Below are 222,750 nucleotides of genomic sequence, written 5' to 3'. Positions count from 1 at the left end.
ACGTGCTTTTCGTTCTTGTCGATCACGTCGTAGTGCATGGCGAAGCCGTTGTCCGGATCGACCGCGCCTTCCTTCGGGATCAGATCGCGCACGTGCCCATACGAGGCCAGGACGGTGTAGTCCTTGCCGAGGTATTTGTTGATCGTCTTGGCCTTGGCCGGCGATTCGACGATGAGCAGGTGCTTGGGCATGGCAGCAGTGTCTGTGGGGCGAGCCGCAGGGGAGGGGCCGCTAGGGTGGAGCAAACGGCCGCATTAGTGAAGCGGCCACGGGCAAATCCATAAACTGAACGCCCGGTTGGGTGCCGGGCGTTCAGGTTTCCTTATTAGAGGAATCACGCCCGGACGCTCCATGTCAAGCGCCCAGGCGTGAGGATGGCCGGTCAGGAGGCCATCTTGGCGATGAATCCGATGGCCGCCACCATCAGGACCAGGCCGGCCAGGGCCAGCAGGGCGGTGATGACCAGGACGGCGATGGTGACCACGCCCAGCTCGCGGCGTTGCAGCTGCGGCTGGTCGGTGAAGGCCCAGCGGTCCACCACCAGGGTGTCGCACATCATGTCGTGCAGGCCCTGCTTGCGCTCGGTGAACGCGGCCATCAGGTAGCCGATGCACAGGATCAGGCCGCTCAGCACGGCGGCCCAGTAGCGTCCGAAGGCACGTCCCACGGTCAGCCGGTCACCGTTGCTGCGCACGACCTTGATGCCGACGGCCATCTTGCCCAGGGTGGCACCGCCGCGCGAGGCGTGGAACCAGGTGTAGTACACCATGGAGATCACCAGGTTGAGCAGGCCGCTGACCAGCTGGCCCATGATCTCGATGGCCGACTCGCCGCTGCCGGCGGCCCCCATGCCCGCACCCAGTGCCAGGGCGGAAATGACGCCGATGATCGTGCCGGGGATGAGCAGCACGAAGTAGTCGATCACATAGGCAGCCACGCGCTTCCAGAAGCCTGCGTACACCACTTCGCCGCCCATCACCGGCTGTGCGTGGCCGGCCATGGCTGCGGTGCCCGGCGCGCTGTAGGGCGAACTGCTGAGCGCGCCGGTGCCGGGCAGCGGCGCCGTGCCGTTGTCGATGGCCTGGTAGTCGCTGCGCAGGTCGAAGCCGCCACTGTCAGCGGCCGTGGTGGCGCTGGCCAGGGTCTGCAGGCCGAGCTCGTCGACCACCTGCCGCAGCGCGGCCCATTGCGCCATGCCCTCGCGCCAGACCAGCGTATCCAGTGTCAGCTGGCCGCGCTGGAAGCGCTGGCGGATGTCCTCGACCGGCAGCGGTCCCTGGCGTTGCTGTCCTTCGGCGAAATACCACTCAGTCATTGTGTGTCCCTCCTGGGTCGTCCTTGCTTGGGGTGTAGTGCCGATGGCTCAGCCGCGGCACTGCTGCGGCAGATACTTGTCGTTGCTTTCGCCGCTGCATTCCCAGCGGCCGCTGTCGCGGTCGTATTCCAGCCACAGCAGATCGCCATCGATGGTCTTGCCGGGCGCGGCCAGCGTGGCTTCGATACCGCAATGACCGTTGTTGAAGCGGCCGATGTGGACCGCTGACAGGCCTGCGGCGGAGAAGTCCCCCGGCGCCGGGAAACCGGCATCGTTGGCCCCCGGGCAGCGTCCTTCCTCGTCGGCGAAATGCTGCACCTGGTCCTTCAGTGGTTGCAGTGCGGTCAGCGACGTGGCGACCTTGGAGCGCAGCGTGTAGTCGTTGTAGGCAGGCAGCGCGATGGCCGCCAGGATCGCCACGATGGGTACCACCACCAGCAGCAGTGCCCCGCCGATGATGGCGGTCAGGGCGCAGCCGGACAGGCCCTTCTTTGGTGGCGGCAACGCGGCCGCGGGCGCACTGTGGGCATAGGGGGTTGCCGCCGGCAGTACCGGAGGCTGCGGGGCAGGGGGCTGCAGCCCGGGGTCGTCGCGGGCGGCATCGACGGCCGGCACGATCAGGCCGAGCTCATCCACCACGCTGCGCAATGGCTGCCATTGCGGCAGCCCATCGCGCCACACCAGGGTGTCCAGGCTGATCTGATTGTTGCGGAACAGCTCGACAAGCTGTTCTGCCGGCAGTGGGCCTTGCTGCCGGTTGCCTTCTGCATGGAACCACTCGCTCACGGGGCACGCTCCTGAATGCGCTATGCCCCAAGTGTAAGGTCAGTGCAGGGGTTCTGGCTCGTCCATGAACATCTGCGTTTCCATCCAGGCGTAAGCCGCCTCGGCGCCGGGCTGGTTGAACAGCACCATCAGCACGACCCATTTCAGATCGTCCAGGTCCAGTTCGTCCTGGTCCAACGCCATCGCCCGGTCCAGCACCAGCTCGCGCTGGTCGGCATCGAGGATGCCGTGCTGCTCCAGGTACAGCAGGAAACCGCGGCATTCCACGTCCAGCTTGTCCAGCTCGGGCCCGTGATAGATGCGCACCGGGCCATCGACCCGCGCCTGGGCCACACTCGGACGCTGTGCCGCCAGGGCATCGAGCCAGTCGAATGCCTTGTTGATCTCGGTAGGGCTGAATCCGGCCTGGATCAGGCCGTTCTGGAGCGAATCGCGGTCACGGATCAGGTCCGCATCTTCGCTGAAATAGTGTTCAAACAGGTACAGCAGTACATCCAGGATGCTCTCTTTCATTGCCCCTCGGCCTGCGTCGCGCGACGCTGTGGAGGTGAAGAAACTAGGGAGTTCGACAGTAGCGGCCGTGTACGCAGACCACGATTCCCGCAAGTTCCATGGCCAGCAGCATGGAGGACACCTGCGGCGCCGTCAATCCACAGCGCGTGATCAGTGAATCCATACTGATTGGGTCAAGGTCCAGGGCCTGCCACAACCGCTGGTAGTCAAGGTCGCCGACCCAGCGTGCCGGCAGGTCGGCTGGCACTGCCTGTTCAGTGGGGGTGGCCAGCCGCGATTGCAAGGCCGGCAGCTGCTGGCGCAGGGCCGGGGCCAGCAGCTCCAGCACGTCCTCGGGCCGTTCCACCAGGGCAGCTCCCTCGCGGATCAGGCGGTGGCAGCCGGCCGCCCGCGGATTGAGCACCGAGCCGGGCACGGCGCATACCTCGCGACCGGCCTCGGCGGCCAGACGCGCCGTGATCAGGGCACCGGAGCGGTGCGCCGCCTCGATCACCACGGTGGCCAGGGCCAGCCCGGCCACCAGCCGGTTGCGCGCGGGGAAGTGGCCGGGACGGGCAGCCGTACCGGGCAGGTACTCGCTGAGCACGGCACCCTCGGCGCCGATCCGGGCCTGCAGTGGCGCATGGTGGTCCGGATAGGCACGGTCGGGGCCCGTTCCGATGACGGCAACGGTACTGCCGCCGGCGTCCAGCACCGCAAGGTGGGCGGCCGCATCGATACCGGCCGCCAGCCCACTGGCGACCGCCAGTCCGGCTTCGGCGAAGCTGCCGGCAAAACGCGCCGCCAGTGCCCGACCGGCCGGTGTGGGTGAGCGGCTGCCAACCACCGCCACCGCCGGGCGCCAGGCCTGGCCGGGGTCGCCGGCCACGAACAGCGCCAGCGGCGGGTTGGGGACCTCCGGCAGCAGGGGCGGGAAGGCCGGGTCGGTAACGGCCAGCAGGTGATGGTGGTCGTCCTGCAGCCAGTGCAGGGCGGCTTTCGACCGCTGCGCATCGGGGCGTTCCAGTGCTGCGCACTGCTCCGGGGTGCAGCCATGGGCGCGCCAGCCGGCCACGCCCAGCGCAAGGGCCGCTTCGGCGCTGCCCGCGCCCTGCAGCAGTGCCCGCCGCGGCGCCAGCGCGCCTCCCGCCATCACCAGGCGCACCAGCGCCTCATCTGCCTGCTTGGTCATCCCCCCACTATCGACCGCAGACAACAAAGGCGCCCTAGGGCGCCTTCGCGTGCGGCTGTCAGGGATGTTCCCGGCAACCCTACTTCGTGTCCGGATGCAGCGCGCTGTAGCCCACTCGTACAGGCTTCACGCCCTGCATCACCAGCGCATAGCTGACGTTGTCGAAGGTGCGGAACACCATCGCATGCGCGGCGTACTCGTCGGGCAGCGAGACCCGGCCGGCGCCGGTACTGAGCGAATCATCCATGCGCGAGGACCCCGGGTACTTCATCCGGTGCGCGACGTGGCGGCCCGGCCGCCACAGCGAGAACACGGTGCCGTTGTCCACGCCCTGCGCGCGGCCCGCCGAAATGGCGATCACATCGCGTGGCCCGCCAACGCTGAACATGTCGGTCACCGCGAGCACGCGCACGTCCACGCCCTCGACGCCCGCCGCCGGCACATGCGGGACGAACTGCAGGTCGTAGGGCCTTGCCTCGACCGGCACCAGCCGGTCGCCGGCGCGGACTTCACGCCCGCCGCTGTTCTTGTCCAGCACCAGGGTGGACGCTTCGACCTTGCCGCCGGCAACCTGGGTGATGGTGCCCGTGCCGACCTGCATCAGCTCGTAGCCCAGCATCTGGTGCGCACGTCGCGTCGGCGCGTTGTAGGCCCGCCACAGGTTGCCGCTGCCGGGGGTGACCTCGCCATTGGCGGTCAGGTCCTCGGTGGGCTTGGGCACGCCATAGCGCACGGTCGGGCGGACCACGGCCCAGCGCTGCCCGACCTGGGCATCGGCCAGGCGCACGTACACGGCTTCGCCACTGCTGGCGCGCAGGCGGTCTTCTTCCAGGCCCGCCACGTAGGGCAGGTGGTCGATGCGGTCGACCACGCTCAGCTGCTTCAGGAACGGCTCGACCTGGGCCAGCGGAATGGCATCGATCGGGGCCTCCTGGCGGGGCCCGGGCTGGGCCGTCACACGGTCCAGGTAGGCCAGGCTCAGCACGTCACCCGGATAGATCAGGTGCGGATTGGAGATCTGCGGGTTGGCCTGCCAGATCTCCGGCCACAGCCAGGGCTTCTGCAGGAAACGCGCGGCGATATCCCACAGCGTGTCCCCTTTTCGGACCACATAGGTATCCGGGTGCCCGCCATTCACTTCCACGGCGGTAGCATAGGCAGCCACGGTCAGCATCGCCGCGGCGACGACCGTACGAAAACGAAGCAACATAGGTGTGAAGCCCTGATTCCCCAACAGGTCCGCGCACTATAGTCCAGAAACCGGGGCGCAAGGCAAGCGTTGCAGCTAGAATCTGCGACGTATGCCGGCGTGCCGGCCCCCTATCCGGAAACTGCCATGGCCCTCCTCCCGATTCTTGAGTTCCCCGATCCGCGCCTGCGTACCAAGGCCGCGTTGATCGACGCCGCCGAAGTGACCACGCCGGCCTTCCAGGAACTGGTCGACAACATGTTCCAGACCATGTACGACGCGCCGGGCATCGGCTTGGCCGCTACCCAGGTGGACGTGCACAAGCGCTTCATGGTCATTGATGTCAGCGAAGAGAAGAACCAGCCGCTGGTGTTCATCAACCCGGAGATCGTCGCCAAGGACGGGGGCCGGGTGTACCAGGAAGGGTGCCTGTCGGTGCCGGGCATCTTCGCCGACGTGACCCGTGCCGACACCATCACCGTGAAGTTCCTTGACCGCAATGGCCAGGAACAGCAGATGGAGGCTGGCGAAGTGCTGGCCACCTGCATCCAGCACGAGATGGATCACCTGGACGGCAAGCTGTTCATCGATTACCTGTCGCCGCTCAAGCGCGAGATGGTCCGCAAGAAGCTGGCCAAGCAGCGCAAGCACGTGGCGTGATCGCCGCTCCGGGCCGCCCGCAGGGGTGGCCCGTGCCCGCGCGCAGCGCGCGGGCTGTACGGCGCCGGCCGACGGCGCCGTTTTCTTTCCTGCACGAATCCATCCTGCAAGTGGGGTAGCCATGAGGATTGTCTTTGCCGGTACGCCGGAATTCGCGGTGTCATCGCTGCGCGCAGCGGCGCGCCACCACGAGGTCGTGGCCGTCTACACCCAGCCTGACCGTCCGTCAGGTCGTGGTCGCGGCCTGGCCCCCTCGCCGGTGAAGCTTGAGGCGGTGGCCCGCGGCATTCCGGTGTACCAGCCCGAATCGCTGAAGGACGAAGCGGCCCAGCAGCAGCTGCGTGACCTGAAGCCGGACCTGATGGTGGTGGTGGCCTACGGCCTGATCCTGCCCAAGGCCGTGCTGGCCATCCCGACCTACGGGTGCTGGAACGTGCACGCTTCGCTGCTGCCGCGCTGGCGCGGTGCGGCGCCGATCCAGCGCGCGATCCAGGCGGGTGACGAGACCACGGGCGTGTGCCTGATGCAGATGGAAGCCGGACTGGATACCGGCCCGGTGCTGCTGCACCAGGCGCTGCCGATCGCGGCCACCGATACCGGTGGCCAGCTGCACGACAAGCTGGCCGAGCTGGGTGCGCAGGTGTTGTCCGATGGCCTGGGACTGCTGCGCGCCGGCATCAAGCCGATCGCGCGGCCGCAGCCGGAGCAGGGCGTGACCTACGCACACAAGCTGGACAAGGCCGAGGCGAAGCTGGACTGGGCGCAGGATGCAGCGGTGCTGGCGCGGACCGTGCGTGCGTTCAACCCGTGGCCTGTCGCCGAAGCAACGCTGGCCGGTGAGCGCGTGCGCATCCATGGCGCCGTGGCGCAGGCGATGGAGCACGGCCAGGCACCGGGAACGGTACTTGCTGCCGGCCGCGAAGGCATCGACATTGCCTGCGGCCAGGGCGCGCTGCGCCTGCGCGTGCTGCAGCGCGAAGGTGGCAAGGCGATCACTGCCGCCGATTACCTCAACGCCCGTCGCGACCTGCGCGTGGGAGCGTAAGCGGTGACGAAACAGAATGACTTCTCCATCGCCAGGGCGGCGCCGGGTGCAGCCACCCGCATGCTGGCCGCGCGCGTGCTGGCCCAGGTGTTCACCCGTGGCCGTTCGCTGAAGGCGGAACTGGCGTGGGCCCTGCCGAAGCTGGCCGACAGCCGTGATCGGGCGTTGCTGGAAGCGCTGTGTTTTGCCGTGCTGCGCCGTCGCAGTACCTATGACGCGGCATTGCAGGCGTGGATGCAGAAGCCGCTCTCGGCGCGCGATGCAGACCTGCGCACGCTGCTGATGGTCGGCTTCGCCCAGCTGGACGTACTGGAACTGCCGGCGCACGCGGCCCTGTCGGCCACCGTCGACGCAGCGCGGGCGCTGGGCCGTGAGCGCCAGGCGGGCCTGGTCAATGCCATCCTGCGCCGCGCCCAGCGTGAGGGATTCCCGGAACAGCCGGCCCGAGATGCGTTTCCGGACTGGCTGGCCGAGGCCATCGAGCGCGACTGGCCGACGCAGGCCGAGGCGATCTTCAGCGCCAGCCTGCAGCCTGCGCCGCTGTGGCTGCGCGCCAACCGCCAGCACGGTGGCCGCGAGAAGGTCCTGGCCGTGCTGGCCGAGGCCGGTATCGTCGCCGAGCCAAGTCCGCTCAGTGCGGACGCGTTGCGGCTGGCGACGCCGGTCGCTGTCAACCAGCTGCCCGGCTTCGCCGAGGGCGCGCTCTCGGTGCAGGATCTGTCGGCGCAGTGCGCGGCCGATGCGCTGGCGCCGGCCGCCGGGGCGCGGGTACTGGATGCCTGCGCCGCACCGGGCGGCAAGTCGGCGCACCTGCTGGAGCGTGATCCCAGCCTGCGCCTGCTGGCGCTGGACATCGACGCCCGTCGCTTGGCGCGTGCCCGTGACACGTACGCGCGCACGGGTGTCGGTGAGGGCGCACAGACCCTGGCGGCAGACGCCAGCGATCCTGGCGCGTGGTGGGATGGCACGCCGTTCGATGCGATCCTGCTCGATGCGCCCTGTTCGGCCACGGGCGTGATCCGCCGCCAGCCGGATGTGATGTTCCACCGCCGCGCCGAGGACATCGATGCGCTGGTCGGCGTTCAGGCCCGGCTGCTGGAGGCATGCTGGTCGATGCTGCGCCCCGGTGGCGTCCTGCTGTATGCCACGTGCTCGATCCTGCGTGCGGAGAACATCGAGCAGATCCGCGCGTTCCTGAAGTGGCACCCGGATGCGGTGGCGCAGCCGTTGGACGAGGCGTTCGGGCTGGATTGCGAAGGCATTGCACGCCAACGACTGCCCGGTGACAGCGATGCTGACGGATTCTTCTACGCGCGTCTGCTAAAAGCGGTGTGAATCCGCTGCCGTTCAAGTCCTCATGCTGAAAACCCGCGCGTCGCGAGAGACGTGGTTGTTCGTGGTGATGGCCCTGCTGGTGCTGGGGGCTGGACTCGGCCTGCGCGATCCCTGGCCGTCGGATGAGCCGCGCTTCGCGCTCGTCGCCAAGCAGATGGTGGACAGCGGTCACTGGTTGTTCCCGCATCGCGGCCTGGAGCTGTACTCGGACAAGCCGCCGATGCTGATGTGGTGGCAGGCCACGCTCTATCACCTGATCGGCGATTGGCGGCTGGCGTTCCTGCTGCCCTCGCTGATCGCCGCGCTGGGCACGTTGTGGTGCGTGGTCGATCTCGGCGGTCGGCTGTGGACGCGACGCGTCGGCCTGTACGCAGGCTGGGCACTGCTGTTCGCACTGCAGTTCACCTTCCAGGCGAAGAAGGCACAGATCGATCCGCTGGTGGTGCTGTTCATCACCCTGGCCAATTACGGGCTGCTGCGCCACCTGCTGCTGGGCCCGGCATGGCGCTGGTGGTGGCTGGGCTGGTTCTTCGCCGGGATCGGCGTCATCACCAAGGGCGTGGGCGTGATCGCCCTGCTGATGCTCGTTCCGGCCGTGATCGGCTCGGCGCTGCGGTGGAACGGTGTGCGCCTGCATGCGCGCGACCTGCGCTTCTGGCTGGCGCCGCTGGCGTTCCTGCTGGCCGTGGCGCTGTGGCTGCTGCCGATGGTGCTGGCGGCGCTGGCGACCGGGCTGGACGAGTACCGCGCCTACATGGACGACATCCTGTTCCAGCAGACCGCAGGGCGTTATGCCCAGTCCTGGGACCATCACCAGCCGTGGTGGTACTTCCTGGCGATCATGCCGTCGATGTGGATTCCCGCGTTCCTGGCACTGCCGTGGGCGATTCCGGCCTGGCGCCGCCGGCTGCAGCGACGCGACGCGCGCTACCTGCTTCTGCTGGGGTGGTGGTTGCTGATCGTGCTGTTCTTCTCGATTCCCGAGGGCAAGCGCGATGTGTACATTCTCCCTGCGCTGCCGATGTTCTGCCTGGCCCTGGCGCCGCTGCTGCCCGGCCTTCTGCGCCGTCGCGACGTGCAGGCACTGCTGGGGCTGTTCACGCTGGCCCTGGCGCTCGGCACGCTGCTGGCAGGCGCACTGGCATTGCTGGGCGAGCCGGGATTTGAGTCGAGGCTGGAGCACGAACGTGGTCTGGCACCGGGCGTGATGGATGCGTTGGCCTGGGCGGCGCTGGCGATGGGCGCCTGCGGTGTGGCCAGCCTGTTGCTGTCTGGCCGTGGCCGGCGTCATCTGGCCATGGTGTCGACCCTGGCCACGGTGTGGGTGCTGTACAGCCTGGTGGGCTACCCGCTGTTGAACGATTCGGGTTCGGCGCGGGGCCTGATGCGCCATGTGGGGGAGCGCATCGGTCCGCAGGCCGAGTTGGGCCTGGTGGCCTGGAAGGAACAGAACCTGCTGATGGCCGATCGACCGGCGGCCACGTTCGGCTTCAACACCCCCTGGGATGAACAACTGCAGGCGGCGACGCGCTGGCAGCGGCTGGTGCCGGCGCGGCGCTGGCTGCTGGTGCAGGAGGACGCCCTGTTGCCGTGCGTGGACCGCGACCGGGCCGAACCGGCGGGCGTGGCCAATCGTCGACGCTGGTGGCTGGTGCCGGCGGAGGCGGTGGTCGCGCCCTGCCGGGCCAGCGATCGCGAGCGCGAACGTGAACGGCGTTTGCAGGAACGGGGATAACGACCTGTGTCCACGCTTGTCCAGACTGCCCAACAGGCGACAAAGGCAGTAAAACAGCACACTGGGAGTGGCCGTTGTGGCCGCCCCCGTTCTTCCCGCACACCCGCAGCGAAACTTCCGACGTGCCAGCTCCACCGGACAACCTGAACCCCGCGGCCGGCGACCTGCCGGGTGCCCCCGTCGGCGGTCGGCAGCGCACGGCGCACTGGCTGGCGCAGATCGGTCTGTTCTGCCTTCCGGCGCTGGTGCTTACCGTGCCGATCAACCTGCTTCCGTATGGCCTGTTGCTGCTGGCCAGCACGCTGCTGGCGCCGGAACTGCTGTGGCGCGCCCGGCACATGGGCGGGCAGCCGGTGAAGGTGCTGACCTGGCTGATGCTCGCGGTGCTGGCGCTGGGCCTGCTGTCGGTGCTGATGTTCGAGCAGGGGCTGCGCGATGTCGACAACCGCTCGCGCTTCGTGGTGATCCCCTGGATCGCCCTGTGGGTCTGCGCGTTGCGCCCGGACCTGCGCTGGCTCTGGCGTGGCGCGCTGGCCGGGCTGCTGGTCACCTTCGCGATGTCGCTGTGGCAGGTACTGCAGGGGGCTCCGCGTGCGGAGCTCTTCACCAATGCCATCGTGCTGGCCGACATCGTGATGGTGCTGATGGTGCTGCTGGTGTTCTGCCGACCTTCGCGACGCTGGTCGCTGGTGATCGTCGGCATGGCGGCCGGCTGTGGAACCATCGTGTTGACCGGCAGCCGTGGCGTGTTCGCGGCGTTGCTGGCTCTGCTGGTGGTGCTGGCGCTGAGCCTGCGCTGGCGGACCGGCACCGCCCGCCTGTCGGTGCTGGCAGGCATGTTGGCGATTGGCGCCACCCTGCTGCTGTCGGTGCCCGAGCTGCGTCACCAGGTGCGGCTGAGCGAGCTGCACAGCGACATGCAGCGCATGGAGCAGGGCGACAGCGACTCTTCCGCCGGTGCCCGCGTGGAGCGTCTGCAGGTTGCCTGGGATACCTTCCTGGACCACCCGCTGGTCGGTGTCGGAATCGGCCACTTCGATGACGCGATGCAGCGTGTGCCGGTCTGCCGCGAGAACCCGGACGAACAGCGCTGCCACCTTGGCCATGCCCATAACGACGTAGCCGAATGGGCCGCCACCCAGGGCATGCCCGGCCTGCTGCTGCTGCTGGCGGTGTATGGCGTTCCGCTGTGGGTGTTCGTGCGCCTGCATCGGCGCAGCGGGCGCAGTACGTTCCGCGGGCCTGCCGCGGCCGGGATCATGATCGTGACCACGTACGTGCTGTGCGGGCTGACCCAGTCGATGTTCGCGCACCAGATGACGGCCAGCTTCTACGTCACCATCGTCGGCCTGCTGGCCGGGTTGTCGATCCTGGAAGGTGCCCGCCACCGCGGGGCCAACGCGGGTTGACACCCCGCCGCCGGGCATGGCCCGGCGCTACCCCTGCACCGCCATGCCCGGCGCACGCAGGTGCACGGGAGCGGTCGCGCCGGCCATGCCCGGCGGATGCAGGTGCGCGGGAGCGGTAGCGCCGGGCCATGCCCGGCGGATCAGGGCTGCGGCGGGTCGGCCACCGCCTGACCGTTGCCGAGCATCCACAGCATGATGGTCTTCTGCCGCACGTAGTTGGCACGCACGTAGGCATAGACCAGGCCGTGCCAACCATCGCGGAAACCGCCGCGGAAAATGAATCCCCGCCAGAAGCGCCAGGCCGGTGCCAGCACCAGCTTGCCCAGGGTGGCGCGCTTGCCGCGTGCGAACTCGTGCTCGGCCATCATCCGCGCGTACTTCTCGGTCTTGGTCAGTTGCTGCTGCAGCGAGCGGTAGGGGTAGTGGATGAGGTCGCCGCGCAGGGTGCCGACGCTGCCATCGACGCTGGCGGCCTCGTGGATCTCACGGGTGCCGCGCCAGCCGCCGCGGCGGCGGTCGAACAGGCGCATCACCCGGTCCGGATAGGCGTTGCCGTGGCGCAGGAAGCGGCCGAAATACTCTGAAAGGCGGGCGAAGCGGTAGCCCGCGTGGCCGCTGAATCCCCCCTCGCGGGCCTGTTCGATGGAGGCGCGCAGTTCCGGGCTGATGCGCTCGTCGGCATCCAGGCACACCACCCAGTCATGTGCTGCCTGCTCGACGCAGAACGCCTTCTGGCTGCGGAAGCCATCGAACGGCCGCTGCAGCACGCGGGCACCGGCAGCCTCGGCGATGGCCACGGTGGCGTCGCTGGAATACGAGTCCACCACGATGATCTCGTCGCAGAAGGCCAGCGAGGCCAGGCAGTCGCCGATGCGGCCGGCCTCGTTGAACGCGATAATGCACGCCGAGATGCGAGGCCGTTCGATGGGAGCGGTCGTGGAGGACATGATGGCCGGGTACCTGTTGTTTGCGACGGAGCGCTATGCGCTGCCTATTCTCGCCCCGTTGGCGCAGGCCTTGCACGCGTCCGGGCAGGAGGTGGCTGCCTGGTTCGAAGGTGGCGCCGCCGGCAGCCAGTTGCCGGGCGTGCCCGTGATCGGCCTGAAGCAGGCCTTGGCGATGCGCCCGCGCGCGGTGTACAGCGCGGCCAACTGGGTGCCGACGTTCCTGTCCGGTGCCAAGGTGCAGCTGTTCCATGGCTTCAACGTGGAGAAGCGCGACAGCGCACGTGGCCATTTCCGGGTACGCGGGATGTTCGACCTGTACTGCACCCAGGGCCCGGCCACCACCGCGCCGTTCCGCGACATCGCCGCCCTGCAGGGCCACTTCGCGGTGGCCGAGACCGGCTGGCCGAAGCTGGACCCGCTGTTCCGCGACGATGGTGGCGAAAGCGCCGCGCTGCGCGCAGCGGCGGGCGGTCGTCCGGTGATCCTGTTCGGCTCGACCTTCACCGAGCGGCTCAGCGCCGCCCCGCACCTGCATGCGCAGATCGCCGCCGACATCGCGGCCGGGGAACGCTACTGGCTGCTGACCCTGCACCCGAAGTGCCCGCCGGAGCTGTTCGAGCGTTACCGTGCGCTGGCCGGCGCCAATGCCCGCTTCATCGAACCGGAGCAGGTCATGGCCGCACAGCGCGCCGCTGATGTGCTGGTGTCCGATACGTCTTCGATCGTTTCGGAGTTCATCGTCCAGCACAAGCCGGTGGTGACCTTCCGCAACCGCGTCCCGAAACCGCACATGATCGATTTCGACGTGCCGGCGCAGCTGCCCGTCATGCTGCAGCGCGCGCTGCACCCGGATGCCGCCCTGCAGGCGGAGATCGTGCGCTATGCCGACGCGATCCATCCGTACCGTGACGGCCGCTCCAGTGAGCGGGTGATTGCCGCAACCGAGGATTTCCTGTCCGGCGAGATGGGCGCGCTGCGCCGCAAACCCTTCGGCAGCTGGATGCGTGACCTGCAGATCCGCAGGGATCTGGGCTACTGGGGGCCATCACAGCGGTGATCGGGGGATGTAGAGCCACGCCCACGCTCGGCTGTGGCAAGCCGAGCATGGGCTCGGCTCTACAGTAGATCCACGCCAGGCGCGGAAGGGCGGCAACGGATCACCAGCGCAGCTTGCGGCGCGGCAGCGCGGCGGCCAGCTGCGCCATCAGCGCCCGTGCCTGTGCGTGCGGCAGGTAATGCAGCGCCAGGGCCACATCACCATGCGCGCCTGCGGTGTCCAACTGCAGGCTGGCCGTGCCCAGCAGCCTGTCCAGCGGTGAGCGCTGCAGGCGCAGGCCCTGCAGCTTGTCCAGTTCCGCCCAGCGCCACCAGCGCCTCCACCATCCGCCGCGCACCGCGACGTAGCGATCATCCAGATGCCAGCCCATGCGGCCCATCTGCCGATGGGCGACCCAAAGCGCGACCGGCAGCCAGCCCAGCACCAGCAGGCCGGGTGTTCCCCAGCGCCAGTACATCGCGGCGGCCAGCAACGGCACCAGCAGTACGCTGCCCAGGCACAACCGCCACCAGCCGCGCTGCGGCACCGGCTGCCAGTGCGCGGGCGGCCACTGCAGCTGAGGCAGCAGGCGCTGCACCAGATGATCGCAGTCGGCGGCCGGTGCCAGCGGCGCGAGTTCGCGCAGCGCCCGATCTTCCTCGCGGGTGGGGCCGCCGGCAGCGCTGTCGATCTGCAGCTGGCGCCGCCCAAACCAGCGTTGCAGGGTGCCTTCGCGCAGGGTCCAGGCCTGGATGCGCCGGCGCGCCACGCTGCTGCGCGTGCGGCTGAGCAGGCCTGCCGCGACCGTCAGCCGGTGTTCCTGCTCGGTCAGGGTGAAGCCGGCATAGCGCAGCAGGGCCAGCACCACCGACAGCAGGCGCATCAGCAGCCAGCCTGCGACCAGCACCAGCGCGGCCAGGATCAGCAGGCCGGCAAGGCCCTCGTGCAGCTGGCTGGCGTAGCCGAACGCCTCGCGTCCTCCGCTGGAGATCACGCCGTCCAGCGAACGGCGCGGGATCACCTGCAGCAGCGCACCGATGGCGGCGGCGAACAGCACCCAGCCGCGGTTGGACAGCAGGCCAAGCCGGATCACTTCGGCAGTGGACATGCGCAGCAGCACTTCATCGGTCGGGTCGGCGGTGGCAGCCGGTGCGTTGCCAGGCGCCCTTCCGCGCTGCTTCACCAGCTGCTCCAGTGCCAATGCCTGGTCCAACCGCAGCACCCGCATCTCTGCCTCCGGGCGCACGCCGCCGGCCGACTCCAGGCGCAGCTCGGCCACGCCGAACAGCCGGTGCAACGGGTTCTGCCGCACTTCCACGTTGTGGATGCGGGCGAAGGGAATTTCCCGGCGGTTGCGCGCAAGCAGCCCGCTGCGCACGGTGATCGCATCACTGCCGATGCGGTAGCGGTAGCTCAGGTACTGCAGCACCGAGACCACCACCAGCGCGGCGATGGCCAGCAGCGGCATCAGCTGCGCCCACAGCGGGTCGCGGTCGCCGCGCTGGCCGAACACCAGCAGCGCGACCAACGGCAGGAAGTAGTGCCGCAGCTGCATCAGCAGCACGAACAGCCATGACCAGGGGTGCAGGCGCTGTTCGTCGCCGCCGCGTGGCAGCGGGGGCGGCAGGGGCGGTGGCTGGCTCACAGGGCGTCGGCGTCCTGGTCGAGCTGGTGGGCCAGGGTGTCGCGCAGGCGTTCGGCGTCGGCATCATCCAGGCCGCTGACAGTCACGGCACTGAGGCGGGTGCCTGCGGTGTGCACGATCAGGGTCGCCAGGCCGGCACGCCGCTCCAGCGGACCACGGCGCAGATCCAGGTGCTGCACGCGCGAGACCGGTACCTGCGTTTCGGTCTGCCACATCAGGTCCCTGCGCAGGCCCAGGCCCTGTGCGTCCAGGCGCCAGCGTGTGCGGGTCAGGCGGCGATGGCCCAGCCACGCGCCGAACAGGGCGCCGACCAGCAGGCCCGACGCTGCACCCCACAGCCCGGCAGGCAGATCGAAGAACCACCACGCGGCTGCCAGCGGTGCGCCTGGCACGAACAGTCCACCGAATGCGCCTTCCAGCGCGGCCAGGCGTGCGGCGCGGGCCGGCAGCGGCTGCCAGTCGTTGATGGGCACAGCAGAAAGAGGCTGGTCGGTCACACGGGCTCCGTCGGGCGGCAGGGCAGGCGGGGCGGCCGCAGCCGCACCGCGCAGACGGTAGCAGGTCGGGCGCGCTACTGCGCCGCCTGGATCAGTGCATCGACATCGAGCAGATGGCCGGCACGGTCGGCCTTGGTGCGCAGGTAGTGTTCGTTCTCGGCCGTGATCTCGCCAGTGACCGGAATGCAGTCCAGCACTTCGATGCCGGCATTGCGCAGGCGCTGTGCCTTGGTCGGATTGTTGCTGAGCAGGGCCACGCGGCTGATGCCCAGGCCGCGCAGCATCGCCACGGCGCTGCCATAGCGTCGCTCATCGGCGCCGAAGCCCAGTTGTGCATCGGCGTCGATCGTGTCCAGCCCGTCGTGCTGGTAGCCATAGGCGCGCATCTTTGCAGCGATGCCCGTTCCCCGGCCTTCCTGGTCCAGATACAGCAGCACGCCGCCGCCCAGTTCCTTCAGTTTGCGCAGACCGCGTCGCAGCTGGTCCCCGCAGTCGCACTTGAGCGAACCGAACAGGTCGCCGGTCAGGCACGAGGAGTGCACGCGTACCGGCACCACGGCAGACAGGTCCGGGTCGCCGACGATGATCGCCACCTGGTCGCGTTGTGCAACGCCGCCGCGGAACACCGCGAAGGTGGTCATGCCGACATCGCGCAGCGGTACCGGCGAACGGGCGACCAGCTCATAGTCGTGGGCGGCGTGCGCCGCACCTTCGGCCAGGTCGCACAGGGCGACGTCGGCGGCGCCGTCGAAGGTCGCATCATCCACATCCAGGCGCACCGCGACCATAGCCGGCAGCAGCAGGCCCAGGCGGGCCAGTTCAACCGCGCCGGCATCGAAGGCATCGCCTGCGGTCCAGTGAGCCGGCATCGGCCCGGGCTCGCGCAGGTAGCCCAGCGTCGGCAGGGCGTCGAAGGCGATACCGGCCAGCGGCAGGCGCACACCGTCAGGTGCCTCCACCCCCAGCACGCGGGCGCGGGTCGCCGTCAGGAACAGGTAATGACGCTCGCGCGCTGCGCTGGCAAAGGCGGCAAAGCTGCTGGCGGTGGCGCTGTCCAGCGCGATCACGGCCAGGCGTTGGCCCTGGCCGTCGTGAAGCAGGACCGGGCGACCGGCGCGCAGTTCCGCGACCGCGCGCTCGCAGCGGATCGCGGCCGGGTCGCCGAACAGGGAGGAGGCAGCAGGCATGGCAGGACCGGGGGAGGCGGACATCGCAGTCTCTATGGGGGCGCCGGCGTCGTATTCAACGTGCTGCGGCCGCCGGTCGCAGGGCGGCACGGTGGGACTCAGTGCGGGTGTTCCTCGGTCGCGTAGGGATCATCCTCGCCGCTGCCCGGTGGCCGCAGCGTATAGCGCTTGTAGGTCCACTGGTACTGCGCCGGATCGCGGCGGGCGATGCGTTCGATCCCGGCGTTGAGGGCGGTGGCCGCAGTCTGCGGGTCCGGGTCGGCCACTGCGGGGTCGGCCGGCTCGACGTGCAGGGCGAATTCCATGTCCGGCCCAATGCGCTCGCACCAGCCATACAGGACGATGGCGCCGGTGCGTTCGGCCAGGCGGTTGACCAGGGTCATGGTCAGCGCCGGCACACCGAAGAACGGAACGAACACGCCGTCACCGGCCTTCGGCTGCTGGTCCGGCAGGATGCCGGTGGCGCCACCGTCCTTGAGTACCTTGAACAACTGGCGCACCGCCGGGCCCTCGGCGCGCACCTGCTGCACGTTCTGGCCACCCCGCACCAGCTGCAGGAACGCGTCGCTGGCTTCATCCTCCGGCGGCTTGTAGACGATGGCGATCTGTCCGCGCGAGGCCAGCCACTGGTTCAGCAGCTCCCAGTTGCCGAAGTGCGGCGCGGCCACGATCACGCCCCTGCCGCTGGCCAGCGCCGCGTCATACAGCGCTTCACCTTGACGCTGCTTCAGGTGCAGGCGCAGGTTCTCGGCCGGCGGGCGGCTCCACAGGCGCAGGGTCTCGATGGCCTGCAGGGCGGTGGAGCGCAGCAGATCGCGATGCAGGCGCTCGCGCGCAACGGGGTCCAGATCCGGGTAGGCCAGCTCCAGGTTGCGGCGGGTGACGCGACTCTCACGGGCGTTGAGACGGATCCAGGCCCAGGCCAGGGCCTGCGCGACGCCGCGCAGCAGCGGCCAGGGCAGGCGCGTGAACAGGGTGGTGGCGCGATAGGCCAGCCGGGCTTTGCGTTGCGGGTTCATCCACGCAAGTTTAGCCAAGGGCGCTGCTATCGTGGCCGGCCCCCCGACCGGAAACCCACAGATGCTCGTCCTGATCCAACGCGTCAGCCAGGCCGCCGTCCACGTCGATGGCGAGGCCGTCGGCCAGATCGGCCCTGGCCTGCTGGCCCTGGTGGGGATGGAGCCGGGCGACACCGAGCCGCAGCTGCAGCGCATGGCCGAGCGCCTGCTGGGCTACCGGGTGTTTGCCGATGAAGCCGGGAAGATGAACCGCTCGCTGCGCGATACCGGCGGCGGCCTGCTGCTGGTCAGTCAGTTCACCCTGGCGGCCGACACCCGGTCGGGCATGCGCCCCAGCTTCACCACTGCGGCACCGCCGGCCGAGGCTGAACGCGGGTTCAATCGATTTGTCGACATCTGCCGTGAAAATCACGCGCCAGGGGTGGAAACGGGCCGCTTTGGTGCCCATATGATCGTCAGCCTGGTCAATGATGGTCCCGTGACCTTCCTTCTCAGGCCCTGAAGCCGCCGGGACCACCGCCCGGCAGGCGGGGCCCCGGGCTGGTATAATGCTACGTTCCCTATTTCCTACCCAGCCGGTGGCGCGAGCACTACATGGCCAACGAACGTCCTGCCCAATCCGAAATCAAGCAACTGATCAGCAAGGGCCTGGAACAGGGCTACCTGACCTACGCCGAAGTCAATGACCATCTGCCGGACGACATGGTCGATCCGGAACAGATCGAAGACATCATCGGCATGATCAACGGCATGGGCATTGATGTCCATGAAGTTGCGCCGGATGTGGAGACTCTCCTCCTCAACGACGGCAACACCGGCAACCGCGAAGTCGACGACACCGCGGCCGAAGAAGCCGCTGCCGCGCTGAGCGCGCTCGACACCGAAGGTGGCCGTACCACCGACCCGGTGCGCATGTACATGCGCGAAATGGGTACCGTCGAGCTGCTGACCCGCGAAGGCGAAATCGCCATCGCCAAGCGCATCGAAGAAGGCCTGGGCCAGGTGCAGGCCGCACTGGGCCAGTTCCCGGTGTCGGTCGAATCGCTGCTGTCCGATTACGAAGCCCACAAGGAAGGCAAGAAGCGCCTGGCCGAAGTGATCGTCGGCTTCAACGACCTGACCGACGAAGAGCCGGCTCCGCCGGCGGCCGCCGCCGATGACAGCGACGATGCCGACGCCGAAGCCGACGAGGACGAGGACGATGATGTCGACGGCGCCGATGAGGAAGCCGCACCGACCGGTCCGGACCCGGAGGAAGTCGCCGCGCGCATGCAGGCGCTGAGCGATGCCTTCAATGCCTTCAAGAAGGCCGCCGGCAAGGGCGACAAGAAGAACCTGCCGCGCCTGCGCGAAGAGATGTCGGCCGTGTTCGTCACCCTGAAGCTGCCGCTGCCGCTGACCGACGTGCTGACCAAGCAGCTGCGCGACACCATGGCCGAGATCAAGAGCCATGAGCGCCGCGTGCTGAACCTGGCCACCGTCACCGCGCGCATGCCGCGCAAGGATTTCATCCGCTCCTGGGAAGGCAACCAGACCAACCTGGAGTGGGTGGAAGACGCACTGAAGCGCAAGCAGAAGTGGTCGTCGGCGCTGCGTGAGGTGAAGGACCAGATCATTGCCGAACAGCAGGCCACGATCGACATCGAGAAGCTGACCCAGCTGGACCTGGAAGAGCTGAAGGAAATCAGCCGTGCCATGGCCTACGGTGAAGCCAAGGCGCGCAAGGCCAAGAAGGAGATGGTCGAGGCCAACCTGCGCCTGGTGATCTCGATCGCCAAGAAGTACACCAACCGTGGCCTGCAGTTCCTCGACCTGATCCAGGAAGGCAACATCGGCCTGATGAAGGCCGTGGACAAGTTCGAGTACCGCCGCGGCTACAAGTTCTCCACGTATGCGACCTGGTGGATCCGCCAGGCCATCACCCGCTCGATCGCCGACCAGGCGCGCACCATCCGTATTCCGGTGCACATGATCGAGACGATCAACAAGTTGAACCGCATTTCCCGCCAGATGCTCCAGCAGTACGGCCGCGAGGCCACGCCGGAGGAGCTGGCCAAGGAAATGGACATGCCGGAAGACAAGATCCGCAAGGTGATGAAGATCGCCAAGGAGCCGATCTCGATGGAAACCCCGATCGGCGACGACGAGGATTCCCATCTGGGCGACTTCATCGAGGACACCAATGTGGAGTCCCCGATCGAGAACACCACCAACATCAATCTGTCTGAAACCGTGCGTGACGTGCTGGCCGGCCTCACCCCGAGGGAAGCCAAGGTGCTGCGCATGCGCTTCGGCATCGACATGAACACCGACCACACGCTGGAAGAGGTCGGCAAGCAGTTCGACGTGACCCGCGAGCGCATCCGCCAGATCGAAGCAAAGGCGCTGCGCAAGCTGCGTCACCCGAGCCGCTCGGAACAGCTGCGCAGCTTCCTGGATATCGATTGATTCCAGCGGTTGTGTCGTGAACTGGAAAACCCCGCTTCGGCGGGGTTTCCTTTTTTTTCGTAAATTAATTCGTAATTTAATTCGGATGGTGAAACCGCGCGACCCTATGGCAATCAATGGATTGCGTTGACCGGAGCCTTGCGCATCGCCTCACCATGTGGCAAGAATACGTAAATTAACTCGTAACGATATTGGTGCATGGCCCGTCCCCGCACTCACCTGGTCAACGACCTGCTGGAGCGCCTGCCCCCCGGGCAGGTGGTGCCGGCGGCCGATCTTCTGGCGGGCCTTGGGATCACTCGCCCGACCCTGGGGCGGCTGGTCGCCGACGCGGGAGGCGCGGTGGTGCGGCTGGGCCGCACCCGGGCCACTGCCTACGCCCAGCGCCAGGACACCCCCGCCGGCAGCGAATGGCCTCTCTTCCGCATGCGCGAAGATGGTCGTCTGGAAGAGCTGGGGCAGGTCGTGGCACTGCGCGGCGACACCTTCTACGTTCAGACGCAAGGGGATCGTCCGAATCTTGTCCGCCCGCCCGAGGGCGACATCATGGGTCACTTCCCGGGCCTGCCCTGGTATCTGGATGACCTGAGGCCACAGGGATTCCTGGGAAGAACTTTCGCCCACCGACGCGGACGTGAGCTTGGCCTCCCTGAGGACATCAACCGCTGGCAGCTTGGCGACACCCTTCAGGCGCTGGTGCGCGCAGGTGGTACCGATGTCGGCAATCTGCTGCTGGGCGGGGACGCGGTTTCGTCTGCTCTTGCGACGATGGACACACCGCCGGACCGCGTGCGCAGCGAGGATCGGCAGCAGCGCTATCCCGAATGGGCAACTGCTGCGCTGGAAGGCGAAGATGTCGGCTCCTCGCCCGGCGGCGAACAGCCCAAGTTCACCGCGACGGTCGAGCACGATGGCGGCCGCTATGCCGCGCTGGTGAAGTTCGCCCTGCCGGGCGCGGGGGAGGCTGCCGAGCGGTGGGCAGACCTGTTGGTCTGCGAGCATCTGGCGCTTGAGGTTCTGCGCGAGGCGGGTGTATCTGCAGCAGAATCGTCGCTCATCCAGACCGACAGCCACACCTTCCTGGAGGTGAAGCGGTTTGACCGCTCGCCGGGCACACTGGGACGGCGTGGATTCGTGTCGCTGTTGGCCCTGTCCTCGGCGTATGTGGGTGACGTAACCATGGATTGGGGGCAGGCGGGTGAGCAGTTGCTGGCGCAGCGGTGGATCCATCAGGAGACCGCAACCGCCCTGTCGCGGCTGCACGCCTTTGGGCAATTGATTGGCAATACCGATATGCATCAGGGCAACGTCGGCTTCCATCTGCTGGATCGCGGGGCGTTGCCGCTTGCCCCTGCCTACGACATGCTGCCGATGTCCCTGGCCCCCTCGCGAACCGGCGTTCTGCGGGCGACAACGCCGCTTCCCCCGGTCGCACCACGGCGCGCAGGCCAGTTGGATCACCTGCAATGGGCGGCTCCTCTGGCGGTAGATTTCTGGGAGCGGGTTGCAGCGTCTGGCCTGCTGCGCTCCAAGGTGCTGCTGGAAGTGGCCGGACAGAATGCGGCTCGGGTCCGGGCCATGGGGAATCGTTTCGGCTGAGGCACGCTTCTGCGGCCGGTCGGTGGCGAGAGAAGGCCTGACTCAACTACACTTTCACGTTGCACGGGCCTATAGCTCAACGGTTAGAGCAGAGGACTCATAATCCTTTGGTTCCAGGTTCGAATCCTGGTGGGCCCACCATAAAGAGCAGGCACTTAGGCTCCCGCCCAAGTGTCTTTTTTGTGCCGCCGGGAGAATTGTCGGGAAAATTCAGCGCCTGCGCGGTGGTTTCACGACCGGCATGCCGTGATCGTAGCGGCCTGTCGTTGTTGGCGACTTGTGCCCGGCAGCGTCCTGCTTGTCGCCAAGGTTGCCCGCGGTGTCGGTAACGCCCCGGTGCTTGAGGCCATGCATCGAAAACCGCTCGCTTTCCTCAATCACGCCCTCGCTTATTGCCATACGGATGAACCGTTGCCAGGCACTGGACGTTGAAGATCGTGCGATAGGATTTCCCGTTTGCTCCACAAGCAGAAAACGCTTCTCAGGTCGGATAGGTATGGCAAAGTTCCGGCCGTCGCGGTTCCATATCGCATCACGCCGCGTCACCAGCGTCTCCCACGCTTCGGTCATTTCGCTGTTCCATTCTGTGATCGATGCACGCGAGCCTTTCCGTCGTTCGCCGTGCACGCCCTGGTCGAGGCGGTGAACGTCAGTCAGCGTGCAGACCTCGATGCCCCGCAGACGTGCGCTGAATGCCAGCACCATCGCTGGGGCGATGTAGGCGGGGCAGCTACCCTTTGTGTGAGGCGACCTGGCACCGCGCTCGCGGGCGAAGGCTAGCACCTTGGCGAATGCTTCGGACGTGGGCATTCTGTGTTCACGGGCCTCCTTCGCCTGACGAACACCTTGTGCGGGGTTGTGCTTGTAGTAGCCGTGCCGCAGGCGCCAAGCCAACGTGCGGCGCAGGTAACGGAACTGATGGTTCGCCTTGCTAGGAAAGCGGCGACACTCGCCGCAGTGAGCGACGATATCGAGGCGATGCCAATGGGCTACAGAACTCTGGCAGGCGACATGGGCTCCAGCCTGTCTGGAGGGCAGAAGCAGCGAGTGATCCTCGCTCGGGCGCTGTATCGCCGCCCTCGTCTGCTGGTGCTGGATGAGGCAACCAGCCATCTGGACCTCGAGTGTGTGCGGCGCGTCAATGCGGCCGTGAAGATGTCGAGCATGACCCGGGTGGTGATCGCCCATCGGATGGAGACAATACAAAGTGCAGACGAACGGTTCGAGATAAACCACCGGGAGGGCTGAGTAATGCTGAGTCTGAGGCTTCAAGGAAGTGGCTGTGGACGGTGTGATATGCGCGAAACTGCCGGCAAGGCTTTCATTCGACTGGTGCCAATAGCTCCAAAGCCGTGGGCGCTGTTGGCAACCTTGCTCATGTGGGCACTGCTCACGGCAAACGCGTGGGCCGGGAAGCGTGATTGCCTCGCGTCCGGCCTTGAGGTCGACATAGCCATGTCAAAGGCGACTTTGCGAGTGACCTCGCGGGGTACGCCCAAACTCAACCTGCAGGAGTGGCAAGCGTCGAAGAGCGCCCGCTCGGACGAACACGCCTATACCCTGGATATCAGCAGGAGTCTGCTTCCCGAGGGAAGAAAGTATCCGCTAATCATCAGGTTGGCGCCCTCAACTGTCGCGATCAACCTCCGGCCCCTCATCAATCCTGAAGATCCGCAGTATGAACGCCTATGTGGCGATATCGATTCAGGAGCCTCACAGCACCCGGCAAACTCTCCGGTGACGGCGTTCGAAGGCTACGCATTCTTCAGCGATGGGCGGCCAGTACCCGTTCCAACGATGCTGGCGGATCAAGGCGTGCCACAGGCGTTCAGGAGCCAGTATCAGGATTGGCTGGAGAAGGCCCAGAAGTTCTATAGGCGCGCCCTCGGACCTGAGCGGCATAGCGTGAGCTCTGTAATCTTCTTGATTGAGCAGGGCGCCAATACCCAGCAGGGCTGCCACTTCAGCGGAAGCTCATTGCCCGGACTGCTGCTGATTGGCCTTCGCGCGGGTTGCCTGGACACCTCAAAAGGCTTTCCAAAAGACTTGTCTCACTTCATTGCTCATGAAGCATTTCATCAGTGGAATCAAGATGTGCAGATGATGGAGTCACTCCCGCAGGAAAGCAGAATCATGCTGCTCGAGGGCGGGGCAGAAATGGCAGCGAGCTTGTTTCTGTCGGAGGAGACTGGGAGCAAGGAGCAAGGGATCACGCGTGACGTAGGCGCAGCTGCAGAGTCATGTATCGACCAGGCAGAGCACAAGAAGCGACCATTGAACGACCTGATCAGTGAGGGCGAGTATCAACTCGCTTACTCCTGCGGGATGGTCTACACGTTCCTCAACCTCGTCCGGACAGATTCTGATCCAGCAGCTTCTCTGGGAACGTTCTGGAAAAGTACCCTGCAGGAGAACTCCTCGTCTCGTTTCAATGAACGCACCGACTTAAATGAGGCATTCGGTGCGCGATCGTCGGTGCAGAACGCCATGATCGAACTTCTAGCCCAGAATGGCTACGTGCTTCGCGAAACGATCAGCGGCTTGAGCAAGGACCAGCAGTTCCGCATTGCCGCCGAACTGATGCGAGAGGTTTCACGCAACGACTGCCAAGGGAACTACGGCCTGTTTACCGGTGGCGGAGTGATTGTGCTTGATCCCGAGGTGAAGACCTGTAGCTCTCTGACGCCTGGGGGAAAACCCGCGGCAATAGATGGGTTTGATTTTAAAGAGCATGTGTTGGACGCTCGATCTGCATGGATTTCAGCTTGCCGGAATGGAGGAGCAGTGAGCATCGACTACTCCGACAACTCTGCGAAACCGTCTATCGTGTCGTGCCAATCCCCCCCAAGATCCCTGTACACGCCGTTTCATCTTTCCCGAATCACGCCTATGGGGCAACCATGATCGACGTAGTCAACAGCAACGCATCTTCCCCGATTCAGAAGCTACATGAGCTGCAGGTCATCATCAAGATCGCCGAGCGCTGCAACCTCGCTTGCAGCTACTGTTAGTACTTCTTCATGGGCGATGATTCCTACAAGGACCGCGATCCAATCATGAAGCCTGGCAAATTCTCAGCCGTCGCTGATTACATCAAGCGTGGCGTCGAGGATCTAGGCATCAGGAATGTAAACATCGTCTTCCACGGCGGGGAGCCCACCCTAATGAGGGATCTCGATTTCAGGGGACTGGTTTCTGCTCTGTATGAGACGTTGGCCCCCATATGCGGGTTGAGTCTTGGCATACAGACAAATGGATATCACCTTACGGCCGAGTGGGAAGATCTGATTTCAGAGTTCAGTATTGCCGTGGGCATTAGTTTTGATGGTCCAGCCGAGTACAACGATAGATTCCGGGTAACCCATAAAGGGAAGGGATCGCATGAGAAGATCGCGCGCACGGTTGGGCGGCTTCACGAGCTGGAGACCGAGCGAAAGATCAGTGCTATCGGCGTACTGAGTGTGCTTGGACGCGACATCCCGATTGAAGAGACATTTGACCACTTTGTTGAGGAGCTCAAGTTCCGTCATATGGGGTTCCTATTGCCGGACAGGAGTCATGATGATCCATTCGTCGATGGAGAGACCCCAGGCGAGTACGGAGATCTGAATTTCGCCCGCATTCCCAGCATATCTACCTGATGACCGTGGTGCCCCGCGACCATGGCCAGACAGGCTGGCCCACATTCAGCGGTTTCTGCCTGCAGGATCAATGGCGTTTCGCGACCCCATCCAAAACGGAGTTCGGTCCGGACGTCCGCTCGCGAATGTCGATCGGGGCGCCTCTGCTCTGCAGATGCGGAGGCATCAGCCATTGGGATTTTCCTCAAGCACACGTCTCTGGATGCCAAAAAGCGGCTCAAACAACCATTCGAAAATCAAATACAACGACTGGCGGTTTTGAGTGCATTGGATTTGAGTCGCCGCGGTTCTGCGCTGGTTCTGGGAAGCATCGCGCGGGCAGATCTGATGGTTGCGGGCAGGCTTCTGGCAGCCCGTCTCAATGGGGAATGTGGCGGGAGCTGAGTGCATGCAACGGTCTCTTTCATCCCGACCCCGGTCAGATGGGCGGCCTCCCTTGAGCGGCCGCCCCCACTAATGACCTCGCCGGCGCGAAAGGGGGCATCGCGCCTTGGCATGAAGCTGGGGAGGCGTTGCGCGCTCCCTAGGAGCTAGCCCGGTACTGGCTCTCGCGCAGTGTCGGGCGAAACAGCGTTCTTTGCCTTCGATTTGGCATTCTTGGAGACGGCGCGGCGTATGCGCTGCTGGGCATCCTTCACCTTCTCTCCGTCCAGGACCTCGCGCTTCAGAATCTCATTGTTGAGAAGCTCGACAACTGCTTCCGACTCGATCTTCAGTTCCGGGAAAAGACGGCGAAGCTCCCGGCGGATGACAGAAACGACCGGCTCACCGAGAACAACCTGCGCAACCGTGAATTTGTTGAGTACGGAGATGTGCTGGTGATACAGGCCCATTGCGTCAGAGGTGATTCCTTCTCTGCAGAGCAGGAACAATTTTCGCTGGTCTTCTTCGTTCTTCAGGTTGACATCTGCTATGCAGAACGATGAGACGAGTTCGTACTCGATGGGTTGGCCGAACTTGATTCTGTAGAGGCGCCATTCCAGAGCGTTGGTGAGCACGATCCACTCGATGCCCTCGTGGGCACCATAGTTGATGGCCTGGCGTAGATGTGTCTCGTTCAGCGAGATTGCTGCTGCTTTCACTTCGATCAGAACTCTGATCTTGCCATCGATTTTTACCGCCAGGTCGCAGAACGTTCCCCTGATCTGCTGCTCGCTAGTCAGTTCGTTGTACTTGTCGTAACCGAAGATGTCGGCAAGCATGTCCTTGACCAGAGTCACCGTATCGGCTTCAGACACATCCTTGGTCTTGTGGGAAATGGCGACCGAGACCAGCGACCTTACCGTTGTGGGCCACCTGTCCGAGACCTTCTTTGGAATCTTCAGCACATCCATGCTCCTTCCCGTTGTCGTCTGCGGATACTGATGCTTTGACCAGTCCCGCGCAATGGATTGCAAGGGGCCTGGGTACATCTGCTGCCGCCCAGGATGATCCTGCACCGATTCAATAGCATCTTGAAGAACGGAGTCTGGAATAGGAGCCGGGCACTGCTTCAGGGGCCCCCGAGGATGACGAGATCGTTCTGACGCCTACGGAATGCATCTGCCTGATGAGGGACGATACGGCTGTGGCCATTAGTCCATTGGGCTTGGTTCGGAGGCAACTCACAGGCCTATTCAAAGCGAATCAAGATGTGAGTCAAAGATCAGGGAGGGGGCATATTTCTTTTAAATTCAATGAGATGGTCGGATTTTGTGAGTGCTGCGCCCACCCCATCCTCAGCGCAACCGCACCTCCGTCTGCTTCCCTTCATCGAATGGCCCTTGATCCAGAAGACAGTCGATGAAGGCGCCCAGCAGGGCGGGTCGATGCTGCCGGCTCGGGTAGTAGAGGAACAGCCCGGGACGCGAGATCGACCAGTCCGACAGGACCCGGACCAGCCGCCCCTGGGCCAGGAGTTCGCCTACGCCGTCCTGCTCGAAGTGATAGGCAATGCCGAGCCCACCCAGCGCAGCAGCAATGCCGACGTCAGCGTGATTGGTGATGACAGGGCCATCGACGGCTACATCGAGCCGATGCCCCTGCTTCTCGAACTCCCAGCGATAGTGCCTGCCATCCATCTCGAGTCGCCAGTTGATGCACGCGTGCTCGTGCAGCTCGGCCGGCGAGGTGGGGGTGCCTCGACGTGAGAGGTAGTCGGGGGATGCCACCGCCATCATCTTCATGTCGGGAGTAAGACGGACGGCCACCATGTCCTTTTCGAGCTGGCCGCCGACGCGGATGCCTGCATCAAAGCGGCCCCGGACGATATCGGCCAGCGCATCGTCGACCACGATGTCGAGCACGACATCAGGATGCGCGCGATGGAAGCGCGCAAGCCGTGGGGCGATGACCGTCCTTGCCGCGATGCCCAGCGTGTTGATGCGAAGCGTGCCGCTCATCCGCCCCGTCGCCTCACCGGCATCTGCCACTGCAGCAGCCATCTCCCGGAACAGCGGGGCGATGCGCCTGTAGAGCAGTTCGCCCGTTGCCGAGGGTGCGACGCTGCGCGTGGTTCGATTCAGAAGGCGGGCGCCGATGCGACCTTCGAGCTGGCGGATCGTCTGGCTCAGCGCCGAAGGCGACAGGCCAAGATGCTCTGCGGCTCGCGCAAAACTCTGACGCTCCACGACGGCAACAAAGGCCCTGAGTTCAGCAAAGTCGGATCCGCGCATTATGTACTCGTTTCTAAAGAGCCCATCCGGATTCTAGGATATTCAATAAATTAGCCTGGGTGAGCATCCTACGGGCCATCCACCCGAGGAGACAGAAACGTGAGCGCCTTGACCCTTCCCGAGCCCATTGCGGCGTACTTCGCGGCAGAGCAGAACCCGGACGCCTTGACGCAGTGCTTCACGGCACACGCGGTGATGAAGGACGACGGACATACCTACGTGGGCATCGATGCCATCAAGGCGTTCATGGCCGAGGCAACGGCCCGGTACCACGCGACGAGTGTGCCGTTTGTCATCGAGCGGCAGGACGACATCCACAGGGTGCAGGCCGACGTCACCGGTGACTTTCCCGGCAGCCCGACGGTTCTGACGTACCGCTTTCGACTGGAGCGTGGCCGGATCGCATCGCTGGAGATCACGGCATGAACTTCGACCTTCAACTGAAGGACCTGAGGGCAGTGGTCACAGGAGGAACGCTGGGACTGGGGGCTGCCGTTGTGAAAACCCTGACGGAGGCCGGAGCGCGCGTGACGACGTCCGCGCGTACTGTTCCCACCCAGACGCGCGAGGGCGTCACCTACGTCGCTGCCGACCTGTCGACCGCGGAAGGCACGGATCACCTTGCGCAGGCCGTCCTCCGGCAGTGGGGAGGTGTGGACATCGTGATCAATGTGCTCGGAGGCTCGAACACGCCCGGTGGTGGCTTCGCTGCCATTAGCGATGCGCACTGGTTCGCCGAGCTGAACCTGAATCTCATGTCGGCGGTGCGCCTGGACCGTGCACTGCTGCCTGCGATGCTGCACCAGGGGTCGGGCGTGGTGATCCATGTCAGCTCGATCCAGCGCGTGCTGCCGCTGCCGGAGTCCACCACTGCGTACGCTGCGGCAAAGGGCGCTCTCACCACGTACAGCAAGTCGCTTGCCAGAGAGGTGACACCCAAGGGAGTGCGCGTACTGAGCGTTGCGCCGGGCTGGATCGAGACCGAGGCGTCCGTGGCGTTCGCGGCGAGGATGGCCGCAGAGGCCGGAACGGATTACGAAGGTGGCAGGAAGATCGTGATGGATTGGCTGGGCGGGATTCCGGTGGGTCGACCTGCCAAGCCACAGGAGGTGGCCGACCTGATCGCTTTCCTGGCCTCCCCGCGCTCTGCGTCGATCGCAGGGACGGAGTATCGGATCGATGGGGGTACGGTCCCCACCGTGTGATGAACGGGCTTGGCGTCGGCCACCCTTATTGGATCGCTGATGCGCTCCGGCTAGCCGACCCGGAGGCTGCCGGCAGCCGCTCGAAGGCAACGATCCGGCGCGAGAGCCATGGCCAGAACATCCGCCTGCGCAACAGCAGGCCGCGCACCTCATCCAGGCTTGCATGGAGCAGGCCGATGCGGTGCGCCAGCTCCTCCAGCGTACTTTCGGGCAGGCGCGCAAAGCCCTCCTGCTCGATATGCCAGTTGTCGGCGTACTCGATCAGCTGCACGCAGCGCATCTCCAGATGGATACGTGCGTGGATCACATCCCAGTCGATCAGCTCGTGCGTTGGAATCTGACGCAGCGAGTTGAGCATGTCCATGCCGCAGGTGCGGTGGTAGCGATACAGCTGTGTGTCGCCGGATCGATCCGTGGCCAGCTTCGCCGCCTGCAGGAACTGGAAGAGGGTGATGCCGCACAGTGTCAGCGAGGTGGTGATGCGGCGCTGGGTCTGCGCGCGGGACATCTGCCAGGGCACATAGATGGCAGCGAAGCCGATCACCACTGCCACCAGCACCTGTGACCAGTCCGCCCATTCGCCGACCGGCAGGCAGGGACGGCCGATGATCCAGGGGCAGAAGGTATCCACCGTGTCGCTCATGCAGGACCTTGCGCGTTGCCGATCTGGAGCACCACGTAATCACAGGCTCGCCGATGCAGGCAAGGCAGGGGCCCGCAACCGGCGCGGTGTCGCGCGCCGGCGCAGATCGCGAAGGCGGGGGCGGGGTGAAAAACGACACGCGGCCACCCCCGTCAGCCACGGATGGACGAGGCTGCCCTCATCCGCGACGCCGGCGACCATCGATGCTGTAGCGGCCGGCGCCGGTGCAGGCCAGCAGAATGAAGCCACCGGCGATGCCCATGTTCTTCAGGAACATGATCTGCTGGGTGGGATCGTTGAACTGGTGATGGAAGATGAAGGCGGTCACCAGGCTGAAGGCGGCCAGGACCGCGGCGACCAGACGGGTCTGGAAGCCCAGCAGGATGCACAGGCCGGTAATGATCTCGAACGCGATGGTCGGCCACAGCAGGATGCCGGGCACGCCCATCGTCTCCATGTAGCTCTGTGTGCCGGCCAGGTTGCCGAGTTTGCCAAGGCCGGAGACCAGGAACAGCAGCATCAGCAGTACGCGTGCAACGAGGATGGCAAGGGGAGGCGATGAGTGGTTCACGTCGATATCTTCAGGCGGAGACAGGCAGGGTAGCCGTGCGCGAGGGCACAGGAGATGGGCCGATCGGACTCCAGAGCCGGTGAAGCCCGCGTTGAGAGCATTCCGCGCACCGGGCTGCGGGGTGGGGTCCTACGGCGCGTTTCACGCTACCCTGCGCGGGTCCGGAGACGAAGGAGGCACAGGATGGCAGACGATGGCGGCATGACGATTCCAGCGAAGATCCTGTACATCGCAGGCGCCGTGGCTGTGCTGGTGAGCCTGCTGGCGTGGTCGGTGGAGTGGAGCGGGCTGGCCTACGTCTGTCCCTATTGCCGTGTGCAGCGCACGGTCATCGGCGTGCTGGGGGTGCTGACCCTGTTCGCGCGGCCCGGCGGCATCGTCGTGCCCTGGCTCTCCTTCTCCGCGGGAGGCTTCGCGTTCGTGGTGGCGGCGATGCAGCACTTCAACGGCTGGAAGCGCATTTCCTCAGGCAGCTTCAGCTTCAACGCGCAGTGGTACATCGACCCGTGGTTGCTGTCGGGATGCGCGATGCTGATCCTGGTCGCGCAGTTGATGCTGGTGCAGGCGGCCTGCCGGCGCAGCGCGCGCTGAAGCCACCGCCGGCGTCTGCCGGCGGCGGCCTCCATTGCATTCCGTGCCTGCGCTAGGCTGGATTCATCAGTGCGAAGAGCGTGTCGTAGGTGCCATCGCGTTCGGCCCAGCGTCGTGCCTGGTCCGGCTCCAGCAGCAGCTCACCCCGCGGGTGGTCCCCGCGCTCGAGCTTCAGCAGAACCTGCTGCACGTACTCCTGCACGGGCATCGCGCGCGGGTCGGTCGCCTGCGCCTCACCCGTCAGTTCGGTCTGCACGTACGGGGGCGACAGTTCAAGCACCTCCACCGGCAGATGGCGAAGCTGATGACGCAGCGATACCAGCCACGAATGCAGGAACGCCTTGCTGGCGCAGTAGGTCGGGAAGCTGGCCAGTGGCAGGAAGGCGAGCGCAGAACCGGTGGCCATCAAGGTGGCGCTGCGTTGTTGTGTCAGCAACGGCAGGAACGTGGCCACGGTGCGGAGCACCCCCAGGATGTTGGTGTCGATGATGGCTTCGGCATCGAAGTCGTCCCAGTGTCCGCTGGCCAGGTTTTCCGGGCGGGAGATGCCCGCGTTGGCGATGAGCACGTTGAGGCCGGGGAAGCGGGCATGGACGATCTCGGCCAGGTCCGCCAGTGATGCAGGATCGCCCAGCTCCAGCGGCAGGGCGACGAGGCCCGGGCGCTGCTCGCCGATCGCCTGCAGCAGTGCCCGGTCGCGGCCGGTGATGATGACCTGGTTGCCGCGGTCGTGGAGCGCCTCGGCCAATGCACGGCCGATGCCGCGGCTGCCGCCGGTGATGAGGATGGTGTTGCCGGTGAGGTTCATGGGAGTGCCTTTCCAGAGGGTCTTGGGAAAGGCCACGGCGTGATGCATCCACTCCCGCAGGAGCGAAGGGCAGGGCAGTACCGTGGCGCCTGTCGCCCGGGTTTCCTCTGCTGAGGCCCTCCCGGCTGTGGGCGCGTTGGATGACGATAACGCCTGCGGCAGCGCCGTTGCGGGGCTGCGGCGCAGACTGTAGGCGCAGCCTGGTGAGGCGTCAACCGTGTCGGCGCATCGGGGTCCCGCCCGATGCAGGGCTACCGGCTCTGGAAGACCGCCCGCTGGGCGGCGAATGCGCGCTGGTAGGCAGGGCGTTCCGTGGCCCGCGCCAGGTAGGCGGCCAGCGTCGGATACCCGCCGATCATGCCGCTGCTTTGAAGACGCAGCAGCACCGCCACCATCATCAGGTCGCCAACGCTGAATTCGTCCTCCAGCCAGGTCCTGTCGCCCAACCATGCCGACAGCTGGGACAGCCGTGCGTGCACGCGCTCGTCCAGCATCACCTGCCGCTGCGCATACCAGGGCTGCTCGCGTTCCAGCAGCCATGCCATGGATCGCTCGACGATGGGCGGCTCGACGGTGTTCAGCGCAGCGAACATCCACATGATCGCGCGCATGCGGGCGCTGTCCCCGGCCGGCAGCAGGCCACGATGGCGCTCGGCCAGGTGCAGCAGGATCGCGCCGGATTCGAACAGCACCCGCTCGCCTTCCTGGTAGGTGGGGATCTGCCCGAAGGGGTGGCGCGCCAGATGGGCCGGCTGCTTCATCTCGGCAAAGGACAGCAGCTGGACGTCATAGGCCACGCCCAGTTCTTCCAGTGCCCAGCGCACGCGCATGTCGCGGGCCAGGCCCTGGCCGCGATCGGGCGAGGTGGCGAAGGCAGTGAGGATCGGGGTCATCGGAGGTGCTCCGGCCGGCGGGAGGCCTGCCTTCCCTGTTTCGACGAACGGCAGGACCGGAAATCGACGGTTGCTCAGCGCTGCGCTCGCCGCGGCGAGGACAGCAGCCCGGCAACCGTCTCGATCCGTGCGGCGCCTGAACGCTCCAGCGTCTGCAGTGCCACTCTCCTGCGTGCTGGCAGCGCCGCGGTGGCATCAGCCACCACGGTTACTTCGAACTCCCGCGCGTTGGCATCCAGCGCGGTCGCCAGCACGCAGGAATCGGTCGCCATGCCGGTGAGCCACAGGTGGCGGACCCCCAGTTTGGCCAGCAGGATCGGCAGGGGAGTGGCGAGGAACGCCGAGTGCTTCGGTTTGAGCACGAAATAGTGGTGAGGGGCCGGCGCCAACATGTCCGCGATGCGCGCGGCACTGCCACCGTCCCGCCTGCACTGCTCCACCTGCTGGCGGAAATCCCGTTGCCAGTCGGAGAAGTTGTCGTTGGCATGGATCACCGGCCAGCGGCGGGCATCGCAATGGTCACGCACCCTGCGGATGCGGGTCGCGGCCCGCTCCGCCAGGGGCGCCAGCGCGCCAGCGTCGGGAAAATCGAAGCGGCTGAACATGTCGATGACCAGCAGTGCGGTCGTGGCATTCCGGCGTGGCATGGCTCAGTCTCCGGTCTGCGCATGCGGCGCCTGCACGGGCTTGGACTGCGGGGAATCCTTCTGCCGCAGGAAGATGGTCAGCACGACCAGGGCCAGTACCGCCAGGAATTCGCTTTGCCAGTTCTGCATGGACTCGAACCAGAACGTGCTGCTGGTCAGATGCTGCAGGAAGGACGGAGGGGGCAGCCCCTGCAACTGCTGTTCCACCTGTTCTGCCTTCCAGCTGCCGACGGCGTGCAGACTGAAGCTGACCAGGAAGAGCAGTCCGAAGGCGATCGCCAGTGAATGTCCATAGAGCGTCTTCCATATACCGCCACGCAGCACCGGCCAGGGTGTCGGGCCGGGCTCGATCCGTGCGTGTTCCTGTGCAGGGTCAAGTGGGCGCGATTCCGCAGAGCCGCGCTGGCGCAGGCTGACGGTGAGCAGCACGTACATGCCCATCTGCAGGAACTCGCTTTCCCAGTTCTCGAAGGTGGCACTGATGAAGTGGCCGCTGGCCAGGTAATGCCACAGATCCAGCGGCGCGCGGCCGTGATGGACCAGCTCCTCGTTGTGCACCTGCAGTCCTGACAGTGCCTGGCCGGCAATGAACAGCACGGTCAGAGCCAGCAGAACCAGTGACAGACCGTTCCGCTTCCACATGCAGCACCTCGCCATGCAGATCCTATGGGGATGCGGTGAGCTTGCGTGGCCGGTCAAGAAACATCCGTGAATCCCGCGCATGCGGTCCGTGAGGCGGACTCAGCGATGGCGCTTTCCGGTGGGGTCCGGATCGAGCCGTTCATAGTCATCCGGGCGCGCCTTGGGGCCATCGCCATCGTCGGGCATGTCGTGCTCCTTCCATCTGGCGTTGTCGTTGCGGCGTTTGTCGGGTGTATGTGCCTTGGCCTGGTCATCGACGTCGACGGTGGGGTTGAACGGCAGCTTGTTGCTCATGGCAGTCTTTCCGTGGATGGTGGATGGAGGCTGCAGCGTGCGCGCGTGAGGGTTAACGCAATGGCGCAGTCGAATGAACATCCCGCACACCGTGCGGTCACTCTGCCCGCAGGGGGAGGGCTGCGATCCTGCAGGTCCGTTCCCTAGGAGAAGCACCATGCAGGCACTGACCTATCACGGCCGCAGGGATGTGCGCGTCGAGACAGTTCCCGATCCGGTGCTGGCGCAGGATGACGATCTCATCCTGCGCGTGACCGCGACAGCCATCTGTGGCTCGGACCTGCACCTGTATCGCGGCAAGATCCCGGACCTGCATGATGGCGATGTGCTCGGCCATGAATTCATGGGCATCGTGGAAGAGGTCGGCAGCGCCGTCACCCAGGTGCGCGCCGGTGACCGCGTGGTGATCCCGTTCGTGATTGCCTGCGGTGAGTGCTTCCATTGCCGCCTGGCCGAGTATGCCGCCTGCGAGACCACCAATCCCGGCAAGGGGGCGGCGCTCAACCAGAAAGGCCTGCTGCCTCCTGCAGCGCTGTTCGGCTACAGCCACCTGTACGGGGGCGTGGCCGGGGGGCAGGCTGAATTTGTCCGCGTGCCCAAGGCCAACATCGGCCCGCTGCGGATTCCGGACGGTGTGGCGGACGAGCAGGTCCTGTTCCTGTCCGACATCCTGCCCACCGGCTACCAGGCTGCACTCAACGCGGGCATCAGGCCGGGCTCGACCGTGGCCATCTTCGGAGCGGGTCCAGTCGGCCTGATGAGCGCAGCATGCTGCCGCCTGCTGGGTGCGGAAACCATCTTCATGGTCGACCATCTGTCCTACCGGCTGGACTATGCACGGGATGCCTACGGCGTCATTCCGATCGATTTCAGGGACATTCCGGATCCTGCCGATTACATCCTCAGCCAGACCAGTGGCCGGGGCGTGGATGCCTGCATCGAGGCCGTCGGATTCGAGGCCGAAGGCAGTGCACTGGAAACAGCGCTGACCACCGTCAAGCTGGAAGGCAGCAGTGGCGTGGCGATCCGGCAGTGCATCGCGGCCGCGCGAAGAGGCGGCGTGATCAGTATTCCCGGCGTCTATGCCGGTTTCATCCACGGCTTCCTGCTCGGCGATGCTTTTGACAAGGGCCTGACCTTCAAGATGGGACAGACGCATGTGCAGGGCCTGATGCCGGAACTGCTGGATGCCATCATGGAGGGCCGCCTCGACCCGGGCGACATCATCTCCCACCGCATGCGGCTGGCCGACGCCGCACAGGGCTACGCAATGTTCGATGCCAAGGACGATGACTGCCGCAAGATCGTGCTTACGCCGTGAGAGCAGCATGAGCGCCTCGGCCATGATGGTCCTGTACGTGCTGTGGCTTGCCGCAGGCACGCTGGACTTCCATTTTCATCGCCGCACCGATCTGCCCCACACCTCGGGCCTGCGCGAGAGCACGCTGCATGGGGTGCAGCTGGGGCTTGTGGGGACTGGTGTGCTGGCCTGGTTGCTGCTGGCCGATACGCGGGCGCTGGCGGTGTTGCTTGCCGTGCTGGCGGCCGCCCATGCGATCGCGGGGTATCTCGATACCGCCAGCGCGGATGGCCGGCGACGCATCAGTCCGGCCGAGCAGCATGTGCACAGCGTGCTGGATGTGGCACCGTGGCTGTTCGTGCTTTGGGTGGCCCATCACGCTGAACCGGCGTGGGCACTGCAATGGCGCCCGGCGCCGGCGCAGGACTGGGTGCTCACGCTGCTGCCGGCGATGGTGGTTGCGCTGTCATGGCTGTGGGAACTGCGGCACTGCCTGCGCGCAGACCGGTCTCTTTCGCGATGACCGCGTTGCGGCCGCCGACACGAGTATGAATGCAGCGGAGTGTGACCGGGTCACGGTACGTGTACACAGGCGCTGAACGGGAAGCACGATAGGCTCGATGTTTGTGGGAGCAGGAGCCGGATTGTGCCGAACAGAGCCATCGTCTACATCAGTGAAGCCAGTGAGGGTTTCACGGCCGGGAAGCTGGAATCCCTGATGGCCGACGCCGCGCGTTTCAATCGAGGCGCGGGTGTAACCGGTGTGCTGCTGTTTGATGGGCAGCGGTTCCTGCAGTACATGGAAGGCCCACCGGATGGACTGGAGGTGGCCTACTCACGGGTGACGGGTGCCAGCAGCCATGGTGGCATCATCGAGTTGGCCCACGGTCGAGTCGGTCAGCGCCGGTTGCCGTTCTGGCCAATGCGATGCCTGCATACAGAGTCTGACATCCTGCGGGACATCGCCCGGGCGGACTGGACCAGCTTCATCCTGCGCGCTGCCGACGGTCACGAGGATGCAACGGCGATGGAGCGGCTGCTTGCCCTGGTCGAGCCCTACGCCCGCGCGGCCTGAGCCGCCCTCGGCGGAGCGCGCTTCGCTGCTGCACGGTCTGGTTCAGCGCTGGCCTCCCGCCGCCGTATCGCTGCAGAGCGTCTGACGGACAGCGCGTTGCAGGCCCTCGATGTGGAACGGCTTGGCGACGAAGGGGGCACGCCGGTGGCGCGCAGGTACCAGCTGGTCGTACACCGCAGAGACGAACAGGTAGGGAATCTTCAGTTCGGCCAGGCGGTCGGCTACCGGAAACACCACGCCATCGCGCAGTTCCACATCCAGTACCGCGCCATCGAACCGTTGACGGTCCAGCAGGCCGAGGGCATCAAACACGCTGTAGGCATGGGTGACGTGGTCGCCACTGTCCTCAAGTGCCTGTTCCATCAGTGCCGCCAGATCGAACTGGTCCTCCACCAGAAGCAGATTGCAGGGAGGCTGGCCGGTCGTGCGAGGCATGAGGTGGGTCTATAGAGCCGTGGGAACGACAGTGTCCGCCGCAGGCCATCAAGGCGATGCGGAGATGATGTGGTGTCGACGCGAAGCCGCGCGGGCCGTGCAGGCGGCGTGCACGGAGGGGCCGGCAACGTTGACGATGCGTTGGCGATCACTGTGGATACTGCCGCCGTCCCCGCACGAGGAGTCGCCCAATGAACGCTTCCGGACCCCTGTCTGCGCCCCAGGTGCTGCGCGTGGAAAGCATGCCGCTCGCCTGCGGTGGGACGGCAGTCGTCGTCGAACTTGACGGGGTGCCCTCCCGCGCCTGGATGAAGTCGCTGAAGCGGGCACTGCTGTTGGCAGACGGTCTCGACGGCGCGCAGGCCAAGTTCGATGGCCGCTTCGTCTACGTGGTGGGCGTGGAGGCCGCGCAGCGCCGAGCGGAGCATCGGGTCATGCAGGTGCTGTCTGCCGCGGAGGGTCGCTCGGCCGGTGCTGCGCGCACGTACCCGATGCCGCCTGCGGCTCCCTCATCCGTGCTGCAGGCCTGAGCGCGGATCGGCGGCAACGGGCAGCACGACGCAAGAGTGTTAGCGCGGCATCGGCGTCATGTGGACGCGCCATTGGAAATCGCTCACCCATGACCACATGCGGCTGATCGACATGCCTTCAGCATGATCCTCGGTGGCATGTTGCCCCGCACCGGAGTGTCGTGATGTCCGAGAAGACTACGGCTCGCAGCGAGCGCCTGCTGAAGTGGCTGCAGGACGCGTACGCGATGGAGCAGGAAGCCGAGACCATGATGAAGGCCATGGCCTCGCGTATCGAGAACTATCCCGCGCTGGCTGCGCGTATCGCCCAGCACGTGCAGGAGACCCAGCAGCAGGCTGCATCGCTGCGCCAGTGCATTGAATCACTGGGTGGCAGCGTGCCCACGGCCAAGGGCGTGTTCGCCAGCCTGACGGCCGCCATCCACGCGGCCGGAAACAGCCTGATGGAGGATGAGGTCGTGAAGGGTCTCGGTCTGTCCTTTGGTTTCGAGAATACCGAGATCGCCACGTACCGCGCCCTGATCATCGCCGCCGAACGTGCCGGCGCTGCCGACATCGCTGCCGTGTGCGGGCAGATCCTGCAGGAGGAGGTTGCCATGGCGCGCTGGCTGGAAGATCACCAGGACGGCCTGGTCGGTGCCTTCCTCAACCGCGACGAGACCCCGGGCGCTGAAGCCAAGCGCTAGGACTCGGCGTGCCCGCTACTGGAGATTGCCATGTTTTTCCACCACAAGAAATTGATGTACACCGTACGCGTGCGTGCGTCGAACCCGCAGCTGGCCACGCTGATGCTGGAGCAGTTCGGCGGCCCGCAGGGCGAGCTGGCGGCGGCCATGCGCTACTTCACCCAGGGGCTGGCGGAGTGTGATCCCGGGCGCAAGGATCTGCTGATGGACATTGCCACGGAAGAGATCAGCCACCTGGAAATCATCGGCACCATCATCGCGCTGTTGAACCGCGGGCCCAAGGCGATACAGTCCGAGGCGCTGGCAGAGGCCGAGGACATGCGGCTGCTGGGGCAGAACAGCACCAGCCACACAGAGCAGATCCTCTACGGTGCCGGTCCTGCGCTGGTGAACTCCAGCGGGGTGCCGTGGACTGCCGCCTACATCGATACGATCGGTGACCCCAGTGCCGACCTGCGCTCCAACATTGCCGCCGAGGCCCGCGCCAAACTGGTCTATGAGCGCCTGATCAACGTCACCGACGATCCCGGCATCAAGGACGCACTGCGCTTCCTGATGACCCGCGAGGTGGCACATATGAAGTCATTCGAGAAGGCGCTGCACAGCATCCAGCCCAACTTCCCGCCCGGCAAGCTGCCCGGTGACCCGGCCTACACGGATCTGTACGTGGACCTGTCGCAGGGCGAAGGATCGGAGGGATTGCAGGGGAGCTGGAACAGCGGCGAGCTCTGGGAGCGCGTCGACGACCGCGATGCGCAGATGGCCCTGGATGGCGGCGACGGCAGCGCCTCGGTGGAACTGGACACACGTGAACAGGCTGCCGTGCAGGCGATGACGGTGCGCACGATGTCTGATCCAGAGGCGAGGCCGGCGACCGGTGCCGAGCTGGGTGCCGGTCCTGGCTCGGGTGCGCTGGATCTTCCGGCGCGCGAGCCATGATGCAGCGATGGGCGCGGCACCCTGTAACGGATACATGGCCGACAGAACGTACACAGCGAGGCCGCCGCCGCTTCACCCCCTGATCGCCATAAACGGTTCTCCGGAGGGAGACGAGTGACCATGAACGACCCGCGCCCACGCACCAGCCTGTGGCTGGAGATGATGCAGAGCCATCCCTGTCCGCCGGCACAGGGCGACCTGCGCACGCAGGTGCTGGTGGTGGGCGCGGGGATGACGGGCCTGCTGACTGCAGCCCGGCTTGCCGATTGCGGGTTGGACGTCGTGGTGGTGGACGCGGGACGCATTGCTTCGCGTAATACGGGTCTGTCGACGGGCAATCTGTATGCACCGGTTTCGAACATGGCGGATCTGGTCGCGCGCTGGGGAGGCGATGTCGTGTCCCGCGTGGTGCAGTGGCGCGCCCAGGCGATCCGTGCGATCGAACTGCTGGTCAGACGATACGACTTGCGTTGCGGTTTCGACCGGGTCCCGATGCAGTACGGAGTCCAGGGCCGGGACCGGCAGGCGACACTGCAGTTCGAGAGGGAGCTGCAGGCGTACACCTGCGCCGGCCTGCCGTGCCGGCATCGGCAGCACGGACTTCCGTTCACGCTGGGCCACGCCTTCACGCTCGAGGGGCAGGCGCAGTTCGACCCGGCTGCGTTCTGCGCTGGACTTGCCATGCGATTGTCAGGCCGCGTCCGGATCCATGAGCACACCGCGTTGACCGCGCTCGATCCCGAGGCGGGTATCGCCAGCACACGGCATGGCTCGATCCGCGCCGACCATTTCGTACTCGCTACCCACTCACCTGCGGGCTTCAATCTCGTACAGGCAGAGATGGAGTGCTATCGCGAATACGCGGTGGCCGCGCCCGTCTCCGGGCCGCCCGCCGCCGGTATTCACTGGATTGCGGACCGGCACCGCTCACTGCGGCGTGCGACCGGGCCGGACGGCGCGCCCTGGCTGGTGATGGTGGGTGAATCGCACCGCGTCGGAGAGACCCCCGCCACAGATCCCTGCGCAGCCCTCGAGGCGGATCTGCAGCACCATTTCGCTGTGTCAGGCCCATCCGTGAGCTGGTCGGCGCAGCAGTTCCGGCCGGCAGACCGGCTGCCCTTCATCGGCAACAGTGCCCACGACAACGTCTGGATAGCCTCCGGTTACGGTGCTGATGGCCTGACCTGGGCGGGTGTGGCGGCGCATGCCATCTGCGAGGGCATCCAGGGTGTGCAGACCGATGCGGCGCGATTGTTCAGTCCCATGCGGTTCACACCGCTGCGTTCGATTGCCGGATGGGCCCGCTGCAACGCGACCGTCGCCAAGCATATGATCGCGGACCGGATGCGGGCGACACACATGCGCACGGCGAACATCGCGCCAGGTGAGGGCGTGGTCGTCCAGGTGGGCGGCGATCATCTGGCCGTGCATCGCGACGACGCGGGCGATGTGCATGTGATGTCAGCGGTATGCCCGCATCTGAAGTGCCTGGTGCAGTGGAATGGGCTGGAGCGCAGCTGGGACTGCCCTTGTCACGGAAGCCGCTTCAGCGCGACCGGCGCATTGCTGGAAGGTCCGGCCCGGACGGGACTGGAGCCGCGCCGCTGATGTGAAGATGGGCGGGAACGTTGCCCGCCCATCCGCTGTTGCATCCGGTCACGACCGATCAGCGCTGCTGGCCGCCACGGTTATTGCCGCCGCGTTGCTGCTGTTGCTGTTGCTGACCGTCGCCCCGGTTTCCGCCGCCGCGGCTCGCCTGCCCGCCCTCGCGACCGATGTCGGCCATGTGCTGACGATCCTGGCTTACGGATTCGCCGCCCTTGCGGCCGGCTTCACGGGCTTCCTCCGGGCTGAACTCGTGTGCGTTGCCCGACTCATGCGCAGCGCGTCCGCCCTTGGCAGCGATGTCACGCTGCTTGTCCTCGTCCATCGAAGCGAAGCCTCGGTTGCTGTTGCCCTGGTTCTGATTCTGGTTGGCCATGGAATGTCTCCAGTGTTGAGCCGTCGTATTGACGGCACCGACCATCATCCACATCCGCCGCTAGCCGGCAGTGCTTCATGCGGCAACACGATGTCGTCCGCGCTTGCCGTATTCCTCATGCCATCACCACGAGCGCACAGCCGGCCCCGCACTTGAACGCGGCTTGCACGCCGGAATCACCGCACCTTCGGTAGCAAGGACTAAGGTAGAGACCCCTGCAATCACCGGTGCCCCCATGCCTCTGCGTGCCATTGCCTATGCGAGCGAAGCCGTTGCCTCATTGAGCGCGGAACGGCTGCGCGGTCTCGTCAACGACGCGGTGGCATTCAATGAAGCAGCGGACATCACCGGCGTGCTTCTGTTCGATGGTCATCGCTTCCTTCAGTATCTGGAGGGGCCACAGCAGGGCGTGGACGCCGCGTGGCGGCGCATCCTCGACAGCAGCAGCCATCACAGTGTGGTCGAGCTCAACCGCGGTCGTATCGGTCGCCGCCAGTTCTCGCACTGGCGGATGGGTTGGCTGCAGGTGGAGCACACGGCACTCGGCAGGGTGGCCCTGTCTGACTGGACCGGGTTCGTGCGCAGCACGGCCAGCGGAATTCCGACCAGCGCGCTGGACAGGCTGCAGCTGTTGACGGCGCCTCTCCTGCGAGCCGATCAGGGCGGACCGATGATGCAGGCTGCGCTTGCTGGTGGGAGCGGGTCATGAGCGCTGGGGTGGAACCGCACCCTGCCGGAACGCGGATACGCATCGGTTGCGCAGGATGGTCCCTGTCGGCGGCGGATCGCTCCAGTTTCGGTGGAGGTGATAGTCTGCTGCAGCGCTACGCCACGCGCCTTTCTCTGGTCGAGATCAACTCCTCGTTCTATCGCCCGCACCTGCCCCAGACCTATCGGCGCTGGGCCGCTTCCGTTCCGGACGATTTCCGCTTCACGGTGAAGATGCCGCGTTCCATCTCGCACGAGCAGCGGCTGCGCGGTGCCGGCCCGCTGCTCGACCCGTTCCTGGCTGCGGTGGAAGAACTCGGCAGCCGGTTGGGTGCGCTGCTGTTGCAGTTGCCTCCCAGCCTGGCGTACGAGCCGCAGCACGTCGAACCGTTTCTGCACGATCTGCGTCGGCGCACGCGCAGGCAGGTGGCGTGCGAGCCTCGACATCCGTCCTGGTTCAGTGCCGAGGTGGATGCGCTGCTGGCGGTCCATGACATCGCGCGCGTGGCGGCGGACCCGGCGCGGGTCGCGCAGGCGGGCGAGCCGGGCGGGGCCCGCGGCTGGAGCTATTGGCGATGGCACGGCCAGCCGGATATCTATCGCAGCGCTTATGACGAGACCACACTGGCACGGCTGGCCGGGCTGCTCAGGGACCGCGCGCGTGCCGGCCATTGCGCCTGGATGATCCTGGACAACACGGCGCAGGGCCATGCGGTCAGCAATGCACTGCGATTGCAGGCACTGCTCGGAGAACACGGCCATGCCTGAAGGCCCTTCCATCGTGCTGCTGCGCGAGGCCGCCGAGATGTTCACCGGCCAGATACTGCGACATGTCGGGGGCAACAGCCGGATTGACCTGTCCATGCTTGCAGGGCAGCGCGTGCGATCCGTGCGTAGTTGGGGGAAGCACTTCCTGCTGGAGTTCGGCACGCATACCTTGCGGATTCATCTGATGCTGTTCGGCAGCTGGCGTATCGATGAGCGCAAGCCTTCGCCTCCGCGCGTATCGCTGAGGTTCGATGCCGGCGAACTGAACCTCTATGCCTGTTCGGTCAAACTCATCGACGGCCCGTTGGAAGAAGCCTACGACTGGCGCACCGATGTGATGAGCGATGCGTGGGACCCCCGGCTCGCGCGCCGCCGCCTGAAAGCGATGGCTGACGTCCTGGTGTGCGACGCACTGCTGGACCAGAACGTTTTTGCCGGCGTTGGCAACATCATCAAGAACGAAGTGCTGTTCCGGATCGGCGTACACCCGGCCACGCGTGTGGGTGACCTGCCGCCGCGCAGGCTGGGATCACTGATCCGCGAAGCCAGGACCTACAGCTACGAGTTCCTGGAATGGAAGCGTCGCCACGAGCTCAAGAGGCACTGGCAGGTGCATGCCAAACGCAGCTGTCCGCGATGTGGCGGCCCCGTCAGCAAGCAGTATCTGGGCAGAACCCGGCGACGCAGCTTTTTCTGTCCCCGCGATCAGGTCCTGTTCGGCGATCCCGGGCCGCCCGGTATCCGCCAGCGGTGATCAACAGGGGGGAGGGAGGGGGGCCTGCCTCTGGCGATGCCGCGCCAACACCTGCCCAAGCAGAGCCGTCGCCAACAGAAGCAGATTGGTCACCACGAAGACGCTGCTGCCCAGCATCAGGCTGTAGAGGGTGAACAGCGCCGAGGCCACCATCTGGCCTGCGAACAACCATCGTGACAGTGTCTCGGGATGTGGCGAACGCCACTGCTTGACCATCTGCCTGAGCAAGGTGGCGACCAGCACAAGGGTCGCCATCCAGCCGATGATATCCGGATGCATCGGGATCTCCTGTTGCCGCCGCCGTCCCTGGCGGCGTATCGCAGTGGAACTCAGGCGGCCTGTGCTGCCTTGGCGTTGCCGCCCCCCTTGGCCAGTAGGGTCAACTTCTCGTCGGTCGACTTTTCTTCGGCCAGTGTTTCCAGCAGCAGGGGGAGCGCGTCCTTGTAGCCCAGCTGCTTGGCCAGCGCGGCGATGGTGCCGTACGACGCGATCTCGTAGTGCTCGACTTTCTGGGCGCCACCGATCAGTGCGGCATCACGCACCGGTCCCTTGTCGATGCTGTCGATGACTTCCTTGCCTTCCTCCACCAGCCCTTCCATCGCTGCACACTTGATGCGCTTGAGACGGATGCCCAGCGTCTCGACCACCTGGTCGATCCGCTCGATCTGGCCCTGGGTTTCCTCCAGATGGGTTTCGAAGGCGGCGGCGAGATCCGGATTCTCGGCCGCACGGGCAAGGCGGGGCAGGGCTTTGGTCAGCTGCTTCTCGGCGCTGTAGATGTCCGAAAGTTCGTGGATGAACAGGTCTTCGGCAGTCTTGATGGCCATGTGCGGCTCCAGTCGGGAAGGAACGATGACCGTAGCGGGCCCGGCGTTGATGCCCGGCGTACATGCGGTGAGCGCGATATCGCTGTCCACCGGCATGGTCCATGCAGGGCCCTCACATGTGCACGCGCGATGCACATGGCGTGCACGTGCCGACGCTGGCGTATGCATCAGGCTGCCAGCGTCCGCATCGACAGGAGAAAACACGATGAACACGCCAGGAAAACCGACGCCGAGCTGGCGACAAGGGAAGGTGCTGCTGGGAGTGCTGGCCGCCGTGCTGGTGATTACCGGGATCATCCTTTTCGTGCCCTGGTAGCGGCGGTCAGGCCGCGTTGAGCGACGTGATGCATGCATCAAACGACGCTCACCCCAGGGCCACAGCCCTTTGGCCAAGGTAGTGATGCAGGCAACGCACACCGTTGTCCGTTCCCAACGAATCTGAACTTCAGGAGCAGAACATGAGCACCCAGTCCACCATCGAACATCGTCTCAACGACCTGATCGAGATCGCACGCGACGGCAAGTCGTTCTACGAAGAGGCGGCCACGAAGGTGAAGGACGCCGAGCTGGCGGCACTGTTCACCCGCATTGCCGGCGTCAAGGGCCGCATCGTGTCCGCGCTCAGTGGCGCGGTTGCGGCCACCGGTGGCAAGCCCGCCGAACACGGCACCCTGGTCGGCTCGATGCAGCAGTTCTACGGCAAGGTGCGCGCAGCGTTCGGCGACACCAACTATGGCTACGTGGCCGAGCTGGAAGAATCGGAAGACCGCCTGTTGGCAGCTTTCAAGGACGCGCTGAAGGATGAGGGGCTGCCGCCGGCGGTACGCCAGGAAGTGACCCAGCTGCTGCCGGAAGTGCAGGAATGCCACAACGTGATGCGTGCGCGGAAGCACGCGATGAAGGCAGCCTGATCGCCCGGGCTGCATTCTCCGGAGAAAAAAAGGGGCGGCCCCAGGCCGCCCCAATGCTCTTCAGCAGGTAAGTTGAACGTGGATCAGAAGCGCACGGACCAGCGCGCCGTGGCGCCATGGTCACGGCTCTCGCTGCCGAACTGGCCGCTGTAGCCCAGCTCCAGCGACTGCCGCGGGGTCAGCCACGCGGACAGCCCCAGCTCGGCCACGACAGCGCTGTCGGCGATCGGCGCTCCGCTGACGGCGAACGCGCCGCCACCGTTGGCGAAGGCGAGGTTGGCCACCTGGCTGCGGTCGCCGGAGGCCCGGCGATAACCCACCGCGCCACGCAGGTGCAGCCAGCTGTCCTGCTGGAAGGATGCCTTCAGACCCTTGTCGAAGCGCAGCCCAGCGGTCGCCACGGTAGTACGGGTGTCTTCCACTTCGCCCTGCAGTGCGGCGGCGCCGCCCCGCTCGTTGATGCGCTTCAGGTCCACTTCGACGCGGGCAACCTGCAGGTAGGGCTCCAGGCCGCCTTCATCAGAGCCGAAACGGTAGCCGGCTTCGAGGAAAGCCTGGCGGGTACGCGCGTCATAACGGCCGGTGAGCGTGTCGCTGAATCCTGCGAACGCCAGCTCGCGGGTGCTCTCTGCCTCGTGCTTGCTCCAGGCCACGCCACCGCGCAGACCGAAGCCGCCCCAGCTGTGGCTGGCGTAGGCACCGACGTGGGTGTTGTCGATCTTCGACTTGGCACGGCGGTCGCGTTGCTTGACGTCGGTACGGCCGGTGCCGGCCAGCACGCCGGCCTGCCAGCCATCGAACTCGCGGTCGATACCGACCAGCAGGCCGTTGCTGTTGGCGTCGGTGCGCGCGGTTTCGACATCGCCATCGAGCTTGCCGTTGCCGCCGATCGCCTGTACCCACGCACCGGTCGCGTCGCCGGTGCTGCCCGGCGACGCATTGCCCGCACGCCGCGACAAGGCTGCATCACGCACGTAGCGGCTGCTCTCGACCAGCACCAGCGGCGTGGCGGCATGCAGCTCACCGCTCAGGCCGTCCAGCGCGGCGCCGACCTGGGCGGGGAACAGCTGGGTCAGCGGCCGGGGCAGCCCCTGGTTGATCGCCAGGCCATCGGCTACGCCAGCGACGGCGCGCTGGTTGCGCGTGGTGGCCGCGGTGGCCAGCAGCGCACCCCGGGCCACGTCGATGCGCGCACCATTGGCGCTGTAGGCCAGGCTGAACTGCAGGAACGGCGAGAATGCACTGAAGTCGGTACGGGCGAACTGACCGTTGATGCCACCGTCGGCGCGCAGGATGTTGAACTGCTCACCCAGGTAGTACACGCCCGGTTCGGGCAGCGCGACCAGCGTGCCGTCCAGCGTGGCGGTGCCGGTGACGTGCAGCTGGTCGCTGCGGCCTCCCGGCGCCAGTTCAGACGCGAACACACCGGTAGCGCCCTGCACGTAGTCACCGTTGACGGTCAGCGTGCCGATCGAATTGCCCGGCGCGATGATGCCGTCGACCCGGGTGGTGCCCAGGGTGCCGACACCCTTCAGCAGGCCATTGGCGCCTACGGTGGTATTACCGCCGGTCTGCGTACCGTTGAAGGAGATCACGCCGCCATCGACCACCAGGTTGCTGTGGTCCAGCACGCCGCCGGCGCTGACCGTGCTGACGCCGCCGGTGGTGTTCAGGGCGGTGGAGACCAGCGAGCCGTTGAGCAGGAACTGGCCGCCCTTCACCTCCACTGCCGAGGTGAGCGTGTTGGCGCCATTCAATTCCAGGACGCCATCGTTCACCACCGCACCGTTGAAGCTGTTGTCGCCGCTCAGGCGCAGCCAGCCGATGCCGGACTTGGTCAGCTTGCCGGGGCCACCGATGTCGTTGGTCCAGTCATCCCAGGCCTCGCCTTCCCAGACCTTCAGGCCACCGGCCTTCTGGTTCATCACCACATCGGTGTCCACGCGCAGCGAGCCGAAGCCTTCGATGGCCTTGCGCAGGTCGACCATGCCCCAGCCGTAGATCTCATCGATGCCCGGATCGCCCAGATCGCGGGCGGTCGTCAGCAGCACGTCGCGGACCTGTGCGCTGTCCAGGTAGGGGAAGCGCTCAAACAGCAGCCCGAGGGCGCCGGTGATGTGCGGCGCCGCCATCGAGGTGCCCGTCTTCAGGCCGTAGGTGTACTCGGTGTTCTCGCTGTCGATGATCAGCCGCAGGTACTCGCTGGTTTCCTCGATGCGCCCCTGGATCTCACCGGAGACGATGGTGCTGGCGATGTCGGTGCCCGGGGCGGAGATGCACCAGTTGGCGGCGGCACCGCAGATGCTGGAGCTGTCGTCGAGCACATAGTCGGTTTCGCCATCGTCGGCGACCGGCTGGCGCACGTTGGCCACGGCCAGCCAGTAGGGTTCGATCTCCGGCTTCCAGCGCGGCAGGGCCGCAGTGATGCCCGCGACGGCTCCGCTGCCGTTGCCGGCCGACCACACCTGGATCAGGGTCGACCCGGGGGCAGCGTCGCTGCCTGCGTAGATGCTGCCGTAGACGTCGTAATCCGCGCCAATCGCGGCGTACTGGCGGTCGAGCGCCGCGGCACTCATGTTGCGGGTCGAGATGCCCCAACTGTGGTTGATGGCGCGCACGCCCTGCGCCTGGACCTGCGCATACATGTCCAGTACGGCGTCGTCGTCCGGGTCGGTGCGGTACACCGCGCGGGGGCGATAGAAACCATCCGGATCCAGGCGCCACTCATAGTAGGTGTCACCGAACACGCGCGCTGCCGTCAGGTCGGCACCGAAGGCCACGCCATGCATGCCGGTGCCGTCGCGGTTGGCGCCGATGGTGCCCAGCACGTGGGTGCCATGATCGGCGTAGCTGAAGCCGTAGGGCAGGCCGGCCGCGATCAGGCGACCGGCGAGCGCCGCCGGCACCCCGGCACCGAGGCCGTAATAGTTGTAGCCGGGTTGTTCGCCGCGGGTCTGCGAGCAGGCCCCTTCGCCGGCGACGATCCCCGCCGTCGCGCAGTCCGGGCCGATGGTGATGCTGGTGGTGTTGCGGCCGGCGAATTCCGGGTGGGCCAGCGCCGAGCCGGAATCGAACAGCGCCAGGCGTACACCCTGGCCGGTCAGGCCGCGGGCATAGGCATGGTCGGCCCCCATCGCGGCCAGGCCCCAGTCGGCATTGAACTCGTCGCTGTGCCAACTGGCGGCGTCGCCCGCTTTGCCCAGGACCGGGGTGGACGTGGCCTGCGCCGAAGCACCAACGGTTGCGTCCGTCTGTGCATGGCCCGGCTGGGCCCACGCCGCCTGCAGCTGGCGCTGCTGCTGCCAGGCATCGAGTGAATCGGAGGCCATCGCCGGCAGGGCGGCTGCCAGTAGCAGGGAGCTGGCCACCGCGAGTGCCAGCGGGCGTTGCAAGGGGGAACGGGAGCGGGACGAACGGCCATGCAGCGGGTGATTCATCAGGCAAACTTCCTTGATTGACGGTCTACCCAGCCGCTAACTGTCCTGGATGCGTTTCACCCCCAGCGATGTGACGGGAATTTTGTTAACGCGTTAATGTTTCGTGACGAAAGCCACACTTTTCGCACCCTGCCGCATCAGTCTGTACACGCGTCCCTGAAGATTGACGGTGTGCCGGCCGGTCGCGCAGTTTCGTTTTTGCCCCTCATTGAACAGGAACGTCATGGCTGTCAGACGCATCGTCGCCAACATCGCCACGCCCGATCCGGCGCGCGCCGCCGCGTTCTACGGTGGCATCCTCGGCATGCCGGTGGTGATGGATCATGGCTGGATCGTCACCTGCGCCGGGCAGGACACTGCACCTGCGCAGCTCAGTTTCGCCAGCGAGGGCGGATCGGGTACGCCGGTGCCGGACCTGTCGATCGAGGTGGACGATCTGGATGACGTTCTGCAACGGATCCGCAGCGCTGGCATCGACGTCGTGTATGGCCCCGTCGAGGAGCCATGGGGCGTGCGCCGGTTCTATGTGCGGGACCCGTTCGGGCGCCTGCTGAACCTCCTCAGCCACGGCTGAGGCGCGTCGCTCAGTCCTGCTGACCCGGTTCGTCGCGGCCCTGTGGACCTTGATCGGACTGCTGGCGCTGCTGTTGTGCGCGGGCGTGGCGTGCATGCCCGCCTTCGCGACCGATCGCGGCCATGTGCTGGCGATCGCGGCTGATGGCTTCGCCTCCTTTGCGGCCGGCAATGCGCGCCTCGGCGGGACTGAATTCATGGGCGTTGCCGGAGGCATGGGCGGCGCGCCCACCCTTGGCGGCGATCGCGCGCTGCATGCGCTGGTCCATCGACGCGAACCCGCGGTTGCTGCTGGCCATAGGGGATCTCTCTCGGCGTGGCGGAGCCTCATGCTTGCCGACGGCAGGCTAACGGTACGTCCGCAGATGGCGCGTGGTCTTCACGTTCTGCCTGCCTGTCGTTGACGCTGCACTTGCGCAGCGCCGCTATCGCCCTGGACACAGGCCACGCCTAGAATCGGTTCATCCCGGTAGCTCCCGGGCGCTGTTGAGTGAATGGACTCAATGAAGATTCTGTTGACCGGAAGTTCCGGGCGGATCGGACGCGCGATCTTCGGCGCGTTGGCGGCCACCCATGAAGTCATCGGGCTGGACCGCAGCCCGTTCGCCACTACACGCATCATTGCCGATGTCACCAACACGAAGGCACTGGAGCGTGCCGTGCGCGGCGTGGATGCGGTGATCCACACCGCTGCGCTGCATGCACCGCATGTCGGGCTGGTGCCGGACACGGTGTTCCAGCAGATCAACGTGGAGGCGACCGCGCAGCTGCTGCGGCTGGCGCGTGACGCCGGCGTCGGACGCTTCGTGTTGACCAGCACCACCGCCCTGTATGGCCATGCCGTGGTGGCAGGCGGTTGTCGCTGGATCGACGAAGACACTGAACCCCTGCCCAGGACCATCTACCACCGCACCAAGCTGCAGGCCGAGGCGCTGGCCGAAGCCGCGGCATCGGAGGCGTTCGCCGTGCGCGTGCTGCGCATGGGCCGCTGCTTCCCCGAGCCTCCCGAGCGCATGGCGATGTTCCGCCTGCACCGGGGCCTGGATGCACGCGATGTGGCCAGCGCGCATGCCGCGCTGCTGCACAACGGGGGCGCACCGTTCCAGCGCTACATCGCCTGCGCGCCGACCCCCTTCCGGCGCGAGGACTGCCTGGAACTGGCCACCCAGCCACGCCGGGTGCTGGCGCGGCGCGCACCGCAGCTGCTGGCCGAGTTCGAGCGCCGCGGCTGGCCACTGCCGCTGAGCATCGACCGCGTGTACGACGGCAGCCGTGCGGTTGCGGTGCTGGGCTGGCAGCCGCGCTACGGTCCGGACGATGTACTGCAGCAGTACGCGGCAGGCAGCATCGAAGTGCTGCCACGCACGCAGTGGTTGAAGGACCGGGTGGTCGAGTAGGTTCGCCGCACGTATGAGCCATCCCAAACTGAGTGCATTCAGCTTGACGCAGGGCAACGACTCAACCCCGCCGCGGAACGGCCGCTAACCCGGTGCGCCCTTGCGGTGCCGGGCATCGCCCGGCTCAGACAGGTCGCCGCGCGAGGGATCGCGCACCAGCGCGGCGCCAACGCGGTGCCGGATGTCCTGACCTGCCTTGCGGACCCTCCCATGCCGTCTTCCCGCTCCGCCGCTGCCCGTCGTCCGGGCAGCATCGCCCACAAGCTGATGCTGGGCACCGCTGCCATCGCGCTGTTGTGCTTCGGCCTGACCGCCTTTCTGATCTACCGCCAGGCCAGTGCCAGCCTGATCAACGCGTCGCGGCAGACCATGGCCAGCGAGGCGCATGCCGAAGCGCGCCAGGTTGCGGCCGATCTGGGCACCGCCTTCGCCAGCAACGATGCCATGGTCGAGGCCGTCCTGGCCCAGCGCGCGCGGGGCGACCAGCCTGATCGTGCCAGCCTGGCGGCCGTGCTCGGCGAACAGCTGCGCGCGCACCCGGAGTGGCTGGGCAAGAGCACCATGTGGGAGGCCGATGCCTTCGATGGCAGGGACGCGGAGTTCGTCAACAGCGAGGCCCATGACGCCACCGGTCGCTACATGAGCTACTGGGCCTGGCAGGATGGCAAACCGCAGCAGTCGGTGATGACCGACTACACCGACACCGCCAGCGGTTCCGGTGACTGGTACATGGGGCCGAGCCGCGACAAGCTGCCCAAGGTGAGCGAGCCCTATGCCTATGAGATCGCCGGCCAGAAGGTGCTGATGAGCACCCTGAGCACGCCCATCGTGGAGAACGGCACGTTCCTCGGCGTGTTCACCGTCGATTTCTCGCTGGCGGCACTGCAGAAGCATCTGGCGACGCTTGCGCCGATGGGAGCAGGCCGCGTTGAACTGCTTTCGCCCAAGGGCGTAGTCCTGGCTTCGGCCGACGCCGCCGAGATCGGCAAGCCGCGCACCGATGCCTTCACCCGCGACATGCTGGCCGGAATCGCGGCCGACAGGACCGTCGAAGCGTTCGAGCCGGATGCCGCCGGCAATGTGCGCCTGTACGTGCCACTGCGGGTTGGCGATGCCCCGCAGCGCTTCGCGCTGGGTGTGGTGGTGCCGCATGCCGTTATCGTGGCCGAGGCTCGCCAGCTGCTGTGGCTGACGCTGCTGGTCGGCGTGCTGGCCGCGCTGACATTGAGCGCCGGTGTCTACCTGCTGCTGCGTCACCTGGCGATCCGGCCGCTGGCGCAGGCGGTACGCATTGCAGGTGACGTGGCGGCGGGCAAGCTGGACACCGCGCTGCCGGCGCGCGGCAACGATGAGGTCGGGCGCCTGCTCGAGGCGATGCAGGGCATGCGGGGACAGCTGCAGGCTGTGATGGCGGCGCAGGCGGAGATGGCACGCCGCCATGATGCGGGCGAGCTCAGTTACCGGATGGACGCGGCGGCCTTCCCGGGGGAGTACGGTCGCATGGTGGCCGACAGCAATCAGCTGGTGGCGTCCAGCAATGCGGTCACCCAGCGGCTGGTGGACGTGATGCAGCGCTACGCGGTGGGCGATCTGAGCGTGGACATGGAGCCGCTGCCGGGCGAGAAGGCGGTGTTCACCGCCGCCATGGCCACCACCAAGAGCAACCTGGCGGCGATCAACGAGCAGATCCAGCAGCTGGCCGCCGCTGCTGCCGCCGGCGACTTTGCCGTGCGTGGTGACAGTGAGCGGTTCGAGCACGATTTCCGCCGCATGGTGACCACGCTGAACGCGATGATGCAGGCCAGCGACCACAACCTCGCGGCGCTTTCCACGCTGCTGCGCGCCATCGCCGCCGGCGATCTCAGTGCACGCATGCAGGGCGACTTCCATGGTGTGTTCGCGGTGATGCGCGACGATGCCAACAGCACCGCGCAACAGCTGACCCATATCGTCGGCCAGATCCAGCAGTCAGCGGCGAGCATCCGCCTGGCGGCCGGCGAGATCGCCGCGGGCAACAGCGATCTGTCACGTCGCACAGAACTGCAGGCGGCCAACCTGGAAGAAACGGCAGCGTCGATGGAGGAGTTGACCTCCACCGTGCGCCAGAATGCCGATCATGCCCTGCAGGCGAACACGTTGGCCGCATCGGCGGCGGACGTGGCCAGCGAAGGCGGAAAGGTGGTCGGCCAAGTGGTACAGACCATGCAGCAGATCGAAACCTCATCGCAGCGCATCGCCGAGATCATCTCGGTGATCGACGGCATCGCCTTCCAGACCAACATCCTGGCCCTTAACGCCGCCGTTGAGGCCGCGCGTGCGGGCGAGCAGGGACGCGGCTTCGCCGTGGTGGCCAGCGAAGTGCGCGCGCTGGCCCAGCGCTCGGCCGCAGCGGCGAAGGAAATCAAGGGACTGATCGACGCATCGGTGGCCCAGGTCGGCAGTGGTGCGCAGCTGGTGCACCGCGCAGGCAACACCATGCAGGAGATCGTCGGCCAGGTCGGGCGGGTCAACGAGATCATGGCCGAGATCTCGGCCGCCTCACGCGAGCAGTCGGCCGGCATCGAGCAGGTCAACCAGACCGTGGTGCAGATGGATGAAACCACCCAGCAGAATGCGGCGCTGGTGGAAGAGGCCAGTGCTGCCGCGCGCGCGATGGAAGAGCAGGCCGAGCAGCTTGCGGTGGCGGTGTCCCGCTTCCGGCTGCAGTCGGCCACGGGCACGACGGCCACGCTGCGCGCGGCCTGACGCCGGAAACGAAGACGCCCGGCGGGGGCCGGGCGTCGGTTGCATCCTTGCCGCGCGTCCGTGCGCAGGTCTGAGTGGCTCAGAACATTCCTTCAAACGGGTTCCAGCGGATCCGGCCTTCCACCTTTTCCAGGTAATAGCTGTAGTTGGTGCTGGAGGCGACCAAGACATTGAAGGCGATGAACACCGCGCGGCCGACGATGTCGGGCAGGAACATCGTGATGGCCGCCAGGGCGATGGCGATGCCGATCACCACCAGCGCCTTGCGCCACATGCCCAGGATCAGCAGGTAGATGGGGCCGAAGAACAGGGCAAAGATGTTCAGGTTGATCTTCAGGCGGTCGCCGAAGGACAGGGCCCGCCAGGCCTGCTTGAAGCCGGGCTCCTTGGGCGCGCCGTGCTGGCGGTAGAAGTTGAAGCGGAATTGCCACTTGGGGCTGAAGTGGGTGAGGTCGACGGTATTCATGGGAGGAACTTCCCTGTGAGAAAACGTTTTCATGCTACCGGAAATGCCTATTCAGGATCCAGCGCTGCGTGCCTGGAACGTGATACATGTCCTTTGCAGGCGCAGGCCTCACCGGCTTGCACGTCACCCATCCGCCTTGTTTTTAGGATAGGGTGCGCAGTTCCGCTGCCGCCCGGTTGGACCCGCGCGGCAGCGGGGATGTCCACGGAGGTTGCATGACCACACCCGCTACACCGGAAAACGCACCGGGACCGGTGCTTCTGCCCACACCCGAAGTGGTGCAGGCCCAACAACTGCTCGCCCGCCAGCAACTGGCGGTGGCGATGGACCGTGCGCGCACCGCTGCCCTGCAGGACGCGGCCGGCGTCGTCCTGCAGGACGAGTAACGCGCGCTGCTGAAGTACGATCGATCGCGTTGGCCCCGCCGCCAGCGCGATCGCCGAGGGATGTGTCGCCGCCCGTTTTGCTCGATCCAATGGCGGTCGATCCGGCAGGCCGTCGGCAGCCTCGCCTGCTGTTTGCTGAATGGGGAGAAATCCCGGCGTAGGCCTTCGCACCCGGCTTACATGTAGCGGCCTAGACTGGGCCGCATTTTCGATTCCGCCCCGTTGGAGATCGTGTGGGTTCCGGTAGTGACAGACAGCGACTGCGCGGCCTCAGGCCGACGCAGCCAGGACAAGTGCGGGCGCCGGGAAGGCGCGCCGGGAACCTTCGTGCATGCAGCCTGGCCCGGACGGCCGGCCATGCCGACTGCGCGGAGTAGGCGCCGATGGGGGTGCAGACCATCCATGCGGAGGCGGAATCGCCCGGGCCTGACGCCGGCTGGGCGCTGCTGCCTGCCGAAGTGCCCTTGCCGATGCCCGAGCAGACCCTGCGCGAAGGGCAGCTCAGGGTGCGCCGGCACCGCACCTCGCCACGCCTGATCGGCCTGCGTCGGCTGTACATCCTGGGCGGCACGCTGGTGATGACCGCAGCGGCCACCCGGATGATGTGGCGGGTGTTGTCGGTCAACGGCATCAGCGTGCTCGAAGCCTGCCTGCTGGTGCTGTTCGTGGGCCTGTTCGCCTGGATCGCGCTGTCGTTCGCCAGCGCGGTGGCAGGCTTCCTCACCGCCGTGTTCGACCGTGGCTATCGCCTGGGCATTGATCCGGACAAGCCGCTGCCCACCGTGCACAGCCGCACGGCGCTGCTGATGCCGACCTACAACGAGGATCCGCGCCGGCTGCTGGCCGGCCTGCGTGCGATCTACGAATCGGTGGCGGCCACCGGCCAGCTGGAGCGTTTCGACTTCTTCGTGCTCAGTGACACCCGCCGTGACGATATCGCGCGGGCCGAAGAGCAGGTCTTCGCCGAGCTCCGCGAGCAGGTGCCCGACGGCCGCGTGCGGCTGTTCTACCGCCGTCGTGGCGACAACAGCGGCCGCAAGGCGGGCAACATCGCCGACTGGGTGCGCCGCTTCGGCGGGGCCTACCCGCAGATGCTGATCCTGGACGCCGACAGCCTGATGACCGGCGACAGCATCGTGCGCCTGGTGGCCGGCATGGAACACAACGCTGACGTCGGCCTGATCCAGACCCTGCCGTCGGTGATCGGCGGACGCACCCTGTTCGCCCGCATGCAGCAGTTCGGCGGCCGCGTCTACGGGCCGGTGATCGCCCGGGGCGTGGCCTGGTGGCACGGCGCTGAAAGCAACTACTGGGGCCACAACGCCATCATCCGCACCCGTGCCTTCGCCGACCATGCCGGCCTGCCATCGCTGCCTGGGCGCAAGCCGTTCGGCGGCCACGTGCTCAGCCACGACTTCGTCGAAGCCGCGCTGATGCGGCGTGGCGGCTGGGCCGCGCACATGGTGCCGTACCTGGGGGGCAGCTATGAGGAAGGCCCGCCGACCCTGACCGACCTGCTGGTGCGCGACCGTCGCTGGTGCCAGGGCAACCTGCAGCACGGCAAGGTGGTCGGCAGCCGCGGCCTGCACTGGATCAGCCGCATGCACATGCTGATCGGCATCGGCCATTACTTCACTGCGCCCATGTGGGCGATGCTGATGCTGATCGGCATCGCCATCCCGCTGTTCCAGGAAGGCATCGACTTCAATGCCGTGCTGCACCTGGCGCCCGGCGTGTACTGGCGCGCGCAGGACGAGCAGCAGGTGGTGCGCCTGTTCGCCGCCACCATGGCGGTACTGCTGATGCCCAAGGTGCTGGGCTACCTGGCGATGCTGCTGGACCCGGTGGATCGTCGTGGCTGCGGCGGTGCGTTCCGTGCCTTCGTGTCGATGCTGGTGGAGACCGTGCTGGCCGCACTGATGGCGCCGGTGGTCATGTATGTGCAGTCCCGCGGCGTGGCCGAAGTGCTGTCCGGACGCGACTCGGGGTGGGACGCCCAGCAGCGCGACGACGGTGGCATTTCCTGGATGGCGCTGGTGCGCGGTTACGGCGGCCTGGGCCTGTTCGGCGCCTTCATGGGCGTGCTGGCCTGGCTGGTCTCGCCGTCGCTGGCGGCATGGATGGCGCCGGTGGTGATCGGCATGGTGCTGGCCATTCCGGTGGTGGCACTGACCTCGTCGCGCGGTCCCGGTGCGTTCCTGCACCGGCTGGGCCTGCTCGACATCCCCGAGGAGAACATTCCGCCGCCGGTGCTGGTACGCGCCGCGCAGCTGCGCCGGGAAGCGGCCGAACAGCCACCGCTGTACTGATCGCCCCACACCGGCGGCATAATGCGGCTCGCATCTGAAGGAGCCGCAACATGCTGCAAACGGTGGAACAGGAAACCGGCGCCTCGCCGCAGTGGTCGGTGATCTGGCTGCACGGCCTCGGCGCCGATGGCCATGACTTCGCCCCGATCGTTCCGGAGCTGGTGCGTCCGCACTGGCCGGCGCTGCGCTTCGTGTTCCCGCACGCCCCGGTGCGGCCGATCACGATCAACAACGGCGTGCCGATGCGCGGCTGGTACGACATTGTCGGCATGGATTTCCGTTCCCGCGCCGACATGGCCGGCGTGCGCGAATCGGTGGCCCAGGTAGAGGCCCTGATCGCCCGCGAGATCGAGCGGGGCATCACGCCGGAGCAGATCTTCCTGGCCGGCTTCTCGCAGGGGGGCGCGATCATTCTTACCGCCGCGCTGTCGCGCACGGCGCCGCTGGCCGGGCTGATCGCGCTGTCCACCTACCTGCCAGACGCGGACAGCGCCGAGCGCGTGGCTACCGCAGTGGACGTGCCGGTGTTCATGGCCCACGGCAGCGGCGACCCGGTCATTCCGCAGGCGGTAGCCGCACACAGCGCGCAGGCGCTGCGCGTGTTGGGCCTGCAGGTGCAGTGGCACAGCTACCCGATGGCGCACCAGGTCTGTGCCGAGGAGATCGATGCCCTGGGTGACTGGCTGCAGGAACGCCTGGGCGTCGCCTGACCCATGTCACCGGCCAGCACGCCTCCCTGGATGCCGGAACTGTGCCGCCTGCGGCGGCTGGCGGCGATGCTCGGCCTGGCCGAGCTGGTGGTGGTGCTGCTGGCCCTGGCCCCCGATGGCAGCCGTCACTGGACGGTGGGCGAGCTGCTTTCGGCCAGCGGTTTCGCACTCTGGCTGGCGCTGGCGGTGACCGCCAGCCTGTGCATGCTGCGGCAGGCGCTGTCGAGGCTGCCACCGCTGCTGGGCGCCGCTGCGGCGATCGCACTGGCGGCGCTGATCGCCGTGGTCTGCGCGGGCATCATCCACGCGCTGTATGCCGTGCTGGGCGACAGCTTCGCCCGTGGCATCAGCTTCTGGCGCTTCACCCTTGGCAGTGCGGCCACCAGCGCACTGATCAGCGCGCTGGCCCTGCGCTACTTCTACGTGAGCGACCGCTGGGCCGCGCAGGTGCAGGCCAACGCACGTGCACAGGCCGATGCACTGCAGGCCCGGATCCGTCCGCATTTCCTGTTCAACAGCATGAATCTGATCGCCAGTCTGCTGCATCGTGATCCGGCGGTGGCCGAACGCGCCGTGCTGGACCTGTCCGATCTGTTCCGCGCGGCGCTGGGGGCGGGCGATGGAGACTCCACCCTGCAGGCCGAATGCGAGCTGGCCGAGCGTTACCTGTCGATCGAGTCGCTGCGCCTGGGAGAGCGCCTGCAGGTGCATTGGCAGCGTGACGAGCCGCTGCCGTGGGAGCAGCCGCTGCCGCGGCTGGTGTTGCAGCCACTGGTGGAAAACGCGGTGCTGCATGGCATTTCGCGGTTGCCGGAAGGTGGCACCGTCGAGCTGCACGTGGCGCGCGAAGGCAACGAGCTGCACATCCGCGTACGCAATCCCGCTCCCGATCCACAGACGCCGGGGCTGGCCCTGGCACGCGGCGCCGGGCATGCCCAGCACAGCATCGGTCATCGCCTGGCGTGGCGCTTCGGCAGTGCCGCACGGATGACGGCCGGCTGGAGCGAGGGCTACTATGCCTGCCAGGTGACGGTGCCGATCCAGTGAGGGAACGATCGTGAGGGTAGTCATCGCCGATGACGAACCGCTGGCGCGCGAGCGCCTGCGCAGCCTGCTGGCCGCGCAGGAGGGGGTGGACGTGGTGGCCGAGGCCGGTAACGGCGAGCAGGCCCTGCACGCCTGCGCGGAACTGCAGCCGGACCTGGTGCTGCTGGACATCGCGATGCCCGGACTGGATGGGCTGGAAGCGGCCCGTCACCTGGCCAGCTTCGAGCCACGCCCGGCGGTGGTGTTCTGTACGGCCTACGACGCGCATGCCTTGTCGGCATTCGAAGCGGCGGCCATCGACTACCTGATGAAGCCGGTGCGTGCCGAGCGGCTGGCAGCGGCCATCGCGCGCGCGCGGACCTTTCTGGCCGGGCGCGGGGGGCAGCCACAGCACGACGCGGGGCAACAGGCACGCAGCATGCTGTGCGCCCGGCTGCGGGGCAGCCTGCGGCTGATTCCACTGGATGACATCCATTACCTGCAGGCCGAGGAAAAGTACGTGGTGGTGCACCACGCGCGTGGTGAGGACCTGATCGAGGAGTCGCTGAAGTCGCTGGAGGAGGAATTCGCCAGCCGCTTCGTGCGCATCCACCGCAACTGTCTGGTGGCGCGGCACGAACTGGTGGAACTGCGTCGTGGCGTGGGCGGGCAGGTGCAGGCGGTGCTCCGGCATGGCAAGCAGCCGCTGGAGGTCAGCCGCCGCTGTGTGGCGACGCTGAAGCAGGAACTGCGGCATCTGTGAGTGTCCGGCGCGGCCTGCGGCCGCGACTGCTTGCGGGCAACGTCTGAAGCAAGAGCAACAGCAACAGCAACAGCAACTGCAGGTTGTGTTCGGCTCTGAGTTGTTGCGTGTTGGGTGAGTCGGGATGGGCGGGCGAGACACGCCGTAAACCCATCCATGGGGGCTCGATGGCGCCATCCATGGCGCCAACGGTCCCGCCCGCCCATCCCGACTCACCCTCGCGAATTTCCCGGTGACGGACGGCAAAAGCGTTGGTGATATCGGATGGGAGAGAGGGGTCTGACCCCGAGAGCCGCTGGCTGTTGCTTCTGCTTCTTTCTTTTGATCTTCCGTGGCTGGCGCACACGGAAACTGTCAGAGGCCGGGCGGGATGGGCTGCGCAGGGGCCGCTGCAAGTACGTCCATGTAAGCTCGGTCGCCGCATCCATGCGGCTCACGCCCCTGCGCAACCCACCCCGCCCGGCCAAGCACGGCTGTTGCTTCAGCCTTGTCCCCAGCCAGCCATGAGGGGCTCCGCCGTTGGCCGTATCCGCGCCGAAGGCGCGATAATGACCGGATGGAAACCGTCCGCATCGCCACCCGCAAGAGCCCGCTCGCCCTCTGGCAGAGCGAACACGTCGCCGACCGCCTCCGCCAGGCCCATCCCGGCCTGCACGTGGAGCTGGTCCCGATGAGCACGCGCGGCGATGAAGTGCTCGACCGCTCGCTGGCCGCCATCGGTGGCAAGGGCCTGTTCCTGAAGGAACTGGAGCTGGCCATCCTGCGCGGCGACGCCGACTGCGCCGTGCATTCGCTGAAGGATGTGCCGATGGAACTGGATGCGCCGTTCGTGCTGCCGGCCATGCTGCCCCGTCATGACCCGGCCGACGGCTTCGTCTCCAACCTCTATGCCTCGCTTGATGCGTTGCCCATCGGCGCGCGCGTCGGCACGTCCTCGCTGCGCCGCCAGGCCCAGCTGCGTGCGCTGCGCCCGGACCTGGAACTGCTGGACCTGCGTGGCAACGTCAATACGCGCCTGGCCAAGCTCGACAACGGGGGCTACGACGCCATCGTGCTGGCCGTCGCCGGGCTGGAGCGCCTGGGACTGGGCGATCGGATCGTGCTGCGCCTGCAGCCGCCGCACTGGCTGCCGGCGCCGGCGCAGGGCGCGGTGGCCGTGGAGTGCGATGGCAGCAATGCGCCGCTGATGGCCCTGTTCGCTGTGCTCGATGACGCCGCGACGCGCGCCTGCGTGGAAGCGGAGCGGGCAATGAACCGCGCGCTGCATGGCAGCTGCCATGTGCCGGTGGCGGCGATCGCGCAGTGGCAGGGGCAGGACCTGCACCTGCAGGGGCTGGTCGGCAGCGCCAGCGATGGCCGTGCGGTGCGCGCCGAAGGCGTGGGCCCGGCCAGCGACCCGGACGCGCTGGGCCAGCGCGTGGCGCAGAGGCTGCTCGATGGCGGGGCGGGTGAGCTGCTGAACGCCTGACCCGGCCGATTTCCTCGGCCAGGCGCTGCGGAACAGAAAAGAGAACGGGCGCCAGGCGCCCGTTTCGCTTATTTGAACTTGTAGACCACGTTCATGGTGGTCAGCGTATCGGTCTTGCGCTTGTCCACCGCGACGTCGCTGTTGTAGCGGGCCTGCCAGCCGGCCTTCAAGGCCAGGTGTTCATTCATGCTCACCGACAGGCCGAAATCGTTCTGGCCGAAGGTGTTGTACGACCCCGATTCGACCAGCAGCGTGTTGACCAGATCGGTGTTCTCGGTAAGCGAGTACTTCATGTCGAACAGGCCACGACCGATCAGCCCGGTACGGGTGCGATCATCCTCGGTGCTGTGGGTGCGGCGCACACCGGGGCCGACCTGGGCATCGAAATAGAAGCGCTCGGTACTCCACAGACGGGTGCCGTAACCCAGACCGAACGAGCTCTGGCGGTCGTAGGTGGCGAAGTCATCGCGCTCGGTACGCACCGTGGCGGTCAGCTGGCGGTGCTCGCCCAGCTGCAGCGCGCTGCCGGCGCTGCCGGTGTAGCGGTTGGCGGTGGTGTTGTTGCGGCGGGTGGTGGTGCCGTCGTCGTTGGTCTCGGTCACCTTGGAGCTGGAACGCAGGCCGAACAGGTCCATGCTGTGCACCCAGTCACCGTCGGTGTAGCGCAGGCGCAGGCGGCCGTTGAAGCTCTCGGTGCTGCTGTTGCCGCGTGCCGAGGCGAAGCCGAGCTCGCCGCCGCTGCCGCTCCAGGGCGAGGACATCGCCGCCAGTTCGGATGCATCCTGCGCGTACGCCAGCGGGGCGCAGAGCAGCAGGGGAATCAGCAGGGACACGCGCAGGGACATCGAGGCTTCTCCGAAGCGGTTAACAACCCGTGATGATACTGGAAGCGTGATGGCCGTCCGCCCCATGGCGCTGGCCGCTTCAGCAGGCGTTGTCACCGCTCCCCATTCAGGGCAGCTCGATGCGGAGGGAGGGGTCGTTGAAGCGCGAATAGCGCAGGCGCAGCTGGAACACCTTGCCGTTGCTGCTGCCGCTGCGCACGATCTGGCGTGGCAGGCCCTGCCCATCCACCCAGTACTCCAGGCGCTCGCCGGGGCCGGCGCCACGCAGCCGGTAGCGGCGGGTCTGGACCCCGTCCAGCGTCTGGCTGCCCAGATCCTCGGCCTGCAGCGCCGCGGGCGCGACGTCGGCCGGCAGCGGTGTCCGCCATTGCTCGAGCAGACCGGGCGGTGTCGGCACCTGGCGGATGGCCCCGTCGGCCTGCAGGAACATCGTGTCACCGATGATGGTCTGTGCACCGGCCGCCGTCTGTACCCGGAATCGGTCCGGGGCCACGAAGTCCATCGCACTGCGGACCGGCTGTGGCGTACCCAGCACTTCCAGTTCCGCGTGGAAGCTGCGCAGGGCGGCGAACCGTTGGCTGGCGGCCAGTACCGCCTGCGCCGGGTCGGCCTGCGGAACGACCGCGTCGCCGCCGGACGGCGCTGGGGGGCGACCACAGGCAGCCAGCAGCAGGCAGGCCAGCAGGGGCAGGGCGGGCAACCGGCGCATGGGAGGGCTTTCGCAGAGGGTGGGGCGCCCACGATAGCCCAAACCCCCCACACAAGACCCGCGACTCGGACATAATCGGGGGCATGGACCGATACGAACGCATCACCGCCCTGCATCGTCTGCTCAAGTCCGCGCGCTATCCGGTGACGGTGGCGACCCTGCAGGACAAGCTCGGTTGTTCCCGTGCCACCGTCTACCGCGACCTGGCGTTCCTGCGCGACGCGCTGATGGCGCCGATCGAGGGCGATGGTGAGGCCGGCTTCCGCTATCACGCCGACGAAAGCGACCGCTTCGAACTGCCCGGCCTCTGGCTCAGCTCGGAGGAGCTGCATGCCCTGCTGGCATCGCAGCACCTGCTGGCCCGTACCGGCGGGGGCGTGCTGTCTTCGGTGCTGGCACCGCTGCAGCAGCGCATCGAAAGCCTGCTGGCCGCGCAGGCGGGGGTCTCCAGCTGGCCGGTGGACCGGGTGCGGGTCATTCCGCATCGCGGCCGCAAATTCGACGAAGGCAGCTTCCGCAGCGTGGCTTCGGCCGTGCTCGAGCGGCGCCAGCTGGGCTTCGAGTACCGCGCCCGTTCCACCGACGAACCGACCAAGCGCACTGTTTCGCCGCAGCGCCTGACCCACTACCGCGACAACTGGTACCTCGATGCGTGGGACCACGACCGCGAGGCCCTCCGCAGCTTCGCGGTGGACCGGATCCACAAGGCGCGGGTGATCGACCACACGGCCCGTGACGTGGCCGACAGCGAACTGGACGAGCAACTGGGTGCCAGCTACGGCATTTTCTCCGGTGCGCCGAAGGGCTGGGCCACCATCCTGTTCAGCGCCAAGGCTGCGCGCTGGGTCGCCGATGAGCACTGGCATTCCAAGCAGCAGGGCCGTTTCCTGGCCGACGGCCGCTATGAACTGAAAGTGCCTTACAGCGTGTCACGCGAACTGCTGATGGATGTGCTGCATTACGGCTCGGATGCCGAGATCGTCGAACCGACGATGCTGCGCGAGCAGGCCAAGGCGCTGCTCGAGCTGGCCCTGAGCAACTACGATAGATCCTGACCTCCCCCCGAGAATCATTCCGCCCATGAAGAAGACCCTGTTGCTGCCCCTGCTCGCCGCTGCGCTGGCCCTGACCGCCTGCGGCAAGTCCGGCGAGCCTTCGCAGAAGCTGGTGGTGGCCGCCACGGCCGTGCCGCACGCCGAAATCCTCGAGGTGGTCAAGCCGATCCTCAAACAGGAAGGCGTGGAACTGGACGTGCGCGTGTTCAACGACTACGTGCAGCCCAACGACCAGCTGGTGCAGAAGCAGGTGGACGTGAACTACTTCCAGACCGAGCCGTACCTGGACGCCTACAACCGCGACCGCAAGACCGATCTGGTGACGGTGATCGGCGTGCACATCGAGCCGTTCGGCGCATACTCGCGCAAGATCAAGTCGCTGGCCGAACTGCGTGAAGGCGCGGATGTGGTCATCCCGAACGATCCGAGCAACAACAGCCGGGCGCTGATCCTGCTGCACAAGGCCGGCGTGATCGAGCTGAAGGATCCGACCAATGCGCTGGCCACCCAGCGCGACATCGTCTCCAATCCGAAGCAGCTGAAGTTCCGCGAGCTGGATTCGGCGATGCTGCCCCGCGTACTGGATCAGGTGGACCTGGCCCTGATCAACACCAACTATGCATTGGATGCGGGTCTGAACCCGACCCGGGATGCGCTGGCGATCGAAAGCAAGGACTCGCCGTACGTGAACTTCCTGGTGGCCCGGCCCGACAACAAGGATGATGCGCGCGTGCAGAAGCTGGCCAAGGCGCTCACCAGCGCACAGGTGAAGACGTTCATCGAGACCAAGTACAAGGGTGCCGTGCTGCCGGCGTTCTGATGTTGGGGTAGCGCCGGGCCATGCCCGGCGGATTGGGGATTGATTCGCCGGGCATGGCCCGGCGCTACCGCCCTCAATCGACGTGGAAGGCCAGGGTGGCGGCGACCGCCTGCTGCCACCCGGCATACAGCGTCTCGCGCCGTGCTGCCGGCATCTGCGGCTCGAAACGGCGGTCCAGTCCCCATTGCGCGGCGATCTGTTCGCGGCTTTCCCAGAATCCCACCGCCAGCCCGGCCAGGTAGGCCGCGCCCAGCGCCGTGGTCTCGGTCAGCCGTGGCCGCAGCAGCGGAACGCCCAGAATGTCGGCCTGGAAGCTGGCAAGGAAGTCGTTGCCGATCGCGCCGCCGTCGGCACGCAGCTCGCTCAGGCCGATACCTGCATCGGACTGCATGGCATCGAGTACATCGCGGGTCTGGTAAGCCATTGCTTCCAATGCTGCACGCACGAAGTGCGACCTGCTGGTGCCCCGGGTCAGGCCGAACATCGCTCCACGCACGTCGCTGCGCCAGTAAGGCGCACCCAGGCCCACGAACGCCGGCACCAGATAGACGCCAGCGCTGTCGCCGACCTTCGCGGCCAGCGCCTGGCTGTCGCTGGCCCGATCGATCATGCGCAGGCCGTCGCGCAGCCACTGCACCACCGAGCCGGCGATGAAGATCGACCCCTCCAGTGCGTACTCCACGCGCCCGTCCAGGCCCCAGGCGATGGTGGTCAGCAGGCCATTGTGCGAACGCACGGCCTGCGTTCCGGTGTGCATCAGCATGAAGCAGCCGGTGCCGTAGGTGTTCTTCACCATGCCCGGCTGGAAGCAGGCCTGGCCGAACAGCGCGGCCTGCTGGTCGCCAGCGATACCGGCGATCGGAATCGGGTGGTCGAAGAAGAACTGCGGCCGGGTGTGCGCGTACACCGCGCTGGAGTCACGCACCTGCGGCAGCATGGCGCGCGGAATGTCCAGCAGCGCGAGCAGCTCGTCGTCCCAGTCCAGGGTGTGGATGTTGAACAGCAGCGTGCGTGCGGCGTTGCTGTAGTCCGTCACGTGTGCCTGGCCGCCACTGAGATTCCAGACCAGCCAGCTGTCGATGGTGCCGAACAGCAGTTCGCCACGCTCCGCGCGCTGTTGTGCGCCTTCCACGTGATCGAGGATCCAGCGCACCTTGGTGGCCGAGAAGTAGGCATCGATCAGCAGGCCGGTGCGTTCACGGATCAGCGCTTCGTGCCCCTGCGAGCGCAACCGCTCGCAGATGGCCTGGCTTTGCCGGGACTGCCAGACGATGGCGTTGTGGATCGGCTGGCCTGTGGCGCGTTCCCAGACCACGGTGGTCTCGCGCTGGTTGGTGATGCCCAGTGCGGCGATGTGGCGCGGGTCGATCTGTTCGCGGCTGAGCAGCTCGGTCAGCGTGGCGTAGACGCTGGTGAGGATCTCGCGCGGGTCATGTTCCACCCAACCGGGCTGCGGGAAAATCTGGGCGAACTCACGTTGCGCGCTGCCGACGATGTCGCCGGCGTGATCGAACAGGATCGCGCGCGAACTGGTGGTGCCCTGATCGATGGCCAGCACGTAGCGGGGCGTCATGCGGCGTCTCCGGTAGCGATGGGGAAATCCTACTGCATCGGCAGCGACGGGCCATGCCGGGTGTCACCGCGATCGGCCGGGCATGGCCTGGTGCTGCTGTTCCTCCAACCAGTCCTGCAGGCGTGCCACCTGTGCGGTGTCCAGCCGCAGTCCCAGCTTGCTCCGCCGCCACAGTATGTCCTCGGCGGTATGCGCCCATTCGTGATCGCGCAGGAACACGACCTCATGGGCGTGCAGCCCACCGCCGAAGTGTTCGCCGAGATCGTCCATGCCCTGCACCCCGTGCAGCAGCTCGGTGCTGCGGCTGCCATAGGCCTCGGCCCAGCGCCGCGTAGTGTCCTCAGGCAACCACGGTGCGAGTCTCCGCAGGTGAGAGCGTGCCTGCACGGCATCGCCCCAGTCGCTGCCCGGCAGCGGCGTCCCGGATGCCGTCCATGCCGGCCCCATCTGCGGCAGGTGGGGCCGCAGCAGATCCAGCGCTTCTTCGGCCAGAACGCGGTAGGTGGTCAGCTTCCCCCCCAGCACGTGCACGGCGGGCGCGCCCTGCACCTGCAACTGCAGGCGATAGTCGCGGCTGAGTCGTGCCGCGCGCGGATCCGGGTCGGCCAGCAGCGGGCGCACGCCGGCAAACTGCCAGACCACCTCCGTCGCCGTGATCGGCTGGCGCAGATAGCGGTTGGCTGCCTCGCACAGGTATGTCACTTCCGAAGGCAGCACGTGGCAGCGCGCCGGATCGCCCTGATAGTCGGTGTCGGTGGTACCCACCAGCAGGTGGTCGTGGGTGAAGGGCAGCAGGAATACGACCCGTCCGTCGGGCTGCTGCAGCAGGCAGGCGCTGTCATCGGGCCAGGGCCGGCGCAGCACGATGTGGCTGCCCTGCACCAGGCGCAGGGCCGGTGTGCCGCTGCGCGCCTGCATGCGTTGCAGCAGGCCTCCGGCCCAGGGACCGGCCGCGTTGGCCACGGCATGTGCATGCACCGTCTGCTGCTGTCCCGCTGCATCGACCAGTACCGCCCGCCAGTGGCCCTGCTCGCCGTGCAGTTCGACGCAGCGGCTGCGGACCTGCACACGGGCACCGCGTTGCGCGGCATCCAGCGCGTTGAGCAGGACCAGGCGTGCATCGTCCACCTGCGCGTCGGCATAGCTGAAGGCCTGGTGCAACGATGGCGACAGCCACGTGCCCAACGGGTCGTGTGGCAGGTGCAGCGCGCGCGAAGCCGGAAACGCTGCGCCGCGATGGCCGAGGTGGTCATACAGCCACAGGCCGAGCCGCAGCATCCAGCGTGGCCGCAGGTGGGGTTCCCAGGGCAGCACGAAGCGCAGCGGCCGGACCAGGCAGGGCGCCTGCCTGCGGAGCACATCGCGTTCGCCGAGCGCCTTGCGCACCAGGCCGAACTCGCCCTGTTCCAGGTAGCGCAGCCCGCCATGGACCAGCTTGCTGCTGGCGCTGGAGGTATGTGACGCAAGATCGTGCTGCTCGCAGAGCAGCACGCGCAGGCCGCGGCCTGCGGCATCGCGCGCGATGCCGGCGCCGTTGATGCCACCTCCGATCACCAGCAGGTCGATGTTGTCCATCACGATCACCGGCCTTCCGTCCTTTGCAGAGTCAAGCCCTGCTCGACGTCCGGAGAAAAGCAGTCGAGCACGGCCCGACTCTACACAGAACGCGGGTGACGGAAACGACGACGGGCCCCGAAGAGCCCGTCGCGTACAGACAGTGAAGCAGGCGGTGCTTAGAAGCGGGCGCCGATACCCACGCCGACAGTCCACGGATCCAGCTTGGCTTCGCCGATCTTCTCGCCGCCTACCTTGACGTCCGGGCGGGCGCGCATGTAGCGGGCATCAGCACGGGCGAACCAGGTGGAGTTGATGTTCATGTCGACGCCGACGGTGCCGATCACGCCCTTGGCATCCTTCAGGCGGATGTCGGAGCTGCTGCCGTCAGCCAGCGATTCGTTGCTGAAGGCCGACTGGAAGTAGCCGACGCCCACGAACGGGCGGAACACGTTGTCGGCCTGGCCGAAGTGGTACTGGCCGCTCAGTGCGACCGGCTGCTGCTCGACGCTGCCCAGGCGGGTGTTGCCCGGACCCTTGACGCGGTGATCGAACTTGTCGGCAGCGCCCCACAGCTCAACGGCCCAGTTGTCGTTGACGTAGTAGCTGAAGCTGACGGTCGGCGCCGGGCCGCCATCGAGCTTCTTGACGCCGGTGATCGGGTCATTCTTCGGCTGCAGCAGCGTGACGCCGCCAACCACGGCAAAATGCTTGCCCGAGGCGGTGTCGGTGGTGCTGCTGTCCTGGGCGAAAGCGGCCGGCGCGAAGGCGGCGGAGGTCAGCAGGGCGAGACTCAGGATACGGATGGAGCGCATGGGGGTATCTCCTAATGTTTCTTGTTTTTGGGCCCCCGGTTGCGGGGCGAGCACACCGTAGTCGCCTCAACATGAATCGAATCCGACGCGCGTTAAAAAATAGTTCGCTCTGTTCAGCGATGAGTTCGAAAAGCCTGTTTTCATGGGGTTTTTGCTCTGGAGGAATGTTCATGCAGTTGCACAAACCGTGAGCGCGCCAACGCTCTGCACCGGCCTGCCCGCGCAGGTGAACACGCGATCGCGCGTGTTGCTGCTTGGTTCGATGCCGGGTGCTGCGTCGCTGCACGCTGGCCAGTACTACGCGCATCCACGCAATCGTTTCTGGCCGCTCATGTCCGATATCTGCGGCTTTGACGCTGGTTTGCCCTATCCGCAACGCATGCGCGCGCTGAACGCCGCCGGTGTCGGGGTGTGGGATGTGATCGGCCGATGCGAGCGCCGGGGCAGCCTGGATGCGGACATCGTGCGTGGCACGGAAGTGGCCAACGCGCTGCCGGAACTGATCGCCCTGCTGCCTGAGCTGCAGCTGATCGGCTGCAATGGTGCTGCGTCGATGCAGGCATTCCAGCGCTGGGTGCTGCCTGTCCTGGGGGCGCCACCGCGTGTGCTGGCGCTGCCCTCGACCAGCCCGGCCAATGCGGCCTGGTCGCTGCAGCGCCTGCGTCAGGCCTGGCAGCCGGTGGCCGATGCACTGGCGACATGAAGCGGACATCGTGCGGACAATACGCTACCCACTGGAGGTGCCTGCGCCCCATGGGCAACAGCGTGTCCCGGCTGCGTGCGTACTGAAAACACCTGTAACGGTTGGCGCTGGCCCCCGCTGGCCGCACAATAGACGTTTCCCTACACCAGATTGCCGGAGTTATCCCCATGGCCGAAATCAAGGAAGCACTTGTCCCCGATATCGGTGACTACAGCGATATCCCGGTAATCGAGGTGCTTGTCGCCGTTGGCGATACGGTCAGGAAGGACCAGGGCCTGGTGACGCTGGAAAGCGACAAGGCGACCATGGAAGTGCCGTCTTCGGTGGCCGGTGTGGTCAAGGAGATCAAGGTCAAGGTGGGTGACACCCTGTCCGAGGGCAAGGTCGTGGCGCTGATCGAAGTGGCGGCAGACGAGGCCGCAGCGCCGGCCGCTCCGGCCGCTCCGGCCCCGGCCAAGGCCGCTGCCCCGGCGGCTGCCACCCAGAGCGCCCCGGCCCCGGCGGCTGCCGCGCCGGCCGCCCCGGCTGCCGGTGGCGGTGCGGTTGAAGCCCGGGTGCCGGACATCGGCGATTACACCGACATCCCGGTCATCGAAGTGCTGGTCGTCGTGGGCGACACCGTCAAGAAGGATCAGGGCCTGGTCACGCTGGAAAGCGACAAGGCGACCATGGAAGTGCCGTCCTCGGTGGCCGGTGTGGTCAAGGAACTGAAGGTCAAGGTGGGGGACACCCTGTCGCAGGGCAATGTGGTGGCCATCATCGAAGCCGAGGGTGCTGCTGCGCCGGCGCCGACCCGCGAAGCGGCTGCGGCGGCCCCGGCCGCTGCCGAGACCGCCACCCAGGTCGAGCCGGTCGCTGTGCCCGCCCAGCCGGACAAGCTGGCGGCTCGTGAGATCGCGTCGGCCGGCGCTCCGTCCAGCCCGCCCGTACAGTTCAACGCCGATGGCGTGCTGCCGGCCAAGGTGCCGTATGCCACCCCGGCGGTGCGCGTGTTCGCCCGCGAGCTGGGCGTGGACCTGCTGCAGATCAGCGGTACCGAGAAGGGTGGGCGCATCACCAAGGGTGACGTGCAGAAATTCGTCAAGGCCGCGCTCAGTGGTGGCGTTCCGGCCGCGGGCGGCGCCGCTGCCGCCGCAGGCGGTGGGCTGAACCTGCTGCCGTGGCCGAAGGTCGATTTCAGCAAGTTCGGCGAGACCGAAGTGCAGCCGCTGTCGCGCATCAAGAAGATCTCCGGCGCGAACCTGGCCCGCAACTGGGCGATGATTCCGCACGTCACCCAGTTCGACCAGGCCGACATCACCGATCTGGAAGCACTGCGCGTGGCACTGAACAAGGAGAACGAGAAGGCCGGCATCAAGCTGACCATGCTCGCCTTCCTGATCAAGGCCAGCGCCGCAGCGCTGAAGAAGTTCCCGGAGTTCAACGCCTCGCTGGACGCCAGCGGCGAGAACCTGACCCTGAAGAAGTACTTCAACATCGGGTTCGCCGCCGATACGCCGAACGGCCTGGTCGTGCCGGTGATCCGCGACGTCGACAAGAAGGGCGTGGTGCAGATCGCGCAGGAAACCGGCGAGCTGGCCAAGAAGGCGCGCGACGGCAAGCTGGGCCCGGCCGACATGAGTGGCGGCTGCTTCTCGATCAGCTCGCTGGGCGGGATCGGTGGCACCGCGTTCACCCCGATCGTCAATGCCCCGGAAGTGGCCATCCTGGGCGTGTCCAAGTCCTCCATCCAGCCGGTCTGGAATGGCAAGGAATTCGCACCGAAGCTGCTGCTGCCGCTGTCGCTGAGCTACGACCACCGCGTCATCGATGGCGCTCTGGCCGCACGCTTCACCACGTACCTGTCGCAGGTACTGGCCGACATGCGTCGCGTGCTGCTGTAAGGCACCCGCTTCGCCCCCACCGTGTGGCCGTCGCCCTTGGCGCGGCCGCCTGACGAAACGCAGTGACAGCCCGCCGGCCACCCCGGCCGGGCATGAGGAAAACCACCATGGCCACGATTGAAGTCAAGGTTCCCGACATCGGCGATTACAGCGATGTGCCGGTGATCGAAGTGTTGGTCGCCGTCGGCGATACGGTGAAGAAGGACCAGGGCCTGGTGACCCTGGAATCGGACAAGGCCACGCTGGAAGTGCCGTCCTCGGCCGCCGGTGTGGTCAAGGAACTGAAGGTCAAGCTCGGCGATACGCTGTCCGAGGGGGCCGTGGTGGTCCTGCTGGACACCGAAGGAGCCGCCGAGGCCCCGGCCAAGGCAGCCGCACCTGCGCCTGCGGCCGCCGCCCCGGCCAGCAAGCCGCCGGTGACCCCGTCGCATCGTGCCCCGGCCGAACCGGCCGCACCGAAGCCGGCACTGGCCAGCGGCAAGCCGGCCGACATCGAATGCGAGATGGTCGTGCTGGGCTCCGGCCCGGGCGGCTACACCGCCGCGTTCCGCGCAGCCGATGTCGGCCTGGATACGGTACTGGTCGAGCGCTACGCCAGCCTCGGCGGCGTGTGCCTCAACGTCGGCTGCATTCCGTCCAAGGCACTGCTGCATGCGGCGGCGGTCATCGATGAAGTCGCCCATGCCGGCGATTTCGGCGTGGAGTTCGGCAAGCCGACGATCACGCTGGACAAGCTGCGCCAGTACAAGGAAAAGGTCGTCAACCAGCTGATCAAGGGTCTGGCTGGCATGGCCAAGCAGCGCAAGGTGCGCAACGTGCAGGGTGTCGGTCGGTTCCTGTCGGCCAACGAGCTGGAGATCACCGCCGCTGACGGCAGCACGCAGCTGCTGCGCTTCCAGAAGTGCATCATCGCCGCCGGTTCGCAGGCGGTGAAGCTGCCGAACTTCCCGTGGGACGACAAGCGTGTGATGGATTCCACCGACGCGCTGGAGCTGGCCGAAGTGCCGGGTTCGCTGCTGGTTGTCGGTGGCGGCATCATCGGCCTGGAAATGGCGACCGTGTACGGTGCGCTGGGCAGCAAGGTTACCGTGGTCGAATTCATGGACCAGCTGATGCCGGGCGCCGACAAGGACCTGGTCAAGCCGCTGGCCGACCGCCTGAAGAAGCAGGGCATCGACGTTCACCTGAAGACCAAGGCGTCGGGCGTCACCGCCGATGCCAAGGGCATCACCGTGACCTTCGAGGCGGCCGAGGAAGGGCAGTCGCCGGCGCTGGCGCAGGGGACCTTCGACCGCGTGCTGGTCGCCGTGGGTCGTTCGCCGAATGGCAAGAAGATCGATGCCGAGAAGGCTGGCGTGCAGGTCACCGAGCGTGGCTTCATCCCGGTTGACCGGCAGATGCGTACCAACGTGCCGCACATCTTCGCCATTGGTGACATCGTCGGCAACCCGATGCTGGCCCACAAGGCCACGCACGAGGGCAAGCTGGCGGCTGAGGTGGCGGCCGGCCACAAGAAGGAGTGGGTGGCCCGCGTGATTCCGTCGGTGGCCTACACCAATCCGGAGATCGCCTGGGTGGGCGTGACCGAGACCGAGGCCAAGGCCAAGGGCCTGAAGGTCGGCGTGGCCAAGTTCCCGTGGGCGGCCAGTGGCCGCGCGATCGGCATCGGTCGCACCGAGGGCTTCACCAAGCTGATCTTCGACGAAGAGACCCACCGCATCATCGGTGGCGCGATCGTCGGTGTGCATGCCGGTGACCTGCTGGCCGAGATCGGTCTGGCCATCGAGATGGGCGCGGAAGCCGAAGACATCGGCCACACCATCCATGCCCATCCGACGCTGAGTGAATCGGTGGCGATGGCTTCGGAAATCTACGACGGCACGATCACCGATCTGTACATGCCGAAGAAGAAGTAAGGCGCTTGCGCCGGGCCATGCCCGGTGAAACGGAAAGCCCGGCGAAAGCCGGGTTTTTTGTTGGTGGCTTCTGTGGCTTCGGTGACTGTGGTCGCGAGCTTCCGGGCCGCTGCGCGGGTGGCAGGCATTTGGACACATGTCCCCCGTCGCCCGCCTGCGGCGGTCGCCTCCTCCTTTACTGTGTCCAAATGCCTGCCACCCACGCAGCGGCTCGGCGTGCGGACGCTCCAGCAGAGCCAGTTCAACAGACGCGTGGAGGCCTGACACGCGGAGGGAGAGGGGGCTGCGTGCGAAGTAAAGGAGGAGGTGACGGCCACAGGCCGGCGCCGGGGGACATTCGCATGCAGCCTCCTCTCCCTCCAGCGCGCCGACCATGATCCCGCGATTGCGGCCTGTGTGATCGCGAGCGTCCGGGCCGCTGCACAGGCGGCAGGCATTTCGACACATGTCCCCCGTCGTCCGCCTGCGGCGGTCGCCTCCTCCTTTACTGTGTCCAAACGCCTGCCACCCACGCAGCGGCTCGGCGTGCGGACAGTCCAGCCACAGCGCCACTTCATCAGGCGCGCGAAGGCCTGATACGCGGAGGGAGAGGGGGCTGCGTGCGAAGTAAAGGAGGAGGTGACGGCCGCAGGCCGGTGCCGGGGGACATTCGCATGCAGCCTCCTCTCACTCCTGCGCGCCCGCGATCCTGCGAGTGCGGCCTATGTAATCGCGAGCGTCCGGGCCGCTGCACAGGCGGCAGGCATTTCGACACATGTCCCCCGTCGTCCGCCTGCGGCGGTCGCCTCCTCCTTTACTGTGTCGAAATGCCTGCCACCCGTGCAGCGGCTCGGCTTGCGGAGGGTCCAGCCGCAGAGCCACTTCAACAGACGCGTGGAGGCCTGACACTCGGAGGGAGAGGGGGCTGCGTGCGAAGTAAAGGAGGAGGTGACGGCCGCAGGCCGGCGCCGGGGGACATTCGCATGCAGCCCCCTCTCCCTCCAGCGCTTCGACCATGCCGCTTTTACCCCGACAGGACAAAGCAGCACAAAAAAACGCGGCCCCCGATGTTCCGGAGGCCGCGCCAGGAGAGAGTGCGATGGAAGGGGCAGGAATCAGAACACGAAGCTGACGCCGGCCACCGGGCCCTTGAATTCCTGCTTCAGACCGATGGTGCCGTCGCTGCCCTTCTTGTCCGCATCCAGCTTGAACCAGTCGTAGCCGGCGAACAGGCCGAAGTTCTTGGTCAGGCGGTAATCGACGATGGCATTGGCGCGGCTCAGGTCACCCTTGTAGTCGTCGAAGCTGCCCCAGCGGGTGTTGAGGTACTGACCCTGCAGGGTGATCATCCACTTCTCGGACGGGGTGAAGCTCAGGCGTGCACCGACCACCGGTGCCACACCGTCGGTCTTCTCGTCCAGGAACTGGCCTTCATACACGGTGCCCAGGTCCGCATAGCCCTTGGTGCTGACCTTGGCGTACTCCGCACCCAGCTGCAGGCCCAGATCGAAGGTGTCGGTGTCGACAACGGAGTAGTCGTAGACCAGGCTGGCCACCTGGTACTTCAGCTCGGCCTTGACGAAGCTGTCAGCCGGCACGTTGACGCCGCCGAAGGAGATGTCCTGGCCCAGCGTCTCGCGGCGGTCCTTGTCGTACTTGAAGTAGTTGAACAGGAAGCGCTGGCGGTCGCTGAGGCGGAACATACCGTCTACCCGCGGTTCCCATTCCTTGCCGCCGAGCTTGAAATCTTCCGAGAAACCGACGTCCTGGCCGGCGACAGTGGTGTTGCCGCGCAGCGTGTTGTCCGAATCGATGTTCATCGCACCCAGGCGCAGGGCGAAACGGTCATCGCCTTCGGCGGCATGGGCGGCGCTGGCGAACGATGCGCCGGCGGCAAGCAGGGAGAGGGCGAGCAGGGTGGGGACGGAGCGCATCGAAGAGTCCTTGCAGTGGTTCATCAGAATGAAGCCCACTGTGCAGGACGCGCTCGTCCACCATGCGTGAACGTATGGTCGATGGCGTGTGCACGGTTCAGCGCTGTCACGACCATGAAAAAGGATGGCCCCGGAGCCGGGCTTCGGGGCCATCGTGGACCTGCGGGGCGAAGCGTCGACGAGGTTGCTGCAGGCAGGTCGGAAGGTCGGACCGGCAAGGTCGCGGAAAGTTCCCAGGCGTGCGACCAAAGTTCAATACGCTGCACTGCAGCATCATGTGGACGTCATTGTCCCTTGGGCGGCACGCAAAAATGTAACCGTTACCGCAACTTGCGCCCTTCCGGGATGAACAGGCAGCGGTTGTCTCGCAAATTGTCCCATTGCTATAATTTGGCGGCTCGATGAGGCCCCCCTGCTGTAGCCGCCTCAACCCTCCACTTGCAACCACGCGGGACGTCCTGTGCTGAACTCCGTTGAAGCGGGTCGGCGACTGATGCTGCGCGCCGCGGTCTACCCGCTGGCCGCAGTGGCTGTCCTGGCCCTGGCCTTCCTGCTGGTAGGGCCGAAGTACGCGCTCGGTGCCCTGGCATCCGGCGTGGCGATCTCGGCCGGTGGCTGGGTCGCGGCACGGATGGCGCTGGGCGGGGGTGCCCTGGCTGCGGGGTCGGCAATGGCACGGCTGATCATTGCGATCGTGGCGAAGTGGGTAGTCGTTTTCGGCGTCCTGCTGGTGGGGTTCCTGGTCTTCAAGCTGCCTGCATTGGCGCTGTTGGCCGGTATCGCCGTCGGCTTGATGTTCCAGGTCCTGGCGATGGCCAGGCGTTGACAGAATTCAATTAACTAAGGTTCCGGACACATGGCGGGCGAGGCTCTAACCCCTACCAGCTACATCCAGCATCACCTGCAGAACCTGACCGCACCGGTCGGCAACGGCGACGGGATGTTCTGGCATATCCACGTCGATACCTTCCTCACCGCGGTCCTGATGGGCCTGGTGATCGTGGTCGCCTTCTGGCTGGGCACCCGCAAGGCCACGGCTGGCGTGCCGGGCAAGTGGCAGGCCTTCGTGGAGATCTGCCTGGAGTTCGTCGACCGCCAGGCCAAGGACACCTACCACGGCAAGAGCAAGCTGGTCACGCCGATCGCCATCACGATCTTCTTCTGGATCCTGATGATGAACCTCATCAAGATGATCCCGGCCGACTTCATCGCCAAGCCGCTGGAGCTGGCGGGCATCCATTACTGGAAGCCGGTGCCGACCGCCGACGTCAATGCCACCCTGGGCATGGCCATCAGCGTGTTCTTCCTGATGCTGTTCTTCGCGCTGAAGTCCAAGGGACTGGGCGGCTTCATCAAGGAGTTCCTGACGGCTCCGTTCGGCAAGTGGATGATGCCGTTCAACCTGATCCTCAACATCGTCGAGTGGCTGAGCAAGCCGATCTCCCTGGCGATGCGACTGTTCGGCAACATGTTCGGCGGCGAAATCGTGTTCCTGCTGATCTGGGTGCTGGGTGGTGCCGGTTTCTTCGGCGCCATTGCCGGTGGTGCGTTCGGCCTCGGCTGGATGCTGTTCCACCTGCTGGTGATCCCGCTGCAGGCCTTCATCTTCATGATGCTGTCGATCGTGTACCTGAGCCTGTCGGAAGACGCTCACTGAGTTTCAAGCTTCAACGCGTTTCAACCTTCATCCGTTTCATCACCCTTAGCAACTTAAGTTCCTGGAGATAACCATGTACTTCGCCGTCCTGACCAACTTCGCGCAGATTCAGAGCTCCACCGCCCTCGCCGTCGGCATCATGATCGGCCTGGCCGCGCTGGGCGCCGGTCTGGGTCTGGCCATCATGGCTGGTAAGTTCCTGGAGTCGGCCGCCCGCCAGCCGGAACTGATCCCGGTCCTGCAGGTCCGCATGTTCATCACCGCCGGCCTGATCGACGCCGCGTTCATCATCTCGGTCGCCGTCGGCCTGCTGCTGGCCTTCGCCAACCCGCTGTCGGCCGCCTTCGCCGGTGCCGTCACCAAGGCTCTGGCCGGCTGATACAGCGGTTTGAGACGACCGGGTGCTGATGCACCCGGTTTCGGATGAAGGCCGGATGCGCCGCCCCGGCGGCGCGTCCACCCCGAAACCAGCGATCGAGCTAACCATGAATATCAATTTCACCCTTCTTGCGCAGGCGCTCGCCTTCGCTGGTCTGATCTGGATCATCGCGACCAAGATCTGGCCGCCGCTGATGAACGCGATCGAAGAGCGCCAGCAGAAGATTGCTGAAGGCCTCGCTGCTGCCGACCGCAGCCAGAAAGATCTGGCCCAGGCGCAGGAGAAGGTCAACGAAGCGCTGAAGGAAGCCCGCACCAAGGCCAACGAGATCATCGACCAGGCCCACGCGCGCGCCAACCAGATCGTCGACGCAGCCCGTACCGAAGCGATCACCGAAGCCACCCGTCAGAAGGAACTGGCCCAGGCTGAGATCGACGCCGCCGCCAACCGTGCCCGTGAAGATCTGCGCAAGCAGGTGTCCGCGCTGGCCGTGACCGGTGCCGAAAAGCTGCTCAAGCGCGAAATCGACGCCAACGCCCACAAGGCGCTGCTCGACGAGCTGGCCTCGGAGATCTAAGGATGAGCCAGGCCCTCACGCTTGCCCGCCCGTACGCCCGCGCCGCGTTCGCGACCGCGCGCGACGAAGGCGCGTTCGCGCCGTGGTCGGACGCCCTGGCGTTCTCCGCCCACGTCGCCGCCGACCCGCGCGTGGCGGCCCTGCTCGCCAACCCGGAGCTCGGTCGTGACGACGCTGTCGCCCTGTTGGCGCCGGCGACCCACGGCGAAAGCTTCTCGCGCTTCCTGGCCATCCTGGCCGAATCGCATCGTCTGCCGCTGCTGCCGGAGATCTCCGGCATGTTCGACGCCCTGCGCGCCGAAGCCGAGCACGTGGTCAAGGCCACCGTGACCTCGGCCGCCGAACTGTCGGCCGGCGAGCTGGACGCGATCAAGGTCGCGCTGCGCAAGCGCTTCAACCGCGAGGTCGATGTGACCACTGCGGTCGATGCCTCGCTGATCGGCGGCGCCGTGATCGACGCCGGCGACGTGGTCATCGATGGTTCGCTGAAGGGCAAGCTGGCCCGCCTGCAGACCGCGCTCGCTAACTGAATTCATTTAACGTCCGGCCCCGCTGCCGGCACTAGGACTTGACGATGGCAACCACGCTCAACCCCTCCGAAATCAGCGAACTGATCAAGAACCGCATCGAGAAGGTCAAGCTGGCCGCGGAATCGCGCAACGAAGGCACCGTGACCAGCGTGTCCGACGGCATCGTGCGCATCTTCGGTCTGGCCGACGTGATGCAGGGCGAAATGATCGAACTGCCGAACAACACCTTCGCCCTGGCCCTGAACCTGGAGCGCGACTCGGTCGGCGCCGTGGTCCTGGGTGACTACGAGCACCTGCGCGAAGGCGACGTCGCCAAGACCACCGGCCGCATCCTGGAAGTGCCGGTCGGTCCGGAACTGCTGGGCCGCGTCGTCAACGCGCTCGGCGAGCCGATCGACGGCAAGGGCCCGCTGGGCACCGACGTGACCGCTCCGGTGGAGCGTGTTGCTCCGGGCGTGATCTGGCGCAAGTCGGTCGACCAGCCGGTGCAGACCGGTTACAAGTCGGTCGACTCGATGATCCCGATCGGCCGTGGCCAGCGCGAGCTGATCATCGGTGACCGCCAGACCGGCAAGACCGCCATGGCGATCGACGCGGTGATCAACCAGAAGGGCACCGGCATCAAGTGCGTGTACGTTGCGATCGGCCAGAAGGCATCGACCATCGCCAACATCGTGCGCAAGCTGGAAGAGAACGGCGCCCTGGCCCACACCATCGTCGTGGCCGCCACCGCGTCCGAATCGGCTGCGATGCAGTACATCAGCGCCTACTCGGGCTGCACCATGGGCGAGTACTTCATGGACCGCGGCGAAGACGCGCTGATCGTGTACGACGATCTGTCCAAGCAGGCCGTTGCCTACCGCCAGATCTCGCTGCTGCTGAAGCGCCCGCCGGGCCGTGAAGCCTACCCGGGCGACGTGTTCTACCTGCACTCGCGCCTGCTGGAACGCGCTGCCCGCGTGTCCGAGGAGTACGTCGAGAAGTTCACCGAAGGCAAGGTCACCGGCAAGACCGGTTCGCTGACCGCGCTGCCGATCATCGAAACCCAGGCCGGCGACGTGTCCGCCTTCGTTCCGACCAACGTGATCTCGATCACCGACGGCCAGATCTTCCTGGAAACCGACCTGTTCAACGCCGGCATCCGCCCGGCCGTGAACGCCGGTATCTCGGTGTCGCGCGTCGGTGGTTCGGCGCAGACCAAGATCATCAAGAAGCTGTCGGGCGGCATCCGCATCTCGCTTGCCCAGTACCGTGAGCTGGCTGCGTTCGCGCAGTTCGCTTCGGATCTGGACGAAGCCACCCGCAAGCAGCTGGAACGTGGCCAGCGCGTCACCGAGCTGATGAAGCAGAAGCAGTACGCGCCGATGTCGATCGCCAACCAGGCGCTGTCGATCTACGCCGTCAACGAGGGTTACCTCGACGACGTGCCGGTCAACAAGCTGCTGGCGTTCGAAGAGGGCCTGCACGCCCACTTCGCCAACACCCAGGGCGAGCTGATCAACAAGGTCAACGCCACCGGCGGCTGGGACAACGATATCGAAGGTGCCTTCAAGAAGGGCATCGCCGACTTCAAGACCACCGGCAGCTGGTAACAGCGCATGGGGAACGGGGCCTGGCCCCGTTCCACCGTTGAACAACGCGGGGCATCAGCCCCGCGCCACGGGAAACAAGAGATGGCAAGCGGACGCGAAATCAAAACCAAGATCAAGAGCGTGCAGAACACCCGCAAGGTGACGCGCGCCCTGGAGATGGTCTCGGCCTCCAAGATCCGCAAGGCGCAGGATCGGATGAAGACCTCGCGTCCGTACGCGCAGGCGATGAAGCAGGTGATCGGCCACCTGGCGCAGGCCAGCACCGATTACCAGCATCCGTTCCTGGTCGAGCGCGAGCAGGTCAAGCGGGTCGGTTTCATCGTGATCTCCTCCGATCGCGGCCTGGCCGGCGGCCTGAACAACAACCTGTTCCGCAAGATGCTGGGCGAAGCCAAGGCATGGCAGGACAAGGGTGCGGAAGTGGATCTGGTGACCATCGGCCAGAAGGCATCGACCTTCTTCCGCCGCGTCAAGGTCAACATGGTCGGCAGCGTGACCCACATCGGCGACGTGCCGAAGCTGGAATCGCTGATCGGTGTGATCAAGGTCATGCTCGACGCCTTCACTGAAGGCAAGGTCGACCGCGTGTACCTGGTCTACAACCGCTTCGTGAACACCATGACGCAGAAGGCCAGCTTCGATCAGCTGCTGCCGCTGCCGGCGGCCGAGAAGCAGGTCGCGCACCACGACTGGGATTACCTGTACGAACCCGATGCCGCGACCGTGCTCGAGCACGTGATGACGCGTTACATCGAGTCGCTGGTGTACCAGGCATTGCTGGAAAACGTCGCCTCCGAACATGCCGCACGCATGGTCGCGATGAAGGCGGCGAGCGACAACGCCAACAAGCTGATCGGTACGCTGCAGCTCGTCTACAACAAGGCGCGCCAGGCAGCGATCACCCAGGAAATCTCCGAAATCGTCGGCGGCGCGGCAGCAGTCTGACCGCGTTCGTTCAAAGCACACATTTAGAGGATGCAGCAATGAGTCAGGGCAAGATCGTTCAGATCATCGGCGCGGTCGTCGACGTCGAATTCCCGCGTGAGTCGGTGCCGAAGGTGTACGACGCGCTGAAGGTCGACAACACCGAAATCACCCTTGAAGTCCAGCAGCAGCTGGGCGACGGCGTGGTGCGTACCATCGCCCTCGGTTCCACCGATGGCCTGAAGCGCAACCTGGTCGCCACCAACACCGGTCGTGGCATCTCGGTGCCGGTCGGCGCCGGCACCCTGGGCCGCATCATGGACGTGCTGGGCCGTCCGATCGACGAAGCCGGCCCGGTCGCTGCCAGCGACAACTGGGAAATCCACCGTGCGGCACCGTCGTACGAAGACCAGTCCCCGGCCACCGAGCTGCTGGAAACCGGCATCAAGGTCATCGACCTGATGTGCCCGTTCGCCAAGGGCGGCAAGGTCGGCCTGTTCGGCGGCGCCGGCGTCGGCAAGACCGTCAACATGATGGAACTGATCAACAACATCGCCAAGGCGCACAGCGGTCTGTCCGTGTTCGCCGGCGTGGGTGAGCGTACCCGTGAGGGCAACGACTTCTACCACGAAATGAAGGACTCCAACGTCCTCGACAAGGTGGCGATGGTGTACGGCCAGATGAACGAGCCGCCGGGCAACCGCCTGCGCGTCGCGCTGACCGGCCTGACCATGGCCGAGTACTTCCGCGACGAGAAGGACGAGAACGGCAAGGGCAAGGACGTGCTGCTGTTCGTCGACAACATCTACCGCTACACCCTGGCCGGTACCGAAGTGTCGGCACTGCTGGGTCGTATGCCGTCCGCCGTGGGTTACCAGCCGACCCTGGCCGAGGAAATGGGCGTCCTGCAGGAGCGCATCACCTCGACCAAGAACGGTTCGATCACCTCGATCCAGGCCGTCTACGTTCCCGCGGACGACCTGACCGACCCGTCGCCGGCGACCACCTTCGCCCACCTGGACTCGACCGTGACCCTGTCGCGTTCGATCGCCTCGCTGGGTATCTACCCGGCCGTCGATCCGCTGGACTCCACCAGCCGCCAGATGGACCCGCTGGTCATCGGCCACGAGCACTACGACACCGCCCAGCGCGTCCAGCAGACCCTGCAGAAGTACAAGGAACTGAAGGACATCATCGCCATCCTGGGCATGGACGAACTGTCCGAAGAAGACAAGCAGGCCGTGTCGCGCGCCCGCAAGATCGAGCGCTTCTTCAGCCAGCCGTTCCACGTGGCCGAAGTGTTCACCGGTTCGCCGGGCAAGTACGTGCCGCTGAAGGACACCATCCGTGGCTTCAAGGCCATCGTCGATGGCGAGTACGACCACCTGCCGGAGCAGGCGTTCTACATGGTCGGCGGCATCGAAGAAGCGGTCGAGAAGGCCAAGAAGATGGCCGAGAAGGCCTGATCCGGGAGGGGCGGGAGCGATCCTGCCCGACCTGACGCCGGCGCCGGGCAGCCGCCCGGGCCGGTGGACCTCCACGGTGGCATCGCGCCACCGCGAACAGCGAAGAGATTTGCATGAGCACGATCCGTTGCGACATCGTCAGCGCCGAGCAGGAAATCTTCCGTGGCGAAGCGACCCTGGTCGTGGCCACCGGTGAGCTGGGCGAACTGGGCATCGCGCCCAAGCACGCACCGCTGATCACCCGCCTGAAGCCGGGCAAGGTGGTGGTGACCACGCCGAACGGCGAGCAGCTGGATTTCGCCATTTCCGGCGGCATCCTGGAGGTTCAGCCGCAGGTGGTGACCGTGCTGGCCGACACCGCGATCCGCGCGCAGGACATCGACGAAGCCTCGGTCCGCAAGGCCAAGGAAGAAGCCGAGCGCATCCTGGCCAACCGTGGTGAAGCCATGGAAGTGGCCGAAGCCCAGCAGAAGCTGGCCGAAGCCGTGGTCCAGCTGCAGGCGCTGGAGCGCCTGCGCAAGAACCTCAAGCACTGAGGCTCGCCACACCCACAGGAACGCCGGCCTCGTGCCGGCGTTTTTGTTTGTGCGCCATCACCGCCGGTCAGCGGTAGACCACGTGGCGCATCAGCAGGAACGACACCGCCGCCAGTCCGCCCTCGACCAGCGGCTTGGCCAGCCACGCGTAGCGCAGGCCCAGAGCCTGGTCGACCAGGCTGACCAGCAGCGTGCTGGCCGCCGTCAGCAGCAGCCACAGCGCGCAGAAGCGCGCAAAGCGCTTCCAGCCCAGCTTGTGCGTGCCCGGCTCGGCGAACGTGTAGCGACCGTTGAGCCAGAAGCCCAGCAGCATCCCCGCCAGCCGGCCCGTGACGTTGGCCGGTGCAACCGGCAACCCCAGTGCGGTGGCCGCCACGAAGACCACCCAGTCGACCAGCAGCTGCACGAGCCCGATGACGAGGTAGGTGCTTCCCTGGCGGATGAGGCTCATCGGCATGCTGAAGAAGGAGGGGCATCCATGTTAACGGGCCACGCTCTAGAATCGGTGTCATCGAACCACGGATTCCCCCCATGACCCAACCCCTGCACGTGATCATCCTGGCCGCAGGTGCCGGCAAGCGCATGAAGTCGGTGCTGCCGAAGGTGCTGCAGCCGATCGCCGGGCAGCCGATGCTCGCGCATGTCATCGCTGCCGCCCGCGAGCTCGACCCCGCTGCGATCCACGTGGTGTATGGCCATGGTGGCGAGGCAGTGCGGCGCCACTTCGCCGACCAGACCGACCTGCAATGGGCCGAGCAGGCACAGCAGCTGGGGACCGGCCACGCGGTCGCGCAGGCGATGCCGCAGGTGCCCGACGCCGCGCAGGTGCTGGTGCTGTACGGCGATGTGCCGTTGATCCGCGCGCAGACGCTGCGCGACCTGCTGGCGCAGCCGGGCCGGCTGGCCGTGCTTGTGGCCGATGTGGATGACCCGACCGGTTATGGCCGCGTGCTGCGCGACGCCGAGGGCCGGGTCGGCGCCATCGTCGAACAGAAGGACGCCAGCGATGACCAGCTGCGCGTGCGCACGATCAATACCGGCATCATCACCGCCGAATCGACCGCGCTGCGCCGGTGGCTCTCGCAGCTGTCCAACAGCAACGCGCAGGGCGAGTACTACCTGACCGACGTATTTGCCTTTGCAGCCCGTGAGTTCACCCCGGCCGAGATGGCACTGGTGGCCGATGTGCAGGAAGCAGAAGGGGCGAACGATCCCTGGCAGCTGGCGCAGCTCGAGCGCGCGTGGCAGCGCCGCGCAGTACGTGCGCTGTGCGCGCAGGGCGCGCGCGTGCTGGACCCGTCACGGCTGGATATCCGCGGCAGCGTGACGGTCGGCAGCGATGTGCTCATCGATGTCGATGTCATTCTTGAGGGCAAGGTGGTGCTGGAGGATGGCGTGACCATCGGCCCGTTCAATCGACTCAAGGACGTGACGCTCGGGCCGGGCACCGAAGTGCGCGCGCACTGCGACCTGGAAGGGGTGGTCACCGAAGGTGCCGCATCGGTCGGTCCGTTCGCCCGGTTGCGCCCGGGCACCGTGCTCGCCGATGGCGTCCACGTAGGCAACTTCGTGGAGACCAAGAAAGTGACCCTCGGCGTGGGCAGCAAGGCCAACCACCTGACCTATCTGGGCGATGCGGTGATCGGCAGCAAGGTGAACATCGGCGCCGGCACCATCACCTGCAACTACGACGGCGTCAACAAGTCGACCACGACCATCGGCGACAATGCCTTCATCGGTTCCAACAGCTCGCTGGTGGCACCGGTGCTGATCGGCGAGGGCGCCACCATCGCCGCCGGTTCGGTCATCACCCGCACCGCGCCGGACGGCAAGCTGACGCTGGCACGCGCACGGCAGGAAACCATCGATGGCTGGAAGCGGCCGGTCAAGAAATCCTGAGCCACGGGTTCCGCATGCCGACGAGCTCGGCGTGCTGCCGGCGATCGAACAGCGTGCCGGCGAACTGCTGAAGGGCCACGAAGCCTATCCGGTGTTCGCCGGCCACGGCCTGGATCTGCAGGCGCTGCGGGACGGCCTCCGGCGTGGGCAGCTGTGGGTGGTGGATGACGCCGACGGCGGCGGCATCGCCGGTTACCTGCTGGCAGGCGGGCTGTGCGGCGAATTCCATGTGCTGCAGATGGATGTGGACCCGGCGCATGCGCGTCGTGGCCATGGTCGTGCTTTGCTGCGGCACGCGTTGGCATTGGCCAGGACCCAGGGCTATCGCTCTGCGGTGCTGACCACGCTGGCAGACGTGCCGTGGAATGCGCCGTTCTATGCCGGCGAGGGATTCGTGGGGCTTGCGCAGGAGGAATGGGGTGACGGGCTGCAGGCCGTGATGGCGGAGGAAGCCGCATTGGGGTTTCCGATGCATCTACGGGTGGCGATGCGGCGTGTCCTGTCTTCGATGGATGGCTGAAGGTCGTTCCGGGGTGCCTTCGCCAATGATGTCGGGCAGCGCCGGGTCATGCCCGGCGGGCGGAGCGGCCGCTTCCGCTTCCCGGAGCGTCACCTCACCCCGCCGGCAGCAGGATCGAAACACACAACCCACCCTCACTGCGGTTCTGCAGCGACACCCGTCCACCGTGCGCCTCCACGATCTCCCGGGTCAGCGCCAGTCCCAGCCCGGTGCCGTTGCGCTTGGTCGAATAGAACGGCATCAACGCATTCTGCAGTACCTGCTCGTTCATGCCTTTGCCGCGATCAAGCACATCCAGACGCAGCCACTGGGGCAGGCGGGTCAACTGCACCTGCACGTCATCGTTGGGCGGATCGGCTTCCGCGCAGGCTTCGTGCGCGTTCTTCAGCAGGTTCAGCAGTGCCTGCCCGAACTGCGCGATATCGATGCGGCTGCTCATCTCCTCGTCCGGCTCCTGCTCCATGCCGAACGGAATCTGCTGGCGCAGGCTGGACAGGAACGGGGCCCAGTGCACGGTCTGCAGCTGGGGCTGTGGCAGCTTGGCGAAGCGTGCGTATCCGCGGATGAACCCCTCCAGGTGGCGGGCGCGATCTTCGATGGTGGTGAAGATCTCCGGCAGGCGGTCGAACCGCTCACGCTTGACCAGTTCCCCTCCGGAATGCGCCAGCGAGGCAATCGGTGCCAGCGAATTGTTCAGCTCGTGGCTGATCACCCGGATCACCTTCTTCCAGGTCTGGACTTCCTGCCTGCGCAGCTCGGCGGTGAGCAGACGCACCAGCAGCAGATCATGGGGCCGTCCATTGAGATGGAACGCGCGCCGCGACAGGTGGTAGACCTGCTCGTCATCCTCGTCGCCGTCCTCGCCTTCGGCCTGCACCGCGAACAGGCTGTCGCCGCCGCGGGCGATGGCGTCGCGCAGTTCCACCGGCACCTGCTCCAGCACCTCCTCCAGGCGCTGGCCCTCCAGCTTCCAGCCACCATGCAGCAGCTTGCGCGCAGCCAGGTTGGAGAACACCACACGGGCGATGCCATCACCGCCTGATGCGATCAGCAGCATCGCCACGGGCGTGTTCTGCACCATCGTGTCCAGCAGCAGTTCGCGTTGCACCAGACCCTGGCGCTGCTCGCGCAGCACGTCGCCCAGCTCGCGATGTGCCTTCACCAGGTCACCCAGTTCGTCGTTGCCTTCCCAGTGAACGCCGAAGTTGTACTCGCCATCGCGGTAGCTGCTGGTGGTGCCGGACAACGCACGCATCAGCGAGCGGACCGGTGCGGTGGCGCGGCGCAGCGCCCACCACATCAGGGCAAGCAGGATCACCGTGGATACGATGGCCACCGCCCAGCCGTGGTCGAGCCAGTAGGCCAGCAGCCAGGGCAGCGCGGCAGCCAGCGCCAGCACCGGCAGCAGGCGCAGGAACAGGCGGAAGGTGAACGAGCGTCGCTTCATTCGCGCGGAATGCCGTGGCGGTCCATGCGCCGGTACAGTGCCTGGCGGCTGAGACCGAGTTCGGCGGCCGCCTGCGCGATGACCCCATGATTGCGCGCCAGTACCTCCTCGATGCGCGTGCGGTCCGGATCGTTGCCGGCGCTCGGCGCCGGGCGTGGCGCAGCCGGAGCGCGTGGCAGGTTGAGATCGGTCACTTCGATGCGGTTGCCGGTGGCCAGCAGCTCGGCGCGCTGGATCACGTTGCGCAGTTCGCGCACGTTGCCCGGCCACGGGTGCCGTTGCAACGCGGCAGCGGCGGCGCTGGACAACGGCTTGCCGCCCGCCAGGAAGCGTTCGGCCAGCGGCAGGATGTCGCCGGGCCGCTCGGCCAGCGGCGGCAGCACCAGCTCCACGGTGTTGAGGCGGTAGTACAGGTCCTCGCGGAACGTGCCGTCGCGGATCATCGCCGGCAGGTCGGCATTGGTGGCGCTGACCACGCGTACCTTGACCTGGCGTTCGCGGTTGGAGCCCAGGCGCTCGAAGCGACCGGTCTCCAGCACGCGCAGTAGCTTCATCTGCCCGCCCAGCGACAGGTTGCCGATCTCATCCAGGAACAGGGTGCCTCCATCGGCCGCCTCGAACTTGCCTTCGCGCGCCTTGTTGGCACCGGTGTAGGCACCTGCCTCGGCGCCGAACAGCTCGGCTTCGATCAGCTCGGACGGCAGCGCACCACAGTTGACCGTGACGAACGGTCCCTTTGCCACCAGCGAATTGGCCTGGATGATCTGCGCGATCTTCTCCTTGCCGGCGCCATTGGGTCCGGTGATCAGGACCGGCAGTTCGGAGCGTGCGACCTGGCAGGCCAGGGCGATCACGCGTTCACTGGCGGGATCGGCGAAGACGGCACCACTGAGGTCGTACTTCTGTTCCAGCGCGGCGCGCTGACGCTGCTCGCGTTCGCGCCGACGGTCCAGTTCGCGACGTGCTTCGGACAGTTCCAGCAGGTTGTTGACCGTGGTCAGCAGCTTGCGGTCGTCCCAGGGCTTGGCCAGGTAATCGGCCGCGCCGGCCTTGACCAGGTCCACCGCGCTGCTCAGATGGGTCCAGGCGGTCAGCAGGATCACCGGCAGGTCGGGGTGGCGTGCGCGGATCTGCGCGAACAGGGCTTCGCCTTCCTCGCCGGAGGTGGTGTCCTCGCTGAAGTTCATGTCCTGGATCACCAGGTCCACCGGCTGCGATTCGAGCAGGGCCAGGCCTTCGGCCGGGCTCTGTGCCTGCAGCGTGTCGATGTCGTGCAGGGAGAACAGCACGTCCAGCGCGGTGCCCACGCTGGCGTTGTCGTCGATGATGAGGATCGCGGGCATGGACCGGTTCTGGAAAAAGGGATGGGCAGCGCCGGAGAGAGCTGTAGGTTCCAGGGCGCCGGCAGGAGCCGGCGCCACCCATCAAGCATAGCTAAAAGCTGCCGCCCTGCAGCCGGTGCCGGATCACCGTCGTGGCGGCGGCGGAGCCGGCGGCGGTGGTGGTGCGGTGGGCGGTGACAGCAGGGGCCGCCAGCCAGCCAGGGACACCGGCACGGTCAGCGTCTTTCCATCGCGCTGCAGCAGCAGCCGTACGCTGGATGCGTCGGTGGCCTGCATCGCGGCTGTCAGCTGGTCGACCTGCTGCACGGCGGTATCGTCCACGCGCAGGATGCGGTCGCCACGGCGCACGCCGAAGCGCGCCTCCGGATGCGCCGCATCGACCCGCACGTGGCCGCCCGAGGACGCCAGCGCCACATGGGCGCCGTCGTCCTGCCAGCTCATGGTCTGCTGGTTGCTGCTGCCGGCAAGGGCCGGCAGCGGCAGCATCAGCATCAGCATCATCGCCAGGAAAGGTGCGCGCATGTCAGGCCCCCCGCGTGGCGACGGCCGGAGGCACGGCGGCCGCCCGGCGCGCAGGGCCGAACACGGCGATCTGGCCCAGTGCCCACAGCAGCACCGCACCCAGCGGCAGGTACAGCAGCGGCATGCGAGGCAGCTCGTACATGTTCATCAACCACAGATTGATGGCGTAGGCCGCCAGCATGCCCAGCACGATGCCCAGCGAGGCCAGCAGGAAGTTCTCGGTCTGGAAGTAGCGCAGCACCTGGCCGCGGGTGGCACCGAGCGCACGGCGGATGCCGATCTGCTTGCTGCGCTGCTGCACCCAGAAGCTGGCCAGGCCGACGATGCCCAGCGCCGTCACCACCAGCAGGGCGATGCATACGGTGACCAGCAGCCCGACCATCGCCCGGTCGTTCTTGAAGTAGTCGTTGCGCTGGTCCTCATAGCTGAGCTTCTCGCGCACCAGGCGGTTGGGATCGTTGCGTTCAAGAGCCGCCAGGGCACCCTTCAGCACTTCATCGCGGCGTTCGGGCGTGGTGCGCAGCATGTACGGGCCGCCGCTGGCGAAGTCGGTGCGCACCGGCAGGATCATCGACAGGGTGGTGTTGTTGTTCCAGTCCGTCGGCGGCGCGAGGTGGGCAACCACGCCCACCACGTGCAGCGCCTGCCGACCCATGTAGAAGGTCTTGCCCAGCGGGTTCTGGCCCGGGAACATCTTCTCGGCCACGGCCTGGTTGAGGATCACTGCCGATGCCTTGTCCGGCGTGGTGCTGGCCGACTTGCGTGCGTCCTCGAAGTCGATGTACTCGCCGGGCAGGAAGTCACGGCCGGCCACCAGCTGCAGGCCCAGGGTGGACAACGCACCTTCGTTGAACATGTACAGCGTCGCCGAGGTCGTCGGCCGTTCCTGGTCGCGCTCGCGCGAGATGCTGGTATTGGACGAGCTGGGGCGGAACGGCAGCTGGTTGACCTTGGTCACGCTGGTCGCACCGGGAACGGCGCGCAGCGCGGCCAGGTCTTCCTGGGTACGCGCCATGGCATTGGTCTGGGTGCCGATGCCGCTGGTACGGACGATCACCAGTTCGTTCTCGGCCAGGCCGCTGGGCTGGGTGATCTTCTCCACGCGCTGGCTGACCAGGAACAACGCATTGCAGACGATGGCGCAGGTCAGCGCGATTTCCAGCACGATCAGGGCAGCGGCGGTCTTGTGCCGGCGCAGCGTGCTGAGGATGGGGCGGATATCCATGGCAGTGTCCTTGTGCTTACTGCGACTTGAGCTGGATGGCGGGGGTGACCTGCATGGCACGCCAGGCCGGAAGGAATCCGGCGGCCAGGCTGGCGAGCAGGGTCAGGCCGAGTGCGAGCAGCAGCATGCTGCCGTCCAGATGGGCCAGCTGGGCGTACTCCACCGGCTGCCTGCGCACTGCGGCCAGACCGATCAGGGCCAGGCCGATGCCGAGCACACCGCCGACCACGCCGATGGCACCGGCTTCGACCAGGCATTGCAGGAAGATCTGCCCACGGCTGGCACCCAGCGCACGCCGCACGCCGATCTCACCGCTGCGGCGCAGGAATTTGGCCAGCAGCAGACCGACCGTATTGACCAGGCACACGCCCAGGAAGCCCAGCGCCAGCCACATCTGCAGGCGCACGTCGCTGGGCACCGCACCGTTGAAGTCCAGCCACTCCATGACGCTGCGCACGCGCACATTGGCGGGACGCTCGAAGCGGCCTGCAGCGCGCTGCTGGTCGGAGTAGTTCACCAGATAGCGACGGTAGTCATCGACCTTGCCCGGCTCCAGCTCGACCCAGTACTGGATCCAGGTGCAGGCCGCACTGAGCGAGTGGCTGTCGCCGCCCGGGCCACCGTCGCGGAAGCAGTTCATGTTGCCGTTGTTGCCGAAATCCAGATCCATGGCGGTGGAGAACGGCACCAGCAGGTCCTCGTCCTTGCCGTAGGAACCGGTGGTCAGGTCGAAGAACTGCGGTTCGGGATTCCATTCCTTCATCACGCCGATCACGCGCAGCGACTGGCTGTTCACGCGGATCTCCCGGCCCACGCTGTTGGCGCCCTGGAACAGCTTTTCATTGATGGCCTTGGACAGCACCACCACGCGGCTGTGCGCATCGTCGTCGCTGGCAGACCAGGCGCGGCCGTACTGCATCGGCACGTTGAACATCGGGAAGAAGTCCGCCGAGGTCCAGCGCGTATCCACCGAGAACGGCTTGAGGGTGCTGCCCTCCGGCTCGACGATGGCACTGCCGCCACTCATCATCGCCTGGTGCACGGCGCGCTTCTCGCGCAGCAGGGCTTCGGCGTCGAACCGCGTCATCTGGCCTTCCGGCTCCTCGTCCGTCAGGTAGCCGGAGCGCGGCCGCGGATCGAGCTGCGCGTAGAACAGGCGGTCGCTCTTCTCCGGAATCGGATCGCCGGACAGGACATGGAACACGGTCAGGGTGGTCATCGAGGCACCGATGCCCAGTGCGATGGCCACCACCATCAGCGCGGTCAGTACCTTGTTGCGGCGGAAGCTGCGTACCGCCAGTCGAGCGTAGTAGGCGAACATGGGCATGCCCTCACTCGTTGACGGCGACGATGCGGCGCGGGGTGGCCAGCACCGGCTCGCGCACCAGGTCGGTGACCTGGCCATCGACGATGTGCACGTTGCGCTGCGCACGCGCGGCCAGTTCCGGATCATGGGTGACCATGACGATGGTGGTGCCGGCCGCGTTGATTTCCTCCAGCAGCTCCATCACGCCACGTGCCATCTGCGTATCCAGGTTGCCGGTCGGTTCGTCGGCCAGCAGCAGGCGCGGGCTGCCGGCGAGGGCACGGGCAATCGCCGCGCGCTGCTGCTGGCCGCCGGACAGTTCGTTCGGGTAGTGCTTCATGCGTGAGCCCAGGCCGACCTGGGTCAGCGCCTTCTCGATGCGCTCACGGCGCTCGCCGGCACTCATCTTGCGGTAGCGAAGCGGCACGTCGACGTTGTCGAACAGGTTCAGGTCCGGAATCAGGTTGAAGCCCTGGAAGATGAAGCCGATCTTCTGGTTGCGCAGGCGGCTGCGCGCATCATCACCGAGCTGGCTGACATCCTCGCCATCAAGCAGGTAGGTGCCGCTGGTGAAGGTCTCCAGCAGGCCGGCGATGTTGAGGAAGGTGGTCTTGCCGGAGCCGGAGGGACCGGTGACGGCGACGAACTCGCCCTCCTTGACCTGCAGTTCCAGCGAGCGCAGTGCATGGGTTTCCACCTGTTCAGTGCGGAAGACCTTGGCGACCGAACGCATTTCGAGCATGTACATGGGGTGTCCTCTCTCCAGGATGTATCAGTTGACGGAGACGCGTTCGGCGTCCTTGAACAGGTCGCTGCCGGAGACCACGATACGGTCGCCCGGCTGCACACCCGACTTGATTTCCACTTCGCCCAGGCTGCTGACGCCCAGTTCCACCGGACGGCGCACCGCCGTGCGGCCATCCATCACGTAGGCCACGCCGTTGCCCTGTTCGACGAACGGGCCGCGCTCGACCTTCAGCACGTTCTTGCGGGTATCCAGCAGCACCCGGACCGACATGCGCTGGCTCTGGCGCAGGCCTTCGGGCTGCTTGTCGGCGAAGCGCACGCGGGCATTGACCTCGCCGTTCACCACTTCCGGCGACACCGCGCTGATCTCGCCCGGGAACGGCTGGCCGTTGCCGCCGGTGAGCTGTGCGGGCATGCCGATGGCCAGATCACGAGCGAAGCTTTCCGGAACCTTGATCTCGACTTCGAACTTGGACAGGTCCACCACGCCCAGCACCGGCGCATTGGCCGCCAGATTGGTGGACTGGGTGGCCTGCACCTGGCCTACCTGGCCATCAAACGGCGCGCGCAGGGTCAGCGCATCGACCTGGCGCTGCACTTCGGCCACCACCGCCTTCTGGCGATCGGCCAGCAACCGCTTGTTGCGTGCATCCAGGTCGGCGCCCTGGCTCTGCAGGCGGGCATCGGTGGTGGCGTTGGCAAGGCTGATGTCGGCCTTCTTCAGGCTGTCCTGGGCCTTGGCCAGGTCGATCTGCGGCACCGCACCGCCGTCGAAGCCGCGCTGGTAGCGTTGCAGGTCGCGATCGGCAGCCTGGCGCTCGATGGTGGCCTGATCGGTTTCCTTGCGCGACTTGGCGCGGGCCAGCGTTGCGTCCAGCGCGGCGCGGCTGGCCTCGGCTTCCAGGCCAGCCAGGGTGGCCTGTTCCTGGGCCAGCTTGCTGCGCAGTTCCGGGCTGTCGATGATCGCCAGCTCCTGTCCCTTCTTGACCACGTCGCCGGCCACGACCTTCAGGTCCACGGTACCGGCGGAGATCGCATACAGCACCGGGCTGTTGGCGGCGATCACACGGCCGTCGGCAGCGATGTCACGCACCAGGTCGCCACGTTGCACTTCGGCGATGCGCACCCGGCTGCTGTCGAACGAGCGGCTGGCGTTTGCCCAGGCGTACACGGCCCAGCCGATGCCGGCGAGCAGGGCGATGCTGCCCAATGCCGGCCAACGGTAGCGATGCCAGGCGGCGGCGGTCGGGCGGGCCGGGGTGGAGGAAACGATCTGGTCCTGGGCGGAAGTGTCGCGGATCATCGGGTTCGTGCCTGACGGTGGTGATCCATACCAAGCACGTTGCGTGCCAACTTTATTTCCTTTCCTATCAATAAGTTGCAATTCGAGTGGCGGTGTCCGGGTGTCCGCGGACACCTGTGCGGACACATTCATTAAGCGGACAGGAGGGGGAAACCGGACACGCACGCTAGAATGCCGCGACCGTCTTCAAGGAAATGCGTGACATGTGTGGAATCGTGGGAGCGATCGCTGATCGCGACGTGGTGCCGGTGCTGATCGAAGGTCTGAAGCGACTGGAGTACCGCGGCTACGATTCTTCAGGCATCGCGGTGATCGACGCGACCGATCGCCCTGACGTGCACCGCGTCCGCCGCACCGGCCGGGTCGCCGAGATGGCCGCTGCCGCCGCCGCCGAGGGGTTCAATGCGCAGCTGGGTATCGGCCATACGCGTTGGGCCACCCATGGCGGCGTCACCGAGGCCAATGCGCATCCGCACATCAGCCAGGGCGTGGCCCTGGTCCACAACGGCATCATCGAGAACCATGAAGAACAGCGCGAGCGGCTGCGCGCGCTGGGCTACACCTTCGAGTCGCAGACCGACACCGAAGTGATCGCCCACCTGATCCATCATCATCTGCAGAGCGGTGACGATCTGCTGGTGGCGCTGCAGCGCACCGTGAAGGAACTGACCGGCGCCTATGCGCTGGCCGTGGTCAGCCGCGCCGAGCCGGAACGCTTCGTCTGCGCACGCATGGGCTGCCCGCTGCTGGTCGGCCTGGGCGAAGGCGAGAATTTCGTTGCCTCCGATGTCTCGGCGGTGATCTCGGCCACCCGCAAGGTGATCTTCCTGGAGGAGGGCGACACCGCCGAGGTGCGCCGCGAGGGTGTGCGCATCTTCGACGAGCACGATCATCCGGTACAGCGCGAGGTGCACCTGTCCGACGTGTCGCTGGCCTCGCTGGAACTTGGCCCTTACCGCCATTTCATGCAGAAGGAAATCCACGAGCAGCCGCGCGCGCTGGGTGACACCATCGAGGCGGCGATCGACGCCGGTGGCTTCCCGGCCGAGCTGTTCGGCAGGAATGCCGAGGCGGTGCTGGCGGGCATCGAAGGCGTGCAGATCCTGGCGTGTGGCACCAGCTACTACGCCGGCCTGACCGCGCGCTACTGGATCGAGTCCATCGCCGGCCTGCCGTGCAGCGTGGAGATCGCCAGCGAGTACCGCTACCGCGCGGCGTATGCGAACCCGAAGCACCTGGTGGTGACGATCTCCCAGTCCGGCGAAACGCTGGACACGATGGAGGCGCTGAAGTACGCCAAGTCGCTCGGCCACCAGCACACGCTGTCTATCTGCAACGTGCCGGAAAGCGCGATTCCACGCGCCAGTGAACTGGTCTGCTATACCCGTGCCGGGGCCGAGATCGGCGTGGCTTCGACCAAGGCGTTCACTACCCAGCTGGCCGCGCTGTTCCAGCTGACCGTGGTGCTGGGCAAGCTGCATGGGCGCGTCGATGCCGCACAGGAAGCCGACTATCTGGAGCAGCTGCGCTTCCTGCCGGGCAGCGTGCAGCACGCGTTGAACCTGGAGCCGCAGATCGCGGCCTGGGCCGAGCGCTTCGCGCGCAAATCCAACGCGCTGTTCCTGGGCCGTGGACTGCACTATCCGATCGCACTGGAAGGTTCGCTCAAGCTCAAGGAGATCTCCTATATCCATGCCGAGGCGTATCCGGCGGGCGAGCTCAAGCACGGTCCGCTGGCGCTGGTGGACGAGGACATGCCGGTGGTGGTGATCGCCCCCAACGACAGCCTGCTGGAGAAGGTGAAGTCCAACATGCAGGAAGTCCGCGCGCGGGGAGGCGAGCTGTTCGTGTTCGCCGACCAGGACAGCAACTTCTCCGAAAGCGAAGGTGTGCATGTGATCCGTACGCCGCGCCACGCGGGCGTGCTCAGTCCGGTGGTGCATACCATTCCGGTGCAGCTGCTGGCCTACCATACCGCACTGGCGCGTGGCACCGACGTGGACAAGCCGCGCAACCTGGCCAAGAGCGTGACGGTGGAGTAACCGCCATCGGCTGCATGGGATGCTTCAGGTGAAGGGGGCCACGTGGCCCCCTTTCGTTTGCGCCGCTCACAGCGCCAAGTGGGACACCCGCAGGGTGTTCTGTCCGCGTTCGGCAGCAGGCCATCAATCTTTAACGCGCGGCACCGCGCGTGTTCAGCGGCGGTTTCAGCCGCAGTGCCATTCTCTGGATCGTCGGCAGGTTCCCACGACGTACTGTCCTATCGATGCCGGTAGTGACCGAGGATCGCAGTCGTAGAATCGAGCCGACCGAGATACGGGTTGCGTTGCCGGACCCGCCTCGTTCGCGTTGCAGCACCTCGCCTTGCCGATGCATTCCCCATGGGCAGACCGGTGCGCCAGACGTGCGCTGAAAGGTCTGTTCCCGGGGAGGGGGCGAATCGGAAGAGCACACTTTTTTGACTTCAGTGACCTGCAACAGGAAACAAGAATGAACGTCCGCGAACTCCTGCAATCCAAGAAAGAAGCTGTCATCACCATCGATGCGGAAGACACCATCGGTGCCGCCGCCCACAAGATGAGCGCGAACAGGATCGCTGCCCTGGTGGTGATGAAGGATGATGCGCCGGTCGGCATCATCTCCGAGAAAGACATCGTGCGTACCCTGGCTGACGATGGCCCGCAGGCCGGCCGCCGGGTGATTTCCACCCTGCCGTCCACGGGACTGGAAGGCATCGCACCGGAGGCCACCCTGAAGCAGGCCATGTCGTTGATGACGTACTCGCGGCGCCGTCATCTGATGGTCACCGATGGCACGCGCCTGGTCGGCATCCTCAGCCTGGGCGACATCGTGAAGAATCTGCTGGGCGAGCTGGAGCTGGAAAAGGCCGTGCTGCAGGACATCTACATGGCCGCGCATTGACGCCGGCGCAGTAGAAGGAAAGAAGCCGGGCACTGCCCGGCTTCTTCGTTCACGGCATCGGTGGAATCAGAACGTCACCTTCACCGAATCGGCGCTGTAGCGCGCCGGGCCGTGATAGACCACCTCGATGTTGTTGCCATCCGGGTCAAGCACGAACGCGCCGTAGTAGCCCGGATGATAGGGGCGCTCGCCCGGTGCACCGTTGTCGGTGCCGCCAGCGGCGATGGCGGCAGCATGAAACGCATCGACGGTCGCCGCATCGCGCGCCTGGAATGCCAGGTGGTGGCGTCCGGTCAGCTGGCCGGCAGCGGCTTCGCTGCTGGCGGTGGAAATGAACAGCTCGTCAGCCCAGAAATAGTCCGGCCCTTCGCCGGCAACCGGAATGCCGATCGTGTCGAACACCGCCTGGTAGAAGCGGCGGCTGGCCGGCAGGTCGCGCACCACCAGCTGCAGGTGATCGATCAATCGACCGCGGTGCAGTTCCATAGTTTCCATGCGTACCTCTGCAGAAAAGGGGACAGTGTGGATAGCGCCGGGCCGCGCCCGGCGAGCGCGCAGCGCGGCCTGCTTCCCATGCGATGAATATCGGAGCAAGGCCGCCGGGCATGGCCTGGCGCCAGCGCAATTGTGCCCCTTTCCGGATCAGGCGTTGGCGATGATTTCCACCCAGTAGCCGTCAGGGTCCTTGATGAAGGCGATGTTCTTCATGCGACCGTCGGTCAGGCGCTTCTGGAACGGCACGCCCAGATCTTCGAAGCGCTGGCAGGCAGCTTCCAGCTCGGGCACCGAGACGCAGATGTGGCCGAAGCCGCGCGGATCGCTGTTGCCGTCGTGGTAGACCGGGCCATCCTGGGCTTCGGTGCCGTGGTTGTGGGTCAGCTCCAGCACGCCCGGCAGGCCGGCCATCCACAGGCGGCGCTCGGCATCGTCTTCCGGCACCACGGCGCCGGACGGCACGTAGGCCAGGAAATACAGGCTGAACTGCGCTTCGGCGAAGTCACGCTTGTCGATCAGCCGGTAGCCCAGCACGCGGGTGTAGAAGTCCAGCGAGGCGGTGATGTCCTTCACCCGCAGCATGGTGTGGTTGAACACGAAGCCGGTGGTTTCGGCCGGGGCCTGGGCGGCGACGCCGGGGACCTGTTGGAGGGAAGAAAGGCTCATGATTCGCGTCCTGTCAGCAATGGAGGGAAATGACCCGCGGAGAGTGGCTGGAAGTTGCATCTGAAACCGGCAGTTGCCGGAACCCGCACTTCGCTTGCATCCTCGCTGTCGATCTGGGATCGTCGGGTCATGTTGCAGCGCAGGATAATCGGTGTGCGTCCGCAATGGGATGAGCGCTTCCGCAACGCCGGGTGAAATGCCTGCAACCAGAGCAGTACGGCGCGGCAGTGGGACGCAGGGGAATCCGGCAGGGATGGCGAGACGCCCGCGCATCGTCGCGGGCGGTTGACAGCCCGTTGCCTGCCGCGCTAATGATTGTATGTATATACAAATAACCGAGGGTCTTCAGGGGTCCCATGCCTTACCGCCGATGGCTGCCGCTGCTGCTGATGGCCGTGCTCCTCTTCGAAGGTGTCTTCGGAGCGTGGGCGGGGACGCGCATGGCGCTGCCTGGCGGGGACGCTGCAGGCTCCGCGGGCCGGGCGATTGCGGGCTGCCAGGCAACACCGCGCAGCGCGGCACCGGCGTCGGGCCACACCCGCCATGATCAGGCGCCGGTGGCCGCCGGCGACGTGCACAAGGATCACTGCAGCTGTGTCGATGCGGCCGGCTGCGACTGCCGCTGCCTGTTGAGTCTCTACCCTCCGATGCCATCGCTGCTGCTGCCCAGCGCCCATCCGCGCATCGCGCTGGACATTGCGCTGCCGGCACTGATCCTGCCTGCCAGCAAACTTTCCCGCGTATTCCGACCTCCCATCGCCTGAGCGGCTGTCCCCGCGTCGACATGACGCCGTCGTGTCCCTTTGCCCGAATCGTGGCGGGGGCACCCAGAGACAGTATTCCTGCGGGAGAGAGAACATGTATCTGAAGTCCAATGCCATGGCTGCGGCCATCGGCAGTCTGCTGTGCGTCTCCGTTGTCCACTCCGTCGCCGCGCAGGATGCGCAGTCGCCCGATTCGAAGGCACGCACGCTGGATACCGTGCAGGTGACCGGCAGCCACATCAAGCGCGCGCAGCTGTCAGGCGTCGGCCCGGTGAGCGTGATCGATGCCGAGGCCATCGAACGTTCCGGCGCCACCTCGGTGGAAACCCTGCTGCAGCGCCTGCCGGCCTCGGCAGGGTTCGCGGGCAGCCAGAGCAATGCGTACTGGGCCGAGAACGGCTACGGCACCACCCAGGTCAATCTGCGCGGTCTCGGTATCAACCGGACCCTGGTCCTGCTCAACGGCCGGCGCATCGTCAATGGCGGCACCGGCGCCAACAGTTCGGTCGACCTCAATGTCATTCCGGTCTCACTGATCGAGCGCGTGGAGGTGCTCAAGGACGGTGCATCGGCAATCTATGGCGCCGATGCGGTGGCTGGCGTGGTCAACATCATCACCAAGCAGGGATTCGAGGGTGCCGAAGCGGTGGTGCGCTATGGCCAGACCAGCCAGGGCGACGGCGAGGAAACCTCCGTCGATGTCAGCTGGGGCGTCAGCAGCGAACGCGGCTCGCTGATGGCTGCGGTCAGCTACTTCGACAGCGGCGCGGTCAACATGGCCTCGCGCGCGCCCTGCGGCCTGATCGAATCCGATGGCCGGCTGGTCTGCTCCGGCAGTTCGTCCACCATCGGTGGTCGTGCACTGCTGGCGGATGGCCGACGGGTCAACTTCAACCAGGTGCCCGGAGGCGACGGCGATTTCTACGAGCCCTATTCGGCGGCCAAGCACAACTACAACGGCAATCCCACGCTCAACGCGGTCAACCCGATCGAGCGGCTCAGCCTGAGCGTGTTCGGCGACAGCCAGTTGAATGACAGCACACGCGCGTTCATCGAAGCGATGTACACCAACCGCCAGTCCAGGCAGCTGGCGACCTCGGGTGGGCTGGGCGTCTACCGGCCGATCAACATCGCCGCCGACCATCCGACCAATCCCACCGGGCAGGATCTGCTGCTGCAGCGCCGGCGCCTGGAAGAGGCCGGTCCCCGCCACTTCTTCCAGGAGACCGACACCTACCGGGTGGTAGCGGGCCTGAAAGGCCAGTTCGGCACCAGCTGGGACTGGTCGGTGGCCTTCAACTGGGGGCGCAACACCGGCGTGGATGGTTCGGACAATGTCGCCAACCTCGATCGCGTCGACCAGACGCTGGACCGGTCCCTGTGCAGTACCGCGCCCGGCGCAGCGATTCCCTGCGGCGACTATCTCGGCTACGGGGACCTGAGCCGTGACGTGCTGGATTACATCCTGTACACCTCGCGCGATACCGGCGGAAACGAGCAGAAGAGCTTCACCGCTAATCTCAGCGGGCAGATCTTCGAGCTGCCGGCAGGCTGGGTGGGATTCGCCGCGGGCGTGGAGGTGCGCAGGGAGCGCGGTTGGCGTGATCCGGATCCGTTGACCGTGCTCGGCATCGGCAACACCAACCAGCAGGATCCGATCGCCGGGCGATACACGGCCAAGGAAGCGTACATGGAGCTGGCGGTGCCGCTGCTGCAGGACGCGGTCATCGCAGATTCGCTGTACCTCAACCTGGCCGGCCGCGTGTCCGACTACGACCTGTTCGGGCGCGACTTCAACTACAAGGCCGGGCTGGACTGGCAGGTCAGCCCTTCGCTGAAGCTGCGCAGCACCTATGCTACGGCATTCCGCATTCCCAACATCCCCGAACTGTTCGGTGGCGTGTCCGAGGGCAACCTCACCACCACCGACCCCTGCAGTGGCTGGAGCGGACTGCCGGCCAGCTCGATCGTGCGTGCGAACTGCCAGGCCGATGGCGTGCCGGCTGGTTACGTGCAGCCGGGCAATACCATCCTGACCACGTCCGGCGGCAATGCGGATCTCGAGCCGGAAGATGCGACCTCGTTCACCGCCGGGGTGGTGTGGACACCCACGTTCGCACCCGGGCTGACGCTCACCCTGGACTACTACCGCATCCGCATCGAGAACGCGATCCAGCGTATCGCCGGCTCCACCAAGCTGGCCATCTGCTACAACACTCCGTCGCTGGCGCATCCGTTCTGCGACGCCAGCAACTTCACCCGCGACCCGCGCACCGGCGAAGTGAACTACCTCTCATCGCAGCCGGTGAACACGGCCGATGAGCAGGTCAGTGGCTACGACCTGGGCGCACTCTACGAGTTCAAGCCGTGGGGCATGGACGCCAGCATCAGTGCCGACATCTCCTACCTTCAGCGTTATGACGTGCGCCCGTATGCCGGAGCAGAGGTGATCACGTATGCCGGCAGGATCACCGGCGGCCGTGGCAGCTATGCCAAGTGGCGTGGACTGATGTCGATGAACGCGTCCCGTGGGCAATGGTCCGGTACCTGGACCACCCAGTACATCGGCCGGGCCGACGACATCAATGCCGCGCGTGGCGATATCGGTGATCATGCGCCATCGGTGTTCTATCACAATCTCCAGCTCAGGTACGCGGTCAGCAAGGCGCTGGATGTGGCGCTGGGCGTGGACAACGTCTTTGATCGCTCGGCGCCGTTCATCCAGAGCTATACCGACGCCAACACAGACACCATGACCTACGACCTGCTCGGTCGTCGCTGGTATGCACGCATCGGCTACCGCTGGTGATCGCACGCGCCCCCGTCGCCTGCGGCGGGGGTGCTCCGCAAGGGAGACAAGGTAGATGAAACCCGCATTCTGGGCGCGCCGCGCCCATAAATGGATCGGACTGGTGATCGGTGTGCAGGCGCTGTTGTGGATGCTCAGCGGGGTCTACATGACCGTGGTGCCGCTGCAGGTGATCCATGGCGACCACCTGGCCCATGTCCGTGGCGAACCGCTGGCGCCGGTGCATGATCGGGTCGGCGTCGATGTGCTGGCCGCGCGTTATCCCGGCCTGCAGTCGTTCCGCCTCAAGCGGCTGCTGGAGCGTGAGGTCTACGACGTGCAGCGCGGACCGGAACGCTTCCTGGTCGATGCCCGCAGTGGAGAGCGCCTGCCGCGGCTGGACCGGGATGGCGCCATCGCGCTGGCCACAGCGCTGTACCAGGGCGCAGGTGAGGTCGCGCGGGTGGAATGGGTGACCCGTGCGCCGTCGGAAGTGAAGACGCGACCGGTGCCGATGTGGGCCGTCCATTTCGCTGACCGCGGAAGCACCACGCTGTACCTGTCACCGGACAGCGGTGAACTGCTGGCGCGCCGGCACAGCCTGTGGCGCTGGTTCGATTTCCTGTGGATGTTCCACATCATGGACTACGAGCAGCGCACCGACGTCAACAATGGCCTGCTGCGCGTCGCATCGGTGATCGGACTGGCATTCGGCCTCAGTGGCGTGTGGCTGCTGTTCTACAGCTTCGGCCAGAGGAGGCGCGCATGACGCCGTGGCTGCGCCGGTTGCACAGGTGGATCGGGGTGCTGGTCGGACTGCAGTTCCTGGTTTGGCTCGGCAGTGGACTGGGCATGAGCCTGCTTGACCCGGACCGGATCGCTGGCACTTCGCAGCGGGCTGCGCCCCCGGCGCCCCCGGCATGGCCGGCAGACAGCGTCTCACCGGCCGATGCACTGCGAGCCGCACGATGGCCGGCCGCGACCCTGGACAGCGGCTGGCTGCTGCAGACGCCGGTGTATCGACTGCAGTCAGCGGAAGGCACCGAAGTGATCGATGCGCGTGATGGCAGGCGCATCACCATCGATCCGGTGATCGCGCTGCGCGTCGCGCAGGCCGCCTACCGTGGCCAGGGCGTGCCCGCAGTGCCGGTGCATCTGGCGCACAGTCTGGAGACGCGCAGCCATCCCGATCCGGTCTGGCGGGTGGACTTCGGTGATGCGCAGGACACCACCGTCTACGTCTCCGCCGACAGTGGACAGGTGCTCGAGCACCGCACCGCGACGTGGCGGCTGTTCGATGTGTTCTGGATGCTGCACATCATGGACTACGCGGCGCGGGCCAACTTCAACAATCCGCTGGTGGTGGGGATGGGGCTGGGGGGGCTGTGGATGGCCTTGACCGGCGCGTGGCTGCTGCTGGCAAGCGTCCGCCTGCATGAGTTCGTTCCACATCGATGGCGCAGCCGCCGGCAGTTGGCAGTGTTCGCCCCGGGAGGCACGCACCTGCGCACCGTGGCCGCGGCGCAGGGGGACAGTGTCTACCTGGCGCTGGCCCGCGAAGGCGTGAACCTGCCTTCCAACTGCGGCGGCGGGCAGAGCTGTGGATTGTGCGAAGTCCGGGTCCGTGGACAGGCTGGAACCCCTTCCGCCGCAGATCGGGCGCACCTGGCCGGATCGCGCCTGAAGGTCGGCTGCCGGCTCGCCTGCAACCTGCAGGTGGGGGCGGATATGGAGATCGAGGTATCCGGCGGTGCCAGCCTGTGGACCGAGCATGGGGCAACGGTCGAGCGGATCGAAGCGGTGACCCCGTTCCTGCGCGAGATCCACCTGCGTCCGGACCACGCCGCCGACGCACTCTATCAACCCGGCTGCTACCTGCAGCTGCATGTGCCCGAATACGAGCTGCCCCGTTCCGCGCTCTGGCATCCGGACGAACACCGGCAGGACTGGGCACCGTTGGCCCTGCCGGAAACCCTGCACAACAAGGCGGCGGTGCGTCGTTCGTACTCGCTGGCGATGCCGGTTGCCGCCGAAGCGGGGCGCCTGGTGCTGCTGGCCCGGTTCAGCCCTGGCTGGCAGCAGGGCAAGCGGCATCCGCCGGGCAAAGGGTCCAGCTATCTGTACGCGTTGCGCCCCGGCGATCGCGTCCGCTACAGCGGACCGTTCGGTGATTTCGCGCTCAGCGGCGTGTCCCGGGAAAAGATCTTCATCGGAGCCGGCGCCGGCATGGCGCCGCTGCGGGCGATGATCGAACATCGGCTTTCCGAGGGAGGGCAGGAGCGCATCCACTACTGGTACGGTGCCCGCAGCGACCGCGATTGCCCCTACATGGCGCAGATGCAGGCCCTGCAGGCAGCGCACGCGAACTTCAGCTGGCATCCCGTCTGGTCCGGGCAGGGAACTGGCCGGCGCGTGCATGACGCCATCCATGAGGATCTGCTGCAGCGGCATCCGGATCTTTCCGGCTGCGAGTTCTACCTGTGCGGGCCACCACCGATGCTGGCCGCGACCCGGCAGCTGCTGCAGCGGCTGGGGGTGACGGAAGAGCGGATCGCATACGACGATTTCAAGATCTGAAGTGGAGGCGCCGTGGCCGTGGCCGTGCAGGGCGGCCGCGGCGCCCGTTGCAGCGGTGCGGGCGGAGTAGAATGCGCAGCTGTACTCACCGAAGTGGCGTTCCATGTCCCAGCGCGCCTGGGTGGCTGCGGCCATCCGCAAGATCGAAGCCGATTTCAACCGGTCCGCCGATACCCACCTGATCCCGATGGCGCTGCCCGGGTTCGAAGGCATCGATGTCTACCTGAAGGATGAATCCAGCCACCCCACCGGCAGCCTGAAGCACCGCTTGGCGCGTTCGCTGTTCCTGTACGCGCTGGCCAACGGCTGGCTGCGCGAAGGGCGGCCGGTGATCGAGGCGTCGAGCGGCTCGACCGCGGTGTCCGAAGCGTATTTCGCACGCCTGCTGGGGTTGCCCTTCATCGCGGTGATTCCGGCCACGACCTCTCCGGAAAAGATCGCTGCCATCGAATTCCATGGTGGCCGCTGCCACCTGGTCGAGCGCGCCTGTGATCTCAACTGCGAATCGGAACGGCTGGCGCGCGAAACCGGCGGTCACTTCATGGACCAGTTCACCTACGCCGAACGGGCCACTGACTGGCGCGCCAACAACAACATCGCCGAGTCCATCTTCAAGCAGATGGCCGAAGAGCCCAGCCCGGTACCCGAGTGGATCGTTTGCAGCCCAGGCACCGGCGGCACTGCGGCCACGCTGGGCCGCTACGTCAGCTACCGGCGGCACGACACCCGCATCCTCTGCGCGGATCCGGAGATCTCGGTGTTCTTCGAGGGCTACCAGGCGGCGGTGGCGGGCGAGCAGCAGTGGCGTGACCTGACCTGCAGCGGTGGCTCCCGTGTGGAAGGCATCGGCCGACCGCGGGTGGAGCCGAGCTTCATTCCAACCAGCGTCGATGCGATGGTGAAGGTGCCGGATGCATTGAGCCTGGCAGCCATGCGCCACGTCAGCCGGCAGCTCGGTCGGCGCGTGGGAGGCTCCACCGGCACCAACTTCATCGGTGTGCTGCAGGCGGCGCAGTGGATGCGCGAAGCCGGCCGCCACGGCAGCATCGTCAGCATCCTGTGCGACAGTGGCGAGCGCTACGCGCAGAGCTATTACGACCCGGCGTGGTACGCACGACAGGGCATCGATGTGGACGGTGCCGATGCGCAGCTGGCCGCGGCCGTGGCGGGTCAGGGCCTGCCTGCGCTGCCGTGCTGCAGCCTGGAAGCGCTGTAAGCCTGCGGTGCCTCCGCCGGGCATGGCCCGGCGCTACCAGAGCCCGTCGATCCCGGTAGCGCCGGGCCACGCCCGGCGAGCGCAGCGGCGCATCAGAGCCCGTCGATCCCGGTAGCGCCGGGCCACGCCCGGCGAGCGCAGCGGCGTATCAGAGCCCGTCGGTCCCGGTAGCGCCGGGCCACGCCCGGCGAGCGCAGCGGCGCATCCCGATCAGTATCCCGCCGCAGTGAACGCGTCGAGCACCGCATCGCGCAGCACATCAGGCAGCGCCTCGATGTCCATCGCGCGATCATCCAGGTGCAGCCGTGGGTCCAGGCTGCTGATGCGGTCCTGGGCCAGCGCCTGCAGCCACAGCAGCACGCAGATCACGAACTCACGCTCGTGCCCCGGGTGCAGGTGGCGGGCACCGCGTTCGATCACCTCGAACGGGTACCACTCCTGCTCATCGTTGAGGATGCCGCCCTGCTGCATGAGCACCTGCAGCTGCTGCAGATGGCGCGGGGCATCATCGCCGGGATCGCACAATGTGGCGATCCAGGACAACTCCTCCGCGCTGGCAGACAGCGCCAGCGACCGGACCGGCAACGCGGTCGCAACCTGAGCCAGACCTTCCATGTGGGGCCTCTATCGGCATGTTCCGCTGCGGACTCCCCCGCACCCAGAGCTTCCGCGCGACCCCGTAAGGCCGACGTGAATGATCGGCGCGCCCCCCTTGTCTGCGGCTCCGGCCAGCGCCATATCGACTGGGCTGCCCGCTCCTCGGGCCCGTAACTGGAGATCTGCCGTGACCGCTGCCAACCCCCTGCTCGATTTCTCCGGCCTGCCGCGCTTCGAGGCGATCCGCCCCGAGCACGTGGCGCCGGCGCTGGACGTGCTGCTGGCCGAGGCCGAGGCCGCCGTCAACGCAGCCGAGCAGGTGCAGCCGGTCCGCTGGGACACCTTCGTGGTCCCGCTGGACGATGCCACCGAGCGGCTGTGGCGCGCCTGGGGCCTGGTCGGCCACCTGCAGGGCGTGGTCAACACGCCGGAACTGCGCGAGGCCTACAACAGCAACCTGCCGCGGGTGACCCGCTTCGCCAGTGCGCTGGGCCAGAACCTGGCGCTGTACCGCCAGTACCAGGCATTGGCCACCGGCCCGGAGGCGGGGTCGTTCGATGAGGCCCGGCGCAAGGTGCTGGACAATACGCTGCGCGACTTCCGCCTGGGGGGCGCGGAGCTGGCGCCGGACGCCCAGCAGCGGTTCGCCGCGATCAAGGAAGAACTGTCGGCGCTGTCCGCGAAGTTCTCGCAGAATGTGCTGGACGCCACCGATGCGTGGTCGTTGATCGTGGAAGACGAAGCACGCCTTGCTGGCGTGCCGGACGACGTGAAGGCTGCCGCGCGTGCGGCAGCGGCGAACGATGGCAGGGACGGTTGGAAGTTGACGCTGCAGATGCCGTGTTACCTGCCGGTACAGACCTGGGCCGAAGATCGTGACCTGCGCGAGATCCTGTACCGGGCCAGCGCGCAGCGCGCTTCCGAATTCGGCGATGACGCGTTGGACAACAGCGGCAACATCGACCGCATCCTGGCCCTGCGGGCTGAACTGGCCGCACTGCTCGGCTTTGATTCCTACGCCGACTACTCGGTGGCCACCAAGATGGCGCAGGACCCGGCCGAAGTGCTGGGCTTCCTGCGTGACCTGGCGTCGCGCGCCAAGCCGTTCGCGGCCAGGGACCGTGCCGAACTGGAGCAGTTCGCGCGTGACCACCTGGGCATCGACAGCCTGCAGGCCTGGGACCTGGCGTTCGCGGCCGACCGCCTGAAGCAGGCGCGCTACAGCTATTCCGAGCAGGAGGTGAAACAGTACTTCACCGAGCCGAAGGTGCTGGGTGGATTGTTCTCGGTGATCGAGCAGCTGTATGGACTGCGCGTGCAGGAGGACAGCGCACCGGTCTGGCACGAGGACGTACGCTTCTTCCGGCTGGTCGATGCGCGGGACGCGCTGGTAGGCCAGTTCTACCTGGATCTGTACGCCCGTGAGGGCAAGCGCGGCGGTGCGTGGATGGACGATTGCCGCAACCGGCGCGAGCGTGCCGATGGCAGCGTGCAGACGCCGCTGGTGTATCTGGTGTGCAACTTCGGTCGCGGTGCCAGCGGCAGGCCGGCTACGTTCAGCCACAATGAAGTGACCACGCTGTTCCATGAAATGGGCCATGGCCTGCACCAGCTGCTGACCCGCATTGGTGAGCTGGGCGTGGCCGGCATCAATGGCGTGGAATGGGATGCGGTGGAGCTCCCCAGCCAGTTCATGGAGAACTTCTGCTGGGAATGGGACCACCTGCAGCGCATGACTGCGCACGTGGAGACGGGTGAACCGCTGCCACGTGCGCTGTATGAGCGCATGCTGGCCGCGCGCAATTTCCACAGCGGCATGGCGACTGTCCGCCAGCTGGAGTTCGGTCTGTTCGACATGCTGCTGCACAGCCAGTTCGAGCCCACGCAGGACAGTGTGCTGGCACTGCTGGAGCGCGTGCGCGGCGAAGTGGCGGTGAATCATCCGCCAGCCTGGAACCGCTTCCCGCATCAGTTCAGCCACATCTTCGCCGGTGGCTATGCGGCCGGCTACTACAGTTACAAATGGGCCGAGGTGCTCAGTGCCGATGCCTATGCGGCGTTCGAGGAAGCACCGCAGGCGTTGGCCGCGACCGGTGCACGTTTCCGCGACGAGATCCTCTCGCGCGGGGGCAGCCGTCCAGCGGCCGAGAACTTCAAGGCCTTCCGTGGCCGTGCGCCGCAGATCGATGCGCTGCTGCGCCATTCGGGCATGGCGTAAGCCGCTCTGGTAGGTGCCAACCTTGGTTGGCACTTCCTGGCAATGGTGCGGACCAAGGTCCGCACCCACCGGAAAGCGGTGCTCTATTCGGCGTAGATCATCTTCCGGGTCATGCCGCCGTCGACGATGAAATCCTGGCCGGTGGTGAATCCGGACAGCGGCGACAGCAGGTACACCGCCAGCGCGCCGATGTCTTCCGGGCGGCCGACGCGGCCGACCGGATGCTGTGCGTGGTCGATGGCCGAATACTCGGGCGCATGGCGCCGGGAGGGCGCCTGCCACTCGCTGGTGCCGATCCAGCCCGGACTGATGCTGTTCACCCGTACAGCCGGTCCGGCGCTGATTGCCAGCGCGTGGGTGAATGCCACCAGTCCGCCCTTGGCCGCGGCATAGGCTTCGCTATGGGCTTCGGACTGCCGGGCGCGGGTCGAGGCGATGTTGATGATGGCGCCGGCGCCACCGGATGACAGTGCCGGCAGGGCATGCCGGCTGCACAGGAAAGCGCCATGCAGCGATGACAGGCGGCGCTGCCATTCGTCCCACGCCATGTCCTGCAGTGGCGTACCGTGCGCACCGGCGATGCCGGCATTGTTGACCAGGCCATCGATGCCGCCAAACCGCTGCACCGCCGTGGCGATGAACGCGCGCACGCTGGCTTCGTCGGTGATGTCCAGGGGCTGGAACGCCGCATCGTCATCGCGATGCCATTCGGCCAGGCAGGCGTGGCCGGCTTCCGTATCCAGATCACCGATCAGCACGCGGCCGCCGGCACCGAGCACGGCCTGGGCGATGCCGCGGCCGATGCCATTGGCGCCACCGGTGACCAGCACCACCTTGCCCGCCAGCGGCGCGGCAGGCCAGGCAGCGATCGGCGGAACCGCGCTCATGACAGGTCTTCGCCACGCAGGCGGCGATGCCAGCCGTCCACGCCGATGCGGTCCAGCGTCTGGATGTTGCGCTCGACGATCACGTCCGGATCGGGGAAGGCGTCCACCGCGCGTGCCACGCTGTCCTCGCGCAGCAGGTGCAGCGTGGGATAGGGCGCGCGGTTGGTGTAATTGCTGGCGTCGTTGGCGGCCACGCCTTCGAACTGGTAGTCCGGATGGAAGCTGGCCACCTGCAGGATGCCCTGCAGATCGAGCGCCTCGATCGCCGCGTCGGCGTTGTCGAGGAAGTCGTTGTAGTCCAGGAAATCCGTCAGCACCTGCGGGTGCACGATCAGGGTGGTGTCGATCTGCTCGGCCGGCGTGTCCCGCAGCAGCACCAGTTCCTCGGCCAGCTGTTCGACCAGTGCTTCGGGGGTGGTGGCATCACTGAGCACGAAGCGGACCTGGTCCTTCACATATACGGCCTTGGCGAACGGACACAGGTTCAGGCCGATGACGATGCGCTCCAGCCACAGGCGGGTGGCGGCGATCGGGTCGTCGGTGGGCAGGGCGATATCGGTCATGGCGGGCACATCGGCGGGCGAGGTCGCCATTGTAGGCAGTGTGCCGCCGCTGCGCTGTTCACTGTGCAGGAACTGGACAGTCGCCATGCTGCAAATCCCCGCCGATTCAAACCTTTGCAGGCCACCGGCAGATGGCCGATTGCCTGCTGCGGGCGGTAGGCGTGGAATGGACGCACGACACAGGAGGACACCCATGACTGCATCTTCTCCGTGGCTGCCGGACGCCCTTTGGGCCGGCGCCCTCTTCGATGGCCGGTGGCAGGCGGCCGCGCAACGGCAGCCGGTGATCGAGCCGGCCACCGGTAACACGCTCGGCCAGATCGGCCTGGCCGACGCGGCGCAGGTGGCGCGCTCGGCGGCGGCCGCTGCACAGGCGCAGCAGGCGTGGGCGGCGGCTCCGTACGAACAGCGCGCTGAAGTGCTGCGCAAAGCGGCACGCCTGGCCGAAGAACACATCGACACCCTGGTCGAATGGCTGGTACGCGAAAGCGGCTCCACCCGCCTGAAGGCAGGTTTTGAGGCCAAGGTGACCATCAAGGCACTGCACGAGGCTGCGGCGCTGCCGTCGCGCAGCACCGGCGAGATTCTGCCTTCCGAGCCGGGCCGACTGAATCTGGCGCGGCGCCGACCGCTGGGTGTGGTAGGGGTCATCTCGCCTTTCAACTTTCCGCTGTATCTGGCCATGCGCGCGGTGGCGCCGGCCATCGCGCTGGGCAACGCGGTGGTACTCAAACCTGACCCGCGCACAGCGGTGTGCGGCGGGGCGGTGATCGCACGCCTGTTCGAGCAGGCCGGCCTGCCGGCAGGCGTTCTGCACATGCTGCCCGGTGATGGCGCGGCCGGCGCTGCGCTGACCAGCGATCCGCACGTGGCGATGATCCAGTTCACCGGCTCCACCGCCGCCGGGCGCAAGGTCGGAGAAGCGGCGGGCAAGCATCTGAAGAAGGTCTCGTTGGAGCTGGGCGGCAAGAACTCGTTGATCATCCTCGATGATGCCGACCTCGACCTGGCGGTGGCCAACACCGCGTGGGGGGTCTACCTGCATCAGGGCCAGATCTGCATGGCGACCGGCCGCGTGCTGGTGCAGCGGAAGATCCACTCCGCGTTCCTGCAGAAGCTGGTGGCCAAGGCCAATTCATTGAAGGTGGGCGATCCGGCGCGCGAAGACGTGGCGATCGGTCCGCTGATCAATGCCGGCCAGCGCGACCACGCCACGCGCGTGGTCGAGCAGGCAGTGCAGGCCGGTGCCTCGCTGGAGGCCGGAGGTACCCATCGCGATCTGTTCTTCGCGCCGACCGTGCTTGGCAACGTCGCTGCTGACAATCCGGCGTTCAACGAAGAAATCTTCGCGCCGGTGGCGGTGGTGGTGCCGTTCGACGATGACGACGATGCAGTGCGCCTGGCCAACGACAGCGAGTACGGCCTGTCGATGGCCATCGTTTCCAGCAATGTCGGCCGCGCACTGAAGCTCGGTGAGCGCCTGCGCACCGGACTGCTGCACATAAACGATCAGACCGTGAACGACGAGGTGATCAATCCCTTTGGCGGTGTCGGAGCATCCGGCAATGGCACCAGTATCGGCGGCCCCGCCAACTGGGAGGAGTTCACGCAGTGGCAGTGGTTGACCGTCAAGGGCGAGGCGCCCGCTTATCCGATCTGATCGAAGGAGCCATCACGATGAACGACAATACGGCAACACGCGAGATCACCGCTGCAGTGGTCCGCGGCAAGGAACAACCCTTCGTCATCGAGCAGGCCCGGCTGCGCGGCCCGCAGGAGGATGAGGTCCTGGTGAAGGTGGTAGCCACCGGCCTGTGCCACACCGACCTGATCGTGCGCGATCAGTACTACCCGGTGCCGTTGCCCGCGGTGCTGGGTCACGAAGGCGCCGGCGTCGTGGAGGCGGTCGGCCCCAACGTAAAGGAACTGAAAGCAGGGGATCACGTGGTGCTGACCTATGGCGCCTGCGGCCACTGCAATCCGTGCCGGGGCGGTCATGGCGCCTACTGCAGGGATTTCTTCGCGCTGAACTTCGGGGGCGATGATGGCCACGGCCATACCGCCATCACCGATGCGCAGGGTCAGCCGTTGCACGACCATTTCTTCGCGCAGTCTTCGTTTGCCACCTATGCGCTGGCGCGCGAGATCAATGCGATCAAAGTGCCCGACGATGCGCCTCTGGAACTGCTGGGCCCGCTGGGCTGCGGCATCCAGACCGGTGCCGGCGCGGTACTCAATTCGCTGAAGGTACGCTCGGGCAGCAGTTTTGCCAGCTACGGTGCCGGCGCAGTCGGTCTGAGTGCGGTGATGGCGGCCAAGGTGGCCGGTGCCACGACCATCATCGCCATCGATGTGGTGCCGTCGCGCCTGGCACTCGCGCTGGAGCTGGGCGCCACCCACGTGGTCAACAGCCGCGAGACCGATGTGGTCGAGGCCGTGCGCGCCATCACCGGCGGTGGCGCCGATTTCGCGCTGGAATCGACCGGTCGCCCTGAAGTGCTCTCTGCGGGTATCGAGGCCTTGGGGGGCTTGGGCATGATGGGCGTGGTCGGTGCACCAAAGCTGGGCACGACCGCCAGTTTCGACGTGAACAACCTGCTGCTGGGTGGCCGCAGCATCCGTGGCATCGTGGAAGGCGACAGTGTGCCGCAGGTGTTCATTCCGCAGCTGGTCACGCTGTTCCAGCAGGGCCGCTTCCCGTTCGACAGGCTGGTGAAGTTCTACCCGCTGGAGCAGATCAACCAGGCGGCCGAGGACAGCACCCGGGGCATCACCCTGAAGCCGATCCTGCGCATCGCGGCGTGATCTGAAGGCAGGGCTGCAGGGCTTCGCCCTGCACCTGCCGGATGGGCGGCAACCGCAGGCCAATACCTCATCGGAGCGTAACGTGGCGTTGCCGCTGGCCGGTGTACGCTGCGCCCATGATCGCAACCTCCGTCGGGCAACAGCAGCTGGTAGCGGCACGCGCGGCCTTTGCCGAGGGCGACGCGCGTTCATTGAGCGTGTTGCCGCAGCCGTTGCAGCAGTCGTGGATGCGCTCGCGCGCGGCTGGCCTGCAGCCCGGGCAGGAACCGGTCTACCTGCCGCTGCAGAGCGATGGCCGGCATCTGCCACAGCGCGACGACCGTCGCCTGGCACGCTGCGTGCAACCGGAGCTGGAACAGCTGTGGGCCGCTTTCGGCGGACGTGGCTGGACGATGTTCTGCGCCAACCGCGAGGGCATGGTGATCGCGCAGCAGGCGCATGGCCTGGAAGACTCGCCCCTGCTGCGGCCGATCCAGGTCGGGCGGCGGCTGGGCGAAAGCGAGATCGGCACCACCGCGCCGGCGGTCAGCCTGGCCGACGACCTGCCAGCGCTGGTGCGCGGCAATGAACATTACCTGCAGCGTTTCGCTCCGGTGTTCTGCCTCAGTGAACCCCTGCACGATCTCGACGGGCGGGTATGCGGAGTGATCGATATCACCGGGCTGGGTGAGCGCGATCCTTCGCTGCTGCAGGGCTATTTCCGGCAGGCCGCACTGGCCAGCGAGAATCGCCTGTTCCACACGCTTGCCGATGTGCACCTGCTGGCGCTGCAGCATGATCCGCGCTGGCTGGCGTCACCCTTGCAGGGGCTGCTGGCGGTGCAGGAGGATGGCCAGCTGCGCGCCGCCAACCGTGTGGCCCGGCGTCTGTTGGGCCTGCCGCGGCGCGGGCCACTGCCGTTGCTGGATATTGCAGCGGTGTTTGCCGGCGCCAGTGCCGCACAGCGGCGGCGCCTGCTGCAGCCGGGGGCGCCGCATCGGGTCCGGTTGGGCGAGGGCAGTGCGGTCTACCTGCAGCATCTGCAGGCGCCGCGCAAGGTCGCTGGCAACAGCGTGCGACGGTCTTCACCGGCGACGATGGCGGCGCCGGCGCTGCGCGATCAGCAGCGTGAAGCGGCGCGCCGGGCGGCGCAGGCGGCGGACGGCAATCTCAGTCTGGCCGCACGCCAGCTGGGCATCTCGCGCACCACGCTGTACAAGCTGCTGCGTGATTGATCGAGCGCGGTGCCGGGCCACGCCCGGCGGAGCAGTCAGTCGCGGAAATTGTTGAACTGCAGCGGCAGCTCGAACTTGCCGGCCTTCAGTACTGCGATCGCGTCCTGCAGATCGTCGCGCTTCTTGCCCTGCACGCGCAGCTTGTCGCCATTGATCTGGCTTTCCACCTTCAGCTTGGCGTCCTTCAGTGCGGCGGCGATCTTCTTGGCCACCTTCTGCTCGATGCCCTGCTTGACGGTGATCTTCTGCCGCGCCTGCGCCAGATTGGTCTCGATGTCGCCGAACTCCAGGCTCAGCACGTCGATGCCGCGCGCTGCCAGACGCGCACGCAGGATGTCGTTCATCTGCTTGAGCTGGAACTCGGTCGGCGCGAACTGGTTGATGACATCGCCATCACGCTCGAACTTGGCTTCCACGCCCTTGAAATCGAAGCGGGTGCTCAGTTCGCGGTTGGCCTGGTCGATGGCGTTGGTCAGCTCGTGGGTGTCGACTTCGGAGACGACGTCGAAGGAAGGCATGGGCGATGCTCCAAAGAATTCAGTGCGGACATTCTATCGCGCCGGCCAGCCTGCCCGCTTTCCGTGGCGCTGGGCATCGCTGCAACGGCATCCCGCCGCCGGCTCGGCGATAATGGGCCATGAACGTGCAACGCTCCCCCTCGCGCGCGGTGGCCTGGATGGTCGCCGCGGTCGCCTGCTTCTCCCTGATGGACGCCGGCATGAAGCAGCTGGCGGCCAGCTATCCCACCCTGCAGGTGACCTTCCTGCGCGGCGCGGCGTCGTTGCCGTTCGTGCTGGTCTGGGTGCTGGTCAGCGCGGGCCCGCGTTCGCTGGTGCCACGTCGCTGGGGCCTGCATCTGCTGCGTGGCGCGCTGGGCATGGCGATGATCGGCTGCTTCGTGTTCGCGTTGCGCGATCTGCCACTGTCCACCGCCTACACCATCTACTTCGTCGCGCCGCTGCTGATCGCGGCCCTGTCGGTGCCGCTGCTGGGCGAACGGGTCGGACCGCGTCGCTGGGTGGCCATCGGCATCGGCCTGGTCGGCGTGCTGGTGGTGCTGCGGCCCGGCGTGGATGGGTTCATCTCGGTGCCGGGCCTGATGGTGCTGGCCGCGGCCACCGCCTACGCCGTTGCCGCGATCACGGTCAGCCTGCTGACCCGTACCGACACCTCGCAGTCGATGGTGGTCTGGTTCCTGGTCATCATGGCGATCGGCGCGGGCCTGCTGGCGATTCCCGGCTGGAGGCCGCTGCTGCTGGCGCACGCGCCGCTGATCGCGGGCATGGGGCTGGCCGGTGCGCTGGGTCAGATCGCCCTGACCAAGGCCTTCCAGCTGGGCGAGGCATCCATGATCGCGCCCCTGGAGTACAGCGGCCTGGTCTGGGTGATCGGATGGGATCTGGCTTTCTGGGGGCAGTTGCCGGATGGCTACACCTGGGTGGGGGCGGCGATCATCGTGGCGTCGGGCCTGTACCTGCTGCACCGCGAGCGGGTGAACCGCCAGCAGCCGCCGAAGCCGCTGGATCATCCCTGAACCGGTTTGGCCGGGGAGCGGGGTCAGATCCCCACAGGGGCTCTGACCCCGGAATCCGCGCCGGAGTAGGTGTCTTAGAACCAAAAGGAATAACATTCTGGCCCATGGCGCAGGCGCGCGACCGCCGGCGCTGGTAGGCTGCACGCCCCCTTCTGTCGCCTGCCGGTGAGCCGCTCCCGTGATCGAGTTCCAGCGCCTGCACAAATCCTATGCCGTTGCCGGCCGCGCGGTCAGCGCGCTGCAACCGCTGGACCTGACCATCGAGGCCGGCGAGGTCTTCGGCATCATCGGTCATTCCGGTGCCGGCAAATCGACGCTGATCCGCATGATCAACCGCCTGGAAGAGCCTTCCGGTGGCCGATTGCTGATCGGCGGCGAGGACATCACCGCGCTGGATGCCGACGGCCTGCGCTCGCTGCGCCGGCGAATCGGCATGATCTTCCAGCACTTCAACCTGCTGTCCTCGCGCACGGTGGCGGGCAACGTCGCCTTCCCGCTGGAGCTGGCCGGTACACCGAAGGCGGAGATCGACAGCCGGGTGGCCGAACTGCTGCAGACCGTCGGCCTGCAGGCACACGCACAGAAGTACCCGGCGCAGCTGTCCGGAGGCCAGAAGCAGCGCGTGGGCATCGCCCGTGCCCTGGCCACCCGCCCGCAGATCCTGCTGTGCGACGAGGCCACCAGTGCTCTCGACCCGCAGACCACCGCGTCGGTGCTGGCGCTGCTGTCGAAGATCAACCGCGAGCTGGGCCTGACCATCGTGCTGATCACCCACGAGATGGATGTGATCCGCCGCGTCTGCGACCGGGTGGCGGTGCTCGATGCCGGCCAGCTGGTGGAGACCGGTCCGGTCACCCAGGTGTTCCTGCATCCGCAGCATCCCACCACCCGCCGTTTCGTCAGCGAATCGGAGCATGTGGACGAAGGAACGCTGCACCGTGATTTCGACGCCGTGAGTGGGCGCATCGTGCGCTTGACCTTCCTCGGTGGCGATACCTACGAACCCCTGCTGGGCAGCATCGCGCGCCAGACCGGGGTCGATTACAACATCCTGTCCGGGCGTATCGACCGGATCAAGGACACACCATATGGCCAACTGGTCGTGGCCCTGGTCGGTGGCGATCACGCCGCCGCGCAGGCCGCGTTCGTGGCCGCTGGCGTGCATGTCGAGGAACTGCGTCGATGATCATTGCTGCTGCGGACGGATTCTTCCGCCACCTGGATGCCGGCAAGTGGGCCGATATCGGCCAGGCCACCATCGACACTCTGCTGATGCTGGCCGGTTCGCTGCCCTTGACCCTGGCCATCGGGCTGCCGCTGGGCGTGCTGCTGTACCTGTTCGGTGCGCCGCAGATGAAGCGTCGTCCGTTCGCCTATGGCGTGCTGGCGCTGGTGGTCAACCTGCTGCGCTCGGTGCCCTTCATCATCCTGATGATCGTGCTGATTCCGGTGACGCTGTTCATGATGGGGACGTCGCTGGGTGTTCGCGGTGCGATCGTGCCCCTGGTGATCGGCGCCGCACCGTTCTATGCGCGGCTTGTGGAAACCGCGCTGCGCGAAGTGGACCGCGGGGTGATCGAGGCGACCCAGGCGATGGGCGCAACCACCTGGCAGCTGGTCACCCGTGTGCTGCTGCCGGAAGCGCGGCCGGGCCTGATCGCAGGTGCCACGGTCACGACCGTTGCGCTGATCGGCTTCACCGCCATGGGCGGTGCGATCGGCTCGGGCGGCCTGGGCGATCTGGCGTTCCGTGATGGCTACCAGCGTTCGCACACCGACGTCGCCCTGGTGACCGTGGTGCTGCTGCTGGTGCTGGTGCAGCTGCTGCAGATGCTCGGCGACCGTCTGGTCGCACATTACACCCGCAGGTAACCGGCGCGTCCGCCGGGCATGGCCTGGCGCTACCCGGCCACGCGGACGTTGCGGTAGCGCCGGGCCATGCCCGGCGGCGGCGTCTCACCGCGCGTTGGGCACTTCATAGCCCAGTTTGCCGACCTGGTCCGGGCGCTGCGGCACCCGCTTGAGCTTGTCGGTATTCACTCCGTACTCGTCGCGCAGGCGCTCGGCCAGCTCCTTGTACAGCGTCTTGTCCATGTCAGGCCGACGGGCAAAGATCCACGCCATCTCGCGGCCCGGATAGCCGATCAGTGCCCAGGAGTAATCCGGCGCCACTTCCAGAACGCGCGAATGGGTCGGCACCACGCGGTAGAACCAGGTCCGCCAGCCATGGTTGCCGCTGTCCGGGTCGACGCTGGCACGGGCGCGGATCTCCTGTTGCGGTTCGCTGAAGCCGTTGCGGTAGCGGTAGGTGATGGCAACCTTGTGATCGTCGCGCAGCGCGTACTCGTTGACGCTGGCAACGTGACCGCGCTCGACGAAGTTCGGTACGCGGCCGATCACGTACCAGGTGCCCATGAAACGTTGCAGATCGATCGGCGCGTTCGGATCGGGGGCGCGGGGCGCCGCGGCACGCGGCGACGGCGGATCGCTGGCAGCCAGCGCCGGGCCCGCCAGGGACAGGGCCAGCAGCACGGCGCAGAGCGGGCGGATCGAAGTCATGCGGGAGCGGGCTCCAGTGGGCTTGCACGCGCATGGTCGACTGTGTGCACGCGGTCCGTCAATGGTGTCGCAGCGTATGAGAAGGCCCTTGCCCAAGCTGTGTTGCATTGTCCACCGGAGAAACCCGCATGAGCGCACGCCTCACACGCCGCCCCTCGACTGAACGCGTCAGCGAACGCGCCGATCCGCGCCTGCTGCGGGGTGTACAGCATCTGGCACTGGCCGGCGTCGCACTGGTCCTGGTGTGGCCGGCCGCCCGTGGCAGCAGTGCCTGGCTGGGTTGGCTGCCCCTGTGGCTGATCGGCATGCCGCTGGTGGCCTGGTGGGCGTTGCTGCGCTGCCCATTGCCGTCGCTGCGGCGGCGGTCGTCGCGTCGTACCGGTGGACAGGCGCGCCGCCGGAGGGCAGCCGGCGCGCGCGGCCGACGCGGCGCGACGGCGGCGGCCTGACCTTCGACACGGGGGCGGTGTCCGGATCCGTGCTAGCGTTCCACGGCTTATGACTGCCTGGAGCTGCAATGTCACGACTCGCTTCCGCCTGCCTGCTGGCTGGCATGATGACCGCTGCCTCGGTGGGGACCGCCGTGGCTGCTGAAGATACCGACCGTTATGCCTGGCTGGAGGACGTCACCGGCGACAAGCCGCTGTCCTGGGTCAAGGAACAGAACGCCAAGGCCGAGGCGCGCCTGGCGCAGACTCCGGCCTTCAGGCAGATGGAGGCCAGCATCCGTGAGGTGCTCGATTCGGATGCCAAGATTCCCGGCGTGCAGAAGATCGGCGACTACTACTACAACTTCTGGAAGGACAAGCAGCACGAACGTGGCCTGTGGCGGCGCACCACCCTGGCCGAGTACCGCAAGGCCTCGCCGCAGTGGGAAACCGTGCTTGACCTGGACGCACTGAACAAGGCCGAGGGCGAGAACTGGGTCTGGCACGGCGCCGACTGCCTGCGCCCGGACTACAGCCGCTGCCTGATCGCGCTGTCACGCGGCGGCGCGGATGCCGATGTCACCCGCGAGTTCGATCTGTCGACGAAGCGCTGGATCGAGGATGGCTTCTTCCGTCCCGAGTCGAAGGGCGGCCTGAACTGGATCGATCGCGATACCGTGTTCGTCTACACCGATTTCGGTGCCGGCACCATGACCACCTCCGGCTACCCTCGCGTGGCCAAGCTGTGGAAGCGTGGGACGCCGATGTCGTCGGCCAGCGTGGTGTACGAAGGCAAGCCGGAGGACATGTACATCGCGGCGATGCACGATGACACCCCGGGCTTCGAGCGCAACCTGGTCAGCCGCACGCTGGCGTTCTACAACAATGAGGTCTACCTGCGCGGCGACGATGGCACGCTGACCAAGATCGATGCGCCGAACTCCGCCGAGAAGGGCCTGCACAAGCAGTGGCTGACCCTGGAGCTGCGCGACGCCTGGACCGTGGGCGGCAAGACCTACGCGTCCGGCTCGCTGCTGGCGACCCGGCTCGATGACTTCCTGGCCGGCAAGCGTGACTTCGAGGTCCTGTTCACCCCGACCGCGACTACCTCGCTGGCCGGTGCGACCTGGACCAAGAACCACCTCGTCCTGAACGTGCTGGACGATGTGAAGAATCGCCTGTCCGTGCTGACCCCGGGCGCCAATGGCTGGCAGAAGAGCGCGTTTGTCGGCGCGCCGGCATTCGGCACTCTGGCCGTGGGCGCAGTGGACAGCGACGACAGCGATGCGGTCTGGCTGACTGCCACCGACTATCTGACGCCGACCACCCTGGCTTTGGCCGAGATCGGCAAGGCACCGGAAACGCTGAAGACCATGCCGGCCTTCTTCAATGCCGAGGGCAAGGTGATCGAGCAGCACTTCGCCACCAGCAAGGATGGCACCCGTGTGCCGTATTTCGTGGTGCATGCCAAGGACATGAAGCTGGACGGCTCCAATCCGACCCTGCTGTACGGCTACGGCGGTTTCGAGATTTCGCTGACACCCAGCTATTCCGGTGGCATGGGCCGCGCCTGGCTGGAGAAGGGCGGTGTGTACGTGGTCGCCAACATCCGTGGTGGCGGTGAGTACGGCCCACGCTGGCACCAGGCGGCGCTGAAGCAGAATCGTCACAAGGCCTACGAGGACATGGCCGCGGTGGCACAGGATCTGGTCAAGCGCAGGATCACCAGTGCCAGGCACCTGGGCGTGCAGGGCGGCAGCAACGGCGGCCTGCTGACCGGCAACATGCTGACGCAGTACCCGGAGCTGTTCGGTGCGGTGGTGGTGCAGGTTCCGCTGCTGGACATGAAGCGCTACAGCCACCTGCTGGCCGGCGCATCGTGGATGGCCGAGTACGGCAACCCCGATACCAGCGACTGGGAGTTCATCAAGACCTTCTCGCCGTACCACCTGTTCGACGCGAAGAAGAACTACCCGCCGGTGCTGTTCACCACCTCTACCCGTGATGACCGCGTGCACCCGGCCCATGCCCGCAAGATGGCGGCGAAGATGATCGACGCCGGCAAGGACGTGACCTACTACGAGAACATCGAAGGTGGCCATGGCGGCGCAGCCAACAACGCGCAGGCCGCGCACATGGCGGCCCTGGCCTACAGCTTCCTGTGGGAGCGCCTGGGCGGTAAATGACGAAATGAAAAACGCCGCCCCCGGGCGGCGTTTTTCATGGGCGGCGCTGCGCGCTCGCCGGACATGGCCCGGCGCTACCGGAAATGCTGCAGCCCGCGCGCGATGCGCTCCACCGCTTCCTGCAGCCGCGGGATCTCCTGGGTATAGGCCAGCCGCACATGCTGGTTGGCGCGGTGGAAGCCGAAATCCAGGCCCGGGGTGAAGGCCACATGCTCGGTTTCCAGGAAGTGCGCGCAGAACGCCTGGGCATCATCGGTGAACGCGCTGACATCGGCATACAGATAGAACGCGCCCTGCGGCTCCACCTCGATGCGGAAGCCCAGCTCGCGCAGCGCCGGCAACAGGAAATCGCGACGCTGGCGGAAGGCTTCCCGTCGCTGTTCGAAGATCGCCATCGATTCATCGGTGAAACAGGCCAGGGCTGCATGCTGGGCGACGCTCGACGCGCTGATGTAGAGGTTCTGCGCCAGCTTCTCCAGTTCGGGCACCGCTGCGGGCGGCGCCACCAGCCAGCCCAGGCGCCAGCCGGTCATGCCGAAGTACTTCGAGAAACTGTTCAGCACGAACGCACTGTCATCGACCTGCAATACGCTGGCGGCGTCCACGCCATAGGTCAGGCCGTGATAGATCTCGTCCACCACCAGGTGCCCGCCGCGTGCGTGCAGTGTGCGTGACAGCGCCGCAAGTTCATCGGCCGACAGCACCGTGCCGGTGGGGTTGGCCGGCGAGGCGACGAGTGCGCCGACGCTGTCCGTGTTCCAGTGCTGTTGCACCAGCGAGGGTGTGAGCTGGTAGGCGGTCTGTGGACCGACCGGGACCAGCTGTGCGGCACCTTCCACCAGGCGCAGGAAATGCCGGTTGCAGGGATAGCCGGGATCGGCCAGCAGCCAGTGCCGGCCCGGGTCGACCAGCAGGCTGCTGGCCAGCAGCAGCGCGCCGGAGCCGCCAGGAGTGACCAGGATGCGTTCCGGATCCACATCCAGCCGGTAACGGCTGCGATAGAAACCGCTGATCGCCTGGCGCAGCGCAGGCAGGCCGCGTGCGGCGGTGTAGCGCGTGTGCCCGGCGGTCAGGGCCGCCTGGCCGGCGCGCACCACCGGCCCGGCCGTGGTGAAGTCCGGTTCGCCGATCTCCAGGTGGATGACATCGTGGCCGGCCTGTTCCAGCGCCTGCGCGCGGGCCAGCAGGGACATCACGTGGAACGGAGCGATTTCATGGCTGCGCCGGCTGTAGACCGGCGGGTGGGGCAGGGTACTCATGCGCCCATGGTACGCCGACCGCTGCCGGCGGGTCCGCACCGTGACGACCTGCAGGGTTGTGGTGCCGACGGGATTGGGGTCAGATCGCTGTTCGGGGAAAGGGAACCGATCCCGTCGAAGACCATTGCATTGAAGCGCCTGGAGCCTTATCTCATGAAGTCCACCCTCTGCCTGTTGCTCGCCAGCCTGATGACCAGCACCGCTACCGCCGCCCCCCTGCCTGTTCCGCCGGACGCCGCCCGGCATCCGCACGAGGTCAAGGCCCCGTTCGGCGCGACCCGCAACGACGACTATTACTGGCTGCGTGACGACAAGCGCGCGAACAAGGACATGCTGGCCTACCTGCAGGCCGAGAACGCCTATGCCGACCAGGTGCTGGCGCCGTTGAAGCCGCTGGAAGACGCGCTGTACAAGGAGATCGTCGGCCGCATCAAGCAGGATGATTCCAGCGTGCCGGCGCGCGAGCGCGGCTACTGGTACTACAGCCGCTTCGAGAGCGGGCAGGACTACCCGATCCACGCACGCCGCAAGGGCAGCATGGATGCTGCCGAAGAAGTGCTGCTGGACGTCAACGCAATGGCCGCCGGCAAGGGCTACTTCAATGTCGGCTCGATGGAAGTCAGCCAGGACAACCAGCTGCTGGCCTGGGCCGACGATGACGTGGGCCGTCGCCAGTACACGATCCGCTTCAAGGACCTGCGGACCGGGCAGGTGCTGCCCGACGTGATCACCGGCAGTTCCGGCGACCTGGTCTGGGCCGACGACAACCGCACCGTGCTGTACGTCGAGAACGATCCGGAAACGCTGCTGACCGTGCGCGTGAAGAAGCACGTGCTGGGCACCCCGGCCAGCGCCGACACCGTCGTCTACGAAGAGAAGGACGACAGCTTCTACATGGGCATCGGCCGCACCCGCGACGACCACTTCATCACCATCGGCGTGCACAGCACGGTGTCGTCGGAAGAGCGCTACGCGCCGGCCAGCGACCCGACCACGTTCACCGTGCTGGCGCCACGCCAGCGCGACGTCGAGTACGACGCCGACCACTACGATGGCCGCTGGGTGATACGTACCAACGACAGTGCAAAGAACTTCAAACTGGTCACCGCACCGACCGATGCCACCTCGCGTGCGCAGTGGAAGGACTGGATCGCGCATGACGATGCGGTGTTCATCGAAGGCTTCGAGCTGTTTGATGGCTTCACCGCCATTGCCGAGCGCTCCGAAGGCCTGGAGCGCATCCGCCTGCTGTTCAAGGATGGCCGCAGCGACTACGTGAAGGCCGATGAGCCGGCGTACTCCATGGGCCTGGGCGACAACACCGAGGCCGATACGCCGTGGCTGCGCTACGTCTACACCTCGATGACCACCCCGACCACTGTGTTCGAGCTGAACACCGCCACCGGCGAGCGCCGCCAGCTGAAGGTGCAGCCGGTGATCGGCTATGACGCATCGAAGTACGAAACCGAACGCGTCTGGATCACCGCGCGCGATGGCGTGAAGGTGCCGGTGTCGCTGGTCTACCGCAAGGGCTACCAGAAGGACGGCAAGGGCGCGCTGTTCCAGTACGCCTACGGCAGCTACGGCATGTCGATGGACCCGTACTTCAACCAGACGGCAGTGAGCCTGCTCGATCGCGGCGTGGTGTATGCCATCGCCCACATCCGCGGTGGCCAGGAGATGGGCCGCGACTGGTACGAGAACGGCAAGCTGCTGCACAAGCAGAACACCTTCAACGACTTCATCGACGTTACCCGTGGACTGGTGGCGCAGGGCTGGGCGGCGAAGGATCGCGTGGCCGCGTCCGGTGGCAGTGCCGGTGGCCTGCTGATGGGGGCGGTGGCCAACCAGGCGCCGCAGGACTACCGGGTGATGGTGGCGCAGGTGCCGTTCGTGGACGTGGTCACCACCATGCTGGATCCGACCATCCCGCTGACCACCAACGAGTACGACGAGTGGGGCAACCCGGAGCAGAAGCAGTACTACGACTACATGCTCTCGTACTCGCCCTACGACAATGTCAGGAAGCAGGATTATCCGGCGCTGTTCGTCGGTACCGGCCTGTGGGATTCGCAGGTGCAGTACTGGGAACCGGCCAAGTGGGTGGCCAGGCTGCGCGACGACAACACTGGCCATTACCCGATCCTGTTCCGCACCAACATGGAGGCCGGCCATGGCGGCAAGTCGGGTCGCTTCCAGCGTTACCGCGAGCTGTCCGAATCGTATGCCTTCGTGCTGCAGCAGCTGGGTATCGCAGCACCGTGATTGCGGCGGGGTGCCGGGCGTTGCCGGGCACCCCGAACCGTTATCCTTGCGAGCATGAGCCTGCCTGAACCGCCTGCCGCCCAGGACGCAGCCCCGACCCGCCGGCCGGTGCGTTTCCGCTGGGCATGGTGGCTGCTCGCCTATGTCAGTCTCGGCACCGGCATTGTCGGCATCTTCGTGCCGGGGCTGCCGACAACCGTATTCATCCTGATCTCGGCATGGGCCGCCTCGCGCGGCTCCGAGCGGCTGCATGCCTGGCTGCTGCAGCATCCGCGCTTCGGGCCGGCCATCAGCAACTGGCAGGCGCATGGCGCGGTCAGCCGCTACGGCAAATGGATGGCCACGATCACCATGGCGGTCTGCGCCGGGATCATGCTGTGGTGCGTGCCGATCGCCTGGGTGAAGTGGTTCTCCATCGGCAGCATGACCGTGGTGGCGATCTGGCTGTGGACGCGGCCGCTGCCGCCGCAGGACTGACCCTTCCGCCGGGCATGGCCCGGCGCTGCCATGGAGGGCCGTACCCTCCACCAACCGCTCAGCCGGCAGTGGCTATACTCGGGGCATGAAGATTCCCCATCGAAACGCCATCCTGATTCCGCTGGCAGCGGCCTCGCTGCTGTTCCTGTCCGCCTGCGGCAACAAGGGCCCGCTGGTGCTGCCGCAGAAGCCGGTGCCGGTGGAAGAGACCGTCGAGCCGGCCACCGATGCCGACGGCGAAGCCACCCCGCCTGCCACCCAGGACACGGGTGACGGCAGTCCGTCGGTGACCCCGGACCCGGTGAAGAAGGTGGACGACGGGAATGAGTAAGACCGGTTCCACCGCGCTGCGTTTCAGCAAGATGCACGGCGCGGGTAACGATTTCGTAGTGATCGACCTGCGCGACGGCACCGCGCCGCCCACGCCACAGCTGGCCGCGCGCCTGGCCGACCGCCACACCGGCGTGGGCTGCGACCAGATCCTGACCATCGAGGCCCCGCGCGTCGAAGGCTCGGTCGCCTCGTACCGGATCTGGAACGCCGATGGCTCCAATTCCGAGCAGTGCGGCAACGGCGCGCGCTGCATCGCGGCCTGGCTGGTGCGCGAGGGCAGTGCCCAGGGCGATGCATTCGTCATCGACAGCCCACTGGCCAGCCATACGGTGCAGGTGCTGGGCCAGGGCCAGTATGCGGTGACCATGGGCGTACCCGCATTCGAACCTGCCAGCGTGCCGCTGGTCGGCTTTGCCCACCCGCGCGAGGAGTATCTGCTGCCGCTGCAGGGCGAGAGCGTGCGGTTTGCTGCGGTGTCGATGGGCAATCCGCATGCCGTGATCGAGGTGGGCCTGATCGATGCGGCGCCGGTCGAGCGGGTCGGCGCGCTGCTGCAGCAGCATGCCTCGTTCCCGAAGTCGGTGAACGTGGGTTTCACCCAGGTCATCGCGCCGGACCACGCGCGGTTGCGCGTGTTCGAGCGGGGCGTCGGCGAGACCCTCGCCTGCGGCAGCGGCGCCTGTGCAGCCGCAGTCACCCTCATGCAGCGCGGTCGCCTGCAGCGCGATGCACGCATCAGCCTGCCCGGCGGCGAACTGCGCATCCAGTGGCCGGGCGAGGGGCAGCCCGTGGTGATGGCCGGCCCCACCGCATTCGTCTTCGAAGGGGAGTGGATCGCATGACTGAGACCGTCGACAAGCTCGGGGCCCATGAAGTCGCTGCCTGGTTGCGGCGCCATCCGGCCTTCCTCAAGCAGTTTCCGGACCTGGCGCTGACCCTGGTGGTGCCGCGCGATGACGGCCCGACCGCATCGCTGGCCAGCTACCAGCTGGAGCTGCTGCGGGAAAAGAACCGCGAGCTGGCGCGACGGTTGGCCGATCTGGGCGCGACCGCCCAGGTCAACGAACGGCTGGCGGTGCGCACCCACCAGCTGACGCTGGCACTGATGAAGCAGGGCAGTGCCGCCGATACCCTGCGTGCGATGGCCGCCTCGCTGCAGGAGGATTTCGCGGGTGATCTGGTGCGGCTGGTCGTGCACGTGCCGGTGGCCGGGCTGGAACAGGCCGAATGGCTGCAGGTCATCGCGGCCGACGATCCACGCCTGGGTCCCTTCCGTGATTGCCTGAAGGACGGTGAGCCGATCTGCGGCCGCCTGCAGCCGGAAAAGAACGCGGTGCTGTATGGCGCGCGCAGTGAGGAGGTGCAGACCACCGCCCTGCTGCCGCTGCCGGGTGTCGGCCTGATCGCGGTCGGCAGCCATGACCCGAACCGCTTCTACCCGGGCATGGGCACGCTGTTCCTGCGCATGATGGGCGAGGCCCTGGCCACCGGCCTCAAGCGCTTCCAGGACTGAGCGGAGCGCGGCGGCGATGAGCGCGGTCATGGCGTTCCTGCAGCACCTGCAGGTGGAACGGCGGATGTCGGCGCATACGCTGGACGCCTACCGTCGCGACCTGGATGCGCTGGCGGCATGGGCCGAGCCGCGGGGCGTGCCGGTGGAGGCGCTGGATGCTGACGCCGTGCGACAGTTCGTCGCCGATGAACATCGCCGGGGCCTGTCGGCCAAGAGCCTGCAGCGGCGGCTGTCTGCCTGCCGCAGCTTTTATGCGTGGCTGCTCAGGCATGGCCGCGTCGAGGTCAGTCCAGCGGCCACCCTGAAGGCACCGCGAGCGCCGCGCAGGCTGCCGCAGGTGCTCGACGCCGATGAAGCAGTGCAACTGGTCGAACTGGAACCGGAAGGCGAGCTGGGGCGACGCGACCGCGCGCTGCTGGAGCTGTTCTATTCCTCCGGCCTGCGCCTGAGCGAGGTCTGCGCATTGACTTGGCGTGACCTGGATTTTGCCAGCGGACTGGTCAATGTGATGGGCAAAGGCAACCGCCAGCGTCGGGTACCGTTCGGCAAGCCGGCGCGCGAGGCACTGCTTGCGTGGCGCAGCGAAAGCGGCGGCGCCCCGGCCACCCCGGTGTTTCCGGGCCGCAACGGGCCGATCAGCCAGCGCGCGGTGCAGATCCGCATCCGCCAGCTGGCGCAGCGGCAAGGGCTGTTCAAGCACGTGCATCCGCACATGCTGCGGCACAGCTTCGCCAGCCACATCCTCGAATCGTCCGGCGACCTGCGCGGCGTGCAGGAACTGCTGGGGCACGCCGACATCGCCACCACGCAGATCTACACCCATCTGGATTTCCAGCACCTGGCCAAGGTCTACGACGCTGCGCATCCGCGCGCCAAGCGCCGCCGGTAGCGCCAGGCCACGCCCTGCGGCGGTGGTGGCGCCAAGTCATGCCCTGATAAGGTGGTAGCGCCGGGCCATGCCCGGCGGATGCAGCGGTCGCTGGCGCCCGAGCCCTGAACGGCAGCCATCCACGCAGGCTTGATCGGCCCCGGCGCTGTCCCCATGTCCCGGGAACAGCTATCGGAGGCCGCATGGACCCCAGTCAGAACCCCAACGTTTTCCACGCCACCACCATCGTCTGCGTGCGTCGCGGCGAGCATGTGGCCATTGCCGGCGACGGCCAGGTCACGCTCGGCCACACCGTGATGAAGGGCAATGCGCGCAAGGTGCGCCGGCTGGGTCGCGATGGCCAGGTGCTGGCCGGTTTCGCCGGCGCGGCCGCCGATGCCTTCACCCTGTTCGAGCTGTTCGAGGCCAAGCTGGAAAAGCACGGCCAGCTGCAGCGTGCCGCCGTCGAGCTGGCCAAGGACTGGCGCACCGAGCGTCGCCTGGGCAAGCTGGAAGCACTGTTGGCCGTGGCCGACAAGGAAACCTCGCTGATCATCAGCGGTACCGGCGACGTGATCGAGCCGGAAGACGGCATCATCGCCATCGGTTCCGGCGGTTCCTACGCGCTGTCGGCGGCCCGCGCGCTGATGGCGCACACGGCGCTGGATGCGCGCACCATCGCCAGTGAAGCGATCAACATCGCGGGCGACATCTGCATCTACACCAACCGCAACGTGGTGGTCGAGGAGCTGTGACGCTCCCTGATCCGCCGGGCATGGCCCGGCGCTACCGGCCGGGCCGTCTGGTTCCGGTGTCATCGACAACGCATTCGTGAGCCCATCCATGTCGAAGATCGAAGTTTCCTCCGCCACCATGACGCCGCGCGAGATCGTGCAGGAGCTGGACCGGCACATCGTTGGCCAGCATGACGCCAAGCGCGCCGTGGCCATCGCCCTGCGCAACCGCTGGCGCCGCATGCAGCTGCCGGCCGAGCTGCGCAACGAGGTCATGCCGAAGAACATCCTGATGATCGGCCCGACCGGCGTCGGCAAGACCGAGATCGCGCGTCGCCTGGCCACGCTGGCCAATGCGCCGTTCGTGAAGGTCGAAGCGACCCGTTTCACCGAGGTCGGCTACGTCGGCAAGGACGTCGAACAGATCATCCGCGATCTGGCCGATACCGCGGTCAAGCTGTACCGCGAGCAGGCCAAGGTGCGCGTGCGCACCCAGGCAGAAGAACGTGCCGAAGACCGCATTCTCGATGCGCTGCTGCCACGCCGCAGCGGCGGCATCGGTTTCGACCCGGAAGTGGCGCGCAACGAGCCGTCGGCACAGGACAACGAAACCCGCATCAAGTTCCGCAAGATGCTGCGCAATGGTGAGCTGGACGAGCGCGAGATTGAACTGGATCTGGCCGCCAACGTCAGCATGGACATCATGACGCCGCCGGGCATGGAGGAGATGGGCCAGCAGCTGAAGTCCATGTTCGCCAATCTCGGCGGTGGTGCCAAGGCGCACAAGCGCACCTTGACCATCAAGGCGGCACGCCCGCTGCTGCTGGAGGAAGAAGCCGGCAAGCTGGTCAACGAGGACGATATCCGCACTGCGGCGATCGAAGCCTGCGAGCAGCATGGCATCGTCTTCATCGACGAGATCGACAAGGTTGCCAAGCGCGGTGACAACGTGGGTGGTGGCGACGTCTCGCGTGAAGGCGTGCAGCGCGATCTGCTGCCGCTGGTGGAAGGCTCGAACGTGTCGACCAAGTACGGCACGATCAAGACCGACCATATCCTGTTCATCGCTTCCGGTGCCTTCCATCTGGCCAAGCCGAGCGATCTGATTCCGGAGCTGCAGGGTCGTTTCCCGATCCGCGTGGAACTGGGCGCGCTGAGCAAGGGTGATTTCGTGCGCATCCTGACCGAGCCGAAGGCAGCGCTGACCAAGCAGTACGAAGCGCTGCTGGCCACCGAAGGCGTCAAGGTCAGCTTCACTGCCGACGCCATCGACCGCCTGGCCGAGATCGCCTTCCAGGTGAACGAGCGCCAGGAGAACATCGGTGCCCGCCGCCTGCATACGGTACTGGAGCGCCTGCTGGATTCGCTCAGCTACGAAGCGCCTGACCGCGATGGCGAGACCCTGGCCATCGACAGCGCTTACGTCGATGCGCATCTGGGTGAACTGGTGCAGGATCCGGACCTGAGCCGCTACATCCTGTAACGCAGAAGGCCGCCGAAAGGCGGCCTTCTTGTTTGAGGGATCCGACCCCTGTGCGCTCAGGCCTCCGGCAACGGCGCAGGTACGGTGCCCGGCTCGAACACGCCTTCCTTCACGTAGGCGGCCAGGGTCATGTCCAGCGCGAGCATGCCGTCGCGCTGGAGATCCATCAGATCCGGCTCGACCATCGCGCCATGCAGCACCCCCAGCACGGTCGCGTGCAGCATGCGCGCGGCGATCTTCGGGTCGGCGCCTTCGCGCAGCTGGCCCAGCGCCTGCGCGCGTCGCAGCGCACGCTCCATCCGGTCCAGCGCGTCGCGGAAACCGGCCTGCTGGAGTTCGGTCAGCACCTTGGTGTCGGCCGACGCATCGCTGCGCAGCATGATCTCCATGGTCTTGCGCAGGCGCTCGTCTTCGGACAGCTCGATGAAGGAATGGATCATCACCGCGCGCAGATCATGCACCGGCGTATCGCGCTGCTCGGTGGAGGTGCGCTCCAGCTCCTGCATGAAAGGCAGGTGCACCCGTTCGATGATCGCGGCCAGCACCTCGCCCTTGTTCTTGAAGTGCCAGTACACGGCGCCGCGGGTATAGCCGGCGCGGGCACCGATCATCTCCAGCGTGGTACGGGCCACGCCATGTTCATGGAAACAGGCTTCGGCGGCGTCAAGGATGCCTTCCCGGGTTGCCTGGGTGTCCTCTTTGGTCTTGCGGGCCATGGGTACGAGTACGGGTGAAACGTGGCTGAATTGTACCTGTTTACAAACAAACAAGCATGTATGTATATTTCACCTCCATCGTTCCCGTCGTGTGCGTGGCTGTCCTGTTCCGGCACCCATGCCTGCCCGGGCGGGCGTTGTACGAGAGGCCTCAACCCGTTCCCGGGAAGTGTCCGCCGTGTCAGCGCCTGCTGAGATTCTTCCTTCCAAGAGCCTTCCCCATGTTGCTGAGCCGAATCCGACCCTTTGCGCTGTCGCTGGCCATCGCCACGACCGTGGCCGCCTGTGGCGGCGAACCCCAGGCCCCCGAACAGGGGCCCGGCCAGGTCAGCGTGGTCACGCTGAAGTCCGAGACCGTGGGCCTGACCCGCGAGTTGCCGGGCCGGACCAATGCCTTCCTGGTGGCCGAAGTCCGTCCGCAGGTCAGCGGCATCGTGGCCAAGCGCCTGTTTACCGAGGGCGGCATGGTCAAGGCCGGCGAGCCGTTGTACCAGCTGGATGACGCCAGCTACCGCGCCCAGGCCAACAGTGCCCGCGCACAGCTGGCCCGCGCCGAAGCCACGGCCAACGCCGCGCGCCTGAGTGCCAAGCGCATCACCGAGCTGGCCAAGGTCGATGCGGTCAGCCAGCAGGATCTGGAAAACGCCGTAGCCGCGCAGAAGCAGGCCGAGGCCGATGTCGGCGCCGCCCGGGCTTCGCTGGATTCGGCCAACGTCACGCTGGGCTACGCCCGCATCACCGCGCCCATCAGCGGCCGCATCGGCAAGTCCAGCGTCACCCAGGGTGCGCTGGTGAACGCCGGCCAGGCCGACGCCCTGGCCACAGTGCAGCAGCTGGATCCGATCTATGTCGACCTCACCCAGTCCTCGGCCGAGCTGCTGCAGCTGCGCCGCGAGCTGGCCGCCGGCCGCCTGCAGGACAACCAGCAGACGCCGGTCAGCATCCTGCTGGAAGACGGCAGCGCTTTCGAGCACAAGGGCACGCTGGAGTTCTCCGAAGTCAGCGTCGATCCAGCCACCGGCAGCTTCGGCCTGCGGGTCAAGGTGGAAAACCCCGATGGCCTGCTGATGCCGGGCATGTACGTGCGCGCAGTGATCGGTGGCGGCGTGCGCAGCGACGCGGTGCTGGTGCCGATGCAGGGCATCGCACGCGATGCCAAGGGTGACACCACGGCGATGGTGGTCGGCAAGGACAGCAAGGTCGAAGTCCGCCCGGTCAAGGTCAGCCGCACCATCGGCGACAAGTGGCTGGTCGAGGATGGCCTGAAGCCCGGCGACAAGGTCATCGTCGAAGGCCTGCAGAAGATCGGCCCCGGCATGCCGGTCAACGCCACCGAAAAGGGCGCCGCACCGGCCAAGCCGGCCGCTGCCCCGCCTGCGGCTCCGGCCGGCGACGCGAAGTAAGCGGAGAATTCCATGGCACGCTTTTTCATCGATCGACCCATCTTCGCGTGGGTCATCGCCATCATCATCATGCTCGCCGGCGGCCTGGCCCTGTTCAAGCTGCCGGTCTCGATGTATCCCAACGTCGCTCCGCCGGCGGTGGAAATCAGCGCCACCTACCCGGGTGCCTCGGCCAAAGTGGTCGAAGACTCGGTGACGCAGATCATCGAGCAGAACATGAAGGGCCTTGATGGCCTGATCTACTTCTCCTCCAACAGCTCGGCCAACGGCCAGGCGACCATCACCCTGACCTTCGAGAGCGGTACCAATCCGGACATCGCGCAGGTGCAGGTGCAGAACAAGCTGCAGCTGGCCATGCCGCTGCTGCCGCAGGAAGTGCAGCGGCAGGGCATCAACGTGGCCAAGTCCAGCTCGGGCTTCCTGAACGTGATCGCCTTCGTCTCCGAAGACGGCAGCATGGATGCCAACGACATCGCCGATTACGTCGGCTCCAATGTCGTCGATCGCCTGAGCCGAGTCCCGGGCGTGGGCAACATCCAGGTCTTCGGCGGCAAGTACGCCATGCGCATCTGGCTGGACCCGAACAAGCTGCATACCTACGGCCTGTCGGTGCCGGAAGTGACCGCAGCGATCCAGGCACAGAACGCACAGGTGGCGATCGGCCAGCTGGGCGGCGCGCCCTCGGTCAAGGGCCAGCAGCTCAACGCCACGATCAATGCGCAGTCGCGCCTGCAGACGCCGGAGCAGTTCCGCAACATCGTCGTGCGCGGCGCGCAGGACGGTGCCGAACTGCGCCTGGGTGATGTCGCCCGCGTCGAGCTGGGCGCGGAGTCCTACGACTTCGTCACCCGCTACAACGGCCAGCCGGCCAGCGGCCTGGCCGTCACCCTGGCCACCGGCGCCAATGCGCTCGACACCGCCGCCGGCGTGGATGCTGCGCTGGACGACCTGAAGAACTTCTTCCCGGCCGGCCTGAAGGCCGAGATTCCGTACGACACCACGCCGTTCGTACGCGTGTCGATCAAGGGCGTCGTGCAGACCCTGATCGAAGCGATCGTGCTGGTGTTCGTGGTGATGTACCTGTTCCTGCAGAACTTCCGCGCCACCCTGATCCCGACCATCGCCGTGCCGGTGGTGCTGCTGGGCACGTTCGGCGTACTGGCGATGCTCGGCTTCTCGGTGAACATGCTGACCATGTTCGCGATGGTGCTGGCGATCGGCCTGCTGGTGGACGACGCCATCGTGGTGGTGGAGAACGTCGAGCGCATCATGTCCGAGGAGGGCCTGTCGCCGCTGGAGGCCACCCGCAAGTCGATGGGCCAGATCACCGGTGCACTGGTCGGCATCGGCCTGGTGCTGTCGGCCGTCTTCGTGCCGATGGCCTTCATGAGTGGCTCCACCGGCGTGATCTACCGGCAGTTCTCGGCCACGATCGTTTCGGCGATGGCGCTGTCGGTGCTGGTCGCGATCGTACTGACCCCGGCGCTGTGCGCCACGCTGCTCAAGCCGCTGAAGAAGGGCGAGCATCATGTCGCCCACCGCGGCCTGGCCGGTCGCTTCTTCAACGGCTTCAACCGGGGTTTCGACCGCACCAGCGAAAGCTACCAGCGTGGTGTACGCGGCATCCTGAATCGTCCGTGGCGTTTCATGGGCATCGTCGCCGCGCTGTTCGTACTGATGGCGGTTCTGTTCGTGCGCCTGCCCAGCTCGTTCCTGCCCAATGAAGACCAGGGCGTGCTGATGGCGCTGGTGCAGGCCCCGGTCGGCGCCACCCAGGAACGTACCCTGGAATCGATCGCGGCACTGGAGAACCACTTCCTGGAGAACGAGAAGGCGGCGGTCGAGTCGGTGTTCTCGGTGCAGGGCTTCAGCTTCGCCGGCATGGGCCAGAACGCGGGCATGGCCTTCGTCAAGCTGAAGGACTGGAGCGAGCGTGACGCCGACAACGGCGTGATGCCGATCACCGGCCGCGCCATGGCTGCGCTGGGTGGGATCAAGGACGCCTTCATCTTCGCCTTCCCGCCGCCGGCGATCCCGGAGCTGGGTACCGCTTCGGGCTACACCTTCTTCCTGAAGGACAACAGCGGCCAGGGCCACGATGCACTGGTGGCCGCGCGAGACCAGCTGCTCGGCCTGGCGGCCGGCAGCAAGAAGCTGGCCAACGTCCGCCCGAACGGACAGGAAGACACGCCGCAGTTCCGCATCGACATCGACGTGGCCAAGGCAACGTCGCTGGGGCTGTCGATCGCCCAGGTCAATACCACCCTGGCGACCGCGTGGGGCAGCGCGTACATCGATGATTTCGTCGATCGTGGCCGCGTCAAGCGCGTGTTCGTGCAGGCCGACCAGCCGTTCCGCATGGTGCCGGAGGACTTCGATCTCTGGTCGGTGAAGAACGACAAGGGCGAGATGGTTCCGTTCAGCGCCTTCGCCAGCAAGCACTGGGATTACGGCTCGCCGCGCCTGGAGCGCTACAACGGCGTGTCGGCAATGGAAATCCAGGGCGAACCGGCCCCGGGAGTCGCCTCCGGTGACGCCATGGCCGAGATCGAGCAGCTGGCCAAGCAGCTGCCGGCGGGCTTCGGCATCGAGTGGACCGCGATGTCCTACCAGGAACGCCAGGCCGGCTCGCAGACCCCGCTGCTGTACACGCTGTCGCTGATGATCGTGTTCCTGTGCCTGGCCGCGATGTACGAAAGCTGGAGTGTTCCGACCGCCGTGCTGCTGGCCGCCCCGCTGGGTATCCTCGGCGCGGTGCTGGCCAACACCTTCAAGGGCCTGGAGCGCGACATCTACTTCCAGGTGGCAATGCTGACCACGGTGGGCCTGACCAGCAAGAACGCGATCCTGATCGTCGAGTTCGCCAAGGAAAACCTGGAGAAGGGGGCCGGCCTGATCGAATCGATCATGCATGCCGTGCGCGATCGCCTGCGTCCCATCGTGATGACCTCGCTTGCATTCGGCATGGGCGTGGTGCCGCTGGCGATCTCCACCGGTGCCGGTTCCGGCGCCAAGCAGGCCATCGGCATCGGCGTGCTGGGCGGCATGATCGTCGGCACCGCGCTGGGCGTGTTCTTCGTGCCGCTGTTCTTCGTGGTGGTGCAGCGCGTGTTCAAACGCAGGACCGCCGAGTGATGGAATCCGGCAGCGCCGGGCCATGCCCGGCGGATGCCTTACCACGTAGCTGCCGGGAACGGCCCGGCGCTACCACCGTGACCCCCAAGGTGTCGCCATGAAACTCTCTTCTCTTGCTGTATCCCTGGCCGCCGTGCTCACGGTCGCCGGCTGCTCCACCCTCGCGCCGAAGGACACGGCCGTTGCCCCGGCGATTCCTGCGCAGTGGCCGGCAGAGGCCACGCAGGGCCAGGTTGCCGATGTGGCCACGCTGGGCTGGCGTGACTTCTTCACCGATCCACGCCTGCAGCAGGTGATCGGCCAGGCGCTGGACAACAACCGCGACCTGCGTGTGGCCGTGCTCAATGTCGAGCGCGCACGCGGCCAGTACCGGGTGCAGCGCGCCGACCGGGTGCCGGGCGTGGCCATCACCGGGCAGATGGAGCGCACAGGTACGGATGCGGGAGTCACCGAGCAGTTCACTGCCGGCGTCGGTGTGGCCGAATTCGAGCTGGACCTGTTCGGCCGCGTGCGCAACCTCAGCGAAGCAGCCCTGCAGCAGTACTTTGCCATCGCCGCCAACCGCCGTAATGCACAGCTGAGCCTGGTGGCCGAGACGGCAACGGCGTGGCTGACCTACGGCGCCGACAGCCAGCAGCTGAAGATCGCCGAAGCAACACTGAAGACCTACGAGGATTCACTGCGCCTGGCAGAAGCACGCCATGAACGGGGCGGCAGTTCAGCGCTGGAACTGACCCAGACCCGCACCCTGGTCGAAACCGCGCGCACCGATGCCGCACGCCTGCGCGGCCAGCTCGCGCAGGACCGCAATGCCCTGGCGCTGCTGGCCGGTGGCCAGGTCGACCCGGCTCTGCTGCCGGATGGCATCGAGCCGCAATTGCTGGCACTGGCCCCACCACCGGCCGGCCTGCCCAGCGACGTGCTGCTGCTGCGCCCGGACATCATGGCGGCCGAACACCAGTTGCTGGCTGCCAACGCCAACATCGGCGCTGCCCGCGCAGCGTTCTTCCCGAGCATTTCGCTGACAGGCAGCATCGGCAGCGGATCGAACGAACTGTCGAACCTCTTCGACAGCGGCACGCGCGTGTGGAGCTTCCTGCCGAAGATCACCCTGCCGATCTTCCAGGGCGGCCGTCTGCGTGCCAATCTCGACATCGCCAATGCAGATCGTGATATCGCATTGGCGCAGTACGAGAAGGCGATCCAGAACGGCTTCCGCGAAGCGGCGGATGCGCTGTCGATGAATGTCAGCCTGGATGAGCAGGTCAGCGCGCAGCAGCGTCTGGTCGACGCGGCCGAGCAGGCCAACCGGCTGTCGCAGGCGCGGTATGACGCCGGCCTGGACAGCTTCGTCAGCCTGCTCGACGCGCGTCGTACGGCCTACAGCGCGCAGCAGACGCGGCTGCAGGCGCAACTGGCCCAGCAGGCCAACCGCATCACCCTGTACAAGGTGCTGGGCGGCGGCTGGCACGAACGCAGCTGACGGGACGCGCCGGGCATGGCCCGGCGTGGATTCCGGTAGCGCCGGGTCATACCCGGCGGCGCTTCGATCAGGCGTTCGCAGGTCGTCGCGTCAGGGCTACACCGCTTCGTCATCACGGCGCACCGTGTGGCAGGCCCGCACACGGGCCAGCGCGTCGCCGGCTTCGCGTGCCATCCGCTCATACTCGGCGCGGATCTCTTCCAGCCGCTGTTCGTCCAGTTCTTCCAGATCCAGCAGCTCGTTGTTGGCTTCCGCGGTGGCCCGGATCAGTTCGTCCAGCTTGATCTGCATCGCCGCCGTATCGGCGTTCTGCGTGTGCTGGATCAGGAAGACCATCAGGAAGGTGATGATGGTGGTGCCGGTGTTGATGACCAGCTGCCAGGTGTCGTTGAAACCGAACACCGGGCCGGAGATGCCCCACACCACCACGATGGCTACTGCACCCAGAAAGGTCCACGGAGAGCCGGTGGCGGCCGCGGCCTTCTTGGCGATGGTATTGAACAGGTTTCTTGCTTTCATCGTCGTCGTCCCGCTGGGGTGACGTGATGATCGGCGCGTGGCCGTGCAGCCCGCGTGCAGCAGGCCTGCTCAGGCGCGCAGCCGCGGTGCGTCCTGCAGGCGCACGCGGCTGGCCTGGTAGACGTGCTGCCAGCAGCGGTCGACGAACTCGCGGGCCTGTGCTTCGCTCAGCCGCGGCATGATCTGCAGCGCATACTGGGTCTGGAACATCTCGTCACGCTGCTCGTTGCTGGCGCGCGGCTGGGTGATCAGCGAATCGCAGGCGAACTTGATCCAGGGTACGTAGGAACCGAACGAATTATGAGGCAGCGCACCGTCGGCATGCTGGCGGCGCCAGTGCTCGAGTTCCGCATCGACGTCGATGACCGGGGGAATGGCAGGGACTTCAGTGTGCATGTCGATCCAATCGGTTGAGGTGGACGTGGAGTGGGGGGAATCGCAGTGTTGCCTGATCACCGGTGGAAGCGGTGTCATCGCAATGTGGAAACAGCGTTGCGATTGCCGATCAGTTGGGCGTGCTCGACCACGCCGAGGTCTTCAGCGATGTCCGCCATCGCGTTGCACAGGCGGACGTGGTCGCGTGGATGGTCGCGCACCAGTTCCAGCTGCATGCTCTGATAAGCGGTCCAGAACAGGGCACCGCGCCGATGCAACCGATATTGGCTCCGCAGGCGGGCGCGGATTCCGTCAAGGATCAGATTGGGCGTGGGGCTTGCAGCGTGCGCGCACATGGCTGGCTCCGCCGGGGTAGGGGGCCCCGGTAACCCCACCGTAGGCGTGCCGGAGCGGTGGGGTGTTACCGCGGCGTGTGCATGCGTGCCGACGGAGTGCGCAGCGCGTCACATCGAACGCCGCAGACGCTGACTGCACAAGGGCCTGCCGCGGATGAAGCATTCATTAAACGCGGGCTGGGGTCAGTCCACGGCACTCATTCGCCGATGTCTTCGTTCCAGATCTCGGGATATTGCGCAATGAAGCCCCCGAGCAGGTCGACGCATTCCTGGCTGTCGAGGTCGATCACATTGACGCCGTTTTCGCGCAGCCAGTCGATGCCGCCCTGGAACGTGCGGGACTCGCCGACCACCACGGTGCCGATGTTGAACTGGCGCACCAGTCCCGAGCAGTACCAGCACGGGGCCAGGGTGGTCACCATGATCGTGTCGCGGTAGCGACGCTGGCGCCCGGCCTTGCGGAAGGCGTCGGTCTCGCCGTGCACGGAGGGATCGCCTTCCTGCACCCGGCGGTTGTGGCCGCAGCCGAGCAGGCGACCGTCGTTGTGGTACAGCGCCGCGCCGATCGGCACGCCGCCCTCGGCCAGGCCCTGGCGGGCTTCGGCGATGGCGGTCTGCAGCAGGGCCTGGTAATCAGGTGTGGTGATCATGCGGGGCTCCGGAAGGTCATGGGCTGCCATGATAAGGCGCCGTTCCCCCGCAGCGGCCCTGGCGGTGCGATAATCGGGGCATGAGCGAATCCCCCTACAAATCCGGTACCACCCATTTCGGGTTCCGCGACGTCGCCGCCAAGGACAAGCAGAAGCTGGTCGGGCAGGTGTTCACCTCGGTCGCGCGCAACTACGACCTGATGAACGACCTGATGAGCCTGGGCGTGCACCGGGCGTGGAAGCGTTACTACGTGGCGACCGCGCAGGTGAAGCCCGGTGACCGCGTGCTTGACCTCGCGGGGGGCACTGGCGACATTGCCGCCCTGCTGAAGGAGCGCGTCGGCGCCGAAGGTTCGGTGGTTCTGGGCGACATCAATGCCGGCATGCTGTCGGTGGGCCGTGATCGCCTCACCAACCGCGGCCTGGTGCTGGGCCTGGACTACGTCCAGTGCAATGCCGAGGCCCTGCCGTTCCCGGACAACAGCTTCGACCTGGTCACCATCGCCTTCGGCCTGCGCAACGTGACCGACAAGGATGCCGGCCTGCGCGAGATGTACCGCGTGCTCAAGGTCGGTGGCCAGGCGCGTGTGCTGGAGTTCTCCGAGGTCACCGCCGACTGGTTCAAGCCGATCTACGACTTCCACTCGTTCAAGATCCTGCCGAAGCTGGGCAAGCTGTTCGCCAATGATTCGGACAGCTACCAGTACCTGGCCGAGAGCATCCGCAAGCATCCGCCGCAGGACGAGCTGAAGGCCATGATGGGCGAGGCCGGTTTCGAGCGCTGCCACTACAAGAACCTGACCGGCGGCATCGTGTCGATCCACTCCGGCTACAAGCTGTAAGCCTTGCCCTTGGTGGGTGCCAACCTTGGTTGGCACTCGGCCGCTGCGGTCATCCGCTCTGGTAGGTGCCGACCTTGGTCGGCACGGGCCTGCCACATGCGTTGATGGATCCGTGCCAACCAAGGTTGGCACCTACCCAGGGCGCCGCCGCAGGATCGGCCTTAGCCGCCTTACCCCGCACCGCGCAACGCCTGCGGGGCCGGAGGGAGGTACCATTGGGGTTTGCTCCCCGTAACGGTCCCGATTCATGCGCAATCCGCTGATGCTCCTTCCGTTGGCCGTGGCCCTGGCCGCTGGCTGCTCCCAGGAGGCGGCCGCGCCCGCCGCCGCCCCGACTGCCGAAAAGGCCCCCGCCGCTCCTGTGAACGCCGAGAACCGCAGCCACGACGAAAGCTCGTACGCCGAGCCGGACAAGGTCGTCATCAAGGACATCGCGCTGGACCTGAAGCTGGACTTCGACCAGAAGCAGATCGGCGGTACCGCGACCTACACCCTGGAATGGAAGCAGAAGGACGCCACGCAGCTGGTGCTCGACACCCGCGAGCTGACCGTGTCCAAGGTCGAAGCCGTTGCCGCTGACGGCGCGCGCAGCCCGCTGAAGTTCGAGCTGGCGGCGGCCGACAAGGTGTTCGGCAGCAAGCTGACCATCGAGGCCCCGCAGCAGCCGGCCAAGGTCGAGGTGACCTACCACACCGCGCCGACCGCCTCGGGCCTGCAGTGGCTGGCGCCGTCGATGACCGAAGGCAAGAAGCTGCCCTTCATGTTCAGCCAGTCGCAGGCCATCCATGCCCGTTCCTGGGTGCCGCTGCAGGACACCCCGAGCGTGCGCTTCACCTACAGCGCGCACGTGGTCTCGCGCCCGGACGTCATGGTGCTGATGAGCGCCGACAACGACCCCAAGGCCGCGCGTGATGGTGACTACACCTTCAAGATGCCGCAGCCGATCCCGTCCTACCTGCTGGCGATCGCCGCCGGCGACCTGGTGTTCGAGCCGATCTCCGGCCGCTCCGGCGTCTGGGCCGAACCGACCATGGTCGGCAAGGCGGCCAAGGAATTCGAGGACACCGAGAAGATGATCGGTGCCGCCGAGAAGCTGTACGGCGAGTACCGCTGGGGCCGTTACGACATGCTGGTGCTGCCGCCGTCGTTCCCGTTCGGCGGCATGGAGAACCCGCGCCTGACCTTCGCCACCCCGACCGTGATCGTCGGCGACAAATCGCTGGTTTCGCTGGTCGCCCACGAACTGGCGCACAGCTGGTCGGGCAACCTGGTGACCAACGCGAGCTGGAAGGACATCTGGCTCAACGAGGGCTTCACCACCTACGTCCAGGGCCGTATCACCGAGGCCCTGTACGGCAAGGAGATGGCCGAAATGGAGCGGCAGATCGACCAGACCGATCTGCTGGCGGAAGTGAAGGACATGAGCCCCGCCGACCAAGCGCTGGCGCTGCCGCCGCTGAACGAGCGTGACCCCGATGAAGCCCTGAGCCAGGTGGCCTACGTCAAGGGTTCCTGGTTCCTGGAGTTCCTGGAACAGCGTTTCGGCCGCGAGACCTTCGATCCGTTCCTGCGCGGCTGGTTCGATGACCACGCCTTCCAGAGCGCGAATACCGACCAGTTCGTCGAGTACCTGAAGAAGAACCTGCTGCCGAAGAACCCGTCGGCAGTGACGGAGGCCGAACTGAAGGCATGGCTGGACGAGCCGGGCATCCCGGCGTTCGCGGCCAAGGCGCAGTCGCGCAACTTCAGCAGCGTCGATACCGCGCGCATCGCCTTCACCAGCGCCGGCACCGTGCCCAGCAGCCAAGTCATCGCTGACTGGAGCACCCAGGAGTGGGTGCGCTTCATCGACGGCCTGGGCACGACCCAGCCGCTGGACACGCTGGCCACGCTGGACAAGGCCTTCCACTTCACGGGCACGCCGAATGGCGAGATCGCCATGCGCTGGTATCCGCTGGCCATCCGCAGCGGCTACGAGCCGGCCAATGAGGCCGCGGCGGCATTCATCGAGCGTGTCGGCCGTCGCAAGCTGATCCTGCCGATCTACGCCGAACTGGTGAAGACGCCGAAGGGGCTGGAGCTGGCCAAGCAGGCCTTCGAGAAGGCCAAGCCGGGCTACCATCCGATCACCACTGCCTCGGTGCAGGACATGCTGGCCAAGGCCGAAGCCAAGTAAGAACAAGCGCCGGGCACTGCCCGGCGCTTTTTTTTGTAGAGTCGAGCCATGCGCGACTTTGCAAGCATGCGAAAAACACGAAGGACCTCTGCCATGAAACGACTGATCCTGCTCACCGCCTGCACCCTGGCCCTGGCCGCCTGCAGCAATCCCGAAGAAGAGCGCAAGGCGCAGGAAGCCGCCGCGGCCGCCGTTCAGGCGCAGAAGGAAGCCAAGGCCGAGGACGTGGCCAGGCAGTACGACATGGCCGTCGCCGCGCAGGACTGGGAGCGCGCGCGACTGCATGGCGCCGCGCTGCTGGATGAGTACAAGGACACGGCCGCCGCCGAGCGCATCGCCGCAGGCTTCGAAGAGGTCAAGGCCAAGGGCGATGCCGCGCGCGACCTGCGCCGCATGCAGGCGCTGTGGCAGTACAACCAGATACCGGTCGGCAACAAGGGCAACCAGGTGTCGGCGCAGATCTACAGCAAGGAACGGGTGGACGTGGATGGCAGCGGCGCCAAGCCGGTGCAGCTGGTGTTCCGCGATCACCCGGAGTGGAAGCGGCACGCCTACCTGGTGCTGCAGGCCGGCGATTTCCGCTGCCCGCAGTGTACGGTGAAGGTGACCGTGGACGACGGCAAGCCGGTGTCAATGGCCGCCTGGCGGCCGCAGACCGATGAGGCGATTGCGCTGTTCATCACCGATCAGAAGGCGCTGTGGAAGCTGGCGCGCAAGGGCAGGTCGATCAGCATCGAGTTCCCGGTCAAGGCCGGCGGCACCCGCACGGCGGTGTTCGAAACCGGTGGCGTCGACGCCAGCCGCATGCCGTCGTGGTGGCAGTGATCGTTGCGGCGGGCAGCGCCGTGCACGCGTTGTCCGCGATCCGGCACTGGGTGTTCGACATGGACGGCACGCTGACCGTCGCCGTGCATGATTTTGCCGCGATCCGCCGTGCGCTGCAGATCGCGGCCGAGGAGGACATCCTCGACCATATCGCGGCGCTGCCTGACGCATCGGCGCAGGCCAAGCGTGAGTGGTTGCTGGACCATGAGCGCGCGCTGGCCGAGGACGCGCTGCCCGCGCCGGGCGCGGTGACGCTGCTGCGCGCGCTGGCGGCGGCTGGCTGCCGGCTGGGCATCCTGACCCGCAACGACCATGCGCTGGCGAAGCTGACGCTGGAGGCGATCGGTGTCGGGGAACTGTTCGACGATGCCGACATCATCGGCCGCGAAGAAGCGGTGCCCAAGCCCTCGCCGGATGGCCTGCAGCAGCACCTGCGGCGTTGGGGCATTGCCGCCGCGCAGGCGGTGATGGTGGGTGACCACGCCTATGATCTGGACTGCGGCCGTGCCGCCGGCACGCACACCGTGCTGGTCAACCTGCCTGACAACCCGTGGCCGGGCCGCGCGGATTGGCACTTCGCCGATTGCCGCGCCCTGTTGGCAGCGTGGCAGGGCGCATGACCGTGTAGAGCCGAGCCCACGCTCGGCTGCTCTGCGGTCAGATCGCGCTGGCGCGCGCAGGCCGAGCATGGCTCGGCTCTACAGAGAGCAGGCAACGTGTCGGTCGGAAGTTCCGGTAGTGCCGGCAGGCTTACGCGCCCAGCGCGTAACCGAACTGCTGCTTGAACTGCTCGTTGAACTCATCGAAGGTGAAGCGCTGGTTCTGGGTGCCCGGGTGCTCGACCTTCAGTGCGCCCATCAGGTTGCCCATGCGGCCGATGGTCAGCCAGTCGTAGCCCTTCTGGATGCCGTAGATCAGGCCCGCGCGGAAGGCATCGCCGCAGCCGGTCGGATCGACCACACGGCGCTCGTGCGCCGGCGGGATGTCGTAGCTCTTGTCCGGCGTGTGGATGACCGCGCCCTTCGGGCCACGGGTGGTGATGTAGGCCTGCACGCGGCTGACGATTTCCTTCTCGTCCCAGCCGGTGCGTTCCTGCAGCAGGTTCGACTCGTAGTCGTTGACCACCACGTAGTCGGCCTGCTCGATGAACTGGCGCAGCTCCGGTCCGTTGAACAGCGGCATGGCCTGGCCCGGGTCGAAGATGAACGGGATGCCGTCCTCGTGGAACTCCAGCGCGTTCTGGATCATGCCTTCGCGGCCGTCCGGGCCGACCAGGCCCAGGGTCACGCCCGGCACGCCACGCACGTGGTTCTCGTAGGAACGCATCATCGCGCCCGGGTGGAAGGCGGTGATCTGGTTGTTGTCGTGGTCGGTGGTGATGAAGGCCTGCGGGGTGAACAGCTCATCGATCACGCGCACGCGCGACAGGTCGATGCCCAGGCCATCGAAGTACTCGCGGTACGGGCCGAAGTCCGAGCCGACCGTGCCCATCGGGATCGGGTGGCCGCCCAGCAGATGCAGGTTGTAGGCGATGTTGCCGGCGCAGCCGCCGAACTCGCGGCGCATCCGCGGGACCAGGAACGACACGTTCAGGATGTGCACCTTGTCCGGCAGGATGTGATTCTTGAACTGGTCCGGAAACACCATGATGGTGTCGAAGGCAAGAGAACCACAGATCAGAGCGGACATCGATGTAAGCCTATGCGGTGAATTTTGGGGTGGGCCTGCCCGCTTCGACGGGCAAGCAAACGGCGCCCTTGGGCGCCCGACGGCGCAAAGGTTACCCGCTGGTGCCGCTCAGGGCCAGAAGCGGGTGATGCCGGATCAGGCCCAAAGCCTGTGAAGACGCGGGTTCAGCTGGATTTTTCCTTGCTCGGCGGCAGGCGGGTTGCTAGGCTTGTCGGCCTCGATTTCTGCCCATTTTTTCGCCATCCCGCGGCGGGCACGACACCCCTCAGGACTCCTTCCTCAGATGTTCAAGAAACTCCGTGGCATGTTCTCCAATGACCTGTCCATCGACCTGGGCACGGCCAACACCCTCATTTACGTGCGCGGGCAGGGGATCGTGCTGAATGAGCCTTCGGTCGTGGCCGTGCGCCAGGACCGTGCCATCGGTGGCACCCGCTCGGTGGCAGCCGTCGGTGCCGAGGCCAAGCAGATGCTGGGCCGTACCCCGGGCCACATCACCACCATCCGCCCGATGAAGGATGGCGTCATCGCCGACTTCACCTATACCGAGGCGATGCTCAAGCACTTCATCAAGAAGGTGCACAAGTCCCGCGTGCTGCGCCCGAGTCCGCGCGTGCTGGTCTGTGTGCCGGCCGGCTCGACCCAGGTCGAGCGTCGTGCGATCAAGGAATCGGCCGAGGAAGCCGGTGCCCGCGACGTGTACCTGATCGAAGAGCCGATGGCCGCTGCGATCGGCGCCGGCATGCCGGTCACCGAAGCCCGTGGCTCGATGGTCATCGATATCGGCGGTGGCACCACCGAAGTGGCGGTCATCTCCCTCAACGGCATCGTCTATTCGGCCTCCGTCCGCATCGGTGGCGACCGCTTCGACGAGTCGATCACCAACTACGTGCGCCGCAACCACGGCATGCTGATCGGTGAAGCCACGGCCGAGCGCATCAAGGTGGAGCTGGGCTGTGCCTACCCGCAGGCAGAGGTGCAGGAGCTGGAGATTTCCGGCCGCAACCTCGCCGAGGGCGTGCCGAAGATGATCAAGATCAGCTCCAACGAAGTGCTCGAAGCCCTGCACGAACCCCTGTCGGGCATCGTCAGCGCGGTCAAGCTGGCCCTGGAGCAGACGCCGCCGGAACTGTGCGCCGACGTCGCCGAGCGCGGCATCGTGCTGACCGGTGGTGGCGCCCTGCTGCGTGACCTGGATCGCCTGATCTCCGAGGAGACCGGCCTGCACGTGCAGGTGGCCGACGATCCGCTGACCTGCGTGGCCCGCGGCGGCGGTCGTGCGCTGGAGCTGGTCGACATGCACGGCAACGAGTTCTTTGCGCCGGAATAAGCCGTCCCGGCCGTTCCTGCCCGCAGCGCCCCTCCGGGGTGCGGCCCGTCGCGTTGGCGGGCCGGCACCGGCGGGGCGTCCGCGTGTTTCCCCTCCGCCTTCTGCCAGTTGAATCGTTGCCGTGCCGCCCTACGCCGGTCCTCCCGTTGCTTCCCGATCCGGTGATGCCGCCAGCCCGCTGCGGCTGCTGGCCTATCTCGCGCTGGCCATCACCCTGATCGTCCTCGACGACCAGGCCGGCTGGCTGGCGCGCCTGCGTGAACAGGCCAACACCCTGGTGCAGCCGGTCTGGGCCCTGGCAGGCCTGCCGGGCAAGCTGGGCAGCCAGGTCAAGGACAACGCGGCCAGCCACAGCCAGCTGGTCAGCGAGAACCGCGAGCTGCGCAACCAGCTGCTGCTGGCCAACGCCCGCCTGACCCGTCTGCAGACCGCTGCACTGGACAATGCCCAGCTGCGCGAACTGTTGAACGTGGCCGAGCGCAGCGGACTGGACGTGCAGTTGGCGCCGATCCTCGATATCGACCTGGACCCGGTGAAACAGCGTCTGGTACTCGACGCAGGCAGCCGCGAGGGAGTGCATGTCGGCCAGGCGGTGATCGACGCCGGTGGGCTGATGGGCCAGGTGATCAGCGTTACCGGCGGCACCTCCACCGTGCTGCTGCTGACCGACCCCGACCATGCCGTGCCGGTGACCGTGGCCCGCAACGGTGTCCGCCTGATCGTCTACGGTCGCGGCGATACGCTGGAACTGCGCGACATCCCGCTCAGTGCCGGGGTGGAAGTGGGCGATGAGATCGTCACCTCCGGTCTCGGTGGCCGTTTCCCGGCCGGTTTCCCGGTCGGCACCATCACCGCGCTGCGCCCGGATGACACCCATGCCTTCCTGGTCGGTGAGCTGAAGCCGGCCGCACAGCTCGACCGCGGCCGCGATGTGCTGCTGCTGCGCCCGGGCGCAGCGATCCGCATCCCGCCGGAAGTACGCCTGCAGCTGGAGGACACCGCGCCAGGCGGGCCAGCCAATGCGGCAACCGTGCCAGTCCCGGCAACGCCGGCAGCAGCACCGGCAGCAGCACCGGCAGACGCCCGCGCAGGGCGGCCGTCGGCGCCGGCCGTCACTCCGGCGTCTTCGACCGCCCCGGATCCGCAGCCGGCAACCGGACCGGCCGCCGCCGCAGAGGTCCAGCGATGAGCCGCCTGCGCGACAATCCCTGGGTGCTGCCGGCCAGTCTGGTGGTGGCCCTGCTGCTGGGCCTGCTGCCGTTGCCGGCCCTGCTGCAGCCGCTGCGCCCGTACTGGCTGGCGCTGGTGCTGGCGTACTGGGTGATCGAAACGCCCGAGCGCGTTGGTCTCGGCATCGCATTCGCCAGTGGCGTTGTCGCCGACCTGCTGTATGGCGGGGTGCTGGGTGAACAAGCGCTGCGCCTGGTGATGCTGGCCTTCATCCTGCAGCGCTTCCGCGCCCGCATCCGCTTCTTCCCGATGTCCCAGCAGATGCTCGCCATTGGTGGCCTGCTGTTCAACGACCGCATCGTCAGCGCGCTGGTGCACATCGTGGTGGATGAGCCGACGCTGCCGTGGTCGTACTGGTGGGCGCCGCTGCTGGGCATGGGCCTGTGGCCGCTGGTATTCGTGCTGCTGGACGCGGTGCGTTTCGGCAAGCGCGGGCGTTGAGCCATGATTCCGCGCCGCCAGGTCAAGAACCCGCACGCCGAAGCCGAGCAGTTCCGCCGTCGTGCGGCGCTGGGTTTCCTGGGGGTGCTGGTCTGCCTGCTTGGGCTGGGGGGCTGGTACTTCAAGCTGCAGGTGCTGGACCACGACATCTACGCCACCCGTTCGGAAGCCAACCGCATCAAGCCGCGGCCGGTGGTGCCGGGGCGCGGCATGATCTACGACCGCAACGGCCGCCTGCTGGCCGAGAACGTGCCGGCTTTCCGCCTGGACGTGACCCCGGACAAGGTCAAGGACATGGATGCCACGCTGGAAGGACTGGCAAAGATCATCGAGATCAGTCCGGAAGAGCTGGAGGCGTTCAACAAGTCGCGCAAGGCGCGCCGGAAGTTCCTGCCGGTCACCCTCAAGCTGCGCATGACCGACGATGAGATGGCACGCTTCGCTGTCGATCGCTGGCGTTTCCCGGGTGTCGAGCTAGAGCCCTACCTGACCCGTCGTTATCCGTACGGCGATCTGTTCGCGCACATCATCGGCTACGTCGGTCGTGTCGATGACAAGGATCTGGAGATCCTTGGCGAGGGCAATGCCGCGTTGACCCACATCGGCAAGTCGGGCCTGGAGCGCTATTACGAGCAGCAGCTGCGCGGCAAGGTCGGTTACGAGCAGGTGGAGACCAACGTGCAGGGCCGTGCGATCCGCACCATCGGCCGCGTTGCCGCGCAGTCCGGTGTCGACCTGCGCCTGTCGATCGACGCCGACCTGCAGCGGGCGATGGTTGCCGCCTTCGGCGACCAGGAAGGCTCGGCGGTCGCGATGGACCCGCGCACGGGCGAGGTCCTGGCGATGGTCAGCCTGCCGTCGTACGACCCGAACCTGTTCGTCAACGGCATCTCCCACGCCGATTTCAAAGCGTTGAACGACAATCCATCGCGCCCGCAGTTCAACCGCCTTGTACTGGGCGGCGTGGCCCCCGGCTCGACGCTCAAGCCGCTGATCGCACTGGCCGGTCTGGACGCCGGTGTGCGCCGCCCGGAAGACAAGATCCTGTCCACCGGCATGTTCTACCTGCCCGGCACCAGCCGCGGCTGGGGCGATGCCAACCGTGGCGGCCATGGCTGGACCGACCTGCGCAAGTCGATCTCAAATTCGGTCAATACCTATTACTACCGGCTGGCGCTGGACCTGGGCATCGAGCGTTTCGACCATTACATGGACTATTACGGTTTCGGCCAGCCGACCGGCATCGACCTGACCGGCGAGATCGGCGGCATCCTGCCGTCACCGGCGTACAAGCGGAAGACCCGCAAGGAAGCGTGGTACCCCGGCGATACGGTCAACATCAGCATCGGCCAGGGCGACTGGAAGGTCACCCCGCTGCAGCTGGCGCGGGGCGTCAGCGGTCTGGCCAGCGGGCAGCTGCGCACGCCGCACCTGGTCATCCAGCAGCGCGAAGGGTTCGACAGCGAGTGGACCGGGGTGCCGGCACGCGACAGCAAGCCGGTCAGCCCCAATCCGAACAACGTGCAGGCCGTGCGCGAAGGCATGATGGCGACCATGCAGCCCGGCGGCAGCGGCTGGCGGGTGGCGGTCGGGGCGCCGTACGTGATGGCCGGCAAGACCGGCACCGCGCAGGTGGTCAGCCGCCGTGGCACGGCAGCGGTGAATCCCAAGAGCCTGCCGATGCACCTGCGCCACCGTGCGCTGTTCGTTGGCTTCGCGCCGGCTGATCAGCCGGTGATCGCATTGGCGATCGCGGTGGAAGGCGGCGGTTACGGCGGCTCGGCAGCTGCGCCGATCGCACGCAAGGTGTTCGATGCCTGGCTGCTGGGCAAGATGCCCGATGGCATCCAGCCGCTGGACAGCGAACGCGGCACCACCGCCATCGGTGCGACCGCTTTCGACAACGAGGACGTGGGCGCCCGCCAGGCGGGGGATGCTGCCGCCGCACAGGTCGGTGAGCATCCGGTGCTGATCGGCGCTGCGGTCCCGCAGCCCCAGCCGCAGCCGGGAACACCCGCTGCGCCGGCACCGGCACTGCCTGCCGCGCCGCGTCCACCGGCGGCTGCGGAGGCGACGCGATGAAGGCCTTCCTGCGATGGGCCGGGGACATGCTGCGGCGCTTCTTCAGCACGCTGGACTGGGTGCTGTGCCTTGCCCTGGGCGCGCTGATGATGATCGGCCTGGCCACGCTGAAGAGTGCAGGCGGCGACAGCCTGGTAATGGCGCAGGGCGCCCGCTTCGCCGTGGGCATGGCCGCGCTGTGGGCCATCTCGCGGGTACCGATCCTGCGCATCCGTTCGGCGACGCCGATGATCTACGCGATCTCGATGATCCCGTTGCTGGCGGTGTTCGTGCTCGGTACCGGCAAATACGGCCGGCAGTGGCTGGACCTGAAGTTCTTCTACCTGCAGCCGGCTGAACTGCTGAAGGTGAGCCTGCCGATGATGGTGGCCTGGTACCTGCACCGGGTGCCCTTGCCACCACGCATCAATACGGTGCTGGTGTCGCTGGTCATCATCGGCGTGCCGACCGGTCTGGTGATGCTGCAGCCGGACTTCGGCACGGGCGTGCTGATCGCCGCCAGCGGCGTGTTCGTGCTGCTGCTGGCCGGGTTGCCATGGTGGTGGGTGGGGCTGGGCGTGGGCGGCGTGGCCGCGGTTGCGCCGCTGGCCTGGTTCTGGCTGCTGCGGCCCTACCAGAAGGACCGCATCATGATGTTCCTCGACCCGGAAATGGATGCGCTGGGCGCGGGCTGGAACATCATCCAGTCGAAGATCGCGATCGGTTCCGGCGGGTTCGACGGCAAGGGCTGGGGCGAAGGCTCGCAGTCGCACCTGAACTTCATTCCCGAGCAGACCACCGACTTTGCATTCTCGGTGTTGAGCGAGGAATTCGGCTGGATCGGCGTGGCCGTCGTGCTGGCGCTGTACCTGGTGGTGATCGGGCGCTGCCTGTGGATTGCCAGCCAGTCGCGCGACTCCTATTCGCGGCTGCTGGCCGGTGCCACCGGCCTGGCGTTCTTCGTCTACGTGCTGGTCAATGGCGGAATGATCTCGGGTCTGTTGCCGGTGGTGGGCGTGCCGATGCCGTTGATCAGCTATGGCGGTACGTCGGCCGTCTCGCTGCTGGCCGGTTTCGGGCTGGTGATGGCGGTGCGCAGCCACAATCCCGTGCACGGCGGCTACGGCTAGCACCTCCGGGAGCGCGCGGCCGACGCGGGTTGCTGCACCTCTGCGGTTTCGGGCAAGGCCGGGGCCGTCCAACGCTTGCGCAACGCCCTTCATGGAAGCGTTCCCATGACGACGCGCAACAGCAGGTCCGCCGACCAAAGCCCTAAAAAAACGTTATCTAGTTCACACTTTTACGCTGCGTTGATTTTGATCAATGGACTTGTCGCAATCGGCCTGCACAATGGCGGCCCGTTCGGCACGGCGCGCCGTCTATCGTTGCAGCGCGAGGGGGCGTCGGGCGGGAAGCAGTACTGATCCAACGGATACAGGGCGCGTGGGGTACTGCCACTGGGGAGCGGCAGCCGCGCGCGTATCGACCGGATCCGGTCGCCGGTTGCGTCTGCGGGGATGGGGACGCAACCGGCAACCTCTCAACTGAATACGATGGATCGCTCACATCGTTTTCACAATTTCGACTGCTTGCAAGCAAATCGTTTTGATTCATGGTGTTAGGGGTTTTAATTCATCCATGACCTGCTAACCTGCGACGATGATTCGACGCACTCTGGCCTGCATGCTTACCCTCGGCCTGGTCGCCTGCGCGACCCAGCCGACATCTCCACCGTCTTCACCGCAGGCCAGCAGTACGCCGCGCCATCCGGCCACCAAGCCCAAGGGACCGGCCGAGGCCGCGCCGGAAGCCACCGCCGCCACCGCGCCGCCGGTCGATCTCACGCCGGTTCCGTTCGAGACTGCGCGCGCCACCTTCATCGCCGATACCGCCAAGCGTTACGGACTCCAGCCCGACGAGATCCGTCGCGTGCTCGACCAGGCGCAGGTGCGCCAGCCGATCATCGCCGCGATGTCGCGCCCTGCCGAACGGGTCAAACCCTGGAACGAATACCGGCCGATGTTCATCAGCAAGGCGCGCATCGAGGGGGGCCGTGCCTTCCTCGCCGAACACCGCGCCGAGCTGGATCGCGTGCAGCAGCGCACCGGTGTTCCGGCCGAGGTGATCGTGGCGATCATCGGCGTGGAGACCAGCTATGGCAGGAATGCCGGCAACCACCGCGTGCTCGATGCGCTGTACACGCTGGCCTTCTACTACCCGCGCAGCGGCGATCCGGAGAAGCTGGAACGCGAGGTGCGCCGCGAGCTGTTCTTCCGTGATGAACTGGCCAAGCTGTTTGAACTGGGCCGCGAGGAGAAACTCGACATCACCACGCTCAAGGGCAGCTATGCCGGTGCGATGGGCATGGGCCAGTTCATGCCGTCCAGCTACCTGGACTATGCCGTGGATGGCAACGGCGACGGTCGCCGTGACCTGTTCAACAGCTACGACGACGTGTTTTCCTCCATTGCCAACTACTTCGTGAAGAAGGGAGGCTGGGTCCGGGGCGGGCAGGTGGCCGTGCCGGCGACACTCGCTCCGGGGCGCGAGGAATTCAATCCGACCGAGTGGGCACCGACCTGGTCGCTGGCCGATCTGGCCCAGCGTGGCTATCAGCCTGCCGCACCGGTACAGCCGGGTGCGACGGCCACTCCGGTTACGCTCGAGGGCAGCACCGGCAAGCAGTACTGGCTGGGCTTCCAGAACTACTACGCGATCACCCGCTACAACCTCTCGAAGATGTATGCGATGGCCGTGTTCCAGTTGTCGCAGGCCATTGCCGGACAGGAGCTGCCCCCGGCATGAACATCAGATGGCTGGTCCCTGGATTGATCGTCCTCGCGCTGGCCGCCTGCAGCAGCGCGCCGAAGAAGCCGGCCACCGCCGGCCACGGTGGGACGCCTTCCGGTACGGTGGTGCAGGGCAGGGGCACGCGCCCGGCGCATTGTCCGGAGGGATCGCCCTATGCGGCGGCCAAGGAAGACCCGAACACGCGGGGCAACTACACCGCCGGCGGCCTGTACCGGCCGGGCGTGAAAGACAGCACGCCGAGCTACATTCCGAACGTGGCCTGCATTCCCGAGCCGGAAGTGACGGCTGAAACACGTTCGGCCATCGGCAACAAGTCGCCGTACGTGGTGCTGGGCAAGTCGTACAAGGTGCTCGACGATACCCGCGATTATGTCGAGCGCGGTACGGCGTCGTACTACGGCGCCAAGTTCCATGGCCGCCTGACCTCGAACCGGGAGGTCTACGACATGTACCAGTTCACCGCTGCGCACAAGACGCTGCCGCTGCCCAGCTTCGCCCGCGTGACCAATCTGGACAACGGCGAGTCGGTGATCGTGCGGGTCAATGACCGGGGCCCGTTCCACGATGGCCGCGTGGTCGATCTGAGCTATGCCGCTGCGGTACGCCTGGGCATCACCCAGCGCGGAACCGGCAATGTGGAGGTGCGCGCGCTGCAGCCGGGTGAGGGCAATCTGCTGGCGCAGAAGCCGTCGCGCCGCGAGCGCCGGGCGGCCGAAGCCGCCGCCGCTGCCGGTGCGGCGACGACGATGGCGAGCACTGTCGCCACGCGCCCGGCGGCCGACAGCGACATCGACCGCCTGGTCAAACGCCTGCCTGCCGATGCGGTGCCGACCCGGGGCCAGCCGGCCACCACGCAGGCGGTGGTCGGCACGCTGCCGGACGTGGCGGTCAGCAGCCTGCCGCCGAGTGCAGTGGCCGTCCGCACTGCGGCACCTGCCGCTGCGCCGGCGAGGGTCGCCGCCACGGCGCCGCGCGCTTCCGCGGCACCGGCCAGCAGCCCCACGCTGTCGCAGCAGGTGGTGGGTGCGGTGATGGTGCAGGTGGCCAGCTTCTCCAACCGTGACAATGCCAATCGTGCGATGGGCCAGCTCAATGCGGCCGGCATCGTCGGCGCGACCATCAGCGACATCGCCGCCGGTGGCCGCACGCTCTTCCGTCTGCGCGTACCCGCCAGCGACCATGCCAGTGCCGCGGAACTTGTCGGCCGCATCGCCGGTCTGGGCCTTGGATCGCCGCAGATCGTCAAGGATTGATCCCGCCCGGGTCGGTGCTGCCGGCCCGGGCCCCCCGGCCTACAATGGCCATTCTGTTCCCCCTCCATTCCCGGCCGTCCCTGGAGCCCGCTGTCCAATGAATTTCCGTTCCGCCGCCACCGCCCTGGCCGCCACCCTGGTGGTGGGCCTGGCTTCTGCCCAGACGCCGCTGCCGACCCCGGCCGCACCTGCACCTGCCGCCGCTGCGGCTCCGGCCACCGTGGCCACGCCACCGGCCCCGGTGCCGAGTGTGTCCAAGGCCTGGATCCTGATGGACTACGCCACCGGCCAGGTGCTGGCGGGCGAGAACATCCACGAGCAGCTGGCGCCGGCCAGCATCACCAAGGTGATGACCTCCTACGTGATCGCCGCCGAGGTCAAGAACGGCAAGGTCCGTGCGGATGACCAGGTGATGATGAGCGAGCGCGCCTGGCGCGAAGGCGGTGCGGGTACCGACGGCAGCTACAGCGGCTTCCCGGTGAACCAGACCGCGCGCCTGGAAGACATGGAAAAGGGCATGGCCATCCAGTCCGGCAACGATGCCGCGATCGCCCTGGCCGAGCACGTGGCGGGCAGCGAGGAAGCCTTCGCCTCGCTGATGAACAGCTACGCCGCCAAGATCGGCATGAAGAACTCGCACTTCGTCAACGCCCACGGCCTGACCGCCGCGGGCCACCACAGCACCGCCTATGACCTGGCGCTGCTGGGCCGGGCGATGGTGCGTGATTACCCGGAAACCTACGCGTACAACAAGATCAAGGAATTCCAGGTCGGCAACATCAAGCAGCCCAACCGCAACCTGCTGTTGTGGCGCGACGGCAGTGTCGATGGCATCAAGACCGGGCACACCTCCGAGGCGGGCTACTGCCTGATGAGTTCGGCGCAGCGCGGCGACCAGCGCCTGATCGCGGTGGTGCTGGGCGGCGCCTCCGAGAAGCAGCGCGCCGATGACAGCCTGGCGCTGTTGAACTGGGGCTTCCGCTTCTTCGAAACGCACCGCCTGTATGAGCCGGGCAAGGCCGTCGCCGAGCACAAGGTGTGGAAGGGCACCAGTGACAAGGTGCAGCTGGGCGTGGCCCAGCCGATGCTGGTCAGCGTGCCGCGTGGCCGCTACAACGACCTGAAGCCGAGCATCGATGTGCCCAAGACCCTGGAAGCGCCGTTCACGGCCGGCCAGCAGATCGGCACGGTGAAGGTGAGCCTGGATGGCAAGGTGGTGGCCGAAGCGCCGCTGGTGGCGGTGGCTGCCGTCGAGCAGGCCGGCTTCTTCAAGCGCCTGTGGGACAGCTTCTGGATGTGGTGGGAATCGGAATGATCCGCGGCGCCATGCGATGACGTGAAAAGGAAAAGGCCGGCGCATGCCGGCCTTTTCCGTTGCAACCAATGTGCGGACCAGATGTCCGCACTGTTCTAGAGCGAACGGCTGATGGTGAAGCTGCCGAACACCGGTGCCTCGCGCTGGCCGTTGAACTCGCGGGTGCTGTGGTAGCGCGCCGCCGCGAACTTCCAGCGACCGCGCATCACCGCGATTCCGTAGCCGCCGTAGGCCACGATGTGGCGCTTGTCGACGCTGTGGCTGTTGCGGAAGGTGTTGCCGTCCAGGGTGATGTCGCGGATCACCCAGGCAGCATCGCTGGTAGCGAACAGGTGCCATGACCAGCCGCTCGGCCTGCCACTGCGGGTCGGCGCGGTGTTCTCGCCGGCAGGACGCAGCGGCGTGCTGCCGAAGTCATCCGGCAGCTTCCAGCCGAAGCGCACTTCGCCACCGATGTTGGCCTTGGTCGCCAGGTTGCCGACCGAGCCGCCGTAGTGGCTGATCGCGTCCCAGCCCCAGCCGCCCGCGTTGACGCTGGCATCGCCCGGCCAACGACGCATCCGCTCATGGGTCAGCATCACCAGCGGCTCGTTGTGCAGCTGGTTGTCCCAGCCTTGGAACTTCTCGTCGCCCAGCACCTCATGCACAGCGTTCTGCACCTGCTTGCCCTGGGCCCACGGACCGACAACGCCCAGCGTCAGCTGGGTGGTCTGCAGCCGATCACCACTGCGCGCGTTGTAGCCGAAGCTGGCGATCAGCACGCCCGCGTAGGGGCGGTCATCCTTGATCAGGTCCTTCCGAGTGAAGTCGGTCGGGGTGAAGATGCCCTGGGCGATGCTGAAGATCATGTTCTGCTGTTCGAACCGGCCCGGGTGCAGGCGCTCCAGATAGCCGTTGACCCAGCGCGCCAGGCGCGGCAGGCAGGGATCGTCGGTGTAATCGACGAGGTTCGGTGATACGAAGGTCAGTTCGGCGCCGTTGGTATACCCCTGGTCCTGGTGGCGGCCGCCGAACAGGTCGTTGTCAACGCGGAAATTGATCTGCGGAGGGTGCTCACGCATGGCATCGGGGCCGCATTGTTCGGCGGCCTGCGCGGCAAGGGGGAGGGCGGCGGCCAGGAGGCCGGACAGCCCGAAGGCTGCGACGCTACGCATGGATGGAATGCTCATGGGGGAAAGGGGTGGTCGTCTGTCGTTATATGCAACGACACGGTACCCCGGCCCGCGTGACGGTACGAGCGCGTCCCGGTCACTTGTCTGTTCCGAAAACGACATTGTCTCGTGACGACAACCGGCGCCGGGGGCGTGCCGCGCCCCCGCGCAGCAGGAAGCTGAATGGAAATTCAGGTGCAACGCAGCGGCCTGCCGGTGTCCGTGTTGACCTGGATGAATACTCTTGGGTTTGTTGCCCTGCGGCCCGATAATGGGTCCATGGAAATCAAGTCCGACAACCCCGACCACGGCTTCCAGTTCCCCGGCCAGTTCGAGCTCAGCGCCATGGGCCCGGCCAACCGCGGCCTGGAGCATGAGCTTCCCCGACTGCTGCAGGCCGAAGGCCTCGACGTCGTGAACGAGCGCATCAGCTGGAAGCATTCGTCCAATGGCAAGTACGTGTCGGTCCGGCTGGTGTTCAAGGCCGAGACCCGCGAACAGTACGACGCCGCCCATCGGGCGCTGCGCGATCACCCGGAAGTGAAGTGGACGCTGTAGCCGACAGCTGCCCGGCCGACGCCGCTCCGGAAAACCGCCCGCCGCGTCCGGCGCTGGTGCGCGACCTTGGCCGCCAGGCCTATGAGCCGGTCTGGCGGGCGATGCAGCGCTTCACCGATCAGCGCGCTGACGAGACGACCGACGAGCTGTGGGTGGTGGAACACGATCCGGTGTTCACCCTCGGCCAGGCCGGCAAGGACGAGCATGTGCTGGCGCCGGGGGCGATCCCGGTGCTGCACGTGGACCGCGGCGGCCAGGTCACCTACCACGGGCCGGGGCAGATCGTGATCTACCCGCTGCTGCGCCTGCCGCGCCTGGGCATCGGCGTGCGCGACTACGTGTGCCGCATCGAGCAGGCCATCATCGATACGTTGGCCGAATGGAACATCGGTGCCGAACGCCGCGAAGGTGCCCCGGGCGTCTACGTTGGCAATGCCAAGATTGCCGCGCTGGGCATCCGCGTGCGCCGTGGCTGCACCTTCCATGGCCTGGCCTTCAACGTGGCCATGGACCTGGAACCCTTCCACCGCATCAACCCCTGTGGTTATCAGGGGCTGCAGGTGACCTCGGTGGTAGACTTGGGCGGGCCGTCCGGGATGGATGCCGTCAAGACGGTGCTGCTGGAACAGCTGGCCCGCCAGTTCGGCCTGCGGCTGCAGCACGTGCCCGAACTGCCTGATCTCTCTGCGGCCGCATGACCGCTCCCCGGAACTGCCATGACTGAAACCACTGCCCGCACCATTCCCCTGCAGATCGTGCAGGGCGACATTCCGACCGCCGCACCGTTGCAGGCCGGCGTCAAGCAGCTGGGCGGGGACAAGATCAACCGTTCGCCGGTTCAGTTCGCCGATGCACCGGTGCTGCGCAAGCCCTCCTGGATCCGCGTGCGCATTCCCTCGGGCAATGCGGTCCAGAACCTGAAGGCCAAGCTGCGCGAGAACCGCCTGGTGACGGTCTGCGAGGAAGCCAGCTGCCCGAACATCCATGAGTGCTTCGGCCACGGTACGGCGACCTTCATGATCCTGGGCGAGGTCTGCACCCGCCGCTGCTCGTTCTGCGACGTCGCCCACGGCCGGCCCAAGCCGCCGGATGCCAACGAACCGGCCAGCCTCGGCCAGACGGTGGCCGACATGGGCCTGAAGTATGTGGTGGTGACCAGTGTCGACCGCGATGACCTGCGCGACGGCGGTGCCCAGCACTTCGTCGACTGCATCACCGCCATCCGTGAGAAGTCGCCGGGTACCCGCATCGAAGTGCTGACCCCGGACTTCCGCGGCAAGGGCCGCATGGAGCGCGCGCTGGACATCCTCGCGCAGAACCCGCCGGACGTGTTCAACCACAACATCGAGACCGTGCCGGACCTGTACCGCAACGTGCGCCCGGGCGCGGACTACCAGTGGTCGCTGACGCTGCTGAAGAACTTCAAGGCCCTGCACCCGCAGGTGCCGACCAAGAGCGGCATCATGCTGGGTCTGGGCGAGGACTTCGAGCAGATCAAGGCGACGATGCGTGACCTGCGTGCCCACGACGTGGACATGATCACCATCGGCCAGTACCTGCAGCCGACCGCGCACCACCACCCGGTGCTGAAGTACTGGACGCCCGAGGATTACAAGGCGCTGGAAGACTACGGCTATGAGCTGGGCTTCAGCCACGTCGCCTCCGGCCCCATGGTGCGCTCTTCGTACCACGCCGACGTGCAGGCCAAGGGCGCCGGAGTTTCCTGACCGGTAGCGCCGGGCCATGCCCGGCGGTTCTTTCCCGCTGCGCTCGCCGGGCATGGCCCGGCGCTACCGATGGGCGTGCCTGCCACCGTGGTGGGCGCGGACCGTTGGTCCGCACGCCTTCGCCTGCATTCACAATTTGCTACACCGGCCCCGCTAGGCTGGTTTTCCACCGGATGCGGACGGGTGACAAACCCGGCAACTTTCGGCACTGTCGTGATGTCTGAACACCACGCAGTCTCCCCCTTGGCAAGGCGCCTTCGAGCACGTTAATGAAATTCAAAGCCCCCGCATTCCTGATGGCCCTGGCGCTGGTAGCGCCGCTGGCGCTGTCGGCCAAGGCCGATTCGCCGGCGCTGCCGGCTGCGGCGACCGCCGATCAGGTGACCACCTCCAAGCTGGTGTACGGCCTGTTGTCCGACAGCCGGTACGCCTACCGTCCGCGTGCGCTCGATGAAGCCACCTCCAAGGATGTGTTCAAGCGTTACCTGGAGACCCTGGACGGCGGCAAGCAGTACTTCACCCAGGCCGATGTGGCGCGCTTCGCACCCTTCGAGGCGAACATCGCCAATGCCATCCGTGGCGGTGAACTTGAGCCGGCCTTCCAGGTCTTCGCGGTGTACAAGCAGCGCGTAGGCGAGCGCGTGGCCTACGCACGCAAGCTGCTCAGGCAGGAGCCGGACTTCACCACCGACGAGCGCTTTGAGTACGACCGCAAGAAGGTGCCGTGGGCGGCCAGCAATGCCGAGCTGGATGAACTGTGGCGCAAGTCGGTCAAGAATGACTGGCTGCGCCTGAAGCTGGCCGGCAAGAAGCCGGACGACATCCGCAAGACGCTCGACAAGCGCTACGCGACGCTGGAGAAGTCGGTCAACGAGCTGAAGGGCGAGGATGTCTTCCAGTTCTTCCTCAACGCCTACACCAGTGCGGTCGATCCGCACACCGACTACTTCACTCCGCGTACCGCCGAGAACTTCAACCAGGCGATGTCGCTGTCGCTGGAAGGCATCGGTGCGCAGCTGCAGCGGCAGGACGACATGGTGGTGATCCGCGAGATCATCGCCGGCGGACCGGCCTCCGTGGATGGCACCCTGAAGCCGGGTGACCGCATCGTCGGCGTCGGCCAGGGCAAGTCCGGCGTGGTCGAGGATGTGATCGGCTGGCGCATCGACGATGTCGTGGCCAAGATCCGCGGTGCCAAGGATACCCAGGTCAAGCTGGAGTTCATCCCGGCCGAGGAGGGCGCCGATGGCAAGCATCACACCCTGGTCCTGACCCGGCAGAAGGTGCGCCTGGCCGAGCAGGCCGCCAAGGGTGAAACCATGACCATTCCGGCCGCCAACGGCGAGCCGGCGCGGAAGATCGGCGTGATCAAGCTGCCGACCTTCTACCAGGACTTCGAGGGCCGTCGCCGCAATGCCGCCGATTACGCGTCGGCCACCCGCGATGTGGCCAAGCTGCTGGCGGGCTTCAAGAACGACAAGCTCGACGGCGTGGTGCTGGACCTGCGCAACAACGGTGGTGGCTCGCTGGACGAGGCGATCGAACTGACCGGGCTGTTCATCGAACAGGGCCCCGTGGTGCAGGTGCGTGAATCGGGCGGCCGCATCACCGTCAACAGCGACCGCAATCAGGGCGTGGCGTGGGACGGCCCGCTGGCCGTGCTGGTCAACCGTGGTTCGGCCTCGGCGTCGGAAATCTTCGCCGGTGCCATCCAGGACTACGGCCGCGGCCTGGTGATCGGCGAGACCACCTTCGGCAAGGGCACCGTGCAGAACATCGTCGACCTTGATCGCTGGCCGAGCGGCGAAACGCAGCGCTTCGGCCAGGTCAAGCTGACCATCGCCCAGTTCTTCCGCATCAGCGGCAGCAGCACCCAGCACAAGGGCGTGGTGCCGGACCTGGCGTTCCCCGCCAGCGTCGATGCCACCGAGTTCGGCGAAAGCACCTACGACAATGCCCTGCCGTGGACCCGCATCGCCGCGGTGCCGCATACGCAGTACGGGAACTTCGCGCCGCTGCTGCCGAAGCTGGAAACCCGCCACGAGGCACGCATCGCCACCGACAAGGAATTCGTGTGGTGGAACGAGGATGTCGAGCAGTTCCGTGCCGAAGCGGCGAAGAAGTATGTCTCGCTCAATGAAGCGACGCGTCGTGCCGAGCGGGAACGCCAGGACACCCAGCGCAAGGAGCGCCAGATCATGCGCAAGGAGCTGGGCCTAGCCCTGGATCCGCTGGCCGATGACAGCAGCGATGACGGCCTGACCGGCAACGAGCGCGATATCGTCAAGGATGCCGCCCGTGAGAAGGCCGCCGAGAAGCGACCGGACCCGCTGCTGCGTGAATCCGCTGCGATCCTGGCCGATGCGGTGAATCTGCTGGCCAATGATCGCCCGCTGTCGGCGCAGGTGCTGCCGCAGTCCACCGGGGCCGGTCGCTGGGCCGACTGAGCCACGCGTGACATTAAGTACCCCACGGGGCCGGCAATGCCGGCCCCGTCTGCGTTCGCGGGTAGCGCCGGGCCATGCCCGGCGAGCGCAGCGGTTGGCGGCAGCTGTCGGGTCATGCCCCGGGGCTGCCGGTGCATGAACCGGGAGCAACAACCTGCGCCGCCAGCGGTGCTGTCGACCTGCCGCACACGGGGGCGGGACTACCCTGGCAGCTACCTTTCTCGCAGGAGTTCCCATGCGGGTCTCCCCTCTGTGCAGCGTTGCCGTCGGTATTGCCAGTGCCCTGATCCTGTCGGCCTGCGGTGGCCGCGCCGCCGACAGCACCGTGCTGCGCGAGTCCTTCGATTCCGGCGACACCTTCTCCCGGACGGTCGACAGCCGCCCGGCCGATGCCTGTGAAGCGGCGCGACGGGCCCTGCTCAGCCAGGGCTATGCGATCGCCCGCGTCGATGACGCGCAGGTGGAGGGGAGCAAGAACTTCCAGCCACGCGAGGACGATCACGAGCAACTGGTACTCCGCATCTCCTGCGCGCCGCGTGGCAGCCAGTCGCTGGTGTTCGTCAGCGCGGTGCAGGACCGCTATGCGTTGAAGAAGAGCCCGACCTCGGCCAGCGTGGGCGTGGGCGCGCTGGGTTCGGTATCGCTGCCGTTCGGCAGCAATGACGATTCCCTGGTGAAGGTCGCCAGCAGCACCATCACCGATGCCGACTTCTACCGCCGGTTCTTCCAGCGCCTGCAGCAGTACCTGCCGGCCGCCCCCGGTGAGGCGCCGCCGGTTCCGGAACGGTTGCCCGCTCCTCCCGTATCGGAGCCGGCGGCGGCGACGGATCAGGGTTGAGCGTGCGGCGTGGGCTGATGGTCATGGCCCTGCTGCTGGCTTCGCCGGCAGGCAGCGCGGCGGCGGCCGCGGACTGCACGCAGGGCCTGCTGCAGCGGCTGGGCTGGCGGTTTGAAGTGGCTGCGGTCAGTGCGCCGCAGATCCAGGGTGGCCCGGTGTGCACCCGGGCATCGCTGGCCGAGGCGCAGGCCGCGGGTGATCTGCGTGTGCGATGGCCGCAGACGCTGGACGGGGCGCAGCGCGAGGCGCTGCTGCAGCAGCTGCTGGAGGATCCTGCCACGGTCTGTGCCTATGCCTTCGAACTGGGCGCGGCGACCCGGCGGGCCGCCACGTCGTTGCAGGGCAACCCGCAGTTCCGCTTCTCCGGCGCACAGCTGGGCTGGATCGGCTTCGGGATGCAGGGCGCACGGGCGCAGGGGTGGCAACGCGTGCGCAGCTTCGGCCGCGGCTACGTTCCCGTGGATGGCAACAGCCGCGCGCTGCAGGCGTTCTACGGCGGTGCGGTGCGTGCCGAATGCGGTGTCGGCCGCCAGGTCGCGCAGCTGGCAACGCAGCGTGAGCTGTATGGCGATGCTGCGTTCGACGCGGAGTTCACCGCAGGCGAACTGTCGATCGGCACCTTCATCGCGCTGCACGGCACCGACAGTGTCCTGCTCGGTGCGCATGCGGGCGACTTCCTTGCCGACGGCAAAGCCGTGCGCACCTCGGTGAGGGGACGTCAGGCCTTCGCGGGCCTGCCCGGCTTCATCGAACACGTGTACGACAAGAGCACGCTGGACGATCTGAGCAACCAGGCCGAGAACTTCGTCGTGGTCGACGTCGGGCCGGATGCAGCACAGGCGCTTGCCCGCCACGGAGGCCTGGCCTGGTACGACCAGCGCAATGCCGAGCTGTGGCAACTGGCGCAGGGGCTGCCGCGGGTGGGGCGGCGCTATTTCGAGCGGCTCCTGTTCGAACGCGACCCCGGACTGCGGGCGCGCCTTCCAGCGCGCTACCACGCCCGCCTGGCACGCATGGACCAGGTGCTGGACGATCCGTTCTACCAGCAGTTCGTGATCTACGTGCATCCGCGCGGTATACGTCCCATCGGCTACCACATCGCACGGCTGCTCGACCGCAATCCACGGACGCCGTTTTCGATCGACTTGGCGGTGCACAATCTGCATACCACGCTCTACCGGCGTTGGCGCGAGGCGCAGCTGCGCCACTGTGCGTCAACCGGCAGGCCAGGCAGCCTGACCCTAGACCCCAACTGAAGGTGAAACAATGGATATTGCAATGATCGGCCTTGGCCGCATGGGCGCCAACATGGCCCAGCGCCTGCATCGCGGCGGCCACCGCGTGGTCGGCTACGACCCGGGCGAAGGCGCCCGCCAGCGCGCCGCGGAGACCGGCATCGAAGTAGTCGATTCGCTGGCCGCCGCGGTCGCCGCGCTGCCGGTGCCGCGCGTGCTGTGGTTGATGGTGCCGGCGGGCGAAACGGTCGACCAGACGCTCGGCCAGCTGACCCCGCACCTGGCCGAGGGTGACATCGTCATTGACGGCGGAAACTCCAATTACCAGGACTCGATCCGCCGCGCCAAGGCGCTGGCCGAGGACGACCTGGGCTACGTCGACTGCGGCACCAGCGGCGGCATCTGGGGCCTGCAGGAGGGCTACAGCCTGATGGTCGGCGGTGAGGCGAAGGTGGTGGAGCAGGTTGCGCCGCTGCTGCGCACACTGGCGCCGGCGGAGGATCGGGGTTGGGCACGCGTCGGTCCTCCCGGTGCGGGCCATTTCACCAAGATGGTCCACAACGGCATCGAGTACGGAATGATGCAGGCCTACGCCGAAGGCTTCGCACTGATGGAACGCAAGCAGGACATGGAGCTGGACCTGGCGCAGGTTGCCGAGGTCTGGCGCCATGGCAGCGTGGTGCGTTCGTGGTTGCTGGACCTGAGTGCCGAGGCGCTCAAGCGCAATCCGTCGCTGGATGGCATCGCCCCCTACGTGGAGGATTCCGGTGAAGGCCGCTGGACCGTGGCCGAAGCGATCGCGCTGGATGTGCCGGCGCCGGTGATCACGCTCTCGCTGCTGGAACGCCTGCGGTCGCGCGAGTCGAATTCGTTCACTGACCGCCTGCTGGCGGCGATGCGCAACGAGTTCGGTGGGCATGCGATCAAGAAGTCGTAAGCGCCAGGAACGGAGCCCTTCGGCGCTGCCGTGGGGTTCCGGGCCGCGGACCGCGATCAGTTCAGTGCGATGCGCCGGGCCTCGCAAGCGCTGTCCCTGCCAGCCTGCAGCAAGCGCATTACCTGCAGCGCCTGCAATGGGCTGACCGTGGGTTCACCGTCACCCTGCATCGCCGCAGCGAACTGGGCATACAGGCGGCGATAGTCGCCCGGCAGGTTGTCGACCGTGCTGCGTTGCACGGTGTCCTCGGCATCGCAGTACACCCGCTCGCCGTGACGCGGGTCGATGCCCCAGCCCGGCGCGCCCGGCGCAACGCCGCGGCGCAGCTGTGCTTCCTGTACGTCCAGGCCCTGCTTGATCCAGCTGGCGCGGCTGCCGTGCACGGCGAACCGAGGCGTCGGTGCCGCCACCAGCGAACCGGCATGGAGGATCGCGCGGTGCCTCGGGTAATGCAGCACCGCATGGAAGTAATCGATGCCGCTGCCGCCTTCGCGCTGCACCGCCAGGTCCGCGTCGATCGCCTGCGGCCAGCCGAACAGCACCAGCATCTGATCCAGCAGATGCGGTGCAAGGTCATACCACAGGCCACTGCCAGGCCCCTCCTGCTCCCGCCAGCGCTCGCGCACGTGCGGGCGGTAGCGATCGAAATGCGCATGGCATTCGGCGACTTCGCCGAGCGCACCTTCGGCCAGCAAGGCCTGCAACGTCAGGAAATCGGCGTCGAAACGGCGATTCTGGAACACCGTGACGATGCGGTCTGCATCGCGCGCCGCCGCCAGCACGGCTTCGGCTTCGGCCACGTCCAGTGCGAAGGGTTTGTCCACCAGCACATGCTTGCCTGCGGCCAGCGCTGCCATCGCCAATGGCGCGTGCTGGTCATTCGGCGTGGCAATCACCACCGCGTCCACCGCCGGATCGTCGAATACGTCCTGGGGTGCCGCGCGCACGTGTACATCGCTGAACGTGCGCAGCAGCAGGTCGCGCTGCGAACTGACCACGCTGTGCAGGGTCAGTCCCGGGGTGTGCTGGATCAGCGGCGCGTGGAAAACGCGGCCGGCAAGGCCGTACCCGATCAGGGCCAGTTGCAGGTCAGGGCGCATGGCAGTGCTCCGCGCAGATCAGGCATGCAGGGTAAACGACGGGGGCCAGGATCCAAAGCTGAACGGTTGCGTTGAAAACCGGCGCGATTCACGGCGGCGTGACCGTAGCGCCACGCCTGCTGCACGGCGCGGCGGCCACACTGACCCCACATTCCGCAGGAGGTAACACACGATGAACAACCCGACCCGTACGCTGATTGCTTCGGCCCTCACCCTGGGCCTGGCGCTGTCCTCCTCGGCTGCATTCGCCAAGGATCCGGCAGCCAAGAGTCCGCCTGCCACCGACCATTCGGCGATGACCCACGCCGATCGGCACGACTCCAACGAGCCGGTGACCGACACCTGGATCACCACCAAGGTGAAGGCCGACCTGCTGGCCAGCAGCAATGTGCCGGGCACCGAGGTCAAGGTGGAAACCGTGAATGGCGTCGTCAGCCTCAGCGGCACGGTGGCGACCCAGGCCGAGCATGACAAGGCCGTCACTACGGCCAAGGGCATCAAGGGCGTCACCCGCGTTGATGCCAGCGCGCTGAAGGTCAACGCGGCGGCCAAGCGCTGATCCCGTGCGCCGCCCCGCCGGGGCGCCGCAGTACAGCTGGCAGTACAGCTGCATGACGGTGGAGCCGGGCCAGCCCCGGCTCCACCCATCGTGTTTTCTGGAGCGTTCAGCTGCCGGGGCCAGACGTTCCAGAGGTGTGACCGCCTGCGCTATATTGCCGGTTCCGCCGCAGCTGGGCCTGTCCGGGCCCATCCCTCTGCGGCCGTGCTGATGAGGAACTATGGCGCTGGTGTTCAGTGACGACATCTGGGATCGCTGGCGATTGCCGGCCTTGGCGCTGGCCGCCGCCGCGATCATCGTCGTGCCGTGGTTGACCCAGCGCAAGCTTCAGCGTGAGAACGAAGAAGCCATGGCCTGGGTGACGCATACGCAGGCGGTTGGCGTGGCGCTCCAACAGTTGCAGGCCGATGTGCGCGATGTCGAGTCGGCGGCGTTGACGCTGTCCAAGGGCGTGGACGCGCCCGGTCTGCGCGAGCGCATGGCCAAGGCCAACGAGATTCCCGGCCGACTCGCAGAGCTGGGCCGGATGACACGCGATAATCCTGAGCAGCTGATCCGCATCGGTCGCATCGAGTCCATGCTGGAAGGGCGGCTGGCGGTGGCGCGCGCGCTGGCCAAGGCCGAACCGAACAGTGACCAGCGCGCGCTGGTACAGGACCTGAGCACCCGTTACCCGATCCGCAGCGTGGTTGAAGAGCTGCAGAACAGCGAGCAGGCGCTGCTGGCCGAGCGGGCCGAACAGGCTGCGCGGCAGCGCAGGCAGACCGAATTCGTCTCGTGGAGCTCGCTGGTGGTACAGCTGGCGCTGCTCGGCCTGGTGCTCTGGCTGCTGCAGCGGCAGATCGGTCGCCGCCTGCAGGCCGAACGGCAGTCGCTGCGCTCGGCCGCGCGCGCTGCCTCAGTACTGCAGACCGTGCGTGAGCCGATCGTGCTGCTCGACCGCGAGCTGCGCGTGCAGCTGCACAATCCGGCCTTTGCCGAGTTGTACGGCCTGCAGGACGAACGTGCCGATGGCCTGTTGCTGGATGACGTCGGCGACGGCGCCTGGCGGGACGCCGTCGTGCGCCAGCGCCTGGTCGATGTGCTGCTGCGCGGGCGCGAGCTGTGGGACTTCGAGCACGAACAGCGCACCTCCGAGGGCGTGGTGCGCTACATGCTGCTCAACGCGCGGCGCATGCCGCTGCCGGATACCGACGATGAAGTGGTGCTGCTGACCGTCAGCGATGTCACCGTGCAGCGCGCCGTGCAGTCGCGTGTGGAGGAACTGAACCGCCAGCTGGAAGGCAAGGTGGCGCAGGTCTCGGAGGTCAATCGCGAGCTGGAAGCATTCAGCTATTCGGTGTCGCATGACCTGCGCGCGCCGCTGCGCCACGTTGCCGGCTTCTCCGACAAGCTGTCGCGCCACCTGGGCGAGAGCGCCGACGAGAAGAGCCTGCATTACCTTGGGGTGATCTCCAGCTCGGCGCGGCGCATGGCGACGCTGATCGACGATCTGCTGGTTTATTCGCGGCTGGGGCGCGCAGCGATGCGCCAGCAGGCAGTGGACATGCAGTCGCTGGTGTCCGATACCCGCGCGATGCTCGATTCCAACCTGCAGGCCGAGGCTGAAAGCAGTGGCCAGGTCCATCACGTCGAATGGAACATCGCACCGCTGCCGATCGTGGTGGCCGATGAGAACATGATGCGCCAGGTGTGGCTGAACCTGCTCGGCAACGCGGTCAAGTATTCCAGCAACCGCGAACCGGCGAAGATCCGCGTGGATTACCAGCCGCAGCCTGATGGCGGCCATCAGTTCACGGTCAGCGACAATGGTGCAGGCTTTGACATGGCCTATGCCGGAAAGCTGTTCGGCGTGTTCCAGCGCCTGCACAAGGCCAGTGATTACCCCGGTACCGGCATCGGCCTGGCCAGCGTACGCCGCGTGCTGACCCGTCATGGAGGCCGGGTCTGGGCCGAAGCCGAGCCGGACGCCGGCGCAACCTTCCACTTCTACCTGCCTCCCGCGCTCGACGCGGACAAACAAGGTCCCTCCGCATGACGACTCTGCGCACCATCCTTCTTGCCGAAGACAGCCCGGCCGATGCCGAGATGGCGATCGACGCCCTGCAGGAAGCCCGCCTGGCCAATCCCATCGTGCACGTCGAGGACGGCGTGGAGGTCATGGACTACCTGCTGCGGCGCGGTACCTTCGCCAGCCGCGAGGAGGGCCTGCCGGCGGTGCTGCTGCTGGACATCAAGATGCCGCGCATGGACGGCCTGGAAGTGCTGCGGCAGATCCGTGAGCACGAGGAGCTCAAGCGCCTTCCCGTGGTGATCCTGTCGTCCTCGCGCGAAGAGAGCGATCTGGCCCGCAGCTGGGACATGGGCGTGAACGCCTACGTGGTCAAGCCGGTGGACGTGGACCAGTTCTTCGGTGCCGTGCAGACCCTGGGCAAGTTCTGGGCACTGATCAACCAGGCACCGGAACTCGAGTAAGCCCATGCCCCTGACCGGTCCCTCCCTCGGGGCACTGCGCATCCTGCTGGTGGAGGATTCGCCGGAAGACGCCGAGCTGATGTCCGAACAGATGCTGGATGCGGGCCTGGAAGCCCGCTTCGAGCGCGTTGAGAGCGAGGCGGAACTGCGCCAGGCGCTGGCTTCCTTCCAGCCGGATATCGTGCTGTCCGACCTGAGCATGCCTGGTTTCTCCGGCGACGATGCCTTGCGCATCGTGCGCGAGACGGCGCCGGATGTTCCCTTCATCTTCGTCTCGGGCACGATGGGTGAGGAGAATGCAGTGGCGGCGCTGCAGAAGGGCGCCAACGACTACATCATCAAGCACCAGCCGGCGCGCCTGCCGTCGGCGGTGGCCCGTGCGATCCGCGAGGCGCGCAGCGCGGTGGAGCGTTCGCGCGTGGAGACCGAGCTGATGCGCGCGCAACGGCTGGAAAGCCTTTCGCTGCTCGCCGCTGGCCTCAGCCACGACCTGCGCAACATCCTGCAGCCGCTTCTGATCATGCCGGACCTGCTGAAGGCGCGCACCGATGATCCGCAGCTGCACCACCTTGCGGATGTGATCGCCGAGTGCGGCCGCCGCGGTCATGAAATGGCGGAATCGATGTTGTCGTTCGTCCGTGGCTCGCGCAAGCCCAGCGAACGCGTGCAGATCGACGGCCTGTTCGACGCGGTGGCGCTGCTGCTGCGCAGCAACGTGCCCGATGCGGTGCGCCTGCACCTGCAGGTGGAGGATGAGGGCCTGGCGGTCGATGCGAACTACACCGAGCTGCAGCAGGTGCTGTTGAACCTGGCACTCAATGCGATCCAGGCGATGCCCAGCGGCGGCCGCCTGAGCCTGACCGCAAGCCATGCCGGCGAGCGCGACGGTGTGGACTGGATGCGCATCGCCGTGGCCGATGAAGGCATTGGCATGGATGCCGATACGCTCTCGCATCTGTTCAATCCCTTCTTCACCACCAAGGCGGACGGTACCGGCCTGGGCCTGATTTCCTGCAAGCGCATCGTCGAAGGTGCTGGCGGCAGCATCACGGTCACCAGCCAGCCCGGGCAGGGCACCTGTTTCGAGCTGCGCCTGCCGATGCGTGACGCCATCGAGAGCGGCGAGCCGATCGAGCAGCTGGTGGCACTCGGCAGTGGCCAGTCGATCCTGGTGGTCGATGGCGAAGCCACGCGCCTGTCGCTGCTGGGCAACGCGCTGTCCAGCCAGGGATATCAGCTGCAGCTGGCTTCCGATGGCCCGGCGGCGTTGCGCTGGATGCAGCAGGAGGCGATGCCGGCGCTGGTGATCGCCGATGCCGGCTCCAAACTGCTGCCGGCCAGCCAGCTGCTGGGCGAAATGGCCGGACTGGGTTACCGCGGGCCGGCGCTGGTGCTGGAAGACGCGTCAGTGGACGTTCCGGCCGATGCATTCCCTGATGGCATCGAGGTGCATGTGCTGCGCAAGCCGTTGCAGATGCAGCAGGTGTTCCGCGCTGTGGCAGAGGCACTGGGCTGAATCTGCGTCGCCGGGCATGGCCCGGCGGCAGGTCACGCCGGCCGTTCCGGGGTCTCCCACGGGAAGCGTGGCAGGCTGTCCACGGCCTGTTCCAGCCGCCGTGACCAGTTCTGGTGGATGTCCGCGTACAGGGGCGAGTCCGCGCCCAGCCGCAGCTGCTGGGCGATCCGCAGCTCGCCGTCGCGCAGCAATGCCAGATCGATCGGCAGGCCGACCGAGAGGTTGGAACGGATGGTCGAATCCAGCGACACGATCGCCGTGCGCGCGGCGTCCTCAAGGCGCGTGGCCGGGCTGAGGATGCGGTCGAGGATCGGCTTGCCATACTTGGACTCGCCGATCTGCAGGTAGGGGGTCTCCGGCGAGGCGGCGATGGCATTGCCCAGCGGGTAGATCATGTACAGGCCGGGGCGTTCGCCGGCGACCTGGCCGCCGAAGATCAGCGTGGCCTGGGTGTTGACGCCGTCATGGCCGTGCTCGCTGTGGCCGCCGTGCACCTGGCTGTCCACCAGCAGGCGACCGACATAGGCCGCCGCTTCGAACAGATGGGTCATGTCGCGCAGGTTGGGCGTGCGCCGCTCGCCGGCGTCCCGGGTCAGGCGCGAGACCAGCAACTGGGTGGTGGCCAGGTTGCCAGCCGCCATCAACACGTAGGCCGCCTGGCCGGGATACTCGAACACGTGCAGCTTGCGGTGCACGCGCACATCGTCCAGCGAGGCATTGGTCCGGGTGTCGGCGGCGAAGACCAGGCCCTGGTCCACCTCGATTCCAACGCAATAGGTCATGTCGGTGCCCTATCATGTGCGTCCCGGATTGTAGGCAGGCCGCCGTGACGACGGCATGCCCACGCCCCCCAGACCCGTCACCTGAACCGCATGACCACCGTGCTCCTCAGCCTGGGCAGCAACGTCCAGCCCCGCCGCCATCTCCACGCCGCGGTGGCGGCCCTGCGCGAGCGTTTCGGCGCGTTGCAGGTGTCTCCGGCCTACCGCACGGCCGCGGTCGGCTTCGATGGCCCGGCCTTCCTCAACAATGGCGTGCTGATCCAGACCGATCTGCCGCTGCAGGCGCTGGATGATTGGCTGCACGCACTGGAAGACGCCCACGGTCGTGATCGCAGTGGTCCGCGCTTCTCCGACCGTACCCTGGACATCGACGTGGTGTTCTACGGCAACCACATCGTGGAAGGCCCGGGCCATCTGCGCATTCCGCGCCCCGAGCTGAAGCACGCCTTCGTGCTGAAGCCGCTGGCGGACATCGCGCCGGACTTCATCGACCCGGTCAGCGGCCTGGCCCTGGCGGCGCTGTGGCGCGCACACGCTCAGTTTGGCGAGGCATTCGAGGTGGTTGACCTGGAATGAGGGCCGCTGCGCTCGCCCACGTAGATCGGTAGCGCCGGGCCATGCCCGGCGGACTTCAACTCACCGTGCGTCCGCCATCCACGCGCAGGGTGTGGCCGGTGACGAAGCTGGCCTCGGCCACCAGCCAGTACACCGCCTCGGCGATCTCCTCCACCGTGCCGGTGCGTGCCAGCGGCGTGCGCGCCAGCAGGGCCTCGCGGGCGAAATCGTCCTTTCCCTGCTCGGGCCACAGGATCGCACCGGGGGCGACCGCATTGACCCGCACTTTCGGCGCCAGTTCCAGCGCCAGTGACCGGGTGGCCATCTCCAGTGCGGCCTTGGCCATGGTGTAGGCCACATGGTCGCGCATCGGGTCGGTGCCGTGCAGATCGGTCAGATTGACGATGCAGCCCTGCTGGCGGCGCAGGTACGGCGCGGCCGCCTGTGACAGCAGCAGCGGTGCACGCGCATTGACCGCGTACAGCTCATCCATCGCTTCGGCGGTCACCTGGCCGAGCGGGGTGGGGAAGAAGTTGGACGCGTTGTTGACCAGCGCATCGAGGCGGCCGAAGTGGGCCACGGCCTGCTCGACCAGATCGGGCAGGGCGCCGGCATCGCGCAGGTCGGCCTGCAGGGCCAGCACACTGCCCGGACGGACGTTGTCCAGGTCGAAGGCGGCCTGCTGCAGCTCGGCGCTGGACGTGTTGGCATGCAGCACCACCGACCAGCCACAGGCGTGGAACTGGCGTGCGATGGCGGCGCCGATCCGGCGCGCGCTGCCGGTGATCAGGGCCACGGGGGCGGTTTCGCTCATCGAGGGTCCTCCAAGGCTCGGCTATCCTGTGCACCATTGTCACCGCATTCGAAGACGCCATGCAGCCTACCTTCCCTCTGCCCGATGCCGACGCCCTGGCCCACAGCGACCAGCTGGCCGCCGCACTGCGCGCTGAAATCCTCGCCCAGGGGGGCGCGATGCCGTTTTCCCGCTTCATGGAACTGTGCCTGTACGCACCCGGGTGGGGCTATTACAGCGCCGGTTCCAGCAAGTTCGGTGGCGGTGGTGACTTCACCACCGCGCCCGAGCTGGGCGGCCTGTTCGCCGGCAGCGTGGCCAATGCGCTGGCGCCGGTGTTCGCCCAGCTCGGTGCGCAGTCGCGGATGCTGGAACTGGGTGGCGGCACCGGTGCCTTCGCCGAAGCCGTGCTGCTGCGGCTGGCCGAGCTGGATGCGGTGCCTTCGCGTTATGCCATCCTTGAACCCAGTGCCGACCTGCGCCAGCGCCAGCAGCAGCGCCTGCAACAGGCGCTGCCGGCAGAGCTGGCCACGCGCGTGGACTGGATCGAGCGTCCGTTCGAAGAGGACTGGGAAGGTGTGGTGTTCGCCAACGAGGTGATCGACGCACTTCCGACCCCGCGCTTCCTGATCAGGGACGGCGAGGTCTACGAGGAGACCGTGGAACTGGACGCGGAGGGCAACTTCATCCGTGGCGCGCAGCCGGCCGATATTCTGCTCAACGGCGCCGTGCGCCACATCGAACGCTATCTCGAAAGGCCCTTCGCCGACGGATACCGCTCGGAGGTGCTGCTGCAGCTGCCGTACTGGCTGCAGGCAGTGGCTGGCGGCCTGCAACGTGGCGCGATGCTGTTCATCGACTACGGCTACAGCCGCAGCGAGTTCTACCAGCACGATCGCGACGACGGCACGGTGCGCGCCTTCTACCGCCACCACGTGCATAACGACGTGCATCGCTGGCCGGGCCTGCAGGACATCACGGCCTCGGTGGACTTCACCGCGATGGCCGAAGCGGGTCTGCACGGTGGCTTCGAGCTGGCGGGGTACTGCAGCCAGGCCAGCTTCCTGATCGGCAATGGCCTGGACCAGGTGCTGAGCCTGGCCGAGGAGCGTACCGATGAGGTGGGGCGCATCCAGCTGCGCGACCAGGTGAAGAAGCTGACCCTGCCGACCGGCATGGGCGAGCGCTTCCAGGCGATCGGCCTGCAGCGTGGAATCGACTTCGAGCCGGCGTTCGCGCTGGGCGATCTGAGCTGGCGCCTGTGAGCGCGACGGCGCGCATGATCAAGCCGCTGCGGCGGCCGCAGCTATGGACTGCGCTGTGGGTGCTGGCCGTGCTGTTCGTGATCGTGGTCTGCCTGATTCCGCCGCCACCGATTCCCGTGCCGGAGAACGGCGACAAGGTCGAGCATTTCCTGGCGTACTTCATTCTGTCCGGCAGTGCCGTGCAGCTGTTCCGGCAAGGACGTCCGCTGCTGTGGGTCGGGCTGGGCCTGGTGCTGATGGGAATGGGCATCGAGTTCGCACAGGGGGCGCTGACACGCGACCGCATGGCCGACCCGATGGACGCCCTCGCCAACACGGTTGGCGTTCTTGCCGGATTGGGCCTCGCGCTGACCCCGCTGCGCGACCTCCTGCTGCGCTGGCGGGGCTGACACGCCTTCCTTGGTTGAAGTGGAACCGGGCATGGCCCGGCTCCACAGCCTTCCGGTTACTTCTGCAGCGTCACTTCGTCCAGCACCCACATCGCCGGGCGGGTATCACCGGTGAAGTTGATGCACAGGTCGTCGGTGCCATGCGTGCCCTTCGGCAGCGTCGCATGCAGGCTTACGAAGCCATCGGCATCGGGCGTGGCCGGCAGCGGGACTTCGGCCAGCACCTTGCCCGTGCAGCTGCCCCGGCGGATCAGCATCTCGCCGTGCGCGCGCCTGGCCTTCTCGAAGCGACGGTTCGGCTCGTCATGCGCCAGCTGGAAGTAGTAGGGGATGCGACCGGCGCGCACCTCCACGCTGCCGATGCCGTCCAGCTGCGCCTGTGGCCAGCGCCAGCAGGGCTGGAAGATGTCCACGTTGAAGACCGCGCGTGCGCCCTCGCGCGGGCCATCGTCTTCCAGGCGCAGCACCAGGCCCTTGTTGCCAACGCAGCTGAGCAGTTCGTCGCTGCGGCGGGCGAGCAGCGATTGCGGAGTGAACGCGGCTACGGTGGGCTCTGCGGCCAGCATCCGGCCCTGGTAGAACGCTGCGGCCTGTACCGTGGCGGGCACCTTCGCGGTCAGCGGCTGCTGGTACAGCGGCGACTGCGCGGTCACCGGCTGGCCATCGGTGCTGTAGCGCACCTCGTAGCCCAGCGGGTTGGCCAGCGACACCGTCACCGTGCCTGCGGCGCGATCATCCTGGTACGCCACGCCCACTTCGAACGGCGTCTGTGCATAGGCCAGCCCCCATGCGCGGTAGCGCTGCAGCTGTGACGGCAGGCGTGCCAGGAAGTCGCGGAAGTCACGCTTCCCGGGCGCGCTCCAGCCGGTCTCGGCCACCGCCGCCAGGCGCGGGAACAGGTTGTGCTGCAGCCGCGCATAGCTGCGGGTGTGCTCGGTGAACATGTTCGCCTGCAGGCCGAGGATGTGTCCGCGCTTGTCGGCGGGCAGTTCGTCCGGCACCGGCTCGAAGTTGTAGAGCTTGCCGAGGTTGACCTGCGTGGGGCGGCCCGGCGGTTCATTGGGCGAGGCGGTCTGCAGGTAGTCCAGGTACAGGTAGCCGACCGGCGACATGATCACGTCATGGCCGGCGCTGGCAGCGGCCAGGCCGCCTTCGGTGCCGCGCCAGGACATCACCGTAGCCTGGGGGGGCAGCCCGCCCTCGAGAATTTCGTCCCAGCCGATCAGGCGCCGGTCGTGTTCCTCCAGGAATGTCTCCAGGCGCTTGATGATGTGGCTCTGCATGGCCATCTCATCCTTGATGCCCAGCTCGCGCATGCGCTGCTGAATCTGCGCGGACGCCTCCCACTGGTCCTTTACGGCCTCGTCGCCACCCACGTGCACGTACTTCGCCGGGAACAGTGCGATCACCTCCTCCAGCACGTTCTCGAGGAAGGTCACGGTGCTGTCTTCCACGTTGAAGAGGTTGGGGAACACGCCCCATTCGCTGATCGGCTTCAGCGGCGTGCTGATCGAGCCCAGCTCCGGATAGGCGGCGATCGCGGCCGTGGCATGGCCCGGCACGTCGATTTCCGGAATCACCTGGATGTGCAGCTTGGCTGCATAGGCAATCACTTCACGGATCTGCTCCTGCGTGTAGAAACCGCAATACGGGTACTCCTGTCTGGTCACCGGATCGATGCCGCCATCGCCGGCCGGCAGGCGGCAGCTGCCGACCTCGGTCAGCTTCGGGTAGCGCTTGATCTCCATGCGCCAGCCCTGGTCATCGGTCAGGTGCCAATGGAAGGTGTTGAGCTTGTGCGCGGACATCGCATCAAGCACGCGCTTGATCTCGTCCAAGCTCTGGAAATGCCGTGCCGAGTCGAGCATGAAGCCCCGCCAGGGGAAACGCGGCGCATCCTGGATCTGCACGGCCGGCAGCGCGCCCTGGCTGCCGCCGGTGGCCAGCTGGGCCAGCGTGGTGGCGCCGTAGAACAGGCCGGTCTCGTTGCCGGCCTGCACCAGCACGCCCTGCGCGGTGCTGTCCAGCGTGTAGCTCTCGCCGCTGTCGCGGAAGGTGGGAATGATCTGGAAGCGGATGCCGCCGGCCTTGGCCGCAGCCTTGCCGGTAGCCAGCGCCAGGCGCGGGCCGCCGCTGCGCGCCAGCAGGTCGGCGAATTGGGTGGCGACCCGCTGTGCGGCCTCGCCGTCTGCGTACAGCGCGGTCGTGGCGGACACAGTGATGCCACTGCCCTGGCCGGGCTGCACGCTGGCGGGGGCAGGAATCAGCATCAGGCTGTTGGCGCGCAGCTGCGGGCCAGGAGCTTCAGCGGCGGGCACCGGATCGGCGGCGAAGGCCGGCAGGGCCGGCAGCAGGGCAAACAGGCTGCCCAGCAGCAGTGCGCCGTGCATCCTGGCGTGGAAGGGCTTGACCATCGGAACGACTCCTTGGAACGGTGCGATGAACGCTATACATGAAAAACGCCGGGCCCGGAATGACCCAGGCCCGGCGTGCGTGCACGACTCGGCGATGACGCGGCCGATGGATCAGTACTTGAAGCGGAAGTTGAGGTAGTACTGGCGGCCGTTGCTGTAGAACGACGTCGGAATGGCCGCGGTCTGGTAGTACTTGTAGGTCGGGTTGTTGAGGTTCAGCGCATCCAGGCTGATGCTCAGCCAGTCGGTGGCCTTGTAGCTCAACGAGGCCGACAGCGTGCCGAAATCATCCTGGTAGTACGGGTTGGTGCCCGACAGGCTGATCAGGAACGACGAGCGGTGCGTGTAGCTGACGCGTGCTCCGAAACGCTCGTTCTCGAAGTAGGCCCCCACGTTGTAGGTGTTCTTCGAGGTACCCAGCAGGTTGTGCGAACCGTCGGACCAGGTGTGGGCCGTGGTGCCGTTGGCGTAGGTGTAGTTGGCGTTGATGCCGAAGTACTCGCCGATCGGCTGCTCATAGGCCACTTCCACGCCGGTGACCTTGCCGTCGGCATTGATCGGGGTGGAGATCTGGTAGGTCTCGAGCTGGTTGGTCAGTTCGCTGTACAGCTGGCGCGAGACCACGTCGAAGGCGATGTAGTCCTTCATGTCCATGTGGTACGCACCGACCGACAGCAGGCCGCGCGGCATGAAGTACCACTCCAGGTTGGCGTCGAAGTTCGTGGACAGGGTCGGCTTCAGGTTCGGGTTGCCACCGCCGCCGGTCTTGTTCAGGTCCGAACCCCACGACGAAGCGCCCAGGGCCGAATAATCCGGCAGGGTCTGGGTCTGCGACGCGGCCACGCGCAGCACCAGCCTGTCGTCCAGGTCGAACTTGATGTTGGCGCTGGGCAGGACGCGGTTGCGCTTGTTCTGGAAGGCGGTGCGCTCCCACATGCCGAACAGGCTGCTCACATCGGCATCGGCGGCATTGCTGACCGCGTTGTAGGTGTCGATGTCCTGCTTGATGTTGACGTAGCGCAGGCCGACGTTGCCGCTCCACCAGTCGCCGCTGAAGTTGGCCTGCACGTAGCCGGCGAAGTTCTTCTCCTTCACCTTCCACTCGGCACCGTAGTTGTGGCGGCCGGTGGGGCCATCGTTGCCGGCCAGCCAGGTGGAGTTGTTGATGATCGCGTTCTTCAGTGCATCCGGCGTGTAGTACCAGATGTTGCGCGGGAAGGTGCCGCCGACATCACCGGCGAAGCCGCTGGGATAGTTGGCGGTGGCGCTGCCCTGCAGTGCGGACCAGATGTCACCCGGGGTCGCACCTTCCGGCGAGAGCGCTTCGCGTTCGTGGTCGGCGAAGCGCACGCCGAAGTCCACGGAGTTCAGCACGCCGGTGCCGAAATACTGGCTGAAGTCCAGCGTGGCCCAGTCTTCCTTGTCTTCGGCGCGGACCAGCTGGTTGCCCCACGTGCCGAAACTGGTGACGCCGCTGGGGCTGATGTCGCCGCCGATGTTCCAGTCCACCGGCGAACCGGCGCCGTGCGTTGCCCAGCTGGCACCGCCGCCCTGGCCGAGCGTGACTTCAGCAATGAACTGGCGCGGGGTTTCACCGGTGCCCTTGGTGGTACCGGCCTGGAACTTCATGTCCAGGGTGTCGTTGATCTGCCAGTCGGCGTCGAACGTGACGTAGTTGGTCTTGGCCGTGGCTTCACGGTAGATCATGTCGTAGACACCGTAGTTGGTGCCCGGGACGCCCGCGTAGGTGGCATTGCTCAGCACGCCGTCGGTCACGGTGTAGCCCGGGTTCGGCGCCTGCGACTTGGCGAAGTTGCCGCCCCACAGCATGAAATTGCGGTTGTAGTTGTTGGCTTCCAGCTTGGAGGAGAAGCCGCTAAGCGACAGGTTCAGCGTATCGGTCGGCTTGAACTGGATGGTCACCAGCCCGCCCTTGCGTTCGCGGGTCTGTTCGAACAGGGTCGAACCCAGCAGGCCGGGGACGGCCACGCCGATCAGGTCCGGATTGGTGAGGGCCACCGGATCATCGGCGCCGATCCGGGTGAAACCGCCCGGGATTTCCTGCGCCTCGCGGCGGAGCTCGCGCTTCTGGTAGAAGGCCTGCAGCATCACGCCGAAGTTGTTGGCGTCATTCTTGTAGTTGAACAGCGCCGAGTACTGCGGGTCGGTCGACTTGGCCTGGTCCGAACGGACCGCACCTACCGAGGCTTCCGCACTGAAGGGCTTGGCGAACTCCAGCGGCTTGCGCGTGATGATGTTGACGGTACCGGTGGTGCCGCCATCCTGCAGCTTGGCCTGCGAGGACTTGTTCACTTCCACCGAGCTCACCAGCTCGGAAGGCAGCAGCGAGTAGCTGACGCTGCGGCCGACGTTGTTGCCCTGGCTGAGCACGAACCAGTCGGCCGAGCCGACGGTGTGGCCGTTGATCAGGGTCTGGGTCAGGCTCGGGCTGGTGCCACGCAGGCTGACGCGGTCGGCTTCATCGAAGCCGCCTTCGTCGGCGCTGGACGAACTGATGTTGACGCCGGGCAGGCGCTGCAGGGTGTCGGCCACATTGTGCGCCGGCAGCTTGCCGACGTCTTCGGCGGTCACCACTTCCACGCGCGCGTTGGCTTCGCGCTTGGTATCCAGCGACTTCTCCATCGAGCCACGGATGCCGGTGACGGTCACGGTGTCCAGGTCGGTTGCGGTCGGCGCAGCCTGCTGGGCATGTGCGCTGAAAGCGAGGCAGCTGACGATGGCGGCCGAAAGCAGGGTCTTGCGGGTGTTCATGATGTCTCTCCTCATCACTCGATTGGGTGCCGGCGGCGGTGTTCGGTTGCGGTTGCGTTGACGTGCGCGGGGCGGCGGCGATGTCCCGTGCATTGGCGTGCCACGTACTGCGTGCTGCGATTGCGTTGAAGCCTGTTGCGGTGTCAGGCGGCCGACTGCTGCAGGTACCAGCTGGCAGCACCGACCACGCCCAGCTGGCCGTGCTCGACCACCTTCACCGGGATGCGTGCCAGTGCTTCGCCCATCGGCCCCTTCTGCAGGTAGCGCTCGACGAAGGTGCTGGTGCGCAGGTACTCGCGGATCTGCGGCAGGATGCCGCCGGCCAGATAGACGCCCCCATGGGCGCCGTAGAACAGGGCCATGTCGCCGATGGTGCTGCCGAGCAGGCCGCAGAACACATCCAGCGCCTTGCGTGCGTGCGCATCAGTGCCGGCCATCGCCGCGGCGGTGACCGCGTCCGGACTGGCCAGGGTGGGCTGCTGTCCCTGCAGGGCGCACACCGCGCGGTACAGGTTCATCAGGCCGGGGCCGGAGATTGCGTGCTCGATCGACACGTGAGCGCGCTCGCGCTGCATGTGGCGGACGATGGCCATTTCCAGTTCGGTGCTGGCGGCCAGCGTCGGTTGCCCGGCTTCGGTAGCCAGCACGACCGGGCCATGGGCGGTCGGGATCCACAGTGCCGCACCCAGGCCCGTACCCGGACCGACCACCAGGGTCGGTCCGCGCGGGGCGCTTTCCGGCCCACACAGGTGCAGGACGCCGCTGGCGTCGACCTGTGCCGCGGCATAGGCCACCGCTTCGAAGTCGTTGACGATGTGGACCTGCTGTACGCCGACGTCGGCCTCGATCTGCCGCGCGGACAGCGGCCAGGGCACGTTGGCAGTGATGACCGTCCCGTCTTCGCGCGCATAACCGGCCGTGGCCACCACGCAATGCGCCGGGCGCGGGCCGTCGCCCAGGAAGTCGGACAGGATCGCACTCAGGCCGGCGTGGTCGGCATTGCGATACTTGCGGTACTCCAGCACCTGCACCGGATGGGCGGCATCGCCGCTGGCCTGGACCCGGGCGACACGCACATGGGTGCCGCCGACGTCGGCGGCCAGGAACGAGGGCGCGACGCGGGACAGGACATGGGCCGGGGCGGGATGGCTGGCGGTCACGCGGGCTCCTGCTGAAGAGGGGGCCGGATCCGAGGGTGAGGCCGGCTGTTGGGCGGAGTCTGTAACCCCGCTGACAACGATGTCAACGAGTTCGTGACACTTTCGTTGCTGCGGCGCAACGAATGGGGCGTGCGGTAAACGTTTCCATGGCGTGAACAGCGCCTTCACGCCGGAGCCCTTGCTGCACGGGGCTCAACGGCTCCAGCGCATTCAGCACGCGACCGCACGCGGCGGTTGCGCGATGCAGCATGGCCTGCGCTGCCCCGCGCAGGGAAGTTGACAAACCGCCGTTGTCCATCGAAAGAATGTGACAACGTTGTTCCCAGCCACTCTCCGACGCCGCGTTCTGCGACCGTCGCCGCAGGAGCCCTCCTGATGTCCGCCGTCCCCGCTGCAAGCGCGCGCCCGAACGTGGCCACCTCCATCGCCATCGTCGGCGTCCTGTTCTTCCTGATCGGCTTCTTCACCTGGCTCAACGGCCCGCTGATCACCTTCGTCAAGCTGGCCTTCGAGCTCAGCGAGGTCGGCGCCTTCCTGGTGCTGATGGTGTTCTACCTGTCCTATTTCTTCCTGGCCCTGCCGTCGTCGTGGATCCTGCGCCGCACCGGCATGAAGAAGGGCCTCAGCCTGAGCCTGCTGGTGATGGCCGGCGGCGCGGCACTCTTCGGTGAATTCGCGACGCAGCGCTGGTACCCCGGCGCGCTGGGCGGGCTGTTCGTGATCGGCAGCGGCCTGGCCCTGCTGCAGACGGCGATCAATCCCTACATCTCCATCCTCGGCCCGATCGAGACCGCAGCGCGTCGCATCGCGCTGATGGGCATCTGCAACAAGATCGCCGGCATGCTGGCGCCGGTGCTGATCGGCACCCTCGTGCTGCATGGCATCGGTGACCTGGACAAGCAGGTGCAGGCGGCCGACGCGGTCACCAAGGTGGCCCTGCTCAATGAGTTCGCCGCCAAGATCCATGCACCGTACCTGGCGATGGCCGGCCTGCTGGTGCTGCTGGCCGTCGCCGTACTGTTCTCGCCGCTGCCGGAGATCAAGTCCTCCGAGGCCAACGCCACCCCGATGGCCGCCGGCGCAGCCGAGCGCAGCAGCATCTTCCAGTTCCCGCACCTGTGGCTGGGCGTGCTCTGCCTGTTCGTGTATGTCGGCGTGGAAGTGATGGCCGGTGATGCCATCGGTACCTATGGCCACGGCTTCGACCTGCCGCTGGACCAGACCAAGATGTTCACCTCGTTGACCCTGGCGGCGATGCTGGCTGGCTACGTGGTGGGCCTGCTGCTGATTCCCCGGGTGGTTTCGCAGTCGCGCTACCTGACCGTTTCGGCGGTACTGGGCGTGGTGTTCTGCCTCGGTGCTTGGGCCACCCACGGCTACGTTTCGGTGGCCTTCGTGGCCCTGCTGGGCTTTGCCAACGCAATGATGTGGCCGGCCATCTTCCCGCTGGCGATCCGTGGCCTGGGCCGTTTCACCGAGACCGGCTCGGCGCTGCTGGTGATGGGTATCGCCGGTGGCGCGATCATTCCGCAGTTGTTCGCCGTGCTCAAGCAGCACATCGATTTCCAGCTGGTGTTCGTGCTGCTGATGGTGCCGTGCTACCTGTACATCCTGTTCTACTCGGTCATCGGCCACCGCGCCGGCCTGCCGCAGGAGCGCTGATAGGCGATGATGGACGGCAGCCAACCCCAGGGAAAACCCATGCGCAGAGCGACCATCAAGGACGTCGCGGAGAAGGCCAAGGTCTCTCTGAAGACCGTCTCGCGGGTGATCAACAACGAGCCCTCCGTGATGCAGGCCACCCGTGCGCGGGTGCTGCGGGCGATCGCCGAGCTCGACTACGAGCCCGATCCGTCCGCGCGCAACCTGCGCAGCGGGACCACTTTCGTGATCGGGCTGGTCTACGACAACCCCAACCCGTACCACATCATCGGCGTGCAGAACGGCGTGCTGGCCGCGTGCCGGGAGACCGGCTTCGGCCTGCAGATCCACCCCTGCGACTCGAGCTCGCCCCTGTTGGCCGATGAACTGGCCGACTGGGTACAGCGCTCGCGCCTGGCCGGCCTGGTGCTGACCGCACCGATGTCCGAGCGCCGCGATCTGGTGCAGGCGCTGACCGCACGCGGCATCAAGCTGGTGCGCATCATCGCGGCGACCGAGGACCCGGCGGACGGAGCCTGCGTGTTCGTCGACGACCGCGAAGCGGCCTATGAGATCACCGAGCATCTGATCCAGCTGGGCCATCAGCGCATCGGCTTCCTGTGGGGTGGCAGCTCGCACCGCTCTTCCGGCGAACGTTATGCCGGCTACGAAGCGGCGCTGAAGGACTACGGCATGACCGTGGACAAGCATCTTGTGGTGCAGGGCGACTACACCTTCGACGACGGTTTCCGGGGCGCGCGCCGCCTGCTGGCGCTGCGCGAACCGCCCACCGCCATCTTCGGCTCCAACGATGAAATCGCTGCGGGCGTGCTGGCCGCTGCCAAATCGGCGGGGATGAACGTGCCCTACGACCTGTCCATTGCCGGCTTCGAGGACAGCCCGTTCTCGCGCCAGTCCTGGCCGCCATTGACTACCGCCAAGCAGGCCACCGAGGACATCGCACGCCACGCCGCGCGTCTGCTGATCGCGCAGCTGCGCAGCGATGCCTATGACGACGCGCCGGCACCGCTGCACAACCAGGGCTTCGTGCCGCAGCTGATCGTGCGCGGGTCGACTGCGCCGATGCGTCCCGCCGGCGCCCGCCCACTCCCTTCCGATCCTGCCTGAGCCCGCCATGTCGCTGTCCGACCCCACCTCCACCCTGATGTTCGCCGAAGCCGCTGAAGCGGCCGACGTCGTCGCCCGCCAGTTCTCGCGCAACCACGCCACGATGGAGACGCTGGCTGCCAGCCTGCGCGCCGCGCCACCCCCGTTCGTGGTCACCTGCGCGCGCGGCAGCTCCGATCATGCCGCCACCTATGGCAAGTACCTGCTGGAAACCCAGCTGGGCCTGGTGGTCGCCTCCGCCTCGCCGTCTGTGGGCTCGGTGTATGCCGCGCCGCTGCAGCTGCGCGGTGCACTGTTCATCGTCATCTCGCAGTCGGGCAAGAGTCCGGATCTGCTGCGCAATGCCGAAGCGGCCAAGGCCGCCGGTGCGCGCGTGGTCGCACTGGTCAATGTCGAGGATTCGCCGTTGGCGCAGCTGGCCGACACGGTGATTCCGCTGCATGCGGGCCCGGAGAAGAGTGTGGCCGCGACCAAGAGCTACCTGGCGTCGCTTGCGGCACTGCTGCAGCTGGCCACGTACTGGAAGCAGGACAGTGGCCTGCGCGCTGCGCTGGAGTTGCTGCCTGATGCGTTGCGCGAGGCATGGCAGTGCGATTGGACGGCGCTGGCCGATGGCCTGGTGGACGCCACCAACCTGTTCGTGCTCGGGCGTGGGCTTGGGCTTGGCGCGGCGCAGGAAGCGGCGCTGAAGTTCAAGGAAACCTGCAGTCTGCATGCCGAGGCCTACAGCTCGGCCGAGGTCAAGCATGGCCCGATGGCGCTGGTCGGCCGCGGCTTCCCGGTGCTGGCTTTCGCCCAGCCCGATGAGACCGGCGCGGGCACACGTGCCGTGGTGGAGGAGTTCTCAGCGCGTGGTGCGCAGGTATGGATGGCCGGCGCCGCAGGCAACCTGCCGGTGGCTGCCGCGCCGCATCCGTTGTGCGCTCCGCTGCTCACCGTGCAGAGTTTCTACCGTGCGATCAATGCGCTGGCGCTGCGCCGCGGGTTCAACCCGGACCTGCCGCCGCATCTGAACAAGGTCACGGAGACCGTGTGATGGCAACCGTGCTGCGCAATGCCCGCATCCTGGTCGGGGATGATTTCCGCGATGACCTGGCAGTGCTCATCGAGGACGGGAAGATCAGCGCGCTGCTCCCCGATGCCGCGCCGCAGGTGGGCCAGGCGGCCGAGCAGGTCGATCTCGGCGGCGGCTGGCTGCTGCCGGGTTTCATCGACGTGCAGGTCAATGGCGGTGGCGGCGCGCTGTTCAACAACACGCCGGACGTGGCGGCCCTGCGCACCATCGCGCAGGCGCACCGCCGTTTCGGCACCACCGCGATGCTGCCGACGCTGATCAGTGATGACGTGGCGGTGATGCGCGAGGCGATCGCCGCCTTGCGCGAAGCCATCGCTCAAGGCGTACCCGGTGTCATCGGCATCCATCTGGAAGGGCCGTACATCGCCCCGGCACGGAAGGGCACCCACGACGCCAGCAAGTTCCGCGTGCCCGATGCGGAGGAGATCGCGCTGGCCGCCTCGCTGGACAATGGCGTGACCCTGCTCACCCTTGCGCCGGAACGGGTACCGCTGGAGTCGATCCGCGCGCTGGTGGAGCGCGGGGTGATCGTCGCGGCTGGACATACCGCTGGAACGTACGAAGAGATCCGCGCCGGCCTGGATGCCGGTGTGCGCGGCTTCACCCATCTGTACAACGCGATGTCGCCGCTGCAGGGCCGGGAGCCGGGTGCGGTGGGTGCCGCGCTGGAAGATCGCGACAGCTGGATCGGCATCATCGTCGACGGCGTGCACGTGCATCCGGCCAGCCTGCGGGTAGCGCTGGCGGCCAAGCCACGCGGTCGCCTGCTGCTGGTGACCGATGCGATGCCGCCGGTCGGCGCCGATGATCCCACCTATGTGCTGTATGGCGAGACCATCACTGCCGTCGATGGGGTGGTGCGCAACGCAGCTGGCGCGCTGGCCGGCTCGGCACTGGACATGGCCACGGCCGTGCGCAACACCGTGCAGATGCTCGGCCAGCCGCTTGCCGAAGCGGCGCGCATGGCCTCGACCTATCCGGCGCAGTTCCTCAATGTGGACGACCGGCTGGGCCACATCGCCGAGGGTTACCAGGCCGACCTGGTGCTGCTGGACGATGCCCTGCAGGTGCGGGGCACCTGGATTGCCGGACAGTACGAGGCCGCCTGATGAGTGCTGCGCCGTCAGCGCGCCTGGGCTCGATCGATGCCCTGCGCGGCATCACCGTGGCGGCGATGCTGCTGGTCAACAACCCGGGCGACTGGAGTGCGGTGTTCGCACCGCTGCGTCATTCGGACTGGCATGGCTGCACGCCCACCGATCTGGTGTTCCCGTTCTTCCTGTTCCTGGTCGGCGTGTCGATGGCCTTCAGCGTGGCACCGCGCGCGCTCGATGCGTCGGTGCGACCCACACTGGCGCGTGGCGTGCTGGAGCGCGCGCTGCGCATCCTGGTAGCCGGCGCGTTGTTGCATCTGCTGATCTGGTGGGCGCTGGATACGCATCACTTCCGCATCTGGGGCGTGCTGCAACGCATCGCGGTGTGTGCGGCGCTGGTTGGCCTGCTGGCGGTGTATGCGCGGCTGCACGTGCAGGTCGGAGTGCTTGTCGGGCTGCTGGTGGGCTATACAGTGCTGCTGCTCGGCCTCGGTGATCTGTCGCCATGGACCAACCCGGCCAGCCGTCTGGATACCGCTCTGTTCGCCCCGTGGATCTACCAGTGGCACGCCGATACCGGGCTTGGGCATGACCCGGAAGGGCTGCTGAGCACGCTGGGCGCGCTGGCCAGCACCACCCTGGGCCTGCTGGCCGGCGCACTGCTGCGCAGAGGTCGCGCTGTGGCGCTGGCAGGATTGGGCGCCGCAACGGCAGTGCTGGGCCTGCTGCTTGCCATTGTGCTGCCGTTGAACAAGCAGCTGTGGACGCCCAGCTACGTGCTGTGGACCGGAGGTCTTGCGGCGCTGGCCCTGTGGCTGGCGCATGTGCTGATCGACCAGAAGGGCTGGCCCGCGTGGGGCCGTCGTTTTGGGGTCAACGCGATCACCGCGTACCTGGGGGCCTCAGTGATGTCGGTGGCATTGTTGGCAACCGGCGCCTGGGGCTGGGTCTGGCAGCAGCTGGCGGCGGCGATGCCGGGTGCGCTGGAGCTGGCGTCGATGCTGCAGGCCCTGGCCTTCGTCACCCTGTGGTGGGGCGTCGCGTGGTGGCTGGACCGGCGCAGGATCTATCTCAAGATCTGACAGCGCCGGGGTATGGACGCACCTGCGGTGGAGCAGGGCCAGCTCGGCTCATTGCTGGCCGGGGACTGCCGCTGCGGGCTCCACCAGCGCCCCCGCGTGATCGGCCAGCACCTGTACCGCGTGCAGCAGCCCTTCTTCCACCTGCGGCGGGCAGTGCGCTCGGGCATCGTCCATCTCCCGCGCCGCCTGCGCGGCCAGCAGCAGTCCTGCGCAGGAAGACACTGCGGCCAGGCAGCGCGTAGCGCCGGCCAGATCACGCGCCCTCGCTTCCGTGATCCGCGTTTCGGGCCAAGGTTGGCCGTTGGCACCGTCGCCGCGCGCGATGCTGCGTAACCGGGCGAAGAATGCAGGCTGCGGCACGTTCTCGTGGGCTGCGGCCAGCGCATCTTCCAGGATGTCGGCGGCAGCGGCGGGCAGCCGCAGCCCAGGCAGGGCGTCGCCCAGCAGCGCGTGCAGGCGGGGATGGGTGGGATGGGGCAGGGTCATGGCAGCAACCTCTCAGGCAAGTCCACCTGCAGGACGCAAGGTGGCGGGCGGTGCGGGTTGGCGTGCCGGTGAAGCTTTTCAACGGAGAAAAAGCCGGCGGATCCGGAGATCCCCACGCACCGCCCGCCGCAGAACGACGGAGGGTGCACTATTCGGGCCCGCGATGTTGTCGCAAGCCCGCCGCTGAAAAGCTTCATTCGGGACGCCAATCCCGGCCAGCACGGGGGCGCTGGCAGATGCCACCGTCGCGCGGTCTACAGCGCGATGACATGGGCAAAGTTGCAATGTGTGTGTTCGTATCGGCTGCCTTCCTCGCGCCCGGAGCGCTGTGTCGGCATCGCGCAATGCCTGCGCTGCCAGCCAGTCCAGATGCGACAACCTGCGCGATGGCCGTGCCGATCATCAACCCGCTATGCTGGGCGCCTGACTCAACGGCAAGGAACGTCGTATGCAGATCTGCAACGGAGTGCGGCGCGCGGGTGCGACGGTGGTCGTGCTTTGGGCTGCGCAGACGATGGCCGCAACGGCCTCGGCATCCGCGGTTGAACTGCCCTCACCGGAGGCGCAGGTGCAGATGCTGCAGCTGCTGGAGGCGCGCGCGCTGTATCGCGACCGTGTCGATTGGGCCGGTGTACGCGCGACGCTGGCCGCCGCAACCGATGATGCTGGCCGGCGCCAATTGCTGGATGACGCCGCTACCCGCAGCACGGGCGGCCATGGCCGCTGGATTCCGCCCAGCCTGCAACGCCAGCGTTCCGGGCGTGCGCAACGCTTGAAGGCCGGCCAGGATGCGGCGTCGCCAATGCCGTGGCAGGCCGATGCGCGCGTCGGTGTACTGCAGGTGAGCCCGTTCCTGGACGATCCTCAGGCGGGCGAGCAAGCACGGTATGACGCTCGCAGAACCTACGCGCTGGCGCTGCAGCACCGCATCGTGACCCTGGATGACGGCACGCGGTGCGGCTGGGTGGTGGATCTGTCCGGCAATGGCGGCGGCAACATGTGGCCCATGCTGCTGGGCCTGCTGCCGTTGTTGCAGGGCACCCCGGATAAGGAAGGGGCCGTGATCGGCGGCTTCCGCAGCGCCGAAGGGCAACGGCCGTGGCGACAACGCGACGGAGAGGTCCTGGATGGCGCGAATTCGCGGCTTCGCTCGCGCCAGGCGGCCTATGTGCTGCGCGGCGGTTCCGCACCGGTTGCGGTGGTGTTCGGCCCCCGTACCGCCAGTTCGGGCGAGGCCGTGGCGCTGGCCTTCCGCGGCCAGCCCGGCAGCCGCAGTTTCGGCCAGCCCAGTGCAGGCTATTCCACCGGCAATCAACCCGTGCCCCTGGTGGATGGCAGCATGCTGCTGCTGACCGTCAATATCATGACCGACCGCCAGGGGCAGGGTGACGGTCGCCAGCTGCAGCCGGATCAGCCCACCGCCCCCGGAGCGTCCGGTCTGCAGGCCGCGCAGGACTGGCTGCTGGCCCAGCCCGCCTGCTCGGGGCGTTGATCTGCACGCAGGAAGGTGAGCCGTGGGAGGCGCCGCTGACACCGGTTCATCGCTCGAGGGCCCGGCCTGTTAAAGTCTCTCCTGCAATCACGTAGCGGAAGCGACCATGGACCACGACACCCCGTTCGAACCCCTCAACGACCTCGAGGTGCGCCTGCTGCAGGCCCAGGATGGCACGCTGACCGCGTCGCAGTTCCTCGATGGGCTGCTGACCTCGACGGCGTTCGTGCTGCTGGACAAGGCCATCGGCGAAGACGGCGCATGGGATGAGAGCATCTCGCCCCTGGTGCTGACCAGCGAGAGTGGCGAGCCGATGTTCGCGGTGTTCACCGCCCCCGAGCGTGCCGGCCTGTGGCACGAACAGCTGCCGCAGTTCGCGCATGCCATGCCGATCGCGGTGCATGCGCTGCTGGCCGGAATCGGCGACGGTGTCGGCCTGGTGCTGAACCCCGGCCTGGACGTGGGCATGGAGATGATTCCCGATGCCGTGGCGCAGTTGAAGCAGCGCGCTGCTGCGATCACGCGGGGCATGGCGCACTGACCACACCGATGCCGGTGGTAGATCCGGATGCGCTCACATGTGGTGTCGCATAAGGACCGGGTTTGCCGCTGAGAAGTGATTCGACGATCACTTTGAGGTTTTCATCGACAGAGAATTGGCATTGCTGTGCGTGAGTCTCGGCGTGGGGTCTTCCAGCCAAACGCCTGGCATGGACCAGCTTCAAGGCACCTCAGCCCCCACTCCAGCGTCAGCGTGCCGCCGCAATCGCCTTCACCCGCGCCCTGGCCAATGCTTCACCAATCGCCGGGCCTTTCAAGTGCGTCGTATCCAGATCCCGTGCCTGTACCGATAGCGCCGCCTGATGCAGGCGCTTGAGCGTTTCGCCCTGCGGGTAGTCACTGTCCTCGAATCCCAGCCGTCCGCGCTTGTCGGCCTCGCAGCACACTGCGATGCGCGCGATGCGTTCGGGCCGGCGCAGCGCGTCGCAGCGACCGAGCAGTTCCAGCACGGTGGCATCGCGGAGCTCGTCGATGCGGTGCACGTTCAAGTGCTCGCGGCAGACCGCTTCTGCCAGCTGCTGGTGTTCGACGGGGACCTTCAAGCGGGCGCACAGCGCCTTCAATGGCGTGATGCCGCGCTGCTCGTGCATGATGTGGCGCGGCCATTCCTCTGGCGGGGTGAGGCCCTTGCCGAGATCGTGGGTGAGCGCGGCGAAGCCGACCAGGTCATCGCCCGGGGCCAGTGCCGCTGCCATGTCGCTGACCATCTCCTGGTGCAGGCCGGTGTCGATTTCCGGGTGGAACTCGGCACGCTGCGGAACGCCATACAGCGCTTCCAGCTCGGGCAGGACCGGGCCCAGTGCGTGCGCCTCGTGCAGGGTGCGCAGGAACGCCGAAGGCCGTTCGCTTGCCAGCGCCCTTCGTAGTTCCTGCCAGACGCGCTCTGGTACCAGCGCGTCGAGCTCACTGCTGGCAGCGACCTCGCGCATCAGCGCCATGGTTTCGGGGGCAACGGTGAACCCCAGCGGGGCAAAGCGGGCCATGAAGCGGGCCGCGCGCAGCACGCGCAATGGATCTTCAACGAAGGCAGGACCGACGTGGCGCAGCACGCGCTGCTCGATGTCACGCACGCCGCCGTAAGGATCGACCAGCGCACCGCTGTCTTCGTCGCAGGCAATGGCATTGATGGTGAAGTCGCGGCGCTGCAGGTCCTCTTCCAGCGTGACCGCCGGATCGGCATCGACCACGAAACCGCGATAACCGCGGCCAGATTTGCGCTCGGTGCGGGCCAGAGCGTATTCCTCACCGGTCTGCGGATGCAGGAACACCGGGAAGTCCCGCCCCACGGCGCTGAAGCCCTGCGCTTCCATCTGCGCGGGCGTGGCACCGACCACCACCCAGTCGCGGTCGCCGGCGGGACGCTGCAGCAGGCGGTCGCGCACGGCGCCGCCGACAAGATAGATCTTCATGGCGGGGATGATGGCATGCCCGGCGCGCAGAGCCGAATCAGTCGCCGCCCTGACCCGCGTCCGCCGGACAGCTGAAGCTCTTGCGCTTGTCGACCAGGCGTCCCATCAGGCGGTCGCTCAGCGGCAGGGCGTCACCGTTGAGGCGCCAGTCGTAGATCACGCTGAAGGCCAGCACGCGCGCGACGTACTCGCGCGTTTCCTTGTAGCTGATCGTCTCGATCCACAGGTCGGGATCGAAACCGGGGCGCTGGCTCTGCCAGCGTGCCGTAGGCGTCGGACCGGCGTTGTAGGCGGCGATGGTCACATAGGGCAGGCCGTCGTACTTGTTCATCAGCTGGCGCAGGTAGGCGGTGCCGATGGCGATGTTGGTGTCGGGGTCGTAGAGGCTGTCGGCACCGCCGTAGCCGGTCAGGCCGATGGACTTCGCCACGGCGGCACCGGTGGCCGGCAGCACCTGCATCAGGCCCATCGCATTGGCAGGCGAGCGCGCGCGCGGAGTGAAGATGCTTTCGGCGCGGATTTCCGCAGCGACCCAGGCCGGGTCGATGGCATTGCGCGCCGATTCGCGGCGGATCGTGGCGTCATGGTGCAGTGGGAAGCGCAGGTCATACAGGCGCTGCTCCTGCGGCTGCTTGCCGAGGGAGAACACCGCGCGGTCGAACCAGCCATTGTCCTGGGCCACCCGCACCGCCAGTCGGCGCTGGGTGTCATCGAAGCGCGACAGCGCGCTGTTCCATTCGGCCACCGCCCAGCCGGCGCGATCGATCTGGAACAACGCCACTGCGCGCTGGATGGCAGGATCGCGAGCCACTGCGGCCTTGGCTTGTTCGCTGTCGTTGGGTTTCCAGGGGCACAGCGTGTAGCCCTGCTGCAGCTTGTCGGCCGCGAGGAAGCCGTGGAAGGTGGGCGTGCGCGCGGCCTCCCGGAACAGCGACTGTGCCTGCTGTGCCTGCCCGGTCTTCTCCAGCATGCGTCCTTCGTAATAGCGCCAGCGTGGATCATTGCGCTGTTTCGGCCCCATCTTGCGGATGGCCGCCAGGGTCGCCGGCCAGTCGCCACGCGACATCGCTTCGCGCACGCGCCATTCATGCAGGCGCTCGTCGTAGGCGGCGTCGGGGACTGCATTGAGGCGCCGCGCGGAATCAGGCAGGTAGGAGGCAACCGTCCACAGCGCGATCTGGTAGCGCACCTGGGCCTGCTGCTCGGCACTCAGGCCCAGGGCCTGCGCGTACTGCGGCAGCTGCTGCTCGGTGGCATCCGGATCGGCCTTGGCCAGCTTGACCAGGCCATCGGTGGCGATGCGCCGGCTGCGATCATTGCGCGGCCAGTTCAGTGCGCTGGCATTGGGCTTGTCGACGAACGCAGCATAGGTGTTGGCCAGCGCCAGGTCGGCAGCCGGCAGTCCGCGCGCGGCGCTGCGCATCACCGCCGGCTGCTGCGCGTCGGCGGCCGCGTCGATGCGCTCCCAGCGCAGTGCGTCGCTCAGGCCCCCCTGGGCCTGCAGCACGGCGAACACCGCATCGCAGCCGTCGGGCAGTGACTTGCCGTTCCGGCGCCACAGCTCCTGGGCGTCGCTGATCCATTGCGGATCCACACCGCTGGTCACCTGTCGCGCGGTCAACTGCGCGCAGCGCAGGCCCAGATTGTCGGTAGGCGCCCAGTTGGCGAGCAGGGTGGGCCAGTCCTGCCGGCGTGCCACCGAAGGCAGCCACACGCTGCGGAAGGTGGTGGCCACGGCCTGGCCCTCGTAACGCTTGAGGAAGGCCTGCGCCTGCGCAGTGTCGACCGTGTCGATGTTGCGCCGCAGATTGGCGTACTCCAGCCAGCCATAGGCCGGATGGCGGCTGAGCGCGGCGGCCTGGCCGGGATCGAACTGGCCGCGTTCGGCAGCTGCGATGGCGGCTTTGAGCTGCGCGTTCTGGGCATCGAGGGACTGGGCACCGGCGCAGCCGATCAGCAGCAGGGAGGCCAGCGGGAGCAGGGACAGGGCGGTCGAAGAGCGTCGGGTCATGGCGCCAGCATAGCGGGCACTGGCTGAATTCAGTTTCGCATCGCGTGCACGCCAGACAAAGGCAACGGCGGCTGAATGCAGGTGCATGCAGCCTCTGCCGCAACGGCGGGATGCCGGCGTAACGTCAGAGCCGGGCGAACCGCCCGGCTGCAGGGAGCGGCACATGGCGTTCAGTAGCGCAGGAAGGAATGGCCCGCTGGCGGAGATCAATGTCACGCCATTGGTGGATGTGATGCTGGTGCTGTTGATCATCTTCATCGTGACCGCACCGATCGTGGCCCGGCCGATCGCAGTGCAGTTGCCGCAGGCGACCGATCGCATGGTCGCCCGGCCGGACCCGCCGCCGCCGATCGAACTGCGTCTGGATGCAGCCAACCAGCTCAGCTGGAACGGCCAGCCTCTGGCCATTGCCGATCTGCAGTCGCGCCTGCAGGCGCAGGCGGGTAAGTACGCCGGCAACCTGCCGGAGCTGCGCATCGCGACCGATCCGGCGGCCGAGTACGAAGGGATGGCACGGATCCTGGCGGCGGCCGAGGCCACCGGCATGGAGCGCATTGCCTTCGTGCGCTGAGCAGCGGATGAGGGGCTGTCGATGGACAGCCCCTCCACCAAGAGTGCTTTGGAGCACTCCGCGGATGCCGGCACCTGCTGTCGCAACAGGCGCGTGGTCAGCGCGCCAAGGCTGGAACACGACACACAATCTGTCGCTATCTGATGCGATTGCCCGTCAATCGCGTCAAGCCCGCGTGAAAGGGTGTCGGTCATCACGCCGTGATTTTGACTACTTGTTTACAAAGGAGACGCTGCCGCCATGCAGGAGGGGCGTACGGCAGCCAATGTCCCGACATTCCTTTGGAGAGAGAGCGAATGAATCACCTGCACCACCGCCCCCTGGCGGTTGCCGTCGCCCTGTGCGTGACGGCCCTGGCACCGCTGGGCGCCGCCGCACAGTCCACCACCAACCTGGACGCGGTCGAGGTCACCGGTACCCGCATCAAGCGCGCTGAAGTGGAGGGCCAGGTTCCGATCCAGACCCTGACGCGCGGCGACATCGAGCGCACCGGCCTGAGTTCGATCGGCGAAGTGCTGCAGCAGCTCACCGGCTCCGGTTCGGCGCTCAATGCCAAGTTCAATTCGTCCGGCAATTTCGGCTTCCCCCCGGATGGCAGCGGCGTCGGTGCGGGTTCGGCGCAGGTCGATCTGCGCCACCTGGGGGCCAAGCGCGTGCTGGTGCTGGTCGATGGCATCCGCTGGGTCAATGAGTCATCGGCGTCGGGTGTCGGCGCCGCGACCGATCTCAATACCATTCCGCTGGCCATCGTCGAGCGCATCGAAGTGCTGGAAGACGGCGCGTCGTCGCTGTATGGCTCCGATGCCATCGCCGGCGTGGTCAACATCATCACCCGCCGTGATTTCGATGGCGGCCAGGTGACCCTGAACTACGGCGAATACAGCAAGGGCGACGGCACGCAGAAGGGCGTGGACCTGGCCTGGGGCAAGAGCGGTGATCGCTTCAGTCTGTTCCTCGGCGCCAGCTGGACCAAGCAGGATCCGGTGTATGCGAAGGACCGTGAACAGTCGCGCTTCCCGATTCCCGGTACCGGCCTGGCCTTCGGCAGCGGTGCCATTCCGCAGGGCCGCTTCGCCTTCGTCGACCCCAACACGGGCGCGCAGCAGAACATCGTGCCCAACACCGGCGTGAGCAATCCACGCTATGACGGCAGTGCCGGCTGCAACCGCACTGACGACTACCACTGCTTCACCAGCGCTGACCGTTTCAACTTCGCCGAGTACAACATGGTGCTGACGCCGTCGGAGCGGAAGGGCCTCTTCGGTCAGTTCCGCTTTGACATCACCGACAACGTGCAGTGGTACGTCAAGGCACTGGGCAACCGTCGCGAGTCGACCAACCAGGCTGGCCCCGAGCCGCTGTTCTTCGGCCCCGATGGCGCCACCGGCAATCCGCTGGCCGACAACATCACCATCTCGGCGCTCAATCCCTACAACCCGTTCGGCTTCGACCTGGTGTCGTCCGGCAACATGAGCCTGGTCGGCCGCCGCCCGGTGGAAGGTGGCGCGCGCGTGTTCGAGCAGGAGGTCAACACCACGTACTTCGCCACCGGCCTGGTCGGCAACTTCCAGGCGGCCGACCGCAGCTGGTTCTGGGACGTCAACGGCATGTACAGCAAGAACAAGGCCGAACAGACCAACTACGGTAGCTACAACATCTACAACGTCAACCTGGCGCTGGGCGATCCTGCCGCATGTGCGGCGACGCCGGGCTGCGTGCCGCTGAACATCTTCGGCGGTGCCGGTTCCATCACCCCGGACATGCTGCGCTGGATCCAGCCGGTGGTACGCGACCGCAGCCAGAACGAGCTGAGTCTGTTCACCGCCAATCTGTCCAGCGATCTGTTCAACCTGCCGGCCGGCCCGTTGTCCTTCGCCACCGGTTACGAGTACCGCAAGTACGAAGGCTGGTACCAGCCCGACCCGTTGACGGTGATCGGTCACTACAACGGCGTGCCGTCGCAGCCGACGTCCGGCTCGTACGACGTCAATGAAGCCTACCTGGAACTGAGCGTGCCGATCTTCGCCGATTCGGCACTGGGCAAGAAGCTCGACCTGAGTCTGGCAGGCCGCTACTCGGATTACTCCACCTTCGGTGGTGAGTTCACGCCCAAGTACGGCCTGCGCTGGCAGGTGACCGATGACTTCGTGCTGCGCACCACCTATGCCGAAGGCTTCCGCGCGCCGTCGATCGGCGAACTGTACGGATCGGCCGCGCGCGCGGACCTGCAGCTGTTCGATCCGTGCTCGATCGGCCTGGGCGGCACGCCGCCGCGTGGCAGCGCCGCCAACTGTGCCGCGCTGGGCGTGCCGGCCGGCTTCCAGCAGGCCAACTCGCAGATCTCGGTGACCACCGGCGGCAACCGCGAGCTGGAACCGGAGCGTTCACGCAGCTTCAGTGCCGGATTCGTCTGGAGCCCGTGGTTCGGCAACAACACCTCCTGGTCGGAGCGCTTCGACGTGGAAGTGACGTTCTACCGCCACAACATCGATGGCGCGATCCAGGCGATCAACGCGCAGACCCAGCTGGACCTGTGTGTGGATACGCTGGATCCGGTGTACTGCGATGGCATCACCCGTGCCAGCACCGGCGCGGTCAGCAGCTTCAACAACCGACTGACCAACCTGGGTTCGATCAAGACCGATGGCTGGGACGTGGACCTGTTCTGGACCCTGCCGCAGACCTCGATCGGCCAGTTCAAGCTGGGCTGGAAGAACACCTTCGTCGGTCGTTACGAGGCCACCGGTGCGGCCGGCCAGCGGCAGCCACAGAAGCCGGGCGTGGAAGTGGCCGACAGCTCGATTCCGGAATGGACCAGCAACGCCAGCATCGGCTGGACACTGGACAACTGGAGCGCGAACTGGACGGTGCGGCACATCTCCGAGTTGACCGAAGACTGTGGCGACGCCGTGGCGTTCCCGGTGTGCAGCAACCAGGTGGCGGGCACCAACACGCTCTCGGCGACCACCTTCCATGATCTGCAGGTGGGTTACAGGATCGACTGGATGAAGGGACTGCAGCTGACCGCTGGCCTGAACAACGTGTTCGACAAGGATCCGCCGATCTGCCTGTCGTGCTCGCTGAACGGCTATGACGCGTCGACCTATGACATTCCGCGTGGCCGCTACTGGTACATGCGCGCGGACCTGCGGTTCTGATGTGATGAGGGGCAGCGCCGGACACTCCGGCGCTGCCTTGCGGGTGTAGCGCCGAGCCCATGCTCGGCGCTACAGGAGCGGGGCGGTTGCGCCCTGCAGCTGATCAGAACGACCAGGTGAACGTCAGCGAGCCGTTGCGGCCATCGCCGTACGCACCGTAGCCGTTGATCTGCGAGAGGTACTGCTTGTCCAGCAGGTTGTTGAGGTTGGCCTGCACGCTGAACTCCGGCGAGATGCGGTAGCGCACGAAGGCGCTGACCAGGGCATAGCCGTTCTGCTCGATGCGGCCGTAGGCCGGCACCGCATAGTAGATGCGGTTCTGCCAGTTTGCCCCACCGCCGACCGTCAGTGCCTGCAGCGACTGCGGCGTGTAGCTGGTGAACAGCTTCAGCGCAGTCTGCGGCAGGTTGGTGTTGATGTCGGCATCGTTGGCATCCTTGGCCACGTAACGCGAGGCACCGAAGGTCGCGTTCCAGCCCGGGGCCAGCTCGCCGTTCAGTTCGAATTCGAAGCCGCGGCTGACCGTGCCGCGCGCGGCGCGGTAGGCGAATTCGTTCTGGCTGCCCTGCACCGGCTCACCGGTGGCCTGGCCCACGTTGTCCTGCTCGATGCGGAACACCGCCAGCGAAGCATTGAGGCGGTTGTCGAACCACGCGCCCTTGACGCCCACTTCGTAGCTCTTGCCATCGACCGGATCGAGGTAGCTGCCGTTGCGGTCCTTCAGTGTCTGCGGCTGGAAGATCTCGGTATAGGCGGCGTAGGTGGAGAAGGTATCGTTGATGTCCAATACCAGGCCGGCATAGGGCGTGGTGACCTTGTGCGAGCGGTCCGCACCTTCGCCTTCACTCTTCCAGTCGGTGTAGCGTGCGCCGACGATGAGCTTCAGCGGGTCGGCCAGCGACAGGCGCGTGGCCATGTAACCGGCCTTCTGGGTGATGGTGCCTTCGCTGGCCAGCGCCAGCGGGTTCCAGTTCGGCTCGGAGATGTCGCCGGTCCAGCCAAGGTAGCTGGTGAACGGGTCCCAGCTCTGGCCGGGGCCGCCAATCTGGTAGTCGCCGTAGTTGGCGTACTCGCGCTTGTTGTAGCTCAGGCCGGCCATGAACTGGTGCTCGCGGCCGAACAGCCGGAACGGGCCGTCGACATAGCCATCGACTGCGTTGACCTTGCGCTCGGTGTTGTAGAAGCCGGCCGACGGCGAAATGCCGGTGCCGGTGGTCCTGTCGAAGAACGAGGCACCACTGGTCCAGTCGTTGTACGCCGGGTAGAACAGCTTGTCGTCGGCCTTGGTCTCATCGTGGGTCGCACCGACCTTGAACTTCCAGCCATTGCTGAAGGCATGCTGCAGGGTGGCGAACGCGCGCTTGCTGGTGGTGTCCCAGTAGGTCCAGTTCGGACTGGCGTTGAACGATTCGTCGTAGCCGGTGGCCGAGCCGTCGGAGAACAGCATCGGGAAGCCGCCCCAGGTCGCACCATTGGCGCGCTTCTGCTGGTAGTCGTAGCCCACGCTCAACTGCGTGTCCGGAGTCAGGTCGGCGTCGATCACCGCGTAGCCCAGCGTCTTGTGCTGGTTGTAGCGGTCCATCTGCGCGTCGGTGTCGAGGTAGCTGCCGATCACCCGGCCACGCACGGTGCCGCTGGCGTTCAGCGCGCTGCCCACGTCCACGGTGGTACGGGTACGGCCCCAGCTGCCGACGTTCACCGATACGCTGCCGGCCAGCTCGGCGCTGTCGGCATGCTTGCGGATCAGGTTCACCGAGGCGGACGGGTTGCCTGCGCCACTGAGCAGGCCGGTGGCGCCGCGCACCACCTCCACGCGGTCATACAGGGCGAGGTCCAGGCCGGAATCGCCGTAGCTCCAGTTCTGCACCATCTGCGTGGGCAGGCCATCGAACTGGTAACTGTCGATGTAGAAGCCGCGCGCATAGAACTCGGTGCGCTCGCTGTCCGATTGCGTGCTGGTCACACCGGTAGTGTTGGCCAGCACGTCGATGATGTCGTCCAGGTTCTGATCTTCGATGCGCTGATGGCTGATGATGCTGACCGACTGCGGAATCTCGCGCGGCGTCAGGTCGAAGCGGGTACCGGCCGAGGTGCGGCGCACCGAGTAGCCCTCCGCGCGCTCGCCCTTGACCACCACCTTGTCGAGGGTGGTCGCATCGGTGGCAGTTTCTGCGAAGGCGGTCGGGGCGATGGCGCAGAGTGCGGCGAGCACGGCAACGGACAGCCGCTGAGGCTGCGGGATACGGAATGCAGGACGGTTCATGGGATTCCTGGACGAGCATGCGCGTTCGGCCGACATCCAGGAGGCGAGGCGCTAAGGGTAGGGGAGAGGCGGGCGCGCCTTCCTGGCGACGCTGCAATCGAAAGGAATGTTAATACGAACTATTCCTATTTACAAATCATGAACAGGGGCGCGCAGCGCCGGATCGTCAGGCTGCTGCGGGAGATCGCCGTCCGGCGGCTTAGCGGCGCAGCAGTGGCAGAGGATCCCGTGCGCCGTCTGCGCCGTAGATGCCCCAGTGCAGGTGCGGCGGGGTGCCCTTGGCGTTGCCGCTGTCGCCGACGTGGCCGAGCAGATCGCCCGCGGCTACGACCTGGCCGCGGGCGAGGCCAGCGGCCCAGCTCTCCAGATGGGCGTAGTAGTAGCGCTCGCGGCCGGGGCCCATCACCCAGACCTGACGGCCGCCGAGGCCGCCTTCCCGCACCTCGGCAACCACGCCCGGGGTCGCGCTGCGGACCGGGGTACCCCGCGCGGCGAAGATGTCGATGCCGGCATGGCTGCGGTCGCGCCCGCGCGGCGCGCCGAAGGTATCGGCGATCTGGCCCGGCCGCACGCCGTCCACCGGTACCGGCAGCTCGGTGGCCGGTGGCATCCGGGCCAATGACCACAGCATCTTCGGCGCTTCGGCCCAGCGGCTGTTCCAGACGGACAGGGCGGCAACGACGGTGACGACCAGCAGGAACGCACGCAGCAGCCAACGGCGCAGCAGGCGGGCGGAAGACGTGGAGGGTGTGCGGGGCGAAGGATTCATGCCGCGCCAGTATGGCGCGGTGGGTGTCGAGGCCGGTTCATTGCAGGGGGACTTCGAAACTGCGCTTCAGCGTGGACAGTGCCACCGCGGTGCGGAATCGTTCGATGTTGTCGTCGCCACCGAACAGCCGCTCGCTGATGGCGTCGTATTCCTCCATCGAGGTGGCCGAAAGCACCAGCAGGAAATCGCCGTCACCGGTGATGGCATAGCACTGCTGCACCGCCGGGTCGTCCTGCACGCGCTGCTTGAACGGCGCCACGCGATCACGCTGCTCGCTGACCATGCGCACCTCGACGATGAGGGTCAGCGGTCGGCCGATCCGCGCCGCCGCCACCACGGCCACATTGGCCGCGATCACACCGCTGTCCTGCAGACGCCTGATCCGTCGCTGCACCGCCGGCGTCGACAGGTGCACGGCTTCGGCGATCTCCCGCTGTGGCAGCGTGTTGTCCCGCTGCAGCAGGGTGAGGATGGCGCGGTCGAAGCTGTCCAGCACGGGGGCAGTGGCCATGGTGAGCAGAAGTTGCATGGACGGGCCAGTAATTGAGCCAAGTGCTCGCCGTCGACGCAATAGACTGGACGCATGCAGACTTCACGATTCGCGCCGATGTTGCCGGCGCTGGCGGTGCTCGGCTCGGTAACGGCGCTGTCCGTTGGCACGTCCTATGCAAAGCACCTGTTCCCGCTGATCGGCGCGCAGGGCACCAGCGCGCTGCGCGTGGGCTTCTCCGCACTGTTGCTGCTGCTGTTCTGGCGACCCTGGCGCTGGAAGACCCGCCGCGCGGATGCGATCACCATCCTGCGCTACGGGCTCACGCTGGGCCTGATGAACCTGCTGTTCTACATGGCCATCCGCACGATCCCGTTCGGCATCGCGGTGGCCATCGAGTTCACCGGGCCGTTGACCGTGGCGATGCTGTCGTCACGGCGCCCGATCGATTTCCTGTGGGTGGGATGCGCAGTGGTCGGCCTGCTCCTGCTGTTGCCGCTGGGCGGTGCGGCGGCACTGGACCCGGTGGGCGTGCTGTATGCACTGGGTGCGGCGGCGTGCTGGGGCCTGTACATCGTGTTCGGCAAGCGCGCCGGCCACCTGCATGCCGGCCATTCGGTGTCGCTGGGCCTGCTGGCGGCGTCGCTGGTGGTGGTGCCGGTCGGGCTGATCCATGCCGGCGCGGCCCTGCTCGATCCGAAGATCCTGCTGGCGGGCCTGCTGGTGGCACTGGTGTCCAGTGCGATTCCGATGTCGCTGGAGATGGTGGCGCTCAAGCGCCTGCCGAAGGAAACCTTTGGCATCCTGATCAGCATGGAGCCGGCGGTGGCCGCGCTGTGGGCGATGCTGTTGCTGCACGAACACCTGCATGGACTGCAGTGGCTGGCGATCGGCTGCACCGTGGTGGCTTCGGTGGGGAGCACGATGACGGCGCGGCGGTCGAAGGCGCCGGCATTGCAGGCGGGGTAGCGCCGGGCCATGCCCGGCGGATTGGGTTCCGATCGCCGGGCATGGCCCGGCGCTACCGATCAGCGCAGGGCGCTGGCCGGTACGTCGATGGCCATGGCCAGCGCCAGATGGTCCGAGAAGGCCGCCGGTACGGCTTCGACCGCGCGGGTCTGCAGGCTGCTGCTGACCAGGATGTGGTCGATGGCGCGGTCCGGGCGCCAGCTGGGGAACGTCGGCACGATGCAGCCTGGAGGCTGCAGCCGGGTCTTCTGGTACAGCACCTGCATTTCCGGTCGTTCGGCCAGGCAGTTGAAGTCACCCATCAGCACGGCGTTGGGGTGGTCGGACAGCAGCTCGGCGATGAAACCGAGCTGTGCCATCCGCGAGCCGGCACCCAGCGAGAGGTGGGCCACGGCCACGGCCAGGCCGTCCCTGCCATCACCGAACCTGGCCAGCAGCACGCCACGCCCGCCGATGCGGCCGGGCAGGGCGTGGTCCTGCACCTCCACCGGCTCCAGTTTGCTCAGCAGGCCGTTGGCACTGGATGCCACCCCGCCCATGCGCCGGTTCGGCTGGTGGCTCCAGTAGTTGAAGCCGGCACGCTGGGCCAGGTAGTGGGTCTGGTTGGTGAAGCCCGAACGCAGGCTGCCTGGATCGGCTTCCTGCAGGCCAACGATGTCGTGCCCACGCGCCAGTGTGGCAATCGCATCAAGACTGCTGCGCTTGCGACCCGCCGGCAGCGCATGTGACCAGCTGCGGGTCACATAGTCGCTGTAGCGGCGGGTACTGGAGCCGGCCTGGATGTTGGCCGTCAGCAGACGCAGGGTCCGTGTAGAGGGGGAATTCACGGCCGGGGACAGCTTCTCTTGGATCAGTGAGCCTGGGCCGCACCGCGCTCGCGGGCGATCAGGTGGTCGGCGATGCGCAGCATGTCCGGGAAGCTCTTGCCCTTCACCAGGTACTTGCCATTGACGATGATCGACGGGGTGCCGCTGATCTGGCTGCGCTGCGCGAACTGCTTGGCCGAGTTGGTCTTGGCATTCACCGCGAAGCTGCCCATGGTGGCGGCGAACTGCTTCGGATCGACGCCGTAGCCGGCGTAGAACTTGGCGATGTCCTCGACCGAATCACGGCCGCGTTCGCCCTTCAGGGTCTTCTGCGAGTGGATGGCGGCGTACAGCGCCTCGTGGGTCTTCTCCTGCACGCCCAGCGTCTGCGCGGCATAGAAGGCACGGGCGTAGTCGTCCCAGGTGCCGCCGAACATGGCGGGCACGTAGACGAAGTTCACGTCGCCCGGCAGACCGGCTTTCCACGGGCCGACCAGCGGCTGGAAGGCGGCGCAGGCCGGGCAGACGTAGCCGAAGATCTCGACCACTTCGACCTTGCCGGCAACCGGCTGGAAGGGCTGGCCGTTCGGAATTTCCTGGTAGTCCTCACCGGCCACCGGCGCCGGACCGGTCAGCGCGGTGGTGGTCGGGGCCGGAGCGGCCGCCGGAGCGGCTTCGGCGGCCTTCTCGCCTTCGGCTGCCGGGGCCGCGCCTGCGTTGTCAGTGGCCGGTGCCGCAGCGGGCTCGGTGCTGGCTGGGGCGGTGGTCGGCTCGGCCGGGGCGGCGGAGGTGTTGGCGGTGCCGTCGTCGGCCTTGCAGGCCGCCAGGATCGGCAGCAGCGCTGCGAGTGCGAGGGCGTAGCGGATCTTCATGGAAGCGTCTCCAGCATCTGGAATGGTGGGGCCGGCGGCGGGCGCCGGCCAGGGGGAAATGATGACACGCGGCGGCGACAGCGCCGTGTCGGGAGTGGGCGTTGGTTCAGCGGCCGCGGTTGGCGCGGACCTGGGCGATCAGCGCCGAGGCAATGCGCAGCTGGTCGTCGAAGCTGTTGCCGCGGACCAGATACTGGCCGTTGATGATCAGCGCCGGGGTACCGGGGATGCGGGTGCGCTGGGCGAATGCCCGCGCCGCGTCGACCTTCTTCTGCACGGCGTCGCCCCGCAGGGCCTGGGTGTAACGCTCGGGCGCCACGCCGTACGCCTTGTAGAAGGTGGCGAGCTCATCGGCCGAGACATTCTGCATCGGCAGGGTGCCCTGCTCGTGCAGAGCCTTGAACACGGCCGCATGGCTGCGCTTGGCGACGCCGACTTCTTCGGCGGCGTAATAGGCCAGCGCCCAGGCATCCCAGGCGCCCCCGAACGCCGCCGGCACCGGAGTGAAGCGCACATCCGCCGGCAGCTTGGCCGCCCAGGCTTCCAGCTGTGGTTCGAAACGCGCGCAGTGCGGGCAGGTGTAGCCGAACACCTCGACCACTTCGATCTTGCCGGCGAGCGGCTGGAACGGACCGGCCTGGGCGATGCGCTCGTAGTCGCGACCTTCGACCAGCGGGGCTGCGGCAGGGGCGGCACTGGCGGCCATCGGCAGCAGCACCAGCAGGGACAACAGCAGGCGGGGAATCAACCTCATCGACACGCATCTCCGTTAAAAAAGCAACGCCGGCGCAGTCGCCGGCGTGAAGGAAACATACCGCAGGCGCGGGCCGCGGTGGCGGCCCGGGCCGACCAGTGGCGGTCAGGGGGCGGCGGCCGGTCGTGCCGGCGTGGCTTCGGTGGCCACGTCGTCGGCCCGGTTGTGCAGGCCCTGCAGGTAGCTGGACAGCGCCTGCACTTCCTGTTCGGTCAGCTTCTGTGCCACCGCGGCCATGATCTGGAAGTGTGCCTTGTCGGTTTCGTTGGTCTGCCCGGCCTGGTACTCCTGCAGGCGGCGCGCGACATAGCTGGCGTGCTGGCCACCGATATGCGGGTAGGCCGGGCCCGGGTTGCCGGCGCCGCTGGGGCCGTGACAGGCCATGCAGGCCGGCAGCCCGCGCGACGCGTCGCCGCCGCGGTACAGCTGCTGGCCGATCTGGTAGAACTTCATGCCCTTGTAGGGGCCTTCGGTCACCTCGGTGTCGTCGGCGATGCCGGCGGTGGCCTTCTGCGTGGCGAAGAACGCGCCGATGTCGCGCATGTCCTGCGGGGTGAGGTTCTGCACGAACGGCACCATCGCCACTGCCGCACCGGAGCTGCGCTGGCCGTTGGCGATCAGGGCCATCTGCTGGGCGACATAGCGCTCGCTCTGGCCGGCGATGGACGGGTACATCTCGACCGTGGAATTGCCGTCGGCACCATGGCAGGCCGCGCAGGCCGCAGCCTTGCCCTGGCCAGCCTTGGCATCGCCCCAGGTCGTCTTGCTGAAATCCACCTCCAGCGAGGCGGTGTTGATCGGCCCGTTGTCGGGCAGCGGGGTCAACGTGGTCTGCGCGAACGCAGCGGCGGCAACAACGACAGCAGTGGCAAGGGCGGATACGGCAAGAACGCGAGCGTGGCGCATGCTAAAGCTCCGTATGGACCGGGCCGGGCGGTGGCCGCCGGCATCGTCCGGATTATCAACGGCGTTTCCACGCACGGTCAACGAAGCAGTGCAGCAAAATCCCCGCTGGGGCCGTCGGCACGGGCGCGCGGCGCCGCAACATGCGATCCTATGCGCATGTCATTGCTCCTTGAACGCGCCCGTTACCACCTCTCGGCCCACAACGCGCGGCAGCTGCCGCCCGACGAAGGGGCCGAAGTGGCCTTCGCCGGCCGCTCCAACGCCGGCAAGTCCAGCGCCCTCAATGCGTTGACCCGGCAGAATGCCCTGGCCCGCGTCTCCAAGACCCCCGGCCGCACGCAGCAGCTGGTGTTCTTCCAGATCACCCCGGAAGCAAGCCTGGTCGACCTTCCCGGCTACGGCTACGCCAAGGTGCCGCTGGAGCTGCAGGCGCACTGGCAGGCCTTCATCGACCGGTACTTCCGTACCCGGGAGGCACTGAAGGGGCTGGTGGTGGTGATGGACATCCGCCACCCGCTGAAGGACTACGACCGCCAGATGCTGTCTTACGCCGTACAGCGCGGCCTGCCGGCGCATGCGCTGCTGACCAAGGCCGACAAGCTGGGCCGCGGCCAGCAGGTGCAGACGCTGCAGAAGGTGCGCAAGGAACTGCAGTCGGCCTACGGCGACAGCGTCAGCGTGCAGGTGTTTTCCGGCGAAGACCGCACCGGCGTGGACGAAGCCCGTGCCGTGATCGGTGGCTGGCTGGGACTGGAATAACCTCTCGCCCGCCGGGCATGGCCCGGCGCTACCGGATCGGTGGGTGCCGACCTTGGTCGGCACACCCTCACAATGGCGAATACTCCGCCGGCACCCAGGCATAGGCCTGGCCTTCCCTGCGCACGTGGCCCAGGCCCGGGAAAGGCAGATGCGCACCCGCCACCCACCACGCCCCGGCGGTGGCCTGCTGCAACAGACTGCGGCGGCTGGCCGTGGCCGCCTTGCGGTCCGAATCGGCCTCGAACGCGGCTTCCGGGTGGGCGAACTGCACCGCGTGGAAGTGCAGCACGTCGCCCCACACCAGCAGTGACTGGCCCTGGCTGTCGAACCGGTAAGAGACGTGGCCGGGGGTGTGGCCATGGGTATCCATCGCCAGGGCACCGCCGGGGAGGGCATCGCCAGGCTGGAAGGTACGCAGGTGGCCGCTGGCCTGATAAGGCGCCACGGCGGTTCGGGCGAGCGGGAAGGCAAAGCGCACGCCCTCCGGTGCGGTGGTTTCGCTGGCCGGGTTGAGCCAGTAGTCCGCGTCGGCCCTGGACAGCCACACGGTCGCGTTCGGATAGGCCGGCTTGCCCTGCGCGTCGAGCACGCCGCACAGATGGTCGGGGTGGGCGTGGGTCAGCAGGATGTCGTCCACCTCGGCGGGATCCACGCCTGCGGCACGCAGGTTGCCCAGTACCTGGCCCAGGCCGGGACCGAAGCACTGTGCGGTGCCCGTGTCGACCAGGGTGAGGTGATTGCCCTGGCGGATCAGGTAAGCATTGACCGCGGTCTGCAGGCCCTTGCTGCCTTCGGGGACATAGCGGCCTTCCAGCAGGCGGGTGACCAGCGTCGGCGGCACGTCGACCACTTCCTGCCGGCCGAGTGCGACCACGCCATCGAACAGGGCGGTGACCTGCAGGGTGCCGATGCGGTGGTGATAGACGCCGGGCATTTGCCGGGTGGGTGCGGGTGAGGTGGCTTCGGCGAGTGCGGTCAGCGGCAGCGCAGCCAGGGCCAGCAGCAGGGTGCCGCGCAGCGGCAGGTGATGCAGGGTCATGAGGGTTCTCGATGGAGGACGGGCGGTTCCGTTGTGGCTAGCGTGCCGCGACCTGTGTGCGCGCGGCGCTCAAACCGCTGCGCGGAATGCTCAGGGAGTGGGGGCTGGCAGGGCTGCGCCCTGCACCCGCAGAGGCAACGGCCGAAGCAACAGCGGGCTGTCCGTGGGATGGCGGGGTGGGTCCGGCTGCGGGGGACGCCGTAAATACGTCCCTGTAGGCTCGGTCGCGCCATCCATGGCGCTCACGCCCCCGCAACCGGACCCACCCCGCCTTCGACAGTTTTCCACGATCTGTCGGAAATGCTCTTGGGGTCAGATCCGTTTTCCGCAGGAAAACGGATCTGACCCCGGAATTTCATTCGATATCTGACAGAGGTGTCGACCAAGGTCGACACCTACCAACAGCCGCCGGAATCTGTCGAAGGCGGCGCACTGTGGGTGCAGGGCGCAGCCCTGCCTGACCCCCTCAGATGTCTGTAGGAGCCAGTCCGTACTGCTCGGCGAAGCGCTTGCTGAAACTGGCCGCGGAACGGTAGCCCGCGCGTGCGGCCACGGTCTTCAGCGGCAGGTCGGTGGTGTACAGCAACTGCATGGCGTGGGCCAGTCGTGCCTCGGTCAGCAGCTGGCGCAGGCTGGTGCGCTCGGCCGCCAGGCGACGACGCAGGGTGGCGCCGCTCAGTGCGAACTGCTCCTCCAGATCACGCGATTGCCAGTCGCGCGCAGGTTCAGCGGCGACGCGATCCCGTATCTGCTCACCCAGCGTCGGTGCAGTGGGCAGCAACAGGTTGCCGTGGCCTTGCCGGCACAGGGTCAGCACCATCGAGGCCAGGGCCAGCCGGGCGTCGCTGTAATGGCCATCCTGCAGCGATTGCCGCCAGCGGCGCAGCACGGCGCCATGTTCGGCCAGCGACAACCGCGCCATCGACGGACCGGCGCTGGGCAGTTCCTCGTTCCACAGTGTCCGCGCCGCGGCCAGCACTTCCGCACACAGCGGCACGATGGCGCTGAGGTAACGGCCGCTGCGCGGGTCTGGACGGTTGACCACGTCGATGCGGCAACGCTGGGTCAGCAGCAGTATGTCGCCGGGCGCGAACTCCAGCGTCTGGTGTGCGGTACGTACCTGCTTGCGTCCTTCCAGCAGGATCGCGAACTGCGGTTGCGGGATCTCCACCGAGCTGGCGCCATGCTCGCGCCGTGCGGTGATGCAGGCATAACCCTCGGCGCGATCACAACCGGCCAGCGAAGACATCTCGGCCAGCAGCGCCGTTGCTGCGGGCAGCATCGTGGTCATGTCACGTGGGCTCCCAGCAGCCGGCCGACGCCGGCGGCTGCAGCCATTGCCAGTGCGCCCCAGAACATGACGCGCAGGGCGCCGCGCAGGGCAGGCGCACCTCCGGCGCGGGCCGCCATCGCGCCGGTCACGCACAGGCCCAGCAGGGTGCTGGCAGTGGTCACCCCTGCCACGGAGTCGGCCGGTGCCAGCAGTGCGGTCAGCACCGGCAGGGCCGCCCCACAGGTGAAGGCTGCGGCCGAGGCCAGTGCGGCCTGCAGCGGCCGGGCGCGCAGGGTATCGGTGATGCCCAGTTCGTCGCGAGCGTGCGCACCGAGGGCATCGTGGGCCGTGAGCTGTTCGGCCACCTGCCGCGCCAGCGCCGGGGCCAGGCCGCGATGGCGGTAGATGGCGGCCAGCTCTTCCAGCTCGCTGTGCGGATCGTCCTGCAGTTCGCGCTTCTCCATCGCCAGGTCGGCGCCTTCGGTGTCGGCCTGGGTCTGCACCGAGACGTACTCGCCGGCGGCCATCGACATCGCCCCTGCGACCGTGCCCGCCAGGCCGGTGGCCAGCAGGGTGCTGGCCGATGCGCCACTGGCGGCAACGCCGACCACCAGCCCTGCCACTGAAACGATGCCGTCGTTGGCGCCGAGCACGGCGGCGCGCAGCCAGCCGACGCGGTCGGCCCTGTGTCGTTCCGGATGGCGCGAATGACGGGTCATGCCTTGCAGTGTACGAGGGTCAAGAGGTCGTCGGTAGGATGCTGAAACCCGTCTCCGTCGCATGCTGCGACGGGGCGCCACGCTATAGTGCGCCCTTGCGATGGAAGGCTCCCAGCCCCACATCCCCCGTCACCGTACAGCGAGTCTTCCCCTTGTCGAGCCCCAGCCACGTCGCCGATACGCCCATTACCGACCGCTCGCAGCTGGTGGAGGTGATCGCCTCCGGCGAAAAGCCCCGCGCGCAGTGGCGCATCGGCACCGAGCACGAGAAGTTCGGCTTCCGCCTGGACGACCTGCGACCGCCGGCCTTTGAAGGCGAGCGTGGCATCGAGGCCCTGCTCAACGGCCTGGTCCGTTTCGGCTGGGAACCCGTGCAGGAAAACGGCAACACCATCGCCCTGCTGCGCGATGGCGCGTCGGTGACGCTGGAACCGGCCGGCCAGCTGGAACTGTCCGGCGCGGCGCTGGAGACCATCCATCAGACCTGCGTGGAGACCGGTACCCATCTGAACGAAGTGGCGCAGGTGGCCGGCGAGCTCCAGCTGGGCTTCCTGGGCATGGGCTTCCAGCCGAAGTGGGCGCGCGATGAGATGCCGTGGATGCCGAAGGGCCGCTACAGGATCATGCGCGCGTACATGCCCAAGGTCGGTTCGCTCGGCCTGGACATGATGACCCGTACCTGCACGGTGCAGGTCAACCTGGACTACGCCAGCGAAGCGGACATGGTGAAAAAGTTCCGCGTTTCGCTGGCACTGCAGCCGATCGCCACCGCGCTGTTCGCCGACTCGCCGTTCACCGAAGGCAAGCCGAACGGCTACATGAGCTATCGATCGCACATCTGGACCGACACCGACGCCGACCGCACCGGCATGCTCGACTTCGTGTTCGAGGATGGCTTCGGCTATGAGCGTTACGTCGATTACCTGCTGGACGTGCCGATGTACTTCTCCTACCGCGATGGCATCTACCACGATGCCAGCGGGCAGAGCTTCCGCGATTTCATGCAGGGCCGGCTGCCGGTGCTGCCGGGCGAGTTGCCGACCCTGCGCGACTGGTCGGACCACACGACCACGGCGTTCCCGGAAGTGCGCCTGAAGAAGTATCTGGAGATGCGGGGCGCCGATGGCGGTCCGTGGAGCCGCCTGTGCGCCCTGCCGGCGTTCTGGGTCGGCCTGCTGTACGACGACACCGCGCTGGATGCGGCCTGGGATCTGGTGCGTGACTTCACCCTGGCCGAGCGCCATGTCCTGCGCGACGGCGTGCCGAAGCATGCTATGAACCTGCCGTTCCGCGATGGCACCGTGCGCGATCTGGCGCGCGAGGCGGTGAAGATTTCCGTTGAGGGCCTGAAGCGCCGCGCCGCGCGCAATGCAGATGGCCAGGACGAGAGCAAGTTCCTGGATGTGCTGCAGGAGATCGTCGAATCCGGCCTGACACCGGCCGAGCGCAAGCTGGCGTTGTTCCATGGTCGCTGGCACGGCAACGTGGATCCGGTGTTCCGGGAATTCGCGTACTGAATGCGGCCGCCGGGCATGGCCCGGCGCTACCCGCCATGGCTCCGGCAGCGCCGGGCCATGCCCGCCATGATTCCGGTAGCGCCGGGCCATGCCCGGCGGGTGTTGCGCGCAGAAAAAACCCCGGCCTCGACGCCGGGGTTCTTCATTCCATCACCCGGGCCGTCAGGCCTTGAGGCTGGCCATGTCGATCACGAAGCGATAGCGCACATCGTTCTTCGCCATGCGCTCCCACGCGTGGTTGACATCCTTGATGTCGATCACCTCAACATCGCTGACGATGTTGTGCTCGGCGCAGAAATCCATCATTTCCTGGGTCTCGGCCATGCCGCCGATGGCCGAGCCGGTGACGTGCTTGCGGCCGAAGATCACGCTGGCACCCATCAGGGGCGGGTCCAGCTCGGTGATGACGCCGACCAGGCACATGGTGGCATCGCGCTTGAGCAGGCTCATGTACGGGTTGGTGTCATGGCTGACCGGCACGGTGTTGAGCAGGAAGTCGAAGCTGTTGGCGTGCGCCTTCATCTGCGCCGGATCGCGCGAGACCAGCACCTCGTCCGCGCCCAGGCGCTTGGCGTCGGCGCCCTTTTCCGGGGTGGTGGTGATCATCACTACGGTGGCGCCCATCGCCTTGGCAAACTTCACGCCCATGTGGCCCAGACCGCCCAGGCCGATCACACCCACCTTCTGGCCAGGGCCGACCTTCCAGTGGCGCAGCGGCGAGTAGGTGGTGATGCCGGCGCACAGCAGCGGCGCGGCGGCCTTCAGGTCCAGCGTCTCGGAGACCTTCACCACGAAGCGCTGCTCGACCACGATGTGGTCGGAGTAGCCGCCCATCGTCAGCTCACCGGTATTGCGGTCGCGGCTGTTGTAGGTGTAGGTCGGGCCCTTTTCGCAGTACTGCTCAAGGTCGTGGTCGCAGGCATCGCAATGGCGACAGGAATCCACCATGCAGCCGACGCCGGCGATATCGCCAACGCTGAGGCGGGTGACGGCCGGACCGACTTCGACCACGCGGCCGATGATTTCGTGGCCGGGAACCATCGGGTACTCCGCGCCGCCCCAGTCGTCGCGGGCCTGGTGCAGGTCGGAGTGGCAGATGCCGCTGTACAGCACTTCGATGCGGACATCGTTGGCGCCGACGGCGCGGCGTTCGAAGGTGAAGGGCTCGAGCGGAGCGGTATTGGTACGCACCGCATAACCATGGGCGAGGGACATGGGGAATCCTTGGCGGGTTTGTGGAAAGGCGTTTTACAATACGCCCCTCATACCCGCCCACAAAGCGGGGATATCGGCATGATTCATCAAGGCAGACTGCACAATCATGGCCACTGACAATCTCACCCACCTGGCCGCCTTCGCGGCGGTGGCCCGCCACCGCAGCTTCCGCCGGGCCGGCGCCGAGCTGGCCCTGTCGACCTCGGCGGTGAGCTATGCGATCCGGGCACTGGAAGAGCGGTTGGGGGTGGGCCTGTTCCATCGAACTACCCGCAGCGTGGCCCTGACCGAGGCCGGGCAGCGCCTGCTGGACCGGTTGCAGCCGGCGCTGGGCCAGGTGCACGAGGCGCTGGAGGAGATGAACCAGTTCAGGGACAGCCCGACGGGCCTGCTGCGCATCAACGCGGCCCGCGCGGCGGTACCGACCCAGCTCGGCCCACGCCTGACCCGCTTCCTGCGCGCGCACCCCGATGTGCGCCTGGAGCTGACCGAGAACGATGGGCTGGTGGACATCGTTGCCGAAGGCTTCGATGCCGGCGTGCGGCTGCATGAGTTCGTGCCCGAGGACATGGTGGCCGTGCCGTTGGGCCCGGCCCTGCACGGCATGATCGTGGCCTCGCCCGGGTATCTGCGCCAGCACCCGGCGCCGCAGCATCCCCGCGACCTGCTGCAGCACGAATGCATCCGCTTCCGCTTCGCCAGCGGTCACCTGTACAAGTGGCAGTTCGACCGCGATGGGCAGTCGCTGGAAATCGACGTGCGTGGGCGACTGACGCTGAGCGAGCAGACCACCATCATGCGCGCGGTGCTGGATGGCTTCGGCCTGGCCTATGTGCTTGAGGATGCCGCGCGCCCGCACATCGAAGCCGGGCGGATGGTGGCGGTACTGCAGGACTGGAGCGAACCGTTTCCCGGCTTCGTGCTGTATTACCCCAGGCAACGGCAGATGGCGTCGGCCTTGCGCGCATTCGTGGACATGCTGCGCGAATAGATCCGTGCCTGCGCGGATGCTGCCTGTCGAGGTAAAGTGCGTGCCGATCCAATCACAGGGACGTTCATGCATACGCTTGCCGAGATCGAACTGGCCACCGGCCAGACCTTTCCTGCTCTCTACCACCGGCTCGATGCAGAAGACCGGCTGAGCTGGGGGGCGACCCATCCGCAATGGGCGCAGGTGTGCCTTCCGGAGCTGCAACCGGTGCCGCCGATTCTGCTGTATGCGCAGGATTACGAGCCGCTTGAGCGTGGCGAACTGCTCGAGGCCTGGCAGGAGCTGACTGCAGAGGATCACTACAACCCATTGCGCCAGGATCTGCAGCTGCTGCCGTTCGCCCGCACGGGGGCCGGTGACAGCTACTGCTTCTGGACCAATGCGCCGGGCTGCGACGAGCCGCCGGTGCTGCTGGTGTGGCACGACGATGATCGCGCTGACGTACTGGCCCGCAACCTTCAGGATTTCCTGTTCCGCAAGATGGTGGAGGCAGTGGCGGACTACGAGGCCCCCTACACGCTGTTGTCGCACGGTGACCTGGCCGACAATCTCCAGCGCTGGCTGGGCTCGCATCGCGCGTGGCTGCGGGACGACCAGGCCACTGCGCTGGAGGCCCTGTTTGCACGCAGCGCAGAGATCGAGCAGGGAGAGATCGATGAGGATCAGGCGCAGGCGCTGGTGCAGCAGCTGATCGGATTCGAGCGGCTGGACGAATCATTCGCCTACGTGCGCTGATGCTGGCGGCGGGCCCGGTGCATTCCGCCGATCAATCCAGCAAGGCGTCGTAGCCGGGGCCGGTGAACTGGATCAGGCAGAAGCCGTGTCCGAACGGATCCGCCAGTACTGCGATGCGCCCCCATGAACGCTCGCGTGGCGCCTGCTCGAGCGCCGCGCCTGCCGCCAACGCCTGGGCAAGGGCGGCGTCGAGGTCCTCCACGATCCAGTCGATGTGCAGCGCGGTCCAGTGACGTTCGTAATCCCGCACGTCACCGTCGACGGTAGCTGCGCTGCCCGCTTCGTTCTGCAGCAGATAGAGCGGTGTCGGGCCGCCCAGCAGTTCCAGCACCTCCGGGCCGAGACGGCGCCCGGCATGGAGGCCGAAGGCGCGTGTGTAGAACGCCTCGGCGGCCGCGAGGTCCGGAACGTCCAGATTGATGATGAAGGGGATCATGGCCCGGGTCCTGCGTTGTGCCAGGCACCATGCGCCGATGATTCCCGTCGATCAAGAGGGTGCGCGGTTTGAGGCAGCGCGTCGCGGAAAGGCGCCGGCGATCGTTCTAGACTCGAGCGATCGAACCTGCATGGGAGTGGCTCTGATGGGACTGCGCGAATGGGGGAGGGGGGCCGCACTGGCCGTGCTGCTCGCAGCCACTGGCGTCGGCATCGCGGATGCGCGTGACAGCCAGGCACCGGTGATGTCCGGCAATCCGATCCTGCCGGGCTGGTACGCGGACCCGGAGGCAGCCGTATTCGGCAGCACCTACTGGATCTTCCCCACGCGCTCGCGGCCCTATGCAGAACAGGTTGCCTTCGATGCCTTTTCGTCGCCCGACCTGGTGCACTGGCGCCGGCACGACAGCGTGCTGTCCATCGAGAACATTCCCTGGGCCAGGCAGGCGTTGTGGGCACCCTCGGTGGTGGCCAACGACGGGCGCTACTTCTTCTTCTTCTCCGCCAATGACATCCAGAACGACGGCGAGACCGGTGGCATCGGCGTGGCCGTGGCCGACCAGCCCGAAGGGCCTTACCGCGATCTGCTCGGCAAGCCACTGGTGGGCGCGTTCCACAATGGCGCGCAGCCGATCGACCAGTATGTGTTCAAGGATGACGATGGTGCCTGGTACATGATCTATGGCGGCTGGAAGCACGCCAACATCGTGCGCCTGAAGGCGGATTTCAGCGGCCTGCTGCCCTGGGACGACGGCACGCTGTTCAAGGAGATCACGCCGGCGCCGGAGTACGTGGAAGGTCCGCTGATGTTCAAGCGGGGCGGTCGCTACTACTTCATGTGGTCCGAAGGCGGCTGGGGCGAGCCGGACTACTCGGTGGCCTATGCGATCGCCGACGCGCCGACCGGGCCGTTCACACGCATCGGCCGGGTCCTGCAGCAGGACCCGGCCATCGCGACCAGCGCCGGGCACCACTCCCTGATCCACGCGCCCGGCGATGACACGTGGTACATCGTCTACCACCGCCGGCCGCTCGACCAGACCGACCGCAATGCCCGCGTCACCGCGATCGATCGCCTGTACTTCGACGCGCAGGGCCGCATCCTGCCGGTGAAGATGACGCACGAGGGCGTACCCGCGCACCGCCTGCGCTGAGGCGCAGGATGTACCTTTCCGCCACCTGTGTATACTATCCCCCAGTATAGTTCCTGAGTCACCCTGCCATGCCGCACTCTCCCGAAGAGAAGAAGAAGGTCCTGGCCCGCGTGCGCCGCATCCGCGGCCAGTGCGATGCACTGGACCGTGCGCTGGAAGCCGGCGCCGACTGCGGGCCCGTGCTGCAGCAGATCGCCGCCATCCGCGGGGCGGTCAACGGGCTGATGTCCGAGGTGATGGAAGCCCACCTGCGCGAAGAGTTCGGACAACCCGCAGCGTCCGATGAACAGCGCGCCGAGCGCGTGCGCGAGATGAGCGGGCTGATCCGCTCGTACCTGAAATAAGCAACGGCGCAGCATAGCGTCGTCCATCTGTTACTGCCTGTCTTTGGAGAATCCCACCATGAAATCCCGTGCCGCCGTCGCCTTTGCTCCCGGCCAGCCGCTGCAGATCGTCGAGATCGACGTCGCCCCGCCGAAGGCCGGCGAAGTGCTGGTCAAGATCACCCACACCGGCGTCTGCCACACCGATGCGTTCACCCTGTCAGGGGATGATCCGGAAGGTCTGTTCCCGGTGGTGCTGGGCCATGAAGGTGCCGGCATCGTGGTGGAAGTAGGCGAGGGCGTGACCAGCGTCAAGCCGGGTGACCACGTGATTCCGCTGTACACCGCCGAGTGCGGCGAATGCCTGTTCTGCAAGAGTGGCAAGACCAACCTGTGCGTGTCGGTACGCGCGACCCAGGGCAAGGGCGTGATGCCCGATGGCACCAGCCGCTTCAGCTACAACGGCGAGCCGATCTATCACTACATGGGCTGCTCGACGTTCAGCGAGTACACAGTGGTGGCCGAAGTCTCGCTGGCGAAGATCAATCCGCAGGCGAACCCGGAACATGTCTGCCTGCTCGGCTGCGGTGTCACTACCGGCATCGGTGCGGTGCACAACACGGCCAAGGTGCAGGAAGGCGACAGCGTGGCAGTGTTCGGCCTCGGCGGTATCGGCCTGGCCGTGATCCAGGGCGCGCGCCAGGCCAAGGCCGGCCGCATCATCGCGGTGGATACCAATCCGTCCAAGTTCGAGCTGGCGCGTGAGTTCGGTGCGACCGACTGCATCAATCCGAAGGACTTCGACAAGCCGATCCAGCAGGTCATTGTTGAAATGACCACCTGGGGCGTGGACCACAGCTTCGAGTGCATCGGCAACGTCAACGTGATGCGCGCGGCGCTGGAATGCGCGCACCGTGGCTGGGGCCAGAGCGTGGTGATCGGCGTGGCCGGCGCCGGCCAGGAAATCTCCACCCGTCCCTTCCAGCTGGTCACCGGCCGCAAGTGGATGGGCACGGCCTTCGGTGGCGTCAAGGGTCGCAGCCAGCTGCCGGGCATGGTGGAGGACGCGATGAAGGGCGACATCGAACTGGCGCCGTTCGTCACCCACACCATGGATCTGGACGGGATCAACGATGCCTTCGATCTGATGCACGAAGGCAAGTCGATCCGTTCGGTCGTGCACTACTGAGCCATCCCGGGTGGCAGGCCATCAGGGCTGCCACCCTTCTGGAGAGACACCATGGAACGCATCGAACATCGTGCTTGCTTCGGCGGTTGGCAGGACGTGTACCGTCATCCCTCGTCCACGCTGGGCTGCGACATGCAGTTCGCCGTTTACCTGCCGCCGCAGGCGGAAACGCAGGCGCTACCGGTGCTGTACTGGCTGAGCGGACTGACCTGCACCGAACAGAACGTCATCACCAAGGCGGGCGCGCAGCGCTATGCGGCCGAACATGGCGTGATTCTGGTCGCGCCCGACACCAGCCCGCGTGGCGACGATGTCGCCGACGCGGAGGGCTACGATCTGGGCAAGGGTGCCGGCTTCTACCTCAACGCCACCCGCGAGCCGTGGTCCAAGCACTACCGCATGCATGACTATGTGGCGCAGGAACTGCCGGCGCTGATCGAGGCGAACTTCGCGGTGACCGGGGCACGCGCGATCAGTGGTCACTCGATGGGAGGTCACGGTGCACTGGTGGTCGCGCTGCGCAATCCGGGGCGTTACCGCAGCGTGTCGGCATTTTCGCCGATTGTTGCCCCCAGCCAGGTGCCCTGGGGGCAGAAGGCGTTCCAGGCCTATCTGGGCGACAACCGCGCCGACTGGGCCGCGTGGGATGCCTGCGAACTGATCGCTGCGGCCAGCGAACGCTTGCCGCTGCTGGTGGACCAGGGTGGGGCCGATGAGTTCCTGCAGAGCCAGCTGCAGCCGCAGCGCCTGCAGCAGGCCTGCGACGCCGTCGGCCATCCGCTGACCCTGCGCCTGCAGGATGGCTACGACCACAGCTATTACTTCATCGCCAGCTTCATCGGCGAGCACATCGCTCACCACGCCCGCGCGCTGCACGGCTGAATAGCCCGCGTGACAGCTGCGGTCCCGGGGACGCAACCGCGCATGCCCCGGCGCGACGGAACGCCTGCGTCGATGTAGCGCCGCGCCATGCCCGGCGCAGGGGCAGGGGAAGCAGGTGTGGCGTGGATCACGCCTCCATGGCGGCCTGTCGCGCTATCGTGCGTGCAGACAGGCTTGCGCAGTGGGGGATGCATGCCGGTAGTGCTGGCGCTGCTGTACGTGTTCGGCCATGGCCTGGTCGTGGCCCTGTGGCCGGGGCCGGCAGGCCTGGGTTCGTTCGTGTTCCTCACCGGCGCGCCGCTGCTGGCCGCCGCCGCATGCCTGTGGCGCGCGCGTGCGGATCGCGCCGCGCTGGGCTGGCGTGCCATCGCGCTGGCACTGCTGCTGTGGGCGGGGGGCATGGGCATCAACATGCTCGATGCACTCCGTGCCGACCGCCCCGACATCACCCCGGGCGCCAGCCTGCTGCTGTACGTGCTGTATGGCGTGCCGCTGGTGTTCATCCTGGCCCGCTCGCGGCGGGAGCGCTGGGCCATCAGCGTGATCGACGGAATCATGGCGGCCCTGCTGGGCGTGCTGTTCTTCGTGCATACCCAGTCATTTGCCGACCATGTCGGCATCGACGACCAGGCGCTGGCCAACATGCAGCGCATGTTCGATATCCAGAACCTGTGCATCGCTGTCTTTGCCATCGTGCGCTGGGTGTCCTGTGATGTCCCGGAGCGACGCAGCGTGTTCCGCGCGCTGGCGCTGTACGCGCTGGCCTATCTGCTGGTGGCCTACTACATCAACCACTTCACCTCCGAACAGTCTTTCGGCGCCTACAACGATCTGCTGATCGACGTGCCGTTCCTGTTGCTCGCGCTGCTGGCACTGCGGCGGTCGCCAGCTACCGGATTCGTGCTGCAGCCGCGGCTGGCCCGGCTGGTGCAGGCCGGCGGCCCGATCATCCTGCCGCTGCTGTTGCTGGTGGTGGGCACCCTGGTGGTGGACCATGCCAGGCCCCTGGCATTGGCTGGATTCGTTCTGGCCACGTTGGGCTTCAGCCTGCGCAGTGCACTTCTGCAGATCGATCTGCTGGAACGGCAGGCCGGGCTCGACCAGCTCGCGCGCCAGGATGGCCTGACCGGCGTAGCCAACCGCCGCCAGTTCGATGCCGAACTGCAGGCTGAATGGAACCGGGCGCGGCGGAGCGGCAGCGAACTGGCGCTGCTGCTGGTCGATATCGATCATTTCAAGGCATTCAACGATGCCCATGGTCATCCCGCCGGCGACCGTTGCCTGCAGGCCGTGGCGGCGCTGCTGCAGCACAGCGCCGGGCGTGCGGGCGACAGCGTGGCGCGTTACGGCGGTGAGGAATTCGCGGTGATCGTGCCAGGCACGGCGTTGGACGGCGTACAGGCCTTGGCCGAGCGGCTGCGACGCGCGGTGGAAGCGCTGCAGCTGCCGGAAGGGCGGGTCAGCATCAGCATCGGCATCGCATTCCTGCATCCGCCGGCAACAGCCGATGCCGGGCAGCTGCTCGCCGATGCGGATGCGGCGTTGTATGTGGCCAAACGCGCGGGACGCAATCGTGTGGCGATGCAGGGCGCAGCGCCGGCCGGTGCAGACGGCCGCTAGACCCCGCCCCGCGCATTCGCCAGGGGAACGCGGTTCCGCCGCTGGTGGCTGTCGCCCGCGGACGCGCCTTCGTCGGCGGTACCCGCACTCCGTCGCACCGCGCTGGCGATCACGCGGGAGCCGGTTCACCGTCACCCACCAGTGTGGAGAGGAGCAGACATGCACAGAACCCTGGTGTCGCTGGCCGCGTGGAGCGCGATGGCCTTCAGTGCGCAGGCGGTCGCGGCCACGGCGGCGTCACCTTGCGCCGCTGCGAGCTATCGGATGGCCGATGGCAGTACGCTGGACATCGGCCCGGGTGCGGGCGATCAGCTGCGCTGGCGCACGCCAGATGGTCGCAGCGGCGCACTGCAGCGCACCGCGGGCGATGCCTGGACCAGTACCCGCGGCTGGACCGGGCAGCCGGACGGGCACCGGATGGTGCTCACGGACTGTGGGAAGCGCGGCATCAGCGTCGATGGAATGAAGGGCGAGCGCATTCCGCTGCGGCAGATCGACACCCGTTTCAGCGGTGCCGGCGCAACGCTGCAGGGGCGGCTGACGCTGCCTCCGGGCGATGCGCCGGTTCCACTGGTGGTGCTGGTGCATGGTGCGGAGAACAGCTCCGCGCTGGAGCGCTACTCGCTGCAGCGCGAGTTCGCCAGTGCCGGCATCGCCGTGTTCGCGTACGACAAGCGGGGCACGGGACGCTCTGGCGGGCGGTACACGCAGAACTACCTGACCCTGGCCAATGATCTGATCCTGGCCACGCGCGAAGCACGCCGGTTGGCGGGGGCACGTGCGCAGCGGGTCGGCTACCAGGCCGGCAGCCAGGGTGGCTGGGTGGCGCCGCTGGCGGCACGCATCGAGCCTGTGGATTTCATCGTGATCAGCTTCGGCCTGGCGGTCTCGCCGCTGGAGGAAGACCGCGAGGCGATCGCTTTCGACATGCAGCGGGCCGGCCAGGACGCAGAAGCCACTGCGCAGGCGATGCAGATCGCCGATGCGGTGGCGACCATCGTCGAAAGCGGATTCAGCGAGGGATTCGATGTACTGGCGGAGGTGAAGCAGCGTTACCAGCATGCGCCCTGGTTCCCTGCGGTACGCGGGAACATTACCGGGTATCTGTTGTCGACTCCGGAGGTCACTGCGCGCGAGCAGGGGCCGCGGCTGCTGGACGGGGTGCCGGCCCATTACGACCCTTTACCGGTGCTCACGCATCTGCAGGTGCCGCAGTTGTGGATCTTTGGCGGGCAGGACCGCGATGCGCCGCCGGGAGAGACGCTCAGGCGTCTTGCGGTTCTGCAGGGCCAGGGACGGCCGATCTACACGGCCGTGTATGCAGACGCCGATCATGGCATGTACGAGTTCGAGCTGGATGCGGCCGGGGAACGTGTATCGACACGGCAGCCGGCCGGGTACTTCCAGCTGATGACGGACTTCATCCGTGGCGATGCGCTGCGGTCCGAATACGGCCAGGCCCGCCCCACGTCCGCGCGATGAGGGCTTCGACGGGCGAAGCCCAGCAGACGCCAGCGCGTTCGCCGCTCAACGCACGTCGCGCAGTTCCCAGTGATGGCCGGCCAGCAGACGCAGGCGCTGCTTGAACACATCGCTGTCGATGCGGGTGGTGGCCACCAGGTTGATGCGCAGGTCCTTCTGCTCACCGGTTACGGTGGCGTCCGGGTCGGTCACGCCCCACTGCGGCTCCACTGCATCCGGATCGGGTTGCTTGGCTTTCCAGCGCTCGAACAGCGCGCCGCTGCGCAGGGCGTCCTGCAGTTCTTCGGCAAAGCCGGCGGCGCCCTGCGAATGGAAGGACAGGTCGGGGTCGTTGCCGCGGGCCTTGGACGGGTCGGGAAGGCTGATGTGGTACTGCGCAGGCATGGTGATCTCCTTGAAGTGCGGCAAGGCTGGCATAGACGCGGTGCAATGCTTGTGTACATCCGGCGCACCTGCATGCAGGCGTCGCCCGCCCTCATTCGAACCGATGCGGTCCATCGGCAAAGCCCACGGTAACGGCGCCCTTGCCGACGTTGACCATGCCGGTCAGGCTCATCACCGATTCGTACACGGTGACGCCGTGGGTGGCGCAGACGTCCGTCAGCTGCGCATAGCCGGGCAGGGCGCGCAGCTCCTCCAGCTCACCGCCATAGCTGACGCAGACTGTCGGTGTCATCAGTCCACTGCGCACGCGCTGGCCGACCACAGCGAAGAGCTTCTGCACGGCATTGTCGAAGCCCTTGATCTTGGCCACCGGGCCGGTCTCACCGCGGTAGCCGTGCAGCACCGGCTTGATGTCCAGTGCGCTGCCCAGCGCGGCACTGAGCAGGCCGACACTGCGGTCGCCCTTGTGCCGCGCGCGGGCCCGCATGTAATACAGGTCACGGGTGACCATGTAGCCATGCACGTTGCCGGCCAGTTCCTCCAGCCGCTCGCGGATCTGCTGCACGCTGGCGTTGCTGTCGCGCAGGCGCACCGCTTCCACCGCCGTCACCGCCTGCGCGGCGAACAGGTTCTGGGTGTCGAGCACGCGCAGTGCGAAGGGCGAGTTGTAGCCCGCGGCCTGCCGCACCGGCTTGTAGTCGTTGAGGATGGCGAAGCTGGCCTGCAGGGCGTTGTCGTGGATCGGGCTGCGGGTCTTGGTGATGGTCATGCAGAAGACGTGGTCGTAGTCGATCACCAGCTGCTGCAGGAACAGGTCACGGATCTGGTTGACGCTGAAGGGGATGGTCTCCGCCTCGGCACCATGTTCGGCCACGTGTGCGTGCAGGAAGCTGAGCGTGGCCTGTTCGTCGCGATGGTCGGCGAGTACGGCTTCGCCGATCCGTACGGTGATCGGGAGCAGCACGATGTTGTGTTCGGCAATGAACGCCTGCGGCAGGTCGCAGGCCGAGTCGACGACGATTCCGATGCGCATCCGCGGCTCCCCCTCCAGGGCGGTTGTTGGTTCGGAAGTGTGAAAAATATCTCAAAACGGGAGCCCGCGCGCGAGGGAAGCGCAGGCGCCCTGTTCAGCGTCTGCGCTGTACCGCGATCGGCAGGGCCTCCACCCGCTGCCATTCCGGCTGCTTCAGCAGGTCCGGATCGGCCAGCACAGCGGCCATCAGCGGGTGCGCGTCATTGCCCCAGAACAGCTCGTCGCCGATGGCCAAGGTCGGTACGCCGAACACGCCGGCCGCGAGCGCAGCCTCGGTGTTGCGCCGCAGCTGCTCCTTGACCTCTGCGGTTGCCGTGGCGGCCGCCACATCCGCGATGCCCAGCCGCGCGCCGGGTTCGCGCAGCGCCTCGGCGCTGTCGGCGGCGTTGCCCTCGCGCCAGATCCAGTCGAACAGCACGTCCACGGCCTGCGCGCCGCCGCCTGCGGCCAGGCACAGCCGCAGAGCGGCCAGCGGGTTGAACGGGTGGGCAGGCGGGAAGCGCAGCGTCACGCCTTCCGCCTGCGCGTTCCAGAGCAACTGGCGGTAGATGAAGCGCCGCTTGGCCGGGATCTCGGCCGGGCCGAGATTGCCAAGCTGCTGCAGCACCGCCCCGAAGGCGATCGGCACCGGCTGTACCTGTGCGAACTGGGGCAGTTGCTTGACCTTCTGCCAATGCAGGTAGGAGTAGGGCGAGACGAAATCGAAGTACCAGTGCAGCGGGGCCATGGGGCTTTCCTCGTCGGTCAGGGCTGCGCGTTGCGCTGCAGATAGCGGTCGCGCAGGTCGGTCTGGCGCGAGCGCATCGGCATCGGCCGCCCGCCCATCCAGACCTGTTCGGCATAGTGCGCCACATCCAGCGGGTCGCCTTCCCAAAGCACCAGGTCGGCGCGCTTGCCGGGCTCGATGCTGCCGATCTGGTCGGCCACCCCGAACGCCTGTGCGGGAACCCGGGTCAGGCCTGCCAGCCCGTCGGCCCAGGGCAGGCCATGGGCTACCGCATTGCCTGCGAGCTGGCGGATCTTGCGTGCGTTATGCGAGGCATCGCCACGTTGCACGAAGCTGACGGGCACGCCCGCACGCTGCAGTCGTGCCGCGTTTTCCAGGGTGGCGCCGATCTGGTCGAAGCTGGCCGGCAGGTTGGCCAGCACGTCGACGAACACCGGCACGCCGGCCGCAGCCAGCTCCGGCGCCAGCTGCCAGGCTTCGCTGGCTCCAGACAGGGCGATCTTCACCTTTTCACGTGCAGCCCAGCGCAGCAGCTGGCGGATATCGGCAGCGCGATCGATTTCAACCACGATGCGGCTCTGGCCGGCCAGATAGCGCGACAGTGTGCGGCGACCGGCCGGTGTCAGCACGGCGTGCGGTGAATCGGCGGCGACCTGGCCGCGCGCTTCATCCACCATCTGCTGCAGCAGCATCCACTGTGCTGCACGCGAATGACCGGTCAGTTCCGACGCTGCGGCGCCCAGCCGCAGGAACAGCGCACGTGGACCCAGCGGGTCGGCGCTGCCATCGAGCCGCATCACCCCACCCTGGCCCGCCACGAAGCCACCGCCGGTGACGGCGCCCAGCGCGGTGAAGCCGATGCCCTCCAGTCGCGCCACCGGAATGAGCACCGACGCGGGGTTGTAGGCCAGGGTCACGTCGAACTCCGGGCGCAGCGGTTGCTCGCCGATCTTCAGGCTGCTGTCGACCGTACTCGCTTCTCCCGAGACTTCCTCGATGCCGATCTCGGCGATGCCACCGAACAGCGCGGGCGTGAGCGGGCGGCCATCGGCTTCAACCACGGTCGTGCCGGCCGGTGCGGCCAGGCCCGTACCCACGGCACGGATGATGCCGCCCTGCACCAGCACATCGGCGTGCTGCAGGCTGCCGCGTGCGCCGGCGGTGTGAACCGTTGCGCCGCGCACCAGCAGATCCTGTGCCGATGCCGCGCCGGTGATGGCTGCCAGCACCATGATCGCAGCGCCGAGCCATGCCCGGTTGCGGCTGGAAGACCTTGCGATCTGCATGGAACCGGCCATCAGTGCACCTCCTGCCCGAGCTGGAAGTCCGACTGCGGCGTTGCCGGCAACGCACTGCGGTCGTACAGGCGGCGGCCATCGACATAGACCTGCTCGGCCAATGCGTAGGAGCTGAAGGGATTGCCGTTCCACACCACCACGTCGGCCATCTTGCCGGGCTCCAGCGTGCCGGTCTGGCGCTCGATGCCCAGCGCCTTGGCGGCATTGGCGGTCATCCAGGTGATCGCATGTTCAGGAGTGATCGGGGCCATGCGTGCGCGGCGCGCGGCGGCCATGACCTTGGCGGCTTCCTGGTTCAGGCGCTGGATGCCTTCGGGCGAATCGGAATGGACGATGGCGCAGCTGTTCTTCGCCCGGTCCACCAGCGCGATGTTCTCGGGGATGCCATCGAAGGCTTCCATCTTGAAGCCCCACCAGTCGGCCCACAGTGCACCGCAGACGCCGTCCGCCGCCAGCCGGTCGGCCAGCTTGTAGGCCTCCACGCCGTGGTGGAACGCTGCCACCTTGAAACCGAATTCCTTGGCCAGATCGAGCATGGTGGCCATTTCGTCGGCACGGTAGCAGTGGATGTGCACGCGGATGTCGCCCTGGATCGCGCCGGCCAGGGTGTCCAGCTTGAGATCGCGCTTGCCACCGGCATCGCCCGCGCTGTCACCTTTGTCGCTGCCGAACCAGCGCTTGCGCTTGGCTGCCTTGGGCGTGTTCTTGGTGATGTAGTCGGCGGCATCGATGAAGGCTGCGCGGTAGCCGGCGACGTTGCCCATCCGGGTAGCAGGCGTCACACCCTTGCCTTCGCCATAGACGCGTTTGGGGTTCTCGCCGCAGGCCATCTTCAGGCCCCACGGCGCGCCGGGAAACTTCATCGCCTGGTAGGTGATGGCCGGAACGTTCTTCAGGGTCACGCCGCGGCCACCGACCAGGTTGGCCGAGCCGGGCAGCACCTGCATGCTGGTCACGCCGCCGGCCAGGGCGGCAGCGAAGCCGGGATCCTGCGGCCACACCGAATGCTCCGCCCAGACATTGGCCGTGACCGGTGCGGTCATCTCGTTGCCATCGCTGTGGGCGCCCACCCCCGGGCTTGGATATACGCCCAGGTGCGAGTGCACGTCGATCAGCCCGGGGGTGACCCACTTGCCCTGCGCGTCGATGCGGGTGACATCGGCCTCGGCCTGCAGCTGCTGGCCGACAGCAACGATGCGGCCCTCACGCAGCAGGACGTCGGCATTGTCCAGGCGCTGGCCGGTGCCGGTCAGCACCGTTGCGTTGTGGATCAGCACCGGCGCATCGGGCTGCGCCCGATAGGTGCTGGGGTAAGGATCGGCCATGAAGCGCGAGGCGCCCAGTGCTGGCGCGGCGGCCAGCGTAACCAGCGCCAGCCCCAGCCCGGCGCGCAACAACGTCGACGTCATGCAGATCCCCTCGGCTACGTAAGCAACCGCTGACGCTAGCCGGGCAGCGGTGGGCTTGCCAAGTGACCTTCTTCACAGGGTGCGACCGCGTGCCTCGACGGCGTCGCCCCACTGGCCGAAAATAGGCGGTCCCCGCCGTTCCGGACCGAGCATGAAGAGCAAGCAGGAAATCGTCGACAACTGGCTGCCGCGCTATACCGGCGTGCCCCTGGACCAGTTCGGCCCGCACGTCCTGCTGACCAACTTCGGCGGCTACCTGCACACCTTCTCCGAACTGACCGGTGCGCCCATCGTCGGCCTGGACCGGCCCATGGCCAGCGCCACCAGCGATGGCATCACGATGATCAACTTCGGCATGGGCAGCCCCAATGCCGCGATCATCATGGACCTGCTGTCGGCGGTGATGCCCAAGGCGGTATTGTTCCTGGGCAAGTGCGGGGGCCTGAAGCGCAAGAACCAGCTGGGCGACCTGGTGCTGCCGATCGCCGCGATCCGTGGTGAAGGCACTTCGGGCGACTATCTGCCACCGGAAGTACCGGCACTGCCGGCCTTCGCCCTGCAGCGCGCGGTCTCGACCATGATCCGCGATCTGGGGTACGACTACTGGACCGGTACCGTCTACACCACCAACCGGCGGGTCTGGGAACACGACGAGGCATTCAAGGAACGGCTGCGCGCGATGCGCTGCATGGCCATCGACATGGAAACGGCCACGGTGTTCGCCGCCGGCTTCGCCAACCACATCCCCAGCGGCGCCCTGCTGCTGGTTTCGGACCAGCCGATGATTCCCGACGGGGTCAAGACCGAAGCCTCCGATGCCAAGGTCAGCTCCCAGTTCGTGGAAAACCATATCCAGATCGGCATCGAGGCGCTTAAGCTTATCCGGCGCAACGGCAAGTCGGTCCGCCATCTGCGCTTCGACGAATGATGATGAGGGCCGGGCGCGGGACGTCCGGGCCCGGGAGTAGGTAATGGACGTTGCCGCGCAGGTGGTGGAATTCTGGAAGGAGGCGGGCCCTGCGAAGTGGTTCGCCCGCGACGATGCGTTCGACGCGCAGTTCCGCCGATTGTTCCTCGATGAGCATTTCGCTGCGGCCGCGCGTGCGCGCGAACACTGGCTGGGCAGCGCCGAGGGTGCGCTGGCCCTGATGCTGCTGTTGGACCAGTTCCCGCGCAACTGCTTCCGTGGCACCGCCCACTCCTACGCCACCGATGGGCTGGCCCGGCACTACGCCATGCGTGCCATCGAGGAAGGGCTGGACCTGCAGCTGGTTCCGAAGCTGCGGGCCTTCATCTACCTGCCGTTCGAGCATTCCGAGGATCCGCTGGACCAGGACCGTTCGGTGGCCATGTTCGACGTGCTGGGTGACAAGGAATACCTGCAGTACGCCGACCTGCATCGCGACATCATCCGCCGTTTTGGCCGCTTCCCGCACCGCAACGCCGTGCTGGGCCGCATTCCCACGCCGGAGGAACTGGACTACCTGGCCGAAGGCGGGTTTGCCGGCTGACCGGGCGGGGCCGGCCACGCGCGGGACAGGCAGGAAACGGAAAACGCCGGCGTGCGCCGGCGTTCTCCTGTTCCGCGCTGCAGCCGATCAGTACTTCGGCACGCCGTTGTCCACCTCTTCGGACCAGGCGTTGATGCCGCCGGTGATGTTGAAGACCTTGGTGAAGCCAAGCGCGCGGAACTGCTCGGCAGCCTGCGCACTGCGACCACCGTGGTGGCACAGGAAGGCCAGTGCGGTGTCCTTCGGCAGTGCTTCCAGCTCGGCGCGGCCGTTGCCGTCGAACACCTTGAACGGCACGCCGACGGCGGCGATGGCGCGCTCGTCAGCCGGGCGTACGTCCACCAGGATCGCGTTGCCGGCGCGCACCAGGTCGTCGGCGTCGCGCACGCTGATTTCCTGCACCGGCTTGGGCGCATTCGGGTTGTCGATGGCCAGGCCCTTGCCGCGGATGTCGTCCACCCAGTCGATGGTGATGCCTTCGGCACGGCGCGCGCTGGCCAGGTCGAACTGCACGCGCAGTCCATTGGATTCGGCGGCGATCGCAGCCTCGTCATGCGGAGCGAGCTGGAAGTTGGGCTGGAAGCCTGCATCGATGCTCAGCTGCAGGGCGGCGCCCGGGGCGTCGGCCAGCGCGCCCTTGAGCATCTCCACCGCGGCCGGGGTGACGGTGATGCGCGGCGGGGTACGGTCCGGTGCGGGCAGGCCCAGCACGCTGCTCAGTTCGCCGCTGGCGGCCATCTGCAGCACGATGTCGCTGCCACCGACCAGTTCGCCGTCGATGTACAGCTGCGGGATGGTCGGCCAGT

General features: G+C 66.8%; 212 protein-coding genes, 1 tRNA gene and 2 pseudogenes (2 of these 215 only partly in view). 128 read left to right on the top strand and 87 right to left on the bottom strand.

What is annotated here, in order from left to right; genetic code table 11:
- The 6 genes from ACZK08_RS17430 to ACZK08_RS17405 all read right to left on the bottom strand — a co-directional run.
- Nucleotides 1–191 carry the 5' end (the start) of a DNA topoisomerase I gene (locus tag ACZK08_RS17430; RefSeq protein WP_065181587.1) on the bottom strand. Its footprint begins 2,311 nt before the window's first position, so only the first 191 of its 2,502 coding nucleotides appear in the window; the start codon lies at nucleotides 189–191; the stop codon falls past the left edge of the window.
- A gap of 191 nt (nucleotides 192–382) precedes the next feature.
- Entirely contained in the window at nucleotides 383–1,315 is a 933-nt protein-coding gene (locus ACZK08_RS17425) for an RDD family protein (protein WP_053517104.1), read from the bottom strand.
- A gap of 48 nt (nucleotides 1,316–1,363) precedes the next feature.
- A complete protein-coding gene (locus ACZK08_RS17420; RefSeq protein WP_053517106.1) occupies nucleotides 1,364–2,101 on the bottom strand; it encodes a pilin in 738 nt (245 codons plus the stop codon).
- Between the two features lie 39 nt (nucleotides 2,102–2,140).
- Entirely contained in the window at nucleotides 2,141–2,614 is a 474-nt protein-coding gene (locus ACZK08_RS17415; protein ID WP_053517108.1) for a DUF494 family protein, read from the bottom strand.
- 43 nt (nucleotides 2,615–2,657) lie between these two features.
- Nucleotides 2,658–3,785, bottom strand: a complete 1,128-nt coding sequence (gene dprA / locus ACZK08_RS17410) for a DNA-processing protein DprA (RefSeq protein ID WP_065181588.1) — start codon at nucleotides 3,783–3,785, stop codon at nucleotides 2,658–2,660.
- A 79-nt stretch (nucleotides 3,786–3,864) separates the two neighbouring features.
- Entirely contained in the window at nucleotides 3,865–4,995 is a 1,131-nt protein-coding gene (locus ACZK08_RS17405) for a LysM peptidoglycan-binding domain-containing protein (protein WP_478452311.1), read from the bottom strand.
- A 126-nt stretch (nucleotides 4,996–5,121) separates the two neighbouring features.
- Between ACZK08_RS17405 and def the strand changes: the two genes are divergently transcribed.
- From def to ACZK08_RS17380, 5 genes are all read left to right on the top strand, one after another.
- Entirely contained in the window at nucleotides 5,122–5,634 is a 513-nt protein-coding gene (gene def, locus ACZK08_RS17400) for a peptide deformylase (RefSeq protein ID WP_053517114.1), read from the top strand.
- Between the two features lie 121 nt (nucleotides 5,635–5,755).
- Nucleotides 5,756–6,679 (top strand): methionyl-tRNA formyltransferase, encoded by a 924-nt coding sequence (gene fmt / locus ACZK08_RS17395; protein ID WP_053517116.1) that lies wholly within the window; start codon nucleotides 5,756–5,758, stop codon nucleotides 6,677–6,679.
- Between the two features lie 3 nt (nucleotides 6,680–6,682).
- Complete coding sequence (gene rsmB, locus ACZK08_RS17390; RefSeq protein WP_065181589.1) at nucleotides 6,683–8,014, top strand: 16S rRNA (cytosine(967)-C(5))-methyltransferase RsmB; 1,332 nt, start codon at nucleotides 6,683–6,685, stop codon at nucleotides 8,012–8,014.
- Nucleotides 8,015–8,036: 22 nt separating this feature from the next.
- Nucleotides 8,037–9,749: an ArnT family glycosyltransferase gene (locus ACZK08_RS17385; RefSeq protein WP_065181590.1), complete on the top strand. Its 1,713-nt coding sequence runs from the start codon at nucleotides 8,037–8,039 to the stop codon at nucleotides 9,747–9,749.
- A gap of 143 nt (nucleotides 9,750–9,892) precedes the next feature.
- A complete protein-coding gene (locus tag ACZK08_RS17380) occupies nucleotides 9,893–11,158 on the top strand; it encodes an O-antigen ligase family protein (RefSeq protein ID WP_065181627.1) in 1,266 nt (421 codons plus the stop codon).
- Nucleotides 11,159–11,298: 140 nt separating this feature from the next.
- Here ACZK08_RS17380 and ACZK08_RS17375 read toward each other — a convergent pair whose 3' ends face one another.
- Nucleotides 11,299–12,105: a glycosyltransferase family 2 protein gene (locus tag ACZK08_RS17375; protein ID WP_065181591.1), complete on the bottom strand. Its 807-nt coding sequence runs from the start codon at nucleotides 12,103–12,105 to the stop codon at nucleotides 11,299–11,301.
- Here ACZK08_RS17375 and ACZK08_RS17370 point away from each other — a divergent pair.
- Entirely contained in the window at nucleotides 12,104–13,162 is a 1,059-nt protein-coding gene (locus tag ACZK08_RS17370; protein ID WP_065181628.1) for a CDP-glycerol glycerophosphotransferase family protein, read from the top strand. The genes ACZK08_RS17375 and ACZK08_RS17370 overlap by 2 nt on opposite strands.
- A 100-nt stretch (nucleotides 13,163–13,262) precedes the next feature.
- Here ACZK08_RS17370 and ACZK08_RS17365 read toward each other — a convergent pair whose 3' ends face one another.
- The 4 genes from ACZK08_RS17365 to ACZK08_RS17350 form a co-directional block, all read right to left on the bottom strand.
- A complete protein-coding gene (locus ACZK08_RS17365) occupies nucleotides 13,263–14,786 on the bottom strand; it encodes a PH domain-containing protein (protein WP_065181592.1) in 1,524 nt (507 codons plus the stop codon).
- Nucleotides 14,783–15,283 (bottom strand): PH domain-containing protein, encoded by a 501-nt coding sequence (locus ACZK08_RS17360; RefSeq protein WP_065181593.1) that lies wholly within the window; start codon nucleotides 15,281–15,283, stop codon nucleotides 14,783–14,785. The genes ACZK08_RS17365 and ACZK08_RS17360 overlap by 4 nt, the downstream gene beginning before the upstream one ends.
- 74 nt (nucleotides 15,284–15,357) lie before the next feature.
- On the bottom strand, nucleotides 15,358–16,494 hold the full coding sequence (gene ribA / locus ACZK08_RS17355) for a GTP cyclohydrolase II RibA (protein WP_065174455.1): 1,137 nt from the start codon (nucleotides 16,492–16,494) through the stop codon (nucleotides 15,358–15,360).
- A 74-nt stretch (nucleotides 16,495–16,568) separates the two neighbouring features.
- Nucleotides 16,569–17,489: a lauroyl acyltransferase gene (locus ACZK08_RS17350; protein ID WP_065181594.1), complete on the bottom strand. Its 921-nt coding sequence runs from the start codon at nucleotides 17,487–17,489 to the stop codon at nucleotides 16,569–16,571.
- Between the two features lie 61 nt (nucleotides 17,490–17,550).
- Between ACZK08_RS17350 and dtd the strand changes: the two genes are divergently transcribed.
- The 4 genes from dtd to ACZK08_RS17330 all read left to right on the top strand — a co-directional run bounded on the left by dtd (nucleotide 17,551) and on the right by ACZK08_RS17330 (nucleotide 21,677).
- On the top strand, nucleotides 17,551–17,991 hold the full coding sequence (gene dtd / locus ACZK08_RS17345; protein WP_053517128.1) for a D-aminoacyl-tRNA deacylase: 441 nt from the start codon (nucleotides 17,551–17,553) through the stop codon (nucleotides 17,989–17,991).
- 92 nt (nucleotides 17,992–18,083) lie between these two features.
- Entirely contained in the window at nucleotides 18,084–19,937 is a 1,854-nt protein-coding gene (rpoD, locus tag ACZK08_RS17340; protein ID WP_053517130.1) for an RNA polymerase sigma factor RpoD, read from the top strand.
- Between the two features lie 198 nt (nucleotides 19,938–20,135).
- A complete protein-coding gene (gene yjjJ, locus ACZK08_RS17335) occupies nucleotides 20,136–21,536 on the top strand; it encodes a type II toxin-antitoxin system HipA family toxin YjjJ (RefSeq protein ID WP_081284367.1) in 1,401 nt (466 codons plus the stop codon).
- A gap of 65 nt (nucleotides 21,537–21,601) precedes the next feature.
- Nucleotides 21,602–21,677: transfer RNA gene (locus ACZK08_RS17330), tRNA-Ile, on the top strand.
- Between the two features lie 69 nt (nucleotides 21,678–21,746).
- On the opposite strand, the gene ACZK08_RS17325 is transcribed toward ACZK08_RS17330, so the two are convergent.
- Nucleotides 21,747–22,241: a site-specific integrase gene (locus ACZK08_RS17325; RefSeq protein WP_065181630.1), complete on the bottom strand. Its 495-nt coding sequence runs from the start codon at nucleotides 22,239–22,241 to the stop codon at nucleotides 21,747–21,749.
- Between the two features lie 234 nt (nucleotides 22,242–22,475).
- Between ACZK08_RS17325 and ACZK08_RS17320 the strand changes: the two are divergent.
- The 3 genes and pseudogenes from ACZK08_RS17320 to ACZK08_RS17310 form a co-directional block, all read left to right on the top strand.
- Nucleotides 22,476–22,784, top strand: a pseudogene (locus tag ACZK08_RS17320) (ATP-binding cassette domain-containing protein); the annotation flags it as partial.
- A 48-nt stretch (nucleotides 22,785–22,832) separates the two neighbouring features.
- The gene (locus tag ACZK08_RS17315) at nucleotides 22,833–24,440 is read left to right on the top strand and encodes a hypothetical protein (RefSeq protein ID WP_065181596.1); all 1,608 of its coding nucleotides are present in this window, start codon (nucleotides 22,833–22,835) and stop codon (nucleotides 24,438–24,440) included.
- Nucleotides 24,441–24,556: 116 nt separating this feature from the next.
- Nucleotides 24,557–25,177: a radical SAM protein gene (locus tag ACZK08_RS17310; protein WP_065181597.1), complete on the top strand. Its 621-nt coding sequence runs from the start codon at nucleotides 24,557–24,559 to the stop codon at nucleotides 25,175–25,177.
- Here the strand turns inward: ACZK08_RS17310 and ACZK08_RS17305 are convergent.
- The 4 genes from ACZK08_RS17305 to ACZK08_RS17290 form a co-directional block, all read right to left on the bottom strand.
- Entirely contained in the window at nucleotides 25,093–25,350 is a 258-nt protein-coding gene (locus tag ACZK08_RS17305) for a cysteine peptidase family C39 domain-containing protein (protein WP_081279701.1), read from the bottom strand. The genes ACZK08_RS17310 and ACZK08_RS17305 overlap by 85 nt on opposite strands.
- Nucleotides 25,343–25,567 (bottom strand): hypothetical protein, encoded by a 225-nt coding sequence (locus ACZK08_RS17300; RefSeq protein WP_459040672.1) that lies wholly within the window; start codon nucleotides 25,565–25,567, stop codon nucleotides 25,343–25,345. The genes ACZK08_RS17305 and ACZK08_RS17300 overlap by 8 nt, the downstream gene beginning before the upstream one ends.
- A 140-nt stretch (nucleotides 25,568–25,707) precedes the next feature.
- On the bottom strand, nucleotides 25,708–26,511 hold the full coding sequence (locus tag ACZK08_RS17295; RefSeq protein WP_196768732.1) for a type I restriction enzyme HsdR N-terminal domain-containing protein: 804 nt from the start codon (nucleotides 26,509–26,511) through the stop codon (nucleotides 25,708–25,710).
- 384 nt (nucleotides 26,512–26,895) lie between these two features.
- Complete coding sequence (locus ACZK08_RS17290; protein ID WP_065181598.1) at nucleotides 26,896–27,831, bottom strand: LysR family transcriptional regulator; 936 nt, start codon at nucleotides 27,829–27,831, stop codon at nucleotides 26,896–26,898.
- Nucleotides 27,832–27,930: 99 nt separating this feature from the next.
- Between ACZK08_RS17290 and ACZK08_RS17285 the strand changes: the two genes are divergently transcribed.
- Both ACZK08_RS17285 and ACZK08_RS17280 read left to right on the top strand, forming a co-directional pair.
- The gene (locus ACZK08_RS17285; RefSeq protein ID WP_065181599.1) at nucleotides 27,931–28,257 is read left to right on the top strand and encodes a nuclear transport factor 2 family protein; all 327 of its coding nucleotides are present in this window, start codon (nucleotides 27,931–27,933) and stop codon (nucleotides 28,255–28,257) included.
- The gene (locus tag ACZK08_RS17280) at nucleotides 28,254–29,036 is read left to right on the top strand and encodes an SDR family oxidoreductase (protein ID WP_065181600.1); all 783 of its coding nucleotides are present in this window, start codon (nucleotides 28,254–28,256) and stop codon (nucleotides 29,034–29,036) included. Before ACZK08_RS17285 ends, ACZK08_RS17280 begins: the two co-directional genes overlap by 4 nt.
- A 25-nt stretch (nucleotides 29,037–29,061) precedes the next feature.
- Here the strand turns inward: ACZK08_RS17280 and ACZK08_RS17275 are convergent, their stop codons facing one another.
- Both ACZK08_RS17275 and ACZK08_RS17270 read right to left on the bottom strand, forming a co-directional pair.
- Nucleotides 29,062–29,679: a hypothetical protein gene (locus ACZK08_RS17275; protein WP_155761013.1), complete on the bottom strand. Its 618-nt coding sequence runs from the start codon at nucleotides 29,677–29,679 to the stop codon at nucleotides 29,062–29,064.
- A gap of 178 nt (nucleotides 29,680–29,857) precedes the next feature.
- Nucleotides 29,858–30,199: a DoxX family protein gene (locus ACZK08_RS17270; RefSeq protein WP_219631776.1), complete on the bottom strand. Its 342-nt coding sequence runs from the start codon at nucleotides 30,197–30,199 to the stop codon at nucleotides 29,858–29,860.
- A 234-nt stretch (nucleotides 30,200–30,433) separates the two neighbouring features.
- Here ACZK08_RS17270 and ACZK08_RS17265 point away from each other — a divergent pair, with 234 nt between their 5' ends.
- A complete protein-coding gene (locus ACZK08_RS17265) occupies nucleotides 30,434–30,841 on the top strand; it encodes a hypothetical protein (protein WP_065181602.1) in 408 nt (135 codons plus the stop codon).
- A gap of 52 nt (nucleotides 30,842–30,893) precedes the next feature.
- Here the strand turns inward: ACZK08_RS17265 and ACZK08_RS17260 are convergent, their stop codons facing one another.
- The 5 genes from ACZK08_RS17260 to ACZK08_RS17240 all read right to left on the bottom strand — a co-directional run bounded on the left by ACZK08_RS17260 (nucleotide 30,894) and on the right by ACZK08_RS17240 (nucleotide 34,125).
- Nucleotides 30,894–31,649: an SDR family oxidoreductase gene (locus ACZK08_RS17260; RefSeq protein ID WP_065181603.1), complete on the bottom strand. Its 756-nt coding sequence runs from the start codon at nucleotides 31,647–31,649 to the stop codon at nucleotides 30,894–30,896.
- A 251-nt stretch (nucleotides 31,650–31,900) separates the two neighbouring features.
- Nucleotides 31,901–32,542 carry a glutathione S-transferase family protein gene (locus ACZK08_RS17255; RefSeq protein ID WP_065181604.1) on the bottom strand — a complete coding sequence of 214 codons (642 nt, stop codon included), beginning with the start codon at nucleotides 32,540–32,542 and terminating at the stop codon, nucleotides 31,901–31,903.
- Nucleotides 32,543–32,616: 74 nt separating this feature from the next.
- A complete protein-coding gene (locus ACZK08_RS17250; RefSeq protein ID WP_065174468.1) occupies nucleotides 32,617–33,189 on the bottom strand; it encodes a cysteine hydrolase family protein in 573 nt (190 codons plus the stop codon).
- 3 nt (nucleotides 33,190–33,192) lie between these two features.
- Nucleotides 33,193–33,831, bottom strand: coding sequence for a DUF6766 family protein (locus tag ACZK08_RS17245; RefSeq protein ID WP_053517150.1), 639 nt, complete (start codon nucleotides 33,829–33,831; stop codon nucleotides 33,193–33,195).
- Between the two features lie 99 nt (nucleotides 33,832–33,930).
- Nucleotides 33,931–34,125: a hypothetical protein gene (locus ACZK08_RS17240; RefSeq protein ID WP_053517152.1), complete on the bottom strand. Its 195-nt coding sequence runs from the start codon at nucleotides 34,123–34,125 to the stop codon at nucleotides 33,931–33,933.
- A 157-nt stretch (nucleotides 34,126–34,282) separates the two neighbouring features.
- Here ACZK08_RS17240 and ACZK08_RS17235 point away from each other — a divergent pair, with 157 nt between their 5' ends.
- From ACZK08_RS17235 to ACZK08_RS17225, 3 genes are all read left to right on the top strand, one after another.
- Entirely contained in the window at nucleotides 34,283–35,446 is a 1,164-nt protein-coding gene (locus ACZK08_RS17235; RefSeq protein ID WP_065174470.1) for a zinc-dependent alcohol dehydrogenase, read from the top strand.
- Nucleotides 35,447–35,453: 7 nt separating this feature from the next.
- Nucleotides 35,454–35,948 (top strand): hypothetical protein, encoded by a 495-nt coding sequence (locus ACZK08_RS17230; RefSeq protein ID WP_065181605.1) that lies wholly within the window; start codon nucleotides 35,454–35,456, stop codon nucleotides 35,946–35,948.
- 123 nt (nucleotides 35,949–36,071) lie between these two features.
- Nucleotides 36,072–36,500: a BLUF domain-containing protein gene (locus ACZK08_RS17225; RefSeq protein WP_065181606.1), complete on the top strand. Its 429-nt coding sequence runs from the start codon at nucleotides 36,072–36,074 to the stop codon at nucleotides 36,498–36,500.
- Nucleotides 36,501–36,542: 42 nt separating this feature from the next.
- On the opposite strand, the gene ACZK08_RS17220 is transcribed toward ACZK08_RS17225, so the two are convergent.
- Nucleotides 36,543–36,935, bottom strand: coding sequence for a response regulator (locus tag ACZK08_RS17220; RefSeq protein ID WP_053517160.1), 393 nt, complete (start codon nucleotides 36,933–36,935; stop codon nucleotides 36,543–36,545).
- Nucleotides 36,936–37,126: 191 nt separating this feature from the next.
- Between ACZK08_RS17220 and ACZK08_RS17215 the strand changes: the two genes are divergently transcribed.
- From ACZK08_RS17215 to ACZK08_RS17200, 4 genes are all read left to right on the top strand, one after another.
- The gene (locus tag ACZK08_RS17215; RefSeq protein WP_231107744.1) at nucleotides 37,127–37,465 is read left to right on the top strand and encodes a hypothetical protein; all 339 of its coding nucleotides are present in this window, start codon (nucleotides 37,127–37,129) and stop codon (nucleotides 37,463–37,465) included.
- A gap of 164 nt (nucleotides 37,466–37,629) precedes the next feature.
- Complete coding sequence (locus ACZK08_RS17210) at nucleotides 37,630–38,151, top strand: ferritin-like domain-containing protein (RefSeq protein ID WP_053517162.1); 522 nt, start codon at nucleotides 37,630–37,632, stop codon at nucleotides 38,149–38,151.
- Nucleotides 38,152–38,181: 30 nt separating this feature from the next.
- The gene (locus ACZK08_RS17205) at nucleotides 38,182–39,090 is read left to right on the top strand and encodes a manganese catalase family protein (RefSeq protein ID WP_053517164.1); all 909 of its coding nucleotides are present in this window, start codon (nucleotides 38,182–38,184) and stop codon (nucleotides 39,088–39,090) included.
- A 120-nt stretch (nucleotides 39,091–39,210) separates the two neighbouring features.
- Entirely contained in the window at nucleotides 39,211–40,698 is a 1,488-nt protein-coding gene (locus tag ACZK08_RS17200) for an FAD-dependent oxidoreductase (protein WP_065181633.1), read from the top strand.
- Between the two features lie 58 nt (nucleotides 40,699–40,756).
- On the opposite strand, the gene ACZK08_RS17195 is transcribed toward ACZK08_RS17200, so the two are convergent.
- The gene (locus tag ACZK08_RS17195; RefSeq protein WP_053517166.1) at nucleotides 40,757–41,071 is read right to left on the bottom strand and encodes a KGG domain-containing protein; all 315 of its coding nucleotides are present in this window, start codon (nucleotides 41,069–41,071) and stop codon (nucleotides 40,757–40,759) included.
- A gap of 235 nt (nucleotides 41,072–41,306) precedes the next feature.
- Here ACZK08_RS17195 and ACZK08_RS17190 point away from each other — a divergent pair, with 235 nt between their 5' ends.
- Genes ACZK08_RS17190 through ACZK08_RS17180 form a run of 3 tightly spaced genes read left to right on the top strand, consistent with a single transcriptional unit; the run spans nucleotide 41,307 to nucleotide 43,301 of the window.
- A complete protein-coding gene (locus ACZK08_RS17190; RefSeq protein WP_065181608.1) occupies nucleotides 41,307–41,780 on the top strand; it encodes a BLUF domain-containing protein in 474 nt (157 codons plus the stop codon).
- Nucleotides 41,777–42,547, top strand: coding sequence for a DUF72 domain-containing protein (locus tag ACZK08_RS17185; protein ID WP_065181609.1), 771 nt, complete (start codon nucleotides 41,777–41,779; stop codon nucleotides 42,545–42,547). The genes ACZK08_RS17190 and ACZK08_RS17185 overlap by 4 nt, the downstream gene beginning before the upstream one ends.
- Nucleotides 42,540–43,301: a DNA-formamidopyrimidine glycosylase family protein gene (locus ACZK08_RS17180; protein WP_065181610.1), complete on the top strand. Its 762-nt coding sequence runs from the start codon at nucleotides 42,540–42,542 to the stop codon at nucleotides 43,299–43,301. Before ACZK08_RS17185 ends, ACZK08_RS17180 begins: the two co-directional genes overlap by 8 nt.
- On the opposite strand, the gene ACZK08_RS17175 is transcribed toward ACZK08_RS17180, so the two are convergent.
- Together ACZK08_RS17175 and ACZK08_RS17170 are read right to left on the bottom strand one after the other, a co-directional pair.
- A complete protein-coding gene (locus ACZK08_RS17175) occupies nucleotides 43,302–43,580 on the bottom strand; it encodes a hypothetical protein (RefSeq protein WP_053517173.1) in 279 nt (92 codons plus the stop codon).
- A gap of 50 nt (nucleotides 43,581–43,630) precedes the next feature.
- Entirely contained in the window at nucleotides 43,631–44,128 is a 498-nt protein-coding gene (locus tag ACZK08_RS17170) for a YciE/YciF ferroxidase family protein (RefSeq protein WP_065181611.1), read from the bottom strand.
- Between the two features lie 458 nt (nucleotides 44,129–44,586).
- Here ACZK08_RS17170 and ACZK08_RS17165 point away from each other — a divergent pair, with 458 nt between their 5' ends.
- Nucleotides 44,587–45,039: a PA2169 family four-helix-bundle protein gene (locus ACZK08_RS17165; RefSeq protein ID WP_053517176.1), complete on the top strand. Its 453-nt coding sequence runs from the start codon at nucleotides 44,587–44,589 to the stop codon at nucleotides 45,037–45,039.
- A gap of 83 nt (nucleotides 45,040–45,122) precedes the next feature.
- On the opposite strand, the gene ACZK08_RS17160 is transcribed toward ACZK08_RS17165, so the two are convergent.
- On the bottom strand, nucleotides 45,123–48,476 hold the full coding sequence (locus ACZK08_RS17160) for an autotransporter domain-containing protein (protein WP_065181612.1): 3,354 nt from the start codon (nucleotides 48,474–48,476) through the stop codon (nucleotides 45,123–45,125).
- Nucleotides 48,477–48,699: 223 nt separating this feature from the next.
- Here ACZK08_RS17160 and ACZK08_RS17155 point away from each other — a divergent pair, with 223 nt between their 5' ends.
- Nucleotides 48,700–49,050: a VOC family protein gene (locus ACZK08_RS17155; protein WP_053517180.1), complete on the top strand. Its 351-nt coding sequence runs from the start codon at nucleotides 48,700–48,702 to the stop codon at nucleotides 49,048–49,050.
- Nucleotides 49,051–49,060: 10 nt separating this feature from the next.
- On the opposite strand, the gene ACZK08_RS17150 is transcribed toward ACZK08_RS17155, so the two are convergent.
- Nucleotides 49,061–49,348, bottom strand: a complete 288-nt coding sequence (locus tag ACZK08_RS17150; protein ID WP_053517182.1) for a hypothetical protein — start codon at nucleotides 49,346–49,348, stop codon at nucleotides 49,061–49,063.
- 204 nt (nucleotides 49,349–49,552) lie between these two features.
- On the opposite strand from ACZK08_RS17150, the gene ACZK08_RS17145 reads away from it, so the two are divergent.
- Nucleotides 49,553–50,446 carry an NAD-dependent epimerase/dehydratase family protein gene (locus ACZK08_RS17145; protein WP_053517184.1) on the top strand — a complete coding sequence of 298 codons (894 nt, stop codon included), beginning with the start codon at nucleotides 49,553–49,555 and terminating at the stop codon, nucleotides 50,444–50,446.
- 210 nt (nucleotides 50,447–50,656) lie between these two features.
- The gene (locus tag ACZK08_RS17140) at nucleotides 50,657–53,191 is read left to right on the top strand and encodes a methyl-accepting chemotaxis protein (RefSeq protein WP_065181613.1); all 2,535 of its coding nucleotides are present in this window, start codon (nucleotides 50,657–50,659) and stop codon (nucleotides 53,189–53,191) included.
- A 79-nt stretch (nucleotides 53,192–53,270) separates the two neighbouring features.
- Here ACZK08_RS17140 and ACZK08_RS17135 read toward each other — a convergent pair whose 3' ends face one another.
- On the bottom strand, nucleotides 53,271–53,657 hold the full coding sequence (locus ACZK08_RS17135; protein ID WP_065174483.1) for a DUF2628 domain-containing protein: 387 nt from the start codon (nucleotides 53,655–53,657) through the stop codon (nucleotides 53,271–53,273).
- A gap of 215 nt (nucleotides 53,658–53,872) precedes the next feature.
- Here ACZK08_RS17135 and ACZK08_RS17130 point away from each other — a divergent pair, with 215 nt between their 5' ends.
- From ACZK08_RS17130 to hemC, 6 genes are all read left to right on the top strand, one after another.
- Entirely contained in the window at nucleotides 53,873–54,043 is a 171-nt protein-coding gene (locus ACZK08_RS17130; RefSeq protein ID WP_164972337.1) for a hypothetical protein, read from the top strand.
- A 383-nt stretch (nucleotides 54,044–54,426) separates the two neighbouring features.
- The gene (mdoH, locus tag ACZK08_RS17125) at nucleotides 54,427–56,352 is read left to right on the top strand and encodes a glucans biosynthesis glucosyltransferase MdoH (protein ID WP_053517189.1); all 1,926 of its coding nucleotides are present in this window, start codon (nucleotides 54,427–54,429) and stop codon (nucleotides 56,350–56,352) included.
- A 50-nt stretch (nucleotides 56,353–56,402) separates the two neighbouring features.
- Nucleotides 56,403–57,062: an alpha/beta hydrolase gene (locus tag ACZK08_RS17120; protein ID WP_065181614.1), complete on the top strand. Its 660-nt coding sequence runs from the start codon at nucleotides 56,403–56,405 to the stop codon at nucleotides 57,060–57,062.
- Nucleotides 57,063–57,065: 3 nt separating this feature from the next.
- Nucleotides 57,066–58,109 (top strand): sensor histidine kinase, encoded by a 1,044-nt coding sequence (locus ACZK08_RS17115; RefSeq protein WP_065174485.1) that lies wholly within the window; start codon nucleotides 57,066–57,068, stop codon nucleotides 58,107–58,109.
- A gap of 10 nt (nucleotides 58,110–58,119) precedes the next feature.
- Nucleotides 58,120–58,851 (top strand): LytR/AlgR family response regulator transcription factor, encoded by a 732-nt coding sequence (locus tag ACZK08_RS17110; protein ID WP_053517196.1) that lies wholly within the window; start codon nucleotides 58,120–58,122, stop codon nucleotides 58,849–58,851.
- A 556-nt stretch (nucleotides 58,852–59,407) separates the two neighbouring features.
- The gene (hemC, locus tag ACZK08_RS17105) at nucleotides 59,408–60,319 is read left to right on the top strand and encodes a hydroxymethylbilane synthase (RefSeq protein ID WP_065181615.1); all 912 of its coding nucleotides are present in this window, start codon (nucleotides 59,408–59,410) and stop codon (nucleotides 60,317–60,319) included.
- A 68-nt stretch (nucleotides 60,320–60,387) separates the two neighbouring features.
- Here the strand turns inward: hemC and ACZK08_RS17100 are convergent, their stop codons facing one another.
- Nucleotides 60,388–61,164 (bottom strand): DUF481 domain-containing protein, encoded by a 777-nt coding sequence (locus ACZK08_RS17100; RefSeq protein WP_065175204.1) that lies wholly within the window; start codon nucleotides 61,162–61,164, stop codon nucleotides 60,388–60,390.
- Between the two features lie 106 nt (nucleotides 61,165–61,270).
- Nucleotides 61,271–61,873 carry a LolA family protein gene (locus ACZK08_RS17095; RefSeq protein WP_065175203.1) on the bottom strand — a complete coding sequence of 201 codons (603 nt, stop codon included), beginning with the start codon at nucleotides 61,871–61,873 and terminating at the stop codon, nucleotides 61,271–61,273.
- 83 nt (nucleotides 61,874–61,956) lie between these two features.
- Between ACZK08_RS17095 and ACZK08_RS17090 the strand changes: the two genes are divergently transcribed.
- Nucleotides 61,957–62,928, top strand: coding sequence for a helix-turn-helix transcriptional regulator (locus ACZK08_RS17090; protein ID WP_053520325.1), 972 nt, complete (start codon nucleotides 61,957–61,959; stop codon nucleotides 62,926–62,928).
- Between the two features lie 25 nt (nucleotides 62,929–62,953).
- Nucleotides 62,954–63,748: a MetQ/NlpA family ABC transporter substrate-binding protein gene (locus tag ACZK08_RS17085; RefSeq protein ID WP_053520324.1), complete on the top strand. Its 795-nt coding sequence runs from the start codon at nucleotides 62,954–62,956 to the stop codon at nucleotides 63,746–63,748.
- 73 nt (nucleotides 63,749–63,821) lie between these two features.
- On the opposite strand, the gene glpK is transcribed toward ACZK08_RS17085, so the two are convergent.
- The 3 genes from glpK to ACZK08_RS17070 all read right to left on the bottom strand — a co-directional run bounded on the left by glpK (nucleotide 63,822) and on the right by ACZK08_RS17070 (nucleotide 67,690).
- A complete protein-coding gene (glpK, locus tag ACZK08_RS17080) occupies nucleotides 63,822–65,321 on the bottom strand; it encodes a glycerol kinase GlpK (RefSeq protein ID WP_065181792.1) in 1,500 nt (499 codons plus the stop codon).
- Nucleotides 65,322–65,384: 63 nt separating this feature from the next.
- Nucleotides 65,385–66,896 (bottom strand): glycerol-3-phosphate dehydrogenase, encoded by a 1,512-nt coding sequence (glpD, locus tag ACZK08_RS17075; RefSeq protein ID WP_065181804.1) that lies wholly within the window; start codon nucleotides 66,894–66,896, stop codon nucleotides 65,385–65,387.
- A gap of 158 nt (nucleotides 66,897–67,054) precedes the next feature.
- Nucleotides 67,055–67,690 carry an OmpW/AlkL family protein gene (locus tag ACZK08_RS17070; protein WP_053520322.1) on the bottom strand — a complete coding sequence of 212 codons (636 nt, stop codon included), beginning with the start codon at nucleotides 67,688–67,690 and terminating at the stop codon, nucleotides 67,055–67,057.
- A 187-nt stretch (nucleotides 67,691–67,877) separates the two neighbouring features.
- Here ACZK08_RS17070 and ACZK08_RS17065 point away from each other — a divergent pair, with 187 nt between their 5' ends.
- From ACZK08_RS17065 to lpdA, 3 genes are all read left to right on the top strand, one after another.
- Nucleotides 67,878–68,393, top strand: coding sequence for a DNA-deoxyinosine glycosylase (locus ACZK08_RS17065; protein WP_053518745.1), 516 nt, complete (start codon nucleotides 67,878–67,880; stop codon nucleotides 68,391–68,393).
- Between the two features lie 167 nt (nucleotides 68,394–68,560).
- Nucleotides 68,561–70,276, top strand: coding sequence for a dihydrolipoyllysine-residue acetyltransferase (gene aceF / locus ACZK08_RS17060; RefSeq protein WP_065181791.1), 1,716 nt, complete (start codon nucleotides 68,561–68,563; stop codon nucleotides 70,274–70,276).
- 107 nt (nucleotides 70,277–70,383) lie between these two features.
- Nucleotides 70,384–72,192 carry a dihydrolipoyl dehydrogenase gene (lpdA, locus tag ACZK08_RS17055; protein WP_065181790.1) on the top strand — a complete coding sequence of 603 codons (1,809 nt, stop codon included), beginning with the start codon at nucleotides 70,384–70,386 and terminating at the stop codon, nucleotides 72,190–72,192.
- A gap of 1,094 nt (nucleotides 72,193–73,286) precedes the next feature.
- On the opposite strand, the gene ACZK08_RS17050 is transcribed toward lpdA, so the two are convergent.
- A complete protein-coding gene (locus ACZK08_RS17050; protein ID WP_053518741.1) occupies nucleotides 73,287–74,105 on the bottom strand; it encodes a hypothetical protein in 819 nt (272 codons plus the stop codon).
- 460 nt (nucleotides 74,106–74,565) lie between these two features.
- Between ACZK08_RS17050 and ACZK08_RS17045 the strand changes: the two genes are divergently transcribed.
- From ACZK08_RS17045 to ACZK08_RS17005, 9 genes are all read left to right on the top strand, one after another.
- Nucleotides 74,566–74,931: a hypothetical protein gene (locus ACZK08_RS17045; RefSeq protein ID WP_180876808.1), complete on the top strand. Its 366-nt coding sequence runs from the start codon at nucleotides 74,566–74,568 to the stop codon at nucleotides 74,929–74,931.
- Between the two features lie 30 nt (nucleotides 74,932–74,961).
- Nucleotides 74,962–75,762, top strand: a complete 801-nt coding sequence (atpB, locus tag ACZK08_RS17040; RefSeq protein ID WP_053518739.1) for a F0F1 ATP synthase subunit A — start codon at nucleotides 74,962–74,964, stop codon at nucleotides 75,760–75,762.
- 73 nt (nucleotides 75,763–75,835) lie between these two features.
- Complete coding sequence (gene atpE, locus ACZK08_RS17035) at nucleotides 75,836–76,141, top strand: F0F1 ATP synthase subunit C (protein ID WP_005411133.1); 306 nt, start codon at nucleotides 75,836–75,838, stop codon at nucleotides 76,139–76,141.
- Nucleotides 76,142–76,247: 106 nt separating this feature from the next.
- The gene (locus ACZK08_RS17030; protein WP_053518738.1) at nucleotides 76,248–76,718 is read left to right on the top strand and encodes a F0F1 ATP synthase subunit B; all 471 of its coding nucleotides are present in this window, start codon (nucleotides 76,248–76,250) and stop codon (nucleotides 76,716–76,718) included.
- Nucleotides 76,719–76,720: 2 nt separating this feature from the next.
- The gene (locus tag ACZK08_RS17025) at nucleotides 76,721–77,248 is read left to right on the top strand and encodes a F0F1 ATP synthase subunit delta (RefSeq protein ID WP_053518737.1); all 528 of its coding nucleotides are present in this window, start codon (nucleotides 76,721–76,723) and stop codon (nucleotides 77,246–77,248) included.
- Between the two features lie 44 nt (nucleotides 77,249–77,292).
- Nucleotides 77,293–78,840: a F0F1 ATP synthase subunit alpha gene (atpA, locus tag ACZK08_RS17020; RefSeq protein WP_053518735.1), complete on the top strand. Its 1,548-nt coding sequence runs from the start codon at nucleotides 77,293–77,295 to the stop codon at nucleotides 78,838–78,840.
- An 81-nt stretch (nucleotides 78,841–78,921) separates the two neighbouring features.
- A complete protein-coding gene (atpG, locus tag ACZK08_RS17015; RefSeq protein ID WP_053518734.1) occupies nucleotides 78,922–79,785 on the top strand; it encodes a F0F1 ATP synthase subunit gamma in 864 nt (287 codons plus the stop codon).
- A gap of 38 nt (nucleotides 79,786–79,823) precedes the next feature.
- Nucleotides 79,824–81,230, top strand: coding sequence for a F0F1 ATP synthase subunit beta (atpD, locus tag ACZK08_RS17010; protein ID WP_049429233.1), 1,407 nt, complete (start codon nucleotides 79,824–79,826; stop codon nucleotides 81,228–81,230).
- A 113-nt stretch (nucleotides 81,231–81,343) separates the two neighbouring features.
- A complete protein-coding gene (locus ACZK08_RS17005) occupies nucleotides 81,344–81,766 on the top strand; it encodes a F0F1 ATP synthase subunit epsilon (RefSeq protein ID WP_005419509.1) in 423 nt (140 codons plus the stop codon).
- A gap of 67 nt (nucleotides 81,767–81,833) precedes the next feature.
- Here ACZK08_RS17005 and ACZK08_RS17000 read toward each other — a convergent pair whose 3' ends face one another.
- The gene (locus tag ACZK08_RS17000) at nucleotides 81,834–82,217 is read right to left on the bottom strand and encodes a GtrA family protein (RefSeq protein WP_053518733.1); all 384 of its coding nucleotides are present in this window, start codon (nucleotides 82,215–82,217) and stop codon (nucleotides 81,834–81,836) included.
- Between the two features lie 80 nt (nucleotides 82,218–82,297).
- Here ACZK08_RS17000 and glmU point away from each other — a divergent pair, with 80 nt between their 5' ends.
- Nucleotides 82,298–83,665 carry a bifunctional UDP-N-acetylglucosamine diphosphorylase/glucosamine-1-phosphate N-acetyltransferase GlmU gene (gene glmU / locus ACZK08_RS16995; RefSeq protein WP_065181789.1) on the top strand — a complete coding sequence of 456 codons (1,368 nt, stop codon included), beginning with the start codon at nucleotides 82,298–82,300 and terminating at the stop codon, nucleotides 83,663–83,665.
- On the top strand, nucleotides 83,634–84,185 hold the full coding sequence (locus ACZK08_RS16990) for a GNAT family N-acetyltransferase (RefSeq protein WP_065181788.1): 552 nt from the start codon (nucleotides 83,634–83,636) through the stop codon (nucleotides 84,183–84,185). The genes glmU and ACZK08_RS16990 overlap by 32 nt, the downstream gene beginning before the upstream one ends.
- A gap of 94 nt (nucleotides 84,186–84,279) precedes the next feature.
- Here ACZK08_RS16990 and ACZK08_RS16985 read toward each other — a convergent pair whose 3' ends face one another.
- The 7 genes from ACZK08_RS16985 to ACZK08_RS16955 all read right to left on the bottom strand — a co-directional run bounded on the left by ACZK08_RS16985 (nucleotide 84,280) and on the right by ACZK08_RS16955 (nucleotide 92,078).
- Nucleotides 84,280–85,632 (bottom strand): sensor histidine kinase, encoded by a 1,353-nt coding sequence (locus ACZK08_RS16985; protein WP_053518729.1) that lies wholly within the window; start codon nucleotides 85,630–85,632, stop codon nucleotides 84,280–84,282.
- Entirely contained in the window at nucleotides 85,629–86,975 is a 1,347-nt protein-coding gene (locus ACZK08_RS16980; RefSeq protein ID WP_065181787.1) for a sigma-54-dependent transcriptional regulator, read from the bottom strand. Before ACZK08_RS16980 ends, ACZK08_RS16985 begins: the two co-directional genes overlap by 4 nt.
- A gap of 123 nt (nucleotides 86,976–87,098) precedes the next feature.
- On the bottom strand, nucleotides 87,099–87,497 hold the full coding sequence (locus ACZK08_RS16975; RefSeq protein ID WP_065181786.1) for a PDZ domain-containing protein: 399 nt from the start codon (nucleotides 87,495–87,497) through the stop codon (nucleotides 87,099–87,101).
- A gap of 1 nt (nucleotide 87,498) precedes the next feature.
- Nucleotides 87,499–88,722 (bottom strand): ABC transporter permease, encoded by a 1,224-nt coding sequence (locus ACZK08_RS16970; RefSeq protein WP_053518725.1) that lies wholly within the window; start codon nucleotides 88,720–88,722, stop codon nucleotides 87,499–87,501.
- A gap of 16 nt (nucleotides 88,723–88,738) precedes the next feature.
- The gene (locus ACZK08_RS16965) at nucleotides 88,739–90,043 is read right to left on the bottom strand and encodes an ABC transporter permease (RefSeq protein ID WP_053518747.1); all 1,305 of its coding nucleotides are present in this window, start codon (nucleotides 90,041–90,043) and stop codon (nucleotides 88,739–88,741) included.
- A gap of 10 nt (nucleotides 90,044–90,053) precedes the next feature.
- Nucleotides 90,054–90,776 (bottom strand): ABC transporter ATP-binding protein, encoded by a 723-nt coding sequence (locus ACZK08_RS16960; protein ID WP_053518723.1) that lies wholly within the window; start codon nucleotides 90,774–90,776, stop codon nucleotides 90,054–90,056.
- Nucleotides 90,777–90,800: 24 nt separating this feature from the next.
- Entirely contained in the window at nucleotides 90,801–92,078 is a 1,278-nt protein-coding gene (locus ACZK08_RS16955) for an efflux RND transporter periplasmic adaptor subunit (protein WP_053518722.1), read from the bottom strand.
- A gap of 203 nt (nucleotides 92,079–92,281) precedes the next feature.
- On the opposite strand from ACZK08_RS16955, the gene glmS reads away from it, so the two are divergent.
- Both glmS and ACZK08_RS16945 read left to right on the top strand, forming a co-directional pair.
- Nucleotides 92,282–94,120 carry a glutamine--fructose-6-phosphate transaminase (isomerizing) gene (glmS, locus tag ACZK08_RS16950; RefSeq protein WP_065181785.1) on the top strand — a complete coding sequence of 613 codons (1,839 nt, stop codon included), beginning with the start codon at nucleotides 92,282–92,284 and terminating at the stop codon, nucleotides 94,118–94,120.
- Between the two features lie 448 nt (nucleotides 94,121–94,568).
- The gene (locus ACZK08_RS16945) at nucleotides 94,569–95,000 is read left to right on the top strand and encodes a CBS domain-containing protein (protein WP_053518718.1); all 432 of its coding nucleotides are present in this window, start codon (nucleotides 94,569–94,571) and stop codon (nucleotides 94,998–95,000) included.
- A 66-nt stretch (nucleotides 95,001–95,066) separates the two neighbouring features.
- Here the strand turns inward: ACZK08_RS16945 and ACZK08_RS16940 are convergent, their stop codons facing one another.
- A complete protein-coding gene (locus tag ACZK08_RS16940) occupies nucleotides 95,067–95,495 on the bottom strand; it encodes a VOC family protein (RefSeq protein ID WP_053518717.1) in 429 nt (142 codons plus the stop codon).
- A 147-nt stretch (nucleotides 95,496–95,642) separates the two neighbouring features.
- Entirely contained in the window at nucleotides 95,643–96,161 is a 519-nt protein-coding gene (gene gloA / locus ACZK08_RS16935) for a lactoylglutathione lyase (protein ID WP_053518716.1), read from the bottom strand.
- A gap of 356 nt (nucleotides 96,162–96,517) precedes the next feature.
- Between gloA and ACZK08_RS16930 the strand changes: the two genes are divergently transcribed.
- From ACZK08_RS16930 to ACZK08_RS16910, 5 genes are all read left to right on the top strand, one after another.
- Nucleotides 96,518–96,925: a CopL family metal-binding regulatory protein gene (locus tag ACZK08_RS16930; RefSeq protein ID WP_053518715.1), complete on the top strand. Its 408-nt coding sequence runs from the start codon at nucleotides 96,518–96,520 to the stop codon at nucleotides 96,923–96,925.
- A 94-nt stretch (nucleotides 96,926–97,019) separates the two neighbouring features.
- Nucleotides 97,020–99,734: a TonB-dependent receptor gene (locus ACZK08_RS16925; protein ID WP_065181784.1), complete on the top strand. Its 2,715-nt coding sequence runs from the start codon at nucleotides 97,020–97,022 to the stop codon at nucleotides 99,732–99,734.
- A 55-nt stretch (nucleotides 99,735–99,789) separates the two neighbouring features.
- A complete protein-coding gene (locus ACZK08_RS16920; protein WP_065181783.1) occupies nucleotides 99,790–100,482 on the top strand; it encodes a PepSY domain-containing protein in 693 nt (230 codons plus the stop codon).
- Nucleotides 100,479–102,290, top strand: a complete 1,812-nt coding sequence (locus ACZK08_RS16915; RefSeq protein ID WP_065181782.1) for a 2Fe-2S iron-sulfur cluster-binding protein — start codon at nucleotides 100,479–100,481, stop codon at nucleotides 102,288–102,290. The genes ACZK08_RS16920 and ACZK08_RS16915 overlap by 4 nt, the downstream gene beginning before the upstream one ends.
- A 103-nt stretch (nucleotides 102,291–102,393) precedes the next feature.
- Nucleotides 102,394–103,506, top strand: a complete 1,113-nt coding sequence (locus ACZK08_RS16910) for a PLP-dependent cysteine synthase family protein (RefSeq protein WP_065181781.1) — start codon at nucleotides 102,394–102,396, stop codon at nucleotides 103,504–103,506.
- Nucleotides 103,507–103,716: 210 nt separating this feature from the next.
- Here the strand turns inward: ACZK08_RS16910 and ACZK08_RS16905 are convergent, their stop codons facing one another.
- Nucleotides 103,717–104,121, bottom strand: a complete 405-nt coding sequence (locus ACZK08_RS16905; RefSeq protein WP_065181780.1) for a hypothetical protein — start codon at nucleotides 104,119–104,121, stop codon at nucleotides 103,717–103,719.
- Between the two features lie 169 nt (nucleotides 104,122–104,290).
- On the opposite strand from ACZK08_RS16905, the gene ACZK08_RS16900 reads away from it, so the two are divergent.
- A complete protein-coding gene (locus ACZK08_RS16900) occupies nucleotides 104,291–106,321 on the top strand; it encodes a M3 family metallopeptidase (protein WP_065181779.1) in 2,031 nt (676 codons plus the stop codon).
- 83 nt (nucleotides 106,322–106,404) lie between these two features.
- Here the strand turns inward: ACZK08_RS16900 and ACZK08_RS16895 are convergent, their stop codons facing one another.
- Both ACZK08_RS16895 and ACZK08_RS16890 read right to left on the bottom strand, forming a co-directional pair.
- A complete protein-coding gene (locus tag ACZK08_RS16895) occupies nucleotides 106,405–107,208 on the bottom strand; it encodes an SDR family oxidoreductase (RefSeq protein WP_065181778.1) in 804 nt (267 codons plus the stop codon).
- Nucleotides 107,205–107,771 carry a DUF1415 domain-containing protein gene (locus ACZK08_RS16890; protein ID WP_053519826.1) on the bottom strand — a complete coding sequence of 189 codons (567 nt, stop codon included), beginning with the start codon at nucleotides 107,769–107,771 and terminating at the stop codon, nucleotides 107,205–107,207. Before ACZK08_RS16890 ends, ACZK08_RS16895 begins: the two co-directional genes overlap by 4 nt.
- Before the next feature lie 193 nt (nucleotides 107,772–107,964).
- Here ACZK08_RS16890 and ACZK08_RS16885 point away from each other — a divergent pair, with 193 nt between their 5' ends.
- From ACZK08_RS16885 to ACZK08_RS16875, 3 genes are all read left to right on the top strand, one after another.
- Nucleotides 107,965–109,431, top strand: a complete 1,467-nt coding sequence (locus ACZK08_RS16885) for a benzaldehyde dehydrogenase (RefSeq protein WP_065181777.1) — start codon at nucleotides 107,965–107,967, stop codon at nucleotides 109,429–109,431.
- A gap of 17 nt (nucleotides 109,432–109,448) precedes the next feature.
- Nucleotides 109,449–110,576, top strand: a complete 1,128-nt coding sequence (locus ACZK08_RS16880) for an NAD(P)-dependent alcohol dehydrogenase (protein ID WP_053519821.1) — start codon at nucleotides 109,449–109,451, stop codon at nucleotides 110,574–110,576.
- A gap of 116 nt (nucleotides 110,577–110,692) precedes the next feature.
- Complete coding sequence (locus ACZK08_RS16875; protein WP_065181776.1) at nucleotides 110,693–111,790, top strand: helix-turn-helix domain-containing protein; 1,098 nt, start codon at nucleotides 110,693–110,695, stop codon at nucleotides 111,788–111,790.
- Between the two features lie 35 nt (nucleotides 111,791–111,825).
- On the opposite strand, the gene ACZK08_RS16870 is transcribed toward ACZK08_RS16875, so the two are convergent.
- A complete protein-coding gene (locus tag ACZK08_RS16870; RefSeq protein WP_065181775.1) occupies nucleotides 111,826–112,308 on the bottom strand; it encodes a YajQ family cyclic di-GMP-binding protein in 483 nt (160 codons plus the stop codon).
- A gap of 119 nt (nucleotides 112,309–112,427) precedes the next feature.
- On the opposite strand from ACZK08_RS16870, the gene ACZK08_RS16865 reads away from it, so the two are divergent.
- The 3 genes from ACZK08_RS16865 to ACZK08_RS16855 all read left to right on the top strand — a co-directional run bounded on the left by ACZK08_RS16865 (nucleotide 112,428) and on the right by ACZK08_RS16855 (nucleotide 115,196).
- Nucleotides 112,428–113,324, top strand: coding sequence for a DMT family transporter (locus ACZK08_RS16865; protein ID WP_065175182.1), 897 nt, complete (start codon nucleotides 112,428–112,430; stop codon nucleotides 113,322–113,324).
- A 178-nt stretch (nucleotides 113,325–113,502) separates the two neighbouring features.
- Nucleotides 113,503–114,510, top strand: a complete 1,008-nt coding sequence (locus ACZK08_RS16860) for a methionine ABC transporter ATP-binding protein (RefSeq protein ID WP_065181774.1) — start codon at nucleotides 113,503–113,505, stop codon at nucleotides 114,508–114,510.
- The gene (locus ACZK08_RS16855) at nucleotides 114,507–115,196 is read left to right on the top strand and encodes a methionine ABC transporter permease (RefSeq protein ID WP_053519816.1); all 690 of its coding nucleotides are present in this window, start codon (nucleotides 114,507–114,509) and stop codon (nucleotides 115,194–115,196) included. Before ACZK08_RS16860 ends, ACZK08_RS16855 begins: the two co-directional genes overlap by 4 nt.
- 84 nt (nucleotides 115,197–115,280) lie before the next feature.
- On the opposite strand, the gene ACZK08_RS16850 is transcribed toward ACZK08_RS16855, so the two are convergent.
- Entirely contained in the window at nucleotides 115,281–115,883 is a 603-nt protein-coding gene (locus tag ACZK08_RS16850) for a lipocalin family protein (protein WP_053519815.1), read from the bottom strand.
- A 128-nt stretch (nucleotides 115,884–116,011) separates the two neighbouring features.
- Here ACZK08_RS16850 and ACZK08_RS16845 point away from each other — a divergent pair, with 128 nt between their 5' ends.
- Together ACZK08_RS16845 and ACZK08_RS16840 are read left to right on the top strand one after the other, a co-directional pair.
- A complete protein-coding gene (locus ACZK08_RS16845; protein WP_053519814.1) occupies nucleotides 116,012–116,332 on the top strand; it encodes a hypothetical protein in 321 nt (106 codons plus the stop codon).
- Between the two features lie 68 nt (nucleotides 116,333–116,400).
- On the top strand, nucleotides 116,401–118,497 hold the full coding sequence (locus ACZK08_RS16840) for a prolyl oligopeptidase family serine peptidase (RefSeq protein WP_053519813.1): 2,097 nt from the start codon (nucleotides 116,401–116,403) through the stop codon (nucleotides 118,495–118,497).
- A gap of 74 nt (nucleotides 118,498–118,571) precedes the next feature.
- Here ACZK08_RS16840 and ACZK08_RS16835 read toward each other — a convergent pair whose 3' ends face one another.
- Nucleotides 118,572–119,756, bottom strand: coding sequence for a pyridoxal phosphate-dependent aminotransferase (locus tag ACZK08_RS16835; RefSeq protein ID WP_065181773.1), 1,185 nt, complete (start codon nucleotides 119,754–119,756; stop codon nucleotides 118,572–118,574).
- 146 nt (nucleotides 119,757–119,902) lie between these two features.
- Nucleotides 119,903–119,968, bottom strand: a pseudogene (locus tag ACZK08_RS16830) (hypothetical protein); the annotation flags it as partial.
- Between ACZK08_RS16830 and ACZK08_RS16825 the strand changes: the two are divergent.
- The 8 genes from ACZK08_RS16825 (at nucleotide 119,946) to hslU (ending at nucleotide 127,429) form a co-directional block, all read left to right on the top strand.
- Nucleotides 119,946–122,021, top strand: coding sequence for a S9 family peptidase (locus ACZK08_RS16825; RefSeq protein WP_428992323.1), 2,076 nt, complete (start codon nucleotides 119,946–119,948; stop codon nucleotides 122,019–122,021). The pseudogene ACZK08_RS16830 and the gene ACZK08_RS16825 overlap by 23 nt on opposite strands.
- 54 nt (nucleotides 122,022–122,075) lie before the next feature.
- A complete protein-coding gene (locus ACZK08_RS16820; protein WP_053520181.1) occupies nucleotides 122,076–122,498 on the top strand; it encodes a YbaN family protein in 423 nt (140 codons plus the stop codon).
- Between the two features lie 85 nt (nucleotides 122,499–122,583).
- Nucleotides 122,584–122,829: an LPS translocon maturation chaperone LptM gene (gene lptM, locus ACZK08_RS16815; RefSeq protein ID WP_053520180.1), complete on the top strand. Its 246-nt coding sequence runs from the start codon at nucleotides 122,584–122,586 to the stop codon at nucleotides 122,827–122,829.
- Nucleotides 122,822–123,673, top strand: a complete 852-nt coding sequence (dapF, locus tag ACZK08_RS16810; RefSeq protein ID WP_065181771.1) for a diaminopimelate epimerase — start codon at nucleotides 122,822–122,824, stop codon at nucleotides 123,671–123,673. The genes lptM and dapF overlap by 8 nt, the downstream gene beginning before the upstream one ends.
- Nucleotides 123,670–124,344: a DUF484 family protein gene (locus ACZK08_RS16805; RefSeq protein WP_065175177.1), complete on the top strand. Its 675-nt coding sequence runs from the start codon at nucleotides 123,670–123,672 to the stop codon at nucleotides 124,342–124,344. Before dapF ends, ACZK08_RS16805 begins: the two co-directional genes overlap by 4 nt.
- 16 nt (nucleotides 124,345–124,360) lie before the next feature.
- On the top strand, nucleotides 124,361–125,233 hold the full coding sequence (gene xerC / locus ACZK08_RS16800) for a tyrosine recombinase XerC (protein ID WP_065181770.1): 873 nt from the start codon (nucleotides 124,361–124,363) through the stop codon (nucleotides 125,231–125,233).
- Between the two features lie 182 nt (nucleotides 125,234–125,415).
- The gene (hslV, locus tag ACZK08_RS16795) at nucleotides 125,416–125,967 is read left to right on the top strand and encodes an ATP-dependent protease subunit HslV (protein WP_053520176.1); all 552 of its coding nucleotides are present in this window, start codon (nucleotides 125,416–125,418) and stop codon (nucleotides 125,965–125,967) included.
- Nucleotides 125,968–126,055: 88 nt separating this feature from the next.
- Entirely contained in the window at nucleotides 126,056–127,429 is a 1,374-nt protein-coding gene (gene hslU / locus ACZK08_RS16790) for an ATP-dependent protease ATPase subunit HslU (protein WP_053520175.1), read from the top strand.
- A 56-nt stretch (nucleotides 127,430–127,485) separates the two neighbouring features.
- Here the strand turns inward: hslU and ACZK08_RS16785 are convergent, their stop codons facing one another.
- Nucleotides 127,486–128,145: a TetR family transcriptional regulator gene (locus ACZK08_RS16785; RefSeq protein ID WP_065175175.1), complete on the bottom strand. Its 660-nt coding sequence runs from the start codon at nucleotides 128,143–128,145 to the stop codon at nucleotides 127,486–127,488.
- 221 nt (nucleotides 128,146–128,366) lie between these two features.
- On the opposite strand from ACZK08_RS16785, the gene smeD reads away from it, so the two are divergent.
- The 3 genes from smeD (at nucleotide 128,367) to smeF (ending at nucleotide 134,166) form a co-directional block, all read left to right on the top strand.
- Nucleotides 128,367–129,548, top strand: coding sequence for a multidrug efflux RND transporter periplasmic adaptor subunit SmeD (gene smeD / locus ACZK08_RS16780; protein WP_065175174.1), 1,182 nt, complete (start codon nucleotides 128,367–128,369; stop codon nucleotides 129,546–129,548).
- A 12-nt stretch (nucleotides 129,549–129,560) separates the two neighbouring features.
- On the top strand, nucleotides 129,561–132,683 hold the full coding sequence (gene smeE, locus ACZK08_RS16775; RefSeq protein WP_053520172.1) for a multidrug efflux RND transporter permease subunit SmeE: 3,123 nt from the start codon (nucleotides 129,561–129,563) through the stop codon (nucleotides 132,681–132,683).
- A 97-nt stretch (nucleotides 132,684–132,780) separates the two neighbouring features.
- The gene (gene smeF / locus ACZK08_RS16770) at nucleotides 132,781–134,166 is read left to right on the top strand and encodes a multidrug efflux RND transporter outer membrane subunit SmeF (RefSeq protein WP_065181769.1); all 1,386 of its coding nucleotides are present in this window, start codon (nucleotides 132,781–132,783) and stop codon (nucleotides 134,164–134,166) included.
- A 96-nt stretch (nucleotides 134,167–134,262) separates the two neighbouring features.
- Here smeF and ACZK08_RS16765 read toward each other — a convergent pair whose 3' ends face one another.
- The 4 genes from ACZK08_RS16765 to ACZK08_RS16750 form a co-directional block, all read right to left on the bottom strand.
- The gene (locus ACZK08_RS16765) at nucleotides 134,263–134,685 is read right to left on the bottom strand and encodes a low affinity iron permease family protein (protein WP_053520445.1); all 423 of its coding nucleotides are present in this window, start codon (nucleotides 134,683–134,685) and stop codon (nucleotides 134,263–134,265) included.
- Nucleotides 134,686–134,754: 69 nt separating this feature from the next.
- Complete coding sequence (locus ACZK08_RS16760; RefSeq protein ID WP_065175172.1) at nucleotides 134,755–135,081, bottom strand: hypothetical protein; 327 nt, start codon at nucleotides 135,079–135,081, stop codon at nucleotides 134,755–134,757.
- A 74-nt stretch (nucleotides 135,082–135,155) separates the two neighbouring features.
- A complete protein-coding gene (locus ACZK08_RS16755; protein WP_065175171.1) occupies nucleotides 135,156–135,416 on the bottom strand; it encodes a hypothetical protein in 261 nt (86 codons plus the stop codon).
- A 197-nt stretch (nucleotides 135,417–135,613) separates the two neighbouring features.
- Nucleotides 135,614–136,066: a nucleoside deaminase gene (locus ACZK08_RS16750; protein ID WP_065175170.1), complete on the bottom strand. Its 453-nt coding sequence runs from the start codon at nucleotides 136,064–136,066 to the stop codon at nucleotides 135,614–135,616.
- 80 nt (nucleotides 136,067–136,146) lie between these two features.
- Between ACZK08_RS16750 and ubiE the strand changes: the two genes are divergently transcribed.
- The 4 genes from ubiE (at nucleotide 136,147) to ACZK08_RS16730 (ending at nucleotide 140,529) form a co-directional block, all read left to right on the top strand.
- Nucleotides 136,147–136,908, top strand: a complete 762-nt coding sequence (gene ubiE / locus ACZK08_RS16745) for a bifunctional demethylmenaquinone methyltransferase/2-methoxy-6-polyprenyl-1,4-benzoquinol methylase UbiE (RefSeq protein ID WP_053520441.1) — start codon at nucleotides 136,147–136,149, stop codon at nucleotides 136,906–136,908.
- 247 nt (nucleotides 136,909–137,155) lie between these two features.
- Entirely contained in the window at nucleotides 137,156–139,084 is a 1,929-nt protein-coding gene (locus ACZK08_RS16740; protein WP_111186200.1) for a M1 family metallopeptidase, read from the top strand.
- Nucleotides 139,085–139,177: 93 nt separating this feature from the next.
- A complete protein-coding gene (locus ACZK08_RS16735) occupies nucleotides 139,178–139,909 on the top strand; it encodes a hypothetical protein (RefSeq protein WP_065181767.1) in 732 nt (243 codons plus the stop codon).
- A complete protein-coding gene (locus ACZK08_RS16730) occupies nucleotides 139,909–140,529 on the top strand; it encodes an HAD family hydrolase (protein ID WP_065181803.1) in 621 nt (206 codons plus the stop codon). Before ACZK08_RS16735 ends, ACZK08_RS16730 begins: the two co-directional genes overlap by 1 nt.
- Before the next feature lie 130 nt (nucleotides 140,530–140,659).
- On the opposite strand, the gene ACZK08_RS16725 is transcribed toward ACZK08_RS16730, so the two are convergent.
- A complete protein-coding gene (locus tag ACZK08_RS16725) occupies nucleotides 140,660–141,598 on the bottom strand; it encodes a carbohydrate kinase family protein (protein ID WP_053519641.1) in 939 nt (312 codons plus the stop codon).
- A gap of 283 nt (nucleotides 141,599–141,881) precedes the next feature.
- Here ACZK08_RS16725 and ACZK08_RS16720 point away from each other — a divergent pair, with 283 nt between their 5' ends.
- The 9 genes from ACZK08_RS16720 (at nucleotide 141,882) to ACZK08_RS16680 (ending at nucleotide 152,039) form a co-directional block, all read left to right on the top strand.
- On the top strand, nucleotides 141,882–142,928 hold the full coding sequence (locus ACZK08_RS16720; RefSeq protein WP_005411077.1) for a rod shape-determining protein: 1,047 nt from the start codon (nucleotides 141,882–141,884) through the stop codon (nucleotides 142,926–142,928).
- Between the two features lie 121 nt (nucleotides 142,929–143,049).
- Nucleotides 143,050–144,117 (top strand): rod shape-determining protein MreC, encoded by a 1,068-nt coding sequence (mreC, locus tag ACZK08_RS16715; RefSeq protein WP_065181766.1) that lies wholly within the window; start codon nucleotides 143,050–143,052, stop codon nucleotides 144,115–144,117.
- Nucleotides 144,114–144,599: a rod shape-determining protein MreD gene (mreD, locus tag ACZK08_RS16710; protein ID WP_053519639.1), complete on the top strand. Its 486-nt coding sequence runs from the start codon at nucleotides 144,114–144,116 to the stop codon at nucleotides 144,597–144,599. Before mreC ends, mreD begins: the two co-directional genes overlap by 4 nt.
- Before the next feature lie 3 nt (nucleotides 144,600–144,602).
- Entirely contained in the window at nucleotides 144,603–146,681 is a 2,079-nt protein-coding gene (gene mrdA / locus ACZK08_RS16705; protein WP_065175165.1) for a penicillin-binding protein 2, read from the top strand.
- The gene (rodA, locus tag ACZK08_RS16700) at nucleotides 146,678–147,790 is read left to right on the top strand and encodes a rod shape-determining protein RodA (RefSeq protein ID WP_053519637.1); all 1,113 of its coding nucleotides are present in this window, start codon (nucleotides 146,678–146,680) and stop codon (nucleotides 147,788–147,790) included. The genes mrdA and rodA overlap by 4 nt, the downstream gene beginning before the upstream one ends.
- Before the next feature lie 105 nt (nucleotides 147,791–147,895).
- Nucleotides 147,896–148,084, top strand: coding sequence for a hypothetical protein (locus ACZK08_RS16695; RefSeq protein WP_154582383.1), 189 nt, complete (start codon nucleotides 147,896–147,898; stop codon nucleotides 148,082–148,084).
- Between the two features lie 235 nt (nucleotides 148,085–148,319).
- Entirely contained in the window at nucleotides 148,320–149,465 is a 1,146-nt protein-coding gene (mltB, locus tag ACZK08_RS16690) for a lytic murein transglycosylase B (protein ID WP_065175164.1), read from the top strand.
- Nucleotides 149,462–150,724, top strand: a complete 1,263-nt coding sequence (locus tag ACZK08_RS16685; RefSeq protein WP_065181765.1) for a septal ring lytic transglycosylase RlpA family protein — start codon at nucleotides 149,462–149,464, stop codon at nucleotides 150,722–150,724. Before mltB ends, ACZK08_RS16685 begins: the two co-directional genes overlap by 4 nt.
- A gap of 97 nt (nucleotides 150,725–150,821) precedes the next feature.
- Entirely contained in the window at nucleotides 150,822–152,039 is a 1,218-nt protein-coding gene (locus ACZK08_RS16680; RefSeq protein ID WP_053519634.1) for a D-alanyl-D-alanine carboxypeptidase family protein, read from the top strand.
- 95 nt (nucleotides 152,040–152,134) lie between these two features.
- Here the strand turns inward: ACZK08_RS16680 and ACZK08_RS16675 are convergent, their stop codons facing one another.
- On the bottom strand, nucleotides 152,135–153,193 hold the full coding sequence (locus tag ACZK08_RS16675; protein WP_081284380.1) for a lipid A deacylase LpxR family protein: 1,059 nt from the start codon (nucleotides 153,191–153,193) through the stop codon (nucleotides 152,135–152,137).
- A gap of 276 nt (nucleotides 153,194–153,469) precedes the next feature.
- On the opposite strand from ACZK08_RS16675, the gene ACZK08_RS16670 reads away from it, so the two are divergent.
- The 7 genes from ACZK08_RS16670 to gnd all read left to right on the top strand — a co-directional run bounded on the left by ACZK08_RS16670 (nucleotide 153,470) and on the right by gnd (nucleotide 160,932).
- A complete protein-coding gene (locus ACZK08_RS16670) occupies nucleotides 153,470–153,748 on the top strand; it encodes a YbeD family protein (RefSeq protein ID WP_053519645.1) in 279 nt (92 codons plus the stop codon).
- Nucleotides 153,736–154,446 (top strand): lipoyl(octanoyl) transferase LipB, encoded by a 711-nt coding sequence (lipB, locus tag ACZK08_RS16665; protein WP_053519632.1) that lies wholly within the window; start codon nucleotides 153,736–153,738, stop codon nucleotides 154,444–154,446. The genes ACZK08_RS16670 and lipB overlap by 13 nt, the downstream gene beginning before the upstream one ends.
- Nucleotides 154,447–154,464: 18 nt before the next feature.
- Nucleotides 154,465–155,475 (top strand): lipoyl synthase, encoded by a 1,011-nt coding sequence (gene lipA / locus ACZK08_RS16660; protein WP_065181763.1) that lies wholly within the window; start codon nucleotides 154,465–154,467, stop codon nucleotides 155,473–155,475.
- Nucleotides 155,476–155,744: 269 nt separating this feature from the next.
- Nucleotides 155,745–157,922, top strand: a complete 2,178-nt coding sequence (locus ACZK08_RS16655; RefSeq protein ID WP_053519630.1) for a carboxy terminal-processing peptidase — start codon at nucleotides 155,745–155,747, stop codon at nucleotides 157,920–157,922.
- A gap of 235 nt (nucleotides 157,923–158,157) precedes the next feature.
- Entirely contained in the window at nucleotides 158,158–158,760 is a 603-nt protein-coding gene (locus ACZK08_RS16650; protein WP_053519316.1) for a DUF2242 domain-containing protein, read from the top strand.
- A gap of 17 nt (nucleotides 158,761–158,777) precedes the next feature.
- Entirely contained in the window at nucleotides 158,778–160,016 is a 1,239-nt protein-coding gene (locus tag ACZK08_RS16645) for a hypothetical protein (RefSeq protein ID WP_065181762.1), read from the top strand.
- A gap of 10 nt (nucleotides 160,017–160,026) precedes the next feature.
- A complete protein-coding gene (gene gnd, locus ACZK08_RS16640) occupies nucleotides 160,027–160,932 on the top strand; it encodes a phosphogluconate dehydrogenase (NAD(+)-dependent, decarboxylating) (protein ID WP_065181761.1) in 906 nt (301 codons plus the stop codon).
- 56 nt (nucleotides 160,933–160,988) lie between these two features.
- Here the strand turns inward: gnd and ACZK08_RS16635 are convergent, their stop codons facing one another.
- Nucleotides 160,989–162,032: an oxidoreductase gene (locus tag ACZK08_RS16635; protein ID WP_065181760.1), complete on the bottom strand. Its 1,044-nt coding sequence runs from the start codon at nucleotides 162,030–162,032 to the stop codon at nucleotides 160,989–160,991.
- Between the two features lie 172 nt (nucleotides 162,033–162,204).
- Here ACZK08_RS16635 and ACZK08_RS16630 point away from each other — a divergent pair, with 172 nt between their 5' ends.
- The 4 genes from ACZK08_RS16630 (at nucleotide 162,205) to ACZK08_RS16615 (ending at nucleotide 166,582) form a co-directional block, all read left to right on the top strand.
- A complete protein-coding gene (locus ACZK08_RS16630) occupies nucleotides 162,205–162,591 on the top strand; it encodes a BON domain-containing protein (RefSeq protein WP_053519307.1) in 387 nt (128 codons plus the stop codon).
- Between the two features lie 220 nt (nucleotides 162,592–162,811).
- A complete protein-coding gene (locus tag ACZK08_RS16625) occupies nucleotides 162,812–164,629 on the top strand; it encodes a sensor histidine kinase (protein ID WP_053519305.1) in 1,818 nt (605 codons plus the stop codon).
- Nucleotides 164,626–165,066, top strand: a complete 441-nt coding sequence (locus ACZK08_RS16620; protein ID WP_053519303.1) for a response regulator — start codon at nucleotides 164,626–164,628, stop codon at nucleotides 165,064–165,066. Before ACZK08_RS16625 ends, ACZK08_RS16620 begins: the two co-directional genes overlap by 4 nt.
- Nucleotides 165,067–165,070: 4 nt before the next feature.
- Nucleotides 165,071–166,582: an ATP-binding response regulator gene (locus ACZK08_RS16615; protein WP_065175156.1), complete on the top strand. Its 1,512-nt coding sequence runs from the start codon at nucleotides 165,071–165,073 to the stop codon at nucleotides 166,580–166,582.
- A gap of 32 nt (nucleotides 166,583–166,614) precedes the next feature.
- On the opposite strand, the gene ACZK08_RS16610 is transcribed toward ACZK08_RS16615, so the two are convergent.
- On the bottom strand, nucleotides 166,615–167,364 hold the full coding sequence (locus tag ACZK08_RS16610) for a proteasome-type protease (RefSeq protein ID WP_053519299.1): 750 nt from the start codon (nucleotides 167,362–167,364) through the stop codon (nucleotides 166,615–166,617).
- A 90-nt stretch (nucleotides 167,365–167,454) separates the two neighbouring features.
- On the opposite strand from ACZK08_RS16610, the gene folK reads away from it, so the two are divergent.
- Nucleotides 167,455–167,940 carry a 2-amino-4-hydroxy-6-hydroxymethyldihydropteridine diphosphokinase gene (gene folK / locus ACZK08_RS16605; protein WP_065175155.1) on the top strand — a complete coding sequence of 162 codons (486 nt, stop codon included), beginning with the start codon at nucleotides 167,455–167,457 and terminating at the stop codon, nucleotides 167,938–167,940.
- A gap of 55 nt (nucleotides 167,941–167,995) precedes the next feature.
- Here the strand turns inward: folK and ACZK08_RS16600 are convergent, their stop codons facing one another.
- Nucleotides 167,996–168,733 carry a pteridine reductase gene (locus ACZK08_RS16600; RefSeq protein WP_053519294.1) on the bottom strand — a complete coding sequence of 246 codons (738 nt, stop codon included), beginning with the start codon at nucleotides 168,731–168,733 and terminating at the stop codon, nucleotides 167,996–167,998.
- Between the two features lie 59 nt (nucleotides 168,734–168,792).
- On the opposite strand from ACZK08_RS16600, the gene ACZK08_RS16595 reads away from it, so the two are divergent.
- Together ACZK08_RS16595 and ACZK08_RS16590 are read left to right on the top strand one after the other, a co-directional pair.
- The gene (locus tag ACZK08_RS16595; protein WP_065181759.1) at nucleotides 168,793–169,977 is read left to right on the top strand and encodes a class I SAM-dependent methyltransferase; all 1,185 of its coding nucleotides are present in this window, start codon (nucleotides 168,793–168,795) and stop codon (nucleotides 169,975–169,977) included.
- Between the two features lie 14 nt (nucleotides 169,978–169,991).
- Complete coding sequence (locus ACZK08_RS16590) at nucleotides 169,992–170,366, top strand: VanZ family protein (protein WP_065181758.1); 375 nt, start codon at nucleotides 169,992–169,994, stop codon at nucleotides 170,364–170,366.
- 56 nt (nucleotides 170,367–170,422) lie between these two features.
- Here the strand turns inward: ACZK08_RS16590 and ACZK08_RS16585 are convergent, their stop codons facing one another.
- From ACZK08_RS16585 to ACZK08_RS16575, 3 genes are all read right to left on the bottom strand, one after another.
- Entirely contained in the window at nucleotides 170,423–172,780 is a 2,358-nt protein-coding gene (locus ACZK08_RS16585; RefSeq protein ID WP_478452284.1) for a beta-N-acetylhexosaminidase, read from the bottom strand.
- Between the two features lie 111 nt (nucleotides 172,781–172,891).
- Complete coding sequence (locus ACZK08_RS16580) at nucleotides 172,892–175,552, bottom strand: TonB-dependent receptor (protein ID WP_053519286.1); 2,661 nt, start codon at nucleotides 175,550–175,552, stop codon at nucleotides 172,892–172,894.
- A gap of 143 nt (nucleotides 175,553–175,695) precedes the next feature.
- On the bottom strand, nucleotides 175,696–176,712 hold the full coding sequence (locus tag ACZK08_RS16575) for a glucokinase family protein (protein WP_053519284.1): 1,017 nt from the start codon (nucleotides 176,710–176,712) through the stop codon (nucleotides 175,696–175,698).
- 375 nt (nucleotides 176,713–177,087) lie between these two features.
- Between ACZK08_RS16575 and ACZK08_RS16570 the strand changes: the two genes are divergently transcribed.
- The 5 genes from ACZK08_RS16570 to ACZK08_RS16550 are packed head-to-tail and all read left to right on the top strand — an operon-like array spanning nucleotide 177,088 to nucleotide 182,732.
- A complete protein-coding gene (locus ACZK08_RS16570) occupies nucleotides 177,088–178,374 on the top strand; it encodes a sugar MFS transporter (RefSeq protein ID WP_065181756.1) in 1,287 nt (428 codons plus the stop codon).
- A gap of 39 nt (nucleotides 178,375–178,413) precedes the next feature.
- The gene (locus ACZK08_RS16565) at nucleotides 178,414–179,481 is read left to right on the top strand and encodes a LacI family DNA-binding transcriptional regulator (protein WP_065181755.1); all 1,068 of its coding nucleotides are present in this window, start codon (nucleotides 178,414–178,416) and stop codon (nucleotides 179,479–179,481) included.
- Between the two features lie 7 nt (nucleotides 179,482–179,488).
- On the top strand, nucleotides 179,489–180,517 hold the full coding sequence (locus ACZK08_RS16560) for an SIS domain-containing protein (RefSeq protein ID WP_053519280.1): 1,029 nt from the start codon (nucleotides 179,489–179,491) through the stop codon (nucleotides 180,515–180,517).
- Nucleotides 180,517–181,665 carry an N-acetylglucosamine-6-phosphate deacetylase gene (gene nagA / locus ACZK08_RS16555; protein WP_065181754.1) on the top strand — a complete coding sequence of 383 codons (1,149 nt, stop codon included), beginning with the start codon at nucleotides 180,517–180,519 and terminating at the stop codon, nucleotides 181,663–181,665. Before ACZK08_RS16560 ends, nagA begins: the two co-directional genes overlap by 1 nt.
- Nucleotides 181,665–182,732 (top strand): acyltransferase family protein, encoded by a 1,068-nt coding sequence (locus ACZK08_RS16550; RefSeq protein WP_065181753.1) that lies wholly within the window; start codon nucleotides 181,665–181,667, stop codon nucleotides 182,730–182,732. The genes nagA and ACZK08_RS16550 overlap by 1 nt, the downstream gene beginning before the upstream one ends.
- Before the next feature lie 48 nt (nucleotides 182,733–182,780).
- Here ACZK08_RS16550 and ACZK08_RS16545 read toward each other — a convergent pair whose 3' ends face one another.
- Nucleotides 182,781–183,218 (bottom strand): hypothetical protein, encoded by a 438-nt coding sequence (locus ACZK08_RS16545; RefSeq protein ID WP_065181752.1) that lies wholly within the window; start codon nucleotides 183,216–183,218, stop codon nucleotides 182,781–182,783.
- Nucleotides 183,219–183,666: 448 nt separating this feature from the next.
- On the opposite strand from ACZK08_RS16545, the gene ACZK08_RS16540 reads away from it, so the two are divergent.
- Nucleotides 183,667–184,710 (top strand): S41 family peptidase, encoded by a 1,044-nt coding sequence (locus ACZK08_RS16540; RefSeq protein WP_065181751.1) that lies wholly within the window; start codon nucleotides 183,667–183,669, stop codon nucleotides 184,708–184,710.
- Between the two features lie 106 nt (nucleotides 184,711–184,816).
- The gene (locus tag ACZK08_RS16535) at nucleotides 184,817–185,251 is read left to right on the top strand and encodes an SseB family protein (protein ID WP_005411035.1); all 435 of its coding nucleotides are present in this window, start codon (nucleotides 184,817–184,819) and stop codon (nucleotides 185,249–185,251) included.
- 208 nt (nucleotides 185,252–185,459) lie between these two features.
- Here the strand turns inward: ACZK08_RS16535 and ACZK08_RS16530 are convergent, their stop codons facing one another.
- A complete protein-coding gene (locus ACZK08_RS16530) occupies nucleotides 185,460–186,680 on the bottom strand; it encodes a multifunctional CCA addition/repair protein (protein WP_065181750.1) in 1,221 nt (406 codons plus the stop codon).
- A gap of 37 nt (nucleotides 186,681–186,717) precedes the next feature.
- Nucleotides 186,718–188,691: a transglycosylase SLT domain-containing protein gene (locus ACZK08_RS16525; RefSeq protein ID WP_065181802.1), complete on the bottom strand. Its 1,974-nt coding sequence runs from the start codon at nucleotides 188,689–188,691 to the stop codon at nucleotides 186,718–186,720.
- Nucleotides 188,692–188,854: 163 nt separating this feature from the next.
- Here ACZK08_RS16525 and ACZK08_RS16520 point away from each other — a divergent pair, with 163 nt between their 5' ends.
- On the top strand, nucleotides 188,855–189,262 hold the full coding sequence (locus ACZK08_RS16520; RefSeq protein ID WP_065181749.1) for an ExbD/TolR family protein: 408 nt from the start codon (nucleotides 188,855–188,857) through the stop codon (nucleotides 189,260–189,262).
- A gap of 296 nt (nucleotides 189,263–189,558) precedes the next feature.
- Nucleotides 189,559–192,420: a TonB-dependent receptor gene (locus ACZK08_RS16515; protein ID WP_065181748.1), complete on the top strand. Its 2,862-nt coding sequence runs from the start codon at nucleotides 189,559–189,561 to the stop codon at nucleotides 192,418–192,420.
- Nucleotides 192,421–192,523: 103 nt separating this feature from the next.
- On the opposite strand, the gene fhuE is transcribed toward ACZK08_RS16515, so the two are convergent.
- The 3 genes from fhuE to ACZK08_RS16500 form a co-directional block, all read right to left on the bottom strand.
- The gene (gene fhuE / locus ACZK08_RS16510) at nucleotides 192,524–194,683 is read right to left on the bottom strand and encodes a ferric-rhodotorulic acid/ferric-coprogen receptor FhuE (RefSeq protein ID WP_065181747.1); all 2,160 of its coding nucleotides are present in this window, start codon (nucleotides 194,681–194,683) and stop codon (nucleotides 192,524–192,526) included.
- A gap of 199 nt (nucleotides 194,684–194,882) precedes the next feature.
- Complete coding sequence (locus ACZK08_RS16505; RefSeq protein WP_065181746.1) at nucleotides 194,883–195,452, bottom strand: M23 family metallopeptidase; 570 nt, start codon at nucleotides 195,450–195,452, stop codon at nucleotides 194,883–194,885.
- A gap of 37 nt (nucleotides 195,453–195,489) precedes the next feature.
- The gene (locus ACZK08_RS16500; protein ID WP_065181745.1) at nucleotides 195,490–195,963 is read right to left on the bottom strand and encodes an Lrp/AsnC family transcriptional regulator; all 474 of its coding nucleotides are present in this window, start codon (nucleotides 195,961–195,963) and stop codon (nucleotides 195,490–195,492) included.
- A 72-nt stretch (nucleotides 195,964–196,035) separates the two neighbouring features.
- Here ACZK08_RS16500 and ACZK08_RS16495 point away from each other — a divergent pair, with 72 nt between their 5' ends.
- Nucleotides 196,036–196,911: an EamA family transporter gene (locus tag ACZK08_RS16495; RefSeq protein ID WP_065181744.1), complete on the top strand. Its 876-nt coding sequence runs from the start codon at nucleotides 196,036–196,038 to the stop codon at nucleotides 196,909–196,911.
- 59 nt (nucleotides 196,912–196,970) lie between these two features.
- Here the strand turns inward: ACZK08_RS16495 and ACZK08_RS16490 are convergent, their stop codons facing one another.
- The 4 genes from ACZK08_RS16490 to ACZK08_RS16475 all read right to left on the bottom strand — a co-directional run bounded on the left by ACZK08_RS16490 (nucleotide 196,971) and on the right by ACZK08_RS16475 (nucleotide 200,249).
- Complete coding sequence (locus ACZK08_RS16490; RefSeq protein ID WP_180875876.1) at nucleotides 196,971–197,708, bottom strand: endonuclease/exonuclease/phosphatase family protein; 738 nt, start codon at nucleotides 197,706–197,708, stop codon at nucleotides 196,971–196,973.
- A gap of 53 nt (nucleotides 197,709–197,761) precedes the next feature.
- Nucleotides 197,762–198,589, bottom strand: coding sequence for a thiol:disulfide interchange protein DsbA/DsbL (locus ACZK08_RS16485; RefSeq protein ID WP_065181743.1), 828 nt, complete (start codon nucleotides 198,587–198,589; stop codon nucleotides 197,762–197,764).
- A 106-nt stretch (nucleotides 198,590–198,695) separates the two neighbouring features.
- On the bottom strand, nucleotides 198,696–199,343 hold the full coding sequence (locus ACZK08_RS16480; protein WP_053519865.1) for a thiol:disulfide interchange protein DsbA/DsbL: 648 nt from the start codon (nucleotides 199,341–199,343) through the stop codon (nucleotides 198,696–198,698).
- Between the two features lie 105 nt (nucleotides 199,344–199,448).
- Entirely contained in the window at nucleotides 199,449–200,249 is an 801-nt protein-coding gene (locus ACZK08_RS16475) for a c-type cytochrome (RefSeq protein ID WP_053519864.1), read from the bottom strand.
- Nucleotides 200,250–200,405: 156 nt separating this feature from the next.
- Between ACZK08_RS16475 and yihA the strand changes: the two genes are divergently transcribed.
- A complete protein-coding gene (gene yihA, locus ACZK08_RS16470; RefSeq protein ID WP_065181801.1) occupies nucleotides 200,406–201,008 on the top strand; it encodes a ribosome biogenesis GTP-binding protein YihA/YsxC in 603 nt (200 codons plus the stop codon).
- A gap of 67 nt (nucleotides 201,009–201,075) precedes the next feature.
- On the opposite strand, the gene ACZK08_RS16465 is transcribed toward yihA, so the two are convergent.
- From ACZK08_RS16465 to ACZK08_RS16455, 3 genes are all read right to left on the bottom strand, one after another.
- The gene (locus ACZK08_RS16465) at nucleotides 201,076–202,047 is read right to left on the bottom strand and encodes an MBL fold metallo-hydrolase (RefSeq protein ID WP_065181742.1); all 972 of its coding nucleotides are present in this window, start codon (nucleotides 202,045–202,047) and stop codon (nucleotides 201,076–201,078) included.
- 466 nt (nucleotides 202,048–202,513) lie between these two features.
- Nucleotides 202,514–203,338, bottom strand: coding sequence for a helix-turn-helix transcriptional regulator (locus ACZK08_RS16460; protein ID WP_065181741.1), 825 nt, complete (start codon nucleotides 203,336–203,338; stop codon nucleotides 202,514–202,516).
- Nucleotides 203,335–204,039: a VIT1/CCC1 transporter family protein gene (locus ACZK08_RS16455; protein ID WP_065175139.1), complete on the bottom strand. Its 705-nt coding sequence runs from the start codon at nucleotides 204,037–204,039 to the stop codon at nucleotides 203,335–203,337. Before ACZK08_RS16455 ends, ACZK08_RS16460 begins: the two co-directional genes overlap by 4 nt.
- Nucleotides 204,040–204,191: 152 nt before the next feature.
- On the opposite strand from ACZK08_RS16455, the gene ACZK08_RS16450 reads away from it, so the two are divergent.
- A complete protein-coding gene (locus ACZK08_RS16450; RefSeq protein ID WP_065181740.1) occupies nucleotides 204,192–205,556 on the top strand; it encodes a glutamate--cysteine ligase in 1,365 nt (454 codons plus the stop codon).
- 162 nt (nucleotides 205,557–205,718) lie between these two features.
- Here the strand turns inward: ACZK08_RS16450 and ACZK08_RS16445 are convergent, their stop codons facing one another.
- Nucleotides 205,719–206,771 (bottom strand): NAD(P)-dependent alcohol dehydrogenase, encoded by a 1,053-nt coding sequence (locus ACZK08_RS16445; protein ID WP_053517445.1) that lies wholly within the window; start codon nucleotides 206,769–206,771, stop codon nucleotides 205,719–205,721.
- Nucleotides 206,772–206,877: 106 nt separating this feature from the next.
- On the opposite strand from ACZK08_RS16445, the gene ACZK08_RS16440 reads away from it, so the two are divergent.
- Both ACZK08_RS16440 and ACZK08_RS16435 read left to right on the top strand, forming a co-directional pair.
- Nucleotides 206,878–207,762 carry a LysR family transcriptional regulator gene (locus tag ACZK08_RS16440; protein ID WP_065181739.1) on the top strand — a complete coding sequence of 295 codons (885 nt, stop codon included), beginning with the start codon at nucleotides 206,878–206,880 and terminating at the stop codon, nucleotides 207,760–207,762.
- A 66-nt stretch (nucleotides 207,763–207,828) separates the two neighbouring features.
- Entirely contained in the window at nucleotides 207,829–208,497 is a 669-nt protein-coding gene (locus ACZK08_RS16435; protein WP_065181738.1) for an SMI1/KNR4 family protein, read from the top strand.
- A gap of 31 nt (nucleotides 208,498–208,528) precedes the next feature.
- Here ACZK08_RS16435 and ACZK08_RS16430 read toward each other — a convergent pair whose 3' ends face one another.
- Entirely contained in the window at nucleotides 208,529–208,933 is a 405-nt protein-coding gene (locus ACZK08_RS16430; RefSeq protein ID WP_065181737.1) for a VOC family protein, read from the bottom strand.
- A 130-nt stretch (nucleotides 208,934–209,063) separates the two neighbouring features.
- Between ACZK08_RS16430 and ACZK08_RS16425 the strand changes: the two genes are divergently transcribed.
- The 6 genes from ACZK08_RS16425 (at nucleotide 209,064) to ACZK08_RS16400 (ending at nucleotide 215,582) form a co-directional block, all read left to right on the top strand.
- Nucleotides 209,064–210,086, top strand: coding sequence for a glycoside hydrolase family 43 protein (locus ACZK08_RS16425; RefSeq protein WP_231107750.1), 1,023 nt, complete (start codon nucleotides 209,064–209,066; stop codon nucleotides 210,084–210,086).
- A 68-nt stretch (nucleotides 210,087–210,154) separates the two neighbouring features.
- Nucleotides 210,155–210,430: a metal/formaldehyde-sensitive transcriptional repressor gene (locus ACZK08_RS16420; RefSeq protein WP_053517440.1), complete on the top strand. Its 276-nt coding sequence runs from the start codon at nucleotides 210,155–210,157 to the stop codon at nucleotides 210,428–210,430.
- A gap of 58 nt (nucleotides 210,431–210,488) precedes the next feature.
- Nucleotides 210,489–211,598 carry an S-(hydroxymethyl)glutathione dehydrogenase/class III alcohol dehydrogenase gene (locus tag ACZK08_RS16415; RefSeq protein ID WP_065175135.1) on the top strand — a complete coding sequence of 370 codons (1,110 nt, stop codon included), beginning with the start codon at nucleotides 210,489–210,491 and terminating at the stop codon, nucleotides 211,596–211,598.
- Between the two features lie 51 nt (nucleotides 211,599–211,649).
- A complete protein-coding gene (fghA, locus tag ACZK08_RS16410; protein ID WP_065181736.1) occupies nucleotides 211,650–212,480 on the top strand; it encodes an S-formylglutathione hydrolase in 831 nt (276 codons plus the stop codon).
- A gap of 192 nt (nucleotides 212,481–212,672) precedes the next feature.
- Nucleotides 212,673–214,100 (top strand): GGDEF domain-containing protein, encoded by a 1,428-nt coding sequence (locus ACZK08_RS16405; RefSeq protein WP_065181735.1) that lies wholly within the window; start codon nucleotides 212,673–212,675, stop codon nucleotides 214,098–214,100.
- A 159-nt stretch (nucleotides 214,101–214,259) separates the two neighbouring features.
- The gene (locus ACZK08_RS16400; protein WP_081284379.1) at nucleotides 214,260–215,582 is read left to right on the top strand and encodes an alpha/beta hydrolase family protein; all 1,323 of its coding nucleotides are present in this window, start codon (nucleotides 214,260–214,262) and stop codon (nucleotides 215,580–215,582) included.
- Nucleotides 215,583–215,627: 45 nt separating this feature from the next.
- Here ACZK08_RS16400 and ACZK08_RS16395 read toward each other — a convergent pair whose 3' ends face one another.
- From ACZK08_RS16395 to ACZK08_RS16375, 5 genes are all read right to left on the bottom strand, one after another.
- On the bottom strand, nucleotides 215,628–215,966 hold the full coding sequence (locus ACZK08_RS16395; RefSeq protein ID WP_053443843.1) for a hypothetical protein: 339 nt from the start codon (nucleotides 215,964–215,966) through the stop codon (nucleotides 215,628–215,630).
- A gap of 91 nt (nucleotides 215,967–216,057) precedes the next feature.
- The gene (locus ACZK08_RS16390) at nucleotides 216,058–216,999 is read right to left on the bottom strand and encodes a DegV family protein (RefSeq protein WP_053517434.1); all 942 of its coding nucleotides are present in this window, start codon (nucleotides 216,997–216,999) and stop codon (nucleotides 216,058–216,060) included.
- A gap of 94 nt (nucleotides 217,000–217,093) precedes the next feature.
- A complete protein-coding gene (locus tag ACZK08_RS16385) occupies nucleotides 217,094–217,726 on the bottom strand; it encodes a 2-hydroxychromene-2-carboxylate isomerase (protein ID WP_065181734.1) in 633 nt (210 codons plus the stop codon).
- 17 nt (nucleotides 217,727–217,743) lie between these two features.
- A complete protein-coding gene (locus ACZK08_RS16380) occupies nucleotides 217,744–219,012 on the bottom strand; it encodes an amidohydrolase family protein (RefSeq protein ID WP_155761017.1) in 1,269 nt (422 codons plus the stop codon).
- An 11-nt stretch (nucleotides 219,013–219,023) separates the two neighbouring features.
- A complete protein-coding gene (locus tag ACZK08_RS16375) occupies nucleotides 219,024–220,433 on the bottom strand; it encodes an amidohydrolase (RefSeq protein WP_065181733.1) in 1,410 nt (469 codons plus the stop codon).
- Nucleotides 220,434–220,584: 151 nt separating this feature from the next.
- Between ACZK08_RS16375 and ACZK08_RS16370 the strand changes: the two genes are divergently transcribed.
- Entirely contained in the window at nucleotides 220,585–221,361 is a 777-nt protein-coding gene (locus tag ACZK08_RS16370; protein WP_065181732.1) for an AMP nucleosidase, read from the top strand.
- Nucleotides 221,362–221,404: 43 nt separating this feature from the next.
- Nucleotides 221,405–221,944 carry a DUF924 family protein gene (locus ACZK08_RS16365; RefSeq protein WP_065175129.1) on the top strand — a complete coding sequence of 180 codons (540 nt, stop codon included), beginning with the start codon at nucleotides 221,405–221,407 and terminating at the stop codon, nucleotides 221,942–221,944.
- Nucleotides 221,945–222,031: 87 nt separating this feature from the next.
- On the opposite strand, the gene grxD is transcribed toward ACZK08_RS16365, so the two are convergent.
- Nucleotides 222,032–222,750, bottom strand: the 3' portion of a protein-coding gene (gene grxD / locus ACZK08_RS16360) for a Grx4 family monothiol glutaredoxin (protein WP_053517428.1). Its footprint extends 208 nt past the window's final position; 719 of the gene's 927 nt are visible here — the last part of the coding sequence; the start codon falls outside the window, past its right edge — the gene reads right to left on this strand; its stop codon occupies nucleotides 222,032–222,034.

The sequence above is a fragment of the Stenotrophomonas sp. 112478_Sma genome, assembly GCF_056479905.1.
This window is presented reverse-complemented; position numbering and strand designations above follow the sequence as displayed.

Bases quoted from the DNA above. Each gene is read 5' to 3' on its own strand.
- ACZK08_RS17425 (WP_053517104.1), bottom strand. From the start codon at position 1,315: ATGACTGAGTGGTATTTCGCCGAAGGACAGCAACGCCAGGGACCGCTG.
- ACZK08_RS17415 (WP_053517108.1), bottom strand. From the start codon at position 2,614: ATGAAAGAGAGCATCCTGGATGTACTGCTGTACCTGTTTGAACACTAT.
- dprA (WP_065181588.1), bottom strand. From the start codon at position 3,785: ATGACCAAGCAGGCAGATGAGGCGCTGGTGCGCCTGGTGATGGCGGGA.
- ACZK08_RS17405 (WP_478452311.1), bottom strand. From the start codon at position 4,995: ATGTTGCTTCGTTTTCGTACGGTCGTCGCCGCGGCGATGCTGACCGTG.
- def (WP_053517114.1), top strand. From the start codon at position 5,122: ATGGCCCTCCTCCCGATTCTTGAGTTCCCCGATCCGCGCCTGCGTACC.
- fmt (WP_053517116.1), top strand. From the start codon at position 5,756: ATGAGGATTGTCTTTGCCGGTACGCCGGAATTCGCGGTGTCATCGCTG.
- ACZK08_RS17385 (WP_065181590.1), top strand. From the start codon at position 8,037: ATGCTGAAAACCCGCGCGTCGCGAGAGACGTGGTTGTTCGTGGTGATG.
- ACZK08_RS17370 (WP_065181628.1), top strand. From the start codon at position 12,104: ATGATGGCCGGGTACCTGTTGTTTGCGACGGAGCGCTATGCGCTGCCT.
- ACZK08_RS17375 (WP_065181591.1), bottom strand. From the start codon at position 12,105: ATGTCCTCCACGACCGCTCCCATCGAACGGCCTCGCATCTCGGCGTGC.
- ribA (WP_065174455.1), bottom strand. From the start codon at position 16,494: ATGTCCGCCTCCCCCGGTCCTGCCATGCCTGCTGCCTCCTCCCTGTTC.
- ACZK08_RS17350 (WP_065181594.1), bottom strand. From the start codon at position 17,489: ATGAACCCGCAACGCAAAGCCCGGCTGGCCTATCGCGCCACCACCCTG.
- dtd (WP_053517128.1), top strand. From the start codon at position 17,551: ATGCTCGTCCTGATCCAACGCGTCAGCCAGGCCGCCGTCCACGTCGAT.
- rpoD (WP_053517130.1), top strand. From the start codon at position 18,084: ATGGCCAACGAACGTCCTGCCCAATCCGAAATCAAGCAACTGATCAGC.
- yjjJ (WP_081284367.1), top strand. From the start codon at position 20,136: ATGGCCCGTCCCCGCACTCACCTGGTCAACGACCTGCTGGAGCGCCTG.
- ACZK08_RS17325 (WP_065181630.1), bottom strand. From the start codon at position 22,241: ATGGTGCTGGCATTCAGCGCACGTCTGCGGGGCATCGAGGTCTGCACG.
- ACZK08_RS17315 (WP_065181596.1), top strand. From the start codon at position 22,833: ATGCGCGAAACTGCCGGCAAGGCTTTCATTCGACTGGTGCCAATAGCT.
- ACZK08_RS17310 (WP_065181597.1), top strand. From the start codon at position 24,557: ATGGGCGATGATTCCTACAAGGACCGCGATCCAATCATGAAGCCTGGC.
- ACZK08_RS17305 (WP_081279701.1), bottom strand. From the start codon at position 25,350: ATGGCTGATGCCTCCGCATCTGCAGAGCAGAGGCGCCCCGATCGACAT.
- ACZK08_RS17300 (WP_459040672.1), bottom strand. From the start codon at position 25,567: ATGCACTCAGCTCCCGCCACATTCCCCATTGAGACGGGCTGCCAGAAG.
- ACZK08_RS17295 (WP_196768732.1), bottom strand. From the start codon at position 26,511: ATGGATGTGCTGAAGATTCCAAAGAAGGTCTCGGACAGGTGGCCCACA.
- ACZK08_RS17290 (WP_065181598.1), bottom strand. From the start codon at position 27,831: ATGCGCGGATCCGACTTTGCTGAACTCAGGGCCTTTGTTGCCGTCGTG.
- ACZK08_RS17280 (WP_065181600.1), top strand. From the start codon at position 28,254: ATGAACTTCGACCTTCAACTGAAGGACCTGAGGGCAGTGGTCACAGGA.
- ACZK08_RS17275 (WP_155761013.1), bottom strand. From the start codon at position 29,679: ATGAGCGACACGGTGGATACCTTCTGCCCCTGGATCATCGGCCGTCCC.
- ACZK08_RS17270 (WP_219631776.1), bottom strand. From the start codon at position 30,199: ATGCTGCTGTTCCTGGTCTCCGGCCTTGGCAAACTCGGCAACCTGGCC.
- ACZK08_RS17265 (WP_065181602.1), top strand. From the start codon at position 30,434: ATGGCAGACGATGGCGGCATGACGATTCCAGCGAAGATCCTGTACATC.
- ACZK08_RS17260 (WP_065181603.1), bottom strand. From the start codon at position 31,649: ATGAACCTCACCGGCAACACCATCCTCATCACCGGCGGCAGCCGCGGC.
- ACZK08_RS17255 (WP_065181604.1), bottom strand. From the start codon at position 32,542: ATGACCCCGATCCTCACTGCCTTCGCCACCTCGCCCGATCGCGGCCAG.
- ACZK08_RS17250 (WP_065174468.1), bottom strand. From the start codon at position 33,189: ATGCCACGCCGGAATGCCACGACCGCACTGCTGGTCATCGACATGTTC.
- ACZK08_RS17245 (WP_053517150.1), bottom strand. From the start codon at position 33,831: ATGTGGAAGCGGAACGGTCTGTCACTGGTTCTGCTGGCTCTGACCGTG.
- ACZK08_RS17240 (WP_053517152.1), bottom strand. From the start codon at position 34,125: ATGAGCAACAAGCTGCCGTTCAACCCCACCGTCGACGTCGATGACCAG.
- ACZK08_RS17235 (WP_065174470.1), top strand. From the start codon at position 34,283: ATGCAGGCACTGACCTATCACGGCCGCAGGGATGTGCGCGTCGAGACA.
- ACZK08_RS17230 (WP_065181605.1), top strand. From the start codon at position 35,454: ATGAGCGCCTCGGCCATGATGGTCCTGTACGTGCTGTGGCTTGCCGCA.
- ACZK08_RS17220 (WP_053517160.1), bottom strand. From the start codon at position 36,935: ATGCCTCGCACGACCGGCCAGCCTCCCTGCAATCTGCTTCTGGTGGAG.
- ACZK08_RS17215 (WP_231107744.1), top strand. From the start codon at position 37,127: ATGAACGCTTCCGGACCCCTGTCTGCGCCCCAGGTGCTGCGCGTGGAA.
- ACZK08_RS17210 (WP_053517162.1), top strand. From the start codon at position 37,630: ATGTCCGAGAAGACTACGGCTCGCAGCGAGCGCCTGCTGAAGTGGCTG.
- ACZK08_RS17205 (WP_053517164.1), top strand. From the start codon at position 38,182: ATGTTTTTCCACCACAAGAAATTGATGTACACCGTACGCGTGCGTGCG.
- ACZK08_RS17200 (WP_065181633.1), top strand. From the start codon at position 39,211: ATGAACGACCCGCGCCCACGCACCAGCCTGTGGCTGGAGATGATGCAG.
- ACZK08_RS17195 (WP_053517166.1), bottom strand. From the start codon at position 41,071: ATGGCCAACCAGAATCAGAACCAGGGCAACAGCAACCGAGGCTTCGCT.
- ACZK08_RS17190 (WP_065181608.1), top strand. From the start codon at position 41,307: ATGCCTCTGCGTGCCATTGCCTATGCGAGCGAAGCCGTTGCCTCATTG.
- ACZK08_RS17185 (WP_065181609.1), top strand. From the start codon at position 41,777: ATGAGCGCTGGGGTGGAACCGCACCCTGCCGGAACGCGGATACGCATC.
- ACZK08_RS17180 (WP_065181610.1), top strand. From the start codon at position 42,540: ATGCCTGAAGGCCCTTCCATCGTGCTGCTGCGCGAGGCCGCCGAGATG.
- ACZK08_RS17175 (WP_053517173.1), bottom strand. From the start codon at position 43,580: ATGCATCCGGATATCATCGGCTGGATGGCGACCCTTGTGCTGGTCGCC.
- ACZK08_RS17170 (WP_065181611.1), bottom strand. From the start codon at position 44,128: ATGGCCATCAAGACTGCCGAAGACCTGTTCATCCACGAACTTTCGGAC.
- ACZK08_RS17165 (WP_053517176.1), top strand. From the start codon at position 44,587: ATGAGCACCCAGTCCACCATCGAACATCGTCTCAACGACCTGATCGAG.
- ACZK08_RS17160 (WP_065181612.1), bottom strand. From the start codon at position 48,476: ATGAATCACCCGCTGCATGGCCGTTCGTCCCGCTCCCGTTCCCCCTTG.
- ACZK08_RS17155 (WP_053517180.1), top strand. From the start codon at position 48,700: ATGGCTGTCAGACGCATCGTCGCCAACATCGCCACGCCCGATCCGGCG.
- ACZK08_RS17150 (WP_053517182.1), bottom strand. From the start codon at position 49,348: ATGGCCAGCAGCAACCGCGGGTTCGCGTCGATGGACCAGCGCATGCAG.
- ACZK08_RS17145 (WP_053517184.1), top strand. From the start codon at position 49,553: ATGAAGATTCTGTTGACCGGAAGTTCCGGGCGGATCGGACGCGCGATC.
- ACZK08_RS17140 (WP_065181613.1), top strand. From the start codon at position 50,657: ATGCCGTCTTCCCGCTCCGCCGCTGCCCGTCGTCCGGGCAGCATCGCC.
- ACZK08_RS17135 (WP_065174483.1), bottom strand. From the start codon at position 53,657: ATGAATACCGTCGACCTCACCCACTTCAGCCCCAAGTGGCAATTCCGC.
- ACZK08_RS17130 (WP_164972337.1), top strand. From the start codon at position 53,873: ATGACCACACCCGCTACACCGGAAAACGCACCGGGACCGGTGCTTCTG.
- mdoH (WP_053517189.1), top strand. From the start codon at position 54,427: ATGGGGGTGCAGACCATCCATGCGGAGGCGGAATCGCCCGGGCCTGAC.
- ACZK08_RS17120 (WP_065181614.1), top strand. From the start codon at position 56,403: ATGCTGCAAACGGTGGAACAGGAAACCGGCGCCTCGCCGCAGTGGTCG.
- ACZK08_RS17115 (WP_065174485.1), top strand. From the start codon at position 57,066: ATGTCACCGGCCAGCACGCCTCCCTGGATGCCGGAACTGTGCCGCCTG.
- hemC (WP_065181615.1), top strand. From the start codon at position 59,408: ATGGAAACCGTCCGCATCGCCACCCGCAAGAGCCCGCTCGCCCTCTGG.
- ACZK08_RS17100 (WP_065175204.1), bottom strand. From the start codon at position 61,164: ATGTCCCTGCGCGTGTCCCTGCTGATTCCCCTGCTGCTCTGCGCCCCG.
- ACZK08_RS17095 (WP_065175203.1), bottom strand. From the start codon at position 61,873: ATGCGCCGGTTGCCCGCCCTGCCCCTGCTGGCCTGCCTGCTGCTGGCT.
- ACZK08_RS17090 (WP_053520325.1), top strand. From the start codon at position 61,957: ATGGACCGATACGAACGCATCACCGCCCTGCATCGTCTGCTCAAGTCC.
- ACZK08_RS17085 (WP_053520324.1), top strand. From the start codon at position 62,954: ATGAAGAAGACCCTGTTGCTGCCCCTGCTCGCCGCTGCGCTGGCCCTG.
- glpK (WP_065181792.1), bottom strand. From the start codon at position 65,321: ATGACGCCCCGCTACGTGCTGGCCATCGATCAGGGCACCACCAGTTCG.
- glpD (WP_065181804.1), bottom strand. From the start codon at position 66,896: ATGGACAACATCGACCTGCTGGTGATCGGAGGTGGCATCAACGGCGCC.
- ACZK08_RS17070 (WP_053520322.1), bottom strand. From the start codon at position 67,690: ATGCGCTCCATCCGTATCCTGAGTCTCGCCCTGCTGACCTCCGCCGCC.
- aceF (WP_065181791.1), top strand. From the start codon at position 68,561: ATGGCCGAAATCAAGGAAGCACTTGTCCCCGATATCGGTGACTACAGC.
- lpdA (WP_065181790.1), top strand. From the start codon at position 70,384: ATGGCCACGATTGAAGTCAAGGTTCCCGACATCGGCGATTACAGCGAT.
- ACZK08_RS17050 (WP_053518741.1), bottom strand. From the start codon at position 74,105: ATGCGCTCCGTCCCCACCCTGCTCGCCCTCTCCCTGCTTGCCGCCGGC.
- atpB (WP_053518739.1), top strand. From the start codon at position 74,962: ATGGCGGGCGAGGCTCTAACCCCTACCAGCTACATCCAGCATCACCTG.
- atpE (WP_005411133.1), top strand. From the start codon at position 75,836: ATGTACTTCGCCGTCCTGACCAACTTCGCGCAGATTCAGAGCTCCACC.
- ACZK08_RS17030 (WP_053518738.1), top strand. From the start codon at position 76,248: ATGAATATCAATTTCACCCTTCTTGCGCAGGCGCTCGCCTTCGCTGGT.
- ACZK08_RS17025 (WP_053518737.1), top strand. From the start codon at position 76,721: ATGAGCCAGGCCCTCACGCTTGCCCGCCCGTACGCCCGCGCCGCGTTC.
- atpA (WP_053518735.1), top strand. From the start codon at position 77,293: ATGGCAACCACGCTCAACCCCTCCGAAATCAGCGAACTGATCAAGAAC.
- atpG (WP_053518734.1), top strand. From the start codon at position 78,922: ATGGCAAGCGGACGCGAAATCAAAACCAAGATCAAGAGCGTGCAGAAC.
- atpD (WP_049429233.1), top strand. From the start codon at position 79,824: ATGAGTCAGGGCAAGATCGTTCAGATCATCGGCGCGGTCGTCGACGTC.
- ACZK08_RS17005 (WP_005419509.1), top strand. From the start codon at position 81,344: ATGAGCACGATCCGTTGCGACATCGTCAGCGCCGAGCAGGAAATCTTC.
- ACZK08_RS17000 (WP_053518733.1), bottom strand. From the start codon at position 82,217: ATGAGCCTCATCCGCCAGGGAAGCACCTACCTCGTCATCGGGCTCGTG.
- glmU (WP_065181789.1), top strand. From the start codon at position 82,298: ATGACCCAACCCCTGCACGTGATCATCCTGGCCGCAGGTGCCGGCAAG.
- ACZK08_RS16990 (WP_065181788.1), top strand. From the start codon at position 83,634: ATGGCTGGAAGCGGCCGGTCAAGAAATCCTGAGCCACGGGTTCCGCAT.
- ACZK08_RS16985 (WP_053518729.1), bottom strand. From the start codon at position 85,632: ATGAAGCGACGCTCGTTCACCTTCCGCCTGTTCCTGCGCCTGCTGCCG.
- ACZK08_RS16980 (WP_065181787.1), bottom strand. From the start codon at position 86,975: ATGCCCGCGATCCTCATCATCGACGACAACGCCAGCGTGGGCACCGCG.
- ACZK08_RS16975 (WP_065181786.1), bottom strand. From the start codon at position 87,497: ATGCGCGCACCTTTCCTGGCGATGATGCTGATGCTGATGCTGCCGCTG.
- ACZK08_RS16970 (WP_053518725.1), bottom strand. From the start codon at position 88,722: ATGGATATCCGCCCCATCCTCAGCACGCTGCGCCGGCACAAGACCGCC.
- ACZK08_RS16965 (WP_053518747.1), bottom strand. From the start codon at position 90,043: ATGTTCGCCTACTACGCTCGACTGGCGGTACGCAGCTTCCGCCGCAAC.
- ACZK08_RS16960 (WP_053518723.1), bottom strand. From the start codon at position 90,776: ATGTACATGCTCGAAATGCGTTCGGTCGCCAAGGTCTTCCGCACTGAA.
- ACZK08_RS16955 (WP_053518722.1), bottom strand. From the start codon at position 92,078: ATGATCCGCGACACTTCCGCCCAGGACCAGATCGTTTCCTCCACCCCG.
- glmS (WP_065181785.1), top strand. From the start codon at position 92,282: ATGTGTGGAATCGTGGGAGCGATCGCTGATCGCGACGTGGTGCCGGTG.
- ACZK08_RS16945 (WP_053518718.1), top strand. From the start codon at position 94,569: ATGAACGTCCGCGAACTCCTGCAATCCAAGAAAGAAGCTGTCATCACC.
- ACZK08_RS16940 (WP_053518717.1), bottom strand. From the start codon at position 95,495: ATGGAAACTATGGAACTGCACCGCGGTCGATTGATCGATCACCTGCAG.
- gloA (WP_053518716.1), bottom strand. From the start codon at position 96,161: ATGAGCCTTTCTTCCCTCCAACAGGTCCCCGGCGTCGCCGCCCAGGCC.
- ACZK08_RS16930 (WP_053518715.1), top strand. From the start codon at position 96,518: ATGCCTTACCGCCGATGGCTGCCGCTGCTGCTGATGGCCGTGCTCCTC.
- ACZK08_RS16925 (WP_065181784.1), top strand. From the start codon at position 97,020: ATGTATCTGAAGTCCAATGCCATGGCTGCGGCCATCGGCAGTCTGCTG.
- ACZK08_RS16920 (WP_065181783.1), top strand. From the start codon at position 99,790: ATGAAACCCGCATTCTGGGCGCGCCGCGCCCATAAATGGATCGGACTG.
- ACZK08_RS16915 (WP_065181782.1), top strand. From the start codon at position 100,479: ATGACGCCGTGGCTGCGCCGGTTGCACAGGTGGATCGGGGTGCTGGTC.
- ACZK08_RS16910 (WP_065181781.1), top strand. From the start codon at position 102,394: ATGTCCCAGCGCGCCTGGGTGGCTGCGGCCATCCGCAAGATCGAAGCC.
- ACZK08_RS16905 (WP_065181780.1), bottom strand. From the start codon at position 104,121: ATGGAAGGTCTGGCTCAGGTTGCGACCGCGTTGCCGGTCCGGTCGCTG.
- ACZK08_RS16895 (WP_065181778.1), bottom strand. From the start codon at position 107,208: ATGAGCGCGGTTCCGCCGATCGCTGCCTGGCCTGCCGCGCCGCTGGCG.
- ACZK08_RS16890 (WP_053519826.1), bottom strand. From the start codon at position 107,771: ATGACCGATATCGCCCTGCCCACCGACGACCCGATCGCCGCCACCCGC.
- ACZK08_RS16885 (WP_065181777.1), top strand. From the start codon at position 107,965: ATGACTGCATCTTCTCCGTGGCTGCCGGACGCCCTTTGGGCCGGCGCC.
- ACZK08_RS16880 (WP_053519821.1), top strand. From the start codon at position 109,449: ATGAACGACAATACGGCAACACGCGAGATCACCGCTGCAGTGGTCCGC.
- ACZK08_RS16875 (WP_065181776.1), top strand. From the start codon at position 110,693: ATGATCGCAACCTCCGTCGGGCAACAGCAGCTGGTAGCGGCACGCGCG.
- ACZK08_RS16870 (WP_065181775.1), bottom strand. From the start codon at position 112,308: ATGCCTTCCTTCGACGTCGTCTCCGAAGTCGACACCCACGAGCTGACC.
- ACZK08_RS16865 (WP_065175182.1), top strand. From the start codon at position 112,428: ATGAACGTGCAACGCTCCCCCTCGCGCGCGGTGGCCTGGATGGTCGCC.
- ACZK08_RS16855 (WP_053519816.1), top strand. From the start codon at position 114,507: ATGATCATTGCTGCTGCGGACGGATTCTTCCGCCACCTGGATGCCGGC.
- ACZK08_RS16850 (WP_053519815.1), bottom strand. From the start codon at position 115,883: ATGACTTCGATCCGCCCGCTCTGCGCCGTGCTGCTGGCCCTGTCCCTG.
- ACZK08_RS16845 (WP_053519814.1), top strand. From the start codon at position 116,012: ATGAGCGCACGCCTCACACGCCGCCCCTCGACTGAACGCGTCAGCGAA.
- ACZK08_RS16840 (WP_053519813.1), top strand. From the start codon at position 116,401: ATGTCACGACTCGCTTCCGCCTGCCTGCTGGCTGGCATGATGACCGCT.
- ACZK08_RS16835 (WP_065181773.1), bottom strand. From the start codon at position 119,756: ATGAGTACCCTGCCCCACCCGCCGGTCTACAGCCGGCGCAGCCATGAA.
- ACZK08_RS16825 (WP_428992323.1), top strand. From the start codon at position 119,946: ATGACCAGCACCGCTACCGCCGCCCCCCTGCCTGTTCCGCCGGACGCC.
- ACZK08_RS16820 (WP_053520181.1), top strand. From the start codon at position 122,076: ATGAGCCTGCCTGAACCGCCTGCCGCCCAGGACGCAGCCCCGACCCGC.
- lptM (WP_053520180.1), top strand. From the start codon at position 122,584: ATGAAGATTCCCCATCGAAACGCCATCCTGATTCCGCTGGCAGCGGCC.
- dapF (WP_065181771.1), top strand. From the start codon at position 122,822: ATGAGTAAGACCGGTTCCACCGCGCTGCGTTTCAGCAAGATGCACGGC.
- ACZK08_RS16805 (WP_065175177.1), top strand. From the start codon at position 123,670: ATGACTGAGACCGTCGACAAGCTCGGGGCCCATGAAGTCGCTGCCTGG.
- xerC (WP_065181770.1), top strand. From the start codon at position 124,361: ATGAGCGCGGTCATGGCGTTCCTGCAGCACCTGCAGGTGGAACGGCGG.
- hslV (WP_053520176.1), top strand. From the start codon at position 125,416: ATGGACCCCAGTCAGAACCCCAACGTTTTCCACGCCACCACCATCGTC.
- hslU (WP_053520175.1), top strand. From the start codon at position 126,056: ATGTCGAAGATCGAAGTTTCCTCCGCCACCATGACGCCGCGCGAGATC.
- ACZK08_RS16785 (WP_065175175.1), bottom strand. From the start codon at position 128,145: ATGGCCCGCAAGACCAAAGAGGACACCCAGGCAACCCGGGAAGGCATC.
- smeD (WP_065175174.1), top strand. From the start codon at position 128,367: ATGTTGCTGAGCCGAATCCGACCCTTTGCGCTGTCGCTGGCCATCGCC.
- smeE (WP_053520172.1), top strand. From the start codon at position 129,561: ATGGCACGCTTTTTCATCGATCGACCCATCTTCGCGTGGGTCATCGCC.
- smeF (WP_065181769.1), top strand. From the start codon at position 132,781: ATGAAACTCTCTTCTCTTGCTGTATCCCTGGCCGCCGTGCTCACGGTC.
- ACZK08_RS16765 (WP_053520445.1), bottom strand. From the start codon at position 134,685: ATGAAAGCAAGAAACCTGTTCAATACCATCGCCAAGAAGGCCGCGGCC.
- ACZK08_RS16760 (WP_065175172.1), bottom strand. From the start codon at position 135,081: ATGCACACTGAAGTCCCTGCCATTCCCCCGGTCATCGACGTCGATGCG.
- ACZK08_RS16755 (WP_065175171.1), bottom strand. From the start codon at position 135,416: ATGTGCGCGCACGCTGCAAGCCCCACGCCCAATCTGATCCTTGACGGA.
- ACZK08_RS16750 (WP_065175170.1), bottom strand. From the start codon at position 136,066: ATGATCACCACACCTGATTACCAGGCCCTGCTGCAGACCGCCATCGCC.
- ubiE (WP_053520441.1), top strand. From the start codon at position 136,147: ATGAGCGAATCCCCCTACAAATCCGGTACCACCCATTTCGGGTTCCGC.
- ACZK08_RS16740 (WP_111186200.1), top strand. From the start codon at position 137,156: ATGCGCAATCCGCTGATGCTCCTTCCGTTGGCCGTGGCCCTGGCCGCT.
- ACZK08_RS16735 (WP_065181767.1), top strand. From the start codon at position 139,178: ATGAAACGACTGATCCTGCTCACCGCCTGCACCCTGGCCCTGGCCGCC.
- ACZK08_RS16725 (WP_053519641.1), bottom strand. From the start codon at position 141,598: ATGTCCGCTCTGATCTGTGGTTCTCTTGCCTTCGACACCATCATGGTG.
- ACZK08_RS16720 (WP_005411077.1), top strand. From the start codon at position 141,882: ATGTTCAAGAAACTCCGTGGCATGTTCTCCAATGACCTGTCCATCGAC.
- mreD (WP_053519639.1), top strand. From the start codon at position 144,114: ATGAGCCGCCTGCGCGACAATCCCTGGGTGCTGCCGGCCAGTCTGGTG.
- mrdA (WP_065175165.1), top strand. From the start codon at position 144,603: ATGATTCCGCGCCGCCAGGTCAAGAACCCGCACGCCGAAGCCGAGCAG.
- rodA (WP_053519637.1), top strand. From the start codon at position 146,678: ATGAAGGCCTTCCTGCGATGGGCCGGGGACATGCTGCGGCGCTTCTTC.
- ACZK08_RS16695 (WP_154582383.1), top strand. From the start codon at position 147,896: ATGACGACGCGCAACAGCAGGTCCGCCGACCAAAGCCCTAAAAAAACG.
- mltB (WP_065175164.1), top strand. From the start codon at position 148,320: ATGATTCGACGCACTCTGGCCTGCATGCTTACCCTCGGCCTGGTCGCC.
- ACZK08_RS16685 (WP_065181765.1), top strand. From the start codon at position 149,462: ATGAACATCAGATGGCTGGTCCCTGGATTGATCGTCCTCGCGCTGGCC.
- ACZK08_RS16680 (WP_053519634.1), top strand. From the start codon at position 150,822: ATGAATTTCCGTTCCGCCGCCACCGCCCTGGCCGCCACCCTGGTGGTG.
- ACZK08_RS16675 (WP_081284380.1), bottom strand. From the start codon at position 153,193: ATGCGTAGCGTCGCAGCCTTCGGGCTGTCCGGCCTCCTGGCCGCCGCC.
- ACZK08_RS16670 (WP_053519645.1), top strand. From the start codon at position 153,470: ATGGAAATCAAGTCCGACAACCCCGACCACGGCTTCCAGTTCCCCGGC.
- lipA (WP_065181763.1), top strand. From the start codon at position 154,465: ATGACTGAAACCACTGCCCGCACCATTCCCCTGCAGATCGTGCAGGGC.
- ACZK08_RS16655 (WP_053519630.1), top strand. From the start codon at position 155,745: ATGAAATTCAAAGCCCCCGCATTCCTGATGGCCCTGGCGCTGGTAGCG.
- ACZK08_RS16650 (WP_053519316.1), top strand. From the start codon at position 158,158: ATGCGGGTCTCCCCTCTGTGCAGCGTTGCCGTCGGTATTGCCAGTGCC.
- ACZK08_RS16645 (WP_065181762.1), top strand. From the start codon at position 158,778: ATGGTCATGGCCCTGCTGCTGGCTTCGCCGGCAGGCAGCGCGGCGGCG.
- gnd (WP_065181761.1), top strand. From the start codon at position 160,027: ATGGATATTGCAATGATCGGCCTTGGCCGCATGGGCGCCAACATGGCC.
- ACZK08_RS16635 (WP_065181760.1), bottom strand. From the start codon at position 162,032: ATGCGCCCTGACCTGCAACTGGCCCTGATCGGGTACGGCCTTGCCGGC.
- ACZK08_RS16630 (WP_053519307.1), top strand. From the start codon at position 162,205: ATGAACAACCCGACCCGTACGCTGATTGCTTCGGCCCTCACCCTGGGC.
- ACZK08_RS16625 (WP_053519305.1), top strand. From the start codon at position 162,812: ATGGCGCTGGTGTTCAGTGACGACATCTGGGATCGCTGGCGATTGCCG.
- ACZK08_RS16620 (WP_053519303.1), top strand. From the start codon at position 164,626: ATGACGACTCTGCGCACCATCCTTCTTGCCGAAGACAGCCCGGCCGAT.
- ACZK08_RS16615 (WP_065175156.1), top strand. From the start codon at position 165,071: ATGCCCCTGACCGGTCCCTCCCTCGGGGCACTGCGCATCCTGCTGGTG.
- ACZK08_RS16610 (WP_053519299.1), bottom strand. From the start codon at position 167,364: ATGACCTATTGCGTTGGAATCGAGGTGGACCAGGGCCTGGTCTTCGCC.
- folK (WP_065175155.1), top strand. From the start codon at position 167,455: ATGACCACCGTGCTCCTCAGCCTGGGCAGCAACGTCCAGCCCCGCCGC.
- ACZK08_RS16600 (WP_053519294.1), bottom strand. From the start codon at position 168,733: ATGAGCGAAACCGCCCCCGTGGCCCTGATCACCGGCAGCGCGCGCCGG.
- ACZK08_RS16595 (WP_065181759.1), top strand. From the start codon at position 168,793: ATGCAGCCTACCTTCCCTCTGCCCGATGCCGACGCCCTGGCCCACAGC.
- ACZK08_RS16590 (WP_065181758.1), top strand. From the start codon at position 169,992: ATGATCAAGCCGCTGCGGCGGCCGCAGCTATGGACTGCGCTGTGGGTG.
- ACZK08_RS16585 (WP_478452284.1), bottom strand. From the start codon at position 172,780: ATGGTCAAGCCCTTCCACGCCAGGATGCACGGCGCACTGCTGCTGGGC.
- ACZK08_RS16580 (WP_053519286.1), bottom strand. From the start codon at position 175,552: ATGAACACCCGCAAGACCCTGCTTTCGGCCGCCATCGTCAGCTGCCTC.
- ACZK08_RS16570 (WP_065181756.1), top strand. From the start codon at position 177,088: ATGTCCGCCGTCCCCGCTGCAAGCGCGCGCCCGAACGTGGCCACCTCC.
- ACZK08_RS16565 (WP_065181755.1), top strand. From the start codon at position 178,414: ATGCGCAGAGCGACCATCAAGGACGTCGCGGAGAAGGCCAAGGTCTCT.
- ACZK08_RS16560 (WP_053519280.1), top strand. From the start codon at position 179,489: ATGTCGCTGTCCGACCCCACCTCCACCCTGATGTTCGCCGAAGCCGCT.
- nagA (WP_065181754.1), top strand. From the start codon at position 180,517: ATGGCAACCGTGCTGCGCAATGCCCGCATCCTGGTCGGGGATGATTTC.
- ACZK08_RS16550 (WP_065181753.1), top strand. From the start codon at position 181,665: ATGAGTGCTGCGCCGTCAGCGCGCCTGGGCTCGATCGATGCCCTGCGC.
- ACZK08_RS16545 (WP_065181752.1), bottom strand. From the start codon at position 183,218: ATGACCCTGCCCCATCCCACCCATCCCCGCCTGCACGCGCTGCTGGGC.
- ACZK08_RS16540 (WP_065181751.1), top strand. From the start codon at position 183,667: ATGCAGATCTGCAACGGAGTGCGGCGCGCGGGTGCGACGGTGGTCGTG.
- ACZK08_RS16535 (WP_005411035.1), top strand. From the start codon at position 184,817: ATGGACCACGACACCCCGTTCGAACCCCTCAACGACCTCGAGGTGCGC.
- ACZK08_RS16530 (WP_065181750.1), bottom strand. From the start codon at position 186,680: ATGAAGATCTATCTTGTCGGCGGCGCCGTGCGCGACCGCCTGCTGCAG.
- ACZK08_RS16525 (WP_065181802.1), bottom strand. From the start codon at position 188,691: ATGACCCGACGCTCTTCGACCGCCCTGTCCCTGCTCCCGCTGGCCTCC.
- ACZK08_RS16520 (WP_065181749.1), top strand. From the start codon at position 188,855: ATGGCGTTCAGTAGCGCAGGAAGGAATGGCCCGCTGGCGGAGATCAAT.
- ACZK08_RS16515 (WP_065181748.1), top strand. From the start codon at position 189,559: ATGAATCACCTGCACCACCGCCCCCTGGCGGTTGCCGTCGCCCTGTGC.
- fhuE (WP_065181747.1), bottom strand. From the start codon at position 194,683: ATGAACCGTCCTGCATTCCGTATCCCGCAGCCTCAGCGGCTGTCCGTT.
- ACZK08_RS16505 (WP_065181746.1), bottom strand. From the start codon at position 195,452: ATGAATCCTTCGCCCCGCACACCCTCCACGTCTTCCGCCCGCCTGCTG.
- ACZK08_RS16500 (WP_065181745.1), bottom strand. From the start codon at position 195,963: ATGGCCACTGCCCCCGTGCTGGACAGCTTCGACCGCGCCATCCTCACC.
- ACZK08_RS16495 (WP_065181744.1), top strand. From the start codon at position 196,036: ATGCAGACTTCACGATTCGCGCCGATGTTGCCGGCGCTGGCGGTGCTC.
- ACZK08_RS16485 (WP_065181743.1), bottom strand. From the start codon at position 198,589: ATGAAGATCCGCTACGCCCTCGCACTCGCAGCGCTGCTGCCGATCCTG.
- ACZK08_RS16480 (WP_053519865.1), bottom strand. From the start codon at position 199,343: ATGAGGTTGATTCCCCGCCTGCTGTTGTCCCTGCTGGTGCTGCTGCCG.
- ACZK08_RS16475 (WP_053519864.1), bottom strand. From the start codon at position 200,249: ATGCGCCACGCTCGCGTTCTTGCCGTATCCGCCCTTGCCACTGCTGTC.
- yihA (WP_065181801.1), top strand. From the start codon at position 200,406: ATGTCATTGCTCCTTGAACGCGCCCGTTACCACCTCTCGGCCCACAAC.
- ACZK08_RS16465 (WP_065181742.1), bottom strand. From the start codon at position 202,047: ATGACCCTGCATCACCTGCCGCTGCGCGGCACCCTGCTGCTGGCCCTG.
- ACZK08_RS16460 (WP_065181741.1), bottom strand. From the start codon at position 203,338: ATGACCACGATGCTGCCCGCAGCAACGGCGCTGCTGGCCGAGATGTCT.
- ACZK08_RS16455 (WP_065175139.1), bottom strand. From the start codon at position 204,039: ATGACCCGTCATTCGCGCCATCCGGAACGACACAGGGCCGACCGCGTC.
- ACZK08_RS16445 (WP_053517445.1), bottom strand. From the start codon at position 206,771: ATGTCCCTCGCCCATGGTTATGCGGTGCGTACCAATACCGCTCCGCTC.
- ACZK08_RS16440 (WP_065181739.1), top strand. From the start codon at position 206,878: ATGGCCACTGACAATCTCACCCACCTGGCCGCCTTCGCGGCGGTGGCC.
- ACZK08_RS16435 (WP_065181738.1), top strand. From the start codon at position 207,829: ATGCATACGCTTGCCGAGATCGAACTGGCCACCGGCCAGACCTTTCCT.
- ACZK08_RS16430 (WP_065181737.1), bottom strand. From the start codon at position 208,933: ATGATCCCCTTCATCATCAATCTGGACGTTCCGGACCTCGCGGCCGCC.
- ACZK08_RS16425 (WP_231107750.1), top strand. From the start codon at position 209,064: ATGGGAGTGGCTCTGATGGGACTGCGCGAATGGGGGAGGGGGGCCGCA.
- ACZK08_RS16420 (WP_053517440.1), top strand. From the start codon at position 210,155: ATGCCGCACTCTCCCGAAGAGAAGAAGAAGGTCCTGGCCCGCGTGCGC.
- ACZK08_RS16415 (WP_065175135.1), top strand. From the start codon at position 210,489: ATGAAATCCCGTGCCGCCGTCGCCTTTGCTCCCGGCCAGCCGCTGCAG.
- fghA (WP_065181736.1), top strand. From the start codon at position 211,650: ATGGAACGCATCGAACATCGTGCTTGCTTCGGCGGTTGGCAGGACGTG.
- ACZK08_RS16405 (WP_065181735.1), top strand. From the start codon at position 212,673: ATGCCGGTAGTGCTGGCGCTGCTGTACGTGTTCGGCCATGGCCTGGTC.
- ACZK08_RS16400 (WP_081284379.1), top strand. From the start codon at position 214,260: ATGCACAGAACCCTGGTGTCGCTGGCCGCGTGGAGCGCGATGGCCTTC.
- ACZK08_RS16395 (WP_053443843.1), bottom strand. From the start codon at position 215,966: ATGCCTGCGCAGTACCACATCAGCCTTCCCGACCCGTCCAAGGCCCGC.
- ACZK08_RS16390 (WP_053517434.1), bottom strand. From the start codon at position 216,999: ATGCGCATCGGAATCGTCGTCGACTCGGCCTGCGACCTGCCGCAGGCG.
- ACZK08_RS16385 (WP_065181734.1), bottom strand. From the start codon at position 217,726: ATGGCCCCGCTGCACTGGTACTTCGATTTCGTCTCGCCCTACTCCTAC.
- ACZK08_RS16380 (WP_155761017.1), bottom strand. From the start codon at position 219,012: ATGCAGATCGCAAGGTCTTCCAGCCGCAACCGGGCATGGCTCGGCGCT.
- ACZK08_RS16375 (WP_065181733.1), bottom strand. From the start codon at position 220,433: ATGACGTCGACGTTGTTGCGCGCCGGGCTGGGGCTGGCGCTGGTTACG.
- ACZK08_RS16370 (WP_065181732.1), top strand. From the start codon at position 220,585: ATGAAGAGCAAGCAGGAAATCGTCGACAACTGGCTGCCGCGCTATACC.
- ACZK08_RS16365 (WP_065175129.1), top strand. From the start codon at position 221,405: ATGGACGTTGCCGCGCAGGTGGTGGAATTCTGGAAGGAGGCGGGCCCT.